The 230,686-nt window shown below is 50.5% G+C and carries 213 protein-coding genes, 2 tRNA genes, 4 other RNA genes, 3 pseudogenes and 1 other annotated feature (2 of these 223 running past the window's edge); of the genes and pseudogenes, 122 read left to right on the top strand and 100 right to left on the bottom strand.

Annotated features, from left to right (window positions below; translation table 11 throughout):
* The 6 genes from sgcC to aac(6') form a co-directional block, all read left to right on the top strand.
* Nucleotides 1-1,230, top strand: partial view of a PTS sugar transporter subunit IIC SgcC gene (sgcC, locus tag ACLJPQ_RS08205; protein WP_000460835.1) — the 3' portion only. 84 nt of this gene lie to the left of the window's left edge; the window shows 1,230 of its 1,314 coding nt (coding positions 85-1,314); the start codon falls outside the window, past its left edge; its stop codon occupies nucleotides 1,228-1,230.
* Nucleotides 1,231-1,243: 13 nt separating this feature from the next.
* Complete coding sequence (sgcQ, locus tag ACLJPQ_RS08200; RefSeq protein WP_080184720.1) at nucleotides 1,244-2,050, top strand: BtpA family protein SgcQ; 807 nt, start codon at nucleotides 1,244-1,246, stop codon at nucleotides 2,048-2,050.
* 131 nt (nucleotides 2,051-2,181) lie between these two features.
* The gene (sgcA, locus tag ACLJPQ_RS08195; protein ID WP_000606458.1) at nucleotides 2,182-2,619 is read left to right on the top strand and encodes an SgcA family PTS sugar transporter subunit IIA; all 438 of its coding nucleotides are present in this window, start codon (nucleotides 2,182-2,184) and stop codon (nucleotides 2,617-2,619) included.
* A gap of 11 nt (nucleotides 2,620-2,630) precedes the next feature.
* The gene (locus ACLJPQ_RS08190) at nucleotides 2,631-3,263 is read left to right on the top strand and encodes a ribulose-phosphate 3 epimerase family protein (RefSeq protein ID WP_023195772.1); all 633 of its coding nucleotides are present in this window, start codon (nucleotides 2,631-2,633) and stop codon (nucleotides 3,261-3,263) included.
* A gap of 15 nt (nucleotides 3,264-3,278) precedes the next feature.
* On the top strand, nucleotides 3,279-4,070 hold the full coding sequence (locus tag ACLJPQ_RS08185) for a DeoR/GlpR family DNA-binding transcription regulator (RefSeq protein WP_001670738.1): 792 nt from the start codon (nucleotides 3,279-3,281) through the stop codon (nucleotides 4,068-4,070).
* On the top strand, nucleotides 4,070-4,507 hold the full coding sequence (gene aac(6'), locus ACLJPQ_RS08180) for a cryptic aminoglycoside N-acetyltransferase AAC(6')-Iy/Iaa (protein ID WP_000354851.1): 438 nt from the start codon (nucleotides 4,070-4,072) through the stop codon (nucleotides 4,505-4,507). The genes ACLJPQ_RS08185 and aac(6') overlap by 1 nt, the downstream gene beginning before the upstream one ends.
* A gap of 140 nt (nucleotides 4,508-4,647) precedes the next feature.
* Here aac(6') and ACLJPQ_RS08175 read toward each other — a convergent pair whose 3' ends face one another.
* On the bottom strand, nucleotides 4,648-5,901 hold the full coding sequence (locus tag ACLJPQ_RS08175; RefSeq protein WP_000067285.1) for a D-galactonate dehydratase: 1,254 nt from the start codon (nucleotides 5,899-5,901) through the stop codon (nucleotides 4,648-4,650).
* Nucleotides 5,902-6,239: 338 nt separating this feature from the next.
* Here ACLJPQ_RS08175 and ACLJPQ_RS08170 point away from each other — a divergent pair, with 338 nt between their 5' ends.
* The 4 genes from ACLJPQ_RS08170 (at nucleotide 6,240) to ACLJPQ_RS08155 (ending at nucleotide 10,322) form a co-directional block, all read left to right on the top strand.
* Nucleotides 6,240-7,007, top strand: coding sequence for an SDR family oxidoreductase (locus tag ACLJPQ_RS08170; protein WP_052932078.1), 768 nt, complete (start codon nucleotides 6,240-6,242; stop codon nucleotides 7,005-7,007).
* 83 nt (nucleotides 7,008-7,090) lie between these two features.
* Complete coding sequence (locus ACLJPQ_RS08165) at nucleotides 7,091-8,452, top strand: MFS transporter (RefSeq protein ID WP_000648129.1); 1,362 nt, start codon at nucleotides 7,091-7,093, stop codon at nucleotides 8,450-8,452.
* A complete protein-coding gene (idnD, locus tag ACLJPQ_RS08160; RefSeq protein WP_049868002.1) occupies nucleotides 8,421-9,512 on the top strand; it encodes an L-idonate 5-dehydrogenase in 1,092 nt (363 codons plus the stop codon). The genes ACLJPQ_RS08165 and idnD overlap by 32 nt, the downstream gene beginning before the upstream one ends.
* Before the next feature lie 90 nt (nucleotides 9,513-9,602).
* Entirely contained in the window at nucleotides 9,603-10,322 is a 720-nt protein-coding gene (locus tag ACLJPQ_RS08155; protein WP_000023780.1) for a FadR/GntR family transcriptional regulator, read from the top strand.
* A gap of 177 nt (nucleotides 10,323-10,499) precedes the next feature.
* Here ACLJPQ_RS08155 and ACLJPQ_RS08150 read toward each other — a convergent pair whose 3' ends face one another.
* The 4 genes from ACLJPQ_RS08150 to ACLJPQ_RS08135 form a co-directional block, all read right to left on the bottom strand.
* The gene (locus ACLJPQ_RS08150; protein ID WP_001024319.1) at nucleotides 10,500-11,075 is read right to left on the bottom strand and encodes a YceI family protein; all 576 of its coding nucleotides are present in this window, start codon (nucleotides 11,073-11,075) and stop codon (nucleotides 10,500-10,502) included.
* 195 nt (nucleotides 11,076-11,270) lie between these two features.
* On the bottom strand, nucleotides 11,271-12,926 hold the full coding sequence (locus tag ACLJPQ_RS08145; protein ID WP_001081947.1) for a glucan biosynthesis protein D: 1,656 nt from the start codon (nucleotides 12,924-12,926) through the stop codon (nucleotides 11,271-11,273).
* Nucleotides 12,927-13,145: 219 nt separating this feature from the next.
* Complete coding sequence (locus tag ACLJPQ_RS08140) at nucleotides 13,146-14,654, bottom strand: carboxylesterase/lipase family protein (RefSeq protein ID WP_080184721.1); 1,509 nt, start codon at nucleotides 14,652-14,654, stop codon at nucleotides 13,146-13,148.
* A 48-nt stretch (nucleotides 14,655-14,702) separates the two neighbouring features.
* Complete coding sequence (locus ACLJPQ_RS08135) at nucleotides 14,703-16,046, bottom strand: VOC family protein (RefSeq protein ID WP_063809261.1); 1,344 nt, start codon at nucleotides 16,044-16,046, stop codon at nucleotides 14,703-14,705.
* Nucleotides 16,047-16,337: 291 nt separating this feature from the next.
* Between ACLJPQ_RS08135 and ACLJPQ_RS08130 the strand changes: the two genes are divergently transcribed.
* Nucleotides 16,338-17,261, top strand: a complete 924-nt coding sequence (locus tag ACLJPQ_RS08130) for a LysR substrate-binding domain-containing protein (RefSeq protein WP_000414259.1) — start codon at nucleotides 16,338-16,340, stop codon at nucleotides 17,259-17,261.
* Between the two features lie 60 nt (nucleotides 17,262-17,321).
* Here the strand turns inward: ACLJPQ_RS08130 and ACLJPQ_RS08125 are convergent, their stop codons facing one another.
* From ACLJPQ_RS08125 to ACLJPQ_RS08115, 3 genes are all read right to left on the bottom strand, one after another.
* On the bottom strand, nucleotides 17,322-18,947 hold the full coding sequence (locus ACLJPQ_RS08125) for a methyl-accepting chemotaxis protein (protein WP_080184722.1): 1,626 nt from the start codon (nucleotides 18,945-18,947) through the stop codon (nucleotides 17,322-17,324).
* 168 nt (nucleotides 18,948-19,115) lie between these two features.
* Entirely contained in the window at nucleotides 19,116-20,234 is a 1,119-nt protein-coding gene (locus ACLJPQ_RS08120) for an S-(hydroxymethyl)glutathione dehydrogenase/class III alcohol dehydrogenase (protein WP_000842141.1), read from the bottom strand.
* Between the two features lie 31 nt (nucleotides 20,235-20,265).
* Entirely contained in the window at nucleotides 20,266-20,541 is a 276-nt protein-coding gene (locus tag ACLJPQ_RS08115; protein WP_001120770.1) for a metal/formaldehyde-sensitive transcriptional repressor, read from the bottom strand.
* Between the two features lie 523 nt (nucleotides 20,542-21,064).
* On the opposite strand from ACLJPQ_RS08115, the gene ACLJPQ_RS08110 reads away from it, so the two are divergent.
* Nucleotides 21,065-21,466, top strand: coding sequence for an effector protein (locus ACLJPQ_RS08110; protein WP_077916081.1), 402 nt, complete (start codon nucleotides 21,065-21,067; stop codon nucleotides 21,464-21,466).
* 128 nt (nucleotides 21,467-21,594) lie between these two features.
* On the opposite strand, the gene ACLJPQ_RS08105 is transcribed toward ACLJPQ_RS08110, so the two are convergent.
* Complete coding sequence (locus tag ACLJPQ_RS08105; RefSeq protein ID WP_001588428.1) at nucleotides 21,595-22,311, bottom strand: hypothetical protein; 717 nt, start codon at nucleotides 22,309-22,311, stop codon at nucleotides 21,595-21,597.
* A gap of 425 nt (nucleotides 22,312-22,736) precedes the next feature.
* Here ACLJPQ_RS08105 and sseJ point away from each other — a divergent pair, with 425 nt between their 5' ends.
* Nucleotides 22,737-23,963, top strand: coding sequence for an SPI-2 type III secretion system effector SseJ (sseJ, locus tag ACLJPQ_RS08100; RefSeq protein ID WP_001131425.1), 1,227 nt, complete (start codon nucleotides 22,737-22,739; stop codon nucleotides 23,961-23,963).
* A gap of 120 nt (nucleotides 23,964-24,083) precedes the next feature.
* Here sseJ and ACLJPQ_RS08095 read toward each other — a convergent pair whose 3' ends face one another.
* Nucleotides 24,084-24,428, bottom strand: coding sequence for a DUF1294 domain-containing protein (locus tag ACLJPQ_RS08095; RefSeq protein ID WP_000281191.1), 345 nt, complete (start codon nucleotides 24,426-24,428; stop codon nucleotides 24,084-24,086).
* Between the two features lie 908 nt (nucleotides 24,429-25,336).
* On the opposite strand from ACLJPQ_RS08095, the gene ACLJPQ_RS08090 reads away from it, so the two are divergent.
* From ACLJPQ_RS08090 to ACLJPQ_RS08065, 6 genes are all read left to right on the top strand, one after another.
* Nucleotides 25,337-26,098 (top strand): transporter substrate-binding domain-containing protein, encoded by a 762-nt coding sequence (locus ACLJPQ_RS08090; protein ID WP_000949379.1) that lies wholly within the window; start codon nucleotides 25,337-25,339, stop codon nucleotides 26,096-26,098.
* A 6-nt stretch (nucleotides 26,099-26,104) separates the two neighbouring features.
* Complete coding sequence (locus ACLJPQ_RS08085; RefSeq protein ID WP_017441315.1) at nucleotides 26,105-26,752, top strand: amino acid ABC transporter permease; 648 nt, start codon at nucleotides 26,105-26,107, stop codon at nucleotides 26,750-26,752.
* A gap of 24 nt (nucleotides 26,753-26,776) precedes the next feature.
* The gene (locus ACLJPQ_RS08080) at nucleotides 26,777-27,508 is read left to right on the top strand and encodes an amino acid ABC transporter ATP-binding protein (protein WP_001196336.1); all 732 of its coding nucleotides are present in this window, start codon (nucleotides 26,777-26,779) and stop codon (nucleotides 27,506-27,508) included.
* A complete protein-coding gene (locus ACLJPQ_RS08075; RefSeq protein ID WP_000560165.1) occupies nucleotides 27,505-28,185 on the top strand; it encodes an amino acid ABC transporter permease in 681 nt (226 codons plus the stop codon). Before ACLJPQ_RS08080 ends, ACLJPQ_RS08075 begins: the two co-directional genes overlap by 4 nt.
* Nucleotides 28,186-28,321: 136 nt before the next feature.
* Entirely contained in the window at nucleotides 28,322-29,872 is a 1,551-nt protein-coding gene (locus tag ACLJPQ_RS08070; protein WP_080184723.1) for a glycosyltransferase family 39 protein, read from the top strand.
* Between the two features lie 463 nt (nucleotides 29,873-30,335).
* The gene (locus ACLJPQ_RS08065) at nucleotides 30,336-30,998 is read left to right on the top strand and encodes a class I SAM-dependent methyltransferase (protein ID WP_001520112.1); all 663 of its coding nucleotides are present in this window, start codon (nucleotides 30,336-30,338) and stop codon (nucleotides 30,996-30,998) included.
* A 270-nt stretch (nucleotides 30,999-31,268) separates the two neighbouring features.
* Here ACLJPQ_RS08065 and cybB read toward each other — a convergent pair whose 3' ends face one another.
* From cybB to hrpA, 3 genes are all read right to left on the bottom strand, one after another.
* On the bottom strand, nucleotides 31,269-31,799 hold the full coding sequence (gene cybB / locus ACLJPQ_RS08060) for a cytochrome b561 (RefSeq protein ID WP_000527277.1): 531 nt from the start codon (nucleotides 31,797-31,799) through the stop codon (nucleotides 31,269-31,271).
* Nucleotides 31,800-31,915: 116 nt separating this feature from the next.
* Entirely contained in the window at nucleotides 31,916-32,716 is an 801-nt protein-coding gene (locus ACLJPQ_RS08055) for a YdcF family protein (RefSeq protein WP_001098505.1), read from the bottom strand.
* Between the two features lie 63 nt (nucleotides 32,717-32,779).
* Nucleotides 32,780-36,682, bottom strand: a complete 3,903-nt coding sequence (gene hrpA / locus ACLJPQ_RS08050) for an ATP-dependent RNA helicase HrpA (RefSeq protein WP_058821084.1) — start codon at nucleotides 36,680-36,682, stop codon at nucleotides 32,780-32,782.
* Nucleotides 36,683-36,882: 200 nt separating this feature from the next.
* Here hrpA and azoR point away from each other — a divergent pair, with 200 nt between their 5' ends.
* The gene (gene azoR, locus ACLJPQ_RS08045; protein ID WP_000048924.1) at nucleotides 36,883-37,488 is read left to right on the top strand and encodes an FMN-dependent NADH-azoreductase; all 606 of its coding nucleotides are present in this window, start codon (nucleotides 36,883-36,885) and stop codon (nucleotides 37,486-37,488) included.
* On the opposite strand, the gene ACLJPQ_RS08040 is transcribed toward azoR, so the two are convergent.
* The 4 genes from ACLJPQ_RS08040 to ACLJPQ_RS08025 form a co-directional block, all read right to left on the bottom strand.
* The gene (locus tag ACLJPQ_RS08040) at nucleotides 37,485-37,934 is read right to left on the bottom strand and encodes a GFA family protein (protein ID WP_001518898.1); all 450 of its coding nucleotides are present in this window, start codon (nucleotides 37,932-37,934) and stop codon (nucleotides 37,485-37,487) included. The two genes, azoR and ACLJPQ_RS08040, sit on opposite strands and share 4 nt — an antisense overlap.
* 142 nt (nucleotides 37,935-38,076) lie before the next feature.
* The gene (locus ACLJPQ_RS08035) at nucleotides 38,077-38,400 is read right to left on the bottom strand and encodes a YdbL family protein (RefSeq protein ID WP_000760345.1); all 324 of its coding nucleotides are present in this window, start codon (nucleotides 38,398-38,400) and stop codon (nucleotides 38,077-38,079) included.
* A gap of 7 nt (nucleotides 38,401-38,407) precedes the next feature.
* Entirely contained in the window at nucleotides 38,408-38,599 is a 192-nt protein-coding gene (locus ACLJPQ_RS08030; RefSeq protein WP_000784063.1) for a YnbE family lipoprotein, read from the bottom strand.
* Complete coding sequence (locus ACLJPQ_RS08025; protein WP_080184724.1) at nucleotides 38,599-41,235, bottom strand: YdbH family protein; 2,637 nt, start codon at nucleotides 41,233-41,235, stop codon at nucleotides 38,599-38,601. Before ACLJPQ_RS08025 ends, ACLJPQ_RS08030 begins: the two co-directional genes overlap by 1 nt.
* 239 nt (nucleotides 41,236-41,474) lie before the next feature.
* On the opposite strand from ACLJPQ_RS08025, the gene ldhA reads away from it, so the two are divergent.
* Both ldhA and hslJ read left to right on the top strand, forming a co-directional pair.
* On the top strand, nucleotides 41,475-42,464 hold the full coding sequence (ldhA, locus tag ACLJPQ_RS08020; RefSeq protein ID WP_000762206.1) for a D-lactate dehydrogenase: 990 nt from the start codon (nucleotides 41,475-41,477) through the stop codon (nucleotides 42,462-42,464).
* A gap of 110 nt (nucleotides 42,465-42,574) precedes the next feature.
* The gene (hslJ, locus tag ACLJPQ_RS08015) at nucleotides 42,575-42,985 is read left to right on the top strand and encodes a heat shock protein HslJ (protein WP_000725242.1); all 411 of its coding nucleotides are present in this window, start codon (nucleotides 42,575-42,577) and stop codon (nucleotides 42,983-42,985) included.
* 43 nt (nucleotides 42,986-43,028) lie between these two features.
* On the opposite strand, the gene ACLJPQ_RS08010 is transcribed toward hslJ, so the two are convergent.
* Nucleotides 43,029-43,295, bottom strand: a complete 267-nt coding sequence (locus tag ACLJPQ_RS08010) for a DUF333 domain-containing protein (protein WP_080184725.1) — start codon at nucleotides 43,293-43,295, stop codon at nucleotides 43,029-43,031.
* Between ACLJPQ_RS08010 and ACLJPQ_RS08005 the strand changes: the two genes are divergently transcribed.
* The 3 genes from ACLJPQ_RS08005 to uspF all read left to right on the top strand — a co-directional run bounded on the left by ACLJPQ_RS08005 (nucleotide 43,199) and on the right by uspF (nucleotide 48,011).
* Entirely contained in the window at nucleotides 43,199-43,510 is a 312-nt protein-coding gene (locus ACLJPQ_RS08005; protein WP_080184746.1) for a reverse transcriptase, read from the top strand. The genes ACLJPQ_RS08010 and ACLJPQ_RS08005 overlap by 97 nt on opposite strands.
* A gap of 60 nt (nucleotides 43,511-43,570) precedes the next feature.
* A complete protein-coding gene (gene nifJ, locus ACLJPQ_RS08000; RefSeq protein ID WP_080184726.1) occupies nucleotides 43,571-47,095 on the top strand; it encodes a pyruvate:ferredoxin (flavodoxin) oxidoreductase in 3,525 nt (1,174 codons plus the stop codon).
* Between the two features lie 481 nt (nucleotides 47,096-47,576).
* Nucleotides 47,577-48,011, top strand: coding sequence for a universal stress protein UspF (uspF, locus tag ACLJPQ_RS07995; protein ID WP_080184727.1), 435 nt, complete (start codon nucleotides 47,577-47,579; stop codon nucleotides 48,009-48,011).
* A 52-nt stretch (nucleotides 48,012-48,063) separates the two neighbouring features.
* On the opposite strand, the gene ACLJPQ_RS07990 is transcribed toward uspF, so the two are convergent.
* Together ACLJPQ_RS07990 and ACLJPQ_RS07985 are read right to left on the bottom strand one after the other, a co-directional pair.
* Nucleotides 48,064-48,402 carry an SMR family transporter gene (locus tag ACLJPQ_RS07990; RefSeq protein ID WP_000159245.1) on the bottom strand — a complete coding sequence of 113 codons (339 nt, stop codon included), beginning with the start codon at nucleotides 48,400-48,402 and terminating at the stop codon, nucleotides 48,064-48,066.
* A gap of 274 nt (nucleotides 48,403-48,676) precedes the next feature.
* Nucleotides 48,677-52,099 carry a DUF4765 family protein gene (locus tag ACLJPQ_RS07985; protein WP_080184728.1) on the bottom strand — a complete coding sequence of 1,141 codons (3,423 nt, stop codon included), beginning with the start codon at nucleotides 52,097-52,099 and terminating at the stop codon, nucleotides 48,677-48,679.
* Between the two features lie 429 nt (nucleotides 52,100-52,528).
* On the opposite strand from ACLJPQ_RS07985, the pseudogene ACLJPQ_RS07980 reads away from it, so the two are divergent.
* Both ACLJPQ_RS07980 and ttcA read left to right on the top strand, forming a co-directional pair.
* Nucleotides 52,529-52,735 (top strand): annotated as a pseudogene (locus tag ACLJPQ_RS07980) (tyrosine-type recombinase/integrase); the annotation flags it as partial.
* A 40-nt stretch (nucleotides 52,736-52,775) separates the two neighbouring features.
* Nucleotides 52,776-53,711 (top strand): tRNA 2-thiocytidine(32) synthetase TtcA, encoded by a 936-nt coding sequence (ttcA, locus tag ACLJPQ_RS07975; RefSeq protein WP_001156208.1) that lies wholly within the window; start codon nucleotides 52,776-52,778, stop codon nucleotides 53,709-53,711.
* Nucleotides 53,712-53,754: 43 nt separating this feature from the next.
* Here ttcA and dbpA read toward each other — a convergent pair whose 3' ends face one another.
* The 4 genes from dbpA to smrA form a co-directional block, all read right to left on the bottom strand.
* The gene (gene dbpA / locus ACLJPQ_RS07970) at nucleotides 53,755-55,128 is read right to left on the bottom strand and encodes an ATP-dependent RNA helicase DbpA (RefSeq protein WP_080184729.1); all 1,374 of its coding nucleotides are present in this window, start codon (nucleotides 55,126-55,128) and stop codon (nucleotides 53,755-53,757) included.
* Between the two features lie 486 nt (nucleotides 55,129-55,614).
* Complete coding sequence (gene zntB, locus ACLJPQ_RS07965) at nucleotides 55,615-56,598, bottom strand: zinc transporter ZntB (protein ID WP_000387373.1); 984 nt, start codon at nucleotides 56,596-56,598, stop codon at nucleotides 55,615-55,617.
* 145 nt (nucleotides 56,599-56,743) lie between these two features.
* On the bottom strand, nucleotides 56,744-57,898 hold the full coding sequence (locus ACLJPQ_RS07960) for a methyl-accepting chemotaxis protein (protein WP_058107847.1): 1,155 nt from the start codon (nucleotides 57,896-57,898) through the stop codon (nucleotides 56,744-56,746).
* 392 nt (nucleotides 57,899-58,290) lie between these two features.
* Nucleotides 58,291-58,854 (bottom strand): DNA endonuclease SmrA, encoded by a 564-nt coding sequence (gene smrA, locus ACLJPQ_RS07955; RefSeq protein WP_001046799.1) that lies wholly within the window; start codon nucleotides 58,852-58,854, stop codon nucleotides 58,291-58,293.
* Between the two features lie 257 nt (nucleotides 58,855-59,111).
* Here smrA and ogt point away from each other — a divergent pair, with 257 nt between their 5' ends.
* The 3 genes from ogt (at nucleotide 59,112) to uspE (ending at nucleotide 61,673) form a co-directional block, all read left to right on the top strand.
* The gene (gene ogt / locus ACLJPQ_RS07950) at nucleotides 59,112-59,627 is read left to right on the top strand and encodes a methylated-DNA--[protein]-cysteine S-methyltransferase (protein WP_000945036.1); all 516 of its coding nucleotides are present in this window, start codon (nucleotides 59,112-59,114) and stop codon (nucleotides 59,625-59,627) included.
* A gap of 195 nt (nucleotides 59,628-59,822) precedes the next feature.
* Entirely contained in the window at nucleotides 59,823-60,575 is a 753-nt protein-coding gene (gene fnr, locus ACLJPQ_RS07945; protein WP_000611914.1) for a fumarate/nitrate reduction transcriptional regulator Fnr, read from the top strand.
* Nucleotides 60,576-60,725: 150 nt separating this feature from the next.
* Nucleotides 60,726-61,673 carry a universal stress protein UspE gene (gene uspE, locus ACLJPQ_RS07940; RefSeq protein WP_001262138.1) on the top strand — a complete coding sequence of 316 codons (948 nt, stop codon included), beginning with the start codon at nucleotides 60,726-60,728 and terminating at the stop codon, nucleotides 61,671-61,673.
* 54 nt (nucleotides 61,674-61,727) lie between these two features.
* Here the strand turns inward: uspE and ACLJPQ_RS07935 are convergent, their stop codons facing one another.
* Nucleotides 61,728-61,982, bottom strand: a complete 255-nt coding sequence (locus ACLJPQ_RS07935) for a DUF2534 family protein (protein ID WP_000605645.1) — start codon at nucleotides 61,980-61,982, stop codon at nucleotides 61,728-61,730.
* Nucleotides 61,983-62,220: 238 nt separating this feature from the next.
* Here ACLJPQ_RS07935 and ACLJPQ_RS07930 point away from each other — a divergent pair, with 238 nt between their 5' ends.
* Complete coding sequence (locus ACLJPQ_RS07930) at nucleotides 62,221-63,252, top strand: mechanosensitive ion channel family protein (protein WP_000493665.1); 1,032 nt, start codon at nucleotides 62,221-62,223, stop codon at nucleotides 63,250-63,252.
* A gap of 80 nt (nucleotides 63,253-63,332) precedes the next feature.
* Here ACLJPQ_RS07930 and ACLJPQ_RS07925 read toward each other — a convergent pair whose 3' ends face one another.
* Nucleotides 63,333-63,935, bottom strand: coding sequence for a helix-turn-helix domain-containing protein (locus ACLJPQ_RS07925; protein ID WP_023202497.1), 603 nt, complete (start codon nucleotides 63,933-63,935; stop codon nucleotides 63,333-63,335).
* Between the two features lie 43 nt (nucleotides 63,936-63,978).
* On the opposite strand from ACLJPQ_RS07925, the gene ACLJPQ_RS07920 reads away from it, so the two are divergent.
* A complete protein-coding gene (locus tag ACLJPQ_RS07920) occupies nucleotides 63,979-64,665 on the top strand; it encodes a B3/4 domain-containing protein (RefSeq protein ID WP_000097251.1) in 687 nt (228 codons plus the stop codon).
* Nucleotides 64,666-64,692: 27 nt separating this feature from the next.
* The gene (locus ACLJPQ_RS07915; RefSeq protein WP_000051812.1) at nucleotides 64,693-65,031 is read left to right on the top strand and encodes an antibiotic biosynthesis monooxygenase family protein; all 339 of its coding nucleotides are present in this window, start codon (nucleotides 64,693-64,695) and stop codon (nucleotides 65,029-65,031) included.
* Nucleotides 65,032-65,137: 106 nt separating this feature from the next.
* On the opposite strand, the gene ACLJPQ_RS07910 is transcribed toward ACLJPQ_RS07915, so the two are convergent.
* The 4 genes from ACLJPQ_RS07910 to zirU form a co-directional block, all read right to left on the bottom strand.
* Nucleotides 65,138-65,695 carry a redoxin family protein gene (locus ACLJPQ_RS07910; RefSeq protein WP_001062621.1) on the bottom strand — a complete coding sequence of 186 codons (558 nt, stop codon included), beginning with the start codon at nucleotides 65,693-65,695 and terminating at the stop codon, nucleotides 65,138-65,140.
* A gap of 95 nt (nucleotides 65,696-65,790) precedes the next feature.
* Nucleotides 65,791-66,615, bottom strand: a complete 825-nt coding sequence (locus tag ACLJPQ_RS07905; RefSeq protein ID WP_061372233.1) for a ZirS family two-partner secretion-like system exoprotein — start codon at nucleotides 66,613-66,615, stop codon at nucleotides 65,791-65,793.
* 26 nt (nucleotides 66,616-66,641) lie between these two features.
* Complete coding sequence (zirT, locus tag ACLJPQ_RS07900) at nucleotides 66,642-68,624, bottom strand: two-partner secretion translocator ZirT (RefSeq protein ID WP_080184731.1); 1,983 nt, start codon at nucleotides 68,622-68,624, stop codon at nucleotides 66,642-66,644.
* A gap of 74 nt (nucleotides 68,625-68,698) precedes the next feature.
* Nucleotides 68,699-69,544: a two-partner-like secretion system exoprotein ZirU gene (gene zirU, locus ACLJPQ_RS07895; RefSeq protein WP_000273688.1), complete on the bottom strand. Its 846-nt coding sequence runs from the start codon at nucleotides 69,542-69,544 to the stop codon at nucleotides 68,699-68,701.
* Between the two features lie 293 nt (nucleotides 69,545-69,837).
* Here zirU and ACLJPQ_RS07890 point away from each other — a divergent pair, with 293 nt between their 5' ends.
* Together ACLJPQ_RS07890 and ACLJPQ_RS07885 are read left to right on the top strand one after the other, a co-directional pair.
* Entirely contained in the window at nucleotides 69,838-70,695 is an 858-nt protein-coding gene (locus ACLJPQ_RS07890) for a GyrI-like domain-containing protein (protein ID WP_077905754.1), read from the top strand.
* 389 nt (nucleotides 70,696-71,084) lie between these two features.
* Nucleotides 71,085-72,194, top strand: coding sequence for a hypothetical protein (locus tag ACLJPQ_RS07885; RefSeq protein ID WP_023223624.1), 1,110 nt, complete (start codon nucleotides 71,085-71,087; stop codon nucleotides 72,192-72,194).
* Nucleotides 72,195-72,407: 213 nt separating this feature from the next.
* Here ACLJPQ_RS07885 and ACLJPQ_RS07880 read toward each other — a convergent pair whose 3' ends face one another.
* Together ACLJPQ_RS07880 and ACLJPQ_RS07875 are read right to left on the bottom strand one after the other, a co-directional pair.
* Entirely contained in the window at nucleotides 72,408-72,644 is a 237-nt protein-coding gene (locus ACLJPQ_RS07880) for a YgdI/YgdR family lipoprotein (RefSeq protein ID WP_001168017.1), read from the bottom strand.
* Between the two features lie 128 nt (nucleotides 72,645-72,772).
* Nucleotides 72,773-73,363, bottom strand: a complete 591-nt coding sequence (locus ACLJPQ_RS07875; RefSeq protein ID WP_000208470.1) for a TetR/AcrR family transcriptional regulator — start codon at nucleotides 73,361-73,363, stop codon at nucleotides 72,773-72,775.
* A 77-nt stretch (nucleotides 73,364-73,440) separates the two neighbouring features.
* Between ACLJPQ_RS07875 and bdcA the strand changes: the two genes are divergently transcribed.
* Nucleotides 73,441-74,154: an SDR family oxidoreductase gene (bdcA, locus tag ACLJPQ_RS07870; RefSeq protein WP_000171957.1), complete on the top strand. Its 714-nt coding sequence runs from the start codon at nucleotides 73,441-73,443 to the stop codon at nucleotides 74,152-74,154.
* Nucleotides 74,155-74,244: 90 nt separating this feature from the next.
* Here the strand turns inward: bdcA and ACLJPQ_RS07865 are convergent, their stop codons facing one another.
* Both ACLJPQ_RS07865 and ACLJPQ_RS07860 read right to left on the bottom strand, forming a co-directional pair.
* Complete coding sequence (locus ACLJPQ_RS07865) at nucleotides 74,245-75,114, bottom strand: aldo/keto reductase (RefSeq protein WP_000456775.1); 870 nt, start codon at nucleotides 75,112-75,114, stop codon at nucleotides 74,245-74,247.
* 276 nt (nucleotides 75,115-75,390) lie between these two features.
* Entirely contained in the window at nucleotides 75,391-76,296 is a 906-nt protein-coding gene (locus ACLJPQ_RS07860; RefSeq protein ID WP_080184732.1) for a LysR family transcriptional regulator, read from the bottom strand.
* A gap of 116 nt (nucleotides 76,297-76,412) precedes the next feature.
* Here ACLJPQ_RS07860 and ACLJPQ_RS07855 point away from each other — a divergent pair, with 116 nt between their 5' ends.
* Nucleotides 76,413-77,342, top strand: coding sequence for an aromatic alcohol reductase (locus tag ACLJPQ_RS07855; protein ID WP_080184733.1), 930 nt, complete (start codon nucleotides 76,413-76,415; stop codon nucleotides 77,340-77,342).
* 457 nt (nucleotides 77,343-77,799) lie between these two features.
* Here the strand turns inward: ACLJPQ_RS07855 and ACLJPQ_RS07850 are convergent, their stop codons facing one another.
* The 5 genes from ACLJPQ_RS07850 to ACLJPQ_RS07830 form a co-directional block, all read right to left on the bottom strand.
* Nucleotides 77,800-79,002, bottom strand: coding sequence for an MFS transporter (locus ACLJPQ_RS07850; RefSeq protein WP_023137140.1), 1,203 nt, complete (start codon nucleotides 79,000-79,002; stop codon nucleotides 77,800-77,802).
* A gap of 379 nt (nucleotides 79,003-79,381) precedes the next feature.
* Complete coding sequence (locus ACLJPQ_RS07845) at nucleotides 79,382-80,158, bottom strand: SDR family NAD(P)-dependent oxidoreductase (RefSeq protein WP_001727416.1); 777 nt, start codon at nucleotides 80,156-80,158, stop codon at nucleotides 79,382-79,384.
* 179 nt (nucleotides 80,159-80,337) lie between these two features.
* A complete protein-coding gene (locus ACLJPQ_RS07840; protein WP_000807034.1) occupies nucleotides 80,338-81,642 on the bottom strand; it encodes an aromatic amino acid transport family protein in 1,305 nt (434 codons plus the stop codon).
* 137 nt (nucleotides 81,643-81,779) lie between these two features.
* The gene (locus ACLJPQ_RS07835; protein ID WP_080184734.1) at nucleotides 81,780-82,967 is read right to left on the bottom strand and encodes a mandelate racemase/muconate lactonizing enzyme family protein; all 1,188 of its coding nucleotides are present in this window, start codon (nucleotides 82,965-82,967) and stop codon (nucleotides 81,780-81,782) included.
* A 245-nt stretch (nucleotides 82,968-83,212) separates the two neighbouring features.
* Nucleotides 83,213-83,992 carry an AraC family transcriptional regulator gene (locus ACLJPQ_RS07830; protein WP_001649234.1) on the bottom strand — a complete coding sequence of 260 codons (780 nt, stop codon included), beginning with the start codon at nucleotides 83,990-83,992 and terminating at the stop codon, nucleotides 83,213-83,215.
* A gap of 324 nt (nucleotides 83,993-84,316) precedes the next feature.
* Between ACLJPQ_RS07830 and ACLJPQ_RS07825 the strand changes: the two are divergent.
* The 7 genes and pseudogenes from ACLJPQ_RS07825 (at nucleotide 84,317) to ACLJPQ_RS07795 (ending at nucleotide 91,071) form a co-directional block, all read left to right on the top strand.
* Nucleotides 84,317-85,240, top strand: a pseudogene (locus ACLJPQ_RS07825) (LysR substrate-binding domain-containing protein).
* 359 nt (nucleotides 85,241-85,599) lie between these two features.
* Nucleotides 85,600-88,029: a DMSO/selenate family reductase complex A subunit gene (locus ACLJPQ_RS07820; protein WP_080184735.1), complete on the top strand. Its 2,430-nt coding sequence runs from the start codon at nucleotides 85,600-85,602 to the stop codon at nucleotides 88,027-88,029.
* A gap of 10 nt (nucleotides 88,030-88,039) precedes the next feature.
* Complete coding sequence (locus ACLJPQ_RS07815) at nucleotides 88,040-88,657, top strand: DMSO/selenate family reductase complex B subunit (protein WP_000213088.1); 618 nt, start codon at nucleotides 88,040-88,042, stop codon at nucleotides 88,655-88,657.
* A gap of 1 nt (nucleotide 88,658) precedes the next feature.
* Entirely contained in the window at nucleotides 88,659-89,516 is an 858-nt protein-coding gene (locus ACLJPQ_RS07810) for a dimethyl sulfoxide reductase anchor subunit family protein (protein WP_080184736.1), read from the top strand.
* 41 nt (nucleotides 89,517-89,557) lie between these two features.
* Entirely contained in the window at nucleotides 89,558-90,172 is a 615-nt protein-coding gene (gene dmsD, locus ACLJPQ_RS07805; protein ID WP_000129295.1) for a Tat proofreading chaperone DmsD, read from the top strand.
* 238 nt (nucleotides 90,173-90,410) lie between these two features.
* Nucleotides 90,411-90,692, top strand: a complete 282-nt coding sequence (locus ACLJPQ_RS07800) for a hypothetical protein (RefSeq protein ID WP_000323820.1) — start codon at nucleotides 90,411-90,413, stop codon at nucleotides 90,690-90,692.
* A gap of 34 nt (nucleotides 90,693-90,726) precedes the next feature.
* Nucleotides 90,727-91,071, top strand: coding sequence for a carboxymuconolactone decarboxylase family protein (locus tag ACLJPQ_RS07795; protein ID WP_000950636.1), 345 nt, complete (start codon nucleotides 90,727-90,729; stop codon nucleotides 91,069-91,071).
* Between the two features lie 219 nt (nucleotides 91,072-91,290).
* On the opposite strand, the gene ACLJPQ_RS07790 is transcribed toward ACLJPQ_RS07795, so the two are convergent.
* Nucleotides 91,291-92,904: an ABC transporter substrate-binding protein gene (locus ACLJPQ_RS07790; RefSeq protein WP_001216554.1), complete on the bottom strand. Its 1,614-nt coding sequence runs from the start codon at nucleotides 92,902-92,904 to the stop codon at nucleotides 91,291-91,293.
* A gap of 189 nt (nucleotides 92,905-93,093) precedes the next feature.
* On the opposite strand from ACLJPQ_RS07790, the gene mpaA reads away from it, so the two are divergent.
* The gene (gene mpaA / locus ACLJPQ_RS07785) at nucleotides 93,094-93,822 is read left to right on the top strand and encodes a murein tripeptide amidase MpaA (RefSeq protein ID WP_000219106.1); all 729 of its coding nucleotides are present in this window, start codon (nucleotides 93,094-93,096) and stop codon (nucleotides 93,820-93,822) included.
* On the opposite strand, the gene ycjG is transcribed toward mpaA, so the two are convergent.
* The gene (gene ycjG, locus ACLJPQ_RS07780; RefSeq protein ID WP_080184737.1) at nucleotides 93,797-94,762 is read right to left on the bottom strand and encodes an L-Ala-D/L-Glu epimerase; all 966 of its coding nucleotides are present in this window, start codon (nucleotides 94,760-94,762) and stop codon (nucleotides 93,797-93,799) included. The genes mpaA and ycjG overlap by 26 nt on opposite strands.
* A gap of 115 nt (nucleotides 94,763-94,877) precedes the next feature.
* Here ycjG and tpx point away from each other — a divergent pair, with 115 nt between their 5' ends.
* Nucleotides 94,878-95,384, top strand: a complete 507-nt coding sequence (tpx, locus tag ACLJPQ_RS07775) for a thiol peroxidase (protein WP_000084401.1) — start codon at nucleotides 94,878-94,880, stop codon at nucleotides 95,382-95,384.
* An 89-nt stretch (nucleotides 95,385-95,473) separates the two neighbouring features.
* Here tpx and tyrR read toward each other — a convergent pair whose 3' ends face one another.
* From tyrR to pspA, 8 genes are all read right to left on the bottom strand, one after another.
* Entirely contained in the window at nucleotides 95,474-97,015 is a 1,542-nt protein-coding gene (gene tyrR / locus ACLJPQ_RS07770; RefSeq protein WP_001235493.1) for a transcriptional regulator TyrR, read from the bottom strand.
* A 147-nt stretch (nucleotides 97,016-97,162) separates the two neighbouring features.
* On the bottom strand, nucleotides 97,163-98,224 hold the full coding sequence (locus tag ACLJPQ_RS07765) for a YcjF family protein (RefSeq protein ID WP_001294463.1): 1,062 nt from the start codon (nucleotides 98,222-98,224) through the stop codon (nucleotides 97,163-97,165).
* Entirely contained in the window at nucleotides 98,221-99,618 is a 1,398-nt protein-coding gene (locus ACLJPQ_RS07760; RefSeq protein ID WP_153227261.1) for a YcjX family protein, read from the bottom strand. The genes ACLJPQ_RS07765 and ACLJPQ_RS07760 overlap by 4 nt, the downstream gene beginning before the upstream one ends.
* Before the next feature lie 148 nt (nucleotides 99,619-99,766).
* Nucleotides 99,767-100,081 carry a thiosulfate sulfurtransferase PspE gene (gene pspE / locus ACLJPQ_RS07755; protein WP_000913432.1) on the bottom strand — a complete coding sequence of 105 codons (315 nt, stop codon included), beginning with the start codon at nucleotides 100,079-100,081 and terminating at the stop codon, nucleotides 99,767-99,769.
* A 75-nt stretch (nucleotides 100,082-100,156) separates the two neighbouring features.
* Nucleotides 100,157-100,375, bottom strand: coding sequence for a phage shock protein PspD (gene pspD / locus ACLJPQ_RS07750; RefSeq protein ID WP_001097607.1), 219 nt, complete (start codon nucleotides 100,373-100,375; stop codon nucleotides 100,157-100,159).
* A 22-nt stretch (nucleotides 100,376-100,397) separates the two neighbouring features.
* Nucleotides 100,398-100,757: an envelope stress response membrane protein PspC gene (gene pspC / locus ACLJPQ_RS07745; RefSeq protein ID WP_000508938.1), complete on the bottom strand. Its 360-nt coding sequence runs from the start codon at nucleotides 100,755-100,757 to the stop codon at nucleotides 100,398-100,400.
* Nucleotides 100,757-100,981: an envelope stress response membrane protein PspB gene (gene pspB / locus ACLJPQ_RS07740; RefSeq protein WP_001274953.1), complete on the bottom strand. Its 225-nt coding sequence runs from the start codon at nucleotides 100,979-100,981 to the stop codon at nucleotides 100,757-100,759. The genes pspC and pspB overlap by 1 nt, the downstream gene beginning before the upstream one ends.
* 59 nt (nucleotides 100,982-101,040) lie before the next feature.
* The gene (gene pspA, locus ACLJPQ_RS07735; RefSeq protein WP_000511006.1) at nucleotides 101,041-101,709 is read right to left on the bottom strand and encodes a phage shock protein PspA; all 669 of its coding nucleotides are present in this window, start codon (nucleotides 101,707-101,709) and stop codon (nucleotides 101,041-101,043) included.
* Nucleotides 101,710-101,879: 170 nt separating this feature from the next.
* On the opposite strand from pspA, the gene pspF reads away from it, so the two are divergent.
* The 6 genes from pspF to sapF all read left to right on the top strand — a co-directional run bounded on the left by pspF (nucleotide 101,880) and on the right by sapF (nucleotide 108,260).
* The gene (gene pspF / locus ACLJPQ_RS07730; RefSeq protein ID WP_080184747.1) at nucleotides 101,880-102,860 is read left to right on the top strand and encodes a phage shock protein operon transcriptional activator; all 981 of its coding nucleotides are present in this window, start codon (nucleotides 101,880-101,882) and stop codon (nucleotides 102,858-102,860) included.
* Between the two features lie 111 nt (nucleotides 102,861-102,971).
* Entirely contained in the window at nucleotides 102,972-104,621 is a 1,650-nt protein-coding gene (gene sapA, locus ACLJPQ_RS07725) for a peptide ABC transporter substrate-binding protein SapA (RefSeq protein ID WP_001241629.1), read from the top strand.
* Complete coding sequence (sapB, locus tag ACLJPQ_RS07720; RefSeq protein ID WP_000583298.1) at nucleotides 104,618-105,583, top strand: peptide ABC transporter permease SapB; 966 nt, start codon at nucleotides 104,618-104,620, stop codon at nucleotides 105,581-105,583. The genes sapA and sapB overlap by 4 nt, the downstream gene beginning before the upstream one ends.
* Entirely contained in the window at nucleotides 105,570-106,460 is an 891-nt protein-coding gene (sapC, locus tag ACLJPQ_RS07715; RefSeq protein ID WP_001146150.1) for a peptide ABC transporter permease SapC, read from the top strand. Before sapB ends, sapC begins: the two co-directional genes overlap by 14 nt.
* Entirely contained in the window at nucleotides 106,460-107,452 is a 993-nt protein-coding gene (sapD, locus tag ACLJPQ_RS07710; protein ID WP_001128869.1) for a peptide ABC transporter ATP-binding protein SapD, read from the top strand. Before sapC ends, sapD begins: the two co-directional genes overlap by 1 nt.
* Nucleotide 107,453: 1 nt before the next feature.
* On the top strand, nucleotides 107,454-108,260 hold the full coding sequence (sapF, locus tag ACLJPQ_RS07705; RefSeq protein WP_000230462.1) for a peptide ABC transporter ATP-binding protein SapF: 807 nt from the start codon (nucleotides 107,454-107,456) through the stop codon (nucleotides 108,258-108,260).
* Nucleotides 108,261-108,275: 15 nt separating this feature from the next.
* On the opposite strand, the gene ACLJPQ_RS07700 is transcribed toward sapF, so the two are convergent.
* Both ACLJPQ_RS07700 and steC read right to left on the bottom strand, forming a co-directional pair.
* Entirely contained in the window at nucleotides 108,276-108,983 is a 708-nt protein-coding gene (locus ACLJPQ_RS07700) for an EAL domain-containing protein (RefSeq protein ID WP_080184739.1), read from the bottom strand.
* 466 nt (nucleotides 108,984-109,449) lie between these two features.
* Entirely contained in the window at nucleotides 109,450-110,823 is a 1,374-nt protein-coding gene (steC, locus tag ACLJPQ_RS07695) for an SPI-2 type III secretion system effector kinase SteC (RefSeq protein WP_193627509.1), read from the bottom strand.
* Nucleotides 110,824-110,857: 34 nt separating this feature from the next.
* On the opposite strand from steC, the gene ACLJPQ_RS07690 reads away from it, so the two are divergent.
* The 9 genes and pseudogenes from ACLJPQ_RS07690 (at nucleotide 110,858) to osmB (ending at nucleotide 119,559) form a co-directional block, all read left to right on the top strand.
* On the top strand, nucleotides 110,858-111,061 hold the full coding sequence (locus tag ACLJPQ_RS07690; RefSeq protein ID WP_052938175.1) for a hypothetical protein: 204 nt from the start codon (nucleotides 110,858-110,860) through the stop codon (nucleotides 111,059-111,061).
* A gap of 81 nt (nucleotides 111,062-111,142) precedes the next feature.
* A complete protein-coding gene (locus ACLJPQ_RS07685) occupies nucleotides 111,143-111,436 on the top strand; it encodes a hypothetical protein (protein ID WP_033903593.1) in 294 nt (97 codons plus the stop codon).
* A gap of 117 nt (nucleotides 111,437-111,553) precedes the next feature.
* Nucleotides 111,554-112,342 carry an enoyl-ACP reductase FabI gene (gene fabI / locus ACLJPQ_RS07680; RefSeq protein ID WP_000506497.1) on the top strand — a complete coding sequence of 263 codons (789 nt, stop codon included), beginning with the start codon at nucleotides 111,554-111,556 and terminating at the stop codon, nucleotides 112,340-112,342.
* A gap of 199 nt (nucleotides 112,343-112,541) precedes the next feature.
* Nucleotides 112,542-113,519, top strand: a pseudogene (locus ACLJPQ_RS07675) (CMD domain-containing protein); the annotation flags it as partial.
* Between the two features lie 244 nt (nucleotides 113,520-113,763).
* Nucleotides 113,764-115,698, top strand: coding sequence for an exoribonuclease II (locus tag ACLJPQ_RS07670; RefSeq protein WP_000485040.1), 1,935 nt, complete (start codon nucleotides 113,764-113,766; stop codon nucleotides 115,696-115,698).
* A gap of 261 nt (nucleotides 115,699-115,959) precedes the next feature.
* A complete protein-coding gene (gene pdeR, locus ACLJPQ_RS07665) occupies nucleotides 115,960-117,942 on the top strand; it encodes a cyclic di-GMP phosphodiesterase (RefSeq protein WP_080184748.1) in 1,983 nt (660 codons plus the stop codon).
* A 121-nt stretch (nucleotides 117,943-118,063) separates the two neighbouring features.
* Nucleotides 118,064-118,243, top strand: a complete 180-nt coding sequence (locus ACLJPQ_RS07660) for a hypothetical protein (RefSeq protein ID WP_001279854.1) — start codon at nucleotides 118,064-118,066, stop codon at nucleotides 118,241-118,243.
* An 86-nt stretch (nucleotides 118,244-118,329) separates the two neighbouring features.
* The gene (locus ACLJPQ_RS07655) at nucleotides 118,330-119,082 is read left to right on the top strand and encodes a DNA-binding transcriptional regulator YciT (RefSeq protein WP_001088593.1); all 753 of its coding nucleotides are present in this window, start codon (nucleotides 118,330-118,332) and stop codon (nucleotides 119,080-119,082) included.
* A 258-nt stretch (nucleotides 119,083-119,340) separates the two neighbouring features.
* A complete protein-coding gene (gene osmB / locus ACLJPQ_RS07650) occupies nucleotides 119,341-119,559 on the top strand; it encodes an osmotically-inducible lipoprotein OsmB (RefSeq protein WP_000481166.1) in 219 nt (72 codons plus the stop codon).
* A gap of 119 nt (nucleotides 119,560-119,678) precedes the next feature.
* Here the strand turns inward: osmB and yciH are convergent, their stop codons facing one another.
* The 5 genes from yciH to pgpB all read right to left on the bottom strand — a co-directional run bounded on the left by yciH (nucleotide 119,679) and on the right by pgpB (nucleotide 123,331).
* Nucleotides 119,679-120,005, bottom strand: coding sequence for a stress response translation initiation inhibitor YciH (gene yciH, locus ACLJPQ_RS07645; protein ID WP_001285199.1), 327 nt, complete (start codon nucleotides 120,003-120,005; stop codon nucleotides 119,679-119,681).
* Nucleotides 120,005-120,742, bottom strand: a complete 738-nt coding sequence (gene pyrF / locus ACLJPQ_RS07640; RefSeq protein WP_001529407.1) for an orotidine-5'-phosphate decarboxylase — start codon at nucleotides 120,740-120,742, stop codon at nucleotides 120,005-120,007. The genes yciH and pyrF overlap by 1 nt, the downstream gene beginning before the upstream one ends.
* A gap of 190 nt (nucleotides 120,743-120,932) precedes the next feature.
* Nucleotides 120,933-122,102: a lipopolysaccharide assembly protein LapB gene (lapB, locus tag ACLJPQ_RS07635; protein WP_000891378.1), complete on the bottom strand. Its 1,170-nt coding sequence runs from the start codon at nucleotides 122,100-122,102 to the stop codon at nucleotides 120,933-120,935.
* Nucleotides 122,103-122,108: 6 nt separating this feature from the next.
* Entirely contained in the window at nucleotides 122,109-122,417 is a 309-nt protein-coding gene (locus ACLJPQ_RS07630; RefSeq protein WP_000876301.1) for a LapA family protein, read from the bottom strand.
* Between the two features lie 149 nt (nucleotides 122,418-122,566).
* Nucleotides 122,567-123,331, bottom strand: coding sequence for a phosphatidylglycerophosphatase B (pgpB, locus tag ACLJPQ_RS07625; protein WP_000948636.1), 765 nt, complete (start codon nucleotides 123,329-123,331; stop codon nucleotides 122,567-122,569).
* 195 nt (nucleotides 123,332-123,526) lie between these two features.
* Between pgpB and ribA the strand changes: the two genes are divergently transcribed.
* Complete coding sequence (gene ribA / locus ACLJPQ_RS07620) at nucleotides 123,527-124,117, top strand: GTP cyclohydrolase II (protein ID WP_001176284.1); 591 nt, start codon at nucleotides 123,527-123,529, stop codon at nucleotides 124,115-124,117.
* A gap of 55 nt (nucleotides 124,118-124,172) precedes the next feature.
* On the opposite strand, the gene acnA is transcribed toward ribA, so the two are convergent.
* The 5 genes from acnA to topA form a co-directional block, all read right to left on the bottom strand.
* Nucleotides 124,173-126,848 (bottom strand): aconitate hydratase AcnA, encoded by a 2,676-nt coding sequence (gene acnA, locus ACLJPQ_RS07615; RefSeq protein ID WP_080184741.1) that lies wholly within the window; start codon nucleotides 126,846-126,848, stop codon nucleotides 124,173-124,175.
* Between the two features lie 182 nt (nucleotides 126,849-127,030).
* Nucleotides 127,031-127,123, bottom strand: coding sequence for a small membrane protein YmiC (ymiC, locus tag ACLJPQ_RS07610; RefSeq protein ID WP_223148964.1), 93 nt, complete (start codon nucleotides 127,121-127,123; stop codon nucleotides 127,031-127,033).
* A 280-nt stretch (nucleotides 127,124-127,403) separates the two neighbouring features.
* A complete protein-coding gene (locus tag ACLJPQ_RS07605) occupies nucleotides 127,404-127,544 on the bottom strand; it encodes a YmiA family putative membrane protein (protein WP_213083417.1) in 141 nt (46 codons plus the stop codon).
* Between the two features lie 280 nt (nucleotides 127,545-127,824).
* Nucleotides 127,825-128,799 carry an HTH-type transcriptional regulator CysB gene (gene cysB / locus ACLJPQ_RS07600; RefSeq protein WP_000776233.1) on the bottom strand — a complete coding sequence of 325 codons (975 nt, stop codon included), beginning with the start codon at nucleotides 128,797-128,799 and terminating at the stop codon, nucleotides 127,825-127,827.
* A 410-nt stretch (nucleotides 128,800-129,209) separates the two neighbouring features.
* Nucleotides 129,210-131,807, bottom strand: a complete 2,598-nt coding sequence (gene topA / locus ACLJPQ_RS07595) for a type I DNA topoisomerase (RefSeq protein WP_000513593.1) — start codon at nucleotides 131,805-131,807, stop codon at nucleotides 129,210-129,212.
* A gap of 402 nt (nucleotides 131,808-132,209) precedes the next feature.
* Here topA and ACLJPQ_RS07590 point away from each other — a divergent pair, with 402 nt between their 5' ends.
* A complete protein-coding gene (locus tag ACLJPQ_RS07590; RefSeq protein WP_000548616.1) occupies nucleotides 132,210-132,461 on the top strand; it encodes a YciN family protein in 252 nt (83 codons plus the stop codon).
* A 41-nt stretch (nucleotides 132,462-132,502) separates the two neighbouring features.
* On the opposite strand, the gene sohB is transcribed toward ACLJPQ_RS07590, so the two are convergent.
* Nucleotides 132,503-133,549 (bottom strand): protease SohB, encoded by a 1,047-nt coding sequence (gene sohB / locus ACLJPQ_RS07585; RefSeq protein ID WP_000422082.1) that lies wholly within the window; start codon nucleotides 133,547-133,549, stop codon nucleotides 132,503-132,505.
* Between the two features lie 237 nt (nucleotides 133,550-133,786).
* Here sohB and ACLJPQ_RS07580 point away from each other — a divergent pair, with 237 nt between their 5' ends.
* Both ACLJPQ_RS07580 and cobO read left to right on the top strand, forming a co-directional pair.
* Nucleotides 133,787-134,548, top strand: a complete 762-nt coding sequence (locus ACLJPQ_RS07580; RefSeq protein WP_000559308.1) for a YciK family oxidoreductase — start codon at nucleotides 133,787-133,789, stop codon at nucleotides 134,546-134,548.
* Nucleotides 134,545-135,135 carry a cob(I)yrinic acid a,c-diamide adenosyltransferase gene (gene cobO / locus ACLJPQ_RS07575; RefSeq protein ID WP_001278856.1) on the top strand — a complete coding sequence of 197 codons (591 nt, stop codon included), beginning with the start codon at nucleotides 134,545-134,547 and terminating at the stop codon, nucleotides 135,133-135,135. Before ACLJPQ_RS07580 ends, cobO begins: the two co-directional genes overlap by 4 nt.
* A gap of 86 nt (nucleotides 135,136-135,221) precedes the next feature.
* On the opposite strand, the gene rluB is transcribed toward cobO, so the two are convergent.
* From rluB to rnm, 3 genes are all read right to left on the bottom strand, one after another.
* Entirely contained in the window at nucleotides 135,222-136,097 is an 876-nt protein-coding gene (gene rluB, locus ACLJPQ_RS07570; RefSeq protein WP_001291233.1) for a 23S rRNA pseudouridine(2605) synthase RluB, read from the bottom strand.
* A gap of 100 nt (nucleotides 136,098-136,197) precedes the next feature.
* On the bottom strand, nucleotides 136,198-136,818 hold the full coding sequence (locus ACLJPQ_RS07565; RefSeq protein WP_000077250.1) for an L-threonylcarbamoyladenylate synthase: 621 nt from the start codon (nucleotides 136,816-136,818) through the stop codon (nucleotides 136,198-136,200).
* Nucleotides 136,819-136,825: 7 nt separating this feature from the next.
* Complete coding sequence (rnm, locus tag ACLJPQ_RS07560) at nucleotides 136,826-137,707, bottom strand: RNase RNM (RefSeq protein ID WP_080184742.1); 882 nt, start codon at nucleotides 137,705-137,707, stop codon at nucleotides 136,826-136,828.
* Between the two features lie 121 nt (nucleotides 137,708-137,828).
* Here rnm and trpL point away from each other — a divergent pair, with 121 nt between their 5' ends.
* From trpL to ACLJPQ_RS07510, 10 genes are all read left to right on the top strand, one after another.
* Nucleotides 137,829-137,873, top strand: coding sequence for a trp operon leader peptide (gene trpL, locus ACLJPQ_RS07555; protein WP_006496683.1), 45 nt, complete (start codon nucleotides 137,829-137,831; stop codon nucleotides 137,871-137,873).
* Nucleotides 137,850-137,945 (top strand) — a sequence feature (Trp leader region). (Overlaps the previous gene by 24 nt.)
* A 22-nt stretch (nucleotides 137,946-137,967) precedes the next feature.
* On the top strand, nucleotides 137,968-139,530 hold the full coding sequence (locus tag ACLJPQ_RS07550; RefSeq protein ID WP_001194386.1) for an anthranilate synthase component 1: 1,563 nt from the start codon (nucleotides 137,968-137,970) through the stop codon (nucleotides 139,528-139,530).
* Nucleotides 139,530-141,125 (top strand): bifunctional anthranilate synthase glutamate amidotransferase component TrpG/anthranilate phosphoribosyltransferase TrpD, encoded by a 1,596-nt coding sequence (gene trpD / locus ACLJPQ_RS07545; protein WP_000763480.1) that lies wholly within the window; start codon nucleotides 139,530-139,532, stop codon nucleotides 141,123-141,125. The genes ACLJPQ_RS07550 and trpD overlap by 1 nt, the downstream gene beginning before the upstream one ends.
* Nucleotides 141,126-141,128: 3 nt before the next feature.
* On the top strand, nucleotides 141,129-142,487 hold the full coding sequence (trpCF, locus tag ACLJPQ_RS07540; protein WP_080184743.1) for a bifunctional indole-3-glycerol-phosphate synthase TrpC/phosphoribosylanthranilate isomerase TrpF: 1,359 nt from the start codon (nucleotides 141,129-141,131) through the stop codon (nucleotides 142,485-142,487).
* A 9-nt stretch (nucleotides 142,488-142,496) separates the two neighbouring features.
* Entirely contained in the window at nucleotides 142,497-143,690 is a 1,194-nt protein-coding gene (gene trpB, locus ACLJPQ_RS07535) for a tryptophan synthase subunit beta (protein ID WP_080184744.1), read from the top strand.
* Nucleotides 143,690-144,496, top strand: coding sequence for a tryptophan synthase subunit alpha (trpA, locus tag ACLJPQ_RS07530; protein ID WP_000443031.1), 807 nt, complete (start codon nucleotides 143,690-143,692; stop codon nucleotides 144,494-144,496). The genes trpB and trpA overlap by 1 nt, the downstream gene beginning before the upstream one ends.
* A 479-nt stretch (nucleotides 144,497-144,975) precedes the next feature.
* A complete protein-coding gene (locus ACLJPQ_RS07525) occupies nucleotides 144,976-145,158 on the top strand; it encodes a general stress protein (protein WP_000807657.1) in 183 nt (60 codons plus the stop codon).
* 89 nt (nucleotides 145,159-145,247) lie between these two features.
* The gene (locus ACLJPQ_RS07520) at nucleotides 145,248-145,751 is read left to right on the top strand and encodes a ferritin-like domain-containing protein (RefSeq protein ID WP_001022822.1); all 504 of its coding nucleotides are present in this window, start codon (nucleotides 145,248-145,250) and stop codon (nucleotides 145,749-145,751) included.
* A 73-nt stretch (nucleotides 145,752-145,824) separates the two neighbouring features.
* Entirely contained in the window at nucleotides 145,825-146,331 is a 507-nt protein-coding gene (locus ACLJPQ_RS07515; protein ID WP_001109977.1) for a ferritin-like domain-containing protein, read from the top strand.
* A gap of 19 nt (nucleotides 146,332-146,350) precedes the next feature.
* A complete protein-coding gene (locus ACLJPQ_RS07510) occupies nucleotides 146,351-147,229 on the top strand; it encodes a manganese catalase family protein (RefSeq protein ID WP_023228356.1) in 879 nt (292 codons plus the stop codon).
* An 81-nt stretch (nucleotides 147,230-147,310) separates the two neighbouring features.
* On the opposite strand, the gene ompW is transcribed toward ACLJPQ_RS07510, so the two are convergent.
* Nucleotides 147,311-147,949 carry an outer membrane protein OmpW gene (gene ompW / locus ACLJPQ_RS07505; RefSeq protein WP_000714798.1) on the bottom strand — a complete coding sequence of 213 codons (639 nt, stop codon included), beginning with the start codon at nucleotides 147,947-147,949 and terminating at the stop codon, nucleotides 147,311-147,313.
* A gap of 337 nt (nucleotides 147,950-148,286) precedes the next feature.
* Here ompW and ACLJPQ_RS07500 point away from each other — a divergent pair, with 337 nt between their 5' ends.
* The 4 genes from ACLJPQ_RS07500 (at nucleotide 148,287) to yciA (ending at nucleotide 150,618) form a co-directional block, all read left to right on the top strand.
* Nucleotides 148,287-148,691 carry a YkgJ family cysteine cluster protein gene (locus ACLJPQ_RS07500; RefSeq protein WP_000114955.1) on the top strand — a complete coding sequence of 135 codons (405 nt, stop codon included), beginning with the start codon at nucleotides 148,287-148,289 and terminating at the stop codon, nucleotides 148,689-148,691.
* Nucleotides 148,692-148,716: 25 nt separating this feature from the next.
* The gene (locus ACLJPQ_RS07495; protein ID WP_000028507.1) at nucleotides 148,717-149,460 is read left to right on the top strand and encodes a YciC family protein; all 744 of its coding nucleotides are present in this window, start codon (nucleotides 148,717-148,719) and stop codon (nucleotides 149,458-149,460) included.
* A 56-nt stretch (nucleotides 149,461-149,516) separates the two neighbouring features.
* A complete protein-coding gene (locus ACLJPQ_RS07490; RefSeq protein WP_000808682.1) occupies nucleotides 149,517-150,056 on the top strand; it encodes a septation protein A in 540 nt (179 codons plus the stop codon).
* Nucleotides 150,057-150,216: 160 nt separating this feature from the next.
* Entirely contained in the window at nucleotides 150,217-150,618 is a 402-nt protein-coding gene (gene yciA, locus ACLJPQ_RS07485; protein ID WP_000210317.1) for an acyl-CoA thioester hydrolase YciA, read from the top strand.
* A gap of 59 nt (nucleotides 150,619-150,677) precedes the next feature.
* Here the strand turns inward: yciA and tonB are convergent, their stop codons facing one another.
* Nucleotides 150,678-151,406 (bottom strand): TonB system transport protein TonB, encoded by a 729-nt coding sequence (tonB, locus tag ACLJPQ_RS07480; RefSeq protein ID WP_001525247.1) that lies wholly within the window; start codon nucleotides 151,404-151,406, stop codon nucleotides 150,678-150,680.
* A gap of 223 nt (nucleotides 151,407-151,629) precedes the next feature.
* On the opposite strand from tonB, the gene ACLJPQ_RS07475 reads away from it, so the two are divergent.
* Nucleotides 151,630-151,926: a YciI family protein gene (locus tag ACLJPQ_RS07475; RefSeq protein WP_000967605.1), complete on the top strand. Its 297-nt coding sequence runs from the start codon at nucleotides 151,630-151,632 to the stop codon at nucleotides 151,924-151,926.
* A gap of 43 nt (nucleotides 151,927-151,969) precedes the next feature.
* Here ACLJPQ_RS07475 and ACLJPQ_RS07470 read toward each other — a convergent pair whose 3' ends face one another.
* Complete coding sequence (locus ACLJPQ_RS07470) at nucleotides 151,970-152,143, bottom strand: YciY family protein (RefSeq protein ID WP_001531561.1); 174 nt, start codon at nucleotides 152,141-152,143, stop codon at nucleotides 151,970-151,972.
* Between the two features lie 142 nt (nucleotides 152,144-152,285).
* Here ACLJPQ_RS07470 and cls point away from each other — a divergent pair, with 142 nt between their 5' ends.
* Nucleotides 152,286-153,746 (top strand): cardiolipin synthase, encoded by a 1,461-nt coding sequence (gene cls, locus ACLJPQ_RS07465; RefSeq protein WP_000206886.1) that lies wholly within the window; start codon nucleotides 152,286-152,288, stop codon nucleotides 153,744-153,746.
* A 33-nt stretch (nucleotides 153,747-153,779) separates the two neighbouring features.
* Nucleotides 153,780-154,109 (top strand): HI1450 family dsDNA-mimic protein, encoded by a 330-nt coding sequence (locus ACLJPQ_RS07460; RefSeq protein ID WP_000425070.1) that lies wholly within the window; start codon nucleotides 153,780-153,782, stop codon nucleotides 154,107-154,109.
* Between the two features lie 47 nt (nucleotides 154,110-154,156).
* Here ACLJPQ_RS07460 and ACLJPQ_RS07455 read toward each other — a convergent pair whose 3' ends face one another.
* The 7 genes from ACLJPQ_RS07455 to ACLJPQ_RS07425 all read right to left on the bottom strand — a co-directional run bounded on the left by ACLJPQ_RS07455 (nucleotide 154,157) and on the right by ACLJPQ_RS07425 (nucleotide 162,068).
* The gene (locus ACLJPQ_RS07455) at nucleotides 154,157-154,993 is read right to left on the bottom strand and encodes an ion transporter (RefSeq protein WP_000059074.1); all 837 of its coding nucleotides are present in this window, start codon (nucleotides 154,991-154,993) and stop codon (nucleotides 154,157-154,159) included.
* A gap of 47 nt (nucleotides 154,994-155,040) precedes the next feature.
* Complete coding sequence (oppF, locus tag ACLJPQ_RS07450) at nucleotides 155,041-156,045, bottom strand: murein tripeptide/oligopeptide ABC transporter ATP-binding protein OppF (RefSeq protein ID WP_080184745.1); 1,005 nt, start codon at nucleotides 156,043-156,045, stop codon at nucleotides 155,041-155,043.
* Complete coding sequence (locus ACLJPQ_RS07445; RefSeq protein WP_000058857.1) at nucleotides 156,042-157,049, bottom strand: ABC transporter ATP-binding protein; 1,008 nt, start codon at nucleotides 157,047-157,049, stop codon at nucleotides 156,042-156,044. Before ACLJPQ_RS07445 ends, oppF begins: the two co-directional genes overlap by 4 nt.
* 11 nt (nucleotides 157,050-157,060) lie before the next feature.
* Nucleotides 157,061-157,969, bottom strand: a complete 909-nt coding sequence (oppC, locus tag ACLJPQ_RS07440) for an oligopeptide ABC transporter permease OppC (protein WP_000979653.1) — start codon at nucleotides 157,967-157,969, stop codon at nucleotides 157,061-157,063.
* 14 nt (nucleotides 157,970-157,983) lie between these two features.
* Nucleotides 157,984-158,904, bottom strand: coding sequence for an oligopeptide ABC transporter permease OppB (gene oppB, locus ACLJPQ_RS07435; protein ID WP_000911097.1), 921 nt, complete (start codon nucleotides 158,902-158,904; stop codon nucleotides 157,984-157,986).
* 121 nt (nucleotides 158,905-159,025) lie between these two features.
* Nucleotides 159,026-160,657 (bottom strand): oligopeptide ABC transporter substrate-binding protein OppA, encoded by a 1,632-nt coding sequence (gene oppA, locus ACLJPQ_RS07430; RefSeq protein WP_001521098.1) that lies wholly within the window; start codon nucleotides 160,655-160,657, stop codon nucleotides 159,026-159,028.
* Between the two features lie 763 nt (nucleotides 160,658-161,420).
* Nucleotides 161,421-162,068, bottom strand: a complete 648-nt coding sequence (locus ACLJPQ_RS07425; RefSeq protein ID WP_000615840.1) for a YchE family NAAT transporter — start codon at nucleotides 162,066-162,068, stop codon at nucleotides 161,421-161,423.
* A 476-nt stretch (nucleotides 162,069-162,544) separates the two neighbouring features.
* Between ACLJPQ_RS07425 and adhE the strand changes: the two genes are divergently transcribed.
* Nucleotides 162,545-165,223 (top strand): bifunctional acetaldehyde-CoA/alcohol dehydrogenase, encoded by a 2,679-nt coding sequence (adhE, locus tag ACLJPQ_RS07420; RefSeq protein ID WP_000301678.1) that lies wholly within the window; start codon nucleotides 162,545-162,547, stop codon nucleotides 165,221-165,223.
* Nucleotides 165,224-165,419: 196 nt separating this feature from the next.
* On the opposite strand, the gene tdk is transcribed toward adhE, so the two are convergent.
* Entirely contained in the window at nucleotides 165,420-166,037 is a 618-nt protein-coding gene (gene tdk, locus ACLJPQ_RS07415) for a thymidine kinase (RefSeq protein ID WP_000068100.1), read from the bottom strand.
* Nucleotides 166,038-166,699: 662 nt separating this feature from the next.
* Here tdk and hns point away from each other — a divergent pair.
* Entirely contained in the window at nucleotides 166,700-167,113 is a 414-nt protein-coding gene (gene hns / locus ACLJPQ_RS07410; protein WP_001287383.1) for a histone-like nucleoid-structuring protein H-NS, read from the top strand.
* 131 nt (nucleotides 167,114-167,244) lie between these two features.
* Here the strand turns inward: hns and galU are convergent, their stop codons facing one another.
* From galU to rssA, 3 genes are all read right to left on the bottom strand, one after another.
* Nucleotides 167,245-168,153 (bottom strand): UTP--glucose-1-phosphate uridylyltransferase GalU, encoded by a 909-nt coding sequence (galU, locus tag ACLJPQ_RS07405; RefSeq protein ID WP_000729450.1) that lies wholly within the window; start codon nucleotides 168,151-168,153, stop codon nucleotides 167,245-167,247.
* A gap of 202 nt (nucleotides 168,154-168,355) precedes the next feature.
* Nucleotides 168,356-169,369, bottom strand: coding sequence for a two-component system response regulator RssB (gene rssB, locus ACLJPQ_RS07400; protein ID WP_000193432.1), 1,014 nt, complete (start codon nucleotides 169,367-169,369; stop codon nucleotides 168,356-168,358).
* A gap of 90 nt (nucleotides 169,370-169,459) precedes the next feature.
* Complete coding sequence (gene rssA, locus ACLJPQ_RS07395; protein ID WP_001230572.1) at nucleotides 169,460-170,365, bottom strand: patatin-like phospholipase RssA; 906 nt, start codon at nucleotides 170,363-170,365, stop codon at nucleotides 169,460-169,462.
* A 110-nt stretch (nucleotides 170,366-170,475) separates the two neighbouring features.
* On the opposite strand from rssA, the gene ACLJPQ_RS07390 reads away from it, so the two are divergent.
* The 8 genes from ACLJPQ_RS07390 (at nucleotide 170,476) to ACLJPQ_RS07355 (ending at nucleotide 172,896) form a co-directional block, all read left to right on the top strand.
* Nucleotides 170,476-170,934: a YchJ family protein gene (locus tag ACLJPQ_RS07390; RefSeq protein WP_001540172.1), complete on the top strand. Its 459-nt coding sequence runs from the start codon at nucleotides 170,476-170,478 to the stop codon at nucleotides 170,932-170,934.
* Nucleotides 170,935-170,984: 50 nt separating this feature from the next.
* Complete coding sequence (gene purU / locus ACLJPQ_RS07385) at nucleotides 170,985-171,827, top strand: formyltetrahydrofolate deformylase (protein WP_001191156.1); 843 nt, start codon at nucleotides 170,985-170,987, stop codon at nucleotides 171,825-171,827.
* A gap of 170 nt (nucleotides 171,828-171,997) precedes the next feature.
* Nucleotides 171,998-172,139, top strand: a non-coding RNA gene (locus tag ACLJPQ_RS07380) — RtT sRNA.
* 28 nt (nucleotides 172,140-172,167) lie between these two features.
* Nucleotides 172,168-172,252, top strand: a tRNA-Tyr gene (locus tag ACLJPQ_RS07375).
* Nucleotides 172,253-172,296: 44 nt separating this feature from the next.
* Nucleotides 172,297-172,428, top strand: a non-coding RNA gene (locus ACLJPQ_RS07370) — RtT sRNA.
* A gap of 34 nt (nucleotides 172,429-172,462) precedes the next feature.
* A tRNA-Tyr gene (locus tag ACLJPQ_RS07365) sits at nucleotides 172,463-172,547 on the top strand.
* 43 nt (nucleotides 172,548-172,590) lie between these two features.
* Nucleotides 172,591-172,721, top strand: a non-coding RNA gene (locus ACLJPQ_RS07360) — RtT sRNA.
* A gap of 43 nt (nucleotides 172,722-172,764) precedes the next feature.
* A non-coding RNA gene (locus tag ACLJPQ_RS07355) (RtT sRNA) lies at nucleotides 172,765-172,896 on the top strand.
* 102 nt (nucleotides 172,897-172,998) lie between these two features.
* On the opposite strand, the gene ACLJPQ_RS07350 is transcribed toward ACLJPQ_RS07355, so the two are convergent.
* From ACLJPQ_RS07350 to narK, 6 genes are all read right to left on the bottom strand, one after another.
* Nucleotides 172,999-174,528 (bottom strand): tetratricopeptide repeat protein, encoded by a 1,530-nt coding sequence (locus ACLJPQ_RS07350; protein WP_080185175.1) that lies wholly within the window; start codon nucleotides 174,526-174,528, stop codon nucleotides 172,999-173,001.
* 241 nt (nucleotides 174,529-174,769) lie between these two features.
* Nucleotides 174,770-175,447, bottom strand: a complete 678-nt coding sequence (gene narI / locus ACLJPQ_RS07345; protein ID WP_000545594.1) for a respiratory nitrate reductase subunit gamma — start codon at nucleotides 175,445-175,447, stop codon at nucleotides 174,770-174,772.
* Nucleotides 175,447-176,157, bottom strand: a complete 711-nt coding sequence (gene narJ / locus ACLJPQ_RS07340; RefSeq protein ID WP_000571668.1) for a nitrate reductase molybdenum cofactor assembly chaperone — start codon at nucleotides 176,155-176,157, stop codon at nucleotides 175,447-175,449. Before narJ ends, narI begins: the two co-directional genes overlap by 1 nt.
* On the bottom strand, nucleotides 176,154-177,689 hold the full coding sequence (gene narH, locus ACLJPQ_RS07335; protein ID WP_000702629.1) for a nitrate reductase subunit beta: 1,536 nt from the start codon (nucleotides 177,687-177,689) through the stop codon (nucleotides 176,154-176,156). The genes narJ and narH overlap by 4 nt, the downstream gene beginning before the upstream one ends.
* Nucleotides 177,686-181,429, bottom strand: coding sequence for a nitrate reductase subunit alpha (locus tag ACLJPQ_RS07330; RefSeq protein ID WP_023138852.1), 3,744 nt, complete (start codon nucleotides 181,427-181,429; stop codon nucleotides 177,686-177,688). Before ACLJPQ_RS07330 ends, narH begins: the two co-directional genes overlap by 4 nt.
* A gap of 388 nt (nucleotides 181,430-181,817) precedes the next feature.
* Entirely contained in the window at nucleotides 181,818-183,215 is a 1,398-nt protein-coding gene (gene narK / locus ACLJPQ_RS07325) for a nitrate transporter NarK (protein ID WP_080185176.1), read from the bottom strand.
* A gap of 340 nt (nucleotides 183,216-183,555) precedes the next feature.
* On the opposite strand from narK, the gene narX reads away from it, so the two are divergent.
* Both narX and narL read left to right on the top strand, forming a co-directional pair.
* A complete protein-coding gene (gene narX, locus ACLJPQ_RS07320; RefSeq protein ID WP_079966689.1) occupies nucleotides 183,556-185,352 on the top strand; it encodes a nitrate/nitrite two-component system sensor histidine kinase NarX in 1,797 nt (598 codons plus the stop codon).
* The gene (gene narL / locus ACLJPQ_RS07315) at nucleotides 185,345-185,995 is read left to right on the top strand and encodes a two-component system response regulator NarL (protein ID WP_001064598.1); all 651 of its coding nucleotides are present in this window, start codon (nucleotides 185,345-185,347) and stop codon (nucleotides 185,993-185,995) included. The genes narX and narL overlap by 8 nt, the downstream gene beginning before the upstream one ends.
* Here narL and ACLJPQ_RS07310 read toward each other — a convergent pair whose 3' ends face one another.
* Nucleotides 185,996-187,420 (bottom strand): YchO/YchP family invasin, encoded by a 1,425-nt coding sequence (locus ACLJPQ_RS07310; protein WP_064013032.1) that lies wholly within the window; start codon nucleotides 187,418-187,420, stop codon nucleotides 185,996-185,998.
* Nucleotides 187,421-187,596: 176 nt separating this feature from the next.
* Here ACLJPQ_RS07310 and ACLJPQ_RS07305 point away from each other — a divergent pair, with 176 nt between their 5' ends.
* Nucleotides 187,597-187,950 carry a DsrE/DsrF/TusD sulfur relay family protein gene (locus ACLJPQ_RS07305; protein WP_001179794.1) on the top strand — a complete coding sequence of 118 codons (354 nt, stop codon included), beginning with the start codon at nucleotides 187,597-187,599 and terminating at the stop codon, nucleotides 187,948-187,950.
* A 79-nt stretch (nucleotides 187,951-188,029) separates the two neighbouring features.
* On the opposite strand, the gene chaB is transcribed toward ACLJPQ_RS07305, so the two are convergent.
* Nucleotides 188,030-188,260: a putative cation transport regulator ChaB gene (gene chaB / locus ACLJPQ_RS07300; RefSeq protein WP_001146392.1), complete on the bottom strand. Its 231-nt coding sequence runs from the start codon at nucleotides 188,258-188,260 to the stop codon at nucleotides 188,030-188,032.
* A gap of 266 nt (nucleotides 188,261-188,526) precedes the next feature.
* Between chaB and chaA the strand changes: the two genes are divergently transcribed.
* Entirely contained in the window at nucleotides 188,527-189,627 is a 1,101-nt protein-coding gene (gene chaA, locus ACLJPQ_RS07295) for a sodium-potassium/proton antiporter ChaA (protein WP_000148418.1), read from the top strand.
* 53 nt (nucleotides 189,628-189,680) lie between these two features.
* Here chaA and kdsA read toward each other — a convergent pair whose 3' ends face one another.
* Genes kdsA through hemA form a run of 6 tightly spaced genes read right to left on the bottom strand, consistent with a single transcriptional unit; the run spans nucleotide 189,681 to nucleotide 194,984 of the window.
* The gene (gene kdsA / locus ACLJPQ_RS07290) at nucleotides 189,681-190,535 is read right to left on the bottom strand and encodes a 3-deoxy-8-phosphooctulonate synthase (protein WP_000811046.1); all 855 of its coding nucleotides are present in this window, start codon (nucleotides 190,533-190,535) and stop codon (nucleotides 189,681-189,683) included.
* Nucleotides 190,536-190,572: 37 nt separating this feature from the next.
* The gene (sirB1, locus tag ACLJPQ_RS07285; RefSeq protein WP_001257065.1) at nucleotides 190,573-191,382 is read right to left on the bottom strand and encodes an invasion regulator SirB1; all 810 of its coding nucleotides are present in this window, start codon (nucleotides 191,380-191,382) and stop codon (nucleotides 190,573-190,575) included.
* A 3-nt stretch (nucleotides 191,383-191,385) separates the two neighbouring features.
* The gene (sirB2, locus tag ACLJPQ_RS07280) at nucleotides 191,386-191,775 is read right to left on the bottom strand and encodes an invasion regulator SirB2 (protein ID WP_000150667.1); all 390 of its coding nucleotides are present in this window, start codon (nucleotides 191,773-191,775) and stop codon (nucleotides 191,386-191,388) included.
* The gene (prmC, locus tag ACLJPQ_RS07275) at nucleotides 191,772-192,605 is read right to left on the bottom strand and encodes a peptide chain release factor N(5)-glutamine methyltransferase (RefSeq protein ID WP_080185177.1); all 834 of its coding nucleotides are present in this window, start codon (nucleotides 192,603-192,605) and stop codon (nucleotides 191,772-191,774) included. The genes sirB2 and prmC overlap by 4 nt, the downstream gene beginning before the upstream one ends.
* Nucleotides 192,605-193,687 (bottom strand): peptide chain release factor 1, encoded by a 1,083-nt coding sequence (prfA, locus tag ACLJPQ_RS07270; RefSeq protein WP_000804703.1) that lies wholly within the window; start codon nucleotides 193,685-193,687, stop codon nucleotides 192,605-192,607. The genes prmC and prfA overlap by 1 nt, the downstream gene beginning before the upstream one ends.
* Before the next feature lie 40 nt (nucleotides 193,688-193,727).
* A complete protein-coding gene (gene hemA / locus ACLJPQ_RS07265) occupies nucleotides 193,728-194,984 on the bottom strand; it encodes a glutamyl-tRNA reductase (RefSeq protein ID WP_000173208.1) in 1,257 nt (418 codons plus the stop codon).
* A 313-nt stretch (nucleotides 194,985-195,297) separates the two neighbouring features.
* On the opposite strand from hemA, the gene lolB reads away from it, so the two are divergent.
* The 4 genes from lolB (at nucleotide 195,298) to dauA (ending at nucleotide 199,792) form a co-directional block, all read left to right on the top strand.
* A complete protein-coding gene (gene lolB / locus ACLJPQ_RS07260; RefSeq protein WP_000174484.1) occupies nucleotides 195,298-195,921 on the top strand; it encodes a lipoprotein insertase outer membrane protein LolB in 624 nt (207 codons plus the stop codon).
* On the top strand, nucleotides 195,918-196,769 hold the full coding sequence (gene ispE, locus ACLJPQ_RS07255) for a 4-(cytidine 5'-diphospho)-2-C-methyl-D-erythritol kinase (RefSeq protein ID WP_023212657.1): 852 nt from the start codon (nucleotides 195,918-195,920) through the stop codon (nucleotides 196,767-196,769). Before lolB ends, ispE begins: the two co-directional genes overlap by 4 nt.
* A 265-nt stretch (nucleotides 196,770-197,034) precedes the next feature.
* Nucleotides 197,035-197,982, top strand: a complete 948-nt coding sequence (gene prs / locus ACLJPQ_RS07250) for a ribose-phosphate diphosphokinase (protein WP_001518537.1) — start codon at nucleotides 197,035-197,037, stop codon at nucleotides 197,980-197,982.
* Nucleotides 197,983-198,106: 124 nt separating this feature from the next.
* Nucleotides 198,107-199,792 carry a C4-dicarboxylic acid transporter DauA gene (gene dauA, locus ACLJPQ_RS07245; RefSeq protein ID WP_001037181.1) on the top strand — a complete coding sequence of 562 codons (1,686 nt, stop codon included), beginning with the start codon at nucleotides 198,107-198,109 and terminating at the stop codon, nucleotides 199,790-199,792.
* Nucleotides 199,793-199,836: 44 nt separating this feature from the next.
* Here dauA and ychH read toward each other — a convergent pair whose 3' ends face one another.
* Nucleotides 199,837-200,115 carry a stress-induced protein YchH gene (gene ychH / locus ACLJPQ_RS07240; RefSeq protein ID WP_000823878.1) on the bottom strand — a complete coding sequence of 93 codons (279 nt, stop codon included), beginning with the start codon at nucleotides 200,113-200,115 and terminating at the stop codon, nucleotides 199,837-199,839.
* Between the two features lie 275 nt (nucleotides 200,116-200,390).
* Here ychH and pth point away from each other — a divergent pair, with 275 nt between their 5' ends.
* From pth to ACLJPQ_RS07220, 4 genes are all read left to right on the top strand, one after another.
* Nucleotides 200,391-200,975 (top strand): aminoacyl-tRNA hydrolase, encoded by a 585-nt coding sequence (pth, locus tag ACLJPQ_RS07235; RefSeq protein ID WP_000985595.1) that lies wholly within the window; start codon nucleotides 200,391-200,393, stop codon nucleotides 200,973-200,975.
* A 116-nt stretch (nucleotides 200,976-201,091) separates the two neighbouring features.
* Nucleotides 201,092-202,183 carry a redox-regulated ATPase YchF gene (gene ychF / locus ACLJPQ_RS07230; protein ID WP_080185178.1) on the top strand — a complete coding sequence of 364 codons (1,092 nt, stop codon included), beginning with the start codon at nucleotides 201,092-201,094 and terminating at the stop codon, nucleotides 202,181-202,183.
* Nucleotides 202,184-202,941: 758 nt separating this feature from the next.
* Nucleotides 202,942-203,562: a hypothetical protein gene (locus ACLJPQ_RS07225; RefSeq protein ID WP_170917825.1), complete on the top strand. Its 621-nt coding sequence runs from the start codon at nucleotides 202,942-202,944 to the stop codon at nucleotides 203,560-203,562.
* A 38-nt stretch (nucleotides 203,563-203,600) separates the two neighbouring features.
* A complete protein-coding gene (locus tag ACLJPQ_RS07220) occupies nucleotides 203,601-204,056 on the top strand; it encodes a hypothetical protein (RefSeq protein WP_023138857.1) in 456 nt (151 codons plus the stop codon).
* Between the two features lie 482 nt (nucleotides 204,057-204,538).
* Here ACLJPQ_RS07220 and ACLJPQ_RS07215 read toward each other — a convergent pair whose 3' ends face one another.
* Complete coding sequence (locus ACLJPQ_RS07215) at nucleotides 204,539-205,804, bottom strand: DUF4427 domain-containing protein (protein ID WP_000794383.1); 1,266 nt, start codon at nucleotides 205,802-205,804, stop codon at nucleotides 204,539-204,541.
* A gap of 494 nt (nucleotides 205,805-206,298) precedes the next feature.
* Here ACLJPQ_RS07215 and hyaA point away from each other — a divergent pair, with 494 nt between their 5' ends.
* The 11 genes from hyaA to ACLJPQ_RS07160 all read left to right on the top strand — a co-directional run bounded on the left by hyaA (nucleotide 206,299) and on the right by ACLJPQ_RS07160 (nucleotide 218,253).
* Nucleotides 206,299-207,417, top strand: coding sequence for a hydrogenase 1 small subunit (gene hyaA, locus ACLJPQ_RS07210; RefSeq protein WP_001058311.1), 1,119 nt, complete (start codon nucleotides 206,299-206,301; stop codon nucleotides 207,415-207,417).
* Nucleotides 207,414-209,207 (top strand): Ni/Fe-hydrogenase large subunit, encoded by a 1,794-nt coding sequence (gene hyaB / locus ACLJPQ_RS07205; RefSeq protein ID WP_000070982.1) that lies wholly within the window; start codon nucleotides 207,414-207,416, stop codon nucleotides 209,205-209,207. The genes hyaA and hyaB overlap by 4 nt, the downstream gene beginning before the upstream one ends.
* Nucleotides 209,208-209,225: 18 nt before the next feature.
* A complete protein-coding gene (hyaC, locus tag ACLJPQ_RS07200; RefSeq protein ID WP_000147031.1) occupies nucleotides 209,226-209,957 on the top strand; it encodes a Ni/Fe-hydrogenase b-type cytochrome subunit in 732 nt (243 codons plus the stop codon).
* Nucleotides 209,954-210,550 carry a hydrogenase 1 maturation protease gene (hyaD, locus tag ACLJPQ_RS07195; RefSeq protein WP_000993793.1) on the top strand — a complete coding sequence of 199 codons (597 nt, stop codon included), beginning with the start codon at nucleotides 209,954-209,956 and terminating at the stop codon, nucleotides 210,548-210,550. The genes hyaC and hyaD overlap by 4 nt, the downstream gene beginning before the upstream one ends.
* Nucleotides 210,540-210,944 (top strand): hydrogenase-1 operon protein HyaE, encoded by a 405-nt coding sequence (gene hyaE, locus ACLJPQ_RS07190; RefSeq protein ID WP_080185022.1) that lies wholly within the window; start codon nucleotides 210,540-210,542, stop codon nucleotides 210,942-210,944. The genes hyaD and hyaE overlap by 11 nt, the downstream gene beginning before the upstream one ends.
* Nucleotides 210,941-211,789: a hydrogenase expression/formation protein gene (locus ACLJPQ_RS07185; RefSeq protein WP_080185023.1), complete on the top strand. Its 849-nt coding sequence runs from the start codon at nucleotides 210,941-210,943 to the stop codon at nucleotides 211,787-211,789. Before hyaE ends, ACLJPQ_RS07185 begins: the two co-directional genes overlap by 4 nt.
* Nucleotides 211,790-211,863: 74 nt before the next feature.
* A complete protein-coding gene (gene appC / locus ACLJPQ_RS07180; protein ID WP_080185024.1) occupies nucleotides 211,864-213,408 on the top strand; it encodes a cytochrome bd-II oxidase subunit 1 in 1,545 nt (514 codons plus the stop codon).
* 11 nt (nucleotides 213,409-213,419) lie between these two features.
* A complete protein-coding gene (appB, locus tag ACLJPQ_RS07175) occupies nucleotides 213,420-214,556 on the top strand; it encodes a cytochrome d ubiquinol oxidase subunit II (protein WP_000888110.1) in 1,137 nt (378 codons plus the stop codon).
* A 12-nt stretch (nucleotides 214,557-214,568) separates the two neighbouring features.
* Nucleotides 214,569-214,658: a cytochrome bd-II oxidase subunit CbdX gene (gene cbdX / locus ACLJPQ_RS07170; protein WP_000270301.1), complete on the top strand. Its 90-nt coding sequence runs from the start codon at nucleotides 214,569-214,571 to the stop codon at nucleotides 214,656-214,658.
* Between the two features lie 394 nt (nucleotides 214,659-215,052).
* A complete protein-coding gene (locus ACLJPQ_RS07165; RefSeq protein WP_001526439.1) occupies nucleotides 215,053-216,327 on the top strand; it encodes a Glu/Leu/Phe/Val family dehydrogenase in 1,275 nt (424 codons plus the stop codon).
* Nucleotides 216,328-216,540: 213 nt separating this feature from the next.
* Nucleotides 216,541-218,253 carry an alpha,alpha-trehalase gene (locus ACLJPQ_RS07160; protein WP_000612829.1) on the top strand — a complete coding sequence of 571 codons (1,713 nt, stop codon included), beginning with the start codon at nucleotides 216,541-216,543 and terminating at the stop codon, nucleotides 218,251-218,253.
* Nucleotides 218,254-218,315: 62 nt separating this feature from the next.
* On the opposite strand, the gene ACLJPQ_RS07155 is transcribed toward ACLJPQ_RS07160, so the two are convergent.
* Nucleotides 218,316-218,570, bottom strand: a complete 255-nt coding sequence (locus ACLJPQ_RS07155; RefSeq protein ID WP_000511320.1) for a GlsB/YeaQ/YmgE family stress response membrane protein — start codon at nucleotides 218,568-218,570, stop codon at nucleotides 218,316-218,318.
* A gap of 168 nt (nucleotides 218,571-218,738) precedes the next feature.
* Between ACLJPQ_RS07155 and ycgR the strand changes: the two genes are divergently transcribed.
* Nucleotides 218,739-219,473, top strand: coding sequence for a flagellar brake protein YcgR (gene ycgR / locus ACLJPQ_RS07150; RefSeq protein ID WP_000017415.1), 735 nt, complete (start codon nucleotides 218,739-218,741; stop codon nucleotides 219,471-219,473).
* Nucleotides 219,474-219,486: 13 nt separating this feature from the next.
* Here the strand turns inward: ycgR and emtA are convergent, their stop codons facing one another.
* Nucleotides 219,487-220,098 (bottom strand): membrane-bound lytic murein transglycosylase EmtA, encoded by a 612-nt coding sequence (gene emtA, locus ACLJPQ_RS07145; protein WP_000776974.1) that lies wholly within the window; start codon nucleotides 220,096-220,098, stop codon nucleotides 219,487-219,489.
* Nucleotides 220,099-220,269: 171 nt separating this feature from the next.
* Here emtA and ldcA point away from each other — a divergent pair, with 171 nt between their 5' ends.
* Nucleotides 220,270-221,184 (top strand): muramoyltetrapeptide carboxypeptidase, encoded by a 915-nt coding sequence (gene ldcA, locus ACLJPQ_RS07140; protein ID WP_000051613.1) that lies wholly within the window; start codon nucleotides 220,270-220,272, stop codon nucleotides 221,182-221,184.
* A gap of 96 nt (nucleotides 221,185-221,280) precedes the next feature.
* On the top strand, nucleotides 221,281-223,014 hold the full coding sequence (locus tag ACLJPQ_RS07135; RefSeq protein ID WP_000338376.1) for a potassium/proton antiporter: 1,734 nt from the start codon (nucleotides 221,281-221,283) through the stop codon (nucleotides 223,012-223,014).
* A 61-nt stretch (nucleotides 223,015-223,075) separates the two neighbouring features.
* On the opposite strand, the gene dadX is transcribed toward ACLJPQ_RS07135, so the two are convergent.
* Both dadX and ACLJPQ_RS07125 read right to left on the bottom strand, forming a co-directional pair.
* The gene (gene dadX / locus ACLJPQ_RS07130) at nucleotides 223,076-224,146 is read right to left on the bottom strand and encodes a catabolic alanine racemase DadX (RefSeq protein ID WP_023993320.1); all 1,071 of its coding nucleotides are present in this window, start codon (nucleotides 224,144-224,146) and stop codon (nucleotides 223,076-223,078) included.
* 13 nt (nucleotides 224,147-224,159) lie between these two features.
* Nucleotides 224,160-225,458, bottom strand: coding sequence for a D-amino acid dehydrogenase (locus tag ACLJPQ_RS07125; RefSeq protein ID WP_080185025.1), 1,299 nt, complete (start codon nucleotides 225,456-225,458; stop codon nucleotides 224,160-224,162).
* 322 nt (nucleotides 225,459-225,780) lie between these two features.
* Here ACLJPQ_RS07125 and ACLJPQ_RS07120 point away from each other — a divergent pair, with 322 nt between their 5' ends.
* On the top strand, nucleotides 225,781-227,313 hold the full coding sequence (locus tag ACLJPQ_RS07120) for a SpoVR family protein (protein ID WP_000190832.1): 1,533 nt from the start codon (nucleotides 225,781-225,783) through the stop codon (nucleotides 227,311-227,313).
* 46 nt (nucleotides 227,314-227,359) lie between these two features.
* On the opposite strand, the gene fadR is transcribed toward ACLJPQ_RS07120, so the two are convergent.
* A complete protein-coding gene (gene fadR, locus ACLJPQ_RS07115) occupies nucleotides 227,360-228,079 on the bottom strand; it encodes a fatty acid metabolism transcriptional regulator FadR (protein ID WP_080185026.1) in 720 nt (239 codons plus the stop codon).
* 219 nt (nucleotides 228,080-228,298) lie between these two features.
* On the opposite strand from fadR, the gene nhaB reads away from it, so the two are divergent.
* From nhaB to ACLJPQ_RS07100, 3 genes are all read left to right on the top strand, one after another.
* The gene (gene nhaB / locus ACLJPQ_RS07110) at nucleotides 228,299-229,843 is read left to right on the top strand and encodes a Na(+)/H(+) antiporter NhaB (RefSeq protein WP_000406439.1); all 1,545 of its coding nucleotides are present in this window, start codon (nucleotides 228,299-228,301) and stop codon (nucleotides 229,841-229,843) included.
* 141 nt (nucleotides 229,844-229,984) lie between these two features.
* A complete protein-coding gene (dsbB, locus tag ACLJPQ_RS07105) occupies nucleotides 229,985-230,515 on the top strand; it encodes a disulfide bond formation protein DsbB (RefSeq protein ID WP_000943475.1) in 531 nt (176 codons plus the stop codon).
* A gap of 108 nt (nucleotides 230,516-230,623) precedes the next feature.
* Nucleotides 230,624-230,686: the beginning of a DUF1971 domain-containing protein gene (locus ACLJPQ_RS07100; RefSeq protein ID WP_000018967.1), read on the top strand. 279 nt of this gene lie beyond the right edge of the window; the window shows 63 of its 342 coding nt (coding positions 1-63); the start codon lies at nucleotides 230,624-230,626; its stop codon lies beyond the right edge, outside the window.

Genomic DNA, 230,686 nt, shown 5'->3' with positions numbered 1-230,686 from the left:
TGGCTGCAGGCAGTGAAAGCCGGGGTGACGGTCGGCATCGGTTTTGTCGGCATGGGGTTGGTGATCGTCATGGCGATCGACAGTCTCAGTCCGCCGATTAAAGTGATGATTGAGCGTTTTGGCCTGACGCTGCATGTGTTTGACGTCGGTGCCGGGCCCGCATCCGGCGTCGGCTATGCGACGGCCATCGGCGCGATGATCATTCCCGTTATCTTTCTGCTCAACGTCGGTATGCTGGTGACTCGTCTGACCAAAACCATGAACGTTGATATTTATAACTACTGGCACTACGCCATTACCGGAACGGTCGTCCAGTTGATGACCGGCAGTCTGATTTATGGCGTACTGGGCGCGATTTGCCACGCCGCCTTGTCGTTGAAAATGGCCGACTGGACGGCGAAACGGGTACAGAACATTGTGGGTCTGGAAGGGATTTCTATTCCGCAAGGGTATGGCTCCAGTTCCGTGCCGTTGTTCGTATTGCTGGATGCAATATACGAAAAAATACCGTTTATGAAAGGACGCAATATTGATGCTCAGGAGATCCAAAAACGGTATGGGATGGTTGGCGACCCGGTGATCATTGGCGTTGTTCTCGGGCTGATCTTCGGACTTGCCGCAGGCGAAGGCTTTAAAGGGTGCGCAACCTTAATGATTACCGTGGCGGCGATTATGGTGCTGTTTCCGCGCATGATTCGCCTTATCGTTGAGGGATTAATGCCCATTTCCGACGGCGCGCGTAAGTTCTTCCAGAAACACTTTAAAGGGCGCGAAGTCTTTATCGGTCTGGATACCGCAGTGACGTTAGGCCACCCGACCACCATCGCGGTTGGACTGCTGTTAATTCCCATCATGTTAATTCTGGCGAGCATACTGCCGGGCAATAAAGTCCTGCCGCTGGCTGATTTACCGGTCGCGCCATTTTTTATCTGCATGGCCACGGTTATTCATCGCGGCGATCTGATTCGTACTCTGCTCAGCGGCATCATTGTCATGATTACCGTTTTGCTGATCGCCACCCAGTTCGCGCCGTACTTTACCGATATGGCGCTCAAAGGCGGCTTTAGCTTCGCCGCTGAAAACGCGCAAATTACCGCGCTGTCGGTGGGAAATATGTTTGGCTGGTCAATATCTGAATTGATGTCGCTGGGCATGATTGGTGTGGTTATTGTGGTCGGCATTGTCGCCAGCATCATACTTGTCTTACGTAAACGTGAACTACCGGAATAAGGAGCAACCCAGAATGAGTTGGCTAAAAGAGGTAATAGGAACAGAAAAAGCCGTTATCGCCATGTGCCATTTACGGGCGTTGCCGGGCGATCCCGGGTTCGATACCAGGAAAGGCATGAACTGGGTAATTGACCGCGCCCATGACGATTTAATGGCGCTACAAAATGGCGGCGTGGATGCGGTGATGTTCTCCAACGAATTTAGTCTGCCTTATTTAACGAAAGTCAGACCGGAAACGACCACCGCGATGGCAAGAATCATCGGTCAGTTAATGAGTGAAATTCGCGTACCGTTTGGGGTAAACGTGTTGTGGGACCCTGTGGCCTCGTTTGATTTGGCAATGGCGACCGACGCAAAATTTATTCGCGAAATTTTCACCGGCGTTTACGCCAGCGATTTTGGCGTCTGGGATACGAATGTCGGCGAAACCATTCGCCATCAGCATCGCATCGGCGCAGGCCACGTGAAAACGCTGTTTAACATCGTGCCGGAAGCGGCGGTGTATCTGGGAAACCGGGATGTCTGTTCAATTGCGAAATCGACCGTATTTAACAATAACCCCGATGCCCTGTGCGTCTCGGGGCTGACGGCGGGCGCCCGCACGGATAGCGCCATACTGAAGCGGGTAAAAGAGACCGTTCCCGACACGGTCGTGCTGGCGAATACCGGGGTGTGTCTGGAAAACGTCGAGGAGCAGCTCTGTATTGCCGACGGATGCGTAACGGCAACCACGTTTAAAAAAGACGGCGTCTTCGCCAACTTTGTTGACCAGGCGCGCGTGGCGAAGTTTATGGAGAAAGTACGCCATATCCGACAATAAAATGGGGATAAGCAAAACGCTTATCCCCTGCAGAGAGCGATAACTCTTCTGCCGATCTCCGTCGCCTTCGCCAAAAGACACGCCGGGGATCGGTTTCAGAGTAACCCGAACCGGCAAGGAGTCAACGATCGATGATTAATGATGTTAAGTGGGTTCAGGCGCAACGCCATGCCAGCGACTGGCGACACGCGCTGGATATCGCCGTTCGTCCGCTGATTACCTTCGGCGCGGCGGCCCCCTGCTACCTGGACGGTATTATTGAGAACACCCTTAAATGGGGGCCATATTATCTTATCGCGCCGGGGATTGCGCTGCCTCATGCCAGACCGGAGCAAGGCGCTAACCATAATCAAATCAGCGTCACTACGCTATCAACGCCAGTCGCTTTCGGTAATGCGGATTGCGATCCCATCTGGCTGTTGCTTTGCGCCAGCGCCACGGATGCCGAAGCACATATTCGCACCATTCAACGCATCAGCCAGTGGCTCGACTCGCCGGAAAGCGTCGCGATGCTGCAAGATGCGCCAAATGACGCCGCGCTTTTCGCGCAATTAACCGCATTGCGCTGATGGAGGTTTCGATGATCCTGCACCCTTCACTGGCCTCCGCCGATCCGCTGCGCTATGCCGAGGCGTTGACCGCTTTACACGATGCGCCCCTCGGCTCGCTGCATCTGGATATCGAAGATACCAGTTTCATCAACAATATTACCTTCGGTATGAAAACCATTCAGGCAGTCGCACAATACACTCGCCATCCGCTCTCATTTCACCTGATGGTCTCATCACCGCAACGCTGGCTACCCTGGCTTGCAGCTATCCGCCCCGGCTGGATTTTCATTCATGCCGAAAGCGTGCAAAACCCCTCGGAGATTCTGGCGGATATTCGCGCTATCGGGGCGAAAGCAGGACTGGCGCTTAACCCGGCAACACCGCTATTGCCCTATCGTTATCTGGCATTGCAACTGGATGCGCTGATGATCATGACCAGCGAACCCGACGGACGCGGACAGCAATTTATCGCCGCGATGTGTGAAAAAGTGAGCCAGAGCAGAGAGCATTTCCCTGCTGCGGAATGCTGGGCGGACGGCGGTATTACACTTCGCGCCGCACGGCTGCTTGCCGCCGCAGGCGCACAGCATCTGGTGATTGGCCGGGCGTTGTTCACGACGGCGAACTATGATGTGACGTTGTCACAATTTACCGCGCTATAAAGGAGTCATATGCTGATGAGCCAACAGCGCCCCGACCGTATCAAACAGATGTTGCATTACCTTTGGCAACACAGGCACCTCTCAACACAACAAGCTATTGAGCTTTTTGGCTATGCAGAGGCAACCGTGCGCCGGGATTTTCACTATATTGCCAGCCGTTATCCCGGTATGGTTCGCGGCCATGGTTGTATTGACTTCGACGACAGTACGGAAGATAAAGAATATGTTTTCGACGTCAAGCGAACGTTACAAAGTGAGGCGAAACGCGAAATCGCCGCCCTCGCCCGCACGTTCATCAAGGATGGAGACTGCTTTTTTCTCGACTCCGGCTCCACCTGTCTGGAACTGGCAAAATGTCTGGTCGACGCCAAAGTAAAAGTCATTTGCAATGACATCAAAATCGCTAATGAACTGGGTGGCTTCCCACACGTAGAGAGTTACATTATCGGCGGACTGATTCGCCCCGGTTACTTTTCGGTGGGCGAGAGTCTGGCGCTGGAGATGATTAACGCCTTTGCCGTTGAACGCGCCTTTATCTCCTGCGATGCGCTGTCGATTGAAACGGGCATCACCAACGCTACCATGTTTGAAGTGGGCGTTAAAACGCGCATTATTCAGCGCTCACGCGAGGTCATATTGATGGCCGATCACTCAAAGTTTGATACTGTAGAACCCCATGCGGTGGCGACGCTGTCCTGTATTACTACCATTCTTAGCGACAGTGCGCTCCCGTCTGCTATCGCCCGACGTTATCAGCAGGCGGGATGCCGTCTCATCATGTCAGACCCCTCATCAGGAGCGCGTTAATGGACATCAGGCAAATGAACAAAACCCATCTGGAGCACTGGCGCGGATTGCGAAAACAGCTCTGGCCTGGTCACCCGGACGACGCCCATCTGGCGGACGGCGAAGAAATTCTGCAAGCCGATCATCTGGCATCATTTATTGCGATGGCAGACGGGGTGGCGATTGGCTTTGCGGATGCCTCAATCCGCCACGATTATGTCAATGGCTGTGACAGTTCGCCCGTGGCTTTCCTTGAAGGTATTTTTGTTCTCCCCTCATTCCGTCAACGCGGCGTAGCGAAACAATTGATTGCAGCGGTGCAACGATGGGGAACGAATAAAGGGTGTCGGGAAATGGCCTCTGATACCACGCCGGAAAATACAATTTCCCAGAAAGTTCACCAGGCGTTAGGATTTGAGGAAACAGAGCGCGTCATTTTCTACCGGAAGCGTTGTTGAGGGAAATATTCAGGCTCCTTATAGAGAAGTGGTCACTGATTAAAAAGCAGCCTCAATATACAATAATTCCTGTTTCTAAAACGGAGTCCATCAGGACGTCGGGAATAAGACCCGGCAGATGCAAGCCGGGCCTTCATTGCTTACGGTCTTGAGGCCGTACCGTCTGGTGTGCGCGCCATTGTCCAGGATGGGATTCCCCCCTCGCACGGATATTTCGCCGCTTTGGCTTCATCAATGTCAATACCCAGACCCGGCTTATCGTTCAGATAGGCATAACCGTGGTCAATCTCAGGGCAGCCCGGGAAGACATCACGCAGCGCGTCGTTCATTGGCGTGTATTCCTGAATGCCAAAGTTCGGTGAACTCAAATCCAAATGCATATTGGCGCAAACCCCGACTGGAGAAATGTCGCCCGGCCCGTGCCATGCGGTGCGCACACCGTTCAGTTCGCTGTAGACAGCAAGTTTCTTTGCCGGCGTAATGCCGCCGATGGTACTCACGTGGCAGCGAATGTAGTCGATGAGCCTGTTGTCGATGAGCGGCTTCCACTCATTCACATTCACAAACAGCTCACCCATGGATATCGGAGTGGAAGACTGCTGGCGCAGCATTTTCAGCCAGTCGATGTTTTCCGGTGCCACCGGATCCTCAAGATAAAATAGTTGATACTGTTCAAGCGTTTTGGCCAGATTAATGGCAGTCACCGGGGTCACGCGCTCATGTACATCATGAATAAATTCGATACCAAAACCGAGCTTGTTACGCAGGTGGTCGAACAGACGCGGAACGCTTTTGGCGTAGGCGTCCGGGTCAAAGTAGATGCCGGGCGTTTTGCTGCGCGGTGAACGTTTCGGCTGAATGTTCTTCGCACGTGCCAGCTGTGTGGCGATCAGTTTAAGGTCATCGGTCCCCGCACCGCCATACATTCCCATCTGGCAGCGAACGTACTGATAACCCTCTTCCATTCTGGCTCGGATGTTATCTTCCACTTCAACTTCATCACCACCATCGGTGTGGCAGTACAGTGGGATCCCATCACGACATTTGCCGCCCAGCAGATCATAAACCGGCATCCCCGCTAGCTTACCTTTGATATCCCACAGTGCCATGTCCACGCCGGACAATGCATTGTTCATGATCGGGCCATTGCGCCAGTAGCCGCTCACCACGCCTGACTGCCAGATGTCCTCAATACGGGTCGGATCTTTGCCAACCAGAAAAGGCGCCATGTACTCATCGATCGCGCTTTTTACCGCGAAGATACGCTGGGTAAATGTCGCGCATCCTAGCCCATACAGCCCTGGCTCGTTGGTTTCTATCTTAACGACTGCCAAATCAATGCCGCCCGGCGCCGTCAGAATCGTTTTCACGTTGGTAATTTTCAGGTTACTCACTTTCACTCCTTAACTCAGCGAATTTACCGCATGTCATACCGTTGTGGATGATACAACGGATATATGTAAGTTGTCCTACAACTTTATGCTGTTATATCACGCTTCTTTTACAGCGGATCGCTGCGAGTGCCATTCTGTGACAGCGATCAAAACTGCGTTAAATTCAAATCAAATATATACATATAATTCAATTAATTAATATTAATTACGCGATCGCTATGTGGAGCTGTTTGTGATCCTTGTTGCAAATTCATGGGTGAACTGTTGATTTTATCAGGGCGAAAATTCAACCTAAAAAAGGATAGTCGTCATACAAATTAAACAAGTGAGGAAACAACATGACCGCTTTATTTGATTTAACCGGGAAAACGGCGCTGGTAACGGGTTCTGCACGAGGACTGGGCTTTGCCTACGCAGAGGGTCTTGCCGCTGCGGGTGCACGGGTTATGCTGAATGATATTCGCGCCACGCTGTTGGCCGAATCAGTGGATACGCTGACCAGAAAAGGCTACGACGCGCATGGCGTGGCTTTTGACGTCACCGATGAACTGGCGATTGAGGCAGCTTTTAGCAAACTTGATGCAGAAGGGATCCATGTTGATATCCTGATCAATAACGCCGGTATTCAGTACCGCAAACCAATGGTCGAGCTGGAGCTGGAAAACTGGCAGAAGGTGATCGACACTAACCTGACCAGCGCATTTTTAGTCTCCCGCTCGGCGGCAAAACGGATGATCGCCCGCAACAGCGGCGGTAAAATTATTAATATCGGCTCGCTTACCAGCCAGGCGGCCCGCCCGACTGTTGCCCCGTACACGGCAGCAAAAGGCGGCATCAAAATGCTCACCTGCTCGATGGCTGCTGAATGGGCGCAGTTTAATATCCAGACCAACGCCATTGGACCTGGCTACATTCTGACCGACATGAACACCGCGCTTATTGAAGACAAGCAGTTCGATAGCTGGGTGAAAAGCAGCACCCCTTCTCAACGTTGGGGTCGTCCGGAAGAGCTCATCGGCACCGCCATCTTCTTATCATCCAGAGCATCAGATTATATCAACGGGCAGATTATTTACGTCGATGGTGGCTGGCTCGCAGTTTTATAAGTCGCCCGCACTCTACCTACTCGCCTTTAAAATTGATGGCATGTGTTTACCCCGATGCATGCCGATATAACACAGGTATTATTATGAAGGCTTCAAGACAACGACTCTTTATTCTCACATTGCTGTTTATTGTGACTGCAATTAATTATATGGATCGCGCCAATCTTGCCGTTGCTGGTTCGAATATCCAGAATGATTTCAGTCTGACGCCAACACAACTGGGTTTGCTTTTCTCCATGTTTACCTGGGCCTACGCTGCCAGTCAAATTCCTGTCGGCTATGTTCTTGATCGCATTGGCTCACGTATTCTTTATGGTGGTGCGATTATTCTGTGGAGTATTTTTACCTTTATGATGGGGTTCGCCTCACACCATTTATTCGCGACGGCAACCGCTTCATTTGCAATGCTTCTGGCCTGCCGCGCATTAATTGGTGTTGCCGAAGCGCCATCCTTCCCGTCTAACACAAAAATAATTGCCACCTGGTTCCCGGACCATGAACGTGCCCGTGCGACCGCGATTTATTCCAGTGCACAATATATCGGTCTCGCGCTGCTGACGCCTGCCCTCGCCTTTATTGTGGCTAACTACGGTTGGGAAATGTCGTTTTATCTGTCCGGTGGCGCCGGGATTCTGTTTGGCATCTACTGGCTTATGTATTACCGCGATCCACAGCACAGCACTGCTGTGAACCAGGCCGAACTGGATTATATCAAAGCAGGCGGCGGCTATGGCTCGGAGAACCAATCCTCCGTGAGTGCAAAAATCAGCTGGCAAAATATTAAATTCTTCCTCAGCAAAAAAACGATTTGGGGTTTGTTCATCACCCAGTTTGCCTGCTCGTCTACGCTCTATTTTTTCCTGACCTGGTTTATTGTTTACCTGGAAAAAGGACTGCATCTCTCTATTTCCAAAGCCGGGATAGGCGCCATGCTGCCCTATATTATGGCGATGCTTGGGGTGCTCTGTGGCGGTACGCTAAGCGACATGCTGCTGAAAAAAGGAAAATCCCGAACGCTGGCACGAAAATTACCCGTTATGGCTGGCCTGTGCGTCACCATGATTATTGGCCTGGTCAATTTCTTTGAAAACCAGCCGGTTATTGCGATTGTCATTCTGTCTGTTGCGTTCTTTGCCAACGCCTTTTCAAACCTGGGCTGGGTGGTCTGGAGCGATGTAATTCCCCGTAATTTTCTCGGGACTATGGGTGGCTTTTTAAATATTTGCGGCAACCTTTCGGGGATCGTTAGCCCAATTGTTATTGGGGTTATTCTCCAGCGCACGCAAAACTTCCAGTATGCCATGTGGTATATCGCAGGCGTCGCCGGACTGGGCTTATTAGCCTACATATTCCTGGTGGGTAAAATTGAAGTGATCCTGCCTGAAAAAAAGAATGCCGACACTGTGGATAAGAATGCCATTAACCCGGCAACTGCCAACAAATAATGAGGTCATTATCAAAATGGAAAAAATAACCTGTAACGCTTGTCTGGCCCATGCGGAAAAAGACGTACGCTTTGAATCACGTGAAATCGAGCACAGTGAACATGACGTCGTCGTGAAGGTCGCCTGCGGCGGCATCTGTGGCTCTGATATTCACTACTATCAGCATGGCCGCGCGGGGATGTCTGTCCTCAAGCATCCGATGGTGATTGGCCATGAGTTTGTTGGCGTGATCAGCAAAGTGCCAGCAGGCAGCGACCTGGAAGTGGGCCAGACGGTTGCGGTGAACCCGTCCAGCCCCTGCAATCAGTGCGAGATGTGCCTTTCCGGCCATCAAAATCTGTGCGGCTCCATGCGCTTTATGGGCAGCGCGCAGTTCAATCCGCATGTGAATGGCGGTTTTTCTGAATACGTGGTGGTAAAACCGGAGCAATGCATTCCTTATGACAGGCGCGTGCCCGCAAACGTAATGGCCTTTTCGGAACCGCTAGCGGTCGCCATTCATGCAGTAAAAAAGGCGGGCCAGTTGACCGGCAAACGCGTACTGGTGATTGGCGCAGGCCCCATTGGTTGTCTGATCCTCGCGGCGGCACGCAGTGCCGGAGCATCTGAACTGGTGGCATCCGATCTCAGCCCACGCTGTCTGGAACTGGCACGCCAGATGGGGGCCACAGCGGTGATGGATCCGCGCGATGAAGAACAGGTTGCCCATTATCTGCAGCATAAAGGCTACTTTGATGTCGTGTTTGAGGCCTCTGGCGCGCCGATTGCCGTGGCATCCAGCGTCGACTTCACCCGCCCTGCCGGCACTATCGTTCAGGTGGGGATGGGCGCCAGCCCGGTAAGCTGGCCGGTGTCAACGATGCTGGTTAAAGAACTCAACTGGGTCGGCTCATTCCGTTTTATCGGTGAGTTCATCACCGCGGTACGCTGGCTGGAAGATGGGCGTGTCGATCCTCGCCCGCTTATCAGCGCCGAGTTCCCGCCCCAGCAAATTGAAGACGCGCTGATTACCGCCACAGACAAAAATGTCTCTGCTAAGGTACTCATTCGTTTCGATTAACGGTGAAAAGCGCCCGGCCGGGCGCTTTGTTCTTAAAAGAGAATTGTTATATAATAAAGCACTTCGGCGACATCTTAACGGATACCCATCTTGAGCATAAAATCCATTCAAAAACAGAATGTTGTAAATGAAATTTATGATCAGATAAGCAGCAAACTGCTGGACGGCAGTTGGGCGCCGGGTAGCCGTTTGCCCTCAGAAGCGGAACTGACCACCTCATTTAACGTCAGCCGGGTCAGCGTTCGCAGCGCAGTACAGCGTTTTCGTGACCTGGGGATTGTAGTGACGCGTCAGGGCAGCGGCAGCTACGTGAGCGAAAATTTCACCCCGCAGATGTTGAGTAACGATCCCCGCCCAATCATGCACCTTAGCCGCGAAGAGTTTCACGATATGATGATTTTTCGTCAGACCGTGGAGTTCAAATGCGTGGAGCTCGCCGTCACACACGCCACCGATGATGACATTCGCCAGCTCGAGGAAGCATTGAACAACATGCTGATCCACAAAGGTGATTATAAAAAATACTCGGAAGCGGACTACGAGTTCCATCTGGCGATTGTCAGGGCATCGCACAACAGCGTGTTCTACAACGTGATGAGCTCGATTAAAGACATCTATTACTACTATCTTGAAGAGCTTAACCGTGCGCTGGGTATTACCCTTGAAAGTGTGGAAGCCCATATCAAGGTCTACATGTCGATAAAGAATCGCGATGCCAGCACGGCCGTCGAAGTGCTCAATGAAGCGATGTCAGGCAATATTATTGCGATCGAAAAAATCAAATCTACAGAGACATCAGGGACAAAATAACCGTTGGTTACAAGCTCAAGTAGTAGGACAATTTAACATATCTGAATCCGAAATAGTTGCCATCAACTATTTAGTGACATAGTCCCACTTTAAAATCGTGGCAGTGCGGCCTGAAATCAGCGAAGCTTCAAATAGCCAAGCACCCTTAACATACAATAATTTTCATCATTATTCCCTTTATTGCTTAACCGCTTCTGCCTGGATTTTTATATCGACAACTTTCGTCATCCCCATATCGACCAGATAATCTACACCCCACTGGGTGCGATCTATTTGCGTGACAAAATCACCACCGCAAACCTGCGCCTTGAATATCGGGCTCATATAACAGCCAAACTTGGTGGTGGTTAAGGTGACGGGCTTAGTTACTCCCTTCATTGTTAACAAACCGTCAATAGAAACTGGTTTATTATCTTCAAAATGCCATTTTGTCGATTTAAATACTATTTCTGGATATTTTTCCGCATCCAGAATATCGCTACTGCGAATATGGTTATCAAACGCATCCACCCCGGTATTTAAGGCGCTCACGGGAATCGTCACACGCATCTCTGCGACTTGCTTTTCCGGCTGATATTTCAGTTCGCCGCTAATAGCATAAAACCCGCCATGATTGGTTGAGGTCTGGAAATGATCGATATTAAATACCGCATTGGTATGCGTATTATCAAATTTATATACATCTGCATGAGCAGCACTTAATAAACCCAGAGACAGGACAGCACCAAGAAAACTCTTTTTCATTATATTCACTTTATATCTTAAATAAGGTGAAGCTATCTTAATGTCCCCTGTCCGCAGGATCGAGAGGGATAAACAGGAAGGACTGTTGCAAAAATAGAACGATGAAAAGGCCGTGTCACAAAAACAGCGGATCACGAATGGGTTTATGTCAGGGCAATTTCCGCAACCTGTACCGCCTTTGTGGCGGTACAGAAGGCAAACTGACTAACGCATGATACGATCGTCGACATAACGGCGCTTATCCGGCGCGGGCGGGAAATACTGATACAGCCAGGTTTCGCTGATAGCCTCCCCCTGGCAGCGCAGGAACATACGCATATCCACCGGTGCCGTAGAATCCGAGGTCGGATACCAGTCAAACTGGATACGATAACCGTCGAAAGGCTCTACGTAGAGGATCTCAATCTGCTTCGCCTCGCCACTGGAGAGTGTAATTACCGGCTCAATGCCTTTTGGCGCGGCCGCTTTCAGATCGCCGCCGACAAAATCAATAGCAAAACGGCGCGCCCATTTATCCGGGTAATGCTCGCCCGGCGCCCAACCTTCGGGAAAGCCGCCCATCCCTGTACGGGTCGCCATGACCCGCGCAAGCGGCGATTGTACCGGCGGCTGCGCGCTCCAGTACAAACGATAATTGAACGCCAGCGTATCCCCGGCTTTGATCGCTTTTTCCGGCTGCCAGAAACAGACCACATTATCCAGAGTTTCACCAGTGGTTGGGATCTCCATCAGGCTAACTGCACCTTTCCCCCACTTACTGCGCGGCTCCACCCACAGGCTCGGACGTTTGTTGTACCAGCCCATCACATCCTGATAATGCGAGAAATCGCGATCGAGTTGCAGCAGGCCGAACCCTTTCGGGTTATCGTCCATATATGCATTGAACTGCAATTTCTGCGGATTATTCAGCGGGCGGCAAATCCACTCGCCGTTACCCCGCCACATCGCCAGCCGATCGGAATCGTGAATTTGCGGATGAATGGTGTCGCATACCCGGCGTTCATTATTCCCACAGCTAAACATACTGGTCATCGGCGCAATGCCAAGTTGCTTAATATCTTTACGGGCATAGAGATGGTTTTCTACATCCATGATCACCTGCGATTTTTCGCAATGGATCACAAATTTATACGCGCCCGTCACGCTGGCGCTGTCCAGCAGAGCGTAAACGGTAAACGTAGTATCGCCCGGCTTGGCGGTGTCAAACCAGAATGCAGTGAAGTCAGGGAACTCTTCCTGACCGTCAGTATAGGTATCTATCGCCAGCCCGCGAGCCGACAGGCCATACTGATAAGTATCATCTACCGCCCGGAAGTAACTGGCGCCCAGGAAGGAGACGACATCGCGCCGCGCCAGTTCCGGTGCTTTAAAGACACGGAAACCGGCGAAACCGAGATCGCTCTGCCCTTCCAGTTGCGTCGTGTCGACGCCGGCATCGTTGTATTTAAACAGTTCCGGACGAAAATGGATCTCGCGAGCAAGATGCGTCGTCGTATCAACGGAAAACATGCGTACGCGACGACGAAAGCCCATCCCTACGTGGAAAAACTGAATATCGAGCTGCCGATTGGCAACACCGTTCCAGAGTGAATGCGCCGCGTCATACTGAATGCTGTTATAGGCCTGCGGCGTCAGATTGGCGAGCGTATCCGGCAAGGGTCCCGGCGCGCCGCCCCAGGGCTTTTTCGCTAACGCCTGGGCCATTGATTGCAGACCAGCAAAATCAAAACGGACAATTTTACCATCCGCAATATCGGATTCCGCGGCAAACGCCGCCTGAGAAAAGAGGGAAGCAATACCGCTGGAACCGCACACGGCGGCCATTGCCATTGAACCTTTAATAAATCGTCTACGATTCATACCTGAAAATGAGTCCTTCTGGTCTTGTGAATGGTCCCGCGCTGGTTTTTTCAGCAGCAAGAATGTGCCCGTTTCTGACCGCTCACTCTAGACAAAATTCATTAATAATCCAATTGTTGGTCGCCTGGAAACTGTGCAAAAGCGTAAATATTTTATGTCGATAAGAACCGACCTAATCGGATGTAAACCTCACGCAGCATTCTTCAGGTTATGAAAAGTTTATTCCAGACTAACGTGATGTTTCATGACTCGTTTAAACAGCGCCAGACGCGCACGCATAAAGCGGTTTTCCACTTTAAAACCGGCAAGTTTGTTCAGCCCAATCCGCAACAGACGATCTCGCCCCCGAATGCTGGCGGGCCAGCGAACCGGGCCGTGCAGCACGTCGCGCGTGCGGCTGGCATGACGAGCGAAATTCACCCAGTAATCCGCCACCTGCGAGGCAAAGGCCAGGTCATTCTCATTCACATAATGGCATGTGGGCTCAGCCCGCGTTAACGTATCGAATACATACGGTATTTCATTGCCATGACAGGCACCATTCGCGTAAGTGTTATGCTCCGCTTCGGCGACATAATCAAACCAGTAACGCCAGCACGGTTCGCCGATCCGCTGCTGCGCTTGCATGACGACATAACCCAACGTGGTAAATACCATATCCCGACAGACCTGCCGCCCTAGTGCTTCGTCGCCTTTCACTCCAGGATAAAGCAGCCGGATTAACCCCAGGCCAACACGCCGCTCATGGCGCATTTTTTGAATTTGACCGGCAATATCGACGCCAAAAACTGCCAATACGCTGGCTTCATCGCTATTCGAGCCGATCATCACCGGTATCGGATGCTGTTTCGCCGCAAAGAAGGTTTCCAGCATCGGATGCGGCAGCACGACGTCGCCGGAAATCGGCGTCGGCGCAATTTTAAAAGGCGCGTCCAGCGGCCAAAACGTCTCTGCCGGTAAAGCGCGTAGCTGTTCGGCAGTGGCATGGGCTAAACCAAGATGTTCCGCCAGCGCAACGCCTTTTTTTAGCGCCACCTCGCGGGGCGTATCCGGCAGCGTATAACCACTCTGAATAATCGCTTTATGAAAAAGCCCCTTCGCCAACGGCGAAGCCATCAACGACAGCACGCTGCGGGCGCCGGCGGATTCGCCAAATAACGTCACATTCTGCGTATCGCCGCCAAACGCGGCAATATTGTCCTGCACCCAACGCAGCGCAGCGATTTGATCGAGTAAAGCGAAATTATGAATACACTCCGCCTCTTCGCCTTCCAGCGCCGGATGCGCGAAAAAGCCCAGATGGCCAAGCCGATAATTGACCGTCACCACGATCGCGCCGCGCTTCGCCAGCGCTTGACCGTCATAGGGCGGCAAACTTCCCGCGCCAATGGTGTAACCGCCGCCGTGTAGCCAGACCATGACCGGCAACGGTTCATGACGCACGGCGGGAGCCCAGACGTTCAGATAGAGACAGTCTTCGGAAAAATTTCCCGGATCGCCGCCGCCGAGTTCGCGACACCAGGTAATATCCTGCCAACTGGCGCAGGAGAAACAATCCGCCTGGCGCACATCCTGCCAGGGCGTAACAGGCTGCGGCGCACGCCAGCGTAGCTCCCCTGTTGGCGGCGCGGCATAAGGTATACCGCGCCAGATATGGATTTCTTCCTGTACGACGCCCACGATTTTACCGTGACGCGTCGACACCAGCGGGATGGAGGGATTCAACATAACGCCTTCCTTTTACAGTATCCTCACAGCCTGTGAAGCTTACCGCTTTTAAAGCAGACCGCAACGGCGTTTACTGCGTTCTTCCGCTTCCTGATATAACGAAAATTCATCCCGTACTGCACATCCCAGCGCCTGTTCAAAGGCGTCGCGGCTGGCATTGCCGTGGCTTCTGGCCAGCGTTTCATTTCCCAAATTCGACTGAAAAATGCCGGCTGCGCTGACCGGAAGAAAATCTTCATAGATAATCGGCTGCGCGATTACCCAACCGCGCTCAATAAGCGGCTGCGGATCGTCGCCAGGATGGATCGCCTGACGATGCGCCTCGCCGGAAGGCGTTAAGCGATAGCGGAACCAGGCAAGCCCCTGCTGGCGAAGCAGAAATTCGCTATCCGGAAAGGCGTTAAAGACCTCCCGCAAATGGAGTTGATGCGTGAAGTTATCCTTACCCGTTCCCGCCTTGTGCAACAGTTCGTCATATAATCGACGACCTTTTGGCGTCAGCGCGACGCCACGTTGCTCAATTTCGCCGAAGCGCGCCGTGTGCGTACCCTGCTTTTCATCAACGAAGAGCACCTGCTCTTCCAGAGCTTTGAAACTGGTTTGCCGCAACAGAATAGGCACTTCGCGGCGAGGCGGACCTTCGATAAGAATTTTAGGCGTAATGCCGCACTCCGGCATCATGGCCTGTACCCGGTCGATATCCAGAGTACGTGGCGTCAGATGGTTAATGTGGCATCCCGGAAAACAGACCACGTCGGCAATTAAACGATGCTCACGATGCAGGCTGCGGTACGTTTCTTCATCAACGGTAGCCTGACGATGCCAGCGAAAAGTCTCCAGCGTTTCACGGACGAACTCTTCGGCCTGAGCAGCACTAAAACCGCCCTGCTCGTCGTACTCATCCAGCAATTGTCGGCAGCGCGATGTAAAAATATCCCGCTGCGATAAGATTTCCGCCGCCCGCTGGCGTAATGCCGCGTTTTCAATGAGCTCCAGGCGTAATAGCGAAGTGAACATGCGAAAGGGATTACGCGAGAGCGAAGCCTCGTCAATGGGACGAAATGCCGTGGAGTGCACAGGCACGCCCGCCTGAGAGAGATCGTAATAACTTACTGGGTACATCCCCATGATGGCGAATATCCGACGCAAGGTAGAAAGTTCTTCTGCGGTGCCAACACGAATGGCGCCATGTCGTTCCACGTTCAATCGCGCCAGTTCATCGGCATTAGCCAACTGCTCATGCAGTTTGGGATTATTTTCCAGCACCGCCAGATTCACGTCAGCCACAAGTTCCAGTAACGTACCGTACTGCGGAACTTCCTGCTGGTACATTGCCGACATTGCCTGCGAAAAGTGTTCCCGAATCTCATCTGCCGTGATGGTGTTCGCCATAATGTCATGCCTCCAGTGAATGTTACCTGGAGTGTAGAAAACCTCATCCATTCCGGGGAGAAGAATTTATAAAGTGTGATCCGACCTGAATTCATTATGCAGAACGGATTGACATGAGCTGCATATCCCCGACCAGATCGCGGCTTAACACGCTTAACGGCAGTTGAATCATCAGTAAAATAAAACAGTTGTAACTTGAAATGGTAAAATGTTAATAATATTTTGCTATCAGGTTATCAAAAACAAACAACTTTACTTGTCACCCGCACGGCTCTGTTTTTAACATCGCTTATGGAAAAAAATGGTCTGTTTAGTCAGCGCATTCGGTTGCGCCACCTTCATACATTTGTCGCCGTTGCGCAACAGGGAACGCTGGGGCGCGCGGCTGAAACCCTTAACCTGAGCCAGCCAGCGCTTTCTAAAACGCTGAACGAACTGGAACAACTCACCGGAACCCGTCTGTTCGAACGCGGGCGACTGGGCGCGCAATTAACGGTTCCTGGCGAACAATTTTTGACTCATGCGGTAAAAGTATTAGATGCATTGAATACCGCCGGGCAGGCGCTGAATCGCAAAGAGGACGCCAGCGCCGATGTGGTGCGTGTTGGCGCGCTCCCCACCGCTGCGCTGGGTATACTCCCGGCGGCTATTGGGCGGTTCCATCAACAGCAAAAATCGACCTCGTTACAGGTCGCGACCATGAACAATACGATGTTGCTTGCAGGTCTGAAATCAGGCGAGATCGATCTGGGTATTGGCCGCATGTCAGACCCGGAATTAATGGGCGGTTTAAATTACGAACTGCTGTTTTTAGAATCGCTTAAATTAGTGGTACGCCCCGGTCATCCCCTGTTACAGGAGACGATCACGCTCAGTCGGGTTATGGAGTGGCCGGTAGTCGTCTCGCCAAAAGGCACGGTACCGCGCCAGAATGCGGAAGCCCTGTTGCAAAGCCAGGGGTGTAAAATGCCTGCCGGATGTATCGAAACGCTATCCGCATCGTTATCACGACAACTGACCGTAGATTACGATTACGTCTGGTTCGTCCCCTCTGGCGCGGTTAAAGAAGATCTTCGCCAGGCGACGCTGGTCTCATTACCCGTGCCGACCCAGAGCGCAGGCGAACCGATAGGTATTCTTACGCGAGTTGATATCCCGCTCTCAACCGGGGCGCAAATGCTGATTGCGGCGATCCGTAAATCGATGCCGCTGTGATAGCGGCTGTCGGACATTAAACGCGCCCGCGGCTAAAATAGCCCGCTGGCGCGACGCTTATTAAAGGAAGGATGATCGCATCGTCGCGCCAGTATCCTGTAAACGAAACGCATCAACGGCTTGCGTCAAGCGGGCGGCCTGTACTTCAAGCGAAGCCGCCGCCGCGGACGCCTCTTCGACCAGCGACGCGTTTTGTTGCGTAACCTTGTCCATCTCAGAAATCGCCTGACTGACCTGAACAATACCGCGACTTTGCTCATCAGAGGCTGCCGCGATGTCGAGCATAATATCGGTGACGCGTTTGACGGCATCCACAATCTCATTCATGGTGCTCCCCGCAGCGATAACCTCTTCAGATCCTTGTTCAATCAGGCTGACCGATGCGCCGATCAAGCCTTCAATCTCTTTTGCCGCCTGCGCGCTGCGACTGGCGAGGGTACGAACCTCACTGGCGACCACCGCAAAACCGCGTCCTTGTTCCCCGGCGCGTGCCGCCTCGACCGCCGCGTTCAGCGCCAGGATGTTGGTCTGGAAAGCGATACTGTTAATGACGGCGGTAATTTCCGAGATTTTTTTCGAGCTGGTGGAAATATTCCCCATCGTTTGTACGACCCCGGAAACCATCTGGCCTCCGCGGCTGGCTTTACCGGAAGCATCTTCCGCCAGTTTGCTGGCGTGATGCGCATTATCCGCATTCTGCTTAACGGTTGCCGTCAACTGTTCCATACTGGCCGCGGTCTGTTCAATGGCGGCAGCCTGCTGTTCAGTACGAGAAGATAAATCCGTATTACCGGCGGTAATTTCGCTGGTGCCTCGATAAATTTCCTCCGCCCCCTGACGCACCGCCCCTACCGTTTGTTGCAACGCATGCTGCATCTGCTGAAGATGATGACTCAGGCGACCAATTTCACTGCGCCCTGTGGGCTCGTCAGCCATGGTCAGATCGCCCGCCGCAATGCGTTCGATACGTGACGCAGACTGCTGCAAGGGTCGTATCACCGTGCGACGCAGCACCATGAAGGTCATTAACGTCAATACCAGCGCCAACGTAAATGCGCCAATCATAAACATCATACCGAGCCGGGTACGTTGGTAAGCCTGCTCGCTAAGTAGTCTCGCCCGCTCGGTGCGCAGTTCAATCGCTTTCAACAGGACATGGTTATATGCGGCATCCAGTTGTTTTGCCTGCTCGTTTTCATGATTAATGATCGCTTCGAACATGCCATTTTTGGCAAATTTCAGCATCGGTTGCAGGCCGTTGATATAGGCGGTGTAGCGGGCGTTTAACTCGTTATCCAGCGCGTCATCGGCGGGTGTTTTCACCGCTCTGGACATATAAGCGTTAAAGCCGTCCTGAGACTGCTTGATCCGCGTTTCCGCAGCGGCAATATTGGCTTTCATTTCATCCATTTCAGCAATCCGGCTCGCCGCGCCAGCGTGGATCATATTGATACGTGCGGTACGTAAGTGGTTAGCGCTGTTGGATAATCCCATCCGTACCTGAATCTCGTCCGTGACATCACGCTGATCGCGATCGGCCTGTAACAGAAAATAGCCTGCCAGCCCGGCGCTCAAAGCAAAAAGAAGAAGGATGCCACCGAGAATGGAGGAAAACAGCGGAACCAGCCGAATATGATGCAGGAAGCTCAGTTTATGCGAGGCTTGCATCGAGAATGTGTTGCCCATGACCGTCGACTCTCTTGTAGGTTTTATGCGTAAAACACGCCCGTTAGATAGTCATCGGCACTTCGTGACGTTTGCTTACCGCGAAAAGCATCGCCTTCGTCACATTTTCACAACATTCATTCCAGAAAATTCAGAAAAGCGCCAGCGGAAAATCCGCTGGCGGATGAATCAGTTATCGCCAAAGTGGATAACAGTACGGATGGATTTACCCTGATGCATCAGTTCAAAGGCATCGTTAATCTGCTCCAGCGGCAGGCGGTGAGTAATAAAAGGATCTAAACGGATTTTACCGTTCATCGCATCTTCTACCATCCCTGGCAGCTGCGTGCGCCCTTTCACGCCGCCAAAAGCGGAGCCACGCCAGACGCGACCGGTCACTAGCTGGAAGGGACGGGTTTTGATTTCCTGCCCTGCCCCCGCTACGCCAATAATAATGCTTTCGCCCCAGCCTTTATGACAACATTCCAGCGCTGCTCGCATCACGTTAACGTTGCCGATACATTCAAAACTGAAATCTACGCCGCCATCAGTAAGCTCAACAATAACGTCCTGGATCGGTTTGTCGTAATCATTCGGATTAATAAAGTCCGTGGCCCCCATTTCGCCCGCCAGCGTAAATTTTTCCGGATTCGTGTCGACAGCTAAAATACGCCCGGCTTTAGCCTGAACCGCGCCCTGAATAACCGCCAGCCCAATACCGCCTAAACCAAAAACGGCAACGGTGTCGCCCGCTTTCACTTTAGCGGTGTTATGGACGGCGCCAATACCCGTCGTCACGCCGCAGCCCAACAGACACACTTTATCCAGCGGCGCCTGCGGGTTCACTTTCGCCAGAGAAATTTCCGCGCAAACGGTATATTCGCTGAACGTGCTGGTTCCCATATAGTGATAAACGGGTTCGCCGTTATAAGAAAAGCGAGTAGTGCCATCCGGCATCAGCCCTTTTCCCTGAGTGGCGCGTACGGCCTGACAAAGGTTAGTTTTACCGGACTTACAGAACTTACACTCGCCGCATTCCGCCGTATACAGTGGAATAACATGGTCGCCGGGTTTCAGGCTGGTGACCCCCTCGCCGACCTCAACTACCACGCCGCCGCCTTCGTGACCCAGTACTGCCGGGAATACGCCTTCCGGATCATCGCCGGAAAGGGTAAAAGCATCGGTATGACAAACGCCGGTATGGGTGATTTTGACCAGAACTTCGCCTTTTTTCGGCGGCGCAACGTCAATCTCGACAATTTTTAACGGCTGACCGGGACCAAAAGCAACTGCTGCACGTGATTTCATATATCTCTTCCTGTTACGGTGAAGGAAATTGTTATTTTAGATAAGCGCGAAGGAGATGGCCGATTTCCGCCATCCGAACCGCGCGCTGATCTGGCGTAGTTTCCCCGCTGACCAGCTCATCTTTCAGATGGATTTCAACCATTTCACTCATCAGGCCATTAGACGCGCCGCGCACGGCGGCAATCTGTTGCAGAATCGCCAGACAAGGTTCGCCAGACTCAAGCGCCCGCTCCAGCGCTTCAACCTGCCCGCGTATGCGACGAACACGGGTAAGGATACGTTTTTTATCTTCAGGTGAATGCGGCATTCGACCTCCATATACTATAGGGGGGTATACTATCAGAATTTAATGTTTATGTAATTGTAAAATTACACACAATATAAAAATCAATCGCTTATAACTTACCGGCATAGGTCATCAAGAAACAGTTCACATTCAGCATATTCAGCTCACGGGAACTTTTTTTGGCCACAGACAATAAACGCCAAAGCTTCCTTTCTAAGCTGCAATGTCCTGCCCGACTGGGGTACAGAGGTAATGCCAGGTGAGTCCGGCCCTATTACCCAGAAGTAAATATTTACTCAATAGTTTTTATTTACTCACCAGGTGGTAGTGAATAAAAGTTATGATATACAGATGTCAGTCTTGTAAGAACGTAACATCACAACTTCGATACACCGCCGTCGAGTAGCGAAAATATCTCAACCCTGTGTCTTTCCAGGCTTAATCAATGTGGACAAAAAATCAAATGAGCGTTATTTGAAAGTTTTTTAATACCCAAAAGCGTCATCATTATTGTTAATTTGAAATCAATCTCAGGTAATAATCCATGCCTATTTCGATTTGTAAACATGGTGCCCCTTTTGTTGTTCAACATGAAAATCGGTACGGTTCCGGGGCAAGTCAGTCATCATCACTTTTCAAATCAATCCGCCATATTAGCAACTCTCATGAGGCAATAAACTTTATAAGTTGCTATAGTGCAAATGGAAGCTGTTTTTCCAATGCACAGATGCTAGCCAATGCCTCAGGGAGCCCTGTTATAGGTTACTATGGGAAGGTAAATAAGTTAACAGCCAGTCTGGCTAATAGCGGTCGTATATTTCGCCCACAGCATAAGCTTGCGGCCAATATTTGTTATGTAGGTAATCGGCTTCTGAGCGCTCCAGTTCAAGTTGGGTTTGGCCTGAAACATCTGCTAACCTGTCACTCAAATGGTAATGTCAGATAAAGTGTCATGCCATGCCCTTCCCGGCATTGCTATTCCACAGCCTACAGATATGGGCGCTCAGTTCTTTCTCTAATCTCTGCTATGGGAAGCTCTGGCGTCATTTCACGCTCTTGCCAACCAGTATTTTATTAAAGTCTGACTTTTACCAGGGTAATTTCATAAGAGTGTCCATCTTCTGGTCTAAAAATAATAAATCTATTGTTATTTTTAGTAAAGGATTTCGACAAAATAAAACTATCATGATATCTGGCCAGGACGTAGTACCAGCCTCCATCATACAATATCATTTCGTATTCTTTCTTTAATTGTGGCTTATAGATCCCAACAAAAAAAGAAAATATAAAAAAATATATAATAAAACCAAGCATAACTATAGTGAAACAATGCCTTCGCACCCAACTGAGTTGCGTAAAACAAATCACTGGCATCAATTTACTATAAAAACGCATCCCCACCGATAAGCATAAAGCCACCAGTAAAATGATAAAAAAAAGCTCCCACAAAAACGATTCTGTTAAGAGAGAAAACTCGATAACAATTGGAATAAAGAACAAAACCGCTGCCAAAAAAAGGCGTAAGAAGCTAAGGTCGTGGATACGTGCTTTTTGCTTTACTAGAAAAAACAATAAGATACCCACTCCCCATGCTATTATGAATATAGCCATCAGGCTAATCGCATGGAATAGACTTCGGGCAATGTTGTCAGGGCCGACGCCTACATACCACCACGGGAAACCATAGTACGCGGAGACGCCCCAGCCATAAAAATAGGCGCTCCCCCATCCCAGACCACCTAAATAGGCCAAAAGCATTGAAGAGTTTTTAATAATTGAATCATCACTCATTATAGTTAACTCACTTAAGAAATATTTAATATAAAAATAGAAATCAACACATTATATAAAACACCAACCCCTTGAAAATAATAGTTGAATGATAAGTTTACCTAATTTTCCTGAGTATCAAGCCAGCTCATACTCACGCCAGCACACTAAAATCAGGAGTGGCTTCTTTTTTAGATCTTTGCCTTAGCCAGGCGCACACTCAATAATGATAGCAGTCAGATAATATGTACCAGGTATTAACCTCACGTTGTTGATGATATATTTACTTCGTTGAAAAACAATAAACATTGTATGTATTTTATTGGCGACGAAAAACTGTTAAAGAAGCGTAATTCCATATACACCATTTACCTGATTACTTTTCTTGCTAATATTTGCTAATTAATGTTTTGCTAAAGCGTGTTTAATAAAGTAAGGAGGACACTATGCCATTGAGTGTTGGACAGGGTTATTTCACATCATCTATCAGTTCTGAAAAATTTAATGCGATAAAAGAAAGCGCACGCCTTCCGGAATTAAGTTTATGGGAGAAAATCAAAGCATATTTCTTTACCACCCACCATGCAGAGGCGCTCGAATGTATCTTTAATCTTTACCACCATCAGGAACTGAATCTAACACCGGTACAGGTTCGCGGAGCCTACATCAAACTTCGAGCCTTAGCGTCTCAGGGATGTAAAGAACAGTTTATTATAGAATCACAGGAACACGCCGATAAGTTGATTATTAAAGATGATAATGGTGACAATATTTTATCTATTGAGGTTGAATGTCATCCGGAAGCTTTTGGTCTTGCCAAAGAAATCAATAAATCACATCCCAAGCCCAAAAATATTTCTTTGGGTGATATTACCAGACTGGTATTTTTTGGCGACAGCTTGTCTGACTCCTTAGGGCGTATGTTTGAAAAAACACATCATATCTTACCCTCCTATGGTCAATACTTTGGCGGAAGGTTTACTAATGGATTTACCTGGACTGAGTTTTTATCATCTCCACACTTCTTAGGTAAAGAGATGCTTAATTTTGCTGAAGGGGGAAGTACATCGGCAAGCTATTCCTGCTTTAATTGCATCGGTGACTTTGTATCAAATACGGATAGACAAGTCGCATCTTACACCCCTTCTCACCAGGACCTGGCGATATTTTTATTGGGGGCTAATGACTATATGACACTACACAAAGATAATGTAATAATGGTCGTTGAGCAACAAATTGATGATATTGAAAAAATAATTTCCGGTGGAGTTAATAATGTTCTGGTCATGGGGATTCCCGATTTGTCTTTAACACCTTATGGCAAACATTCTGATGAAAAAAGAAAGCTTAAGGATGAAAGCATCGCTCACAATGCCCTGTTAAAAACTAATGTTGAAGAATTAAAAGAAAAATACCCCCAGCATAAAATATGCTATTACGAGACTGCCGATGCATTTAAGGTGATAATGGAGGCGGCCAGTAATATTGGTTATGATACGGAAAACCCTTATACTCACCACGGCTATGTACATGTTCCCGGGGCTAAAGACCCTCAGCTAGATATATGTCCGCAATACGTCTTCAACGACCTTGTCCATCCAACCCAGGAAGTCCATCATTGTTTTGCCATAATGTTAGAAAGTTTTATAGCTCATCATTATTCCACTGAATAAAGTTCCATCGGCTGCGGTACGCCTTGAGCAAAACACCGCTCAATATCATAGTGCCGGTGGCATGAAAATATGAGGTTGTCTTTGCTGCCGGTTGGTCAATAAGTGATCCATACTCTATGTTCAGTAGGACAAAAATGGATAGAGTCGATAGATCGCCACCGTAACTACAATACTCACTATCACACTGACGATAAAGTATGTTTTGAATGGCTGCTTTTGCGTTTTATGACGGAAGAGTTGTTGCCCAACAATCGCACCAGGCCACCCACCGACAACCCCAAACACCAACAAAGTGGATTCCGGCACTCTGCGCCAGGTTTTACGTGCCGCCGTTTTATCTACACCGTAGATCGCCAGCGTTAGCACATTGGCGAGCAGGAACCACATCGCGACGGGATGCGATGTAAAAATGCTTCCGACCGCAGCGGAGATCAGGAGTAAATAACAAAAGCGGTTAAGATACATATTATTATGTCATAGCAATGATTAGGGACATCGGAGCCCATTATACGCGATACATGCGCCTATGTGATGCAGAATTTTCTTTTCATTCAGCCAACGAGTCATCGAGGATTCATTTTTAATTACCATGGTAATCATAAGGTAATTAACGTGTTGTGAACACGATTAAAATGGGTAAAGCCACCGAAAATGTTACCACCTTAACCATTGCCAGGATAACTTAATGGAGAACCCTCTTTATTGCTGTTTGTTATCCGGTTGGCAGTCTCAGTTTTGGATTTATTTATCGTATTTATATTTATTACATAAGATGTACGATGTTAATTTGAGAATTTTATCTCGGCAACCGCATATATTAAGATATTTCTGAATTAAGATTATTATCGATTAAAACAAGTTAACGTTTTGATAAACATAACAACATCGTCAGAACTCCTGATTTGTTGTCGTTTGTTCATAGGGCAAATAATTTATATGCTTGCAAATATAGATAGCACGCAAATCAACTTAGCTCAGAAAATGTATTTGACAAGCAAAGATAAGTCTTTATATTGGCCCTGGATAGAGTGGTAAGATGATACTTAGAGACATTAAATACACCGTCACTGAAGCATTTATCTGCTTATCATGTAAATATGTATGCGTAAATGGAGCATAAACTATGTCCAGTATACTAATGTCTATGGTATCTTTACATTTTCACCTTTCATGGGGTCGCTGCACTCATATCCAATTGATATCTCATGGTATATTCAATCCATTCCCTTTGATGATTTCTGTTAAACCTCCTGATTAACTTAGTTAACAGCGATGGAATACATACGTTAAGTACTTTACGCCTGAAAATGTCAGGTTCACGCCCTAATGCTTAATTTATAATACGCATTACCTTACCACAGGAAATAGATAGCATGTTATCCAAAAAAATTGGCTTATCGATGATAGTGTTGGGAATAATGTCGTCTTCAGCTTTTGCTGATAGCATCGTTGAAGGGAGAACACTCAATGTCGCAGTATCACCGGCCTCTCCCCCTATGTTATTTAAAAGTGCTGATGGCAAATTGCAGGGGATAGATCTGGAGCTTTTTTCGTCTTACTGTCAGTCACGGCATTGTAAGCTAAACATCACCGAATATGCCTGGGATGGAATGCTTGGCGCAGTGGCGAGTGGTCAAGCAGATGTCGCATTTTCGGGAATTTCAATCACAGATAAACGTAAGAAAGTTATTGATTTTTCTGAACCTTATTACATCAACTCTTTTTATCTGGTCAGTATGGCCAATCATAAAATAACGCTCAATAACCTCAATGAATTAAATCAATATTCTATTGGATACCCTCGAGGAATGGCTTACTCCGACCTTATAAAAAATGATCTGGAGCCCAAAGGATACTACTCGTTAAGTAAAGTAAAATTGTATCCAACCTATAATGAGACGATGGCTGATCTAAAAAATGGCAATCTTGATCTGGCTTTTATAGAAGAGCCTGTTTATTTTACCTTCAAAAATAAGAAAAAGATGCCGATAGAAAGCCGTTATGTTTTCAAGAATGTTGATCAGCTTGGCATTGCCTTTAAGAAAGGCTCTCCCGTGCGCGATGATTTCAACTTATGGCTTAAAGAGCAAGGGCCACAAAAAATATCTGACATCGTCGATAACTGGATGAAATAGTAAGCTATGTCATCAGGTAATATGCTGGCTATCTTTTATTTCCTATTGGAAGGGATTGGTAATACGCTGCTTGTAACCTTTACCTGTTTTCTCTCAGCGTTTTTTACCGGGCTTACAGTCGCCGTATTACGGCGACTATCCCCCCTTCCACTACAGAAGATGCTCGACGTACTGGTCTTTATTCTTCGGGGAATTCCAATACTTATTGCTGTTTTTCTTGTTTATTTTGGATTGCCATCGATTGGCATATATGTTTCACCTCTGGTGGCCATGAACCTCAGCGTCGGCTTAATCAGTGGGAGCTATCTTGCCGAGGTGTTCAGAGGGGCGCTTAAATTAGTTGAGCCATACGAAATTACGGTAGCGAAAGTAGCAGGAATGCGTCAATTACAGGTTATAATAAATATTGAACTGCCACAGATGTTGCGATTTTCTGTGCCCGGTATTATCAATGAGTTTTCTTCTGTATTAAAAGCGACGCCCTTTGCTTATACTGTAGGTATCGCTGAAATAACGAAGCAGGCAATGTCACTGACAGCCATCACGCTGAACGGGTTACAGATCTATACTCTTGCCGGGGTATTATATTTCATTATTTATAAAGTTTTTACTCTTCTGGCCGGAGTGTTTGAGAAAAAATATCGCATCAGTTGAAGCATAAAAATAGAGGTGATACTTATGGCTTTACTGAAACTAAAAGAGATAAGTAAGGAATATTCAGGAAAAAAGGTTCTTGATACGGTTAGTCTGAAAATTCAATCGGGAGACATGAAAGTAGTCATGGGGCCATCGGGTTGTGGAAAAACGACGCTTTTACGCTGTCTGCTTCGATTAGAAGAGCCTGATTATGGTGATATTTATTTTCACGGGAGAAATATTTATGACAAGGAATTTACTATTCTTGAGTTCAGAAAAAAAGTTGGTTGTGTCTTCCAGAATTACGCTTTGTATCGCCATCTTAACGTCATGGATAATATTACCCTTGCCCTATGTAAAGTGTTTGGCATGCCGGGACAACTAGCCCGGGAGAAAGCCTTACATGAGCTACAAAAACTTGATATGGTCTCGCATAGCGCGAAATACCCTTCGCAATTATCGGGCGGCCAGCAACAGCGCGTCGCCCTGGCCCGTACAATGGTCACCGACCCAGAACTCATTATTTTTGATGAGCCGACGTCTGCGCTTGATCCGCTCATGACTCGTGAAGTCGGAATGTTGATCAAGCAACTTCACGACAATGGCGTCACTATATTATGCGTCACTCATGATATTCGCCTCGCCAGATTACTAAGCGATAACGTAACGTTTCTTAATCATGGCAAGATTCGTGCAGAAGGCGCTTTTACCGATCTTGCCTTACGAGAAACGGATCCAGATATCCACTGTTTTTTTAGCGAGGCACAACGATGATCGCTGGCTGGTCTCTCTTCTTTAATGACCTGACTGAACAACTGCCACTTGTTGTGGACGGTATTAAAGAAACCTGTAAACTTGCGCTGATTGTTTCCATCACCGGTTTTTTGTGGGGAATTATTATTTTCTTTCTGAGCCTGAGCCATCGCCCCGTGGTAAAAGCCATAACTCGACTGTACATGGATTTCTTTATCGGTACGCCACTCATTCTTATTCTATTTGTTATCTATTATGGTTTACCTCAATCTGGCATTCACCTGTCCTCTTTTACCGTGGCGGTTACAGGTTTTACCTTGAATGTCGGCGCATATAATGCCGCGTACATGACAACGGCCTATAACGCATTGAATAAGTATGAAACGGAGGCAGCAGTCGTTCAGGGGTTGAACAAACGGCAGGTCTTTTTGTGGATTATACTGCCTCAGGTATTGCTGTCTTCCATTCCAGCCTTAACGAATCAGGTGATTAATAACCTTAAAGACAGCACCATCGTTTTTCTTATCCAATATACTGAGTTTTTCGCGCGAATTCAGGAGGTTGCTGCAACTAGCTTTAAATTCTTCCATGCTTACCTTTTTGCCGCCATAGTGTATCTTATTGGCGTTACCTTTATCGTCGGTTTGACCCGGTTTTTAGAGCATAGACTGCTTCGCCATTACGGTCAGGATTACTGAGTTGCACTGCACTATTCTGATTAATTCATCGCTGACATTATCAAAGTTATTTTTATTTAGTGTTGGTTAAGATTTTAACCTTCATTATTGCGTTAGGTGTCCATTCTGGTCTAAGTCTTACTCCATTGAGGATATTATGGCGCTACCACAACTATCCATATGGCAGCCCGGCGATGGGTTAAGAAAAATAAAGTATAAATATCATATTTGTCTCATTGTCATATTCTCCGTCCTTATACGGTTGCTGTTTTTAACTGACCGCTACCTTTGGTGTGACGAAGCGTCCAGCGTGCTGATTAGTCGACATAGCGTAGATAATCTGCTATTCCATGCCGCTTTTGACGTGCATCCCCCGCTTTATTATCTGTTACTGCATGACTGGATGATATTATGGGGTGATAGCATTGCAGCGGTACGCTCTCTCAGTCTACTCTTTGGGATACTGACAGTTGTGCTGGTTATCGCGCTTACGCGATGGCTGGCAAATGAACGTACAGCCTTATTGGCGGGATGGTTCGCCGCCCTGATGCCGATGGCAGTTCATTACAGTCAAGAAACGCGCATGTACGCGTTAATGGGAATGCTAACGCTCTCTGCCGCGTTAGCATTGATGATGTGGATAAAAACACCCACCCATAATCGCTACCTTGTCGCGTATGCTTTACTTATGACGTTCAGCTTTTACACCCATTATTTCACCCTATTTACACTTATTGCCCACTGGATCGCAGTAACAATATTATCCTGCCAAAGCCATAAAACGGCCTGCTACCTTAAACTTCCTGGCTGGTGGTTTGCTAACCTGGCGATTGCTGTCGCTTATCTCCCCTGGTTGCCCGTATTGTTTAATTTACTGACTCAACTGGCGCAGTTGAGAGCCGGTAATGATATCGGTTGGATTCCCCCCGTAACATGGCGTGACCTGCCTGCGATGTACTGGCATTTTTTTACCGGAAACAACGGACAGGGTTTTCCGTCGTTCATTCTGTGGCTGGCTGTGGGAGGTTTTATCGGTACTGTGGGGCGAATATCTTTATGCAACGGAGAATATGAAAGATATCAGCTGATATTATTTTGTAATCTGGTCATCCCTGTAATGCTGGTCTTTATCATTTCCTGGTGGATGCCGTTATTTATCGATCGTTATTTCTTCTTCTCATCGCTGAGCATTCCTCCCCTGCTCGCGGTATTACTTACCCGCGCAAAAAAAGCGGTTTGTGGCTTCTGGTTTATCTTATTCACCTTATTATTCGGCTATGGTTCATATCATAATAACCCTGAGCACATAGACGAGTTTAAACCACTGGTAAACTATATTAATACCCGTCACCAGCCTAATGATGCCGTGGTAGTCAGTAAAATGTTCGATTATTTAAGTTATATGTATTATAATAAGCGAGATTATCGTACGTTTCTTTATACACCGCCTAACGCACACGGAACATCAGGAAGACCGAATGCCTATGGCTTTGGTTCACTGTTTTATGCGCAAGCCGATCAGACATATATTGATACTCTGACAACGCTTTCAAAAAGTTACCATCGTGTCTGGTTGGTAAGCGGCGGTAACTTTAGTCAGGATTACCCCTTGCCGTCAGAATGGCAAAATATCGCAAAATTCAGAAGTGGTAGATTTCAGGTACAATTATTTGTAATACCAACTCAACAGGCGCGTCAAATGCAATGATTACCGTTTTCTATCCAGTGCAGTGATAAACAGTACTGCCACTGCCAGACCGCCTAAAAGTAAGGTCCAGCCAAACGCTTCAAAAACCTCAATCATATCGCCTCCAGGTAGGTGATATTAAATAAAGATGGCTATCTTAGCGTAACATTTAAAATATCAATTAATGTGCAATAATCGCTTTATGTGTATGAATAAATATTGTTTCTCATGCTTTTAATTGCATTGCTATTATCATAAGGCTTAATATATTTATATTAACGATTATTAATTATCAGCTTATAATAATATGACTGATCAATTCATTTATCAGCTATTATTATCCTCTATATTCTTTAAGATAGCCGCTTAATTCATAATATCGCCTTTATTCATCGCATTAAATTACTCACTCACCTGATTAATGCTTGCCTAACGATTGCTTCGTTGTTTTAATTCCAGCGCGAAATTATTTAGTGAGAGAACAATGAAGCATACACAACAATCAGGCGCAAAAGTCTATAACCCATTCACGCTTAGCTTATATGACTGGTGGGTACTCAATATCTCAAACAAATATGCATGGAAGTGTCCTACTGATACGCGACTACTTCCTTTCTTCCTGCATCACATGGGCGAGACTCACCTGGATATTGGCGTAGGTACAGGTTATTACCTGAAACATGCACCTGCGACTCATGCCATTTCGCTGATGGATTTAAATCCGGATAGCCTGAAAATAGCCGCCAGCCGAGTGGGTAATACGAAAATCCGCGCCACACTACAACACGATGTTTTCGACACGTTCCCGGCGGACTGGCACGGGCGCTTCGATTCCGTTTCGATGTACTATCTTCTGCACTGCTTACCTGGTGAGATGACAACAAAAGCGAAGGCAATTAAAAATGCCGGTATGGCGCTTAAACCCGGCGGCACACTTTTTGGCGCCACGATTCTGGGCAAAGAGGTTCCTCACAATGCTTTTGGTAAGAAATTAATGGCTGTTTATAACAAGAAAGGAATATTCAGTAATACCAATGATTCAGCCGATACGTTACGCAGCGTGTTGGACGAACATTTCGCTAAGGTGACTTTGGAGCAACATGGCGCCGTTGCGCTATTTTCCGCCACTACGCCACGCTCATCGTAAGTACAGGCACTTCCGAGCGGTCGGCAGCGCGATCATGTGGGTTTAACCCGTTGATTAAACATTGGATTACGGAATAGCAATTGCTTATTTTATTTGTCATACAAATAAGTATAATACCCGCTTCCGATGTAGACCCGTCCTCCTTCGCCTGCGTCACGGGTCCTGGTTAGACGCAGGCGTTTTCTGTATGGAATACGCCATCCCCTCTGATAGATGCCTTGTTTGCCTAAAGCAGTTAACCCCACCTGCGACAAACGTCATGCAGGACGGTCAGTCACGCTTACGCGGCATCATCCGTAACAACGTATTGTCTTTCCAGAAATAGTGATGCATCAAAGCAGCGATGGCATGAAGTCCAATAACAAAATAGCCCAGATTCGCCAGCGTGACGTGCCAGGATTTCAGCATATCTACGCGTTCAAAGTTAGCTTCGGCGGCATGCGGCATAGTAATGCCAAATGCGACCCAGGGATTGCCGCGGTTATACATCATGACCAGACCAATAACAGGCAGCGCGATAAATAACAGGTAAATCACCAGATGTCCCAAATGCGCCATTCCGGTCATCATCGGTTTTGGACGAGGAACAATGGGCGGCGTGGGATATTTCAGCCGAATAATCAAGCGCGCCACCATTAAAAGCAAAATAGTGATACCACATGAAACATGCGTCATATTAAACCAGGGCCGATAACTACGCGGCGCAAAACCGCGTAGCTCCATCGCGGCGTAAGCCACAATAACCAGAAAAAAGACTAACCAGTGAATACCAATTTGCAGGCCGGAATACTTATTGCCCATAGCGCGTCCTGAATGAAAACCGTAAAGCGACAACATAACCAGCTTTTATAAATAATTCATCAAATTTATGAAATGGTGGTCGCACTTGCCCGTTCACCCTCGCAAACGGGCGATTTTTAGCGTAAAGCTCTCTGTTCTAACGCACTGCGCAGCGTAGTATCTGCCTGCAATACCTGCCATGCCTTTTCAATATCGCGTGGGATATCAACGTGAATGATAAAATCTTTACCACGCGGTCCATACCCTGTTTCATCGTCACGCAAACGTGGCAGCTCGCCGGCAATCAGAGACAGATAACGCTCCACCGTCCAGATGCCCTCTTCAACGTTGGCAAAACGTGTACCGCCGTTAAGGTGGCGCAGTACCGGAACAAAACCAGGAAAACTCAGCCAGCGCGGCGCATCGGTGTCGTCGTTTGTCACGCGCCGAAACGCCGCGATAGTGCGCCGCTGCATGGTGGGGTCTTGCACAACGATAGCCGTGTTAATGTTTTCTTTCGCCTGACGGATCAGTGCGCAGGAGAAACGGGCATTTTCGCCGCAATTAGTTGACCGATCTTCCAGCCAAATTTTCTCAGCCGGAATATGCCAGAACTGATTCGCGATATCCGCGAGGATAGCGGCTTCAGCGCGTCCGGTTGTGCGAATAGTATGGTAGCGCGGATGCCGGGCAATCACGGCGTACAAAAACGGCGTCGAATGACCTATACCGCCGCTAATCAGTAAAGGAACGCCTTGCGCTTTGGCGATGCGACAGGCCGCGTCGATAGTGGGGATCACCGCATTGCCCGCCAGGACGACGCAATCCGACGAATAAGGTTGTTCGCCGGAAAAATCATTTTGCGCCAGCCACTGTCCGACGGTATTCACCGCCAGCAATGTTTCCGCAGAGAGCGCCGGAAATGGCGTTGTATTCATAATTCCTCCTTTTTGTTCCGAACTTGTACCGGATCTCTTTGAAAGACATCGTCGCCTGGCTTTTTAGGCCGTAATCTGATCCATGGCCTGTAAAATACGCTTATCGGAAATAGGATAAGGCGTACCGAGCTGTTGCGCGAAATAACTGACACGCAGTTCTTCAATCATCCAACGGATCTCTTTAACATCATCATCTTCGCGACGCGCTGGAGGCAATTTATTTATCCATTGTTGCCACGCCTGCTGGACGCTTTCGACTTTCAGCATTTGCGCCCGATCGCGGTGCGGATCGACAGCCAGTTTCTCCAGCCGCTTTTCAATTGCCTGCAGATAACGCAGCGTATCGCCGAGACGTTTAAAGCCGTTGCCAGTCACAAAACCACGGTATACCAGACCGCTCATCTGCGCCTTGATATCGGAAAGCCCCAACGCCATGCTCATATCCACCCGCCCTTTCAGACGCTTATTGATATTGAATACGGTCGTCAGGATGCGCTCAACCTGCTTCGCGATATCCACCACAGTATCATTCAGCTCGGCGCGTACCTTTTCGTGCAGCGCGGTGAAACCTGCTTCGCTCCACACCGGTCCGCCGTTGGCATCTATCAGCTTATCTACCCCGCAGGCGATACAGTCATCAATCAACTCCAGTACTTTGCCGTACGGGTTAAAGTACAGCCCCAGCTTGGCTTTATTCGGCAATTTCTCATGCAGATACTTAATCGGTGAAGGAATATTGAGCAACAGCAGACGGCGTAAACCGCACCACATCGCCTGTTGTTGTTCCAGCGGATTATCAAACAATTTGATAGCGACGCTGTCACGTTCATCCACTAACGCCGGCCACGCCTTCACTTTATAATTACCGCGTTTCTGTTCGTAGCTTTCCGGCAGCTCGCCGAAACTCCAGATATGCAGCCCGCTCTGCTCGATGCCGTCATCCGCCACCGCCGAGAGCGTCTCCTGCACTTTGCCTTTCAGCGCATTTTTAAGCTCGGCGAGCGAACGCCCTTCCTGCAGTTTCTTGTTTTTGTCATTCACCACGCGAAACGTGATTTTCAGATGCTCGGGCACCTGATCCCAATGCCAGTCTTCCCGGTCGACCGTGACGCCGGTCATCCGGCGCAGTTCACGCTCCAGAGCGTCCAGCAGCGGCAGCTCCAGCGGCGTTACGCGACCTAAAAACGCTTCAGCATAGTTTGGAGCCGGAACAAAGTTGCGACGTACCGGTTTTGGCAACGATTTAATCAGCGCAATAACTAATTCACGGCGCAGCCCTGGGATCTGCCATTCAAAACCGCTCTCGTCAACCTGGTTAAGTAGCGGCAACGGAATATGGACGGTCACGCCGTCAGCATCCGCGCCCGGTTCAAACTGATAGCTCAAACGCAGCTTGAGATTGCCCTGGTGCCAGAAGTTCGGGTAATCCAGTTTGCTGATTTTTTCCGCGCCTTCTTTAATCAGCATACTTTTTTCAAAGTTGAGCAGATCCGGCGTCTCGCGGCTGATTTTTTTCCACCAACTATCAAAGTGGCGGGCGGAAATAACGTCATGGCTAATACGCTGGTCATAAAACTCAAACAGGGTATCGTCATCCACCAGGATATCGCGGCGGCGAGATTTGTGCTCAAGTTCCTCGACTTCCGCACGCAATTTTAGATTCTCACGGAAGAAGGCATGACGGGTTTGCCAGTCCCCCTCCACCAGCGCATGGCGGATGAACAACTCGCGACACAACGCCGGGTCAATCTGGCTGTAATTCACCTTGCGCGCGGCGACAATCGGCAGACCGTAGACAGTAACCTTTTCCGTCGCCATCACCGCGCCTTGCGCCCGCTCCCAGTGCGGTTCGCTATATGAACGTTTAATCAGGTGCTGGGCTACCGGTTCCACCCATTCTGGCTCAATGCGGGCAGCGATACGCCCCCACAAACGGCTGGTCTCCACCAGTTCTGCGACCATTGTCCATTTCGGCGGTTTTTTGAATAAACCGGAACCGGGGAAAATAGAGAATCGGGCGTTACGCGCGCCGGTGTACTCTTGTTTATCGGCATCTTTCATCCCGATATGCGACAACAGCCCCGTTAACAACGCAACGTGAATTTCCCGGTACTCTGCGGGTTCGCTGTTTACCGGAATCCCCAGTTCTTTTACCACCTGACGCAGTTGGGTATAGATATCCTGCCACTCACGCACGCGTAAATAGTTCAGATAGTCGGTGCGACACAGACGGCGGAATTGATTCGACGACAGGGCCTTTTGTTGCTCGCCGAGGTAATTCCACAGGTTAACAAACGCCAGAAAATCGGACTCCTTATCATGGAAGCGCCGGTGTTTCTCATCGGAAGCCTGCTGCTTATCCACTGGGCGCTCGCGCGGATCCTGAATAGAGAGTGCGGAAGTAATGATCATCGCTTCGCGCACACAGCCATGTTTTTGCGCTTCCAGAACCATACGCGCCAGGCGCGGGTCGACCGGCAGCTGAGATAATTGTCGGCCCAGCGGCGTCAGCTTATATGCCGTTTGCTGTTCGTCGGCGGTAATCGCCCCCAGCTCTTCCAACAAACGCACGCCATCCTGAATATTGCGCTTATCCGGCGCTTCGACAAACGGGAAGGCGGCGATGTCACCCAGCCCCAGGGCGGTCATCTGCAAAATAACCGACGCCAGGTTGGTACGTAGAATTTCCGGGTCGGTAAATTCCGGACGTGACAAAAAGTCATCTTCCGAATACAGACGAATGCAGATCCCTTCCGATACGCGTCCGCAACGCCCTTTACGCTGGTTGGCGGAAGCCTGTGAGATCGGTTCAATCGGCAGGCGCTGCACTTTAGTGCGGTAGCTGTAGCGGCTGATGCGCGCAGTGCCAGGATCGATCACATACTTGATACCCGGCACCGTCAGCGAGGTTTCCGCCACGTTAGTTGCCAGCACGATACGGCGTCCGCTGTGCGACTGGAAAACGCGGTTCTGTTCGCTGTTCGACAAGCGTGCATACAGCGGCAACACTTCGGTATGCCGTAAGTTCAGCTTGTTCAGGGCGTCGGCGGTATCGCGGATTTCCCGCTCTCCGCTCATAAAAATCAGAATATCGCCGGGACTTTCACGCCCCAGTTCATCGACAGCGTCGAAAATTGCCTGTAGCTGATCGCGTTCAGTGTCGTCAGCCTCTTCCACAATGGGGCGATAACGAACTTCTACGGGATACGTTCGGCCAGAGACTTCGATAATCGGCGCGTTATTAAAGTGGCGCGAGAAGCGTTCCGGGTCGATGGTCGCAGAGGTAATAATCACTTTCAGATCGGGGCGACGCGGCAGAAGCTCTTTCAGATAGCCGAGCAAGAAGTCAATATTCAGGCTGCGTTCATGCGCTTCATCAATAATGATGGTGTCATACTGCATCAATAGCCTGTCCTGCTGGATTTCCGCCAGCAGGATACCGTCAGTCATCAGTTTGACCATGGTGTTGCTACTGACATGATCGCTGAAACGAACTTTATAGCCGATGCAGCCGCCTGGCTCCGTTTGCAACTCTTCGGCAATGCGGTTAGCGACGGTGCGCGCCGCCAGGCGACGCGGCTGAGTATGACCAATAAGTCCTTTAATTCCGCGTCCCAGTTCCATACAAATTTTCGGCAACTGGGTGGTTTTACCGGAACCGGTTTCCCCTGCCACGATCACCACCTGATGATCGCGGACCGCTTCCAGAATGTCCTGTTTCTTCTGGCTAACAGGCAGATTTTGCGGATAAGTGATTGAGGGGCGCGCCGCTTCGCGGAGGGCGACCTGCGCCGCAGCCTGTTCAATTTCTTTCGCCATCGTCTGGAAAATGGCCTGTTGCGCATCAGGATTTTTTACTTTCTTTACGCCATGCAGGCGGCGCGCAAAGCGCTGTTTGTCGCGCAGCATCAGTGCATCCAGCCGCTGCTGTAACACCTGAAGCGTCAACATAGATTGTTCAGTCATAAAGCTCTTGGGCAGCATTCTGCCTGTTTAAAATCGTTTTAAATGATAGGTATAGAGTACCACATTGGGGCTTTTTTTGTGTTGTTCAATAATTTCGAACAAAGGGTTCGATATATTGCGCTATCCCTGCGACATATTTGTGAATAAAGTGTCAACAAGCAACGGGGCACGCCCCTTCAAACACATAAAAGGAAACACCCATGAGCAAGGTATTAGTTCTTAAATCCAGTATTCTGGCAGGGTACTCTCAGTCTGGTCAGTTGACTGACTATTTTATTGAACAATGGCGCGAAAAACACGTCGCAGATGAAATTACTGTCCGCGATCTGGCGGCCAACCCTGTTCCGGTGCTGGATGGCGAGCTGGTGGGCGCGATGCGTCCGGGCGATGCGCCTTTAACGCCACGCCAGCAGGACGCTCTGGCGCTGTCTGATGAACTCATTGCTGAACTGAAAGCCCACGACGTCATCGTTATTGCGGCGCCGATGTACAATTTCAATATTCCGACGCAGCTGAAAAACTACTTTGATCTGATTGCCCGCGCCGGTATCACTTTCCGCTATACCGAAAAAGGCCCGGAAGGTCTGGTAACCGGTAAACGCGCGGTGGTTCTCTCCAGTCGCGGCGGTATCCATAAAGACACCCCGACGGATTTGATTGCGCCTTACCTGAAAGTGTTCCTTGGTTTTATCGGTATTACCGACGTGAATTTTGTCTTTGCCGAAGGCATCGCCTACGGGCCGGAAGTGGCAGCTAAAGCCCAGGCCGATGCAAAAGCCGCGATTGACAGCGTAGTGGCCGCTTAAATATTTTTGCCTCCCGTTTCGACGGGAGGTGATTTCTTCGGTTCGTAGCGCAAATATCCTACCACGCCGCTACTGCCGCCATCGCTGGGATGCGTTACCCCATCATTGACTTCAACGCAGGCGAAATCAAAAGGCGACACATTTTCGATGCACGCCACATTGACCCCATATTGATCGGGATTGGATCGACGCTGATGAAAAGTATATATCCCGCATACCGAACAGAAAAAATGCACCGCCTTGCCCGTATTGAAGCGATATTCGGTAAGCTTATCCTGCCCTTTTAGCACTTTAATACCCGATAGTGGCGCAGACACTGCCACCGCTCCGCGCATCCGACAAAACGAACAGTTGCAGCGCCTGGCGGTATGAAAGCCATCGCTAAGTTGAACGGTAAACACGACGCTGCCACAATGGCAGGCAGCAGATAACTTTTCAGACGTCATACCTGGTTACTCTCGCGAATAGTGATACCAGCCAACAGTATAGAAATAGCCTTCCGGTTCGCCTAATGTAAATACGACCTTCGTATTCAGAAATTACCCATATAAAAATGCATGTTGCGGTAAAAAAATTGTCGGGAAGCGGTTATTTACGCATCCATTTGCCATTAATTCCCTGGACATATTCTCCCGGCCTGGCGCGCTCAACCAGTTTTTGCCCTGCCATCTTCGCCACCTCGTCCACGGGAAGATGATTGCTATCCGCTAACTGCTGATAACTGGCGCGGCGGGCATGATTAATATCAAGCACCAGTTTCTGGGTTTCGGCATCATTCTTTAAGGCCACCAGATAGCCATTCAGCGTTTCCCCGACCCGGCCCTGCGTGCGCGCTTCGTCCAGGGTTAAGGCCCACACAGAAGGTGTGAGCAAGCTCAGCGTCAGCACCCATAGTATTAAATACTTTTTCATTATGGCCTCAGAATAGATCGCTGCGTGATTTCAGGAGTTCTTCAACGTCTTTATCGACTTTGATATGTATTTCATGCTCGATCTTTACATTCATGTTGATGGTAATCGGCTGTTCCGGCGCGGCGACTTCAATACGTGGCGTGCAGCCCACCACGATAAATGACGCAAGCGCTGACAGCATGGCAATACTCATTTTCATTATTTATCCTCACAGTCCTTGTCTTTCCGGCAAGGAGGTTGCGGCAACGCTGTATTTTGTTCAAGCCATGCCTGTAAATTGTCGCCAAAACGCAAACTGCGCCACAGCGTAAACACATTTTCTTCATGGGTATAGTTCAAGTTAACGATCGCGGTTTTACCATCTACCCGGCTTTTGCCGGTAATAGCCGCCTGCATCGTTAGTACGCCCAGGTTATCAACGTTAATTTTCGTCCACGAATGCGTAATCTCCATATAACGTAGCCAGTTGATCGCCGAGCCTGCCGTGACATTATCCTTCACCACCGCATCCGCAGTATCTTTATCGATGCGCAACGTCATTGGCCCAGGATTCGTAAGCCAGCCATCTTTGATTATCCATTTTTCATTGTTCAGCCACAGCGGCAGCGCGCCGCTGACCGGACCAGACATGGCGAATTGCTTTGGATTTATGGCGCTAATCAATTCGCTGGATGAAATATTTTGCACCCGCAAAAGCGCCGGGTCGTGCTGCGGCATTCGCAACTGTTTCATAATGATTTGACCGCCCAGCACGTCTACGCTGACATCGCTTAGCAGTAATGGATTCGACTCGCTCCAGGGATAACCGCCCTGTAAATCAGCGGTGATATTTTTCGCCGTGACCTGGTTAACTATCCCGGCAATACGCAGCGAGACAGGCCCGCGCGTCCCCAATTGCCACGCGCCGTTGTGGAAGCGAAATGGCAGAATGAAATCGACGCCGTTGATTTTGTTATCCGGCATCCAGGCGCTACCGCCTTTTAACACGCCGTGTCCACCTGCTTCAAACCCCTGCCCCTGTGCGGCGGAAAAAGCCACCTGCGCATACAGTGAGCCTTCGCGCAGCGTCATTTTCCAGTCCGGTGGAAGCAACGGCTGAAAAACGATAAGCGACTGCTTCGGCCACCAGGCCTGTCCGCGAAGGCGTTCGCCATCCCAGCGCCCATTCAGCCGTACCGGCCCTATCGCCCCCGCCCGAAGGTCGCCTTTAAACTGGAACAGGGTTGGCTCGCGCCCTTCAACGCTAAAATTAATGGTAGAAGGCGGCAGCACGCTCCCGCTGGTAAATACGGTTTTTCCCGCCTCCAGAGACAGCGCGCCCTGTAGCGACGGCGTTGTGGCGTCGCGAACCCAGACAATAGGTTTATTCAGCGCCAGTCTTGGCGATGTGACGGTCATTGCGCCATAGTGCAACTGATCAAAACCGGTGGACAAACTGGTCAACCTGATGGTGTTATCATGCCATTCGCCCTGTCCGGCAATATCCCAGTGGGCGCGCATTGGCGTAAAGCTTCCTTGCCCCCAATAGCGCCACCGCCAGCGACCAGCATCAGGGAGAAAATCATTCGCCAGGCCATCAAGATGAAGAACGAAATCGCCCATCTCATTTTCGTGCGCCCGTAAAATAGCCTGTAATCGGCCATCAACGCCGCGCGGCGTCACCTTAACGCCCGCCAGCGGCCAACGAATTTCATCAATATCTAACGCATCAATCACCCGTCCGCGCGAGCGTAGCAATGCGCCAGGTGCAAAGGTGAGCTGCGGATCGGCCAGACTGCCGCGGAACATAGCGGGCAATACGGCATAAAAGATTAAATCCTTCTGTTTAGCCTCGCCGGTAAGCTGTAGAGGCATCTCACTGCTATCCATGCTGAGTTTTCCCGGGCCGATAGTCAGTACAGCGTTCGCTTTACCGGCATCGCCCTGGGTCAGAATATTCAGGCGTCCGCTGACTCGCGCATTATCCGGCCCGGCTTGCCAGTTATCGATATTAAAAGCCAGACGTCCGCTCAAGGGGAATCCCTGATATGGCCAGTTCCAGCGGCCATCGCTGATGGTAAGCCGCTGACGCGTTACCGCCCAGGGGAGATCGAGAATCGGGTCAGGATTACCTCGCGCCATCACGATGAGCTGTCCGGCGTTATCACGCCACTCCAGTTCCGCATCCATCAGCGACGGTTCCTGCGGCAGACGCAAGGTCGCTGCCGCATGACCGCTGACCGGCAGGCCATCCGGTACCAGCGGCAACACAAATTCCCCCGCCAGGCTAACGGGAGGCTGGTTGGCCAGCGCGGCGATCTCCAGTTGGCTCACCGTCAATGCCTGACCGCGTAGCTGCCCTTGAAATTTTACTTTTTCGCCCTGATAACGTATCTGCTGAATGACCGGCGTCATGGAGATCGCCAGCTTGCCCTGCCATTCCGGCCAGGGCGCGAGAATGACATTATCGATGTTAATCCAGGTATTGGGCAGCATTGACTGCCACTGCGCCAGCGTACGCGGCGCGGCGGGAGAAGCTTCTGTTGCGGGCAGTTTCGCCAGGCATGCGGCATCCAGTTTGAGGCTTTTAATATTCAGCAACCAACGGCTGGGATGCGTCAGTTCCGCCTGGGTAATATGCGCTAACGAACAATCATTGACCAGATAGCGAAGATCGGGAATCACTAACCCATGACGTGTCAGGCGTGGACTTTGTTCCAGAGCGATACGGGTACCGACGGGTAGCCAAATTCCCGCCAGAGTGGGAACCCACAGCCCGAGGGTCATCAGTAGCGTCAGAGGGACAAGAATCAGCAGTAACAGTAGCGCAAGGGCGGCTTTATATTTACCCTTCATGGGCCATTAATTTCCTGATTTAACGAAAAATTCAGTCGGCTATCTCTTTATTTTGGCATGATTGCCCGTACATAGCCTAATAGTTCATGTTGCAGGGGCGCCCTCCGGCTATTTGAGGCGTTGTGGAGAATGATAACCTAAAATTATTCATTATATGTATGACTATCAATTATTTTTGATTTTTTGTAAGATAATTTTAAGCATATTTGTGTGATTCTAACATCACTGGAGAAGGTCATATGAAACTCGCCGTCTATAGTACCAAACAGTATGACAAGAAATATCTACAGCAAGTGAACGAAGCGTTCGGTTTCGAACTGGAGTTTTTTGATTTTCTGCTGACCGAGAAAACGGCGAAAACCGCCAATGGATGTGAAGCAGTTTGTATCTTCGTGAATGACGACGGGAGCCGACCGGTACTGGAAGAGCTGAAAAAACACGGCGTGAAATACATCGCGCTGCGTTGCGCCGGATTTAATAATGTCGACCTGGATGCCGCTAAAGAGCTCGGTTTGCAGGTGGTGCGCGTACCGGCTTATTCTCCGGAAGCCGTCGCTGAACATGCGATTGGCATGATGATGACATTGAACCGCCGTATTCACCGCGCTTATCAACGCACCCGCGACGCTAACTTTTCCCTTGAGGGACTGACCGGCTTTACCATGCACGGAAAAACCGCTGGCGTCATTGGTACCGGTAAAATCGGCGTCGCCGCGCTGCGTATCCTGAAAGGCTTCGGAATGCGTTTACTGGCGTTTGATCCCTATCCCAGCACCGCCGCGCTTGACCTCGGCGTCGAGTATGTGGATCTGCAAACGTTGTTTGCCGAATCGGATGTCATTTCCCTGCACTGCCCGCTCACGCCGGAAAACTACCATTTACTGAACCATGCGGCATTCGACCAAATGAAAAATGGCGTTATGGTCATTAATACCAGTCGTGGCGCGCTGATTGATTCCCAGGCGGCTATCGAAGCTCTGAAGAATCAGAAAATCGGCTCGCTGGGGATGGATGTGTATGAAAACGAACGCGACCTGTTCTTTGAAGATAAGTCAAACGATGTTATTCAGGATGATGTTTTCCGCCGTCTGTCGGCCTGCCATAACGTACTGTTTACGGGGCACCAGGCATTCCTGACCGCAGAAGCGCTGATCAGCATCTCTGAAACCACGTTACAAAACTTAAGCCAGCTTGAGAAGGGCGAAGCCTGCCCGAACGCGCTGTTCTAATCCTGTCGCTCCCCTGCGTTCAGGGGAGCATTTTCGGATAACCCCTGAAGATCTATCCGGTCATATCATTACTATAGTCAGTGTTAACTATCAGATTACAGAGAATATCAATGAAGAAAATCGTCACGCTGGTCGCCCTGAGCATCATAATGACGGGGTGTGTGAGCAGTGGAAAAGTGTCCGTCAAACGCGAGCAACTGGAGCACCACCGCTTTGTTCTGGAAAGCGTAAACGGTAAAACGGTCACCGGCCCGGAGCTCAGCTTTGGCGAGGACATGACGGTATCCGGCAAAATGTGCAATCAATTCACCGGCGAAGGAAAACTGTCGGACGGCGAATTAAAAGTGAAAAATTTAGCGATGACCCGAATGATGTGCGCCGATCCGCAGCTTAATGCGCTGGACGGCACCCTCAGCGAACTCTTCAGCAAAGGCGCGCAGGTCGATTTAACCGCGAACCAATTAACGCTGGCGACGGCAGAAACAACGCTAATGTATAAACTGGCGGATTTAGCGCACTAAGCCATTAAGTGAAAAGTTATACGCGTCAGGCGAAACGCCGCGCTTAATAACTCCCGCAGCTTCCGGCGGCAAGCGACTGTTCGCTACAACGTTTGCCGTTGGGTAGCGCGCACATACCAATTACTGAACCATCAAGCTGCCGGGCCGCTGAAAGCGAACCGCCAATCATAGCGCAATTCGCTTCGCCGGCGCTGGACATCGCCGCTTTCATCCCTGGCGAAAAATGCGCCGCGGTTGCCTGCTGAACAGGTTCGCTACTGCAAGCCGACAATAATAACGCGGCACATCCCACCCAAAACGCTGCGCGCATTTCTCTCCCCTCTGTTTATTCATCCAAACGACACCGCCCTAAATAATAGGCAGCAGAAACTGACGCGTCGAGAGGCAAAGCGCGCATTTATGCGCTTCATTAACATTTATTGGCAATTTTTTACGTCTTTTCGGCAAGAAATCGCCATTCTCCTCCCGCCAGGGACACAAAAGCGAAAATGGGGCTTGAAGGGCTTTGCTAAAATAAAGGGATAACTACAGGATGCGCTCACGATTATGCGTGTCCCTCTTTTTTGCGCAATGTAAGGGTGTCATATGCAAACGATTGACGGTAATGGCGCAGTAGCGTCGGTGGCGTTCCGTACCAGCGAGGTTATCGCCATTTACCCGATTACGCCCAGTTCAACAATGGCTGAACAAGCGGATGCCTGGGCCGGTAATGGGCTTAAAAATGTCTGGGGCGATACGCCGCGTGTGGTAGAGATGCAGTCGGAAGGCGGCGCGATCGCCGCCGTTCACGGTGCGTTACAAACCGGTTCGCTTTCTACGTCATTTACATCATCGCAGGGGCTGCTGCTGATGATTCCAACGCTGTATAAACTGGCGGGGCAGCTCACGCCGTTTGTACTGCACGTTGCCGCGCGCACTGTCGCCACACACGCGCTTTCTATTTTTGGCGACCATTCCGATGTGATGGCGGTCCGCCAGACAGGCTGCGCGATGTTATGCGCCGCCAGCGTTCAGGAAGCGCAGGATTTTGCGCTGATCGCACACAGGGCTACGCTGAAAAGCCGCGTTCCGTTTATTCATTTTTTTGATGGCTTCCGTACATCGCATGAAATCAACAAAATTATACCGCTAACGGATGAAACCATTCTGAACCTGATGCCGCAGGCGGAGATCGACGCTCACCGCGCCCGCGCGCTGAATCCGGAACATCCGGTGATTCGTGGAACTTCAGCGAATCCGGACACCTACTTCCAGTCTCGCGAAGCGACCAACCCGTGGTACAACGCCGTTTATGATCATGTTGAAGAGGCGATGAAGGCATTTGGCGACGCTACGGGCCGTCAGTACCAGCCATTTGAATATTATGGCCATCCCCAGGCTGAACGCGTCATCATTATGATGGGCTCCGCCCTCGGCACCTGCGAAGAGGTCGTGGACGAGCTACTGATACGCGGAGAAAAGGTCGGCGTTCTGAAAGTCCGTCTGTTCCGCCCCTTCTCCGCCAAACATTTGTTACAGGCATTACCGGAAACCGTTCGCGCTATCGCCGTGCTGGATCGCACCAAAGAGCCTGGCGCGCAGGCCGAGCCGCTTTATCTGGACGTGATGACCGCACTGGCGGAAGCCTTTAATAATGGCGAGCGCGAAACGTTGCCGCGCACCATTGGCGGCCGTTATGGACTATCATCCAAAGAGTTCGGCCCGGCGTGTGTACTGGCGGTCTTTAATGAACTCAGCCGTGCGAAACCCAAGCCACGGTTTACGGTGGGCATTTATGATGACGTTACTCACCTCTCGCTGCCATTACCGGAAAATACCCTGCCCGGCAGCGCTAAACTTGAAGCGTTATTTTACGGTCTGGGAAGCGACGGCAGCGTATCCGCCACGAAAAATAATATTAAAATTATCGGTAATTCTACGCCGTGGTATGCGCAAGGTTATTTCGTTTATGACTCTAAAAAAGCTGGCGGGCTCACGGTATCGCACCTGCGCGTCAGCGAAAAACCCATTCGTTCCGCTTACTTAATTGCTCAGGCGGATTTTGTCGGCTGCCATCAATTACAGTTTATCGATAAATATCAGATGGCGGAGCGTCTAAAGCCCGGCGGTATCTTTCTGCTTAATACGCCGTACAGCGCCGACGAGGTCTGGTCGCGTCTGCCGCAAGAAGTTCAGGCGGTGTTGAATCAGAAAAAGGCGCGTTTTTACGTGGTTAACGCGGCGAAAATCGCCCGCGAATGTGGACTTGGCGCCCGCATCAATACCGTCATGCAAATGGCTTTCTTCCACCTGACGCATATTCTTCCGGGCGATAGCGCCCTGGTTGAGCTGCAGGGCGCGATTGCCAAAAGCTATAGCAGCAAAGGTCAGGATCTGGTTGAGCGTAACTGGCAGGCATTGGCTCTGGCGCAGGAATCGCTGGCGGAAGTGCCGTTGCAGGCGGTTAATCCGCACAGCGCGCATCGCCCGCCGGTCGTCTCCGACGCCGCGCCGGATTTCGTGAAAACCGTTACCGCCGCCATGTTGGCGGGCCTCGGCGACGCACTGCCTGTTTCCGCCCTGCCGCCGGACGGAACATGGCCGATGGGCACCACCCGCTGGGAAAAGCGCAATATCGCCGAAGAGATTCCTGTCTGGAAAGAGGAACTGTGTACACAATGTAATCACTGCGTCGCCGCCTGCCCTCACTCGGCAATTCGTGCGAAAGTCGTTTCCCCGCAGGCAATGGAGAACGCGCCAGCCAGTCTGCATTCGCTGGACGTGAAGTCCCGCGATATGCGCGGCCAGAAATATGTGCTGCAGGTCGCTCCGGAAGACTGTACTGGCTGTAATTTATGCGTAGAGGTCTGCCCGGCTAAAGATCGGCAAAATCCGCAGATCAAGGCGATTAACATGATGTCGCGCCTTGAGCATGTGGAAGAAGAGAAAGTGAATTATGACTTCTTCCTCGACTTACCGGAAATCGATCGCAGCAAACTGGAACGAATTGATATCCGCACATCGCAGCTCATTACGCCGCTGTTTGAATATTCCGGCGCCTGTTCCGGCTGCGGTGAAACGCCGTATATTAAACTGCTGACTCAGTTATATGGCGACAGAATGTTAATCGCTAACGCCACGGGGTGTTCCTCTATTTACGGCGGTAATTTACCCTCAACGCCTTATACCACCGATGCCAACGGACGCGGCCCGGCATGGGCGAATTCGTTATTTGAAGATAACGCGGAATTTGGCCTCGGTTTCCGTCTGAGCGTGGATCAGCACCGGGCGCGCGTCATGCGTTTACTGGCGCAATTCGCCGATCGCATTCCGGCGGAGTTAAACGATGCGCTGCATGCCGAAGCAACGCCTGACGTTCGGCGTGAGCAGGTCGCCGCATTACGCCAACATCTGAAATCGGTTGCGGGCGCAGAGGAACTGTTAAAGGATGCTGATGCGCTGGTAGAAAAATCAATCTGGCTGATTGGCGGCGATGGTTGGGCATACGACATCGGCTTTGGCGGTTTAGACCATGTGTTAAGCCTGACGGAGAATGTCAATATTCTGGTTCTGGATACGCAGTGTTACTCCAATACTGGCGGCCAGGCGTCGAAGGCGACGCCGCTTGGCGCCGTCACTAAGTTTGGCGAACATGGCAAGCGTAAAGCCCGTAAAGATCTTGGCGTCAGCATGATGATGTATGGTCATGTTTATGTCGCGCAAATTTCGCTGGGCGCGCAGTTAAACCAGACGGTGAAAGCCATCCAGGAGGCCGAAGCCTGGCCAGGGCCGTCGCTGATCATTGCCTATAGCCCCTGTGAGGAACATGGTTACGATCTGGCGCTAAGCCATGACCAGATGCGCCAGTTAACGGCGACCGGTTTCTGGCCGTTATACCGCTTTGATCCCCGCCGTGCGGATGAAGGCAAGCCGCCGCTGGCGCTGGACTCTCGGCCACCGTCTGATGCCCTGGCGGAAACGTTGCTTAATGAACAGCGTTTCCGTCGCCTGAATGCGCAACAGCCTGAAGTAGCTGAACAATTATGGCGAGATGCCGCATTGGATTTGCAAAAACGCTATGACTTTCTTGCCTTGCTGGCAGGAAAAGCGGAAAAACCCGGCGCAGATTAAAAAATATTCTAAGGATTAACCTGGAAACAAAAAAAGCCCGAACATCCGTTCGGGCTTGTCAATTTATACGCTGGAAAGCAAAGGTTAACGCAATGGCCCAGCGACAAAATGAATATGTGACAATAAAGGCATATAACAGGCGTAGAATATCGTAACCGAATGATATTGTATAATTTTTATTTCGTATAATACCCCCAAAAGCATTCGTATAAATTATATCTATTTCACTGCGAATTATTTCATTAATTATTGAATTAAACGGTAACATCTCTTTTTAGGTCTTTCCTGACAAGGCAGAAATAACGTTTTAACGTCAACTCGCTGATTATTTACGGGGAATGCGCTTAATATTACGCCGTCCTCCCCTGTTGGTAGTCCCCGCAGAGTATCGTGGAGCAGCACCTAAAATGTGACGTATGTCATTGTACATAAAGTGCCTTTAGGGAGTAGAATTTCAGTGGATACTTAAACAGGAGGTTTTATGAACAGAACGATTCTTGTACCCATCGATATTTCAGATTCAGAATTAACTCAACGCGTGATTTCACATGTTGAAGCCGAAGCAAAGATTGACGACGCTAAAGTGCACTTTTTGACTGTAATCCCGTCTTTGCCCTATTACGCTTCACTGGGACTGGCTTATTCAGCAGAGCTCCCCGCAATGGACGATTTGAAAGCCGAAGCCAAATCTCAACTGGAAGCGATTATCAAGAAATTCAACCTTCCCGTGGACCGCGTGCAGGCGCACGTTGCAGAAGGCTCTCCTAAAGATAAGATTCTGGAAATGGCAAAAAAATTACCGGCCGATATGGTGATTATCGCCTCGCATCGTCCGGATATTACTACCTATCTGTTGGGTTCCAACGCCGCAGCCGTTGTGCGTCATGCGGAATGCTCCGTACTGGTGGTACGCTAAATACCCGAGCCCGCATAAGAGAGTGCGGGCTCAAATCAACCATCATCATCGCCTAGTGACTGACGCTTTTTGAAAACAGATTGATTACGATTACGCCGCAGATGATAAGCAACATGCCAATAATAGCTGGCACATCCAGTTTTTGGCCAAGAAACAACCATCCTATCAATCCAATAAGAACAATCCCTACCCCAGACCAAATGGCATAAATGACACCCGCAGGGATGGTTCGCATTGGGATGGTAAGGCACCAGAACGCGATACAATATCCGATGATGGTAACGAGGCTCGGTACCAGACGCGTAAAACTATCCGATAATTTTAATGAGATCGTGGCGATAACTTCTACCACGATGGCGATAAATAGAAAGATTACAGCTTCTTTAGTCATACATCTCTTCGTTCCGATATTTTTCGGGTCGTGGTGACATCTTAATTAATACGGATGACAGAATAAAGACGCTTTTGACCCGTTGCGTATCTCGCCATAACATACTTCAGGTTGCATGTGCTGCGGCTGCGTTCCCTTACCCCAGTCACTTACTTGAGTAAGCTCCTGGGGATCCGCTCGCTTGCCGCCTTCCTGCAAGTCGAATTAATTAAAGTATAAAAGCAATCTTTCATACACGAGAGATCAAAACAATAAACTTGTTCAGGATTTATGATTACTTAGAAGCGTTTGCCTGCCCCGTATTTTCTGCTTTACCATATGTCCTGTCAATTATACCAACAGGGTCCACTGGTGTGCTTTTTGGCATAACCCAGCCACTTTCACTGACACTACCTCGTGTAAGATATCTGACTTTTACCTTAACGATAATAAGAAAATGCTCCCTGCTGAACCTGTCTGCAACACTAAGTTCCGTGGTATATTCAGGTACGATTCTTCCACTTCTAACCTGCTCTTTGGCTATTTCAGCAGAGACAGGCAATACCTCTACATCGCCTCCCTCAATACCGCCTGCTGTTTTAAAACTAACAATATTTTCAGCCTGCGGACCTATTGTACCTCGGCATAATACAACTTCGGTCTCCCCTGCTGCTACATCCCCACTCCGGTATTTCTTATAAATACTTTGTACATTTTCTTCTGATGTAGGGTATAAATCTTCTGACAGGGAGGCCAGTATATCTTCCAGTAAGGGGGAATCATCCGTTATATCCAGCAGTTCTTCATCATAACCCGCGTCTCCTTCTCTTAACTCTGAATAAGGCTTATCAATATGGCGAATAAGCCCCCCACCTTTCAGCCCTGACGCTTGATAAAATCTTCCATCAGAAGATCGGTAAAATGTCATGGCTGAATTTTTTCCGCTATCCGAATAGGTTGCCTGATACGTTTCTGAATTTGGTTCTTTAGTTAAAACGAGCTCTCTGTCGCCATATTTTATCGTATTAGGCGCTTCCGATGACAGCGGTGGATATGAGGCCTGTTTTCTGTAAAAGCCTTCTCCTGACGGTTTGTAATAACCATACGTTTCTTTATCAAAACCGGTAGCGCGATAGAGCCCATCGTTTCCCGCTGGACCTAACTCAAGAACTTTCTGATTAGTTTTTTGATAAATAAAATCTGTATTTTCTATTGACTCTATAGTTTTATAATTACTCCCCTTTTGAATCGGCGCTCGTACTACACCTCTTTGTATTTTATTTTCAACAAATCGGAGGCCCGTATACTTTGCATTTGCCGCTCTTTCTGTGAACTTCGCTCCAGCAACAGGAACAGCCTCCATACCGATACGAATAATATCCTGTACGTAACCGCATACATCCGCAGAGTTTTCCACAACAGCCCGGTTAAGAATACTGCTGGTACCAGCCAGAGCGTTAAAACCAGGGACAAGACCCATTACAATATTCCAGACCGTTCCTAAGAGGTGAAGTCCTGCCCTTGCAGCCGGACTTAATGAGGAAGTTGTGCGATGATGTATAGTATCATCAAGATCAAAGCTCAGCTCAATTAATCCTCCCAACCCCTCCTGAATAATCTTATTAAATGCATAAACGAATTCTTGCCCGCCATTCATGGAGGAAAGCTTCTCCTTGAACGATTCGAGAGCCTGAGCCTGTCTCTCATGTTGTTCTTCTAATGTCAGCCAACTGCTTTGCGCAATATCACTGATCTCGTGAATAAGCCCAACAACGACCTCTTGCACCATTTTGTTGATATCCATTAGTCCTAAGATATCACACTCCTGCATATGTTCCTTCATATGAGTCTCTGCTCGATAATATTTCTCCGCCCAGACTAGCTGTTTATTGATCGCAGCTTTCATTAACAATATTAAAGGATCGTTACTTTTGGGAAGTGTTGATTTAACACCTTTGGTAAATTTATTATTAACCACAATTTTTCTTGCTATTGTGTCTATTTTTTCATCATTAATTGGCCCCGTTATATTTGCACACCAAAAAATAATATTACGCATAATAATAAAATTATTTTTTATGCCTTCAGGGCTAAGCAATACTCTATCACCACCATTGCTGGATAAATGGTGTATCACTAATTGGACCAGCTTAAAAAGATGATTCATCCTTTTTTTATTAAAAGCGCTCTTTCCTCTTTCTTGTCTATTGAAAGATACTATTTCTAATGCTGTAATAATAGCATCCTTACCATAGAAAACGTCAAAGCTTGAACCAGAAATAGCAGGAAACTTTTCATACAGGACTTTCGCATAATGGCTTTCCCTTGTCCATAAAGGCCTGTCTATCATGGGTGGTTCAGGCTCAGTACTGAAATGCATAGGATGAACCAGCATATCACGCGCCATTAGTTCATATATTTTATATTGATGTTGAATATTTTCTCTTACAAAAGATAGAACAGAAATGAAACTTCCCTCACCGAGAACAATGAGACGATCACTTAAATGAACTAAAAGACCTTTGAACATATATTCAGCGGCAATAGCTCTTCCATCATGCGTCCACTGCCCAGTTTGAGAAAACGCAAGTAATTCATGATAGCCTCTTTTATAACTATTTGCCTCTTGTTCTTTTACCAGTAGTTTGAGTATTGAGATAAGGCGTCCTCCCGCCATAGATGTAAAGTGTTCAAATAGGCCATCTAACACCTTACCTGCCAGGTTAGGCTCCGTAGTTGGGGCAGGATGATCCTCCGGGAGAGCCCTTTCATATCTCTGTAATTCTTTAACGGGTAAAAAATTATTCTCACCTTCTGAATTACCATTTTTTATCCTATAATCACCAGATGTTACTGCTAATCTTGATGATAATAACAAACCAGTTACTGCAATGTTTTTAATACTCCTGTCCATTTTATGAATGGTTACTGGCTGAAGATGATTGCTGCTATGGGAAGATAAGAAAATTTGCCTTTGAATTTCCTTTCCCTCAGATATAATTTGCTCAGTACTTTTAGGTGGAACAGTTACGCTATCTACATTAAATAGCTCATGTTCACCACTCATCGTTACCTGAGAAAAACACGACGATGTATGTGCAATTGCAGTAGGATCAATCTCTTTATAAATAACATTGGCGTAAACGTTTGTAACTTCACCGTTTGCATTTAAATGATCGTGCAAAATATGTTTTAGAAATAGATCTAAAAACAATTTTTCTGATGTGATTCCATTCACACAGTTGTGAAAGTCAGGGGGAATTGGATAGCCGTTCTTATCAAATGGAAGCGATAAATATCCTCGCCCCCCATCAATATTTTCGTAACTGTAATTTAGAGATATCTTTACCTCGCATTTATTGGTATCTATATCGTCATTGATACTGCGCTCTACTTTATAATTAACCAGCCTACGGAAGGTTGCGCTATTTGAATAATAAAAATCCAATGTTGACTTAATATCTTCATATATAATTTCATGTGTTGGCTCAAAGAAGAAGTCGTAAATATTTAATCTGTTCTTTTCTTCATCTTTGGCCATCTCATCCAGCTTAATATATTCTTCTGGTAAATTAGACACTTGCTCATGAAAGATATCGTCCTGATAAAGTCCATCCAACATTGAAAGGTACGGTATGGTATCCCAACTTCTGATAGCTTGTATCTGTACCGTCTGCTGTGATTCTCTGGTTGATATATCACTTACTGTTATACGCATTACGTTCTCCAGCCAGAATTATGGTATGCTTCATAAGGTGTAGATATCAGGTAGCAATTCTCATCGCAAATAATTTGTCTGAACTGTACATATGATACAGGCTATTTTTAATTCAATACGACCACCAGAATAAACAAGAAAATTTTAAATAGTATACGGTAAAATGATCTTACCCAACGATAATTAAACACTCTGCACTATCTTATTAGATAATAAAATACTGATACGTTATTTTATATCACCAATAAAAGAGCAAAAAGGGTGTGCCGAATATCATTTTACACCAGTCCCGGTTCACTCCACGAAACCACTTGAAACGTACCATCATCAGGACGCAGCAGCGCCTGAATTTCAGTTGAGCCCGTCACTTCTTAACGGACCTGGCTGCATGATGTATACAGTTGACAATATCCGAAGGTACTATCTCTATTAAAACGTGCTGGCATTCGTCGCCGTAATCCGTACCATACGCGACATACTTTTGCCTGCTGGCTGTTGACGGCAGGAGCGAACCCGGCATTTATCGCCAGCCAAATGGGGCATGAAACTGCGCAGATGGTGTATGAAATTTACGGTATGTGGATTGATGACATGAACGACGAACAAGTAGCGATGTTGAATGCGCGGTTATCGTAGTTGCAAAGTTCGCCCCATTTAGTACCAGAGAACTGAAATAATGCAAGAAATTCAAAAGAATACAAAAAAAGAGCAATACAACCTCAACAAGTTGCAAAAGCGCCTGCGCCGTAACGTTGGCGAAGCGATTGCCGATTTTAATATGATTGAAGAAGGCGATCGCATTATGGTTTGCCTTTCTGGCGGCAAAGATAGCTATACGATGCTGGAAATTTTACGTAATTTGCAGCAAAGCGCCCCGATCAATTTTTCACTGGTCGCCGTCAACCTCGATCAAAAGCAGCCAGGTTTTCCGGAGCATATCCTGCCAGCCTACCTTGAGCAGCTGGGCGTAGAATATAAAATCGTCGAAGAAAACACCTACGGCATTGTGAAAGAGAAGATTCCGGAAGGAAAAACCACCTGCTCGCTGTGCTCGCGTTTGCGCCGGGGTATCCTGTATCGTACGGCGACTGAACTGGGCGCGACCAAAATAGCCCTGGGCCACCATCGCGACGATATTCTGCAAACCCTGTTTCTGAATATGTTCTATGGCGGAAAAATGAAAGGGATGCCGCCGAAGCTGATGAGCGATGACGGCAAACATATCGTGATCCGCCCGCTGGCTTACTGCCGCGAGAAAGATATTATCCGTTTTGCTGAGGCCAAAGCCTTTCCTATCATTCCTTGTAATCTGTGCGGTTCGCAACCCAACCTGCAACGCCAGGTGATTGCCGACATGCTACGCGACTGGGATAAACGCTATCCTGGACGGATCGAGACGATGTTTAGCGCCATGCAGAATGTCGTGCCGTCTCACCTTTGTGACACTAACCTGTTCGATTTCAAAGGGATCACTCACGGTTCCGAGGTCGTCGACGGCGGCGATTTAGCGTTCGATCGTGAAGAGATTCCCTTGCAGCCCGCTGGCTGGCAGCCGGAAGAAGATGACACCGCCTTAGAGGCGTTGCGGCTTGATGTTATCGAAGTGAAATAATCTGCAGGCGTCTCAGCACTCCGCTGAGACGCCATGCTATCGATCATTTTAATAACCGTACCCGGCATGACTTGCCTTTGATCTTCCCGTTTTGCAACTGCTTCCAGGCTTTTTGCGCTACTGCTTGACGTACGGCGACGTAAACGTGCATGGGATGCACGTTAATTTTGCCAATATCCGCCCCGTCTAATCCAATATCGCCGGTCAGCGCGCCTAAAATATCTCCCGGACGCATTTTCGCTTTTTTGCCGCCGTCAATGCATAGGGTAGCCATCTCTGCGGCCAGAGGGAGTAACGGCTGCCGGGCGGGCGCATTCAGCCAGTTCAGCTTGAGTTGCAGCATTTCTGAAAGAATATTCGCCCGCTGCGCCTCTTCCGGCGCGCAGAAACTGATCGCCAGGCCGCTGCTTCCCGCGCGCGCCGTACGGCCAATACGATGGACATGCACCTCCGGGTCCCAGGCCAGTTCATAGTTAACCACCAGTTCGAGCGATTTAATGTCTAACCCTCGCGCGGCAACGTCGGTGGCAACCAGAATGCGCGCGCTGCCATTTGCAAAACGCACCAACGTCTGGTCGCGGTCGCGTTGTTCCAGATCGCCGTGGAGCGCCAACGCGCTTTGTCCTACCGCATTAAGCGCATCACAAACGGCCTGACAATCTTTTTTGGTATTGCAAAACACCACGCAGGACGCTGGCTGATGCTGGCTAAGCAACGTTTGTAGCAGCGAAATTTTTTCATGCGCAGACGTTTCGAAGAACTGTTGTTCGATAGCCGGTAGCGCATCTACCGTATCGATTTCAATACGTATTGGCTGCTGCTGTACACGACCGCTAATCGCCGCGATGGCCTCAGGCCAGGTTGCTGAAAACAACAACGTCTGGCGCGTCGCAGGCGCAAAGCGGATCACCTCATCAATGGCGTCACTGAATCCCATGTCCAGCATTCGGTCTGCTTCATCCATTACCAGAATATGCAGCGCATCCAGCGATACGGTTTCTTTTTGTAAATGATCCAGCAGGCGCCCCGGTGTCGCGACAATGATATGCGGAGCGTGCTGAAGCGAGTCGCGCTGTGCGCCAAAGGGTTGCCCGCCACACAAGGTCAGAATTTTGGTATTTGGCAGAAAACGGGCCAGGCGACGTAACTCCCCGGCTACCTGATCCGCCAGCTCCCGCGTCGGACACAGCACTAACGCCTGTGTCTGGAACAGAGTGACGTCAATTCGATGCAAGAGCCCAAGACCAAACGCCGCCGTTTTGCCGCTACCGGTCCTGGCCTGCACACGCACATCATTTCCCGCCAGAATGACGGGTAATGCTGCGGCCTGAACAGGCGTCATCTCAAGATAGCCCAGCTCAGTAAGGTTATTGAGATGGGCGGCGGGCAAAGCATTCAGGGTTGAAAAAGCGGTCACAATTTACTCTCGCGGTAACGACTCATAGTCAGCAGGCGCGTATCCTCGCAGATCCGGGCGCTTGATGCGACATTTTAATCGGTTCTTCGTCCGGCGGCGGGTCGGGCATCGGCTGAGGACGGGGAAGCGGCTCAGGAATGGGAACAGGGTCAGTGGGAATCGGGTCCGACAAGGACGAGTGTAGATATAATAAGGTCAAAAGACAGCTCATATTACCCTCCAGAATGTCATTCAGACTCTTAAAGGGTAGACGCAGATAGTCTACAGGCAAAAAAAAGCCGACTAATCTAAGTCGGCGTCGTACGAATCAATTGTGCTATGCAGTAATTCAAAAAAGGAAGTAAGACAATATGGAGCGCAACGCCCATCGCTTGACGTTGCATTCACCTGCGAGAGAGATATTGCCCCGAATAGGTAGATGGTTTATTGACTTCGCTCAAATTTCTCGGCGTTTTTTCACCCGAAATGGTCTGAAAAGCGCTTTTGTTACAACCATTTACTGCGATGCAACCATAAAGTAACACCACCGATCAGGACAACTAACAGAATACAAAACAGAGAAAAGCCGAACCGCCATCCGCCGCCAGGAATGCCGCCCAGGTTAACGCCAAATAACCCTGTTAAAAAGGTGCTGGGCAGAAAAACCATCGCCATAAGCGACATGGTATAAGTTCTGCGCGCCAGAGACTCCTGCATCACCTGGGCAATTTCATCCGCCATGATGCCAGTACGCGCGATACAAGCGTCAATTTCATCCAACCCCCTTCCCAGCCTGTCGGCGATATCCTGCATTCTGCGCCGGTGATCGTCGCTCATCCACGGCAGCCGTTCACTCGCAAGCCGGGCATAGACGTCGCGCTGCGGCGCCATATAGCGACGCATAACAATTAGCTGCTTACGTAGCAATGCGAGGAAACCGCGCGGTGGGATTTGCTGGTCGAGAAGATTATCTTCCAGATCGATAATTTTATCGTGTAGCTCTTCAATAAATTCACTGGCGTGATCGGTTAACGCATCGCACACATCCACTAACCAGCCGCCGCAATCTACGGGCCCGGTGCCCTCCTGCAAATCACTGACCACATCGTCGAGCGCCAGAACCTTTCGCTGACGGGTAGACACAATGAATCGTTCGTCCATATATAAACGCATTGCCACTAATTGATCCGGGCGTTCGTCAGTACTGCCATTAATACAGCGCAGCGTAATGAGCGTCCCTTCCCCCATACGACTTACGCGCGGGCGCGAGCTTTCACCAGCCAGCGCATCACGCACGTTATTGGGGAGTAAAGGCGTTGAAGCTAACCAGCGGGCGCTGTCCGGGTGGGTATAATTAAGATGTAGCCAACAGGGATGCTGACTATCGATCACATCATTATCTTCGAGCGGTTTTACTCCACCACGACCATCCAGTAGCCATGCGAAAACGGCATCCGGCACGTTCACATCCGATCCCTTAATGGCTTCCACAGCGCCTCCTCGTTACAACTCTTATGCCGTTAGTCTAGCTTTCGGAAAAGGTTAAGCAATCTCTCATTTTCTCATTGCGCAAAAAGAATGACGGGAACGTGCGAAAAAAGTGCCTTAGCAACAGGCGCTTACCAAACATGTATTATCAGGCCTGGCCGCGCCTGGTGATGGTCGAAAGAGGTGATACATGAGAGCGCGACAGAGCATGTTCACTGTAACCCGGCAGGCTTAAACGAAATTTGTCGGTTTTAGTCTGTAGCTCGATCACCTGCGCCTTTAAAACATCCGAAGAAGCAGATAACGCTTCAACCATTAAAACATTGCTATGGGTTGCGCTTTCCAGATCGCTCAACGCCAGGGTTATCTGGTTAATGCCTTTTTCCTGCTCCCGCGTGGTGGTGGAAATTTCACTCATCAGCACGTTTAATTGCCCGGAGCCGCCAACAATCTCCTGCATATTTTTTTCAGCCTCCTGCACTATGGCGGCCCCCTGCCGCACATTGTCATGCGTAACGTCGATCAGCGCCTTGATACTTTTTGCCGCCTCGGCGCTACGATGCGCCAGGTTACGCACTTCCCCGGCCACCACGGAGAAACCTTTTCCATGATCGCCCGCCCGCGCAGCCTCTACTGCCGCGTTAAGCGCCAGAATATTAGTCTGGAATGCGATACCGTCAATCAATGAAATAATCTCCGTCATCTGCGAGGCACAGTCGGTAATAGAACGCATATTTTCTGTAACCCGTACCATTAATTCACCGCCTTTACGGGCGCATTGGGTTGCACAATCCGCCTGTATGCTCGCCATTCGGGTATTATCCGCATTGTTTTTGGTACTCGCCGCCATTTCATCCATACTGGCGGCAGTTTGAATTAACGAGGCCGACTGCTGTTCCGTCTTTACGGATAGCGACATACTGCGCGCCGCCAGTTGTTCGGAAAGGGTCATTGCCGTTTGCGAAGAGGATCTGATTTCACGTACCAGCGCGGAAATATTCTCCGACAGGCTATTAATCCCGGGGATGAGTCGCCCGGCGCAATTATTGCCAAATTCGGAGATATGAATAGACAAGTTTCCTGCTGCGACCTCTTCAATACTTTTCTTCACGGTATTAATCGGCACTACCAGATAGCAGGTCATATACCACCAAAGCAGTAATGTCGAGATCAGATAAATGATATTACACGTAATTAAAATAGGGAGATCGTGCAGAAAGGTTATTTGTAAAGTATCCACCAAAAGAAACGTACATACCATGAATAGAATAATGCATGTCCTGACGCTGATATTTCTTAACATTTTTGATGGCCTACAGCCAGGATAGGAGACAGGTTTTATTTTTATAGCATTTCAGATAGCTATTGCCATTCGTTTCTTTGACATTCTCCATATTCAATACCAGACCATCGTCATTTCCCTTAGTGCAACAGATAAAATCACCTATATTCGCTATGCCAGGATATTCATCCATCCATATTGACAAGTGATGTACTTATCACCATTTTCTGCTTAATAGTTAAGTCGAAAGCCAGTATATTTTAATAGACGCTTAAATAAGCGAATGACTGTTTCTCCGTGTTATTACCGCGGACAGCGTTATCGCCCGTTCTCTTGCAGAATCCTGAGCATCAGGCATAAAATCGGGTTCGCGCGAGCTTGCGCTGGCGGTCCTGTCCGCCAGCGGCAACGATTTACCGACTACGCTTCGCATGGCGCTCCCAGTTATCCTGTTTAGCCTGCACCGTTTTACGTAACGCGACATAACATGCCCCGCCGCCGCCATGATGCGGCAGCGCCGAACAATAAGCCTGTACATCCTCAAACTCTGTCAACCAGCGGGCCACATAGCTTCGGACGATATTGGCATGCGACTTCGCCTCTCGCCCTTTACCATGAATGATCAGGACATTACGCAACCCCTCTTTCTGCGCCTCCAGGATAAAACGAAACAGCATTTTTCGGCACGTTTCGACCGGCTGGCGTAACAAATTGAGGCTGGCCTGCTGAGGGTATTTCCCACTGCGTAACTTGTCGATGACCCCCTGCTGCAATCCTTCCCGACGAAATTCCAGCGGTTCATTCAGCGGCAGAATATCCAGAAAGCCCGTCGTCAGGAAATTATCAAGCTGAAGCGTGTCGATACGCTGGGGCGTTTTAAGATTACGCGTTGGCTGCCAGTGTACATCAGTATGGCGTTTCAGCGGCTGGACATCCTCCATGGCGTCAAGAAACAGCGCTTTATCGTCAAGGTTCATGGTTCATCCTCCAGCGTTTTTGCGACTGCCGTTATCATAACCGTGCCCTGTTATACCGACAACGGTTTACAGTTATTTCCAATAACAGCGACAATGTCAGGCAATTAACCGCCTCGCCCGGCTCCCTTTTTCTCCGCCAACGATATTACTGGCGCTAAATGTGTTATCCCTGACTATCTTTTAAGGAGTATGGTTGCGGGTATTCCTGGCATGATATCTTGTCTCTTACGTTAGATTAAGACGATGTGAGAGAACGGATGCTGAGATTACTTGAAGAGAAGATAGCCACGCCATTAGGTCCGTTATGGGTGGTTTGCGATGAGCAGTTTCGACTGCGGGCCATTGAGTGGGAACAGTACCGCGATCGTATGGAGCAACTGCTCAATATCCACTACCGTCACGAAGGCTATGAACGCGTTTCTGCGACTAACCCCGGTGGACTCAGCGATAAGCTTGCAGATTATTTTGCAGGCAATCTCGCCGTAATTGATACCCTGGAAACCGCCACGGGGGGCACACCTTTTCAACGAGAAGTATGGCAGGCGTTGCGCGCTATCCCCTGCGGGCAGGTGATGCACTATGGTCAGCTGGCGGCGCAACTGGGACGACCGGGCGCCGCACGCGCAGTCGGTGCTGCGAATGGCGCTAACCCCATCAGTATTGTTGTTCCATGCCATCGCGTCATTGGGCGTAACGGCACTCTGACCGGATACGCAGGCGGCGTGCAGCGAAAAGAGTGGCTATTACGCCATGAAGGCTATCTTTTATTATGAATATACAGGCAAAAAGTGCCTTATCGGTCACACTTTTATGTAAAGCAACAACAAATAAATTACGTGTTTTCAAATAGATAAAAGTATTCATCAAACTTATACTTGAATTATTCCTTCTCCGGGATAGCTCAGACTTACGCGCTCACCAAAAAGATGTTAAAATTGACAAATATCAATTACGGCTTGAGCAGACCTATGATCCCGGAAAAGCGAATTATACGGCGCATTCAGTCTGGCGGTTGTGCTATCCATTGCCAGGATTGCAGTATCAGCCAGCTTTGCATCCCGTTCACACTTAACGAGCATGAGCTTGATCAGCTTGATAATATCATCGAGCGCAAAAAGCCCATTCAGAAAGGGCAAACTCTGTTTAAAGCAGGTGATGAATTGAAATCGCTCTATGCTATCCGCTCCGGAACGATTAAGAGCTACACCATTACCGAGCAAGGCGATGAGCAGATTACTGGATTCCATTTAGCAGGCGACCTGGTGGGTTTTGACGCCATTGGCAGCGGTCATCATCCGAGCTTTGCACAGGCGCTGGAAACCTCAATGGTATGTGAAATACCCTTTGAGACACTGGATGACCTGTCCGGCAAAATGCCTAACCTGCGTCAGCAAATGATGCGTCTGATGAGCGGTGAAATTAAAGGCGATCAGGATATGATCCTGTTATTGTCGAAGAAAAACGCCGAAGAACGTCTGGCTGCGTTTATTTACAACCTGTCCCGCCGCTTTGCGCAGCGTGGTTTTTCACCGCGTGAATTCCGCCTGACGATGACCCGTGGCGATATCGGCAACTATCTTGGCTTAACGGTCGAAACCATTAGCCGTCTGCTGGGGCGTTTCCAGAAAAGCGGTATGCTGGCGGTGAAAGGTAAGTATATTACTATTGAAAACAGCGATGCGCTGGCGGCCCTCGCCGGTCATACCCGCAACGTCGCTTAAACGTCAGCTAAACCATTGATGTTATCTTCTGCCATATCGTTAAATTTTTCTCATTTATTGATCTGGCAGAAGCGCTTCCTCTGTTTCATTCACCATATTTGAGTTACTCTTTAGTTACAAACTGCGATGACAGTTGTAAGGAGACCCTGTATGGCTATGTATCAAAATATGCTGGTGGTCATCGATCCCAATCAGGACGACCAACCCGCATTACGGCGAGCAGTTTATTTGCATCAACGGATTGGCGGCAAAATTAAAGCTTTCCTGCCTATTTACGATTTCTCGTATGAGATGACCACCCTGCTTTCTCCTGACGAACGCACCGCAATGCGTCAGGGCGTAATAAGTCAACGCACAGCCTGGATACGTGAGCAGGCGAAATATTATCTTGAAGCCGGTGTCCCCATTGAAATTAAAGTGGTCTGGCACAATCGTCCCTTTGAGGCCATCATCCAGGAGGTTATCGCCGGCAGTCACGATCTGGTGTTGAAAATGGCGCATCAGCACGATCGACTGGAAGCGGTCATTTTTACCCCTACCGACTGGCATTTGCTGCGTAAATGCCCAAGCCCCGTGTGGATGGTCAAAGATCAGCCGTGGCCAGAGGGCGGCAAAGCCCTGGTCGCCGTGAACCTGGCAAGCGAAGAGCCTTATCACAATGCTCTCAACGAAAAGCTGGTAAAAGAGACCTTACAATTGGCGGAGCAGGTTAATCATACCGAAGTACACCTGGTCGGCGCCTACCCCGTTACGCCAATCAATATCGCCATTGAGCTGCCGGAATTTGATCCCAGCGTGTATAACGACGCCATCAGAGGCCAGCATTTACTGGCGATGAAAGCGCTGCGCCAGAAATTCAGCATCGATGAAAAAGTTACGCATGTAGAAAAAGGCTTGCCTGAAGAAGTTATCCCGGATCTTGCCGAACATCTCCAGGCGGGGATCGTTGTGCTTGGCACCGTTGGACGTACCGGACTCTCAGCCGCGTTTCTGGGGAACACGGCCGAACAGGTCATTGACCATCTGCGCTGCGACCTGTTAGTCATTAAGCCTGATGAGTATCAAACACCGGTGGAACTGGACGACGAGGACGATTAATCCCTCTTCCGTCCTGCCGGATGGCGCTGCCATCCGGCCAACACCTCATTCCTGTTACTCATCTCCGCCGAGGAAATAGATCCCCAAAGGAATCGCCAGCAGAATAGTGAACACCAGACTGTAAACGAAAATCATTGCCGACTGAATGGCATACATAGAGCTTGTCCACTCGGACAGTGGAATATGATATTGCTCAATCACACCGCCGATAGTCGCGCGCGTTACCACCGATGCCGCAACGATAAACACTGCCAGCAGGCATAACAGAAATTTTTTCCCCTTCGCCGATTTCAGCTTCATCATGATCATAGTATTGTCCTTTACAGATGACTTTGTTACCTGATAGCAACAATACCATGACAATCACGCGATGTCTGCTCCATAAAACGTGACATTGTATTTACATAAAAAGTAAACCGCTGAGATTAAAGCTGATAGCACTATTTCTTCTTTTTACTTATCGATGATCTACGCGTTTATCCTGGGTAAAATACCTGTTAATCAGGTCATTCTGAGCTGTTATCGTAGGAAGGAGCGGAAAACAATAATGTTCACTGAATTTTTTCTCAAAAACGCATTTAATCTGGCGATACTTTTCAGTTGCGGTATGGCGTTGCTGGTCGTGAGATTTTGGCTCAGCCGTAACGTACAGTGGAAGAAAGGATTCACGTTCCATGCGGCACAGTTTTTTATTTACGCGATTATTATTGGAACCATCGGGAGCATCCTGAATAATGCTATTGAAGATTATAATTTGCGTTTTATCTCTTCCGGGGTCATTGATTTTATCTGCACCTCGCTCATTGCGCTTATTCTGACGATAAAACTTTTCCTGATTATTAACCAATTTGAAAAAGCACAGGTCAATAAAGGTAGAGATGTCACCAGTACCCGTATTCTGGCACGGGTCATAAAAATAACCATTATTGTCGCGATTGTCTTACTGTATGGCGAACATTTTGGCATGAGTCTGTCCGGTCTGCTGACCTTTGGCGGTATCGGCGGTATCGCTGTTGGTATGGCGGGCAAAGATGTCCTGAGCAATTTTTTCTCCGGTATTATGCTCTATTTCGATCGCCCCTTCAGTATCGGAGACTGGATTCGTTCTCCTGACAGAAATATCGAAGGTACGGTCGCCGAAATCGGCTGGCGAATTACGCGAATTAACACATTCGACCACCGCCCGTTGTACGTGCCTAATTCCGTCTTTTCATCCATTAGCGTTGAGAATCCGGGACGGATGACCAACCGTCGAATAAAAACGGTTATTGGATTACGTTACGAAGATGCCGACAAAATTGGCCTCATTGTTGACGCTATCAGAAACATGCTGCAGGCGCACAGAGATATCGATCAGAAACAGACGCTGTTGGTCTATTTTAATGAATTCGCCGACTCTTCGCTGAATATTATGGTGTATTGCTTTACCAAAACAACAGTATGGCAGGAATGGCTTGCCGTACAGCAGGATGTTTACCTGAAAATTATTGCGATTGTCCAGGAAAACGGCGCTGACTTCGCCTTCCCAAGCCAGACGCTCTATATCGATGACCCGGAGGCCGCGCCTGCGACAAAATAAAAGATAGCCGGTGCCCGATAACGCTTATCGGGCACCGAGGCTTCCCTGTCCGGATGACGGTTGTTAGCGCCTTACGGTGATCAACGGCTCTTTTCATTCACCGTCATGGTAAATTCAAGCACCTCATTAGTGTCGTTAACGTAGGCATGAGGCATGTCGGTTCTGGCTACAGCGGAGCAGCCCTCCCGAATAATAAAGCGTCTACCATTGACTGTTAATGTCAGTGTTCCCTGATTAACAAACAGTAATTCACAGGTGTCTGCCGGATGCCCTGCCGATTCAAACTGTTCACCAGGATGCATTATCCATTGCCAGAGTTCCAGCATATCCGGCCCGCTGGTTCCCGCCATCAGTTTTGCGCTGCCGCCTTTCTCGCCGCGCCACAACACCGGAATAGCATCCCGGTCGATAAGATGGACCATCGGCTCGCTGGCGACGTTGACAAAATCCGCCACGGACACTCCCATTGCCGCCGCGATCTTACATAACAGCGCAATGCTTGGATTGGCTTTACAGCCTTCAATTTCCACCAGCATTCCTTTACTGACGCCGGAACGCCGCGCAAGCTCATCCAGCGATATCTTTTTTTGGCTACGAAATTGTTTGATACGTTGGGAAACAGCTGCATTTATTGTGCTGACGTCGGCGCCCGCCGTGGTCGATAAGTTGACTTTTTTGGTCATTGGTCGATATCATAGAAGAAAATAGTCATTACAGGATTATGCGATGTCTTCTATGTTACCGTCAATCAGCCCGGAACTGGCCCGTATCGCTCCCGGCTTTCGTGCATTAAGTATTAATGTTATTGCCGCTCCGATTCGCGATGCGCAGGTCGGAGAAATCGCGCTAAAAGAGGCCTGTCAGGCCGTAATTAACGGCCAACCGGCGTGGGCACAGGCGCATATAGACGCCTGGAATGCAGTGTTTAAAGCATTCGGCGCAAAACCAAAGCGCACCCCCTGCTCGGCTGAAGCGCTACGAAAACGCGTGTTGAAGGATGGAACAATGGCGTCGCTGGACCCGGTCGTTGATCTTTATAACGCGGTGAGCCTGCGCTATGCCGTACCGGTAGGCGGCGAAAATAGTGCGGCTTATTGTGGATCGCCGCGGCTGGTTTTCGCAGACGGTAGTGAAACATTTGATACCCTGAAAGAAGGACAACCCGCCACCGAGTCGCCAGAACCGGGCGAAGTTATCTGGCGCGATGACAGAGGCGTCACCTGTCGGCGCTGGAACTGGCGTCAGGGAGTACGTACCCGACTAAGCGCTTCAGATAAAACGATGTGGTTTATCCTTGAAAGCTTGCCGGAAATGCCGGTTGATGAATTGTACGCGGCAGGAAACATGCTGACTGACGGCCTTGAAAAAATGATGCCAGGTTTACGTTTTGAATCCACGTTGATAGGTGTTTGATTGATATTGCGTAACAGGAGAAATACCATGTCGCTGTTTCTGACAAGTTTTATTTTCGAAAAAAAAGAGTACGACGAAGAGTTTTATCAACTGGATGGCTGGATTGAGCGCTATACGCAGTCTATTGATGGCTATATTGGGATGGAAAGCTATACCGATGCCGCCAGCGGAAGAATGGTTAATAATTATTACTGGCAGACCCGCGAATCAATGGAACTATTGATAAATAATTTACAGCACCAGCAGGCCAAATCACAAAGTCATAAGTGGCTTTCCGGTTACCAGACGATTATTGCAGAAATTCAGGGGTGCCATAACGTTAACCTGCCCCATCCGCTGGCATCATTTTCAGTTCCTTATGCGTGATGCAATAGTATATGTGTTAAATGTGGGGGCACTACAGGAGGATGCCTGCGCCCCTGCATTGCCGGTTATTCGGTTCTCTGTGCAGGGACGGTGCTGATATAAGTGATTAGTAAACAGGAAGATGAGTGATATCTCGTGGTACAATAACACGCGTAACCACATTATTTTCATCGCACTCTATCAACGCTCTGGCAAAAATACTGAGCTCATTAATTTTCAGCCCGGAATTATCCAAAAACTGGCGGCAAGCGTAGTCAGAAACAAAGGTTATGCCGGGATGAATATCATGTTCCCGAATAAAACGGGCCTGAGCAAATGGCGTATCCATACTCAGCACATATACCGCCCGGTTTGAGTGGCTACCCGCTGATTTAAGGCGGTCACTATAGTCTTTTACCTGCCATTCACAAACCGGCGTATCCAGTGACGGGACGACAATAATCCGCTTTTTTATCCCCGGGATACAGTAACCCGGTAATAAATTATGGCTCACCAGCCCCTTTGTGCAGGGTAATGGTTCGCCTTCAGCCAGTATACCGGGTTTGAGGGTCAGCTGCGTTTTGCCAAAGGTGACAGCGTGTTCCTGACCCAATGAGATATAATCCTGTGTTGTTGCTGGTGTCATAAAAACTTCTCCTTTTAACGTTTGTATTATTTTAGCCATAATAATTATTTAGCAATCTACTAAAGAACCAAGTTAACATCCATAATAAGAGCAGTGAAATAAAAGCCAACCCATTATTCATTGCTGTTTTTACTCTACTTTTTTATTGTCCCGGAGATAGTAAATTTATCTTTAATCAATTCCCCAAAATATTTATATGTCAATTTCAACTCTCCATTTGAACCACCATTATAAGTTACCGTCTGAAGATACTCTCCGGGATTACCCCCGGCTTTGATATCGCATCGACTATTCCAACTTCCTATTGGAAAATGCCCACACTGGAGATTGAGATTAGATATGGGGTTATTATTTATATCTTTAACAATAATTTTCACAACAGCACTCTCTCCTGGCATCAGTAAAGATTTATCTGCACTAATGACAGATAAATCTTTACTCAATTTAACTATACGTTTTGTTTCAATAGAATGGAGTTCAGAAACCATCGGCACAGGCGTATATCCTGGTGCTGAGACCATATCTGTTTCGTTATAATGCTCAATTCTTATCTTCGAACCTACATTATCCTCGCTGATAACAATTTCATATTTACACGGTTTTTCACGTAAAAGCTCATGCTGTGAGTCATCTTTCTCAACGCGATAATACGTACATACTGTGGTAGCCGTTTCATTAGCTTGATATTTTTCAGTATCAAGATCACTGGCTCTCCCAACCATTCTTGCTTTTAAAAGCATGCCTGGTATAGGTATATATGATTCAAAATATCCATAATACCCATTCAATTCCAACCCATAATCACTCAACGGCGAACCAGGCCTGTGCCCAACGCTCGGCGCCGTAGGTGGAGAAAACATCCCGACGGTTGCCGCGGACGTTGTCGACGAATCCGCCAAGACGCTTATCGGCACAGCCGCCAGAAGCAGGCTATAGATAATAAGATTATGTTTCGACATACGCACTGTTGATCCTTTTTAAAACATTAATTCGCATCAGATGCTGCGGTAGAACTCTTGGCATTTTCTTTATCAGAAATAATTCTGACCCGGATATATTTATTCTGAAGCGATTCCCCATTAAGACTATAAGGAAGAAGCCAGGTGGCTTTTGTCGCCCCCGGTACGGATTGCCAGGATTTCATTTCATCCGAGATTTCCCACTGATAATTAAACGCATCAGTACAGTCCGTGTTATTTACACAAAGCGTTCTGGCTCGCATTTCTGTTCCGACGACTGGCGCAGTAACGCTTCCGTTGGCTTCTTCAGTACCCGGCGTAAAAAGCACCTCCACAGAAGTGACCTTCTGCGCAATACTGTCTGACTGCGCTTGTAGTAGTACGGTACCCTTCACCGGATGTTTATCGTCTGGCCCGCTTGCTTCAATATGTAATTTGAGCGAGTGGGCATCATCGCCGATATGGGTCACCAGAACCCGTTCAACCCAATGGCCGTCACGCTCTGTACCACCGAGCGCTTTAAATGCCAGACCCGGCATATCTGATTGATACTTAATATGACGTGGTTTGAGCGACGCCCACTCCTCTCCAGAACGCTCGCGCACGTAGTGCCACTCAATAACCTTCCCCTCTTCTCCGGCAGGAAGCGGCGTACTGATAACAAAGTTGCCGTCCTCAACCTGAACATCGTCATTGATAACATTTATCCATGAACGGAAACTGGTCTCATCCTGTGTCACCCTTGCCGGGATACGCTCGGAGGTCACGCGAGTACCCCGGCTGTCAGTCACCGTTAAATAAAGGCTATACTCCTGACCGTCGGTCGCCGTCAGCGGAAGTTGAGGAAGGATAAGGCCGCTGCCCAAACTCCCCTGAAGCTGAAGTCCGGCGAGAAGCTCCGCATCACCCGACCACTCAACTTTCTCAATCGGGTAACGGCTATCTACCGTCGCCATTAATGTCACTAGCGTCCCGGACAGGCCTGACACCGGCATTGCCGTAATGCGGATTTTACTGGCCTGCTCCCGATACGCCATGACGATATCGTAATTACGATCGACAAAGGCACGCCGATTAGTCGTATTCGACGGCGCCCCAACGTTGCGGTAATCAAGCTGTTCATGTAACGGCGTACCGAAGGAATAGTTGACTCTCAGACCGCCCTCTGCCTGCGATCCGCCGTTACCGGCGTCCCGATATCCTGTTCTGACCTCAAGCAAGGGGACAGGATTCCAGACCAGAGCCGCACCTGCGGCGCGGGGATTCCGGCTTAATGTACCGTTACCCAATAGATCAACTTTATCCCCGTAATACTGTTCATATGTCAGCTCTCCACTGAACCAGGGAAAATCGGGGAGCGTGCCTTTTGTTCGCAGATCAAAGCCATATGCCGGACGCTCATCATGTAATTCATGCGCTGCTGACATTTTCCAGCCGGTGAGAGGGAAATAATAGTTGCCGGAAAAGGCCAGACTGTCTTTATAGACTTCCCCGCCAATGCCGCCACGCAAGTGGGAATAACGGATGTCGGCATCCAGAAACGTATTGACGCCGAGCAGCCATCCATTGACCTCCTGGCGGTAACCCATACCAACGTTAACATAGGTGCGGCCATCGAAACTGCTGTTGTCGTGGTCGCGAAAGCCAAGCTGACCAAAGAGTAAAGACGATGTTGTTTCCTGGACGGGAATAAACATATCGAACTCTGATGAGCGATATTTCGCGCCATCTTCAAGATTGACGCCACCACGGAAAATAATCTCCGGAAAAGCGCTCTTTATCCCCTCGTTCACCAGATGATTAGCGGCTTGCCCTGGTAACGCCTTTATTTTTCCTTTGGCATAATCCTCCAGCGTCCCCTCCTGCAGATGCGGAGAAATAGACGATGCCGTCCCCGCAATCCACGATTGAATTTCATTATCGCTATCAGCGATGACCGGCAGTGGAATCTGACTGGTAACAATGGCCCAGGTTATATATTTAGTAATGGGTTTTTTAGAAAAAACCACTGTATTGTCTCCTGCTATATCCCCCTGCCTGGCAGAGGGAGTATTTAAATAAGATGTTTATTTGGCGATAACCATCAGCGACGGATAGCGCGTTTATTCTCCGGCGTGGCTTTCGTCGTTTTAGGCGTAACGTGGACACGGAACAGTTTATTCTGCTCAGTTCCCTTAATAATATATTTATGCTTTTCAGCGTTGGTATTATTCAGATCGGTGAACTTATCTGGTGTCCCGGCATCCGCCATCTGCCAGGTAAAGTTATAATTACTGACCTCACACTCAGCCGCCGCTGTGGCGGCACATTCCAGTACCGCTTCAAGGGTGCCGCCTACCACTGGAGTGTTGGCGTCATTGGTACCGTTGAGTTCTGGAGTTGGCTTGTTGTTTTCGTTCACGACTTTGATAGTGACAGAACGTAGCTTATTAGAAATCGTACCGTCTGCGGCGGAGTCGCCGCCCACCCCAGAAGATGCAGAAGTTAATAAGACAGTGGCAGGCAAGAATGCACTATCCGGCGTCCCCGTTGCCGTCTTAATCCGGTAAACGATTTTAATTTTTTTACCGCCTGCATCAGCAGGAATGGTAAAAGCCGTCCCGGTTGCCTCCGGAGTTCCAGAAGGATCGGCAGCCTCATTATCCACCAGGTACCATTTAATATCGTCGGCATTATTCATTTTATCCAGCGATAAGGGATCTCCATCCTCATCCTCAATAAAAACATCCGCTATCTGGAGGGTTGAACCGGTCGTCAGTTCCCCAGACACTTCTATTTTTTTTGTATCCTTGGTTACCACAGGACGGTGACCAACAGAAGCAGGTGTAGCAGAAGAAGCCATATCATTGGCTCTGGTATTCGCCACCGCCTCTACTGAGACCACGGATGCACAAATCGCTAACGCTAATAAAGATCTTTTGAAGTACAAAACAATTCCCTTTTATTAAATCATTAGAAATAATTACGAGATTTATAATCTCACGGGCTAAAAATTCAGGGTTATTCAATCATTTTAACCGCCTGTGAAATTATGCCCTTCGCCATGCCAATTACTTAGCTTTACTGGCAAAAGCCGATCTTCAAGTGTAAAGTTTATTCAGAAACGTCAAGCAATTTAAATCTTTCTTGTTTTGCCAGAAAAGCTAACAACCACCCACCAGTTTAATTACACAGTATGTCAAACACCTTAAATGTTTATATTTTCGGCTTCAATAAAGAGGAATGATGATGAAAAAAGCCATAATAATCTCAGTATTAGAGCAAATAGAAAAAAATCTTGAAGAGAGGATTGATATTGAAAAACTGGTTGTTATAACAGGTTATTCGCGAAGGAGTTTGCAGGATTTTTTTAAAGAAAAGTGTGGCGTCTCTATCGGAAAATATATCAGACAACGCAAGTTGAGCAGAAGCGCCACTCTGCTAAAGCTGACCTCTCAGTCGGTCACAGATATCGCGTTCAGAATGGGGTTTGATTCAGTGCAGTCCTATAGTCGAGAGTTCAAAAAAACATTTGGCGTCAATCCCAATAACTATCGCAAGGCTGATTTCTGGGATCTCAGAAACCTACGGCCTCCCTACTGGCTTGACTGTGATGAGCATTATCAGTTCGAAATTTGTCAGCTTACGTCAAAAGAAATTTTCGGATTTCAAACATCTCATCAGATCGCAACAAATGACCTTCCTAAAAAAGCGTCGCCTATAAAATGGAAAATCATTCATGAGACGCTCAGAACGTGGGGCGAAAATGTGTATTGTCTCTCGTCTTTTAAGCCGGATAATACCAAAGACCAGGTCATCGCCGTAAGCAGTTTTTTTGGTATGGAACATAATTCCGTCAATGGAGGCAAAATCCCCATGTCGAGGGTAATAAAATGTGGTAAATATGCAAAATTCCATTTCGTTGGTCATAAGGAACAATATCAACAATTTTCCAATACAATATATATGTGTATATTGCCAAAACTGAATCTTATCAGGAGAGAAGGAGAAGATATTGAATACTTCCATTTGGCATCCGTCCAAAAGCAACAGAATAATGAATCCATTGTCGATCTTTATTATTACATCCCTGTACTGTAATGACTTCGTACCATCCACGCATTTCATCTGAAAAGTCTTCTCTTTTCAGAACGGTAATAAAACTCTCAGTATTGATTCTGGTAAAATAAGTGACTATTAATATAGTTAACGTTTTGAAAGAATTGAAAAAATAAATTGCGTGCACGCGACACCGGAGACAGATTACTGACAGTACTGTACGGTGTAGTGATCAGGTAATATTGGCTACAGTTTACGGTAAAAGCAAAGTCCATACTTTAACTATTAATGGGAGTATGCTGGCCGGGCGGCTTGCGGGGCCTTCATGCTCCCACATTTACAATGTTGGTATGATTACATTCTCTCTATACTTTACTGTGCTAACCTTTTATCTCGTTGAGATAACGTTTAATTAAAATGCTCTCTTTTTGATGTACATTATAAGAGGAGACATTATTCATATTTTCGAAATCAGGGCAGACGATATGTATACAACCATCAGAAACACAACGCTAGCAATGGTAGCTTGTTTTTCGTATATCGCACATGCCAGTACCCACCCTCCTCTTATTATCACCAGGGGAGCCGGAGGAGACGCCTCCGGAGCCGCAGTCATTCATGATAATTGGCGGCATGGCACTCCTGACCTGGTCAATCTTACCGATATCCCCATAGATAAAATCAGACCAGAAAAATACCGTTGCGTACTGATTATTGGGCAAGGAGCTATAAAAGAGATGCTTCTTGCGAACAATGCCTCAGCAATACTTTCCGGAAAAACTGTTGGTCTTTATACTCATCTGATCGATCAGAACACGCTCAGATTACTTCGGCAATTGCAGAACAAAGTGAGATTCAATCTCTTTTTTACCCGCTCGCAGATAACTCTACTAAAACTAAGGAACATTTCAGAATATAATTTTTTGAGTTCTAAAGTAAATAATGTCTGGGGACAAGACTCACTAGCAATTGAAACAGTGGCACCTGACAGGGGTAATATACCGGAAAAAGCGCTTCCCCTCAAAACAACAGATTATGTGATCTGGCTGGGTGGAAACTATACTACTTCCTCTGGTACGCAGCGTATCTTCACAAACGATCAGATTGTTGTAGCCCTGAAACCACTACATAATGTTATTTCATCAAATGCATCGATTGCTATTATGCTTTCACCACGTTTTTTTGATAATAGCATGAGTAAAGAAGCAAAAGTTAAACGACTGAAGGCAGTGCTTAACACCTTTTCGCGAAACAGGGTCACATTTTATATGAATAAGGAGATGCTAGCTAATCTGAAAGAATTTGATTTACCTGTTCAACTATCCCCTTCTTACGCAGAGCTGATGCGAATGCCCTGGGCCAGCGCTACCCGGCATTTTGCCTCTGTGGATCAATATAACCTGTTTGCTGATCTCATACCTAAAGTCACGCCGTTTCTTCTTGAACCGAATGATGCCGATCAAGCTCTCTATGCGACGGATTATCTTAATACCCGGCGTGTAAGTCTGACCCAAAATATTCTTAACCACGGTTGTGACTAAATAAAACGCGCAGAATCCGGGATAGTTAGCAATCCAAAACAGACCGTTAGCCATGAGTACTGTTTATCTTCACTATACAGGGAACAACCAAATAACTGACAACACAAATCAAGCCGAGACCCGGAATTCGGCTATACAGGCGCTCTATTCAATTCAGGCCCAGAAACAGTCCGGTACCCATACTGGACACGGCCTCCCAACTGCTTTAGCGCATTACCAGTCCAGCTTCGATGCGCCTTCTGTCGTCTGCACTATTTCACTGGTTTTAATAACGCGATGATAACCATAAACATCAGCGTATTTCGTCATTCCGGTTGCGGTGTCAACCTCCGGCTTACCCTGCGTTTCAATAATCTCTCCCGTCCGGGTCGTCATGGTATAGGTCGTTGTACATCCGGCTAGCATCAACACTGATAAGCTAAGTACCGTAATAAGACTACATTTTTGCATTTCTCGTTTCCCTGGCACCTCTATTTTTGATGTACTTTACCGAATACCGCAACGGCAAGATGGATGATTAGGGCTATTGCTCCCTGTTTGCCCGTATCTGATTGGCTCAGGTTTTTTGATGCGCTGCGTTAATCCGGCAGTAATCGCTCCAGCACATCCCCAGCCAGAAGCACGCTCTCCTGAAGACGCTCCAGGCCATACCCCGCTCGCGCCTTGGCGGAAAGCCCCGCCATTAGCGTCCCCATAAAGTCCGTCGTCCGGTCAGCCTCTTGCGGATACCGCATGGCGACATAAGTGCGAATCAGGTTTTCAGCAGCGATGTAAAACTCGCAGGCGGCCTCTCGTGCCGGTTTATCGTTACAATGTGCGCCCTCCAGAACCAGACACCCAGTGGCATCAGGATCGGCAGCGTAACGTCTTGCCGCTTCCATCAGCACATCGATAAGGCACTTCGCGGTCGGGTGATCGTGACGCAGAAGCGCCCCGAGCGGAATCGCGTCGGTCATCCTGTAACGCTTTAATACGCGAGTATACAGCCCCAGCTTGCTGCCAAACGCCGCATAGAAACTGGGAGGATTGATCCCGAACGCTTTTGTCAGATCCGCTACGCTCACCGCGTCGTAGCCGCGCGAATGAAATAAGTGTTGAGCGGTTTCAATGGCTTGCTCCGGATCGAACTGGCGAGGGCGACCCGGCGTTCGGCTATGTTTTGTAGTCATCACTACATAACTCCTTGACGGCATGATTTCATTACGCATATTGTAGTGGCTACTACAATATCATAAAGGACATCCTGATGACGCTATTTCGCAACAAATCTGTACTGGTTTTAGGGGGAAGTCGTGGTATCGGCGCGGCTATTGTACGACGCTTTAGCGCTGACGGCGCATCGGTCGTTTTCAGCTACGCCGGATCGCGTGAAGCCGCCGAAAAACTGGCAGCGGAAACCGGAAGCATCGCCATCCAGACGGATAGCGCCGATCGGGATGCCGTCATCAGCCTCGTGCGTGAGTACGGACCGCTGGATATTCTGGTCGTCAATGCGGGCGTGGCTCTCTTCGGCGATGCGCTGGAACAAGATAGCGATGCGATAGATCGTTTGTTCCGTATTAATATCCATGCGCCTTACCATGCGTCAGTCGAAGCAGCCCGCAACATGCCGGAAGGTGGACGCATTATTATTATCGGTTCCGTGAATGGCGATCGGATGCCCGTACCGGGAATGGCCGCGTACGCCGCCAGTAAATCAGCCCTGCAAGGGCTGGCGCGCGGCCTGGCCCGTGATTTTGGCCCCCGCGGGATTACGATAAATGTGGTGCAGCCAGGCCCCATTGATACCGACATCAATCCGGAAGATGGCCCCATGAAAGAGCTGATGCACAGTTTCATGGCAATCAAACGACACGGAAGACCTGAAGAAGTGGCTGGAATGGTGGCATGGCTTGCCGGCCCGGAAGCCTCTTTCGTCACCGGCGCGATGCACACCATCGATGGTGCCTTCGGCGCCTGACGGCCAGGCGAATATCACACGGTTGCCGTCTACGCTCCGGCAACCGTGTTAGAAGCTGTTCATGCGAGAAAACATCCGCAAGCGCCGGGATCAATCGTGGATTTTAACGCCAAGACAACCGCGAACAAATTCAGGATTAAAATGCTTCACCGCTTCGCCAACGTAGCCTAAATCAAGGGCGTTGATTTGAGCCATTTCATTATCCGTTAGTGAGAAATCCCAGATGGCAAAGTTCTCTTCAATGCGTTCCTGTCGAGTGGATTTAGGAATAACCGTGACGCCACGCTGCACGTTCCAACGCAGGACAACCTGCGCGATGGTTTTTTGATGGGCATCGGCAATCCTTTGAAGCATGACATTTTCATACGGTTTATGTCTCCCGCCGCCTAACGGCGCCCACGCTTCAGGCTGAACGTTATAATGCTTCATGGTTTCCAGCGCGGCGGGTTGTGCAAAGTATGGATGCAATTCGACCTGGTTTACCATTGGCGTAATTCTGACGGTTTCACAGAAGTTGGCTAACACATGCGCATAGAAGTTGGACACGCCAATGGCTTTTAGTTTACCGGCTTCATAAGCGTCTTCCAGCGCGCGCCACGCGCTAAAATAATCGCCCATTGCCTGATGCAATAAATAGAGATCAAAATAATCTAACCCGGATTTTTTCAGCGACGCTTCAATACCTGCTTTGGCCAGATCGTAGTTAGCCATATCTTGCACCCACAGTTTAGAAGTAATAAATAACTCCTCACGGGTACACAGACCTGTCGCGATGGCTTCACGAACAGCGTCACCAACGGCATCTTCATTGCCGTATACCGCAGCGGTATCGATAAGACGATAACCGCTGCGAATAGCGCTTAACACTGACTGCTGACATTCTTCTTTGTCGGTTACCTTAAAAACACCAAAACCCACCATAGGCATTTTAAGGTTGTTACTTAATATTGAATATTCCACGCTAAAGCACCCTTTCGTCGTAAAGACGCCATGATAAGAGCAAAATACAGGTACAATGAGTATTGTTAAATCCGATTATATTTATACAAAAAGTTCATTAATAACAGTTGTACAGATTTTTTATTGCATCCAAACGTTCTGTGCTTGCTATATCCTCGCCGTGTAGCCCCCTGTTTGATAATGCCTTTTTCTTATGTGTCAAAACCAGTACCGTCATTTTGACCGTCTGTGAAAAAGTTTTCTGAACAGGCAATGCGATATCCGGAATAATATTTTTTAGCAAAGAGGCTCCGGCTGGCTCAGCGCCTTTTTGCACCAGTCATAAAAAGCGCGTACCGCAGGCGGCAGAAACCTGTTTTGCGGATAGACCAGCGCAAGCGGCAAATCATAAGAATGGTTGTCCATGCAGGTCACCAGCGCCCCGCTGCGCAGATACGGCGCAACCAGATAGCTGGCGACGCGAATTAACCCCAGCCCCTGTATTCCGGCCTGAATATAAGCGTCCGTATCATCGACAACCAGCGTCTCCTGCATCCGCATCGCGTAATCCTCCCCCTCACGCGTAAAAAACCAGTCGGTGGTACGCCCTTTACGGTGGTTCAGGTAGCCGACCGCATGGTGTTTTTGCAGATCATCTAAATTTTCAGGGCTACTGTAACGCTCAATGTAAGTGGGCGATGCTGCTATCACCCAGTTAAAGCTGGCAAGTGGACGGGCAACCAGCGTGGTGGAATCATCGATTCTGCCGGCCCGAATCACGCAGTCATACCCTTGAAGGATAATATCCTCCACGCTATCGCTGGAACAAAGTATCAGCTCCAGCTCCGGATACTGGCGCAAAAAGGCCGGGAGCGTAGGAATAATGCAATGCCGGGCGAGAGATTGCGGCATCCCCACTTTAAAACGCCCTTTGGGTTGTGCCGCCCGGCCGGGAAATGACGACTCCATGGCCGCGATATCTGCCAGCACTCTTTTGCACTCTTCGTAGTAACGCCGCCCCTCTGCGGTCACGCTAAGTTTGCGGGTTGTACGTTGCAAAAGCTGAATCTTAAGCCAGGATTCCAGTTCTTTAACCACCCGCGATACCGTTGAGCGCGGCACGCCCAGCACTTCGGCGGCTCTGATAAAACTATGGGTATCCACTACGCAAACATAGACCTGCATCGCTTCCAGCTTGTCCATTTCCCCCCCCAATTATCCCATTTATCAGAACAGTCTAACCCGTCTTCGGCGTCTTATCGAACGCAGATCCCTGACGTAATCTCTATCTACAGGTGAATCAACACAGAGAGGGGCAAATGAAACAATCCAATAATCAGGTGGGTGAAAAAGTATTGGTGCTGGGCGCGGGACAACTGGGGGCGTCAGTGCTGGCGTCGTTGGTTCCGGCGGTCACACAGCGTAATGGTTCCGTTTGCGTTATTGTGTCAGGGCGATCCAGGGATAAACAGAGCAAACGACGTTCCAGCATTCATCAACAACTGGCGGATGCCGGTGCGCGGTTTATCCCGGTCGACATCGCAGGCAGTTCGGTTGCAGCGTTAAAAGATCAATTCCACGGTTTTGATACGATCATCAATTGTATGGGGTTTGTCGCCGGTGCTGGTACCCAGATAAAAATCACCCGCGCGGTACTGGAGGCGGGCGTTAAGCGCTATTTCCCCTGGCAGTTTGGCGTGAATTACGATGTGGTCGGCAAAGGCAGCGGCCAGCCGGTGTGGGACGAACAGTATGACGTCAGGACGCTTTTGCGCGAGCAAAACGTCACAGAGTGGGTGATTGTTTCAACCGGTATATTTACCTCTTTTCTCTTCGAACCGGCCTTTGATGTGGTCAACTTAGCCAAAAAAACCATCAATGCTCTCGGCGGATGGGAAAGGCAGGTCACCGTCACGTCGCCTGCGGATATTGGTCGCCTGACCACTGAAATTTATCTGCATCAGCCGCGTATCACTAACGAAGTCGTCTTTGTCGCGGGGGAAACGACCTCTTATGCAAAACTGGCGGAAACGGTCGAACGCGTGACGCAGCAAACTTTTACCCGAGGCGTATTGACGCTACCTGACTTACAGGAGCAGCTCCGTTTACATCCGCATGACCCAATGCTGCGCTATCGCGTCGCCTTCGCGCGTGGTGACGGTATGTGGTGGCCGATGAGTGACACCTGGAATGTACAACATCATCTGCCGACACAGGATATTGCCGCCTGGCTGAAAACACAGCAATGAGAACGTCGGCATCAGGCGCTCGCTTAATCCCCATGCCTTCTGCCAGCATCAGGCGGCGGGCGTGGCTACCTTGAGTTAACAAGAAACCAGTACGCATCAGTGCCTGGTTATGTGCTCCTGCTGTAACACCATGTCTGATAATGCTTTTTTCTTATCTGCAAAAACTGATGCCGACATTTTTACCGTAGGGAAAATAGTTTTCCGTTTTGTGATCTAACGATGCTTTTAACAAAACGCTTTAATCCATAGAGATAGCGTCACGAATAGCTTCCGGTTCCGGCCCAAAACTGAATGCGTCCTCAAGAATAAAGGAAAGAATGATACTAAAGTGCTCTCTTGTTCTCATCACCCCAGAGATAAACACTAAAAAGCCACAGCTTGAATTGCGATTGCGGGTGTCGTTCCTCTTATTTTGCCATAACTTACACCGGTTACCTTCCTGACACTGAGGTAAATATTACTCATGCTTTACGACAACTGTCTTGTGACTCCTTTTTAAGATACACAGAAATGCAATGCCAACAGGGATAAGTGACCCCCATAATACGGCATTCCAGCCATAAAGATTCAGCAACGCACCGGATGAAAACGACCCGACAATCATTACGCCAAATACCACAAAATCATTCAGGGACTGCACCTGAGTCTTCTCTTCGGGGCGATGATAATCAATGATCTTCGCTGAAGCGCCGGTAAAGCCAAAATTCCAGCCAACTCCCAGTAATATCAAAGAGAGCCAGTAGTGGAAGATATCTGTTCCGCTGAGCCCGGCAAGAACAGAACCTGCCGTAATAAGCAATCCAGTTGCGGAAATCCGCAGCGCGCCGAAACGGTTAATTAACCTACCGGTGAAGAATCCAGGCCCATACATAGCAATAACGTGCCATTGAATACCCAGATTGGAGGCTTGTTGAGAAATTCCATGCATATGCATTGAAAGGGGAGCGGCGGTCATCAGGAAATTCATCACCATATACGCAACCGCGCCGCTAAACACGGTCTTCAGGAAACCCGGCTGCCGAACAATTTCCTTCAGAGAACGCCCTCCTGATTTGGCTGCCACGGCTGGCTCGGCAGGAATTACGCCCTTAAGAATGAAGGCTGAAATGGTTGCTACCAGAGCCTGAGCTATAAAGGTAATAACAAATGTGTGTGGTGGCAGAAGATTCATTGTTCCCGTCACCAGCATTGGCCCAATGACACCAGCTACCACACCGCCCCCCATTACCAGGGATAATGCACGCGCTCGCCTTTCGGATGTCACTCCATCCGTTGCAGCAAAGCGAAAACTAAGTGCCACTGCAGCGTAAGCCCCTCCCAGGAAAGCGGCAAGACAAAATAGCAAAAATGAACCAATAAAAACCGCAAGGGCAGCAATCAAGCCAGTAATCACTCCGGCCCCCGTCCCGACCATAAATGCGGCTTTACGTCCCTTTTTTTTCGCCAGTGCGCCAAAAGGAAGAATGCAGGCGGCCATGCCCAGGACAAATATAGTGATGGGGAGTGTGGACAGAGCACCACTGGGAGCTATGGCATTACCAACAATGGCACCGGTGGCGTAGAAGACTACAGAGTTAGCCCCGGCAAGCGCCTGAGCTAAAGATAAGCGAATGATATTATTATTCTGCGCAGCTACTGGCAGCGTGTGTTCCAATGTCATTAGTTAAATTATCCTGATTCATGGCGAGTACAATTTGATAGCGTTCCTTTCCTGCTTTTAGCCTGTAAAGTGCGTCTTTGCCCCAGCTCGGAATTAAATCGCCTTCAATGTTATGTTTTGTGTCACAAACCATCTATTTAGTGAGGCATTAATAACCCAGTAATGGCTCTCTTCAAACTAATGGATATTTCCACAGACACGAATAACGTACTTAATCTTGTTAGTGTTATTTTCTGCGTATGATTGGCAACATGTGAATAAATTTATCATGCTTCCTCCGCCCAACACTTCTGGTTCATCCGCATCAATGACATAATGTGAACAGGATTGAATCTGCTCCCTAATAACCACACACGGTTGTCCGCGTGCGGCCTTGTTATCAGGCGTTACGACCAGCCATCACACCACCGTCGATATCCCAAATCGCGCCACTAACCCAGCCTGTCTTGTCAGACAGCAGGAATGCTACCGTTTCAGCTATATCAACCGGTGTCCCCACACGACCAATCGGATGGAAGCTATCAAAGCTGTTCATTACATCCTTCACATCGTCTTTAGGGATAAAACCTTCGTAAATCGGTGTATGTACGACCGCAGGAGAAACTGCGTTCACACGAATCCCGTTACTGCCCAACTCAATCGCCAGATTTTTAGTCAATGCATGAAGACCCGCTTTTGCCATGGAGTAAGCTGAAGACGGTGTAGCGCCTATAGCTTGCCGTGCCCACATAGAGCCAATATTGACGATAGATCCCTTAATACCTGCCTTAACCATATTGCGCACAACATCACGGGTAATGAAGAAAGTGGCACGGTTAATGCTCATATACATGTCGTAATCGGAAGGTTCGTGCTCGGTAAACGGTTTTGGGAAGAACACGCCAGCCGCATTCACCAGCAAGCTAACGTCTTTATGCTCCGCATTGATGGTATCCAGCACATGTTTCATTCCTTCTTCTGTCATCAAATCGGCAACAATAATGGCAACCTGACCTTCTGTCGCCAGAGCCTGACGGGCTTGCTCTGCTTTGTCCTGGCGATTGCCAATCAGCACCACGCTACCACCGTTTTTCAATACCCGTTTCGCTGTTTCGAAACCCATACCGCTGGTACCACCTACTACTAACAATTTTTTACCTGTAAATAATGCGCTCATCGTTAACCTCTTAAATAATTGATTACTGCTTTTATGTGAACTAATGATGGCTTCAACGACGAGGACTGACGAATCAGAAGATTTTGCTGGCCGCTAAAGAAAATCTATCTCGCAATTAGCAACATCTAAGAGCCAGATTCTCTCTTAGATGTTATACCGTTTAATGACTTGTAAAACCTTTATTTTTCAAGGAGTTTAAATAATGGCGATACCACCAGCATAAAGCCCATTAGTGATACGAAAATTACCGCAGGGGATTTATATTTTTGTAAAGATGGCACTCGCCAGATCAGATAGCACGGAATAAGGCAAGAAACTAATCCAAAGGTTCCCACAGTCCATTGGAGTAATGCCATTGTAGACACATCGGCAACAACCCATCCCCAAAGAAGCACGATCGCAGTAAGTGTAACCAAATAAGGGAGAAAATTATTAAATTTCTTACCACGTACAATGAAGCGGTCTGCAATATTAATAATAATTCCTGATAATGCATCGTAAAAACCGAGATAAATACCAAAAAAAGAAGTTAAAATAGCAGAAATGCTTAGTAAAACCGAAAGTACTGGTATAAATCCGCCAGTGTTTTCAGGGATAATCTTTGCCATCAGCGCCAGCGCTGATGTATTTTGAGAAATCCCCATCTTTGCTTGTTCCGGGGTGGTTGAAAACATAAATGAAAACGCAAAAAAAAGAACAGACACAACAAGGATAATATATGCTATCCGACTTGCCCTGAGAGCGCGAAATGTTGCGACTTTAGGGTCTGATTCAATTTTCCTGAATGCAATATTCATTGGATTAAGAACCTGAATAAATACAATCGAAAATAATGCAAAAGGGAGAGAAACCAAAACATCTCTCATTAAATCAATTAAACTGTCAGGGCTTGCCATGCTGACATTATTCATGTTCCAATAAGGGACCATCAATGCACCTAACACAATTATAATCATGAGTTTAAATACAATAAATGGCCCGGAAATTTTAAAGAGCAAACGTTCCCCACGGGAGGCAACCAGAACCATTGCTACCAACAATACCAGAGGAAACCATAACGTATCGGATAGTGAATGTTGAGTAACACCAAAACGCTGCAAATAACTGGAAGTATCATTAGTTATAGTAGCCGCATAACCCAGCATCCCCTTCAATATTGTAAAAAAATATAGGAAGCTCAAAAAAGCCCCCCAGTTTCTCCCTAAATATTGCGTTATAGTCCCCGCATAATCTGTCTGTTTCGTTTCTGAAAGAGAGGTAATATACAATTTTGTTAATAGATAAACTATAGGATATGTAATAAGTAATGCAATCGCAGTTGCCCAAAAACCTTTAACACTCATTTGCAATGGCATAAATACAATTCCGGAGCCAATTGCCATGCCGATACACATTATTACCCAACCGACATCATAAGAAGTAAATGGGATTTTATTTTTTCCAACATTTTCCTTAACATTGTCTAATGCCATTTCTTGTTTCATTTATTGATAAACTCCATGACAGATGTTCAGTAGGCAAAGCTTTATATTAGATCTTAGATCATATGGGAAGAAAAGATTCTGCTGTCAGAACTATTTCCCCCATACTATTTAGTTAGTAGAATTCATTTCACCAATAATTATTTTTCACAGATAGTTACTATATTCATCCGTTTTTCAGCATCTTTTCTAAGTGTCATACCAAAACCGGGTGTTACAGGAACAGCAATTTTTCCATTTACTGGCTGTAAATCTTCTTCAAACAACTCCCGGTTACAAGATTTAAGATTAAAAGAGTGGTGCTCATGGATCTCAAAATTTGGAATAGCTGCTTCAAATTGTAATGCCATCGCGATAGCAAGTGGCGAACCACAATTATGCGCCTGAACCCCGACGTCAAAAGCATGTGCCAAATGAGCAATCTTCATACCTTCTGTGATACCACCAACCAGGCCAATATCAGGTTGAATCATGTCGATGGCACCTTGTTGTAGATACGGCAGGAATCCCCATCGGGTATATAATCGCTCCCCTGTTGCAACAGGAATGGATGACTCCCTGGAGACTTTTATTTGCGCCTCTGGACTATTGTAGTGGGTAGGTTCTTCCATGAACAAAATATTTAAATCAGAAAAGTAATCGGCTAGCTGTAACGCTCCGGAGGTTGAAGTAAGTGAATTCCATTCGATAATGATGTCACACTCCTCACCAATTCCTTCACGGACCGCCTCCATACGAGAACGCGCCAGTTTGCGTTCGGCTGGAGTAAACACTCCCCGTTTACGAATACGTTCCCCATTAGCATCAACATAAACAGGACAAAGCTTCACGCAATCATAGCCTTCAGCTCGCGCAATTTGTGCTGTTTCTCGAAATTCAGCAGGATCGTTAAGCATCAATGATTCATCGATCCAACCAAAATGAAGCTGGCTCGCATAGCAACGCAAAGGTGCTGGTGTTTTTGCTCCCAGCAGGCGATGAACCGATAAGCCTGCGGCTCTGCCTTTTATATCCCAAAGTGCTGCATCCAAAGCGCTCATAGCCCCAAATATCACGGGGCCTCCCCCTAAGGCCCAAAATGAACGCTGTCGCATGATTTCCCATAGCGTTTCAGTATCATTAGGGTCCTGTCCCAGAAGAAAACGTTCAGCAAGTATACGAATCATCGGAGCAATAGCCTCTGATGCCGTACCATAAGCAAGGCTCGCTTCCCCCATACCAGAGATTCCTTCATCGGTATGTATTCGCACGTAAATTGGTCGCCACAAATCAAGTCCATTTTGCCCGGACAGATCAATTTCAAGTGTTTCTATCTTCGTAATCTTCACTCTAAAAACTCCTTTAGATAAATTTTTTCATCTGGCCGAATTTATCGCCCTGACTTTTGTTATTACTAAGTTCTTTCATTTATATATTATTTGGTACCGAAAAATTCTATACGCCTGATAGCTAGTTTGTCATTTCTAAAAAAAGACAAATGATGTAGAGTAGCCGCCATTTATGTTACAGCGAAAAATATAAAAATTAACATACTTATTCAGTGAGTGAGGTAAGTCACATTTATAAAATAAAACTAATACCTTCTCTTCATATAATCCAGAGGAGCATGTCCCATAGTAAGATGAAATGCATAAACAAATGCAGAACTCGAGCTATATCCTAAGTCTATAGCTATTTCTGTTACTCCTTTACCACAGTCGAGTAACTCAATAGCTTTCATTAATCGCAGGCGTTTTTTCCAGGAACGTAAACTCATTCCTGTTTCGATAGTAAAACGTCTTGATAATGTACGCCCCGACATTCCCAGTTCATGGCACCATTCTTCCTGTGATCGTGTATCCGACGGGTTTTCGCATAATGATTCACATATTTTTACCAATGATCGATTTTGAGGCCAGGGTAAAATAAATTGAGCGCTACGAACATTTCCCAGATGGTATAAAATTAACTGTATTAGTTTCTCTATATAAACTTCATCATTTATTCTTCTGTCTGATATTTCTAAGATAAGCGCCTTAAGGAATGGGGAAACATCAAAAATGGTAGGTTCCGACATGTCAAATTGATTATGAGCATCGTTAGCTATCCATAAGCTATTAAAATAAGCCCCTTGTGATGAGCCGACCTGATGTTGAGTTCCCGCAGGCAACCAGACAGCCTGTAATTTCGGCGAAATCAAAAATGATTGTTCAATTGTTTTAACCATTAAATCACCTGCTGTTGCATAAACGACCTGATGCCATTTATGCTTATGCTCAGGAAAACAATGAGCTGCAGGTATAAATTCTTTCCGTATGGCTAACGGATTCGGAGCGGTGATATGGTGCGCTATATTCAGTGAAGTCCATTCCATAATATCGCCTAAAATATAAAATTATTACATTAAATATACTGTCACTGTTAATGAATGAACACCAATGAAAAAATATTTCAACATCAAATAGAATAAATTCCTTGACGGAGCAAAAAAAACACGCTAAAGAGATTTTTGTATCGGCATCACTGATGCCAGAAAAAATCATCATAAACAAAGAAATAAATCATCAGCTTATTATCTTATTCAAGATAAGCAAAACAACGTTTATCCGGTTCCGCATGAGTATTTACATTGAAAATTGAGGAAGAAAATCTATCTCGATCACGTATACTAGTTCCATTGTATGAGATGGAGAATAAAATGCGTTCGCTTAATCGCTTGAAATGGCTGCACGCTTTTGAAGCAACTGCGCGTCATGGTAGCTTCACAGGTGCAGCCAAAGAGCTAGGCGTCACCCCGGCAGCCGTAGGACAACTGGTTCGGGCACTTGAAGACTGGGTAGGCCACCCCCTTTTACACCGTACACGTTCTGGTAAAGAAAGGCTCACGCTCGTGACTGAAGCTCAGGATGCGCTAAAAGAGATCACTCAAGGGCTCGATAGCCTTGAGTCAGGACTTAATAAACTGCGCGGTCGTCAGGCTCGATCCGTCGTCATTCTCACGGCCTCACAAGTTCTGGTGATGAACTGGTTAATGGAAAAATTAAATCGTTTTTCCGAAACGCATCAAAATATCGAGCTACGCCTGAATGTGACGGAAAAACTCATGGATGTGGCTCACGGAGAGGCAGATATTGGTGTTCGTTGTGGCAAAGGAGACTGGTCGGGGGTAAATAAGACATGGTTAATGGATGAGGAAGCTGTTCTGGTATGCAGCCCACGCATTGTACCGCCTGAGAAAATTACGTGCGGCGAATGGCTGGCAGAACAAAAACTCATCCATGATGATACCCTGCACCCTGGTGCAAATTTTCCTTCATGGGAAGAAGTCTTAGCCGCAACGCAAGCTCCAGCTACGCGTTATACAGGATTGCATATTAACTCTACCTCAGCGGTTATTATGGCTACGCTTAGCGGCTAGGGTGTGGCAATTGTCCGCCGTGCGCTGGTTGAACAGTTAATTGCCACAGGACAACTGATACAACTTCATCCAAATATACGCTGGCCGCTAACATGGTCCTATTACATTGTTACACCACAAAAAGCAGTGATGCGTCCTGAAGTAAAAGTTTTTCATGACTGGTTAATTAATGATATTTTGATTAAAAATAGCCCAACCTCCTGAATTTCAGGAGGTCATCCTTTTAATTTTAGTGACTAAAGCCATCAAAGGCTATTTTTCATACAATTAAGATAGAAAATCTTTACTGCAACTAAAGTTTATCTCCCTTGCCCGTGCCATTATCCACTTCGATAATACCCACAATGAAGTAAAGGGTTCGTTTCCGAATAGAGAAAAATTTGAATTTTACCCGTCAGGTAAATAGCTCAAACTTTCTTCGCCCTTAACTCATATATATTATATAAAAGCCAGCCTAATGTTAATTAATATCATTCATTATTACACAAAAATGAATATTCATATTTTAACACTGGCTATTTTTGTATGCTTTTTAAACAATGTCATAATAACAGGTGAACGTAATGGATCGTTGCGAGGAAGAACGGTTAATCGAAGTTCCTGTCTCCCGGAGAAAGCTAATTCAGGCTGGGGCAACAACAGGACTAATGGCCGCAGTGGGAGGATTATCATTACCATTCAGTTTCACAAGTCAAGCCGCGAACAAAACCGCTATCGTCGAAGATAAGGCCGTCTGGAGTTCCTGCACAGTAAACTGTGGAAGTCGCTGCCTGCTTCGATTGCATGTAAAAGATGATTCTGTTTATTGGGTAGAATCTGATACCACAGGCAACGATGAGTACGGAAACCATCAGGTCCGGGCCTGCCTTCGTGGACGCTCCATTCGTCGTCGTATGAATCATCCTGATCGATTGAAATATCCCATGAAACGCGTTGGTAAGCGTGGTGAAGGTAAATTTGAGCGGATATCCTGGGATGAAGCACTGGATACTATCGCGGATAATCTGAAACGAATTATTGCAAACTATGGCAATGAAGCAGTACATGTTATTTACGCCACAGGTGTCGCTGGCGGAAATATTACTAAATCATCAATGCCCTTCCGCCTGATGAATTCCTGCGGTGGCTTTTTAGGTCGTTACGGTACCTATAGTACTGCACAAATCACAGCGGGCATGAATTATCTCTATGGTGGCAGAAGCGGAAACAGCCCGGATGATATCGCTAATACTAAATTGGTTGTAATGTTCGGAAACAATCCAGCCGAAACACGTATGAGCGGCGGTGGTGTTACCTATTATGTTGAACAAGCGCGCGAACGCTCCAATGCGCGGATGATCGTTATCGATCCTCGCTACAACGATACCGCAGCCGGACGAGAAGATGAATGGTTACCTATTCGTCCTGGAACGGACGCCGCCTTAGCTGCAGCACTTGCCTGGGTTCTCATCACCGAAGATATGGTAGATAAACCCTTTCTTGATAAATATTGTGTAGGCTATGACGAGGTTACGTTACCAGCAAGCGCACCAAAAAATGGTCATTATAAAGCTTATATACTCGGCGACGGTCCGGATGGTATAGCAAAAACACCTGAGTGGGCAGCTCAAATCACAGGTATTCCGACAGACAAAATTATTAAGCTGGCGCGTGAGATCGGCCAGGCGAAACCAGCCTATATTTGCCAGGGATGGGGGCCACAGCGTCAATCAAACGGAGAACAAACGTCAAGAGCCATTGCAATGCTCGCCATTTTGACCGGCAATGTCGGTATTTCTGGCGGCAACTCTGGCGATCGAGAAGGCACCTTTGATCTCGGTGTTGAAATGTTTTCCCCTCTAAAAAATCCTGTTAAAACTGAAATATCCTCCTTTACCTGGACCGAAGCTATTGAGCGCGGAACTGAAATGACCTCTACTCGTGATGGCGTACGAGGTAAAGACAAACTGGATGTGCCAATAAAATTCATGTGGTGCTACGCCAGCAACACGCTGATAAATCAGAACAGCAATATTAGTCGCACACATGATATTTTGCAGGATGAAAATAAGTGCGAAATGATTGTCTGCATTGACCATTTCATGACTGCCTCAGCAAAATATAGCGATATTTTACTCCCTGACCTGATGCCTACTGAGCAGGAAGATCTTATCCCGCATGAAGAGGCCGGGAATATGGCATATGTTATTCTGGGACAACCATCAACATCGCCAAAATTTGAACGCAAGCCTATTTACTGGACAATGAGTGAAATAGCAAAACGCCTTGGACCTGATGTTTACCAGACTTTTACCGAAGGCCGTACACAACATGAATGGGTTCAATATCTTTGCGCCAAAACGAAAGAACGTCATCCCGATATGCCGGATTATGAAGAGATGAAAACTGCAGGTATTTATAAACTTAAATGTCCGGATGAGCATGTTGTCGCATATAAGGATTTTCGCAAAGACCCTATCTCCAATCCCCTTAAAACACCATCGGGAAAAATAGAAATCTATTCTGAACGACTGGCCAATATCGCAAAAACATGGGAACTGAAGCCTGATGAAGTCATCGATCCTTTACCCATTTACACTCCAGGCTTTAATGGCTGGGAAGATCCAGCTCGTCGCGAGTATCCATTGCAAATGACCGGGTTCCACTTTAAAGGCCGCGTGCATTCCAGCTACGGCAATATTGATGTTCTGAAACAGGCCTGCCGACAGGAGATTTGGATAAACCCTATTGATGCCCGGGATCGCGGAATCAAAAACGGAGACACCGTTCGGGTATTTAATCAGTATGGCCAGACGTTGATTCCCGCAAAAGTCACACCTCGTATCATGCCTGGCGTTACTGCTATGGGCGAGGGAATGTGGCTGAATGCCGATATGTTTGGTGACAAAGTCGACCACGGTGGCTCAATTAACATTCTGACAACACATCGCACTTCACCGCTGGCAAAAGCTAATCCTTCGCACAGTAATCTCGTTCAGGTCGAAAAGGTATAAGGAGTAACCGATGACAACCCAGTATGGATTTTTTATTGATTCCAGCCGTTGCACCGGTTGTAAAACCTGCGAACTGGCCTGCAAAGACTACAAAGATTTGACCCCGGATGTCAGCTTCCGCCGCATTTATGAGTATGCGGGTGGTGACTGGCAGGAGAATAACGGCGTCTGGCATCAGAATGTCTTTGCCTATTATCTCTCCATTTCGTGCAACCATTGTGCCGACCCGGCATGTACCAAAGTCTGTCCGAGCGGAGCGATGCATAAGCGGGAAGACGGTTTTGTGGTGGTGAACGAAGAGGTCTGTATCGGCTGCCGCTACTGCCACATGGCCTGCCCGTACGGCGCGCCGCAGTACAACGCCGCCAAAGGTCATATGACCAAGTGCGACGGCTGCCACGACCGGGTGGCGGAAGGCAAGAAGCCGATTTGCGTCGAATCCTGCCCGCTGCGCGCGCTGGACTTCGGGCCGATTAACGAGCTGCGTAAGAAACACGGCGAGCTGGCGGCGGTAGCGCCATTGCCGGGTGCGCACTTCACCAAACCGAGCATAGTGATTAAACCTAATGCCAATGCACGTCCGTGCGGCGATACCACTGGCTATCTGGCCAATCCGAAGGAGGTGTAAAATGGGAAATGGATGGCATGAATGGCCGCTGGTACTGTTTACGGTACTGGGACAGTGTGTCGCGGGTGCGCTGGTTGTCAGCGGACTTGGTTGGCTGGCGGAAAAAAACGATCTGCCCGCCAGGCAGCGTATTGTACGCGGTATGTTTTTTCTTTGGGTGGTGATGGGGCTGGGCTTTCTGGCGTCAATCATGCATCTGGGTTCACCCATGCGGGCGTTCAACTCGCTCAACCGCGTCGGCGCGTCCGGATTAAGTAATGAAATTGCCGCAGGGTCGATCTTTTTCGCTGTCGGCGGTTTCTGGTGGCTGGTGGCCGTTCTGGGGAAAATGCCAGAAACGCTTGGTAAACTCTGGCTGCTGATCAGTATGGTGCTCGGTATCATCTTCATCCTGGCGATGACCCGCGTTTATCAGATTGAAACCGTCCCCACCTGGTATACTGGGTATACGACTCTCGCCTTTTTCCTGTCTGCATTCCTCGGCGGCCCACTGTTTGCCGCACTCCTGTTCCAGGCATCCAGAGTCCCCTTTAACAGCACGATATTTTCCAGCATCAGCTTACTTGCTCTATTGGTCTGTATTGCTGTCATCGCGTTACAGGGTATGGCTCTGGCCAGCATTCATAGCTCAGTACAGCAGGCCAGCAGTCTGATACCGGATTATGCTGTATTGCAGGTCTGCCGTGTGGCACTTCTTGTCATCGGCCTGGGCTGCTGGATCTGCCCATTGGTACGTCGCAAAGAGCCACATATTGTTGGGTTACTACTGGGTCTTATCCTGGTGCTTGGCGGCGAAATTTTAGGCCGCGGCCTGTTTTATGGGCTACATATGACTGTCGGTATGACAGTGGCAGGTTAACAAATTAGTGCGGGGGAACCCGCACTTTACGGAATGGTTTTATGACTGATTTCACACAATGTGACAATTTTTCCATGACGGCACGCGTACTGGGCGCCCTCTTTTACTTTGCGCCAGAGAGTGCTGAAGCCTCTCCGCTGGTTTCAGCATTCACATCTGATGAATGGCAAACACAATGGCCGCTGCCGTCGGAGGAGTTGCCTCAACTGGCAAGAATGTTTAAAGATGGCGGCGATGACTCTCTTACTGAGTCCTTTCAGCGTTTATTTATCGGGCCTTATGCCTTACCGTCACCGCCATGGGGCTCCGTCTGGCTGGATCGTGAGAACGTTTTATTTGGTGAATCCACACTGGCGCTGCGCCAGTGGATGCGGGAGAACAGTATTCAGTTCGAGATGCAACAAAATGAGCCAGAAGATCACTTTGGTTCTTTATTACTGATGGCAGCCTGGCTTGCAGAGCAGAGTCGACACAGCGAATGTGAACAGTTACTGGCATGGCATCTGTTCCCATGGTCATCCCGTTTCCTCGGGGTGTTCATTGAGAATGCCGGACATCCTTTTTATCTGGCTTTGGGAAAACTGGCGAGTTTAACACTGGCAAAGTGGCAAACCATGTTATCAATCAATACTAAAAACCTACCTCTCCACCGCTAATATTGCCTATACAGGGGGCTTTATTCAAAACAAATATTCTAATGAGGCCTCCATATTCCAGACTCACCCAGGTGAATTAAGTCCTCGTCAGGACAATACACAACATAGAAAATCTTCTCCGCCACACAAGAATATGTGATTTGTTAGATCAGACGGTCATGTTGATAATTTCCCTACTGTCATTCGTCAATGACTGTGAATACTCTGCTTATCTCGGTCCCTTTTGAAGGAGAATACTATGGCTTACTTACAAATCACCCTGAATATCAGCAACCACAACCGCCCTGCCGCAGCAAATGTTTATCAAAAATATAAAGCGCCATTTTTAAATACCATTGCCGGAGCGACCTCAAAAGAATTGCTTATTCGGGATGAAGACGTGCAAGTTTTACATGGCTTTGAAACTACTGCTCAAGCGCAGGCGTATCTTACCAGTGAATTATTTACAAAAGACGTTGTGGAAGAATTGAAGCCTTTTCTGAACCAGGCACCAGATATTCGCATTTATTATGTGATCTGAATACACAATCCTCTAATATAAAACAGGAACAGATATGCTTTCAAACTGGAATGAGTATCGTAGTGGCCTGCTGGCTGCCATTGGTAAATTTGCCACATTGCAGCCGGAGTTCATGAAAGGCTTTCAGCAAATGGACAAGGGGACTTTAGAAAATGGGCATCTGGATCCCAAAACACAGGAATTGATTGCGCTGGCCGTGGCGGTTACTACCCGTTGCGATGGTTGTCTGGCAGTGCACGTCGATGCGGCCGTGAAACATGGCGCAACCCGGGAAGAGATTTCTGAAGCATTGTCCGTGGCTATAAAAATGAACACTGGGGCAGCCCTCACCTACACAGCACGCGCACTGGATGTGTACGACAACCTGCCGAATAAATAACGGTATCTCTGCTCTAAGCTACCGCCATTTTAGGGGAAATGGATGGTACTATTCGTAATTTAGTGCAACCGTTTTTCCTTGAATACGCCAGTAATACTGTCAGGAAAGTACAGTTTCAACTTTAGCAGGAGATGGTCAGAAGAAGAAACTGGCGCTGCAAGCCGCGCCAGTTCTGAGTTTGGCAGTGGTTACCTTTCATCAAAAGGTAACCAGTACGCATCAGTGCTTCACGATATACATCGTACGGCTATAGGCCACATCTTCCGGGTTAGTAATGGGGTATCCCTTTACCCACGGTTTAATTAACCGGCCATTGGTATACTGATAAATAGGCGCTATAGGCGCTTGTTCCGTTAAAATTTTCTCCGCTGCATTGTAATCCGCGTTACGCGCTTCGGCGGTATTTTCCATCGTCGCTTGCGTCAGGATTTTGTCATAAGTCGGATTAGTAAAGCGTGAAATATTCCCCGTATGCGTGGACGTTAATAAGGATAAGAAAGTCGACGGTTCGTTGTAATCACCCACCCAAGAGGCGCGAATAACATCAAAATTACCGGTATTACGGCTGTCGATATACGTTTTCCACTCCTGGTTTTGCAATTTCACATCCACCCCCAGATTTTTCTTCCACATTGACGCCACCGCAATCGCGATTTTCTGATGGTTTTCTGAGGTATTGTAAAGCAGAGTTAATTTAAGCGGCTTCTGCGATCCGTAGCCTGCTGCACGCAGCAATGTTTTCGCCTGGGCGTTAAGTTCTTCCTGACTCATTTGTTCAAACGGTGAAGGATCGGGCGTAAATCCTGCCGTGACATCCGGTGTAAAATGCCAGGCCGGTTTTTCACCGGTACCTAAGACTTTTTCCGCCATCAAACGGCGATCAATGGTCATACTTAGCGCCAGACGAACGCGGGAATCCGCCGTCGGCCCTTTCTGCGTGTTAAACGCATAATAATAAGTCCCTAATTGCGGCGGCGTATAAACTTGCCCTGGAATATCCTTCAATAATTTCTGGTACATATTTTTAGGGAAAGATTCGGTGATATCAATATCACCGGCAAGATAACGTTTCGTCGCAGCCGACTCCTGGTTAATGGGTAAAAATGTCACTTTTTGCAGTACCGTTTTCGCGTTATCCCAGTAATGCGTATTAGGCACGACCACCAGTTTTTCATTTACCACGCGCTCTTTAAGCACATACGCGCCATTGCCAATCAGTTTTCCCGGCTTCATCCAGTCTTTGCCGCTTTCGACATTCGCTTTTTGGACCGGATAAAAGGCAAAACTGGCGGTCAGACTGGCAAACCAGGGCAACGGCTTGTCAAGCTGAACACGCAAAGTGTGCGCGTCCACGGCACTGACGCCAAGCTGATCCGGCGTGACTTTACCGTCGATAATGGCTTGCGCATTAGTGATGCCAGCCAGAGCGGCAAACCAGGCGAAGGGGGAAAGCGTTTTGGGATCAACGAGGCGTTGCCAGCTATAGACAAAATCCTGGGCGGTCACCGGCGTTCCATCGGCCCATTGCGCATCATCCCGCAACGTAAACGTCCAGATACGATTATCATTGCTCTTCCACTGGCTGGCGACGCCAGGGATAATTTCACCCTTTTCGTTCTGGTTAACCAGCCCTTCAAACAGATCGCGGATCACCTGAATTTCAGGCAGCCCAACGGCTTTCGCTGGATCTAACGAAGCGGGCTCATCTTTGATATGACGCACCAGTTCTTGTTTCTCTGCCAGTACCGTTCCGCCGGGAACATCCGCAGCATATGCCAGGGAAAAGCTGCTAACCAACAGCGCACAACAGGTTACTGAAACAGAATGCCTCATAGAAGTTCCTCAAAGATGAGTTAAATGACAACGTAATTATTTGTTTCAGCAGAAAGAAATGCAATTATCTTCCGCCAGAAAGTTGATATCGCGCCATACAAGAGGGTAAATAGAAACCATTTGATAATCGGCGGGTTTTACACAACACTACGATGATTACCCTACTGGTCTCAGCTTCGGGAAACGCGTATGACTGTCACCCGCCCCCGTGCCGAGCGCGGCGCATTTCCGCCAGGCACTGAACATTATGGACGTTCGCTACTAGGCGCGCCGCTAATCTGGTTTCCGGCGCCTGCCGCCGATCGCGAAAGCGGTCTGATACTGGCTGGCACCCACGGGGATGAAACCTCATCCGTGGTGACGCTCTCCTGTGCGTTACGCACCTTAAATCCAACCCTTCGCCGTCATCATGTCGTACTTGCCGTTAATCCTGATGGCTGTCAACTGGGGTTAAGGGCAAATGCGAATGGCATTGATCTAAACCGTAACTTTCCCGCCGCCAACTGGAAAGCGGGTGAGACAGTTTATCGCTGGAATAGCCGCGCGCAAGAGCGTGATGTCGTGCTGCTAACCGGCGACCATCCCGGATCAGAACCGGAAACCCAGGCGCTTTGCCAGTTAATTCATCGACTCCAACCCGCCTGGGTCGTCTCTTTTCACGATCCGCTAGCCTGCATTGAAGATCCACGTCGCAGCGAGCTAGGCGAGTGGCTGGCCGATGCGTTTGCGTTGCCGCTGGTAACCAGCGTAGGTTACGAAACGCCCGGTTCGTTTGGCAGCTGGTGCGCCGACCTCAACCTGCACTGCATTACCGCCGAGTTTCCCCCTGTTTCTGCCGATGAAGCCAGCGAAAAATACTTGCTGGCGATGTCGAATCTGCTCCGCTGGCATCCTAAAGATGGAGTTGACCCGTCGTAAAGCGTAGCGCGGGCTCAACATCAACCGCCAGCCATGTTGGGCCATCAAGATCGGCGAAGCTCACCTGCGGCATAAGCGGCAGCGCGGCGCTAATCGCTCTTGATGTACAGAGCATACAGCCCAGCATCAGGCCGAATCCTTGCTCCCGCGCCTCCGTTGCCAGCGCCAGCGCCTCGGTCAGACCGCCGGTTTTATCCAGCTTAATGTTGATCATATCGTAGCGCCCCGTCAGGGCTTTCAGACTACTGCGAGTATGGCAGCTCTCATCTGCACAGATGGGCAACGGATGAATAAAATTTTCCAGGGCGGCGTCATCCTGCGCGGGCAGCGGTTGCTCCAGCATCGCGACATTCAGATCCGCCAGTAACTGGCAACGCGCCGCCAGCCCTTCTGGGCGCCACGATTCATTGGCGTCCACAATGAGCGTCGCCTCCGACACCGCCGAGCGGATCGCCACCATACGTTCGCTAATCAGACGAGCATCGAGTTTGATTTTCAGCAACGTCGCCCCTTTTTCCCATAGTGCCGCCGCACTGGCTGCCATCTGTTCCGGCGTACCTATCACTACCGTTTGCGCGGTAGTAAAAACCGGGGCCAGCGTCACGCCGAGCAGCCCGGCAAGGCTTTGCTGCCGCTGGCGGGCCTGCAAATCCCATAAGGCGCTATCCACCGCGTTGCGCGCCGCGCCTGCCGGCAACAGTTTCTGCAATGCTTCGCGAGTCAGCCCGTTTTCCAACTGAGGCACAATACTCATGATTTGCGCCATGACCGAGGCATCACTTTCACCATAACGTGGATATGGCGTACATTCCCCGATGCCTTTTACGTCCTCTTCTTCCAGTTCGACAACGACAACATGCGCTTCGCTTCGGCTACCACGCGCAATAACGAAAGGCGTATGCAACGGCCAGGTTTCCTCATATACCTTAACAGATCTCATCTCTTCCCCTCTGATAGCGCCGGACGCGGCTTGCTACAAATAGTATTTGCCGTGTTAATGAATAATGACTTAAACTGGATTTCGACGTTAACTATAAGTAAATAGGAACATAATTATGTCACAGACTGTACATTTCCAGGGTAACCCGGTCACCGTTGCCAACGTTATTCCGCAGGCTGGTAGCAAAGCACAGGCTTTTACTCTTGTCGCAAAAGATTTGTCTGACGTTTCCCTCAGCCAATATGCAGGCAAACGCAAAGTGCTGAATATTTTCCCAAGCATTGATACTGGCGTATGCGCCGCATCAGTTCGTAAGTTTAATCAACTGGCCACAGAAGTGGAGAATACCGTCGTATTGTGCGTTTCTGCTGACCTGCCTTTTGCACAGTCGCGTTTTTGCGGCGCGGAAGGCCTGAGCAACGTTATTACGCTTTCCACTCTGCGTAATAACGAGTTTCTGAAAAACTACGGCGTCGAAATCGTTGACGGCCCGCTGAAAGGTTTGGCGGCGCGCGCAGTCATCGTGCTTGACGAAAACGACAACGTTATTTTCAGCCAGTTGGTGGATGAAATCACCCACGAGCCGGATTACGACGCCGCGCTTAATGTCCTGAAGGCATAAGCCAGCGCCTGCTGGCGCTACGTTTGTCAGTGCTACAGGCGGTGCTCTTTTGTCACAAGAAGGCCTCTATCCGGAGGCCTTCTTTTTTTCTACTCTTCACCCTTCTTCTGGCTCAGACCATATTCACGCAGCTTATTGGCAATCGCGGTGTGCGATACCCCCAACCGTTTCGCCAGTTTACGCGTACTCGGATAGCTACGATAAAGCTGGGTCAGGACAGAACGTTCGAAACGACTGGTAATGTCATCCAGAGAACCTTCCATCGCATCCTCGCCGACTGCCACCGTCGCGGCATCGTAGTCAGGCAGCAGGATATCCTGCGGACGCAGCTCATACCCTTCCAGCTGCGTCAGCGCCCGGTAAATCGCATTTTTAAGCTGGCGAACGTTACCCGGCCAGCCGTAACGAGTGAGGACCGTACTCAGATCGGCAGACAGTTTCGGTCGCGGAACGCCCTGTTCGTCGGCAAAACGCGCCACGAACAGTTCGGTCAACGGCATAATATCCTGCGGACAATCGCGCAACGGCGGCAAATTAAGCGTCAGAACGTTAAGTCGATAATAGAGATCTTCGCGGAACAGTCCTTTTTGCACCAGCTCCACCAGATTTTTCTGCGTGGCGCAGATAACGCGGACATCAACATGAATTTCGTGATCTTCGCCGACGCGACGGAACGTTCCATCATTGAGAAAACGTAGCAGCTTCGCCTGCATACGCGGCGACATTTCGCCAATTTCATCCAGCAGCACCGAGCCGCCATTCGCCTGTTCAAAAAAGCCTTTTTTACCTTCCGGCGCATGGCCAAATAGTTCGCTTTCTACCGCATCTTCCGGGATTGAAGCGCAGTTGAGCGCCAGATACGGCTTCGCTGAACGAGGGCTTGCCTGGTGACAGGCATAGGCGAAAAGATCTTTGCCGGTTCCCGTATCGCCGGTAATCAGCAGCGGCGCGCTGAGCATCGCCAGTTTGCGCGCCTGCTCAACGACGTGCTTCATCTTTGCGCTCACGGCAATAATCTGACTAAACGCGCTCAGATCCTGCGTGGACAAATTCTGTAGCTGCTGCCCCATACGAATCGTGGAACGCAACATCACGACCGCCCCGGTCAACACGTATTCGTCATTTTCGTTTTGTAAATGTACCGGCGTAATCTCCATCAGGAAGTTTTGCCCGTTGATCACGACATGTTCGTTATGGGAGCTTTGCGGGTTACCGTCCAGCCAGCGCTGAAAATTGAAACCGTTGATTAATTGTGCGGCGGTATGGTGCCGCATTCGCTCCTGGCTCTGGGCAAAAAGCTGACAACTCGCCGGGTTCGCCATCTCCACTTTACTCTTCATATCCAATGAGAGCACCGGCTCCGGCAACGCCTCAAGCAGCGCGCTCAGGGCCAGATGTTCACGTTCGGACGGCATCCAGGGAACGGTACGGACATCCGTTACGCCGGAAATACGGCGGATTTCGGCCATCAGGCTGCTAAAGTCGGTGAATTCCAGCTCAGCAAAATTAAGATAAATTCGCCCAATGGGATCAATCTCGATTCCGCGTAAATCAATGCTACGTAACACCAGTAAATCAAGTAATTCGCGGGTCAGACCAAGTCGGTCTTCACAAAAGACTTCCAGACGCATGGGAACCTTCACCTGAATAATGAACCATTAAATAGATGATAAGACACTATTCGGCTGGCAGGAAGGATTCTGTCAACAAATATTGACAGCATGACGGAAAAACGGGCGCTGCGGCGTAAAGCCAGGCAATCAGCGCCCTGTGGAAGGTCATTTCTCAGGCGACGACTTACTCTTTTGCAGCGTCTCTTTTAGCTGACCGATAAGCTGACGACGAAAATCACCGAGACGTGGTTTATCGTTATCGATCCACGGCAATGGTCGACATAGCTCCATCGCTTTTATTCCCAGTCGAGCGGTAAGGAGACCTGCGCCAATCCCCTGCGCCGCACGCGTGGACAAGCGTGCGGCCAGATCCTGAGACATCCAGTCCATACCGACTTCACGCACCAGCTCACTGGCCCCCGCAAACGCGATATTCAGCAACACCAGACGGAACAGACGAAGGCGGCTGTAATAACCAAGTTCAATGCCATACAGCGTTGCGATGCGGTTAATCAGGCGTAAATTACGCCAGGCAATAAACGCCATATCCACCAACGCTAACGGGCTGACGGCGATCATCAGAGTCGATTCCGCGGCGAAACGGCTAATCTCACGTCGCGCCTGCGCGTCAAGTACCGGCTGTACCAGATGCGCATACAAACCGACGATTTCCCTGTCGTTTTGCGTTTCGTGAATAGCGGCATACCAACGTTGTAATGCCGGATGTGATTGATCAATCCCCGCCTGCTGCGCCAGTTTTTCGCAAAATGCGCGACCTTTCCCGACGCTATGGCTATGTAACAGTTCACGCGCTTCATCCCGTTCATGCGCCCGCTGGCGCAAGCGCCATAATCGCCGCCACTCCGTGACCACCGATCCCACGCCAGCGCCAATGATCAGCGCGCCTGCGGCACAGCCGCCTAAAGCGACCCAGTCCTGAGTTTGCCAGGCATTCATTGTCCACTGTACGCCTTGCCCGACCACGCTCGCGCCAAACAGCGCCAGTCCTCCCATCACCATTTTACGCCACAGGCTGCGTTTGGGGCGCAGCGCGGCATCGACCGCCGCTTCTGCCACGCCTTCGTCTTCCGGGCGCTCATCGATAGCCGCAGGCGCAAATGTACGCGACTCCGCTTCGCTGAAAGTTTGCTGCGCTTTGAAGGCCGACGTAGGCTCCTCCTTTAGCGGTTCTGCAAAATCAATACGCGGTTTTAACGGTTCGCTCATCGCAGCTTATCTCCTATTAAAAACTCCAGCGCAGCGTCCAGACGAATATGCGGTAACGGTTTATCAACATCCATCACCTGCGGACGAAAAGCTTCGAACTGAAAACCCTGACTATCCCAAAACGCTTGCCCCGGCAAACGCGAAGGCACTTCGCCGGGGTACACGGTTAACGGCGCGCCGTCACTCAAACGGTATCCACGTAAAGCCGGGATTTTTTCGCCGTTGACCTCAATCACGCCGCTGGTGGTCGCCTGTACCGACGCCAGCCCCAGGCAATCCATACTAATGCCTTCAAACGCGGCATTTTGCCAGGCATCCTGAATAAGCTGCTGGAGCAAGGCCACCATATTGGCATGTTGGTCGAGGGTGACATGGTCGGCTTTCGTCGCGGCGAACAGCAATTTATCAATCACCGGCGAAAACAAGCGGCGAAACAGAGTTCGCTGGCCATAGTGAAAACTTTGCATCAACTGCGTTAAGGCGAGACGCATATCATTAAACGCCTGCGGCCCGCTATTAAGCGGTTGCAGACAGTCGACCAGCACAATCTGGCGATCAAAGCGTAGAAAATAATTTTTGTAGAACCCTTTGACCACTTTTTCGCAATAGTAGTTAAAGCGTTCGCGCAGCATTCCAGCGTTGGTCTGCTTATCCGCCTGCGCCAGTTTTGACTCGCCGAAGGCGTCCACATCCGGCCACGGGAAAAACTGCAACGCTGGCGCACCCGCCATATCGCCCGGCAAAACAAACCGTCCAGGCTGAATAAAATGCAATCCCTGCGATTTACACTGATGCAAATAATCCGTCCAGGCGGCGGCAATCTCCGCCAGCCGGTTTTCATCGGCGGGCGCCAGCGGATCGAGCCCGTCGCAAAGTTGCCGCCATTTTGCGGCCCACTCAGCGCGTTGCCCTTGTAACAAGCCGTTCATCTGACGGGACCAGCTTAAATAATCCTGAGCCAGCATGGGCAGATCGAGTAACCATTCCCCTGGATAGTCCACAATCTCCAGATACAATGTCGAGGTATCTTTAAAATGGCGCAGCAGCGAGTCGTTTGAGCGATAGCGCAACGCCAGCCGAATCTCACTGACGCCGCGCGTCGGTGTGGGCCAGGCGGGAGGATTGCCATAAAGCTGAAGTATCCCCTCGTCGTAGGTAAAACGGGGAATACCAAAATCACGTTGAGGCACACGCTTTACGCCAAGCAGGCGTTCTTCACGTACCGCGCTGAGCAACGGTAAGCGCGCGCCCGCGTGGACATTAAGCAACTGGTTAACCATCGCCGTGATAAACGCCGTTTTGCCGCTGCGGCTCAACCCGGTTACGGCAAGACGCAAATGCCTGTCTACCCCACGATTGACCAGCGCGTTGAGTTCAGTTTTAAGTCGCTTCATTGACATCCTGTTGAGCCTGAAGAGAAGAAAAAATAATAACGAGCCTGCGTTATAGATATGTGCAAAAACGTTATTATCAACTACCCGGAGAGATCAACAACGGCGCATTAAGCGCCGCGGTTAGTATGAGTATTGAGCAATAGATTATCTATTTTTTTACTTTCGGCATATCAAGACGACTGATGCCGCCCATATTCATCGCGTGCGTATACCCCATATCAAGCAACATTTGTTTTGCCATGCCCGACTGTCGTCCGGAGTTGCAATATAACTTTACCGTATCGTTCCTGTCTGGAACTACCGTTTCGATATGAGATTTAATCTCCTTCAATGGGATATTAATCGCGCCCTGAATATGCTCACGCTGATATTGTTCCGGAATGCGGACATCTATCCAGTATTCTGCGGCATAAAGCGGCATGGCTACGAATAACGCTAACGCAAATATTCCTTTTTTCAACATACTTCCGTCCTGACACGTAATGTATTTCGCACACACTATACGCCAGAGCTTAACGAAATATTATGACCAGACTCGCTATTTGTAACGCTGCGAAATTTTATTCGCCGCCTTACGAAGTACTGGCTCCAGCGCAAACGCCAGCAACATTTTTAGCGGACGACGGGCGACGGATTTTACCGCCCATCCCGCCACGCCGGCAGGCCCGTAGCGTAACGCGGTCAACAGAACCAGCTTACCTGCTATTTTGAAGCCGGGCTTCACCTTCTGCCCGGCGCGTTGCCAGCGAGTATTCATCTTCACCTTCCCGATATATCACTTACAGTTGACGGAAACGACTACGCAGTGTGAACGTATCTGACGTGACGTAGCGTTCCATTTCTCGCAAACGCTTTTCGCCTGCGGCAAGCTCTCTGTCTACGGTATCCAGCAGTTCGCCGCTGGTCGGCTGCGGTTTGCCTGCGGCCAGATTATCCGGCATAGGGTCCAGTACAAAAGACAGGACGATATAGGCCACTACGGTAAAAAACGCCAGCCCAAAGAAAATCGACAGCACGACCAGAATACGCACCAGTTTTACCGGTACATCAAGGTAGTCGGCGATCCCGGCGCAAACGCCACGCACCATGCCCTTTTGCGGCATACGCCATAGTTTTTTATTCAGATTGATTCCACCCATTAGCGCTCTCTCCAGTTCGGATGCTCTGCATCAAGAATGTCTTCCAGCGCCTGAATGCGCTCGCGCATACGTTGCGCATCGTCTGTGAGTTGCAGTAAGCGTTGCTGCTCGCTTTGCGACAGTTCTCCCCGACCGGCACGGTTGCTGTAATGCAGCCACAGCCAAATCGGTAACACAAACAACACAAAAATGGTTAACGGGATGGCCAGAAATAGCGCGCTCATGCGTTCTCCTTACACCTAAAGCTGATGAGCGACGGCGCGTACCGGCGCCGCCATTGTCATTATTGATTATCTTGCTTCATTTTGGCTTTCAACTGCGCCAGCTGCTCGCTGATTTCATCATCGGCTTTCAGGTTGGCAAACTGTTGGTCCAGCGATTGCTGCTTACCAAAACGATGGCTTTCCGCTTCCGCTTCCATTTGATCGATACGACGTTCAAAGGATTCAAACCGTGCCATGGCTTCATCCAGTTTGCCGCTGTCAAGCTGACGACGGACATCGCGGGAAGAACTCGCCGCCTGATGACGCAGCATCAGCGCCTGCTGGCGAGCGCGTGTTTCGCTGAGTTTGTTTTCCAGCTCGCCAATCTCTTTCTTCATGCGCGCCAGCGTGTCATCCACCAGCGTGACTTCCTGTTCAAGCGTAGCAATTAAATCGGTCAGCTTTTGTTTTTCAATCAATGCAGCGCGCGCCAGATCGTCTTTATCTTTGCGCAGAGCCAGTTCCGCTTTTTCCTGCCACTCGGTCTGCTGAGTCGTGGCCTGTTCAATACGACGGGATAACTGTTTCTTTTCCGCTAAAGCACGCGCGGAGTTCGAGCGAACCTCCACCAGCGTATCTTCCATCTCCTGAATCATCAGGCGCACCAGCTTCTGCGGATCTTCCGCTTTTTCCAACAACGCATTGATATTGGCGTTCACGATGTCGGCAAAACGAGAAAAAATACCCATAATTCAATCCTCACATAATGTTCTGATAACGGGCGATGCCCTGCTACATGATTAATACAATTTGCGTGCCAACTTTTCATATCACTGATAATAAAGAAATTGTTTCGTTTTACCTCGCCAGCAAAAAAGGATAAAGTGGTGAAAAACACTAACAAGTGGCGATTTTCATCATGGCTGAATTTAAAGATAACCTGCTCGGCGAGGCAAACCGTTTTCTTGAAGTACTGGAACAAGTCTCCCGGCTCGCGCCGCTGGATAAGCCAGTGCTGATTATTGGCGAACGCGGTACGGGTAAAGAACTTATCGCCAATCGCCTGCACTATCTCTCTTCACGCTGGCAGGGGCCGCTTATCTCGCTTAACTGCGCGGCGCTTAACGAAAACCTGCTGGACTCCGAACTGTTTGGTCATGAAGCGGGTGCTTTTACCGGGGCGCAAAAACGCCATCCCGGTCGCTTTGAACGCGCCGATGGCGGCACGCTGTTTTTGGATGAACTGGCGACAGCGCCGATGCTGGTACAGGAAAAGCTGCTGCGGGTGATTGAATATGGCGAGCTAGAGCGCGTCGGCGGCAGCCAGCCGTTACAGGTTAATGTGCGATTAGTATGCGCCACTAATGCCGATTTACCCGCCATGGTGAAGGAAGGGACATTTCGTGCCGATCTGCTCGACAGGCTGGCTTTTGATGTTGTACAACTGCCGCCGCTGCGCGAACGCCAGAGCGATATCATGCTGATGGCCGAGCATTTTGCTATTCAGATGTGTCGTGAGCTACGTCTGCCCTTATTTCCCGGTTTTACCGATCGGGCAAAAGAAACGTTGTTGCATTACGCCTGGCCGGGTAATGTCCGCGAGCTGAAAAACGTAGTCGAACGTTCAGTGTATCGCCACGGCAGCAGTGAACATCCTTTGGATGAAATTGTTATCGATCCTTTTCAACGCCATCCCGCCGAACCGCCCGTGCCCGCCCTGCTAGCGGCATCCGTCACGCCTGACCTGCCGCTCAAATTACGTGAGTTTCAACTGCAACAGGAAAAAGCGCTGCTGCAACGTAGCTTACAGCAGGCGAAATTTAACCAGAAACGAGCCGCCGATTTGCTGGCGCTCACCTACCATCAGTTTCGCGCCTTGCTTAAAAAGCATCAGCTTTAGCTATTTCTCCGGCTAATTGACGACATTTACGCCAGTTATCCACCGACATTTTTACGTGGCGGGCCGAAGTGCGATACACTTTGCAAATTGAACTTCAAAAACTTAACTATTATGCGCCTGGTTTTATCGTCTCTGATCGTGATAGCGGGTCTACTGAGTAGTCAGGCTACGGCTGCGACTGCGCCCGAACAAACTGCGAGTGCAGATATTCGCGATAGCGGCTTTGTGTATTGTGTCAGCGGGCAGGTCAACACCTTTAATCCGCAAAAAGCGAGCAGCGGCCTCATCGTCGATACCCTGGCAGCCCAGTTATATGACCGCCTGTTGGATGTCGATCCCTATACTTATCGTTTAGTCCCAGAGCTGGCAGAAAGCTGGGAAGTGCTGGATAACGGGGCAACGTACCGTTTTCACCTGCGCCGCGACGTTTCCTTTCAAAAAACAGCCTGGTTTACGCCGACCCGAAAACTCAATGCTGATGATGTCGTCTTTACCTTTCAGCGGATTTTCGATCGTCGGCATCCGTGGCATAACATCAACGGCAGTAGCTTCCCCTACTTTGATAGCCTACAGTTCGCCGACAATGTAAAAAGTGTGCGTAAGCTGGACAATAACACCGTTGAGTTTCGCCTGACGCAGCCAGACGCCTCCTTTTTATGGCATCTGGCTACACACTACGCTTCCGTCATGTCCGCTGAGTACGCCGCGCAGCTTAGCCGAAAAGATCGTCAGGAACTGCTAGACCGCCAACCGGTCGGCACCGGGCCTTTCCAGCTTTCGGAGTACCGTGCCGGGCAGTTTATTCGTCTCCAGCGCCACGATGGGTTTTGGCGCGGCAAACCGCTGATGCCGCAAGTGGTGGTGGATTTAGGCTCCGGCGGTACCGGGCGTTTATCGAAATTACTGACCGGTGAATGCGATGTTCTGGCCTGGCCCGCCGCCAGCCAGCTAACTATTTTACGCGACGATCCGCGTTTGCGTCTGACGTTGCGCCCGGGGATGAATATCGCCTATCTGGCCTTTAACACCGATAAACCGCCGTTGAATAATCCCGCAGTGCGCCATGCGCTGGCCTTATCGATCAACAACCAGCGCCTGATGCAGTCGATTTATTACGGCACGGCGGAAACCGCAGCCTCTATTTTACCGAGAGCCTCATGGGCTTACGATAACGATGCCAAAATTACGGAGTACAATCCGCAAAAATCGCGCGAACAGCTAAAAGCGCTGGGCATTGAGAATCTTACGCTGCATCTCTGGGTGCCGACCAGTTCTCAGGCCTGGAACCCAAGTCCGCTAAAAACGGCGGAGCTTATTCAGGCGGATATGGCGCAGGTTGGCGTAAAAGTGGTCATTGTGCCGGTTGAAGGTCGTTTTCAGGAGGCGCGCCTGATGGATATGAATCACGATCTGACCTTATCCGGCTGGGCCACGGACAGCAACGATCCGGATAGCTTTTTCAGACCACTGTTAAGCTGTGCGGCCATCAATTCGCAAACCAATTTCGCCCACTGGTGTAACCCTGAATTTGACAGCGTGCTGCGTAAAGCACTGTCGTCGCAGCAGTTGGCTTCGCGCATAGAAGCATATGAGGAAGCGCAGAATATCCTGGAGAAAGAGCTGCCGATACTGCCGCTGGCATCATCACTACGCCTGCAGGCTTACCGCTACGATATTAAAGGGCTGGTGTTAAGCCCGTTCGGCAATGCGTCTTTTGCCGGCGTCTCCCGCGAAAAACACGAAGAGGTGAAAAAACCATGATTATCTTCACCCTGCGTCGGTTATTGCTGTTGCTGGTGACGCTATTCTTCCTGACCTTTATCGGCTTTAGCCTGAGCTATTTTACGCCGCACGCGCCGCTACAAGGCGCATCATTATGGAATGCCTGGGTTTTCTGGTTCAACGGTCTGCTGCACTGGGACTTTGGCGTGTCCAGCATTAACGGCCAGCTGATCTCCGAACAGCTTAAAGAGGTGTTTCCCGCCACGATGGAGCTGTGCATTCTCGCCTTTGGTTTTGCGCTGATGGTCGGCATCCCGGTCGGGATGCTGGCTGGCGTGACGCGTAGCAAATGGCCGGATCGTTTTATCAGCGCGCTGGCGCTATTAGGTTTCTCAATTCCGGTTTTCTGGCTGGCGCTTCTGCTCACACTGTTCTTTTCGCTCACGCTAGGGTGGCTGCCGGTATCCGGGCGATTTGACCTGCTTTATGAAGTTAAACCGGTTACCGGTTTCGCCATCATTGACGCCTGGATTTCAGATTCGCCGTGGCGTGATGAAATGGTGATGAGCGCCATACGGCATATGGTTTTACCGGTGCTCACGCTTTCCGTCGCGCCGACCACAGAAGTGATCCGCCTGATGCGAATCAGCACTATTGAGGTCTACGATCAGAACTACGTTAAAGCGGCGGCCACGCGCGGCTTGTCGCGCTTTACGATTTTACGCCGTCACGTGTTGCATAATGCGCTGCCGCCGGTCATTCCCCGTCTTGGTCTGCAATTTTCAACCATGTTAACGCTGGCGATGATTACCGAAATGGTTTTCAGCTGGCCAGGGCTGGGACGATGGTTAATTCACGCCATTCGTCAGCAGGACTATGCCGCTATTTCCGCTGGCGTGATGGTCATTGGCTCGCTGGTTATTGTGGTCAATGTGATTTCCGATATTTTGGGTGCTATGGCTAACCCTCTGAAACATAAGGAATGGTATGCCTTACGATAGCGTCTACAGCGAAAAGCGCCCGCCAGGCACCCTGCGTACTGCCTGGCGCAAATTTTATAGCGACGCGCCTGCGATGGTGGGTCTGTATGGATGCGCCGGTCTGGCGTTGTTGTGTATTTTTGGCGGCTGGATCGCGCCCTATGGTATCGATCAGCAATTTTTGGGCTATCAGCTACTGCCGCCCTCCTGGTCACGCTATGGCGAAGTCTCCTTTTTTCTGGGGACTGACGATCTGGGGCGCGATGTGCTGAGCCGCCTGTTAAGCGGCGCGGCGCCCACGGTCGGCGGCGCGTTTATCGTAACGCTGGCGGCTACGCTATGTGGATTAGTCCTCGGCGTAGTGGCAGGCGCGACGCACGGTTTACGCTCTGCCGTGCTGAACCATATTCTGGACACGCTGCTTTCCATCCCTTCGCTCTTGCTGGCGATTATCGTCGTGGCATTTGCCGGCCCACATCTGTCACACGCGATGTTTGCCGTCTGGCTGGCCCTGTTGCCGCGAATGGTACGTTCCGTCTACAGCATGGTGCATGATGAACTGGAAAAAGAGTACGTCATTGCCGCCCGTCTGGATGGCGCGACAACGCTGAATATTCTGTGGTTCGCCATTTTACCGAATATTACCGCCGGTCTGGTCACCGAAATTACCCGGGCGCTGTCGATGGCGATTCTGGACATCGCCGCGCTGGGATTTTTAGATCTCGGCGCGCAGCTTCCCTCTCCTGAATGGGGCGCCATGTTGGGGGATGCGCTGGAGCTAATCTATGTCGCGCCGTGGACCGTTATGCTACCCGGCGCGGCGATAACGCTCAGTGTTTTACTGGTAAACCTGCTCGGAGATGGGATTCGTCGTGCGATTATTGCGGGGGTGGAATAATGCCGTTACTGGATATCCGCAATCTCACCATTGAATTTAAAACCAGCGAAGGTTGGGTAAAAGCGGTCGATCGCGTCAGTATGACATTAAGCGAAGGCGAAATTCGCGGCCTGGTAGGTGAATCGGGTTCCGGAAAGAGCTTGATTGCTAAAGCTATTTGCGGCGTCGCGAAAGACAACTGGCGAGTCACTGCCGACCGTATGCGTTTTGATGATATCGATCTGTTGCGCCTCTCCTCTCGTGAACGGCGTAAGCTGGTCGGGCATAATGTGTCGATGATCTTCCAGGAGCCGCAGTCGTGCCTTGATCCTTCCGAACGCGTCGGCCGCCAGTTAATGCAAAATATTCCCGCCTGGACCTATAAAGGCCGCTGGTGGCAGCGTTTAGGCTGGCGTAAACGGCGTGCAATTGAATTACTGCACCGGGTGGGAATTAAAGATCATAAAGACGCGATGCGCAGTTTTCCCTATGAACTGACCGATGGCGAGTGTCAGAAAGTTATGATCGCTATCGCGCTGGCGAATCAACCGCGACTCCTGATCGCTGATGAACCCACCAACTCAATGGAACCGACGACGCAGGCGCAAATTTTTCGCCTGTTGACCCGACTGAATCAAAACAGTAATACCACCATTCTGTTGATTAGCCACGACCTGCAAATGCTGAGTCAGTGGGCTGACAAAATCAACGTCTTATACTGCGGCCAGACGGTAGAAACCGCGCCAAGTAAAGATCTGGTGACGACGCCACATCATCCTTATACGCAGGCGCTTATCCGCGCGATTCCGGATTTTGGCAGCGCGATGCCGCATAAAAGCCGTCTCAATACGCTGCCGGGCGCGATCCCGCTACTGGAGCAGTTACCGATAGGTTGTCGTCTGGGGCCGCGCTGCCCTTACGCGCAACGAGAATGCATTATCACGCCACGCTTAACCGGCGCGAAAAATCATCTCTATGCCTGTCATTTTCCGCTGAATATGGAGAGAGAGTGATATGGTGGAAACTCTGCTTGAAGTGCGCAACCTGAGTAAAACCTTTCGCTACCGGACAGGATGGTTTCGCCGCCAGACCGTCGACGCCGTGAAACCATTAAGCTTTACGCTTCGTGAGCGTCAGACTCTGGCCATTATCGGCGAAAACGGTTCCGGCAAATCCACGCTGGCAAAGATGCTGGCCGGCATGATTGAACCCACCAGCGGCGAGCTTCTCATTGACGATCATCCCCTGCATTACGGCGACTATTCGTTTCGAAGCCAACGTATTCGAATGATTTTTCAGGACCCCTCAACGTCACTGAATCCACGTCAACGTATTTCGCAGATCCTTGACTTTCCCCTGCGCCTTAATACCGATCTGGAGCCGGAACAGCGGCGCAAACAGATTGTCGAGACGATGCGTATGGTGGGGCTATTGCCCGATCACGTGAGCTACTACCCGCATATGCTGGCGCCGGGGCAGAAACAGCGTCTGGGCCTGGCCCGCGCGCTGATTTTACGCCCTAAAGTCATTATCGCGGACGAAGCGCTGGCTTCGCTTGATATGTCCATGCGCTCGCAGCTCATCAATCTGATGCTTGAATTGCAGGAAAAACAAGGCATCTCCTATATCTATGTCACGCAGCATATCGGCATGATGAAACATATTAGCGATCAGGTATTAGTGATGCATCAGGGGGAAGTGGTTGAACGCGGCAGCACCGCCGATGTGCTCGCCTCTCCGCTACATGAGCTTACCCGCCGTTTAATCGCAGGCCATTTTGGCGAGGCGCTGACCGCTGACGCATGGCGAAAGGATCGCTAAGCGAAACAAATACCCTCAGTTCGATTCTCTGAGGGTGTTCATGCGACTGCCCAACAGCAATGTTTCAACCTCTTCTAACGCAACGGAAGGAAATAACGTGCCCTGGGTTGCCCAAATGCCTGCCGTTTTTAACGCCGACAAATGGCGTGCGTTTTCCTGGCCACCCACCACAATCTTGTCACAATAATGCCGGATATGTTTGACGAGCAGCGGAAACGTCATTTTTTCAATTTGTGAGACAAAAAAGCTGCGGTCAAGTTTTACGCCGCTAAAACACCCGCAAACTAATGGCGCAGCGGTTGCGTTCCCTACGCCCAGGTCGCCCAGCCATAATAGATTAGGTTGCTTATGAAGCGCGTGTATTAAAGGATCGATTAAGGCGTTATCTTGACATGAAAAATGTTCAGCGACCTGCAGCTCCACAAATAGCATGGCGTGTAGTAATGCGCGAATATCTTTGTCCTGAAGGACAAGCTGCGCCATACCCCGATCGATATTTACGATACAGAACAGGCCGTGGCGTAGAAACCAGCCATGTTTAGCCGCGATTGTCCGCAACAGATCAAGCAGAAAACGGCGCTTCTGCGAATTGTCCCATGACGAGATAACAAACTCAGGGTGTAGCGGACGAGCGGGCGACGATGCAAAATGGGTAGTGATTTCGACACCCAGTAAATCCCCCTCCATTGCCCTTATCGGCTCTGCCATAAAAAAATAGCGCATGTGACCACTCCACTTGATCTTAACTCCCTGATAATGCGCTTTTAACGCAAATCAATCAATAAAAACGATCAATATATAAAAAATGATCGAAAAAAACAATATATGTTAACTTCATGATAACTTGCTAATTTTATGTTTTGAGAATGTTCTTCTATTGCTATAAGGAAATTTACATACTACGCCGAACAACGCTAATATGACGGCATTAGACCATCCGTAAAGCCATGTTTTTCTTGTCAGGCAGAGGGGAAAAATCAAGGCGAGTTAATGGTGTTGCACCATCGCGTGGCATTTCACCCACTATGGCAGCGCGGCATCGCCAACCCTAATGGCGAGTTGCATCTCCGCTACAGGCTGTCCAGATCCCCCGAACGACCTTTAAGCGAATAGCAACTCTCAATAATTGATCGGCAAATCTGTAGCGAATGAGCCCCCGGCGATTCGCAGAAAAGAACTGAACTAAATGCTATTTTTTTAATTCATTCTTTAATACCTTAGCCACAAGAGTCCCTTCCTCAGGCGCGGCTAGTTTAAAACGTCTTCCTGGCGCAGGTGTCTGTTCTTCCTCTCCGATTAACGCATCAAGATCCGCAATAAGTGACTTATAATATTCAATATCTTCAGTATTTTCTTCGGTCTCGGCCCGCTTTAATTTTATCAGGTGATGGGTCTTAATTTGCTCTTCCAGTTGCCTTGTTGCAAGAGAAACGCTTCGCTGTTGCCGGGATTCTTGTGACAGCACGATTTGATCGCCATCCACAAAGAAAAGCCCCCCTCCTTTAACCAGAATATTACCTAAGTTATCTATATCATGCATATAAACCCCCCGGGATTCAAGAAGCGCCTCCGCCATTCGATAGTTATCTTCATCTCCAATATCGAACTCCTGACCTTGAATATATTTTGAAACTAAAACCGTAACGTCTTTACCATTAATATTCATGGAGGCCGAACGAGAAAAATTCTTGTCGCCATTGGCCATATTCAAATACTTACTGACACGCTCAGGATGACAATTACGATGCTCCGGAGAGTTAACATCCACTTTTATTCCCCGCTCATTAATTGGAATCTTAACAACAAAGTCTTCATGTAACCGATAGACTGTCCCATAACTTCCGCTACCTATTTTATTTTTTTCAATATCACGCATGCGAATATTTTTCTGAAACTCCGGCGAGTTAATAAACGCCTCTATTGCCGCTGGTTGTGATGTATCCGCCTGATCAATAGCGCCGCTCTCATCACCAGACGCAGTGGCGGGCGTGGTCAGGAAGTATATCAAACGTTGCTCAAAAGCCTCATAGATTCCATTACTACCTGCTTCGCTCGGCGTCAGATGATCATTATCCAAAGCGGCCAGCGTAATTTCCCCGTTATTATAATTAAACATCGTTTCTTTTAAAAAATCGACGCAATGTTCAGAACACTCCGTCTCGGTCACTAATACTCCATCGTAAAACATCTGTAGTAGTAACATATTTTCTTGATACGCTAATACTTCTACAGTGTATTTATCTCTTGTTTCAGGTCTGGAGGCATCAATAAGTTTAATATATCCAAGAAGGGGGCGCCATCGTGTACAGTCTTCATCTCGCTTCGAAAATGGTCCTGGAGAGAAAGGCCCTTTAATATCGGGATGCTCTTTTTTTTGGCACAGTAGATTATATATTTCTCTATAGTCAGAGATTAAACTTCGCCTGGTGAATATATTCCTGAAAAAATCTATAAATTTCTCACACGTTGAAAAAACATGCTCTCTTTTATTATCGATGATATCTCTTAAATACCTTTCTGATATCTGGCAACTATGATTTCCGATCTGAAATGTAAACGGCATATGTCTCATCCTCTGAAAATTTATTATAATATACATGCAAACATATAAAAACCTGATTTGTAACTACTGTAATCACCTGATTTCCAAAATTTTTCATATTCAGTATTACTCTGCATCAATAAATAGAGAAAACCTTCAGCACCTAAAAAAGAAATTATTTTTGTTAAGCATTTGCTGGTTAAAATTACATGTCTATACCCAAAATAATTCGAGTTGCTTAAAGGCGGCAAGGGAGTGAGTCCCCAGGAGCATAGATAACTATGTGACTGGGGTGAGCGAGCGTAGCCAACACATAAGCAACTTGAAGTATGAAGGGTATATAACATCGCTAATAGGTGAGGTAAACCATTCGGATGAATATTCTGGCTTCCTACAGAACCTTTATTTGTCTGGTGGAAGGCGCATCGCTATCGTACTTGCTATCCGTCCCGGTGTCTCTGGTTGGATGAGGCGAACCTTACACCAGCTGGTATACTGCACCGTAGGGCCTGTCCCATTAGACTCTTTGATTTGCCAGTTTGGCCCTGGGGAGTGCTCAAAATCCTCAGGGACTTCGTTACCGTGTGGTTTTAGAACGTCACCTGCCGGAGATAGCGGCGGAAAAATAGCGTGACACACGGGGCCAGGAGTGGGATATAATTTCAGACTAATTTCGAATAATGTTGAAAAGTTGCTGTTAACCATTGTTCGTAAAAGCAAAAAATAAGCAATGACTATAAGGATTAAAGCTATGGGTTTTCTTTCCGGTAAGCGCATTCTGGTCACTGGCGTGGCCAGTAAACTGTCCATCGCCTACGGTATCGCACAGGCGATGCACCGCGAAGGAGCTGAACTGGCGTTCACCTACCAGAACGACAAACTGAAAGGCCGCGTAGAAGAATTTGCTGCCCAGCTGGGTTCCAGCATCGTTTTACCGTGTGATGTCGCTGAAGATGCCAGCATTGACGCTATGTTTGCAGAGCTGGGTAACATTTGGCCGAAATTTGACGGTTTCGTACACTCGATTGGTTTCGCGCCTGGCGATCAGCTGGACGGCGATTATGTTAATGCGGTTACCCGCGAAGGCTTTAAAATCGCTCACGATATTAGCTCTTACAGCTTTGTTGCCATGGCGAAAGCCTGCCGCACCATGCTGAATCCGGGTTCTGCGCTGTTGACCTTGTCTTATCTGGGAGCGGAGCGCGCCATCCCGAACTACAATGTCATGGGTCTGGCGAAAGCCTCTCTGGAAGCCAACGTGCGTTATATGGCAAACGCTATGGGACCGGAAGGGGTTCGCGTCAACGCCATCTCTGCGGGCCCGATCCGCACGCTGGCGGCGTCCGGTATTAAAGACTTCCGTAAAATGCTGGCGCATTGTGAAGCCGTTACGCCAATTCGTCGCACCGTGACCATTGAAGATGTGGGTAACTCAGCGGCGTTTCTGTGTTCCGATCTCTCGGCAGGCATTTCTGGCGAAGTCGTCCATGTTGACGGCGGGTTCAGCATTGCGGCAATGAATGAACTGGAACTGAAGTAAGCGCATTAAGTTTATTAGCGGGCGGCACGGCTGTGCTGCCCCATTCCCCTCACTCACCACTCATCTCGTTATATAGCGTTCTGATATTTGTTATCACCTAACAATCTTTCATCCCTTTCCCGCATACGCCAGGATAATCCAGCATAAACGATCCGACGCCGAATCATTATCGATCGCCATTTCATCCTCGGGAAACCCTATGGAACAATGCCGAAAAGCGGGTAAAAGCCACTGGTATCATGAAACACAATCCACTATGTCGTCACAACCCCCGCTTTCGCTGATGCCGGAAGCCGCGTATGTTAACGATCGTTTTTTACTGGATTTAACGGTATCAGAAACCGCGTTGACGCCTTTTGAGTCATGGTTAAAGCCCGCTCGCCAGTTGGCGGATGTCTTATTTCCCCGCACGGTTCTCAACGACCGGCTTCATACGTTTAGCACCTATGAACGTATGAGCACCGCGCTGACCGCCGCTCAGGTATTTGGGGTTCAGCGTTTGTGCCGCTATTATGCCGCGCGTCTGGCGCCGCTACCTGGCCCTGACGCCTCAAGAGAGAGCAATCAACGGCTGGCGCAAATTACGCAATACGCTCGTCAGCTTGCCGGCTCCCCCTCCGTTATCAATACACGGGCCCGCGAACAGCTTGCAGAGGTGGGATTAACCGCCCGGGATACCGTACTCATCAATCAGATCATTGGGTTTATCGGTTTTCAGGCGCGGGTAGCGGCGATATTTCAGGCGTTTTGCCGTCTGCCCGTGCGCGAACTGCCCGGCCAGGAGATGCAGCGCTTTGCCAGGGCCGCGCGGTTTCAAAACCCCCAGACGATATGGCGGCCCGCCGCCAGTCTGGTAGAATATCCTCCCGCCCATACCAAAGTTCGGCGGCAATATTCGTCTTCACAATGCCAAATGATGGCGCCGGTACTCATCCGCGATCCGTCTTCATTCGCGTTACTCGAACGCATACTGACCAGCACATTACACACCGCGTCGCCCCCTTCTTTACTTCCACTTATCACGCTCCTCACATCACGTATCAACGGCAGCGCCGCCTGCTTTAACGAACAGGCAACCCAACCTGGCGCGTGGCGCCGCGCTGTTATCACGTTACGCCAGGAAGACGACGATATCGCTCGTTGGGAGCTTGAGCCTGCGCTGACACAGGCGATACAATGGCTCACCAGAGCGCCCGATCGCTTTAGCGCCGCGCATTTTTTCCCGCTACTCACCAGGGGAGTTTCATCGGAGCAGGCCATTAATATGTTAGGCTGGTGCGGCGTGTGCGGATGGTTAAATCGTTTAAAAATCGCGTTGGGCGAAACCTATTAACTCATCCATTACTGAAAGAGCGCTTGCTGCGCCAGGCAGAATCGCGTAAAACTGTCAGCCGCTCTTTTGGCTACGAAAATAGACGAATATGTTTCAGGACAACCCGCTGCTAGCGCAGCTTAAACAGCAACTGCATTCCCAGACGCCGCGCGCTGAAGGGGTCGTAAAAGCCACGGAAAAAGGCTTTGGCTTCCTTGAGGTTGACGCGCAAAAAAGCTATTTCATTCCTCCGCCGCAGATGAAAAAAGTGATGCATGGCGATCGTATCGTCGCGGTCATCCACACGGAAAAAGAACGTGAGTCTGCCGAGCCGGAAGAACTGATCGAACCGTTCCTGACGCGTTTTGTGGGAAAAGTTCAGGGTAAAAATGACCGCCTGTCCATCGTGCCGGATCATCCGTTGCTGAAAGACGCGATTCCCTGCCGCGCCGCGCGCGGCGTTCAGCATGAGTTCAAAGAAGGTGACTGGGCGGTTGCCGAAATGCGCCGCCATCCGCTTAAAGGCGACCGTTCGTTTTACGCCGATTTAACGCAGTACATCACCTTTGCCGACGATCACTTTGTTCCCTGGTGGGTTACGCTTGCTCGCCACAACCTGGAAAAAGAAGCGCCGAACGGCGTAGCGACGGAGATGCTGGACGAAGGGCTGGAGCGCCAGGATCTTACCGCGCTGAATTTCGTCACTATCGATAGCGCCAGCACTGAAGATATGGATGACGCGCTTTATGCTGAGGAATTAGCGGACGGCAGACTCCAGCTTACGGTGGCTATCGCCGATCCTACCGCCTGGATTGCCGAAGGCAGTAAGCTGGATAACGCCGCGAAAATTCGCGCCTTCACCAACTACCTGCCGGGCTTCAATATTCCTATGCTGCCGCGTGAGCTGTCTGACGATCTGTGCTCACTGCGCGCCAACGAAGTGCGTCCGGCGCTCGCCTGTCGCATGATAATCGCCGCGGACGGCACCATTGACGATGATATCGCCTTTTTTGCGGCCACCATCGAATCGAAGGCCAAGCTGGCGTACGACAATGTCTCCGACTGGCTGGAAAATAACGGCACCTGGCAGCCGGATAACGAAGGCATTGCCCAGCAGATTCGTCTGTTGCACCGTATTTGTCTAAACCGCAGTGAGTGGCGTCATCATCATGCGTTAGTCTTTAAAGACCGCCCGGATTACCGCTTTGTGCTTGGCGAAAAAGGCGAAGTACTGGATATTGTGGCGGAACCGCGCCGTATCGCTAACCGTATCGTAGAAGAATCGATGATCGCCGCTAACCTTTGCGCCGCGCGCGTACTGCGCGATAAGCTCGGTTTCGGTATTTACAACGTACATACGGGCTTCGATCCCGCAAATGCCGACGCGCTGGCCGCGCTGCTGAAAACGCATGGTCTGCATGTCGATGCCGAAGAGGTGCTGACGCTGGAAGGCTTCTGTAAACTGCGTCGCGAACTGGATGCGCAGCCCTCCGGTTTCCTTGACAGCCGCATTCGTCGCTTCCAGTCTTTTGCGGAAATCAGCACCGAGCCGGGACCGCATTTCGGTCTTGGTCTTGAGGCTTACGCCACCTGGACCTCTCCCATCCGTAAGTATGGCGATATGATTAACCATCGCCTGCTGAAAGCGGTCATCAAGGGGGAAGCTATTGCGCGTCCGCAGGAAGATATCACCCAGCAAATGGCGGAACGCCGTCGCCTGAACCGTATGGCGGAGCGCGATGTCGGCGACTGGTTATATGCACGCTTCCTTAACGATAAGGCGGGGACAAATACCCGTTTCGCGGCAGAAATTATTGACGTCAGCCGCGGTGGTATGCGTGTGCGACTGGTCGATAACGGCGCTATCGCCTTTATCCCTGCCCCGTTCCTGCACGCCGTTCGCGATGAACTGGTATGCAGCCAGGAAAACGGTACGGTACAGATTAAAGGTGAGACGGTTTATAAAGTGACGGATGTCATTGATGTCACTATTGCGGAAGTTCGCATGGAAACCCGCAGCATTATTGCCCGACCGGCAGCGTAACCACGCTTAGCTCGCTCAACGGCCTTTGCTGAGAAGGCAAAGGCCGTTTCTTTTCTTCTTCTCCCTTCCGTCATGCTCTAAGTTTAATCTTATTCAAGCGCCCCATTTCTTGTTATTTTTAGCTGGCGACTATGCTTTTTCCAGAATCTGGATTACATATGAATACATAGATAAAACAATACGTTCAGCCATAATTACCCTTATTTATAACATGGCTAACCTTTCTTTTCGGGCACCTGGCGCTTAAATGGGATGGTACGCATGATGAAACAAATTCAGGAACAAACGGCGCTAAATCCCCTTCACTCTCACTGGCGTCTGGCTGATGACCGCAACGTGCTGTATCTCTCCCCGACAGGTGAAACGGATACAGAAAAAACGGTCGAGCTATCGCCGGAACAAGCCGGGCGTATCCGGGAAATAACGGCGATTACGTCCAGTCTGCTGATAACGTTGTTGATAGAAAAACAGGTTACCGCTGTGCACCTGGTAGGCAGTAAGATTAATAACCGTGAATGGGCTGGCAGCCTGGCAACCTGGCCTGATACGCCTGCCGTCGCGCCAACGCAGGCGCAGGAGCTCTCTTTTGCCGAGCAAATCGTATCAGAAGCCAACTCAGTCATTGCGATACTGGATAGTCGGGGAAAAATCTGTCGATTTAATCGGTTATGCGAAGAGTACACGGGCTTAAAAGAGCGAGATGTAATTGGTCAAAGCGTCTTTAAATTATTTATGAGTCGCCGGGAGGCGGTTGCCTCCCGGCACTACATTGAGAATTTTTTTCGCAATGGCAATGCCTATGAAATCGAACGCTGGATAAAGACCCGTAAAGGCCAACGCCTGTTCTTATTTCGTAATAAATTCGTCCATAACGGTAGCGGAAAAAACGAAATTTTCCTGATCTGCGCAGGCACGGATATCACCGAAGAAAGGCGGGCTCAGGAGCGTTTACGCATACTGGCGAATACAGACACCGTCACCGGCCTGCCCAATCGCAATGCTATTCATGAATTTATTAATCATGCTATTGCCTCGGCTGGCGAGTCGCAAGTGGGTATCGTTTATCTCGATCTGGATAACTTCAAGAAAATTAATGACGCCTATGGGCATATGTTTGGCGATCAGCTCTTACAGGCCGTTTCGCTGGCGCTGTTGAGTTGTCTGGAGGAAGATCAATTGCTGGCCAGACTGGGGGGAGATGAATTCATTGTCCTCGCTGCCCATACGTCTCAGGCCGCGCTGGAAGCAGTAGCCTCACGAATCCTTACCCGTCTGCGGCAACCGTTTCGTATTGGACTCATTGAAGTTTACACGGGATGCGCCATTGGCATTTCGTTGGCCCCCCGGCACGGACAGGACAGCGAAAGTCTCATTCGCACTGCCGACACCGCAATGTATAACGCCAAAGAAGGCGGCCGCGGTCAGTTCTGCGTTTTTTCGCCGGAAATGAATCAGCGCGTATTTGACTATCACTGGCTGGATACAAACCTGCGAAAAGCGCTGGAAAACGACCAGTTACTTATTCACTATCAGCCCAAAATTACCTGGCGCGGTGAAGTACGTAGCCTGGAAGCGCTGGTACGCTGGCAATCGCCGGAACGCGGATTAATTCCGCCGCTGGAGTTCATCTCATACGCCGAAGAGTCAGGACTCATCGTCCCGCTGGGCCGCTGGGTGATTCTGGATGTGGTTCGCCAGATTGCGAGATGGCGCGATAAGGGGATTAACTTGCGCGTAGCCGTTAACTTTTCGGCGCGACAACTGGCCGACCAGACGCTTTTTACTGCGCTTAAACAGGCTTTGTACGATCTGAATTTTGAGTATTGCCCGATCGATGTCGAGCTAACGGAAAGCTGCCTGATCGAAAACGACACGCTGGCGCTATCGGTTATCCAGCAATTTAGTCAGCTCGGCGCTCAGATTCATCTGGATGATTTTGGCACCGGGTATTCTTCGCTTTCCCAACTCGCACGGTTCCCTATTGATGCCGTTAAACTGGATCAGGCTTTCGTCAGAGATATCCATAAGCAACCGCTGTCGCAATCTCTGGTTCGGGCGATTGTCGCGGTGGCTCAGGCGCTAAATTTACAAGTGATTGCCGAAGGCGTAGAAAATGCTAAAGAAGATGCCTTCCTGACAAAAAACGGTGTCAATGAACGACAGGGCTTTTTATTCGCCAAACCTATGCCCGCCGTTTCTTTTGAACGCTGGTACAAACGTTATCAGACGAAAAAAATGCGTTAATGGCGGCGATAATAGGGAGAACAGCCTGTGCAGACAGGCGTAACCCTATTTTTCCCTTCTCTTTTCAGATTAATTTCTGCATCATGAATTGAAACCTTTTCTGACATTAAGGATGACAAACATGTCTGATATCGAAGCACAACGAATTGCCGCACGCATTGATACCGTGCTGGATATCCTTGTTGCTGGCGATTACCACTCGGCCATCAATAACCTTGAAATATTGAGAGCAGAGCTGTTAGATCAGGTTAAAGACGGTATCTCGCCATCCCAGGCTCCCGGGTCGCCCTGGGAAATCTGATAGCGATTATTTGTCCGGGATGGCCGTTAGCCCTTCCCGGCTCTCTGACTGTCTGTTGACTCCTCTTAACGTATAAAATTAATACTATGAACTCCCGACAACAATCAATTTTGCAAATGGTGGTTGATAAAGGCCAGATGAGCGTTGCTGAACTGGCGAAAATTACCGGCGTATCTGAAGTCACGATTCGTCAGGATCTGAATACCCTGGAAAAACAGAGCTATTTACGCCGTGCGCACGGTTTCGCCGTTTCGCTTGAGAGCGATGACGTAGAGACTCGCATGATGACGAACTACACGCTAAAACGCCGACTGGCGGAGTTCGCCGCCTCGCTGGTCAGTCCAGGGGAATCCGTTTTTATTGAAAATGGCAGTAGCAATGCGCTATTGGCCCGGACGCTGGCGGAACAAAAAGATGTCACGATCATCACCGTGAGCAGTTATATCGCGCATCTGCTCAAAGAAACCCCTTGCGAAGTCATTCTCCTCGGTGGAATCTATCAGAAAAAAAGTGAAAGCATGGTAGGGCCGTTGACGCGACAGTTTATCCATCAAGTGCATTTCAGCAAAGCATTTATCGGTATTGATGGCTGGCAGGCTGATACCGGCTTTACCGGACGCGATATGATGCGATCGGATGTGGTTAACGCTGTTCTGGAAAAAGGCTCAGAAGCGATTGTCCTCACCGACAGCTCCAAATTTGGCTGTGTGCATCCCTATCCCCTGGGCCCGCTCTCTCGCTTCCATCGTGTCATTACGGATTCCAAAATTTCCGCGAGCGATCAAATGCAGTTAGAGCATGCAGGGCTGCTAGTCAATGTTATTGGCTCATCCGTTTAAAATATTTCCCGATGGTTTGCCCTATGGCAAATCATCCTCTCTCTAAGACTTTTCTGACATCCCAATTAAGACTATTTACCTGTTGTAACGAGCGTAACGTCGTAAAATTAATATTAGCGAAATAACAGGAAGTGACTATCACCTGCGTGATATACCCCTGCGCAATCAGGTTTTACGGAAAATCTCTTAACAGGTTTTATTTTAACTATAGTTATAGTGAGCTTAATTCCGTGAATCGTTAATTCAGGAGAGAGTATTATGTTTATGACGAGCAAAAAAATGGCCGCTGCTGTGCTGGCAATCACCGTAGCAATGTCTCTGAGCGCCTGCTCAAACTGGTCCAAGCGCGATCGCAACACGGCTATTGGCGCAGGTGCGGGGGCGTTAGGCGGCGCAGTGTTAACGGACGGCAGTACATTAGGCACCCTGGGCGGCGCGGCAGTCGGCGGCGTGATTGGTCACCAGGTTGGAAAATAATCCAGACGTTTAAATATTGAACGGCTCAAAATAATACGTTTATTCTTTTCAGGTCTGGATTACAAAAATAGACAAAGTTGACTTTTACGCCACGGTAATTTACAACCGTGGCGTTTTCATTAGCCGCCAGCTAATTTTACTTTCATTCCTTTAGCTTCCAGCAATGATTTTATCAAGTCGCGTTTATCACCCTGAATTTCAATAATCCCTTCTTTTACTGCCCCGCCACAGCCGCATTTTTTCTTCAGTTCAGCCGCCAGTTTGGTTAATTCCGCATCATTCATCTCGATACCGGTAATCAAACATACGCCTTTACCCTTACGGCCACTGGTTTGACGCTGAATGCGAACGATACCATCCCCTTTGGGACGAACCGGCGCCGTTTTAGGTTCTTCAATGCGCCCCGTCTGTGTTGAATAAACCAGACGACTATTGGAATCGCTCATTATGCCTCCCGTTTCAGTGACGCGTTAATATCCTTCAGCGTTTGCGCCGGATCTACCGATTGCGTAACCGGGCGGCCAATCACCATATAGTCGACGCCGGCGGATAATGCCTGTTCGGGCGTCATAATGCGTCGCTGGTCGCCTGCCTCGCTGCCTGCGGGCCGAATGCCCGGCGTCACCAGCTTAAATGCAGCGCCAAAGACCTGTTTAAATCTGACCGCTTCCTGAGCGGAACAGACCACGCCATCCAGCCCGCATTGCTGCGTCAGGCGCGCCAGCCGCTCCGCATGTTCCGCCGGTGACAACGTCACGCCCAGATCGCGCAGATCGCTGGTTTCCATACTGGTCAACACGGTCACGGCAATGAGCAACGGCGCATCTTTACCGAATGGCGCCAGCGCGTCGCGCGCTGCTGCCATCATTCTCGCCCCGCCAGACGCGTGAACGTTTACCATCCAGACGCCCAGGTCTGCCGCTGCAGCGACTGCCCGAGCCGTGGTGTTGGGAATATCATGAAATTTTAGATCAAGAAAGACATCAAACCCACGTTGCTGGAGATCCCGAACGAGCTGTGGACCAAACAGCGTGAACATCTCTTTGCCCACTTTTAAGCGACAATCGCGAGGATCGATTTTATCGACAAACGCCAGGGCTTTATCGCGTTCATGGTAATCCAACGCCACAACGACAGGCGATTCAGTAATAGCGCAGGAAGAAGATGAAGCAGTAAACGTCATGACCAGACCTTCTTGATGATGGGCACCGGAAGTGGCGCAAATTGGATAAACGGCGTGCATTCTACCTGCGGCGCAGGGAAATTAACAGGTTCGATTGACAACCTGATAAGCCCTGGCCGCTGATGCCAGCGTCGTTTCTTGTCTTATGTCATTAAGTATGTTGTAACTAAAGTGAGGCTTTTTTTATATACTACTGCCCATCAAGTCCGCGAATAGGTTTAATGGTCGACCATGCCCGGCAGGACGGACAGTGCCAGTACAAGGTATAGGCGGTAAAACCGCATTTCTGACAACGATACCGCGGTTTACTGCGCACCTGCTCGCCAACCATATCACGCAGTACCATCAGGCTTTCTTTCGCTCGCCCTTCTTCCGCCTCATTGAGATGGTAATCCATCAGCTTATGGAACACCCGCATGGTAGGATGTCGCTGTAGCTGACGCGTGATATAGACTTGAGCTGCGTCACTACCTTCACGCGCTTCCAGAATATCGGCAAGCATTAACTCAGCGCCAGCACCGGTATTCTCCTCTACGGCGCGGCGTAAAAACTCCGCCCACTCGGCATTTTTACCGAGCTGTTGATAACAGGTTTGCAGCATCTCCAGCGTTTCGCTGACCAGCTCTTTATCCTGAACGATCACACGTTGCAAGCTTTCGACCGCTTTGGCGTAATCCCCTCTCGCCATATAAACGCGCCCCATCATGATAGACACCCGGGCGCTATTTTTATCTGCGGCGGCACCTTTTTTCAGCAACGCCATCGCGCGATCCATGTCGTCGTTGCCCATCTGCTGTAACGCTAACTCACAGTAAAAATGGGCGATTTCGATACGCTGTTTATCTTTGCCCAGTTTCACCAGCCGTTCTGCTACTTCGATCGCCTTTTGCCAGTCGCTGGTTAGCTGATAGATTTGCAAGAGCTGCTGTAACGCGCCTACGCGAAATTCCGTTTCGTCGGTAAGTTGGTTAAACATATCTTCCGCGCGGTCATATAAACCGGCGGCCATATAGTCGCGCCCCAGTTGCTGAACAGCCAGTAAACGCTGTTCATAGGTCAATGAAGCGCTTTCCATGAGCGTTTGATGAATACGGATGGCGCGATCGACTTCGCCGCGTGAGCGAAACAGATTACCGAGAGTGAGATGAGCCTCAACGGTGCCGGTATCCTCTTTAAGCATATCGAGGAACAGATCCACCGCTTTATCTTGTTGGTTACTCAGCAAGAAGTTAACCCCTGCGACATAATCGCGCGACAGGCGGTTAGCTTCATCCTGTTTTGTTTGTTGCGCACTTCTGCGACCCATATACCACCCATAGGCAGCGGCTACAGGCAACAGCAGAAATAACAACTCCAACATAAATGATTATTCCTTTACAACCGACGAGTCGGCAGGGACCGCAACGTCGGTTGCTGGCGAGAGCTTGTTTTCCAGTCGTTTAATTTTACGTTCAGCACGGGCAAGGGAAACGCGGACCCGCAGCCAGAACAGGCCGCAAATCAGCCAGCCAATCGCAAAACCGACGGCGAACAGCACAGCAAGCAACGTGGAGATACGATACTCCCCTTGCGCCAGCAGGTAGTTAAACGTCACCTGTTGATCATTCTGCGCGCCCAGCGTCACCGAAATAACAAAAATCGCCAATACCAGTAAGAAAATGAGTAAATATTTCACATTACTTCCCGTTATGTGGTTTGCGCGAATAAATCGTGTCCAACTTACCGCATCCAGCCTTCTAAATTACCATTTTCCCGCCTCGCGCGAAATGGAAATGCGCCCGCCATCAGATGATTTAAGGGCAATAGTCAGAAAATCAACCGTTGTCAGCTTTCCTGCTCGCGTTCAGCAATTTCTTGCGCTTCTTCACGAGGCGGCATAAGCGGCCCGCAAATTCGCTGCGCCAGCCAGGTCGCCAGGGTAACTAATAGCCAGGAGATGAGCGTGGCGACCACTAAATCTCGCGGCCAGTGCATTCCCAGAAGCAAACGGCTGCCCATTACGCCGGTCGCCCAGACTAACAAAAACGCGATGGTGAAAGTCCGTCTGCGCGGCCATAACAGACCCACGGCCAAAAGCGCCCAGCTCGCTGCAAACATGGTGTGTCCGGAGGGAAACGCAAAGCCCGTCTCTTTTTGCCAGTGCTGACGCAGGAAAACGGGGATGTTCTGTTGCCCGGCCAACTGCTCTTTCACTAAATGTCCGCGTTCTGTACGCTTTAAAGTGTAGAACTCATCGACGGGAATATGGTGCGTTTTTTCAAGCCAGACCACAAATGGCCGCGGCTCCTGTACGCGCTCCTTTACCCATGACTTCACGCCCTGCCCGACGATAATCGCCCCGCCGAGAATCGCAAACAGCATAATGGCGGCGCGCAGGCGAAATCGCAGGCACCATAAGAACCATCCACAAAGAATCACATGCGTGATAACGCCCCAGGGTTTGGTCACGGTTTCCGTTATCCAGAATAGCGTTTTTAGCCACCAGACCTGATGTCCTGGCTGCCACTGCCAGCCTGATACCCATACGGCAAGCGGCATGATAAGCAACAGGGCGGCTCCTGCCGCGGTGCGCTTCGCAATTGAAAGCATGGATGCTCCTTTTATAAGTAAGTATCACAATCATAACTGAAAATTCTCGCCGGACTGGAAAATTGACAAATTTGTGCCATTCCTGAGCAATTACGTGGTAGTGATTAGGTGATGACCGCCGCCTTATGGCAAAATAGCGGGATACAAGCCAACAGGCGACGACACCGCAGGCGTCAGCATAATCTGGAGAAATACATGCAGCTTAAACGTGTGGCAGAAGCCAAACTGCCAACCCCATTGGGTGACTTTCTGATGGTGGGATTTGAAGAACTGGCAACCGGACACGACCATGCCGCGCTGGTTTTTGGCGATATTTCAGGTAAAACGCCAGTACTGGCTCGCGTTCATTCCGAATGTCTTACCGGGGACGCGCTTTTTAGTCTGCGCTGTGATTGTGGTTTTCAACTGGAAGCCGCGCTGACGCATATTGCGGAAGAAGGACGCGGTATTCTGATTTACCACCGTCAGGAAGGCCGCAATATCGGCCTGCTTAATAAAATTCGCGCTTATGCGTTACAGGATCAAGGCTATGACACGGTGGAGGCCAATCATCAGCTCGGCTTTGCCGCCGATGAGCGTGATTTCACCCTGTGCGCGGATATGTTCAAATTACTCGGCGTGGATGAAGTTCGCCTGCTGACCAATAATCCGAAGAAAGTCGAAATACTGACCGAGGCGGGAATTAATATCGTCGAACGCGTTCCGCTCATTGTGGGTCGTAATCCAAATAATGAGCATTATCTCGATACTAAAGCGGCCAAAATGGGCCACCTGCTAAGTAAGTAAGCCACCGGTATTAAAGCGCGGGCCTGCCTGTTTACGGCAGGCCCGATAAACGGCTTTAGTTCAGCATATTTCTAATGACATAGTGCAATATGCCGTCATTCTGGTAGTAAGTCAGCTCGGTGGCGGTATCAATGCGACAGCGACAAGGCACCGTTTCTTTGCTGCCGTCCGATCTCGTTAACGTCACCGGAATGGTCGCGCCAGGGCGCAGGTTTTGCAGATCCGCGACATCAATCACCTCTTCCCCGGTCAGTCCCAGCGTTTTACGCGTTACGCCCTGTGGAAACTCCAGCGGCAGGATCCCCATCCCAATCAGGTTTGAGCGGTGGATACGTTCGAACGACTCGGCGATCACCACGCGGATACCTAACAGCCGCGGACCTTTTGCCGCCCAGTCACGGCTCGATCCCGACCCATACTCTTTCCCGGCAATTACCGCCAGCGGCGTTTTTTCCTGCTGGTAGAGCATCGCGGCATCATAAATCGACATCGCTTCCGTACCCGGCAAATGCCGCGTCATCCCACCTTCGACGCCGGGCAGCATTTCGTTGCGAATACGAATATTGGCGAACGTACCGCGCATCATCACTTCATGGTTGCCGCGCCGTGATCCATAGGAGTTAAAATCCTTCCGCTCAACGCCGTGGTTTTGCAGATAGCGTCCGGCGGGACTGTCCGGCTTGATACTGCCGGCCGGAGAAATATGGTCGGTCGTTACCGAATCCCCCAGCATCGCCAGGATACGCGCGCCGTGGATATCTTTGACTGGCGCAGGCTGGGCCTGCATTTCATCAAAGAAAGGCGACAGGCGAATATAGGTTGAATCCGACTGCCAGCCGTAGGTATCGGACGATTCAACCTGAATCGATTTCCATTCTTCCGTGCCCTCAAACACTTCCGCATACTCTTTACGGAACATATCCGATGATACCAGTTCAACGGCGCGGGCAATTTCCTGCGCTGAAGGCCAGATATCCTTCAGGTATACCGGATCGCCTTTACGATCGTACCCCAGCGGGTCTGTCGCGAGGTTAATATTCATGTTTCCGGCCAGCGCATACGCGACCACCAGCGGCGGCGACGCCAGCCAGTTCGTTTTCACCAGCGGATGGATACGCCCTTCAAAATTTCGGTTACCGGAAAGCACGGCCCCTACCGTCAGATCGCCTTTTTTAATCGCGGTCTCAATAGGCTCAGGCAACGGACCGGAGTTCCCGATACAGGTCGTACAGCCATAACCGACCAGGTTAAAACCGAGCTCATCCAGATAAGGCGTAAGTTTGGCCTGCGCCAGATAGTCAGATACCACTTTTGACCCCGGCGCCAGAGAAGCCTTGACCCACGGTTTACGCTTCAACCCCAGCGTTACTGCTTTTTTCGCCAGTAATCCCGCCGCCATCAGCACGCTGGGATTCGAGGTATTCGTACAGGAGGTGATGGCGGCAATGACGACAGCGCCATCCGGAAGCTGATATGGCTGTCCGTTCATCGTATAGTCAACCGGCTGGCGATCTTTTTGCGCGGTATTCAGCTCCAGCTCGGCGCTGGCGGCAAAGGCTTTCGGCACATCGCCTAACGCCACGCGATCCTGCGGGCGTTTCGGCCCGGCCAGACTGGCCTCGACATCGCCCATATCCAGTTCCAGCGTACTGGTAAATACCGGTTCGTCTCCGGGATTACGCCACATTCCCTGCGCCTTCGCGTAGGCTTCAACCAGCTCGACCAGATCGTCGCTACGTCCGCTTAATCGCATATATTCCAGGGTGATGGCGTCAATGGGGAAAAAACCACAGGTGGCGCCATATTCCGGCGACATATTAGCGATGGTCGCGCGATCCGCCAACGGCAGCGAATCCAGACCATCACCATAAAATTCAACAAATTTACCCACGACGCCATGCTTACGCAGCATTTGCGTGACGGTGAGCACCAGGTCAGTGGCAGTGATCCCCTCCCGAAGCTTACCGGTTAACTTAAAGCCGACGACATCCGGGATAAGCATCGACACGGGCTGACCAAGCATCGCCGCTTCCGCTTCAATACCACCCACACCCCACCCCAATACGCCCAGACCATTAATCATGGTCGTATGGGAGTCAGTCCCCACCAGCGAGTCCGGGTAAGCAATCCACTCCCCGTCCTGTAATTCGCTCCAGACGGCTTTACCCAGGTATTCCAGGTTAACCTGATGGCAAATGCCGGTTCCGGGCGGCACCACGCTGAAACGACTGAATGCCTGCTTTCCCCATTTCAGGAACATATAACGCTCATGGTTACGTTCCATTTCCAGCCGCACGTTTTCTTCAAACGCATCGTCATCGCCGAAATGATCGACCGTCACAGAGTGGTCAATAACCAGATCAACCGGCGATAACGGGTTTACTTTCGACGTATCGCCGCCGAGGCGTTTAACGGCTTCACGCATCGCCGCCAGGTCGACAACGGCAGGCACGCCGGTAAAGTCCTGCATCAGGACACGGGCGGGCCGCCAGGCAATTTCACGATCGGCATGGGCATTTTTAAGCCAACCGGCCAGCGCCTGAATATCTTCATCAGTCACAGATTCGCCGTCCTGCCAGCGCAACAGGTTTTCCAGTAACACTTTAAGTGATTTGGGCAAACGGGCGATATCGCCCAGGGATTTGGCAGCCAGCGGCAGACTGTAGTAATGATACGTTTTATCTTTGGCCTGCAATGTATCCTTACTGGCTTCTCGTAGGGTTGACGACATAGCTCCTCCTTAAATGACAGGGTTGCGTTACCCTGATTCTCCACAGGGTTGTATTAAAGATAACACAAACAAAACGTAACGTTTTGATAACAACCCAAATTGCTAAAAGAGGAGAAACCTAACAGGCGAGGAGCGAAGATGAAAAAGCCCGATAAATAACGCATTATCGGGCTTTGACGAGATTAGACGGCAATCCAGATTAACTCGGCCCAGAACAGTAGCGATAATATAAACGCGCCAGTCCATGACCAATACTTTATATTTGACGTTAACATAGGCGACACCAACTGTGTTTAATCAATACTGAGAGGCGCTCAGCACACGGTTGCTGCGGTGTAATAAGACAGCGTTAATAAAACAGTAACGCCAATAAAAAGACGGATATTATTTTTGTGACACCTCATCAGCAAAAGCATCAATAAATGCCCGCTGCTGCGGTGTGAGCGTCCAGTGTTGCGGAACAGACCGAAAAACGGTCGTATCCGGGGTGTTATCATCGTCACAAGATTGAATCGGGGGCGCGACCACGCGCTCGCGTTCCGACGTAATGCTCACTTAGCCCCACCAATGCCAGATAACAAGCGCTACCACTACCCAGAACAGCGCAGAACCCACAAAAACCGCCAGCCATGCTTTACGTTTGAGCTCAGGGTCGCGGCGCGGTTCCTGGTTTTCAGAAGGCATTACTAACCTCATGCTATCGGTATCACTTATCATTTCAGCACCAAACAATCGGTACAATTAATCATCAGATGAGACAAATCCTAAATAAACTTTAGTCAAAAATCCAGTCAATTTACGAATCGTTGCCAGTGAATAAATCAATCTTTTGACTCAAGATAACTATTTGGAAAAAGAAACTGGCGGGACGGGTAATTCAACACTATTTTGCTGATCATTACCCGTAATACTTCGAGGGATATTGCAAAAGGCGGCTTTGTCTGCCATGCCACTACGACACAAACCGACGGTGATATTACTTTTCAGGCAGCTTTATATCCTGAAACATCGCTTCAATTTCTTCATTAGAACGCAACGCCACCGCCGTATCCACCACATCACGCGTCAAATGTGGCGCAAAACGCTGGATAAAATCATACATATAGCTGCGTAAAAAAGTACTACGGCGAAAACCAATTTTTGTGGTGCTGTGGCTAAAAATATCGTGCGCGTCAATCCGCACTAAATCAGGATCGGCAAGCGGATCGACCGCCATGCTGGCAATGACGCCAACGCCCAGTCCCAACCTGACATACGTTTTAATCACATCCGCATCGGTTGCAGTAAAGACGATCCGCGGCGTTAATCCTGCGCGATTAAAAGCGGTATCCAGTTCGGAACGCCCGGTAAAGCCGAAGGTATACGTCACCAGCGGATACTGCGCCAGCGCTTCAATCGTTACGGAAGACGTTGCCGCCAATGGATGATCCGGCGTCACCACTATCGAACGGTTCCAGTGATAGCATGGCAACATCACCAGATCGTCATATAAATGCAGCGCTTCCGTGGCAATCGCGAAATCGGCGTTCCCTTTCGATACCGCTTCCGCAATCTGCGTTGGCGACCCCTGGTGCATATGCAGCGAAACGCGCGGGTAACGCTCGATGAAGCCTTTAATCACGCCTGGCAATGCGTAACGCGCCTGAGTATGGGTAGTGGCAATATAGAGCGAGCCTTTATCCGGCCAGGTATGCTCGCCGGCGACCGACTTAATGGCATCGACTTTGGAAAGCACCTCACGCGCAATACGAATAATCTCCTGGCCTGCGGGCGTCACCTGAGTCAGATGCTTACCGCTGCGGGCGAAAATCTGGATGCCAAGCTCATCTTCCAGCATCCTAACCTGCTTGCTGATCCCCGGCTGGGAAGTATACAACCCCTCAGCGGTAGAGGAGACGTTAAGGTTATGATTAACCACTTCAACAATGTAACGAAGCTGCTGCAATTTCATAATACATCATCCAGATTAGCGCCATCAGGCCATCGTTTATCTACAGACATCATTGGGCTGCTAATACGATTTAATAATAAAAAAGGTGTTAACTATAACCACTATATCATTTATATCTGAACTGTATAGCCAGCGCGATAAAATAATAAGCCCGCTATACCCAAAATAATTCGAGTGATTAAAGGCAACAAGCGAGTGAGTGCCCAGGAGCATAGATAACCAGGTGACTGGGGTGAGCGACAAATCTGCCGGGAGCAGATTTGAACGTCGCGTGCGACGGCCCGTCAGGGCGAGGCCCATAGATGGGCCGAGTAATCCGTAGCCAACACATAAGCCACTTGAAATATGAAGGGGATATAAAAAAGGGCCGCTTACGCGGCCCGCTTGACTACAGTGGCGACAGGCAGGGGTTATTTCTTGCCTTCAACCCACTTGCCGTCGACGAAGAACGCTGACCATCCCGTCGCCTTCCCGTCTTTTTCCGCCGCAACGTACTGCTGTTTTGTTTTGCGGCTAAAGCGAACAACGGTTTTATTACCTTCCGGGTCCTGCTGCGGCGCATCCGCCAGATAACGCAGTTTTTCCGGCAGGCGATCGCGGAACCGGTAAAGCTCCTCGACTAATGGCGCGCGCGTTTCACGTGATTTCGGGAACGTATTGGCCGCCAGGAATATCCCTGCGGCGCCATCGCGCAGCACAAAGTACGCGTCCGATTTTTCACACGGCAGTTCCGGTAATGGAACAGGATCTTCCTTCGGCGGCGCAACTTCGCCGTTACGCAAGATCTTACGGGTATTTTTACATTCGTCGTTAGTACAGGCCATGTACTTACCAAAACGCCCCATTTTAAGGTGCATTTCGGAACCACATTTCTCACACTCAACGATCGGGCCGTCATACCCTTTGATGCGGAACTCGCCTTCTTCAATCTCGTAGCCATCACAGGTCGGGTTATTACCACACACATGCAATTTACGCTTCGGATCGATCAGATAGCTGTCCATCGCCGTACCGCACTTCTGACAGCGACGCTTGGCGCGCAGGGCGTTGGTTTCGGCGTCGTCGCCTTCCAGCACGTTCAGAACTTCATTTTCCGGCACCAGGTTAATGGTCGTTTTACAACGCTCTTTCGGCGAAAGCGCATAACCTGAACATCCAAGGAAAACCCCCGTACTGGCAGTACGAATTCCCATTTTACGGCCACAGGTTGGACAGTCGATGCTGGTCAGCACCATCTGGTTAGGACGCATCCCCCCTTCTTCCGGATCTTTCTCGGCTTTATCGAGCTGCTGAGTAAAATCGCTGAAGAAGTTATCCAGTACCGCTTTCCACTCGGCCTGGTGATTCGCAACCTGATCCAGACTATCTTCCATCTGTGCGGTAAAATCGTAGTTCATCAATTCGCGGAAGTTTTCTTCCAGCCGGTCGGTGACGATTTCACCCATTTTTTCCGCATAGAAGCGACGGTTTTCAACGCGAACATAGCCGCGATCCTGAATGGTCGAGATAATCGACGCATAGGTAGACGGACGACCAATACCGCGCTTCTCAAGCTCTTTAACCAGAGAAGCCTCGCTAAACCGGGCTGGCGGTTTAGTAAAGTGCTGAGCAGGCGTCAATTCAAGTAGCGTCAGCGCATCGCCCTTATTCACGGCAGGCAATGTGCGATCTTCATCGCCTTTACGCAGCGCCGGCATCACTTTTGTCCAGCCGTCAAAGCGCAAAATACGCCCACGCGCTTTCAGGCGGAACTCGCCTGCGCCAACGGTAAGCGTAGTAGAGTCATATTGTGCTGGCGTCATCTGACAGGCGACAAACTGACGCCAAATTAGTTGATACAACTTCTGCGCGTCAGCCTCCATGTCTTTCAGCGACTCCGCCATAACAGCAACGTCGGAAGGACGGATCGCTTCGTGCGCTTCCTGAGAGTTTTCTTTGCTGGCGTACTGGTTCGGGTTATCCGGCAGGTATTTCTTGCCGAAATTATCGCCAATATAACCGCGCACCATGTTGACCGCATCCTGACTCAGGTTGGTGGAGTCTGTACGCATATAGGTGATGTAGCCCGCCTCATACAGACGCTGCGCCATCATCATGGTTTTCTTCACGCCAAAGCCCAGCCGGGTGCTGGCCGCCTGTTGTAGCGTGGAGGTGATAAACGGCGCGCCAGGTTTGCTGCTGGTCGGTTTGTCTTCACGCTCCAGTACGCTATAGCGCGCTTTTTCCAGCAAGCTGACGGCGGCAAGCGTCTGCTCGCGATTTACCGGCCGGAATGGCTTGTCGTTCTGATGCGTCACCTGTAGCGGTAGCGCCTCGCCAGACGGCGTCGTCGTATTAGCGTCAATTTCCCAGAACTCTTCCGGAACAAACGCTTTAATCTCGCGCTCGCGTTCAACGACCAGACGGACCGCGACAGACTGAACGCGACCTGCCGACAAACCACGGGCGATCTTTTTCCACAGCAGCGGCGAGACCATATAGCCTACCACGCGATCCATAAAGCGGCGCGCTTGCTGGGCGTTGACCCTGTTAATATTCAGCTCGCCCGGCTGTTCAAACGCCTGGCGAATGGCATTTTTGGTTATTTCGTTAAAGACTACGCGACTGTAGCGCGCGTCATCGCCGCCGATCACTTCCCGCAGGTGCCATGCAATGGCTTCCCCTTCGCGGTCAAGGTCGGTTGCGAGATAGATGTGGTCGGCTTTTTCCGCCAACTGTTTCAGTTCAGAGACGACCTTCTCTTTACCGGGCAGCACTTCATAGTGCGCATCCCAGTTGTGCCACGGGTCAACCCCCATACGGTTGACGAGAGCGCCACGTTCATCCTTTTTGGGCTTTTTAGCCGTTTTGGTGGAGGTAGAGTCGGCGCTCTTTTTAGCTGCTGAGCCACTGGTCGGCAAATCACGGATATGACCCACGCTGGATTTCACCACGTAGTCATTACCCAGATACTTGTTGATCGTTTTGGCTTTTGCCGGGGACTCAACGATGACAAGAGCTTTACCCATATTCACCTTTACCTAAGTTGATTCTTCCAGGAATGCGTCGCACGTTGATTCACCTTCCACTGGCGACGAGACAACGATATATGGTCTCTGCGTCTGCGGATATCAACCCCTTGTACTGGCTTTGTGTACGAAATGTAACCCTCAGGTGACTGAGTTAACAGGCTTTTTTGCACACACGCGCTATAGCACGACGGAATTTTGGTCGAATGTCAAGCAATTCTGTTGCCAGATTGACGAAAGCGTCACACTGTACCTGATAAAATTCGATACGCAACTTTATTAGCATGCAAAAACAAATCTTGCCAGTGAACGCAACATGACAAATCCATCAATTTCCTGTGAGAATATTTGCCCATCAGAAGTGCTCAGCGTAGACTAATCTCCTTGTTTAAGGAGTAAAAAATGCATAAAGAGACGCAACCTATCGATCGCGAAACACTGTTGCTTGAAGCCAACAAAATTATTCGGGAACATGAAGACACGATGGCAGGTATTGTCGCCACCGGCGTAACGCAGAGAAATGGCGTGCTGGTTTTTAGCGGCGATTACTTTTTAGACGAGCAAGGGTTACCGACCCCTAAAAGCACCGCGGTGTTTAACATGTTTAAACACCTGGCGCATGTGCTGTCTGAGAAGTATCACCTGGTGGATTAATCCATGCCGGATGGCGCTGAATGCCATCCGGCAATAGCGGTTTACATCAACGGCTTTTGTCCACGCTGCCACCAGCGCAGCAGCAGCCGATCCGCGCTTTCCGCCGCGCTGCCGGTAACACGATCGATCAGTTTTTTACGCTGCATATAGCGCACATTCAGCACCTCGCGCCCTTCCATCAGGCCGAGGATAACCTCATCGCTGGTGTTAATCTCATCAACCAGTCCTTTCTCCAGCGCCTGCTGACCGTACCAGTGTTCGCCCGTGGCGACCTGTTCAATGTCCAGAGCCGGACGCATCCGCTGCACAAACTCTTTGAACAGATGGTGCGTTTCGTTGAGATCTTCACGAAACTTCTGCCGCCCTTCTTCCGTATTCTCGCCTAACAATGTCAGGGTACGTTTGTACTGCCCTGCGGTATGCAGTTCAATATCAATGTCTTTACTTTTGAGAAAGCGGTTAAAGTTCGGGATTTGCGCGACAACACCAATTGACCCCACAATAGCGAACGGCGCCGCGATAATTTTTTCCGCCACGCAGGCCATCATGTAGCCTCCGCTTGCCGCGACTTTATCCACCGTCACGGTCAGCGGAATATTTTTATCGCGCAGGCGCTGCAATTGCGATGCCGCCAGGCCATAGCCGTGCACAACGCCACCGGGGCTTTCCAGACGCACAACCGCCCGATCGCCGGGTTTCGCCACTGCCAGCACCGCCGTGACCTCTTCGCGTAACGCATTAACTTCGTGAGCGTCCATACTGCCTTTGAAATCTATCACCCATACGCGCGGTTTGTCCGATGTCGCAATGTCCCCCAGCTTCGCTTTCGCTTTGGCGGCTTTCGCCTCCTGCTTATGCTTTTTTTTCTGCGCTTTATGCCACAGTTTTTGCTGATGGCCATCCATCAACGCCGCAGCAAGGTCATCCTTCATCTCCTGATACTGCTCGCTCAAATTGGTCACGCGCAGCTCGCCGCGCTGACGTTTGCGTTGCGTAGCATTCACGATCAGCAGCACAATGACGGCAATGGCCACCACAACGGTGACGATTTTTGCCAAAAATAAGCCATATTCAGACAACAATTCCACGACTCCCACCTTGATTAAATAACGCGACTTGCGCTCAGTGTACAACAGGCATCGAAGTCAGTCTCTCTTCATCCGTATGCCTGTTGAGGAAGAAAAAGTATGACAAGACGTTCATTTTACGGCGTTATCGCCCCTGTCTGATTGAAAAAAAAGGCGCTTTCAGGCATAAACCCGAAAAGTTAACGCGAAGATAAGACAACCTGGCAGGACGGTGCACCACACCGTTGAGGAGTAGCCATGCATTACCAACCGAAACAAGATCTATTGCAAAACCGCATTATTCTGGTCACTGGTGCCAGCGATGGCATTGGGCGGGAAGCCGCGCTCACGTATGCGCGTTACGGCGCAACGGTGATTCTGCTGGGACGCAACGAAGAGAAACTGCGTCGGGTCGCGCAGCACATTGCTGACGAGCAACATGTTCAACCACAGTGGTTTACGCTCGATCTGCTGACCTGCACCGCTGAAGAGTGCCGGCAAGTGGCCGACCGCATCGCCGCGCACTATCCCCGCCTGGATGGCGTCCTGCACAATGCCGGGTTACTGGGGGAAATCGGCCCAATGAGCGAACAAGATCCGCAGATCTGGCAGGATGTCATGCAGGTAAACGTTAACGCCACCTTTATGCTCACCCAGGCGCTGTTACCGTTATTATTGAAGTCCGATGCCGGCTCGCTGGTCTTTACGTCATCAAGCGTTGGCCGTCAGGGACGCGCCAACTGGGGCGCCTATGCCACCTCGAAGTTTGCTACTGAAGGAATGATGCAGGTGCTGGCGGACGAATACCAGAACCGTCCTCTGCGTGTTAACTGCATTAACCCGGGCGGCACGCGCACCAGTATGCGCGCCAGCGCCTTTCCGACGGAAGATCCACAGAAATTAAAAACGCCTGCCGATATTATGCCGCTTTACCTGTGGCTTATGGGCGACGACAGTCGCCGTAAAACCGGTATGACCTTTGACGCCCAACCGGGCCGTAAACCAGGAATCGCCCAATGAGTGATGAACGTTATCAGCAGCGCCAGCAGAAGGTAAAAGATCGGGTTGACGCCCGTGTCGCCCAGGCACAGGAAGAGCGCGGTATTATTATCGTGTTTACTGGCAATGGTAAGGGCAAAACTACGGCGGCTTTCGGGACTGCCGCCCGCGCCGTAGGACACGGTAAAAACGTAGGCGTGGTGCAATTTATTAAGGGCACCTGGCCCAACGGCGAGCGTAATCTGCTGGAACCGCATGGCGTCGAATTTCAGGTGATGGCAACGGGATTTACCTGGGAGACGCAAAATCGCGAGGCAGACACTGCAGCATGTATGGCCGTTTGGCAGCATGGGAAACGGATGCTGGCCGATCCGCTGCTTGATATGGTGGTCCTGGATGAGCTGACCTATATGGTGGCGTATGACTATTTACCGCTGGAAGAGGTCATAAGCGCGCTAAACGCGCGCCCTGGTCACCAGACGGTGATTATTACAGGTCGCGGCTGTCACCGGGATATTCTTGATCTTGCGGATACCGTCAGCGAACTGCGTCCGGTTAAACATGCTTTTGACGCGGGCGTAAAAGCCCAGATGGGAATTGATTATTAACCGTAGGCCGGATTAAGGCGTTTGCGCCGCCATCCGGCACAAACCCTCTTGTCTGATGATTCTCGGCCTATAGACCGCGGTAGAGATTACCCGTTGTTATTACGCCCACCGGAGCGGCGTCCGCCAGCTATCTGGCTGTGGCGTTTTACCGCCCGACGGATCTGGTTCGCTTTCATACGACGACGGTCTTTTTCGACGGCAACCTTCGACGAGGTTTCCGGCGGGAGCTCTACCAGACCACGCAGATAGTTCGTTTGCGCGAGGTCGAGCTCAGTCCAGCCGCCGCGCGGCAGGCCTTTCGGCAGCGGGATATCGCCGTAACGAACGCGGATCAGACGGCTGACCTGAACGCCTACCGCTTCCCACAGTCGGCGAACTTCGCGGTTGCGCCCTTCCGTCAGCGTCACGTTATACCACTGGTTAATGCCTTCGCCGCCGCTGAATTTAATGGTCTTAAATGCCGCCGGACCATCTTCCAACTGTACGCCACGGCTTAAATCACGCAGTTTCGATTCATCCACCTGACCGAACACGCGCACGGCATATTCACGTTCAACTTCACGACTAGGGTGCATCAGGCGGTTCGCCAGTTCACCGTCGGTGGTAAATAACAATAGCCCGCAGGTGTTGACATCCAGACGTCCTACCGCAATCCACCGCGCGCCGCGCAGTTTCGGTAAGCGATCAAAAACGGTTGGCCGCCCTTCAGGGTCATTGCGGGTACACAGTTCACCTTCTGGTTTGTAATAGGCCAGAACGCGGCAAATTTGTTCCGCCGACTCTTTCACCGAAATCAGGTGACCGTCGATACGGATTTTCAAACCGGGAGTGACTTCAACACGATCGCCAAGCGTGGCGATTTTACCGTCAACGCTGACACGTCCCGCTTCAATAATGGATTCGATTTCACGGCGAGAACCGTGGCCAGCGCGCGCCAGCACTTTTTGTAACTTTTCGCTCATAGAGCTTCCTTCAGGTGTCGCCTTCACAGGCGTCGAACAGGAGAATGAACGGCGCGTTGCCGCGCCATTTTAAGGCCGCGTAGTATACAGGCTTACGCCCTTATAAGAAAGGTGTAACGTCGCCGACGCCTTCGCGCAGCACCACCGGGGAGTCATTGGTCAAATCAATTACCGTGGTAGGCTGTTGACCGAGATAACCGCCGTGGATGATCAGATCCACCTGCTTCTCCAGCCGATCTTTAATCTCCTCCGGGTCCGACTCGGTAAAATCGCTGCCAGGCAGCATCAACGACGTCGAGAGCATCGGTTCGCCCAGCGTATCCAATAACGCCAGCGCAATCGGGTTTGACGGTACGCGCAGGCCGATAGTTTTACGCTTTTCCTGCAACAGACGGCGCGGCACCTCTTTTGTCCCCTTCAGGATAAAGGTGTAATTACCCGGCGTATTGTTTTTCATCAGACGAAATGCCACGTTGTCGACGTAGGAGTAGGTCGACAACTCGGACAAATCGCGGCACATCAGCGTGAAGTTGTGGCCGTCCGGCAGGTGACGGATGCGGCAAATGCGCTCCATTGCGCCTTTGTCTTCAATTTTACAACCAAGGGCATAGCCGGAATCGGTTGGATAAACAATAACACCGCCTTTACGCACAATGTCGACGGCCTGATTAATCAGCCGTTGCTGTGGGTTATCCGGATGGATATAAAAAAACTGGCTCATACTTCCCTCACTGTGATATTTGCGGCTGTTCCCATGTCTGCCATACGCCTTCAACGCCAGCGGGCAGCCAGAGTTTACGCCCCAACTCAATCCACGGGCAGGGCTGATGGAAATCAGATCCAAGCGATGCCCATAAATGATGCTGACGCGCAAGCGTCGCCAGTTGGGTGCGTTCATTGGGCGATTGTTGGCACTGCGCCACTTCCATCGCGTCGCCGTGATGGTCGGCAAAATGCGCCACTAATCTTTTCAGCCACTTAGCGCTAAGGTCGTAGCGTCCCGGATGGGCCAACACCGCCTTACCGCCAGAATGATGAATGACATCAATAGCTTGTTCTATTGTACACCACTGCGGCGGAACGTAACCGGTTTTCCCACGCGCGAGATATTTTTTAAAAACATCCGCCATGGTCGCGGCTTTGCCGCACTCCACCAGAAAGCGGGCGAAGTGGCCGCGCGTCACCGCGCCGCCATTGGCCAGTCTCAATGCCCCTTCCCACGCGCCGGGAATATGGGCTTTTTCCAGACGTTCCGCAATGAGCCGACCACGCGCCTGACGCCGCTGTGTCTGCAGCGCCAGAAAATCGCGCATTGCCGGGTGCGCAATATCAATATTCAGACCCACAATGTGAATCTCATGATTCTCCCAGACCGTTGAAATCTCCACGCCGGGAATAAGATTCAGAGCCAGCCCGCAACGTGAAATTTCTTCTCTTGCCGCAGGAATCGCGGCTGTGGTGTCATGATCGGTAATCGCCAGCGTGCCGACTCGCATCTCTACCGCACGGTGTACTAATGTTTCTGGCGTCAACAGTCCATCGGACGCCGTGGTATGACTGTGCAGATCGTAAATCACTGCGTAATTCGTGTCGCTCAAGGCGGCTCCCATAGAGATAAAGGTATGTCATGTACATCATAACGGTTCCGGCAAATATACTGAAATAGGTGTTGACATTATTCCATCGAACTAGTTAACTAGTACGAAAGTTCACATGAAGAGGGTATCTAAAATGGCAGCGATATTTGCATTACACGGTTGGTGGCGCACTTCCTGATAGCGGGCGGTGTATGAACAGCTGTAATCAGCCAAACGATACCCGGCCCGCCTGTTAAGCGGGCTTTTTTTTGAACAAAATAATGAGAATAACCATGCAAACACCAAAACCCACGCTCGAACTGTTGACCTGCGATGCCGCCTACCGGGAAAACCCAACAGCGCTTTTTCATCAGGTCTGCGGCGATCGCCCGGCAACGCTGCTGCTGGAATCCGCGGATATCGACAGTAAAGACGATTTAAAAAGCCTGCTGCTGGTAGATAGCGCGCTGCGCATTACCGCTTTAGGTGACACTGTCACTATTCAGGCGTTATCTGATAATGGCGCCTCATTATTGCCGCTACTGGATACCGCCCTGCCCGCTGGCGTGGAGAACGAAGTCCTGCCTGCCGGTCGCGTTCTACGCTTCCCGCCCGTCAGCCCATTATTAGATGAAGACGCCCGTTTATGCTCTCTGTCGGTATTTGATGCGTTCCGCCTGTTACAGGGGGTGGTGAACATACCGACGCAAGAGCGGGAGGCTATGTTTTTCGGCGGTCTGTTTGCCTACGACCTGGTCGCTGGCTTTGAAGCGCTGCCACACCTTGAGGCTGGCAATAACTGCCCGGACTACTGCTTTTATTTAGCGGAAACGCTGATGGTGATAGATCATCAGAAAAAAAGCACCCGTATTCAGGCCAGTCTGTTCACCGCCAGCGACCGGGAAAAACAGCGTCTGAACGCCCGCCTGGCTTACCTTAGCCAACAGTTAACCCAGCCTGCGCCGCCGTTGCCGGTCACGCCGGTGCCGGACATGCGCTGCGAATGCAATCAGAGCGATGACGCGTTCGGCGCGGTGGTACGCCAGTTGCAAAAAGCCATCCGCGCGGGGGAGATATTTCAGGTGGTGCCGTCGCGCCGCTTTTCACTGCCCTGCCCGTCGCCGTTGGCTGCCTACTACGTGCTGAAAAAGAGCAACCCCAGCCCGTATATGTTCTTTATGCAGGATAATGATTTCACGCTTTTCGGCGCGTCGCCGGAAAGCTCGCTGAAATATGACGCCGCCAGTCGTCAGATTGAGATTTACCCCATCGCGGGTACCCGTCCACGCGGTCGCCGCGCTGATGGTACGCTGGACAGAGATCTCGACAGCCGTATTGAGCTGGATATGCGTACCGACCATAAAGAGCTTTCCGAACATCTGATGCTGGTCGATCTGGCGCGCAATGACCTGGCACGCATCTGTACGCCGGGCAGTCGCTACGTTGCCGATCTGACAAAAGTTGACCGCTATTCGTACGTGATGCATCTGGTTTCCCGGGTGGTGGGCGAACTGCGTCACGATCTCGACGCGCTGCACGCCTATCGCGCCTGCATGAACATGGGCACCCTGAGCGGCGCGCCGAAAGTACGCGCCATGCAGTTGATTGCCGATGCGGAAGGACAGCGCCGTGGCAGCTATGGCGGCGCGGTCGGTTACTTCACCGCCCACGGCGATCTGGACACCTGTATTGTTATCCGCTCCGCGCTGGTGGAGAACGGTATCGCCACCGTACAGGCGGGCGCCGGAATCGTGCTGGACTCTGTTCCGCAGTCTGAAGCCGATGAAACCCGTAATAAAGCGCGCGCCGTATTGCGTGCTATCGCCACCGCGCATCATGCACAGGAGACCTTCTGATGGCTGATATTCTGCTGCTCGATAACATCGACTCGTTTACCTGGAACCTGGCAGATCAGCTACGGACCAACGGTCATAACGTGGTGATTTACCGTAACCATATTCCGGCGCAGACGCTTATCGATCGCCTGGCGACAATGGAAAATCCGGTGCTAATGCTCTCCCCCGGTCCGGGCGTTCCCAGCGAGGCAGGCTGTATGCCGGAGCTGCTGACCCGACTACGCGGCAAGTTGCCGATCATCGGCATTTGTCTGGGGCATCAGGCGATTGTCGAAGCTTACGGCGGTTATGTCGGTCAGGCGGGAGAAATCCTGCATGGCAAAGCCTCCAGCATTGAGCATGACGGTCAGGCGATGTTCGCCGGGCTGGCGAATCCGCTACCGGTCGCGCGTTATCATTCGCTGGTCGGCAGTAATGTTCCTGCAGGGCTAACCATTAACGCCCATTTCAACGGCATGGTGATGGCGGTACGTCATGATGCGGATCGCGTTTGCGGTTTTCAATTTCATCCTGAGTCCATCCTAACGACGCAGGGCGCGCGTCTGCTGGAGCAAACATTAGCCTGGGCGCAGCAAAAGCTGGAACCGACCAACACCCTACAGCCAATTCTGGAGAAACTCTATCAGGCGCAAACTCTGACGCAACAAGAGAGCCACCAGTTGTTTTCGGCGGTCGTCCGCGGCGAACTTAAGCCTGAACAGCTCGCCGCCGCGCTGGTGAGCATGAAAATTCGCGGCGAGCATCCCAATGAAATTGCCGGCGCCGCCACTGCGTTGCTGGAAAATGCCGCCCCGTTCCCGCGCCCGGACTACCTGTTTGCGGATATCGTTGGTACCGGCGGCGATGGCAGTAACAGTATCAATATCTCTACCGCCAGCGCCTTTGTCGCGGCGGCCTGTGGACTGAAAGTGGCGAAACACGGCAACCGCAGCGTATCCAGCAAATCGGGGTCATCCGATCTGTTGGCGGCGTTCGGTATTAATCTGGATATGAACGCCGATAAATCACGTCAGGCGTTAGATGAACTGGGCGTCTGTTTCCTGTTCGCGCCGAAATATCACACCGGATTCCGTCACGCGATGCCGGTTCGCCAACAGTTAAAAACGCGAACCCTGTTCAACGTACTCGGCCCGCTGATCAACCCGGCGCATCCGCCGCTGGCATTGATTGGCGTCTATAGCCCGGAACTGGTGCTGCCGATTGCGGAAACCTTACGGGTACTGGGCTATCAGCGCGCGGCGGTGGTACATAGCGGCGGCATGGATGAGGTTTCGCTCCATGCGCCGACGATTGTCGCGGAGCTGCATGACGGCGAAATTAAAAGCTATCAACTTACGGCGGAGGATTTTGGCCTGACGCCTTACCATCAGGATCAGTTGGCTGGCGGCACGCCGGAAGAAAACCGTGACATTCTGACGCGGTTATTACAAGGTAAAGGCGATGCCGCGCATGAGGCCGCCGTCGCCGCCAACGTGGCGATGCTGATGCGTCTGCATGGTCAGGAAGATCTCAAGGCCAACGCGCAAACCGTGCTTGATGTTCTGCGCAACGGCACCGCATATGACAGAGTCACCGCACTGGCGGCAAGAGGGTAAATAATGCAAACCGTTTTAGCGAAAATCGTCGCAGACAAGGCGATTTGGGTAGAAGCCCGCAAACAGCAACAGCCGCTGGCCAGCTTTCAAAATGAGATCCAGCCAAGTACACGCCATTTTTATGATGCGCTCCAGGGCGCGCGTACCGCCTTTATTCTGGAGTGTAAGAAAGCATCGCCATCAAAAGGCGTGATTCGCGACGATTTCGATCCGGCGCGTATTGCCAGTATTTATCAACATTACGCCTCGGCGATCTCGGTGCTCACCGACGAAAAATATTTTCAGGGGAGCTTCGATTTTCTGCCGGTCGTTAGCCAAAGCGCGCCGCAGCCGATTCTGTGTAAGGATTTTATTATCGATCCCTATCAGATCTACCTTGCCCGTTACTATCAGGCCGATGCCTGTTTACTGATGCTCTCGGTTCTGGATGACGAACAGTATCGCCAACTCTCCGCCGTCGCGCACAGTCTGAAAATGGGCGTGCTCACGGAGGTCAGTAATGACGAAGAACGGGAGCGCGCGATAGCGTTAGGCGCAAAAGTGGTAGGTATCAACAATCGCGATCTGCGCGATCTGTCGATTGATTTGAATCGCACCCGCCAGCTGGCGCCAAAACTGGGCCACGGCGTGACTGTCATCAGCGAGTCCGGGATTAACACCTATGGTCAGGTACGCGAACTGAGCCACTTCGCCAACGGTTTTTTAATTGGTTCCGCGTTAATGGCGCATGACGATCTTAACGCCGCCGTCCGTCGCGTGCTGCTTGGCGAGAATAAAGTCTGCGGCCTGACCCGCGCCCAGGACGCTAAAGCTGCCTGTGACGCTGGCGCAATATATGGCGGGTTGATTTTTGTGCCCTCATCTCCACGCGCGGTGAGCGTTGAGCAGGCGCGAGAAGTGATAAGCGGCGCGCCATTGCAGTATGTCGGCGTTTTCCAGAACGCTGATATCGCCGATGTTTGCCAGAAAGCCGCCGTCCTGTCGCTTTCTGCCGTACAGCTACATGGCAGCGAAGACCAGGCGTATGTCAACGCGCTGCGCGAGGCGTTGCCGCGCAATGTGCAAATCTGGAAGGCGCTGAGCGTTAGCGATGCCCTTCCCGCACGCGATTATCACCATGTCGATAAATACATTTTCGACAATGGGCAAGGCGGCAGCGGGCAGCGCTTCGACTGGTCACTGCTACGGGGGCAACCGCTGGATGATGTGTTACTGGCGGGCGGGCTGGCGGCCGATAACTGCGTCCAGGCGGCGCAAGTCGGCTGTGCCGGTCTCGATTTTAATTCAGGTGTGGAGTCACAGCCGGGCATCAAAGATGCTCGTCTTCTGGCCTCGGTTTTTCAGACACTGCGCGCATATTAAGGAAAAAACATGACAACACTTCTCAACCCCTACTTTGGTGAATTCGGCGGCATGTATGTGCCGCAGATCCTGATGCCTGCGCTGAACCAGCTTGAAGAGGCCTTCGTCAGCGCGCAAAAAGATCCTGAATTTCAGGCGCAATTCGCCGATCTGCTAAAAAACTACGCGGGACGCCCCACCGCACTGACGAAATGCCAGAACATTACCGCCGGTACGCGTACCACGTTGTATTTAAAGCGCGAAGATTTACTGCACGGCGGCGCACACAAAACCAATCAGGTACTGGGTCAGGCGCTGCTGGCCAAACGGATGGGGAAAAGCGAGATTATCGCTGAAACCGGCGCCGGTCAGCACGGCGTCGCCTCTGCGCTCGCCAGCGCCCTGCTGGGTCTGAAATGCCGTATCTATATGGGCGCCAAAGACGTTGAGCGCCAGTCGCCGAACGTCTTCCGTATGCGTCTGATGGGCGCTGAGGTTATCCCGGTTCATAGCGGCTCCGCTACGCTAAAAGATGCCTGTAACGAGGCGCTGCGCGACTGGTCCGGTAGTTACGAAACCGCGCACTATATGCTCGGCACGGCGGCAGGACCGCATCCCTATCCCACCATCGTTCGCGAGTTCCAACGCATGATTGGCGAAGAGACGAAAGCGCAAATCCTCGACAAAGAGGGCCGTCTGCCAGATGCCGTTATCGCTTGCGTCGGCGGCGGCTCAAACGCTATCGGGATGTTTGCGGATTTTATTAATGATACCAGCGTCGGGCTAATAGGCGTTGAACCTGGCGGTCACGGTATTGAAACCGGCGAGCATGGCGCGCCGCTTAAACATGGTCGCGTTGGCATCTATTTCGGGATGAAAGCGCCGATGATGCAAACAGCGGACGGGCAAATTGAAGAGTCCTATTCCATTTCCGCCGGGCTCGATTTCCCATCCGTTGGGCCGCAACATGCGTACCTGAACAGCATCGGACGCGCGGATTATGTCTCCATTACCGATGATGAGGCGCTGGAAGCCTTCAAAACGTTGTGCCGCCATGAGGGAATTATCCCGGCGCTGGAATCCTCCCACGCGTTGGCGCACGCTCTGAAAATGATGCGCAAGCAGCCGGAAAAAGAGCAACTGCTGGTGGTCAATCTCTCTGGCCGCGGAGATAAAGACATCTTTACCGTACACGATATCCTGAAAGCGCGAGGGGAAATCTGATGGAACGCTACGAAAATTTATTTGCACAGCTCAACGATCGCCGGGAAGGCGCTTTTGTCCCCTTCGTAACTCTGGGCGACCCTGGCATTGAACAGTCACTGAAAATTATCGACACACTGATTGACGCTGGCGCCGACGCTCTGGAACTGGGGGTTCCCTTCTCCGATCCGCTGGCCGATGGCCCTACCATCCAGAATGCGAACTTACGCGCCTTCGCCGCTGGCGTCACGCCGGCTCAGTGTTTTGAAATGCTGGCGCTGATTCGTGAAAAACACCCGACCATTCCGATTGGCCTGCTAATGTACGCGAATCTGGTGTTCAATAACGGCATAGATGCGTTCTATGCCCGTTGTGAACAGGTTGGCGTAGATTCCGTGCTGGTCGCAGATGTCCCGGTTGAAGAGTCGGCCCCCTTCCGCCAGGCGGCGTTACGGCATAATATCGCGCCGATCTTCATCTGCCCGCCAAATGCGGATGACGATCTTCTGCGCCAGGTCGCATCTTACGGCCGCGGTTATACCTACCTGCTTTCGCGTTCGGGCGTCACCGGCGCGGAAAACCGTGGCGCATTGCCGTTGCATCATCTCATTGAGAAGCTTAAAGAGTACCATGCCGCGCCTGCGTTACAGGGCTTCGGTATCTCCTCTCCGGAACAGGTGTCTGCGGCCGTGCGTGCCGGGGCGGCTGGCGCTATCTCCGGCTCAGCCATTGTCAACATTATCGAGAAAAACCACGCGTCTCCCGAACAGATGTTGGCGGAGCTCAGGTCCTTTGTCTCAGCGATGAAAGCCGCCAGCCGCGCATAACGGGTTAAGCCGTCAGCATAACGCTGGCGGCTTAATGAGAGCTTGGCGCCGAACCAGAATCACGATTCAGACGTAGATCATCAATCTTTTTGGTGTTGTTCCCTGTCCAGCTTTCAAAAAGTCTGAAGTCAATTTTTGCTAAGAAAACTCCTAATCACGCCGAAAAATTTAGCGTTTTCACGTCAATTTCCCCCGCCTTTATGTAAAGAAATGTCAATAAACAATGCATTAACGTTTCTATGGCCGCAGATAGTGACGCTTGTTATTAATAGCAATGCAAAGCATTTTCTGTTAAATCGCTTATTCTAAAAGAAAATATAGAATATATTATCTCTAAACCATTTTTTGTGCGTTATTTACGCGGTAAATCACAACTATTTCCGTCAATTTGACTAATCGGTTTAACCAACTAATTTTAATAGGGTGTCGACACGGTTAAAACCGATTTTTTCAGCAAGCAACGAGACAGGAGAAATAATATGGCCGAACATCGTGGTGGTTCAGGAAATTTCGCCGAGAATCGTGAAAAAGCATCTGAAGCGGGCCGCAAAGGCGGTCAGCATAGCGGCGGGAATTTCAAAAACGATCCGCAACGAGCTTCTGAAGCCGGTAAAAAAGGTGGTCAGAATAGTCACGGCGGGCGTAAATCCGATAATTCCTGATTTACTGTAATGTAAATATAACACATGCTTTTATCAAGCAATCTGCGAGTCTTCTGGCTCGCAGTATTTTGCCCAGGAGAATTAGATTTATGAATATCAAAACCGTTGAAGACCTTTTTATCCATCTACTTTCAGATACCTATAGTGCAGAAAAACAATTAACCAAGGCTCTTCCTAAACTTGCCAGAGCCACGTCCAATGAAAAATTAAGCCAGGCCTTTCAATCTCATCTTGAAGAAACCCAGGGTCAGATTGAACGTATTGATCAGATCGTCGAATCTGAATCTGGCATTAAACTGAAAAGAATGAAATGCGTCGCTATGGAAGGGCTGATTGAAGAAGCCAATGAAGTCATCGAAAGTACGGAGAAAAACGAAGTACGCGATGCAGCGCTTATCGCCGCGGCGCAAAAAGTCGAGCATTACGAAATCGCCAGCTACGGCACGCTAGCCACCCTGGCCGAGCAACTCGGCTATAGCAAGGCATTAAAACTGCTCAAAGAAACCCTCGACGAGGAAAAACAAACTGATTTAAAACTTACCGATTTAGCAGTCAGCAATGTTAATAAAAGTGCTGAACGCAAATCGAAATAATATTTTTAATTATCAGCTTGCATGATTCCGATTTTATTATCGGAGCAGATTATCACGCATTGAGGAATTTAAAATGAATTATACTGAACATTATCATGACTGGCTTCGTGACGCCCATGCCATGGAAAAACAGGCAGAATCGATGCTTGAATCTATGGCCAGCCGTATTGAAAATTATCCTGATATAAAAGCCAGAATTGAACAACATATTAGTGAAACCAAACATCAAATTACCATGCTCGAAGAAGTGTTGGACCGTAATGGCATTTCCCGTTCGGTGTTGAAAGACTCCATGAGTAAAATGGCAGCAATGGGGCAATCTATCGGTGGCATGTTCCCTTCCGATGAAATTGTCAAAGGCTCAATTAGCGGTTATGTTTTCGAGCAGTTCGAAATTGCTTGTTATACCTCCCTGCTGGCGGCGGCAAAAAAAGCTGGCGACACTGCCTCAATCCCGACGATTGAAGCCATTCTGAAAGAAGAAATGCAAATGGCTGACTGGCTGATCAAACATATTCCGCAGACAACGGAACAATTTTTACTGCGATCTGAAGCAGATGGCGTTGAAGCCAAAAAATAAATAATAAGCAGGAGGCAATATGTTTCGACACGTAAAACAACTTCAATATACTGTGCGAGTGAGCGAACCTAATCCTGGATTAGCGAACCTGCTGCTGGAACAGTTTGGCGGCCCGCAGGGCGAACTGGCGGCCGCCTGCCGCTATTTCACGCAAGGTTTAAGCGATGATGATGCCGGTCGTAGAGAGATGTTAATGGACATCGCCACCGAGGAGCTGAGTCATCTGGAAATTATCGGCTCACTGGTAGGAATGCTTAATAAAGGCGCTAAAGGCGAGCTGGCGGAAGGCACCGAAAGCGAAGCGGAACTTTATCGCTCGCTGACGCAGAATGGTAATGACAGCCATATCACCTCTCTGCTGTATGGCGGCGGCCCTGCGTTGACAAACTCCGGCGGCGTACCGTGGACCGCGGCTTATATTGATACTATCGGCGAAGTCACAGCCGATCTACGCTCAAACATCGCGGCAGAGGCGCGAGCGAAGATTATTTATGAACGCCTGATTAACCTGACCGACGATCCTGGCGTAAAAGACACGCTCAGTTTCTTAATGACCCGTGAAGTCGCGCACCAGCTCTCTTTTGAAAAGGCGCTGTATTCGATTCGTAACAACTTCCCGCCGGGTAAATTACCGCCGGTAGAACAGTATACCGACGTGTACTACAACATGTCGCAAGGCGACGATCCGCGAGGTAGCTGGAATAGCGATGAGAACTTCAACTATGTCGCAGAACCGATGCCTGCTGTTGATGGCGGCGATGGCCTGGCGACAGTGAAATTGCCGCGCGAGCAGATGGCGCTGCTCAAAGCGATGGCAGAAAGAACGAAATCGGCCCCCACCGTTGATCCTCTCACTGGCGCAGAACTAGGCTGCGGCGAACCGAAAGAAGACAAGTGAGTTCCGACAAGTAAAATCCGTGTGTCATGTCCTTTTTTGACCCCGCCTGGCGGGGTCTTTTTTCGTCACAACATCACGCGATTAGAAACGATAGCCTGCCGAGAACATAAATACCCATGGGTCCAGACGCACGCTGTCATGCTGCTGCACGCCGCCCATTTTATAATTGGCGGTAGTATCAATATCCATGTACCAGACAGAGGCGCCAATTAACCAGTCGCGGTTAATCAGGTAATCTACCCCAACTTGCCCTGCCGCGCCCCAGGAATCCTTAAAGCTCAGATCGGACAGCCCGGTCTTTTTACCATTATCGTTAAAGTCGTTATCGAAGAAGGTGGTGTAGTTCACCCCCACGCCGACATAAGGACGCACTTTGCTGCTGGAATCGCCGAAGTACCACTGCGCCATTAACGTTGGCGGTAACAGGTGGACCGTGGCGATATCGCCCGTCGCGCCCGTACCCACCTTATGGCGGAACGGCGTAGCCGCCAGCAATTCAACCCCGATATTGTCCGTCGCCATGTAAGTGAATGTCAGGCCGAGTTGCGTGTTATTACTCACATCAAACCCGTTTAAATGCCCCAGCGTACCACCCGCCCCTTCTGTAGGTCTGACGGTTGCCGGACCTGCACGCATAAAGAATTCTCCGGCTTCGTGCGCGAACGCGCTGCCTGAGAGAAGAGTTGTTAACGCCAGTGCCGCCACTGTAAATTTTTTCATACCCGCTCCATCGTTATGGTTATAAAAGCGTGATGAATATACCCACAATGAAGTAATAAGTGATCTAACACAGATCACATTTGTTCTTATAATTTAACATTTATTGATCCAGATTAATTTAGAACTTGTATTGAAAATCCTGGTTATAGGAATTCAGATCAATTTTGACATATTCACGCTATGCAAATATTTGTCTGCTCCTGTTGCCCTGGCGATAAAGGCTGGCTAAGGTAATCAATGTCCCGCAATGGCGCGTGGCGTTAAGATTCGCGAACACTGCGGGACAGATTAATTTCCGTTGTAATCTATTGATACGTGAGTTTTTTGCAGGTGAATCATGAGCGTTCTTAACCCATGCATGACATGCGGTGCCTGTTGTGCCTATTTTCGTGTCTCCTTTTATTGGGCTGAAGGCGACGATGCCAGCGGACGCGTTCCGGCATCATTAACCGAGCCTGTTACCCCTTTTTTACGTTGTATGGCCGGTACCAACCAAAAACAGCCGCACTGTAAAGCGCTAATTGGCACGCCGGGTGAAAACGTCAGTTGCGCTATTTATGAAAACCGCCCTTCAACCTGTCGCGAATTTTCGATATCGGGCGAAGGAGGCGAAGTGAATGAGGCGTGCAATCGCGCCCGCGCACGATACGGATTACCGCCGCTTTACAAAGATATGCTTTTCCATACAACTGCTGATGCTGCCACTGTAGAGTTATCCAGGGTACAATTGCCCGCAAATTAACACCTGCAAAACTCAAGGAGAGTGCATGTCTATCACGGCGAAGTCCGTTTACCGTGACGCCGGAAATTTTTTCCGAAATCAATTTATTACTATCTTGCTGGTTTCGTTGCTGTGCGCATTTATCACGGTGGTCTTAGGTCATGCCTTTTCACCCAGCGATGCGCAAATCGCGCAACTCAGTGAAGGAGAACATCTGGCAGGCAGCGCTGGCCTGTTTGAGCTGGTACAAAATATGACGCCGGAGCAGCAGCAGATCCTGTTGCGCGCCTCTGCCGCCTCGACGTTTTCCGGGCTTATCGGCAACGCTATTCTGGCCGGCGGTATCATCCTGATGATTCAGTTAGTTTCAGCGGGACATCGGGTTAGCGCGCTGCGCGCTATCGGCGCCAGCGCCCCTGCATTGCCTAAACTGTTTATTCTCATTTTTCTGACTACCCTGTTAGTGCAAATCGGTATAATGCTGATTGTCGTTCCGGGGATTATTATGGCCATTGTGCTGGCGCTTGCGCCAGTGATGTTGGTTGAAGAGAAAATGGGCGTGTTTGCCGCAATGCGCAGCAGTATGCGTTTAGCCTGGGCTAACATGAGACTGGTCGCGCCCGCGGTGATAGGCTGGTTACTGGCTAAAACATTGCTATTGCTGTTCGCGCCCAGCTTCGCTGTACTGACCCCAAATGTAGGCGCTGTACTGGCGAATACGTTGAGCAATCTGATTTCCGCAGTATTGCTTATCTACTTATTCCGCCTGTATATGTTGATTCGCCAATAATCCGCAATGCGCCGTTACGCGGCGCATTCGACGCTCGTTGATGATGGAATCGAAGAATGAAGCAGTTTCTGGATTTTTTACCGCTGGTTGTCTTTTTTGCGTTTTATAAACTTTATGACATCTATGCGGCGACCTCCGCACTGATTGTCGCGACGGCAATCGTGCTGATTTATAGCTGGGTGCGCTATCGGAAAATAGAGAAGATGGCGCTGATTACCTTTGTTCTGGTTGCCGTCTTCGGCGGTCTGACGCTCTTCTTCCATAACGATGAATTTATTAAATGGAAGGTGACGGTTATTTATGCGCTGTTCGCCGGCGCGCTGTTAATAAGCCAGTGGGTGATGAAAAAACCGTTAATCCAACGTATGTTAGGTAAAGAACTGGCGTTGCCGCAGCAGGTCTGGTCAAAGCTGAACCTGGCGTGGGCGCTGTTTTTTATTGCGTGCGGTCTGGCTAACATTTATATCGCCTTCTGGTTGCCGCAAAATATCTGGGTTAACTTTAAGGTCTTTGGACTCACGGCGCTGACGCTCATTTTTACCCTGCTGAGCGGCGTCTATATCTACCGGCATCTGCCACAGGAAGATAAATCATAACCCTCCCGTGACTTATCATCGCCAGACTGCGAACGCCTGGCGATATTTTCTCCGCCTTTACGCCCTGCGCTTTCCCGTCAGTACCTTTATTCCCACTATTCTCCACACAAAATTCATAGTAGCATCGCGGCTGTAATTTTTTCTGATAGTCGGTTTTACAATGACAACAATGGATAATACTCCTCAGGGCGAGCTGGTTTTACGTACATTGGCCATGCCTGCCGATACCAATGCGAACGGCGATATTTTTGGCGGCTGGCTGATGTCGCAAATGGATATTGGCGGTGCGATACTGGCCAAAGAGATCGCGCACGGTCGGGTTGTAACCGTACGCGTGGAAGGAATGACATTTCTGCGCCCCGTCGCGGTTGGCGATGTCGTATGCTGCTACGCGCGCTGCGTTAAACGCGGTACGACGTCTATTAGCATAAATATTGAAGTCTGGGTGAAAAAAGTCGCGTCAGAACCGATTGGACAGCGCTACAAGGCCACCGAGGCGCTGTTTATTTATGTTGCCGTCGATCCGGACGGTAAACCTCGCCCGCTCCCGGTTCAGGGTTAAGTATACCCGCTTACGCCGCCAGCAGGTGATGGTATATTCCTGGCTGGCGGCGCCAGAGATTACTCAATCTGCGCCGTACCGTTCAGACGGAAGATAATATTGACCACCAGCCCGGAACCCGGCTTGCCTGCTTCATAGCGCCATTTTCGCATCGCATTCTTAACTTCACGCTCAAACATATTGGCTGGCTGCGCGGATAGAATCTGTACATTTTCCACTCGCCCAGCAGAGGTCACGTCAAACTTCACCTTTACGCGGCCTTCAATACGTAACGCCTGTGCTCGCGCCGGATACTGCGGCTGGTTACGGCTCAGAGCGCGAGGTCCAGTGGGCACGCTCACCGCCGGCTTGCTGGTCGCCGATGCGGTGCTGCTTGTTGGCCGCGCCGGGGCGCTATTTTCAAACGGTGAGGCAGGACGCGGCGCAGCCGGTTTGACTTCGCGCTTCGGCTGCTCTTCAACCTTTTTCACCGGTTCCGGTTTCGGTTTTGGCTTGGGTTTTGGCTTAGGTTTGGGTTTCTCAATCACCACGGGCGCTTCTTTAGGCGGTTCAGGGATCGGCTCTGGCTCCGGTTCGGGTTCAACCACCGGCTCCGGCGGCGGCTGAACCGCCTGGGGCGGCTCCAGGTCAGCGGGTGAAACCATTGTCACCGTGATAGGCTGCGCTGGCGCAGGCAATTCAATAACCTGATGTACCGAGGTATAGAGCAAACCTGCCACTACAGCACCATGAATGCCTACGGAAAGGAGTGTCGGCCAGGGAAAGCGACGAGGTAAATCAAGGGTCATTGAAGTCATAATCGTTTCAGTTGAAAAACCAGAGCTGAATTTTAAATGCAAATAGCAATCATATTCAATAAGGCATTGCCGATAGCGGCATTTAAAAGATGATATCGCGCAAAAATAACACACAAAATGTGCATGTTTAACAAAGTCGGTATCTTTACATTGCAGTTAAATGCCCTTTCCAATAACGTAATCAGCAACTTTTACCGATTAAGGAGCTCTACCCGTGCTGTATGTTATTTACGCTCAGGATAATGCCAACTCGCTTGAAAAACGCCTCTCGGTACGGCCCGCGCATCTGGCGCGCCTGCAACTTCTGCATGATGAAGGGCGATTATTAACTGCCGGGCCGATGCCCGCAGTGGACAGTAACGATCCTGGGGTAGCCGGATTTACCGGGTCAACGGTGATTGCTGAATTTGAATCTTTAGAAGCGGCGCAATCCTGGGCTGATGCGGACCCCTACGTCGCAGCGGGCGTCTATGCGCAGGTTTCGGTCAAACCGTATAAGAAGATCTTTTGAAAAGGATGGCCTGTTGGGCACCGCATACGGTGCCCTTTCTGGCTCACACACCGTGAATCGCAAAGAGTAATGAATTACGCTGACGATTAAAGATGCATTTCCTGATGGTATGGATACGCATATTACGGCGTGATTGCCCTTCAAGCCAACGCGCTTTACGGCGGCTCGCCTGACGTAGCATTCGCCAGCGCCCCACTTCCGTTCTACTACGCTTCATGTTTACGACTCTCACTGTAACAGAAGCGCCATTATACCCCCTCGCCGGATGCAGACCAGCGCTTTTCCCGTGTTTTTATTTGCCATGTGAATCCTGACGCGTAAACTCTTAACAACACGCTTTCTAAAGGATTTTTAAAGTTATGACAACCTTCTACACCGTGGTGAGTTGGCTGGTCATTTTGGGATACTGGGTTCTCATTGCCGGCGTCACATTACGTATTCTAATGAAACGGCGCGCAGTTCCCTCCGCAATGGCCTGGTTGTTAATCATCTATATCCTTCCGCTGGTCGGGATCATCGCCTATTTGTCCGTGGGCGAATTGCATTTAGGCAAACGTCGCGCCGAGCGTGCCCGCGCCATGTGGCCGTCTACCGCCAAATGGTTGAATGACCTCAAAGCCTGCAAACACATTTTCGCGCAAGAAAACAGTAGCGTCGCATCGTCCTTGTTTAAGCTGTGCGAACGACGTCAGGGGATTGCGGGCGTCAAAGGCAACCAGTTGCAATTGCTTACCGACTCCGATGATGTCATGCAGGCGCTTATTCGCGATATCCAACTGGCGCGGCATAATATCGAAATGGTGTTTTACATCTGGCAGCCAGGCGGCATGGCGGATCAGGTCGCTGAATCGCTAATGGCCGCCGCCCGCCGCGGCATCCACTGCCGGCTTATGCTGGATTCCGCGGGTAGCGTCGCTTTCTTCCGCAGCCCCTGGGCGGCCATGATGCGTAACGCTGGCATTGAAGTCGTAGAGGCGCTGAAGGTGAATCTGATGCGCGTCTTTTTACGCCGTATGGATCTTCGCCAGCACCGTAAAATGGTGATGATTGACAATTACATCGCCTATACCGGCAGTATGAATATGGTGGACCCGCGTTTTTTCAAACAGGATGCCGGCGTTGGACAATGGGTCGATTTGATGGCGCGGATGGAGGGGCCCGTGGCGACAGCAATGGGGATTGTTTACTCCTGCGATTGGGAAATCGAGACGGGTAAACGCATTCTGCCTCCCCCGCCGGATGTGAATATTATGCCGTTTGAGCAGGCCAGCGGGCATACCATTCATACCATTGCTTCCGGTCCTGGATTTCCGGAAGATCTCATTCACCAGGCACTATTAACCGCCACCTATGCTGCGCGCGAATATTTAATTATGACCACGCCATATTTCGTCCCCAGCGACGATCTGCTGCACGCCATTTGTACCGCTGCGCAGCGCGGCGTGGATGTCAGTATTATCCTGCCCCGTAAAAATGATTCACTGCTCGTCGGCTGGGCCAGTCGCGCCTTTTTCAGCGAGTTACTGGCGGCGGGCGTGAAAATCTATCAGTTCGAAGGCGGGCTGTTGCATACCAAAAGCGTGCTGGTCGATGGCGAACTGAGCCTGGTCGGTACCGTGAATCTCGATATGCGTAGCCTGTGGCTTAATTTCGAGATTACGCTGGTCATTGATGATACGGGTTTCGGCGCCGATCTGGCTGCGGTACAGGACGATTATATTTCGCGCTCCCGCCTGTTAGATGCGCGTTTGTGGGTAAAACGTCCGTTATGGCAGCGTATTACCGAGCGATTGTTTTACTTCTTTAGTCCATTGCTGTAAAACGTGACCAACATGAGTAAACAGGTAGTCACTATGGAAATGGATCTGAACAATCGCCTGACTGAAGACGAAACGCTTGAGCAGGCTTACGATATTTTTCTTGAGCTGGCGGCGGATAATCTTGATCCGGCTGATATCATTCTGTTCAATTTGCAATTCGAGGAGCGCGGCGGCGCGGAGTTGTTTGATCCCGCTGAAGACTGGCAAGAGCACGTCGATTTTGACCTGAATCCAGACTTTTTTGCCGAGGTGGTAATTGGCCTGGCGGATACCGAAGACGGCGAAATTAACGACATTTTCGCCCGCGTTCTGCTGTGCCGGGAAAAGGACCACAAGCTGTGCCATATTCTCTGGCGCGAATAAGCGGTTCAGGCCGGACGGCGTCTGATTGCGCCCTCCGGCAAGCCTGTTTAATCCGGTAGCTTACTGCCGCATCGGTTACAATATTGCGCGCTATGTTCATGCTGGCTTTGCTGGCACTGCGGACATTTTCGCTGCCAGTGACGTTTTTGAAACGCGCTGCTCATGTGCGTGGTAATCAGTCCTGTAGGAATCGCAATCACCGAATAACCAATCAAAATAAGCACCGACGCGACAATACGTCCCAGCGGCGTATGCGGCGTAATATCACCGTACCCCACGGTTGTGACTGTCACTATCGCCCAATACACCGAGGCATTAAGCGTCGTGAAGCCATATTTCGGTCCTTCAATAAGATACATCAGGGCACCGAAAATAATCATCACGATCGCAATAAATGAATAGAACAGAATAAGCTGATGACGCGCGCTAATAATGGCGCTCCAGAATACGCGCAGGGATGGCATAAAGCGTAGCAGTTTAAGAATACGCAGCACGCGAATCGCTCGCATAGCACGCCAGGCAAACATATAGTTCAGGCTAATTTCCGGCCACAGCCACATGACGTACAGCGGCAAAATCGTCACCAGATCAATAAATCCCCAGAAACTAAAAACGTATTTTGCCGGTTCGGGCCAGCTAAACAGTCTGAGCAAGTATTCACCGGTAAATATCAGGGTAACGCAGAGCTCCAGCCAGACAAAAATATGCCATTCATCAAATGTCAGGTGATATTCCGTTCCTACGCCTGATTCAACAAAAATGACCAGTACGCTAAGCAGCGCAAACAGCGCGCATAACCCTTCAAAACGGCGACCTGAGCGCGTAGTCAAATCGAACAGATTATGATAAAGACGACGGCGAACCGACGACAAAGAAAGTGACACGGTAACCTCACCTAAAAGAAGGGCTGACGAATTGTCAGCCCTTGCGATTATAACGGGTCTACTTTAAGGCAGGAAACGGCATGGCGAAAACTCCCTTCCAGCACCGGTCGCGTTTGCGCGCATTCTGGCCCGGCTATCGGACAGCGTGTACCGAACACGCAGCCGGAAGGCGGGTTAATGGGCGAAGGTAATTCGCCCTCCAGCAATTGTATCTTCTTATTTCGCTCCAGATCGGGATCGGGAATCGGTACCGCCGACATCAGCGCTTTGGTATAAGGATGCAGTGGATTATGGTACACCTCATCATAGGTGCCCAATTCTACTGCATGACCGAGATACATCACCAGGACACGATCGGATATGTGCTTTACGACCGCCAGATCGTGCGCAATAAAAATCAACGACAGCCCCATCTCTCGCTGTAACTGCTGGAGCAAATTCACCACCTGCGCCTGAATAGAAACGTCCAGCGCCGACACCGGCTCATCGCAAATAATAAGCTTAGGTTCCAGGATCAACGCCCGGGCGATACCGATGCGCTGGCACTGCCCCCCGGAAAATTCATGGGGATAACGGTTAATGAGATTCGGCAGCAGCCCCACTTTCAGCATCATGGCTTTCACGCGGTCACGCACGTCCTGGCGCGAAAGTTTAGGATGATAAGTGCGCAGCGGTTCAGCGATAATTTCGCCAATCGTCATTCGCGGGTTGAGTGACGCCAGCGGGTCCTGGAAAATCATCTGGATATCGCTGCGCACCTCGCGCCACTCATCCGCTTTCATGCCCAGCAGATCTTTTCCCAGCCAGGCGACTTTACCGTCTGTCGCCTTCACCAGACCAATAATGGCGCGCGCAAACGTCGACTTGCCGCAGCCGGATTCACCCACCACGCCAAGCGTTTCGCCTTCATACAGGCGTAGCGTAACGCCGTCCACCGCTTTCAGAGTTTTCGGCGGTTGCCAGAACCACTGCTTCCCTTCTTTGATATCAAAATGTACTTTCAGATCGGCGATTTCGAGGAGAACTTTACGTTGTTCAATCACAGCATTCATAGCAGTTCCTCCACCGGTTTAAAACAGGCGCGCAAGCGACCAGGACTAAACGCTTCAAGTGGCGGCGCATTATTGCAGATCTCCATCGCATGAGGACAACGCGGCTGGAACGGACAACCTTTAGGCAAACGCAATAAATTGGGAGGATTGCCCGGAATCGTCAACATTTCCGCCCCCTCGCTATCCAGACGCGGCACCGCATTAAGCAGGCCTATCGAATACGGATGAACGGGCTGATAAAAGACATCGCGCGCCTTACCGTATTCCATGGTACGCCCGGCATACATTACCAGGACCTTATCGCAAATACCCGCGACCACGCCCAGATCGTGGGTAATCATGATAATGGCGGTATTAAATTCGCGCTTTAGCTCATTAAGCAAGGTCATAATCTGCGCCTGCACGGTAACATCAAGCGCGGTGGTAGGCTCATCGGCAATAAGCAGTTTCGGCCTGCACAACAGCGCCATCGCAATCATCACACGTTGACGCATTCCGCCGGAAAATTCGTGCGGGTACATTTTCATCCGTTTGCGCGCTTCCGGCATTTTTACGGCATCCAGCATTCTGACGGACTCTTCAAAAGCTTCCGCTTTGCTCATTCCTTTATGCAGCATCAGGACTTCCATTAACTGCTCCCCAACGCGCATATAAGGATTTAGCGAGGTCATCGGGTCCTGAAAAATCATCGAAATCTGTTCTGCGCGCAGCGTATTCAGTTCGCGCTCAGGTAGATTAAGAATTTCACGTCCGTTAAAGGTCGCGGAACCGCCGATTCGACCATTCGTCGCCAGCAGTCCCATTAATGCGAACGCCGTTTGCGATTTCCCCGATCCAGACTCGCCAACAATGCCTAACGTTTCTCCAGCGCGAAGCGTAAAGTTCAGATCGTTGACCGCCGTCACATCGCCATCAGGCGTAGCGAACGTAACACGAAGATCATTTACCTCCAGCAGTACATTCGCCGGTTGCGGCGCCTGAGTTGCGGTTTCTGATAAGCTCATGGCTGTACTCCTTAACGATCTTTCGGGTCGAGGGCATCACGCAGGCCATCGCCAATAAAGTTAAAACAGAATAACGTCACCACGAGAAAGCCAGCCGGAAACAGCAGCAGCCACGGTGAGACTTCCATTGAATTTGCGCCATCGCTCAACAACGCTCCCCAACTGCTTAACGGTTCCTGCGTCCCAAGCCCCAGGAAACTGAGGAAAGACTCAAACAGAATCATGCTGGGCACCAGCAACGATGCATACACTACCACTACGCCCAGGACGTTAGGCACAATATGGCGGATCACAATGCTGGCGGTCGACACACCTCCCACCTGCGCGGCTTCGATGAACTCTTTACGTTTAAGACTTAGGGTTTGGCCACGCACGATACGCGCCATATCAAGCCAGGAGACCATGCCGATAGCGACGAAAATCAACAGAATGTTCTGCCCAAAAAACGTCACCAGCAAAATCACAAAGAACATAAACGGGAACGAGTTGAGGATCTCCAACAACCGCATCATTACAGAATCAATTTTGCCGCCCAGATAGCCGGACAGCGAGCCATACAGCGTTCCGACAATGACCGCCACCAGCGCGGCGGCAATCCCGACCATCAATGAGATACGCCCGCCGATGGCAACGCGCACCAACAGATCGCGCCCGGAAGAGTCAGTGCCGAAATAGTGGCCGGACGCCATATCCGGCGCGCTGGACATCATGCCCCAGTCGGTATCGAAATAGGTAAATTGCGACAGCATAGGCGCTACTGTCACGAACAGGGCTATCAGAAACAGGACAATAAGACTGGCCACCGCCGCACGGTTATGCATAAAGCGCCGACGGGCATCTTGCCAAAGGCTGCGACCTTCCACCTCCAGCTTTTCACTGAAATTTTCCAGCGTCTCGCTGTTTTTCTTACTTAACATCATCGCGAGCTCCAGTATCAATAGCGAATTTTCGGGTCGATAACGGCATAGAGCACATCGACAATGGCGTTAAACAATATGGTCAGCGCCCCGACTAAAATGGTCAAACTTAACACCAGCGAGTAATCGCGGTTGAGCGCGCCATTAACGAAAAGCTGCCCAATGCCCGGTAAGCCATAAATCGTTTCAATCACCATTGAGCCGGTAATAATGCCGACAAAGGCTGGCCCCATATAGGATAAAACCGGCAGCAGCGCAGGTTTTAGCGCATGGCGGAAGATGATTCTGCGCATCGGTAATCCTTTTGCCCGCGCGGTACGAATAAAGTTCGAATGCAGAACTTCAATCATTGAGCCGCGCGTAATACGAGCGATGCTGGCAATATAGGCCAGTGAAAGCGCGACCATCGGCAGGATCATAAATTTTAACGCCCCGCCGTTCCAGCCGCCGCCAGGCAGCCATTGCAAGGTTATCGCAAAGACCATCACCAGCAGCGGCGCCACCACAAAACTGGGGATAACGACGCCGGTCATGGCAAATCCCATCACCGTATAATCCCATCGCGTATTTTGCTTTAGCGCGGCAATCACGCCAGCGCTGACACCAATAATGACCGCCAGCAAAAAAGCGGCGGCGCCAAGTTTCGCCGAAACGGGGAAGCTGGCGGCAACCAGATCGTTGACCGTGTAATCTTTGTATTTAAACGATGGTCCAAAATCGCCATGCGCCAGCTGCTTCAGGTAGCTGAAGTACTGCGTCATGATGGGATCGTTCAGATGATATTTTGCTTCAATATTGGCCAGCACTTCCGGCGGCAATGCGCGCTCGCCGGTAAAAGGACTCCCCGGCGCGAGGCGCATCATAAAGAAAGAGATGGTAATAAGAATAAACAGCGTCGGAATCGCTTCCAGACAGCGGCGTAAAATAAATTTCAACATTGCCCGTACCTTCTGGCCTGTGCCTTTACTTCCCGGACGTGACAAAAGATCCGCCAGGGAAAGTTATAGTGCGATGAAAAAAGACACCATGGGACAACCGCAGTTGTCCCATGTCTTGCCATTAATGTTTGATAATATATAAGTTTTTCACATAAATATTATCCAGCGGGTCTTTACCGGTATACCCGCCCACCCAAGGTTTCACCAGGCGCGCGTTAACGTAGTAATACACCGGCACAATAGCCGAGTCTTTATCTAACTGCTGCTCCGCTTTAGCGTAGAGTTCGCTGCGCTGCGTATCGTCCGCCACTTTCAGCGTGTCGGCAATCAGCTTATCAAACGCCGGGCTCTTATAATGCGCGGTGTTATTTGAACTGTCGGACAACATGGTATTCAGGAACGAGGTCGGTTCATTATAATCTGCGCACCACCCGGCTCTGGCGACATCAAAGGTGCCCTGATGACGGGTATCCAGGAAGGTTTTCCATTCCTGATTCTCCAGATTCACATTGACGCCCAGATTTTTCTTCCAGATAGACGCCACGGCAATAGCCAGTTTTTTATGCAGATCGGAGGTGTTATACAGCAGGTCGAATGTTAAGGGCTTATCCGCCGTAAAGCCGGCTTCAGCCAACAATTTCTTCGCTTCTTCATTACGCTTTTGCTGGGACCATTTGAACCACTCAGGCTCTACTAGTTTTGCGCCATCGGTATACGGCGGCGTATAGCTATAAGCGGGTAAATCGCCCTGATTTTTAACCTTATTAACAATAATGTCGCGATCTAACGCCAGTTTCAGCGCGGTACGCACGCGGACATCGTTAAACGGCGCTTTTTGATTATTAATTTCGTAATAATAGGTACACAAATAAGGGTCTACGCGGACTTCATTCGGGATCTCTTTTTTCAGTTTCTGGAATAATTCGATCGGCATATTGTTATAAGTCATATCGATCTCGCCGCTGCGGTAGCGGTTAACATCCGTCACCTCCGAAGAGATAGGCAAATAAGTCACCTGATTGATGACGGTTTTGGCGTTATCCCAGTATTGCGGGTTACGCTCCAGCACGATACGTTCGTTCACCACCCAGTTTTTTAACTTATAAGCGCCGTTAGTGACAATATTGGCCGGTTGCGTCCATTTATCGCCAAATTTTTCGACCGCCGATTTCGGTACAGGAGACACTGAAGGATGGACCAACAATTTGTAGAAATAAGGTACTGGCTCACTTAAGGTCACTTCAAAGGTGTGATCATCAAGCGCTTTTACCCCCAGATCGGTGGCGGGTTTTTTACCGGCGATAATGTCATCGATATTAGCGATATGACCGTATTGCAGATAGCTGGCGTACGGCGATGCCGTATTAGGATCGGCCAGGCGTTGCCAGCTATAAACGAAATCATGGGCGGTGACGGGCGTACCATCTGACCATTTCGCATTTTCACGTAGATGGAATGTCCAGACTTTAAAATCTTTATTTTCCCATTTTTCCGCGACGCCCGGTGAAGGATGCCCCTCGACATCACTAATTAATAAGCCTTCGAAGAGGTCACGGCTGACGTTCGATTCCGGCACGCCTTCAATTTTATGCGGGTCGAGAGACTGCACTTCTGATCCGTTATTACGTACCAACGTTTGCTTGTCGGCTAACTGAACGCCGGCGGGCACGTCTGCCGCAGTCGCGGCGCTGGCGGCGATGAGCGCAGTGAGTATTCCCGCTGCAATCAAACTTTTTTTCGTGATGTTAGACATTGTGTTTGTACTCCACTCATTATAATTACTGGTTTTTACCAGCCTGTTTAATCCCGTCAGGGTTCCTGTACAGCACTGGTGGTGTACTGCCAGGTCTGTCACTGCTTTTGCTATCACCGACTTTATTTATTCTGACGATTCGTTCGATCGCCTTTCGTCGATTCGGTATACGACGTACCTGCCCACGTCGCACGTTATTTCTGACAACCATCTAAATGAAAATAGTTATCAACAATGTGAAATCTTCTGCAAAATGTTTGGCCGAAAAGTATCAAATGCGTTTCTGAACCGCCAATTCATTTTACAATTTTGTTAACCAATTCTCTTTTATGGAAAATTTCCTGCCCAGAAAAACAGTTAAAGAATGTTAAAAAATTTTAATTTATTATTTATAATCAATAACTTGAAGGAAAATCATCTCTCTGTCACATCGTAGATCATGCCTTCGGCAGAAAACACACACAAATTTAACAAATGCTCATTATTTAGCACATTCATCTACGATGGAGCTGAAACAACTAATAACATTTCAATAATCCTTCATCAAGCCCCAGAGTATGGTGTGAATAAAATAACAGACCTACCGCTTCTCACGGACTCAGTAATGTTCATAATAGTTTGATTAATAAAAATAAATAGCGTTAGATTATATTAGTATTTTTTATCATTTAAACGCTGAATGCTTATCAAAGTAAGAAGTGTTACGTGGGAATGTCACAAGGCGGCCCCTTAGGGCGCCGCCTGTAAATCAACAGGTGGGTGTTTAGTTGAGCAAGCCGGGGAAAATGCCTTTTATTCCTGTGACAATAAATTCGATGCCGAGCGCCATTAACAACAACCCCATGATTCGGGTAATAACGTTGATACCGGTTTGCCCCAGCAAACGAACCAGCCACGGCGCCATACGGAACACGCCCCAGCAGCAAAGCGCAAAAAGCGCAATGGCAACTGAAAAGCCAAGCAAATGCGCGATGCTGTGATAACGCGTCCCCCAGACGATAGTGGAGCTAATCGCCCCTGGCCCTGCCATTAACGGCAGCGCTAACGGCACAACGCCAATGCTCTCGCGTATGGCCGTCTCTGACTTTTCTTGCTTGTTTTGTTTATCTTCCCCCAGCTTCCCGCTGATCATCGACATTGCAATGGTGACAACCAGGATACCGCCCGCAATTCTGAACGAATCAATAGAAATACCAAAGAGTTGCAGGATGCCATCGCCGAGGAATAAGGAACTCCACAAGATAATCGCAACCGACAGATTCGCGGTGAGGTTAGTTTTATTACGCGCCGTGGCCGTCTGGTAGCTGGTCATGCTGATGAAAACGGGGATAATCCCCACCGGGTTAACCAGCGCAAAGAGCCCGATAAAGAACTTAAAGTAAACAGGAAAATCAAAAAGCGGTTGAATCACGGTTAGCTCCGAAGCGTTAGCCGGATGAAGTCAATGTTCGTTAATGATCAAAACGCGCAGAAGATACGCCTTTTATTCGCATAGTTCACCTCTTATCTATACCTAATTTCATCCATTCATCGCTGTTATTTATATGTACTCGTTATGCTAATCCACTTACTCTTCATGACAACGATTTCTTAACAATTTACATAAAAGGCTAAAATGGCCTGCTGAAAGGTGTCAGCTTTGCGTAATCTTGATTTAGATCACACAATCGCTACTCAGAAGTGAGTAATCTTGCTTACGCCACCTGGACGTAACGCGTTAGAGTTAAATGATACTAACGCAGAAGCTCTTTTAGTAAATCAGAGCGAAACGGACGTTAAGTAACCACCTGAATTTCAGGCATTTATACAAAGTATCGTCGATCTGTCTATACTCACGTATCGCGCAGATGATTTACTAAAAAAGTTTAACATTATCAGGAGAGCATTATGGCTGTTACTAATGTCGCTGAACTTAACGCACTCGTAGAGCGTGTAAAAAAAGCCCAGCGTGAATATGCCAGTTTCACTCAAGAACAGGTCGACAAAATCTTCCGCGCCGCCGCTCTGGCAGCCGCTGATGCCCGCATTCCGCTGGCCAAAATGGCCGTCGCCGAATCCGGTATGGGTATCGTGGAAGACAAAGTGATTAAAAACCACTTCGCTTCTGAATATATTTACAATGCTTATAAAGATGAAAAAACCTGCGGCGTGCTGTCTGAAGACGACACCTTCGGGACCATCACCATTGCTGAACCTATCGGCATTATTTGCGGTATCGTTCCAACCACTAACCCAACCTCTACCGCGATCTTCAAATCGCTGATTAGCCTGAAGACCCGTAACGCCATCATCTTTTCTCCGCATCCGCGCGCTAAAGAAGCAACCAACAAAGCGGCAGACATCGTTCTGCAAGCGGCTATCGCTGCCGGCGCGCCGAAAGATCTGATTGGCTGGATCGATCAACCTTCCGTAGAACTGTCTAACGCGTTGATGCACCACCCGGATATTAACCTGATCCTCGCCACTGGCGGTCCAGGCATGGTTAAAGCAGCATACAGCTCCGGTAAACCTGCTATCGGCGTAGGCGCAGGCAACACCCCGGTTGTCATTGATGAAACCGCGGATATCAAACGCGCTGTGGCGTCTGTTCTGATGTCTAAAACCTTCGATAACGGCGTAATCTGTGCTTCTGAACAGTCTGTTGTCGTTGTTGATTCCGTCTATGATGCCGTTCGCGAACGTTTCGCCAGCCACGGCGGCTACATGCTGCAGGGCCAGGAGCTGAAAGCGGTTCAAAACGTTATCCTGAAAAATGGCGCTCTGAACGCCGCTATCGTCGGTCAGCCAGCCTACAAAATTGCTGAACTGGCAGGCTTCTCCGTACCAGAAACCACCAAGATTCTGATCGGTGAAGTTACGGTCGTTGATGAAAGCGAACCGTTCGCACACGAAAAACTGTCTCCGACTCTGGCGATGTACCGTGCGAAAGATTTCGAAGAAGCGGTAGAAAAAGCAGAAAAACTGGTCGCTATGGGCGGTATCGGTCACACCTCCTGCCTGTACACTGACCAGGATAACCAGCCAGAACGCGTTGCTTACTTCGGTCAGATGATGAAAACCGCGCGTATCCTGATCAACACCCCGGCCTCTCAGGGTGGTATCGGTGACCTGTACAACTTCAAACTCGCACCTTCCCTGACGTTGGGTTGTGGTTCCTGGGGTGGTAACTCCATCTCTGAAAACGTTGGTCCGAAACACCTGATCAACAAGAAAACCGTTGCTAAGCGAGCTGAAAACATGTTGTGGCACAAACTTCCGAAATCTATCTACTTCCGCCGTGGCTCTCTGCCCATCGCGCTGGATGAAGTGATTACTGATGGCCACAAACGTGCGCTCATCGTGACTGACCGCTTCCTGTTCAACAACGGCTATGCAGACCAGATCACCTCTGTGCTGAAAGCGGCTGGCGTTGAAACCGAAGTCTTCTTCGAAGTTGAAGCAGACCCGACGCTTTCCGTTGTTCGCAAAGGCGCTGAGCTGGCTAACTCCTTCAAACCGGACGTGATCATCGCGCTGGGCGGCGGTTCCCCGATGGACGCCGCGAAAATCATGTGGGTCATGTACGAACATCCGGAAACTCACTTCGAAGAACTGGCGCTGCGCTTTATGGACATCCGTAAACGTATCTACAAGTTCCCGAAAATGGGCGTGAAAGCGAAAATGATCGCCGTCACCACCACTTCCGGTACCGGTTCTGAAGTCACACCGTTTGCGGTTGTGACCGACGATGCAACCGGTCAGAAATATCCGCTGGCTGACTATGCCCTGACCCCGGATATGGCGATTGTCGACGCCAACCTGGTGATGGATATGCCGAAGTCCCTGTGTGCGTTCGGTGGTCTGGATGCGGTAACTCACGCCCTGGAAGCTTATGTTTCCGTACTGGCTTCTGAGTTCTCTGACGGTCAGGCTCTGCAGGCCCTGAAACTGCTGAAAGAAAACCTGCCGGCGTCTTACCACGAAGGGTCTAAAAACCCGGTTGCGCGTGAACGTGTTCACAGTGCAGCGACTATCGCCGGTATCGCGTTTGCCAACGCCTTCCTCGGTGTATGTCACTCCATGGCGCACAAACTGGGCTCTCAGTTCCACATTCCGCACGGTCTGGCGAACGCCCTGCTGATTTGTAACGTTATCCGCTACAACGCGAATGACAACCCGACCAAGCAGACCGCTTTCAGCCAGTACGATCGTCCGCAGGCACGCCGTCGTTACGCTGAAATTGCTGACCACCTGGGCCTGAGCGCGCCGGGCGACCGTACCGCCGCTAAGATTGAAAAACTGCTGGCATGGCTGGAAAGCATTAAAGCTGAGCTGGGCATTCCTAAGTCTATCCGTGAAGCAGGCGTGCAGGAAGCTGACTTCCTGGCACACGTTGACAAACTGTCTGAAGATGCCTTCGATGACCAGTGCACCGGCGCTAACCCGCGTTATCCGCTGATCTCCGAACTGAAACAGATTCTGCTGGATACCTACTACGGTCGTGATTTCACCGAAGGTGAAGTTGCAGCGAAGAAAGACGTCGTTGCCGCACCGAAAGCAGAGAAAAAAGCGAAAAAATCCGCTTAATTCGTTATCTGCTTTAGCATGACAATAACGGCCTCAATTGAGGCCGTTTTTTTGTTTTACCTGTTTATCTGATGCCTGAAGGCGCTATGCTGATCATCTGGCCTACGTGCTCACGGCACGCCCTTCGTCAGGAGGCCTGAATAATGACCTCCAAAGCGCTACAGGGCGTTTTATAAGCCGATCTTTACCTCAGGTATCATATGTGCCGATGACGCTCCTGAATCGCCGTCAGTGAGCCCTCCTCCAGCGCGTCCTTATAATGCTTACGGCAAACTGAAACGTAGCGTTCATTCCCGCCAATAACCACCTGTTCGCCTTCGTTATAAGGCCTGCCGTCCTGATCAAGGCGCAGCACCATACTGGCTTTACGACCGCAGAAACAGATAGTTTTTAATTCCACCAGCTTATCTGACCATGCCAGCAAGTATTGGCTGCCGACAAAGAGCTCCCCACGAAAGTCTGTTCGTAGCCCATAGCAGAGTACTGGAATATCTAATTTGTCGACAACCTCGGATAATTGATAAACCTGCTGGCGAGTCAAAAACTGGCTTTCGTCGACTAACACGCAATGTATTGTCTGCCGCTCGCTCTCGGCACGAATCTCTTCAAACAAGGATGTATTTTGGTTAAACAATTTTGCCGGCGACGACAAACCGATACGAGAGCTGACTTTGCCTGCGCCAAAACGATCGTCGATTTCCGCCGTATATACGACGGTACGCATCCCGCGTTCCTGATAATTGTATGAAGATTGCAGCAGTGCAGTCGACTTACCCGCATTCATTGCCGAATAGTAGAAATATAGCTGTGCCATTGGTCGCAGGACCTCACCTGAGTGAAATAAAGATTGGCGGGATTGTACCATAATTTACCGACGCGACGGCGCGGCTCGCGCTCCGGTGAGTATTAAAAATTGTACAAACATCGCTCACTATACCCAAAATAATTCGAGTTGCTTAAAGGCGGCAAGGGAGTGAGTCCCCAGGAGCATAGATAACTATGTGGCTGGGGTGAGCGAGCGTAGCCAACACATAAGCAACTTGAAGTATGAAGGGTATATACACATTCCTTCACAAATTATGCCGTTAAAATTCATCAACAATGCTTATCATCACCCGCCAATATGAAAACCTTGTACTTATTGTTACCGTTACTCATACCCGGTGCAAAGTAATAGGGTTTTCTTGTAAGGAAAGCTAATACAAGAGATTGATATCTCTGCAATGAGATCGTATTTCATCATGATAAAATGTGACCTGACTCCTAAATTTTTAGCGACAGACGGTGAGTATCCCCCCTGCCAATAAGCTCTTTTTTGTGCGGCGCCTCAAGGAAAATTTAAGTTGAGATAATTAAAACGTGTGCTTAATAAAGCGTAATTTTGAATTCCTTACATTCCTGGCTATTGCACAACTGAATTTATCGCTCTATTATTAGCTCAACAAACCACCCCAATATAAGTTTGAGATTACTACAATGAGCGAAGCACTTAAAATTCTGAACAACATCCGTACTCTTCGTGCGCAGGCAAGAGAATGTACTCTGGAAACGCTTGAAGAAATGCTGGAAAAATTAGAAGTTGTCGTTAATGAGCGTCGTGAAGAAGAAAGCGCTGCTGCTGCTGAAGTGGAAGAACGCACTCGTAAACTGCAACAGTATCGTGAAATGTTAATTGCCGACGGCATTGACCCGAATGAACTGCTGAATAGCATGGCTGCCGCTAAATCCGGTACCAAAGCTAAACGCGCAGCTCGTCCGGCTAAATATAGCTATGTTGACGAAAACGGTGAAACTAAAACCTGGACTGGCCAGGGTCGTACACCGGCTGTAATCAAAAAAGCAATGGAAGAACAAGGTAAGCAACTGGAAGATTTCCTGATCAAGGAATAATTTACTTCCTGGATGCTTAAAATCCCGCCGCTGGCGGGATTTTTTTTGCCTGAGTTCTCCGCTGACGACCCCAGGCATAAAAAAAGCGCCGGATTTACCAGCGCTTCTGTTAAAAAATTTATAACGTATCGTTACTTCTTAATACCCATTTCTTCTTCAAGCCAGGCTTTAAATTCAGCACCCAGCGAATTATGACGGATGCCATATTCAACGAATGCCTGCATATATCCTAACTTATTACCACAGTCATGGCTTTTACCCTTCATGTGGTAGGCTTCAACCGTTTCTTTTTCGATCAGCATATCGATAGCATCGGTCAACTGAATTTCATCCCCGGCGCCCGGAGGGGTTTTCGCCAGCAATGCCCAGATATCCGCGCTCAACACATAACGCCCGACAATCGCAAGGTTAGACGGCGCGACATCCGCTTTTGGTTTTTCAACCACGCCAACCATCGGCACACTTTCGCCCGGCGCCAGCTCAACGCCTTTACAATCGACCACGCCGTATGCGGTCACATCTTCTACTGGCTCAACCATAATCTGGCTATTGCCGGTTTCGTCGAAACGGCGGATCATTTCAGCCAGGTTATCCTGAGACAGGTCGGACTCATATTCGTCAAGAATAACGTCTGGCAGAATAACAGCGACAGGTTCGTTTCCGACAACGGGATGCGCGCACAATACGGCATGGCCCAGGCCTTTTGCCAGCCCTTGACGTACCTGCATAATAGTGACATGCGGAGGGCAAATAGACTGAACCTCCTCCAGAAGCTGACGCTTAACGCGTTTTTCCAGCATCGCTTCCAGCTCAAAACTGGTATCAAAGTGGTTTTCAATAGAGTTTTTAGACGAGTGCGTAACAAGCACGATTTCAGTAATGCCAGCAGCGATACATTCGTTCACGACGTACTGAATTAATGGCTTATCAACCAGCGGCAGCATCTCTTTCGGGATAGCTTTGGTCGCTGGCAGCATCCTGGTTCCCAATCCCGCGACCGGGATAACGGCTTTTTTGACTTTCGAATTAAGGGCAGCCATTTAAAATTCTCCTGGACTGTTCATGTATTGAACGTGTTCATTAATCTGTATCGTGTTCCAGTATATCAGTACCAGAACAAGCCTCAGGTCCAAAAAGGACTTATATTGGTATAATTAAGACAAATACTTATAAATCTGCCGCAGATAGTAACACTCGTCGGGAAAGGCCGGTAAAGCAATTTCCGCTCACTCTTCCGTTTGGTCATTCCGCAGACAACATCAATCGCAGACGCCCTCCTGCGCCCCATATTTGACACTGCCACGAGTCGCAACGCTGGCTTAATTGGTTAAGGTAGGCGTTACCCAATGTTCCTAGCGGCACGCCGCTGCTAATTTGAACCTGATGAGCGCCCGTATTTAAGGTGGCGTTCAATCCGGCGGAGACGAGAATCAAATTTTTGAGCTCACTGTGATAGTAGCCGACAAATAGCGGGAATTGCCCAGGTAAATTGGCTTGTCTGAGCAGATGATTTACCTGTTTTAATAGCGCGCCTAACTCCGGTAAACGGTGCTTTTGTTGGCCGAGCTGATCCTGCAATAAGCCGTTAAATAGCGCTCGCAGCAACAATGCGGCTAACACGCCGTTATCGCCCGCCCGGGTGACATCCAGGCAATAAAATGCCAGTTCGTTATCAGATAGCGGCGCAATATCCAGCACCAGTCCAGGCTGATCGGCGGAGACGAGCTGCCGGTAATTAATGCGGCAATGGGAAATCACCTGCTGTACCGGGGGCTGCAATTCCTGCAACAATTGCGCTGCGGCGGTTGGATTACTCACCATTGCATCCCAGTCACGAAACAGGCGTTCTTCTTCTTCAACCCGCGAGTTAAACATATTAGGGTATAAGCAAGCGAATACGGTTTCCCGCAAGCGGTTGAGATCTTTTACCGGCTTCAGCAAGACATCTTCAACCCCAAGGCGTAACGCTTTGGCGATATCCGCCATATTTTCTGTTGCGGAAATAACCAGAATAGGCGTCTGGTCTCCGCGATTACGTAAGTTTTCTACCAGTTTGAGACCGTTCATTCTCGGCATCGCGATATCACATATCATGAGATCAGGGGTAAAACGCCCCATCAACTCCAGGGCATCCACCCCGTCGCCTGCCAATGCCGTTGTCGCTCCCAAAGAGGAAAACCACGAATCCAGAAGCGAGCGAAATACAGGCTCGTCTTCAACAATAAGAATCTGTTTTCCGACCAATGGCTGCGTCATGTTCTCTCCCCTGACTGGCTTTAATCAATAGTGGCATGGTATTGCCGCTTGCGCCTGTCAGAATTTGCTTAAGTGATCGTAAAAGGTACATTAAACGTCGGTACGCACCAAGGGTATAAGTTCGTCCATCTTTTTCTCTACGGCTAACTGACCCGCCGCAATAGCGGCATGGGCGCGATGAAAATCCAGCGTAGAGATTTGCGGACAGAATGGTTGAATGAGAATATCAGGCGGATCGCCAGCCATACGGTTACGTTTAAGACGATTTTCCAACACCTGGATGGAGGTTGTCATGATTTCCATTGCCCCAGGCGAACTCACGCCACGGCGTGAAGTCAGGCTGCTGAAACGTTCTTTTAAACGCTTATGCCAGGGCAGCGCATCATCGCTCTCTTCATTGATATTCCCGACATTTACAGAGAGCAAATCTTGCTGCATGAGGTGGGCATCATGTTGCAGGTCTACCGCAATAACGATATCAGCCCCCAGCGCCCTGGTTAACGAAACAGGTACCGGATTAACGACTGCGCCATCTACCAGCCAGTAACCGTTATGCTCAACCGGAGACATCAGCCCTGGCATACTGCACGACGCGCGTACGGCAAGGTGTAGATCGCCTTCAGTAAACCATAGCTCTCGTCCAGTGCTAAGATTCGTCGCGACCGCGCCAAAACGTCTTGAACAGTGGTCAAAATCCGTGACGGGCATAATATCCCGATAGTGATTAAATACGCGTTCGCCGCGAAGCAACCCTCCTCTGCCCCAGGATACATCCATCAGGCGTAAAACATCCCAGTAGCGGAATGAACATACCCACTGTTCAAGCGCCGATAATTTATTACAGGCATACGCGGCGCCGACCAGTGAACCTATTGAGCATCCTGCAACGATATCAATATCAATGCCTGCTTGCTTGAGGGCTTTGATGACCCCAATATGAGACCATCCTCTCGCTGCGCCAGATCCCAGCGCCAGCCCTATTTTCATTTTTCTCATCGTACTTAACGACTTCCCCTGGCTTCAAGACGTAGCAACATCGCCACTGCTCAGTTAACATAATGCCACCCTGGCGTTCAACGCCGTTTTTTATATTCAGGGAGATTATTGTGTCTCAGCCTTGTCCCTGTGGTAGCGCTGACGAGTATAGCCTATGTTGTGGTCGTATTGTGTCCGGAGAACGAGTAGCACCCGATCCGTCACATCTCATGCGCTCTCGTTACTGCGCTTTTGTGATGAAAGACGCAGATTACTTAATTAAGAGCTGGCATCCAACCTGCAATGCGGCCGCGTTTCGTGATGATATCATCGCCGGATTTGCCAATACCAGGTGGCTCGGCCTGACTATTTTTGAACATACCTGGTCAGAAGCAGAAAATACAGGGTATGTTAGTTTTATCGCGCGTTTTTCCGAACAAGGGAAAACCGGGGCGATTATCGAACGTTCTCGTTTTATCAAAGAAAACGGTCAGTGGTATTATATTGACGGTACCCGCCCGCAGTTGGGTCGAAATGATCCCTGCCCGTGCGGTTCAGGCAAAAAATTTAAAAAGTGCTGCGGCCAGTGACGCCTGACAGTATCGATACAGCAAACACTCTCAACAGGATTTTTCCGGCAATGCAATCACTACAACGTAAAGTTCTGCGTACTATTTGTCCCGATCAAAAAGGCCTTATCGCGCGGATTACCAACATTTGCTATAAGCACGAGCTTAATATTGTGCAAAACAATGAATTTGTGGACCATCGCACCGGACGCTTTTTTATGCGGACCGAGCTGGAAGGCATCTTCAATGATTCCACTCTTCTGGCCGATCTGGACAGCGCCTTACCGGAAGGCTCTGTTCGTGAACTCAATCCCGCCGGACGCCGTCGGGTAGTGATTCTGGTTACCAAAGAGGCGCATTGTCTGGGCGACCTGCTGATGAAAGCCAACTATGGCGGGCTGGATGTTGAAATCGCCGCGGTCATTGGCAACCATGAAACGTTACGCTCGCTGGTTGAACGTTTTGAGATCCCTTTCGAACTGGTCAGCCATGAGGGATTAACGCGTGAAGAGCATGACACGAAGATGGCGGACGCCATTGATGCCCATCAACCGGACTATGTGGTGCTGGCCAAGTATATGCGTGTTTTGACGCCAGGTTTTGTGGCGCGCTTCCCGAACAAAATTATCAATATCCACCACTCATTCCTGCCGGCGTTTATCGGCGCGCGCCCTTATCATCAGGCCTATGAGCGCGGCGTGAAAATCATCGGCGCTACCGCGCACTATGTGAATGATAATCTGGATGAAGGCCCAATCATTATGCAGGACGTGATTCACGTCGATCACACTTACACCGCAGAAGATATGATGCGTGCCGGGCGCGACGTTGAGAAAAACGTATTAAGCCGCGCGCTGTATCAGGTTCTGGCGCAGCGGGTCTTTGTTTACGGCAATCGGACGATTATTCTTTAATCGTCAGTAATATGAATTGATTAGCTTTAATCCGTTACGGATGAAAAGTACGCAAACAGTTCATTTCAGGCAAAGGAATACTTTACAGCGGCGTGTCATTTGATATGATGCGCCCCGCTTCCCAAAAGGAAGCGGGCCAGTATTAAGCATTACCCCGTGGTGGGGTTCCCGAGCGATCATAAGGGAGCTGACTGCAAATCTGCCGTCATCGACTTCAAGGTTCGACTCGAGCAATAGTGAGAAAACGTTGCCGCAGGCAACGGCCCGAAGGGTGAGGAGCTTTAGCTCCGAATAATCCTTCCCGCTATAGAATGCAAGCAGCATAATGAATTTATCCCGTGGTGGGGTTCCCGAGCGGCCAAAGGGAGCAGACTGTAAATCTGCCGTCATCGACTTCGAAGGTTCGAATCCTTCCCCCACCACCATTATTCACTACAGCGATGTAGTTAACTCGATGAGCAATGCAGAAGTCTGCACTTGTCGGGGAAGGGTGAGAACCTTCGATTAAGGTTCGACTCGAGCGAAAGCGAGAGAACGTTGCCAACGGCAACGGCCCGTAGGGTGAGGAGCGAAGCGACGAATAATCCTTCCCCCACCACCATCTTCAAGCTTTACCTACAATTTGAATTACCCCTGGTGGGGTTCCCGAGCGGCCAAAGGGAGCAGACTGTAAATCTGCCGTCATCGACTTCGAAGGTTCGAATCCTTCCCCCACCACCATCACTCCCGTCGCGTATCTTATCCCCGCTAAGCACAGTGCCTTATATCTCTCTGTACGGGAAGGATGAGAAGCTTCGACTAAGGTTCGATTCGAGCGCAGCGAGAAAGCGTTGCCGCAGGCAACGACCCGAAGGGCGAAGCGCGCAGCGCTGAGTCATCCTTCCCCCACCACCATCACTTCCGTCGCGTATCTTATCCCCGTTAAGCACAGTGTCTCATATCTCTCTGTACGGGAAGGATGAGAAGCTTCGACTAAGGTTCGATTCGAGCGAAAGCGAGAAAGCGTTGCCAACGGCAACGACCCGAAGGGCGAAGCGCGCAGCGCTGAGTCATCCTTCCCCCACCACCATTACTTCATAAAGCACCAATTTCAAATCAATCAGCACTGCCCCATATCCTTACCCCACAGGCAGACTTCACACCATGGCGCCATAGCTTATTGGTTATCTTATCAATACTTCTTCCTGGCAATCTTTTTCGCCTCCTTTGACTGGTTGATTTTTCGCCTGATGAGATCAAAGGCGGCATATGTCTCGCTAAGTTGATCTGGGGTGAGCGTTCCCTTGAGTCGGTCTCTTTCGGCAATGAGCGCTAAGCTATCATCCTTAGATTTCCTCGTATATATACTTGCCATGTAATACCAAATATAGGCCTGCTTATTATCTTTAGGCACACCCTGGCGCCCATGAGCATAAATTTCCCCAAGTGCTGATTGTGCCGGAGCAAACCCCTGCTCTGCCGCTTTAAGGTACCACTTCAGCGCATTCCGGCTATTTTCAGGCACGCCTCTTCCCGTGCTATATGCCACGCCAAGCTGATATTGCGCTTTCGCAAAATCCTGTTTTGCTGCTTTTCGATACCATGCGATAGCCTGTCTGTCGCTTTGCGCGACGCCGCGACCAAAAGCAGACATGATGCCCAGATGCGTTTGCGCAGCAGGCAGCCCCTGGCGAGCGGCTTTGCGATACCACGCCAGCGCCTGTTGGTAGTCCTGAGATACGCCCTCACCCTGCATAAACATCACGCCGATCGCATCCTGCGCCTCGGCCAATCCTTGCGCTGCGGCTCTGCGATACCACTCCAGCGCCAGGTTGTGATCTTTCAATAAGTGATAACCGTTGTAATACCATACGCCAAAATTGTACTGTACCTTTGCCATCACGCGTTGCGCTGTTTTTCGATACCACGTCTGAGAGTAAACCCGGTCAGCGGGATGCGCTTTATCATAGAGCGCATTCAGCGGAATGTGGCCTGGCGTATAGCTGCTTGGTATACCTTCATTAAGCCAGTAAACTGCCTGACGATAATCCTGAGGCACGCCTTCACCATAAAAATAGGCAACGCCGAGATAAAGTTGCGCAGGGTGGTACATATTTTCCGCCGCTTTACGCATCAAGATCGCCGTTTGCTGATAATCCTGAGGGACGCCCTGACCGTGGGCGTACATTACTCCAAGCTTAAATTGTGCTGACGAAGCTGAACCCTGGCCGCGGACAACGCCCGCATCATTGGTTGGAGAGGCGGCTTTTCGATACCACTCCAGCGCTAGCTGGGTATTTTGGGGAAACCCATCGCCATACATATAGGCGTCACCGAGGATTTCTTGCGTACTACTATCCCCTAGCTCTGCCGCCTTGCGATACCACTCCAGCGCTTTTTGTCGACTAAGTGGAAAATTTTCACCATAGTTGTAATGATAGCCAAGGATAAAATAGGAAAAATCAGAACCTTGTTTACCCGCTTTCTCCAGCCATTTTATGGCTAGTTTATAATCAGGCTTAACATATCGCCCCTCCGCATACCAGCTTCCAAGCGCGAACTGCGCGCTTTCATCTCCTTGTTCCGCTTTTTGCTCTAATTCCTGAACGTACTGGCATTCTTCTGAGTCGGCGGGATAGCGCTCCTCGCAGACAGCTGCGTGAGCCATTTTTGAAATAAATATATTTAATATTATTATTTTGAAAATTGATGAAAAACGCATACAACTATCCTTATTGTCGTTTATGGCGTGATTATATGCTGCATCATCCTTTTTCTGCTTACAAAAAACTCGCACAGATGCTGAATAAACCCAAAAACAAAGAGTACGGATTCAGATGCCAGACATGGCAGATCCGCTGTAAACGAAACAAGGCGGCGGTCGATAAGGCATTTATGCCGCACTCCGGCAAACAGCCATAAAAAAACTCCGCCGAAGCGGAGTTTAGGGCATCGAGAGAAAATCAGTGACGTGCACGAACAATCTGGTATTTGCGGGTCAGATACTCGACCGGCACGCTCCAGATATGCACCAGGCGCGAGAATGGGAACAACAGGAACAGCGTCATCCCCAGTACCAGATGCATACGGAAGATAAAGGCTACACCATCCAGATGTGCGGATGCGCCACCGTGGAAGGTCACAACTGACTGCGCCCACCCGACCAGCTTCATCATTTCACTCCCGTCCATATGCTGGGCGGAGAACGGAATGGTCAGCAGGCCCAGCGCGCACTGAATCACCAGCAGCGAGAGAATCAAAATATCTGCGCCGGTAGTGGTGGCGCGGACACGTGGGCTAAACAGACGACGCTTGAGCAGTAAAATACCGCCAACCAGCGTCAGCACGCCGCAGGCGCCGCCGGCAATCATCGCCATCTTCTGCTTCACGTCGACCGGCAGAAAAGCTTCATACATCCAGTGCGGCGTTAACATGCCCAGGAAGTGACCGGCGAAAATACCCAGAATCCCAATGTGGAACAGGTTTGACGCCAGGTTCATTCCTTTGCGATCCAGCATCTGACTGGAAGCCGCCCGCCAGGTGTACTGGCCGTAGTCGTAACGTAACCAGCTACCGATCAGAAATACCGATCCGGCAATGTACGGGTAGATATCAAAGAAGAACATATTCAGGAAGTGCATTAGTGCTGTCCTCCGGTGGTGATATTCAGATATTGCGGCGCCACGGCCCCGGCAAAACGACGCTGGTGAGCGGAGATTTCCGACTCGCCACACCCCTGATCGGCGAAGAATTTCACCTGCTCTTCTTCCCAGACCGCATCCAACGCCTGCGGGGTATCATCACGTGCTTCATTCGCAATTTTTTCAGCCACTTTATCGCTGTCGATAACGGTATTCGCCAGTTTTAACAGCAGATCGAACAGCACCGCATAACGGCTGTCACGCTGTTGCAAACGTGCGCTGAGCAGCGCCAGAATCGGCGCGATATCCTGTAAACCCCCTAACGCTTCGCTTTTCGGCAATTGCGCAAGGTATTCCAGATACAGCGGCAGATGATCGGGAAGTTCGCGACTGTCGAGCTGCAAACCGTGCTGCTCATACTGTGCCATCAGGTCAACCATCGCCTGACCGCGATCGCGGGATTCCCCGTGTACATGTTCAAACAGCAGCAGCGATGTGGCGCGACCACGGTCAAACAGTTCACTGTAGGCGGCCTGTACATCCAGCATGTCCTGCGCGGTTAAATCGCGCAGGAAAACGCCCAGAGTCTGGGCATCCTCTTTATCCAGGTTCTCAGATGACGCGAGCGCATCGAACAACTCCTGCTGATGCTGCCACAGGGCAGCATCCGGGTACTCGAGCAGACGCGAAACAATGACGAGTTCAATCATGCGTGCGGCTCCGTTTTGCTGGTCACATCAACAGCGTCGATGCGGCGGCTGTTGAACAGATTGAATTTGGTATCAGACCCGTGGCAACCATCGCCGAAGGTAAAGCCACAACCGCTTTTCTCCGGGAATGCGTCACGCGCCAGTTCACGATGGCTGCTCGGTACCACAAAGCGATCTTCATAATTAGCAATTGCCAGGTAACGATACATTTCCTGCGCCTGGGCTTCGCTTAAACCCACCTCTTCCAGCGCGCGGGTATCCACTTTACCGTCTACGGTTTCCGCACGTTTGTAGTGACGCATCGCCAGCATCCGTTTCAGCGCCAACAGTACCGGTTGGGTGTCGCCAGCGGTCAACAGGTTCGCCAGGTACTGCACCGGGATACGCAGACTGTCTACATCCGGCAGAATACCGTTGCTGCCCAGTTCACCCGCGTCGGCGGCAGACTGAATCGGTGACAAAGGCGGTACGTACCAGACCATCGGCAGCGTGCGGTATTCCGGATGCAGCGGCAGCGCCAGCTTCCAGTCCATCGCCATTTTGTACACTGGCGATTGCTGCGCCGCATCGATCACGCTCTGCGGCACGCCGTCCTTCAGCGCCTGCTCAATGACAGCCGGATCGTTTGGATCGAGGAACACGTCCAGTTGACGCTGGTACAGATCTTTTTCGTTTTCCGTACTGGCGGCGCTTTCAATGGCATCTGCGTCATACAGCAGTACGCCAAGGTAGCGGATACGGCCCACGCAGGTTTCGGAGCAAACGGTCGGCTGACCGGCTTCGATACGCGGGTAGCAGAAGATGCACTTCTCGGACTTGCCGCTCTTCCAGTTGAAGTAAATTTTCTTGTACGGGCAACCGGTGATACACATCCGCCAGCCGCGGCACTTGTCCTGGTCGATCAGCACGATGCCATCTTCTTCACGCTTGTAGATAGCACCGCTCGGGCAGGTCGCCACGCACGCCGGATTGAGGCAGTGCTCGCACAGGCGCGGCAGGTACATCATGAAGGTGTTTTCGAACTGGCCGTACATCGCCTTCTGCATGTTTTCGAAGTTCTGGTCTTTGGCGCGTTTTTCGAACTCGCCGCCCAGAATCTCTTCCCAGTTTGGCCCGCTGGTAATTTTGTCCATCCGCTGGCCGGTAATCAGCGAGCGCGGACGCGCGATCGGCTGATGTTTGCTTTCCGGCGCGGTATGCAGGTTCTGGTAGTCGTAATCAAACGGCTCGTAGTAGTCGTCGATGCCCGGCAGATGCGGGTTAGCGAAGATTTTACCCAGCAGCAGCGCCCGGTTGCCCATGCGCGGCTGTAGTTTGCCGTTGATTTTGCGGATCCAGCCGCCTTTCCATTTTTCCTGATTTTCCCAGTCATTCGGAAAACCAACGCCAGGCTTACTTTCTACGTTGTTAAACCACGCGTATTCCATACCTTCGCGACTGGTCCAGACGTTTTTACAGGTGACTGAACAGGTATGACAGCCGATGCACTTATCGAGATTCAGCACCATGCCGACTTGTGAACGAATTTTCATTTTACGCTCTCCTGTACCTGGTCATTGCCTTCGCCATCCAACCAGTTAATGTTCTTCATCTTACGTACCACCACAAACTCATCGCGGTTGGAGCCGACGGTACCGTAGTAGTTAAAGCCGTAGGCTAACTGCGCATAGCCGCCGATCATATGGGTCGGTTTCGGCGTAATGCGCGTCACCGAGTTATGAATACCGCCGCGCTGCTGGGTAATTTCCGACCCCGGCAGGTTTACGATACGTTCCTGCGCGTGGTACATCATGGTCATGCCCGCCGGTACACGCTGGCTGACCACTGCGCGTGCGGTCAATGCGCCGTTGCTGTTGAAGACTTCGATCCAGTCGTTATCTTCAATGCCCAGATCTTTGGCGTCGGTTTCGCTCATCCATACAATCGGGCCGCCACGCGACAAGGTCAGCATCAACAGGTTATCGCTGTAGGTCGAGTGGATACCCCATTTCTGGTGCGGCGTCAGGAAGTTGAGCGCCTTCTCCGGATTACCGTTGGATTTACGCCCCATCACCGCTTTCACCGAGCGGGTGTCGATCGGTGGGCGATACACCAGCAGACTTTCGCCGAAGTCGCGCATCCACTGGTGATCCTGATACAACTGTTGGCGACCAGACAGCGTACGCCACGGGATCAGCTCGTGAACGTTGGTATAACCGGCGTTATAAGAAACGTGCTCATCTTCCAGACCAGACCAGGTCGGGCTGGAGATAATTTTGCGCGGCTGGGCCTGAATATCGCGGAAGCGGATTTTCTCTTCTTCTTTATTGGTTGCCAGATGCGTATGGTCGCGACCGGTAAACTCGCTCAGCGCCGCCCAGGCTTTCACCGCCACCTGACCGTTGGTTTCCGGCGCTAACGTCAGGATCATCTCTGCCGCGTCAATCGCCGTGTTGAGCATCGGCTGACCTTTCGCCGGACCGTCCGCTTTGGTGTAATTAAGCTTACGCAGCAAGTCCATTTCGCTCTGCGTGTTCCAGGCAATCCCTTTCCCGCCGTTGCCGATTTTCTCCATCAGCGGGCCGATAGAGGTAAAGCGTTCGTAAGTCGCCGGGTAATCGCGCTCAACGGTCATGATGTGCGGCGCGGTTTTCCCTGGAATCAGATCGCATTCGCCTTTTTTCCAGTCTTTCACGTCCAGCGGCTGCGCCAGTTCAGCGGCAGAATCGTGCTGGATCGGCAGCGTCACGACGTCAGTCTCTTTACCCAGGTGGCCTACACAGACTTCGGAGAATTTCTTCGCAATGCCTTTGTAGATTTCCCAGTCGCTTTTCGATTCCCAGGCCGGATCTACGGCGGCAGACAGCGGATGAATAAACGGATGCATATCCGAGGTATTCATATCGTCTTTTTCATACCAGGTGGCGGTCGGCAGTACGATATCGGAGTACAGGCAGGTGCTCGACAGGCGGAAGTCCAGCGTCACCACCAGATCCAGTTTGCCGTCCAGGCCATTGTCACGCCATTCCACTTCTTCCGGCTTCACACCGCCCTGTTTACCCAGATCCAGCCCCTGAATACCATGCTCAGTACCCAGCAGATATTTCAGCATGTACTCATGGCCCTTACCGGAAGACCCAAGCAGGTTAGAACGCCAGATGAACAGGTTACGCGGGTGGTTTTTACCGTTTTCCGGCTGCTCGGCGGCAAAGCGAATCGAACCCTCTTTCAGGGATTTGACGGTATAGTCTACCGGCGTCATACCGGCTTTTTCCGCTTCACGCGCAATATACAGCGGGTTAGTGCCTAACTGCGGCGCCGACGGCAACCAGCCCATACGCTCGGCGCGCACATTGAAGTCAATCAGATGACCGCTATAGCGGGATTTGTCCGCCATCGGCGACAGTAATTCCTCGGCGGTCACCGTCTCGTAGCGCCACTGGCTGGAGTGGTTATAGAAGTAAGAGGTGCTGTTCATGTGACGCGCCGGACGCTGCCAGTCAAGGGCAAACGCCAGCGGCTGCCAGCCGGTCTGCGGACGCAGTTTTTCCTGGCCGACGTAGTGCGCCCAGCCGCCACCGCTCTGACCAACGCAACCACAGAACACCAACATATTGATCAGCCCGCGATAGTTCATATCGAGGTGATACCAGTGGTTCAGACCGGCGCCAACGATAATCATTGAACGCCCGTGCGTTTTGTCCGCGTTATCGGCGAATTCCCGTGCGACACGGATGATCTGCGCCCGCGGCACGCCGGTGATCTGCTCGGCCCATGCTGGCGTATATGCTTTGGTATCATCATAACTGGCGGCACAATTTTCATCGTTGAGGCCGCGTTCCAGACCATAGTTCGCCATGGTCAGGTCATACACGGTGGTGACTAACGCGGTAGAACCATCGGCCAGTTGCAGACGTTTAACCGGCAATTTATGCAGCAGGACGTTATCCAGCGCCACATGATTAAAGTACTCTGAACCTTCGCCGCCGAAATACGGGAAGCCCACGTCAGCAATCTCATCCTGGCTGCCCAGCAAGCTGAGCTGCAATTCAGTTTCTGCACCGGTAGTCCCGTCGCGCTGCTCGAGATTCCATTTGCCTTTTTCGCCCCAGCGGAAACCAATTGAACCGTTTGGCGCCACCATTTCACCGTTGCTGTTAATGGCGACGGTTTTCCATTCCGGGTTATTTTCCTGCCCCAGCGAATCAACGAGATCGGCAGCGCGCAGCATACGACCTGCGGCATAATAACCATCACGCTCTTCAAGCATCACCAGCATTGGCATGTCGGTATAGCGACGGACATAATCGGTGAAGTACTGGCGCGGGTTGTCGAGGTGGAACTCGCGCAGCATGACGTGGCCCATCGCCAGCGCCATCGCCGCATCGGTCCCCTGCTTCGGCGCCAGCCACAGATCGCACAGTTTGGCGATTTCGGCATAGTCCGGCGTCACCGCGACGGTTTTAGTGCCTTTGTAACGTACTTCGGTAAAGAAGTGGGCATCCGGCGTACGGGTTTGCGGCACGTTAGAGCCCCAGGCGATAATATAGCTGGAGTTGTACCAGTCAGCGGATTCCGGCACGTCGGTCTGCTCGCCCCAGGTTTGCGGGGAGGCTGGCGGCAGGTCGCAGTACCAGTCGTAAAAGCTCAGGCAGGTACCGCCAATCAGCGAAAGATAACGTGCGCCGGAAGCGTAGGAGACCATCGACATCGCCGGGATGGGTGAGAAGCCCGCGACGCGGTCAGGGCCATAGGTTTTCACTGTGTACACGTTGGAGGCAGCGATCAGCTCGTTCACTTCCTGCCATGAGGAGCGAACAAAGCCGCCACGACCACGCGCCTGTTTGAAGCTTTTGGCTTTATCGGCATCTTCAATGATGGAGGCCCATGCCTCTACCGGATCGCGATGCAGTTTTTTCGCCTCGCGCCACATCTTCATCAGACGTTTGCGCATCAGCGGATATTTCAGTCGGTTAGCGCTGTAGAGATACCAGGAGTAACTTGCCCCGCGCGGGCAGCCGCGAGGTTCATGGTTTGGCATATCAGGACGGGTGCGCGGGTAATCGGTTTGCTGTGTTTCCCAGGTCACCAGACCATTTTTGACATAAATTTTCCAGCTACAAGAACCGGTGCAGTTCACCCCATGGGTTGAGCGCACAATTTTGTCATGCTGCCAACGTTGGCGGTATCCGTCCTCCCAGTCCCGGTTTGTTTCGAGAAGCTGGCCGTGCCCATCGGCAAAGGTTTCGCCCTTCTGCTTGAAGTAGCGAAACCGGTCCAGGAATTTACTCATCGGGTTTCTCCTGTGTGGAACCTTACGGCTCTCTGATAAATCGACATTGCTTAACTAAGGGCGAAGGTAACGCGCTGAATGGGCGTGAGAATTGATAACGATCAAGGCGGACAGGGATGCAAATGGCGCGCAAACCTCCTGCATACTCCTTTTGGAGGAGGAGTTTTATTTATATATATTACTGATTTAATTACATAAAATTAAATTTACGCACAACATGAATGTTAAATTTTCAACAAGTGGGTATTAAGGGGTATCCCCCCTGGATGACCGATAAAAATGTGCGTGGTCAGCCCTGTCGCGCCTCTCTTTTTGACTATAAGTATGTTGTAACTAAATGCAGGTAAAAAAAAGCGCGGTCTAACGCCGCGCAAAGGATAATCAAAAGTTACTTTTTATTTTTAGAATGACGTCCATATACCGCCCAGGTAATAACGACGCAGGCGATATAGAAAATAAGAAAGACTTTCATCGCGCCGACTGGCGAACCGGTTAATGCTAAAGATGAACCAAACGCTTTCGGAATAAAAAAGCCGCCAATCGCGCCAATCGCGGAAATAAAGCCCAGCGCCGCCGCCGTATCGGTCGCCGCTTCACGCATGGCTCTTTCGTCCGACCCGCCTTCCGCTTTTACCCGGTCCATCGTCAGTTTACGGAAGATAACGGAGATCATCTGGAAGGTAGAACCACTCCCCAACCCAGCCGTCAGGAACAGCGCCAGAAATACCCCGTAGAACGCGATAAAGCTACCGCCAACGCCGCCAGTAGGTAATGTCAGGAACAGCAGACCGCTGAAAATCGCCATCAGGACAAAGTTGATAAGCGTGACGCGGGTCCCCCCCAGACGGTCAGAAATTGCGCCGCCTGCCGAACGCGCCAGCGCGCCGATAAACGGACCGAAAAACGCATAATGCAGGATCTGCACATCCGGGAATTGCGTTTTAGACAGCATAGCGAACCCCGCGGAGAAACCGATAAACGATCCGAAGGTCGCCAGATACAGCAGACTCATGATCCACAGATGACCACGTTTGAGCACCGGCAGTTGCTCTTTTAGCGAGGCCTTAGACGTCGCCAGTTCGTTCATGCCGAACCACGCCGCCAGCGTAAAAATGGCCAGGAAAGGCACCCAAATCCAGGCCGCGTTCGCCAGATAGAGCTGAGAACCGTCCGGCTGCTCTACACCGTGGCTGCCAAAGGCGGCAAAGATAGAGAGCGAAACCACCAGCGGCGCAACCAGCTGCATCACGCTCACGCCCATATTGCCCAGACCGCCGTTCAGACCCAGCGCGCCGCCCTGCTTTTGTTTAGGAAAGAAAAAGCTGATGTTCGCCATACTGGAGGCAAAGTTCGCGCCGGCAAAACCACACAGCAAGGAAATAATAATGAAAGTGCTAAAGGGCGTACTGGTATCCTGAACGGCAAAGCCTAACCATACGCAAGGCACGATGAGGATACCGGTACTGAACGCTGTCCAGCGACGTCCGCCAAATAGCGGCACCATAAAGGAGTAAGGCACCCGTAGCAGCGCGCCGGAAACAGATGGCAGCGCAGTCAACATAAAGAGCTGATCGGTCGTAAAATTAAATCCCACTTTCGGCAGGTTCACCGCCACTGCGCTGAATAGCATCCAGACGCAAAACGCCAGCAGTAAACACGGCACAGAAATCCACAAATTACGGCTGGCGACACGATGGCCGCGCAGCTGCCAGAATGCCGGATCTTCCGGACGCCATTCCGTGATAACAGCGCCAGTTGCCCTTTCCGGGGCGGATGAGTGACTCATAGACACCTCTGATTCTTGATTTGATGTCTGCCACATTAGGGTTTACTGCCGAAGGTAAGTTGATATAAATCAAAGGAAAAGTCGTCATCACCGGCGACTAAAAAGCGTTATTACCCTTAATGAGTAGGCTATTTTGGTAAAAAAGCTGTGGTTTTTCACCATGCTGTGTCTGTCTACTCCTTCCCGTCGCAGATACCTCTTTACGGCGGCAATTAAGGAGTAACTCGTTATAGGTATGGGTATACTCCGCTGTATCGTTGAGAATAACGGCACAGCCGATTGACGCCCCTCTTTTTTGCTACGTTTTTTCGGCGACATTACCCCGAAGAAAGAAGGTAACATGTTTAAACGGTGTTTCTCTCCTCTTACGCTGGTTAACCAACTGGCGCTGATTGTCATGCTCTCTACCGCTATCGGCGTGGCGGGGATGGCGGTTTCCGGCTGGCTGGTTCAGGGCGTACAGGGTAGCGCTCATGCGATTAATAAAGCGGGCTCATTGCGTATGCAAAGCTATCGACTACTGGCAGCTGTCCCGCTGGATGCTAAAGATCAAAAGCTGCTGGATGAGATGGAGCAAACGGCATTCAGCCCGGAACTGACCCGCGCCGCTGAGCGAGACGGGCAGCAAAAGCAGCTTAAAGCGTTGCAGGATTACTGGCATAACGAACTCTCGCCAGGACTACAGCACGCGCAAAACGCGCACGCGGTCGCAGAAGATGTCACGCGCTTTGTGGCGGGCCTGGATCGCCTGGTGACGTCGTTCGACCATACTACTGAATTGCGTATCGAACGCGTGGTATTAGTTCACCGGGTAATGGCGATCTTTATGGCGCTATTGCTGGTATTTACGATTATCTGGCTACGTGTTCGCCTTTTGCAGCCCTGGAAACAGTTGTTATCAATGGCGCGCGCCGTCAGTCAGCGCGACTTTACCCAACGTGCCAATATCAGTGGACGCAATGAGATGGCCGTGTTGGGTTCTGCGCTCAATAATATGTCTGAAGAGCTGGCCGAAAGTTATGCGGTACTGGAACAGCGCGTACAGGAAAAAACAGCCGGTCTGGAACATAAAAACCAGATTCTCTCATTTTTGTGGCAAGCCAACCGCCGACTGCATTCACAGGCTCCGCTATGTGAACGTCTTTCACCGGTACTGAATGGCCTGCAAAATTTAACCCAGTTGCATGATATTGAGCTGCGAGTCTATGACCTGGAAGATGAAGATAATCACCAGGAATTTACTTGTCAGTCGGACATCAGTTGCGATGATAAAGGCTGCCACCTTTGCCCACGTAGCGCCCTGCCGATGATTAACGGCGGCACCACTTTAAAATGGCGGCTCACCGATTCTCACACCCAATACGGTATTTTGCTGGCGACGCTGCCCTATGGACGCCATCTCAGCCACGATCAGCAACAGTTGGTGGACACGCTGGTTGAACAGCTTACCGCGACTCTGGCGCTCGACAGGCATCAGGAGCGCCAGCAGCAGTTGATTGTCATGGAAGAGCGTGCCACCATTGCCCGCGAACTGCATGATTCTATTGCCCAGTCGCTCTCTTGTATGAAGATGCAGGTGAGCTGCCTGCAAATGCAGGGCGACGTGTTACCGGAAAGCAGCCGTGAGTTACTCAGCCAAATTCGCAATGAGCTAAACTGCTCCTGGGCGCAACTGCGCGAACTGTTAACTACTTTCCGGTTACAGTTGACGGAACCCGGGCTACGTCCGGCGCTGGAGGCAAGCTGCCAGGAGTTCAGCGCCCGGTTTGGCTTTACGGTAAAACTGGATTATCAGCTTCCCCCCCGCCTGGTGCCTTCACACCAGGCGATACACCTGTTGCAAATTGCCAGGGAAGCCCTCAGCAACGCCCTTAAACACTCTCATGCCGACGATGTGGTGGTGACAGTGACGCAATGTGGCAAACAGGTCAAACTAAAAGTGCAGGATAATGGCTGCGGCGTCCCGGAAAACGCCGAACGCAGTAATCACTACGGCATGATCATCATGCGCGATCGGGCGCAAAGTTTGCGCGGCGATTGCCAGGTACGCCGACGCGAGACTGGCGGAACAGAGGTCACTGTTACTTTTATTCCAGAAACAAACTTCACAGAAACCCAGGGAGATACCCATGAATAATCAGGAACCGGCAACCATCCTGTTAATTGACGACCATCCGATGCTACGCACGGGTGTAAAGCAGCTTGTGAGTATGGCGCCCGATATCAGCGTGGTCGGAGAAGCCAGCAACGGTGAGCAGGGTATTGACCTGGCGGAATCGCTCGATCCCGATCTGATCCTCCTTGATTTGAATATGCCGGGAATGAATGGTCTCGAAACGCTGGATAAATTACGCGAAAAAGCGCTGTCAGGACGTATTGTCGTTTTCAGCGTATCCAACCATGAAGAAGATGTCGTCACGGCGCTAAAGCGCGGCGCGGATGGTTATCTGTTGAAAGACATGGAGCCGGAGGACTTGCTCAAAGCGTTACAACAGGCCGCCGCCGGCGAAATGGTATTAAGTGAAGCGTTAACGCCGGTACTGGCGGCCAGCCTGCGGGCCAACCGCGCCACCACCGATCGCGATGTAACGCAACTCACCCCGCGTGAGCGCGATATTCTGAAGCTCATCGCGCAGGGATTGCCGAATAAGATGATTGCCCGGCGTCTGGATATCACCGAAAGTACGGTCAAAGTGCACGTGAAACATATGCTCAAGAAAATGAAGCTGAAATCGCGCGTGGAGGCCGCCGTCTGGGTGCATCAGGAACGCATCTTTTAATTATTGCTCCTGGAACGGTTGCCAATGCGGATTATCGTCCGGCATCGTGATAAACGGTTCAGTCAGCGCGAGCGTGATCTCATTGGAAGAGACACGCTGACCTTTTTCATCCTCAACCACCACCGATAAACGCCAGCGATTTGCCGCGCCTTCGCGGTGATCCCAGGCCGGCATAATGATTGTCCAGCCCTCGGTACTGCGGGTGTCCGTTCCTGCCGTCAAACTTAAGGCCTGTGTATCGCCCTGCCAGCTCAAATGACGAATACCGTGCACGCTGCGCACCTGCAATTTTAACGCAACCGTCTCACCAGGCGTAAGATCCCAGGGCGGCGTCGCCAGAAAAACCGTTAACGTTTTACGCTGCCGATACTCCATTGTCGGCAGCGAGTTACGTTGCGGCGTATCATAGCGGCTACCGCGTAATGACTGGCTTTGCGCCACTTCACTGGCGGCAAGCTGCTTTTTGAGCGGCACGCCGAAGCGGTAGTTAAGCGTCAGCCCCAGGTTGTTCTGACTGACCCCGCTCTCGCCCTGTTTGTGCTGGGCGGTCATGGTAAGCAAAGGTACTGGCGTATAGTTGAGACCCAGTTTTAACGCGACAGGATTGTGATACCCCGTTCCGGAGTCAAACAGATCCACGCTATCGCCAAAGTACTGCTCCAGACTAACGCTGGTATTGATATGCTGGTAAAACGGCAGCCGCACTTGCGCGTTGATATCATATCCGCGCGCCATTCGCTGTTCTAAGGTCGCCGTATGCGTCTGCCAGTCGGCAAAAGGCTGATAATAGTTGGCGGATAAACGCAAATATTCTCCCCACGCCTCCGCGCCAAAGCCGGCGCGCTGTAGATTTTCATCCAGCAGATTATCGTAAAAGGTATTATAGCCAAGAAGCCAGCCATCCTGCGCCCAGCGCTGTCCTACGCCAATGTTGCTTACCAGTCCGTCAGTCTGTTGCGTAAGACCAAGCTGGCTCCAGGTCAGATAGCGCTGTTTATCCTGTAAAGGGATAAACCAGCTTCCGCGACTGCCGTTAAAATGACCTTCGTTATCGACGTTAATATCCACGCTGGCGCTGCCCCAGGCTGATAGCCAGCTTTCAAGCTGCTGGTTAACCTGCTCGCTGACCACATCGCGTACCTGTCCGAAAGCGAATTGCCGCGCCTGTTCACCGGTATCCAGATCGTTATTTTTCATGCTGGCTTCGCCAAACGCTTTGGCCATCTCGGCAAAATGCTTTTCCCCTTCGTGGGATTCCGGCATCATGCCTAAATCCGGCAGACGGTTTTGCGTGAAAGGGTCTTGCGCCTGCGCACGGATCGTACCGCTGGCAGCCAGCAAGAGAAGCGAGAGTGAGAATGAACGAAAAACAATACGGCTCAACGTGTCGGCAACTTCTACAACAAAAGATAAGAGGAATGGCATCAGAGTAAACCATAACGTGTCCGGACAGGTTTTGCAGCCTTTTCTCGTGCTTCCAGGAATATCCTTATTTTTTCCGCAGAGCGTCCCGGGATTTTCTCCACGCATTTGGCGGTACCCGGTTCCCGAGGTAACATAACGCCATTGCCGACAAAATTTCTCAAGGAGAAGGGTTATCCATGCAAAATATCGTCATTATCGCTAACGGCGCCGCCTACGGCAGCGAATCATTATTTAATAGCCTGCGTCTGGCCATTGCGCTTCGCGAGCAGGAAAGCCATCTCGATTTACGCCTGTTTTTGATGTCAGATGCCGTAACCGCAGGGTTACGCGGTCAAAAACCAGCCGAAGGCTACAATATTCAGCAAATGCTGGAAATTCTAACCGCGCAAAACGTACCGGTAAAATTATGCAAAACCTGTGCGGACGGACGTGGTATCACTCCCCTGCCGCTGATTGACGGTGTGGAAATCGGAACGCTGGTCGAGCTGGCGCAATGGACGCTGGCGGCGGACAAAGTGCTGACATTTTGAATCTGTACGCGGGAAAAGCTCCCGCGTCAGGATAGACTTCCGGCAAGAAAATCAGGCTAACGCGTGAGTAATACCGCGTTTATTTTTTCTTATGCCATTTATCATCCTCGCCTTTTTCATAATCGTTTTTAACCGCCGCCCAGGCGACTTTGTGTGCGGTTTCCTCGCGACTGGCGTCATCACGACGATCGGCTTTATCTTTATATTGCTCCCAGGCGCTATTAAACGCTTCTTTGTAAATGTCCTGGGCATGGGCTGGAAGAACATTCCGCACATTATCGGGTAAATCACTTTTGGCTTTATACGGCATCAGCGCCTCCGTCTTCAGGGAAAACATTAAGTGTGGTAAACAATGCGTTATTACGCCAGTCGAGGAGGATTTTTGGTTTTTACGGAAATTAACTTTTTGTTATTTAAACACTGTTAAAACAAGATGCTTGTTTTACTAACCTTGAAAGAAAAAAATCGTCTACGCCGTAAAACTACGTAAAAAACCACTAAAAAAATACAAATTTCTGCTATTTTTACCTTCTTTACTCTTTCCAAAATATTAACACCTGCACAAGGGAGACCCTCATGACACATGCCTGTGAGGCGGTGAAAACCCGCCATAAGGAGACTTCGCTTATTTTCCCGGTTCTTGCGCTGGTAGTGCTGTTCCTTTGGGGAAGCAGCCAGTCACTACCAGTGGTTATTGGCATCAATATCCTTGCACTTATTGGTATTTTAAGCAGCGCATTTAGCGTGGTCCGTCATGCCGATGTATTAGCGCACCGACTCGGCGAACCCTATGGATCGCTTATTTTAAGCCTGTCCGTCGTTATTCTTGAGGTGAGTTTAATTTCAGCGCTGATGGCTACCGGCGATGCTGCGCCAACGCTTATGCGCGATACGCTCTACTCTATTATTATGATTGTCACCGGGGGACTGGTCGGTTTCTCGTTGTTGTTGGGCGGGCGTAAATTCGCAACGCAATATATGAATTTATTTGGGATTAAGCAGTATCTTATCGCGCTGTTTCCGCTGGCGATTATTGTGCTGGTTTTTCCAATGGCATTGCCGCAAGCCAATTTCTCTACCGGTCAGGCATTATTGGTCGCGTTAATTTCCGCCGCGATGTACGGCGTATTTTTGTTGATTCAAACCAAAACGCACCAGAGCTTATTTATCTATGAACATGAAGATGAAGGCGATGATGACAATCCACACCACGGTAAACCCTCCGCGCACAGTAGCGGCTGGCATACGGTCTGGTTACTCATTCATTTAATTGCGGTCATTGCCGTTACCAAAATGAATGCCAGCCCGCTGGAGGCGTTGCTGACCAGCATGAACGCCCCGGTCGCCTTTACCGGTTTCCTGGTCGCGTTGTTAATTCTCTCGCCGGAAGGACTGGGCGCGCTGAAGGCGGTACTGAATAATCAGGTTCAGCGGGCAATGAATCTGTTCTTCGGATCGGTGTTGGCGACGATTTCATTAACCGTGCCGGTCGTCACGCTCATCGCCTGGGCGACAGGTAATGATCTGGTGTTTGGTTTAGGCGCGCCGGAAATGGTAGTGATGGTGGCCTCGTTAGTGCTGTGCCATATTTCGTTCTCTACCGGACGCACCAACGTGCTAAACGGCGCGGCGCATCTGGCTCTATTTGCCGCCTATCTGATGACGATTTTTGCCTGATATAAAAAAGCCGGATAGTGTCTTATCCGGCCTACACAAGCTAAAAACCGCAATCAGTTCTCGGTATCCAGCTCGTCGAAGCTTTTCACCAAATCATCAATCGCTTTTATCTGGGTCAGGAACTGCTCCAGTTTCGCCAGCGGCAGCGCGGAAGGACCGTCGCACTTCGCGTTAGCCGGGTCCGGATGCGACTCCAGGAACAGGCCCGCCAGACCGACAGCCATACCGGCGCGCGCCAGCTCGGTCACCTGACCACGACGACCGCCCGAGGCAGCGCCAAATGGGTCGCGGCATTGCAACGCATGAGTAACGTCGAAAATCACCGGCGAGTTGCCGGAGACCTTTTTCATCACGCTAAAGCCCAGCATATCCACCACCAGGTTGTCATAGCCGAAGTTCGCGCCGCGGTCGCACAGAATCACCTTATCGTTACCGCCCTCATGGAACTTATCCACGATATTGCCCATCTGACCCGGGCTTACGAACTGCGGCTTTTTCACGTTAATCACAGCGCCGGTTTTCGCCATCGCTTCCACCAGGTCGGTCTGGCGCGCCAGAAACGCCGGGAGCTGAATCACGTCAACCACATCAGCAACAGGCTGCGCCTGGCTGGCTTCATGGACGTCAGTGATCACTTTTACGCCAAATGTCTGCTTGAGTTCCTGGAAGATTTTCATCCCTTCTTCCAGACCCGGCCCACGGTAAGAGTGAATAGAGGAACGGTTGGCTTTATCAAAAGAGGCCTTGAACACGTAAGGAATACCCAGCTTCTGGGTAACGGTTACGTAGTGCTCACAAATGCGCATTGCCAGATCGCGTGACTCCAGCACGTTCATACCGCCAAACAGCACAAACGGCAGGTCATTTGCCACCTTAATGTCGCCAATGTTAACCACTTTTTGTTTCATAGGATCGCCTTACACTTATAGGTAAAATGTCGGTTAATTAATGTAGAACAATTTGCTTGTGCGCAATGGTGTTGATCTGCGCACGAATCATTTCGCTGATCGGGTCTTCCGGACACTGTTCAACGAAGTAGCTTAAATCAGTCAGCGCAACGTGTTCACACTCAAGCTGCGCGTAGATCAACCCGCGGTCACGGATTTCGTAAGGATCTTCCGGGTTAAATTGCAACAATGCTTCGCTAACGCGCAGCGCCAGCTCCATTTGCCGTTCCTCCATCAGCGAGGATTTCAGCGTATCCAGTAGCTTACGAATCACTTCGGCGTTATCCGCCTCGTCCAAATCTTCGTTAAACAACTCGGCGACCGGACTAATATTGCCTTTTAACCAGACTTCGAGGGTATGTTCATCAAGCGTTTCACCGTTGAACGGGTTAATCAGCCACATTTCCCCTTCCAGCGATTCAATACGCAAAATCAACTGCGTTGGGAAGATAACGGGCACCAACGGCAAATCAAGACGGTTTGCTATCCATAATAAAATAGCGCCCAACGATACCGCGCTACCCTGGCGTTTTTTCAGGACTTTATCGAGCCATAAAGCATCAGAAAGACGGTAGACGCCGCGGGAATCCGTGAACCCCCACTCGCCGTAAAAAAGTGCCAGCAATTTTTCCAGTTGCTCATCCTGAGACAGGAGCTGGCTAATTTCTTCCTGCGCCAGACTGACCAGACGTTCCAGTTCGTCGTAGACAAACTGCGTGGGAAAATCCAGGCGAATCATCTCTGATGCCAGGATCATGCCATCACACAGCGGCGCATTGTTAAATTCGAAATCAGCTAACGACCTCATGACTTACCCCAGTAACGGTATTTTTGTGGTGGCGAGTTTAATGATGATGTACAGCACCACCAGCGCCAGCGGGAAAGCGATAAAACGCGCCTGCTGGCTGCGCGCCTGACGATAATCAAGCGCAATAAAACCCAAAACGATGTAGATGATAACGCCAAACAGTTTTTCAGTCAGCCATGAGCCCGACTCCGTGAATGGCAGGATGTGCGTTTTAACGATTAACCCAATACCGCTAAGCAGTAACAGGGTATCTATGACGGGAGGCACGATTCGTGTCCAGCGCGCGGCGGCCAACGCATGGCCGCAATAGCGCCACCAGTAACGAGCGACAAACAAACTGACGGAGAGCGCAACACAGATAAGATGAAGCGTGAGCAACATTGCAATTGTCATGGCGTAAAACGTCCGCAGGTCACGCGTTCATTACCACCATAATCACGACACGTTTCTACATCCGAGTAACCAGACCGCCTGAAAACCGCTCTTACCGCTTCGCCCTGCTGCCAGCCGTGTTCCAGCAGCAGGAAGCCGCCGGGCGTTAACATCTGGCGGGCGTTATCGATAATATGCGTAAGATCCGCCATACCGTTTTCGTCCGCCACCAACGCCGAGCGCGGTTCAAAGCGTACATCGCCTTCGCTAAGGTGCGGGTCCTGCGCATCAATGTAGGGCGGATTGCTGACAATCATGTCGAACTGCTGCCCCGATAGCGCGCTGAACCAACAACTTTGCAGTATACGCACATTCCGGATAGCCAAATGTTCCGCGTTGCGTATCGCCAGCGCAACCGCATCAGGCATACGATCGACCGCAGTCACCTCGCAATCCGGTCGCTCGCAGGCCAGCGCCAGCGCAATCGCGCCGGTTCCGGTGCCTAAATCCAGAATACGACAGGTTTTTACCGGCAATCGCGCCAACGCCTGTTCCACCAGACATTCGGTATCCGGGCGCGGGATTAGCGTGGCGGGAGAAACGAAGAACGGCAGCGACCAAAATTCGCGTAAGCCCGTCAGGTACGCAATAGGTTCGCCCTGTTTACGCCGCTGCAGCAGATCCGCGAGCTGTTGTTGCTGGACGTCGGTAAGCGGCGTTTCGCCAAAGGCCATGATATACGTCCGCCCCTTGCCCGTAACGTACTCAAGCAGGATCTCGGCGTCGCGCCGGGGGCTGTCGCTGTCCCGGAGCTGGTTTACCGCCTCATGCAGCCAGTGCTGAAAATCCATTATTCCTGCTCGGATAAGGCGGCCAGCAGGTCAGCCTGGTGTTCCTGAACAATCGGCTCAATCAGCATATCCAGCTTACCTTCCATCGTTTCATCAAGGCGATATAACGTCAGATTAATACGATGATCGGTCACGCGCCCCTGCGGGAAATTATAGGTCCGGTTACGATCGCTGCGATCGCCGCTGCCAAGCAGATTGCGGCGCGTTGACGCCTCGGCCTGCTGGCGTTTTGCCGTTTCGGCGGCGTGAATGCGCGCCCCGAGCACCGAGAGCGCTTTCGCTTTGTTTTTATGCTGCGAACGTTCGTCCTGGCATTCCACCACGATGCCGGTCGGCAAGTGGGTAATACGGATAGCGGAGTCGGTGGTGTTAACGTGCTGACCGCCCGCGCCGGAAGAACGAAACGTATCAATGCGCAGATCCGCCGGGTTAATATCCGGCAGCTCGGCTTCCGGCAGCTCCGGCATCACGGCGACGGTACAGGCGGAGGTATGGATACGCCCCTGCGACTCGGTCGCCGGAACACGCTGTACGCGGTGTCCGCCGGACTCAAATTTCAGTCGGCCATACACGCCGTCGCCGCTGATTTTGGCGATGATCTCTTTATAACCGCCATGCTCGCCTTCGCTCATGCTCATAATCTCCACACGCCAGCGGCGCGCTTCGGCATAACGGCTGTACATGCGGAACAGATCGCCGGCAAACAGCGCGGCTTCGTCGCCGCCGGTACCGGCGCGAACCTCAAGGAACGCGTTTCGTTCATCGTCCGGATCTTTCGGCAGCAGCAGTACCTGTAACTGTTGCTCCAGTTGTTCGCTTTTTTCTTTCGCTTCGCGCAGTTCTTCCTGCGCCATTTCTCGCATTTCAGGATCGTCGAGCATCATCTGAGCCGTCTCGATATCGTCCTGAACCTGTTGCCAGTCCGTAAAACAGCGAGAAACGTCGCTTAATTGCGCATATTCGCGCGACAATGCGCGAAAGCGGTCCTGGTCGGCGATAATTCCCGCATCGCCCAGCAACGCCTGAACTTCCTCATGGCGTTCGTGCAGGGCTTCCAGTTTGGCAACGATAGAAGGCTTCATAGGCGTAAATTCACCCTGTAAAAAAGTGTGGTGTGTGCTGCTACTCCAGCCCGAGGCTGTCGCGCAGAATATTCAGGCGTTCGTCATCCCCGTCACGGGCAGCCTGTTGAAGTGATTTCGTTGGCGCATGAATCAGGCGGTTGGTCAGTTTCCATGCCAGATCCTGCAAGATGGCTTGCGCATCACCGCCCTGTTGAAGGGCCGACAGCGCTTTGGTAGTCAGTTCGTCACGAATCTGCTCCGACTGACTACGGTATTCCCGAATGGTCTCGCTGGCCCCCTGGGCGCGTAGCCAGGCCATAAACTCGCTGGCTTCCTGCTCAACAATCGTTTCCGCTTCTACTGCCGCAGCCTGACGCTGCGCCAGATTATGCGAAATGATGCTCTGTAAATCATCGACGCTATAAAGATAAGCGTTCGCCAGTTTGCCGACTTCCGGTTCAACGTCGCGCGGTACGGCAATATCCACCAGCAGCATCGGCTGGTTGCGACGGCTTTTTAATGCGCGCTCCACCATGCCTTTACCGATAATCGGCAGCGGGCTGGCGGTCGAACTGATAATAATATCGGCATCCTGCAAACGGGCGTCGATATCGCTGAGCGAGATAACCTCAGCGCCTACCTCATCCGCCAGGGCTTGCGCGCGCTCGCGGGTTCGGTTGGCGATAATCATCTTTTGTACTTTATGCTCGCGCAGGTGACGCGCCACCAGTTCAATGGTTTCGCCCGCGCCAACTAACAGTACGGTGACCGTCGACAGCGATTCAAAGATTTGGCGGGCGAGCGTACAGGCGGCAAACGCGACGGAGACGGCGCTGGCGCCGATATCGGTTTCAGTCCGCACTCGCTTAGCGACGGAAAAAGACTTCTGAAACATTCGCTCCAGCGCGCTGGCGTTAAGGTGGCCTTTTTGCGAATCCGCAAACGCTTTTTTCACCTGACCGAGGATTTGCGGTTCGCCCAGCACCAGTGAATCCAGACCGCTGGCGACGCGCATCAGGTGGCTGACGGCGTCATTATCCTGATGCCAGTACAGACTGTTGCGCAGATCGTCCTCGTTCAGGTTATGGTAATCGCATAACCAGCGGATCAGCGCTTCTTGCAGGTTATCCTGCTCTTCCACGCTCAGATACAGCTCTGTACGGTTACAGGTTGACAGCACGACCCCGCCCTGCACCATTGGCTGCGCAAGCAGGCTGTCCAGCGCCTGATCAAGCGTGTCCGGCGAAAACGTTACGCGTTCTCGCAGCGATACAGGTGCCGTTTTATGGTTAATACCGAGCGCTAAAAGGGTCATGTCTGCGGGAGTAGTACCAGCGTTGATATGGTTAGTCTGCTTGCATCATACAGGATGCGCGTGGTCAATAAAAGAGAGAGCCCCCTTTTGGAGTAATTGGCAGCGCTCGCTAATTTGATGATTTAAGACAACTTGAAAGTAGACGATGTCACCAGGCGGCGCTAGCATTAAAGGCTATAACTGTAACCGATAGCAAAAATTTGCCGAATCGCGGCGCGAACGTTTTTACAGCCTGCAGGTTCAGTTTTCAGGCCTGATAAGCGTAACGCCATCAGGCAATTATTGCACCGTATCACAAGGATTCGTCATCACTATGACCCTGCCCGATTTTCGCCTGATTCGTCTACTGCCGTTAGCAAGCCTGGTTCTCACCGCCTGTACGCTTCCTGGGCATAAAGGCCCGGGCAAGAGCCCGGATTCCCCTCAGTGGCGCCAGCATCAGCAAGAGGTGCGTCATCTGAATCAATACCAGACGCGCGGCGCCTTTGCTTACATCTCAGATGATCAGAAAGTCTATGCGCGCTTCTTCTGGCAACAGACCGGACAGGATCGCTACCGACTGCTGCTTACCAACCCGCTGGGCAGCACCGAGCTGGAGCTTAACGCCCAGCCGGGCAACGTCCAGTTGGTGGATAACAAAGGCCAGCGTTATACCGCCGATGACGCCGAAGAGATGATCGGCAAACTCACCGGGATGCCGATTCCGTTAAACAGCTTGCGGCAGTGGATCCTCGGTCTGCCTGGCGATGCCACCGACTACAAACTGGACGACCAGTACCGCCTGAGCGAAGTGAACTACCGCCAGGATGGTAAAAACTGGAAAGTGGTTTACGGTGGCTATGACAGCAAAACGCAGCCTGCCATGCCTGCCAATATGGAGCTTTCAGACGGCAGTCAGCGCATTAAGCTGAAAATGGATAACTGGATTGTGAAATGATGACCCATTGGCCTTCTCCGGCAAAATTAAATCTGTTTTTATATATCACCGGACAGCGTGCAGACGGCTACCACACGCTGCAGACGCTGTTTCAGTTTCTGGATTATGGCGACACACTCCACATCGAACCGCGTCACGATGGCGAAATCCATTTATTAACGCCGGTTACCGGCGTTGAAAATGAAGACAATCTGATCGTCCGCGCCGCGCGGCTGTTGATGAAAGCCGCCTCGGAGAGTGGACGCCTGCCCGCCGGAAGCGGCGCGGATATCAGCATTGAGAAGCGCCTTCCCATGGGCGGCGGTCTGGGCGGCGGCTCGTCTAACGCCGCGACCGTTCTGGTGGCGCTCAATCATCTTTGGCAATGCGGGCTTTCCATTGATGAACTGGCGACGCTCGGCCTGACGCTCGGCGCCGACGTCCCGGTCTTTGTTCGTGGCCACGCCGCGTTTGCCGAAGGCGTAGGCGAAATATTAACGCCGGTGAATCCGCCGGAAAAATGGTATCTGGTCGCGCACCCTGGCGTAAGCATTCCGACGCCGGTTATCTTTAAAGATCCTCAATTGCCGCGTAATACGCCAAAAAGGTCAATAGATACGTTACTAAAATGTGAATTCAGCAATGATTGCGAGGTTATCGCAAGAAAACGTTTTCGCGAGGTTGATGCGGCGCTTTCCTGGCTGTTAGAATACGCGCCGTCGCGCCTGACTGGGACAGGGGCCTGTGTCTTTGCTGAATTCGATACAGAGTCTTGTGCTCGCCAGGTGCTTGAGCAAGCCCCGGAATGGCTCAATGCTTTTGTGGCGAAGGGTGTCAACCTCTCCCCATTGCATCGAGAGTTACTCTAACGCATTCGGGTTTCAGGAAGATGGCGAAATGACGAATCGCCGGTCATATATGCCGTATTTGACCGGTGTGAGGCATCGATACCAGCGCACATGAAACGTGAATGAAGACGAGTAAGCCGGGCAAGCTGAGCTTCGGTGACAACGTCACCTTGTTCCAGACGTTGCATCGCGCTCTTTAATACACCGCCTGGATAGGATTTTGCCTGGCCCGCACAGTTTTCGGCAGATTCTTTCCACCAATGGACGCATGCCTGAGGTTCTTCTCGTGCCTGATATGAAGCTTTTTGCTGGTAACGCCACCCCGGAACTAGCACAACGTATTGCCAACCGCCTGTACACTTCTCTCGGCGACGCCGCCGTAGGTCGCTTTAGCGACGGCGAAGTCAGCGTACAAATCAACGAAAATGTACGCGGTGGTGATATTTTCATCATCCAGTCCACTTGTGCCCCAACCAACGACAACCTGATGGAATTGGTCGTTATGGTTGATGCCCTGCGTCGTGCTTCCGCAGGTCGTATCACCGCCGTTATCCCCTACTTTGGCTATGCACGTCAGGACCGTCGCGTACGTTCCGCCCGTGTGCCGATTACCGCAAAAGTTGTCGCTGACTTCCTGTCCAGCGTCGGCGTTGACCGCGTTCTCACCGTAGATCTGCATGCTGAACAGATCCAGGGCTTCTTTGACGTTCCGGTTGATAACGTGTTCGGTAGCCCAATCCTGCTCGAAGATATGCTGCAACTGAATCTGGATAACCCGATCGTGGTTTCCCCGGATATTGGCGGCGTGGTTCGTGCCCGCGCTATCGCTAAGCTGCTGAACGATACCGATATGGCTATCATTGATAAACGTCGTCCGCGCGCGAACGTTTCTCAGGTGATGCACATCATCGGCGACGTCGCTGGCCGTGACTGCGTGCTGGTTGATGATATGATCGATACCGGCGGTACTCTGTGCAAAGCAGCAGAAGCATTGAAAGAACGTGGCGCTAAACGCGTGTTTGCCTACGCGACGCACCCGATCTTCTCAGGCAATGCGGCAAACAACCTGCGCAACTCCGTCATTGATGAAGTCGTTGTCTGCGACACCATTCCGCTGACCGACGAAATCAAAGCGCTGCCGAACGTGCGTACTTTGACCCTGTCAGGTATGCTGGCCGAAGCGATTCGCCGTATCAGCAACGAAGAATCGATTTCCGCCATGTTCGAGCATTGATCGAACCCGGATCTGAAACCCGCTGCGGCGGGTTTTTTTGTCTGTAACACCCTTTTGTATGACTTATGCCTCCTTCACCTGCCATTTAGTTGACAGATGATGCGCTCATGGATGAAACATTATTGTGAACAAATTATTTTCCTCACATGTGATGCCTTTCCGCGCTCTCATCGATGCTTGCTGGAAAGAAAAATATACCGCCTCCCGGTTCACCCGTGATGTGATAGCCGGGATCACCGTCGGGATTATTGCTATCCCGCTGGCGATGGCGCTGGCAATTGGCAGTGGCGTTGCGCCGCAGTATGGCCTCTATACCTCCGCTGTCGCCGGGATCGTGATCGCGCTAACCGGCGGCTCGCGCTTTAGCGTTTCCGGCCCTACCGCCGCGTTTGTGGTGATTTTGTATCCGGTATCGCAACAGTTTGGTCTGGCGGGCCTACTGGTCGCCACGCTGATGTCGGGCTTCTTCCTGATCCTTTTCGGCCTGGCGAGACTGGGGCGATTGATTGAATATATCCCGGTGTCGGTCACGTTGGGTTTTACCTCAGGGATTGGTATTACCATCGGTACCATGCAGATTAAAGATTTTCTTGGTCTGCAGATGGCCCATGTGCCAGAGCACTATTTGCAGAAAGTCGGCGCGCTGTTTATGGCGTTGCCCACCGTCAATATTGGCGATGCCGCCATTGGCGTAGTAACGCTGGGAACGTTGATTTTCTGGCCGCGTCTCGGTATTCGTCTGCCAGGACATCTTCCCGCGCTGCTGGCTGGTTGCGCCGTGATGGGGATCGTTAATCTGCTGGGCGGTAATGTGGCGACTATCGGCTCACAGTTCCATTATGTTCTGGCTGACGGCACTCAGGGCAACGGCATCCCGCAGCTCCTGCCGCAACTGATGCTGCCGTGGAGTCTTCCTGGCTCCGATTTCACGCTAAGCTGGGATTCACTGCGCGCGCTGCTGCCAGCGGCCTTCTCGATGGCAATGCTGGGGGCAATCGAATCATTGCTCTGCGCCGTCGTGCTGGACGGCATGACCGGCACCAAACATAAAGCTAACAGCGAACTTATCGGCCAGGGACTGGGGAATATGGTCGCGCCGTTCTTTGGCGGCATCACCGCCACCGCCGCGATTGCCCGCTCTGCCGCCAACGTCCGCGCTGGCGCGACCTCTCCCATCTCGGCGGTAATTCACGCTATCCTGGTCATTCTGGCGCTACTGGTCTTGGCCCCGCTACTCTCCTGGCTGCCGCTTTCCGCGATGGCGGCGCTACTGCTGATGGTGGCATGGAATATGAGTGAAGCCCATAAAGTGGTAGATCTGTTACGCCATGCGCCGAAAGACGACATCATCGTTATGCTGCTGTGCATGTCATTAACGGTTCTGTTTGATATGGTCATCGCCATCAGCGTGGGGATTGTCCTTGCTTCCCTGCTGTTTATGCGCCGTATTGCGCGAATGACTCGACTTGCGCCGGTCAATGTCGATGTGCCTGATGATGTGCTGGTGCTGCGTGTTATCGGTCCACTCTTTTTCGCCGCGGCGGAAGGGCTGTTTACTGACCTTGAGTCACGTATTAAGGGCAAACGTATCGTCGTTCTGAAATGGGACGCAGTACCAGTGCTGGATGCAGGCGGGCTTGATGCTTTTCAGCGTTTTGTGAAGCGTCTGCCGGAGGGTTGCGAATTGCGTATCAGTAATCTGGAGTTCCAACCGCTGCGCACAATGGCGCGTGCCGGTATCAAACCTATTCCTGGGCGTCTGACCTTCTTCCCGAACAGGACGGAGGCGTTAGCGGATTTACTCAGTTAATGGACAATGCCCGGTGGCGATAACGCTTACCGGGCCTGAACCGGTTAGCTATGACGACGATTATCGTTACGGCGGCAACGTTTGTCATAGTGACGTACCCACCAATATTTGTCGCTCACCTGCTCATGCCCCCCTACACGAGCCCCCGCCAGCCAAAGAACTGCACCGACAAAAATGCTCAGTATTGCGCCATGCGCAAAAAATTGCGGCAAATTAAACTGCGGCAGTTGGTTTAAAATAGAGTAACCCACGCCGACAACCATCACGACCAGCCCCAACCCCATCAGCACGTTACCGAATAACGAAGCGTTTTTGCGTTTCATATGTCACCTCCGGAACTTTTGGGTTGTTTTTAGGAAATCCCCCTAAACTTTATGTGTAAAGTATAGACAACACTTTCGTTTGTAAGTGCGGGTGCGATCACAAATGTAAAGTTTCATTTAACAAAACTTTACAAATAACACTCTGAACAGTTTACATTTTTAATAATCAATGCTGGCAATTATTTAATTTACTTCAGAGTGCCGCTGTGTTTTGTCAAGCGGGCAGACAGACAGTAAACTACGCGCCAGTTATGGATCTACTCAGGACAAAAAACGTGGCAATTAAATTGATTGTTGGTCTGGCGAATCCCGGCGCGGAATATGCCGCGACGCGACACAATGCAGGCGCATGGTACGTCGATTTACTGGCGGAGCGCCTGCGCGCGCCGTTGCGTGAAGAGCCTAAATTCTTTGGCTATACCTCACGCATCACGCTGGAAGGGGAAGATGTTCGCCTGCTGGTACCCACCACGTTCATGAACCTCAGTGGTAAAGCAGTTGGCGCAATGGCCAGTTTTTACCGTATTCAGCCGGACGAAATTCTGGTCGCTCACGACGAGCTGGATCTCCCTCCGGGCGTCGCGAAATTTAAACTTGGCGGCGGCCACGGCGGCCACAATGGTCTGAAAGACATCATCAGCAAGCTGGGCAATAATCCCAACTTTCACCGCTTACGCGTTGGAATTGGTCATCCAGGCGATAAAAATAAAGTTGTTGGTTTCGTGCTGGGTAAACCCCCTGTTTCTGAACAAAAATTAATTGATGAGGCCATTGACGAAGCGGCACGCTGTACGGAATTGTGGTTCAAAGAGGGTCTGGCCAAAGCAACAAGCCGTTTGCATACCTTTAAGGCGCAATAACCAGTGATGTGCGGCATTTTTGCCGCACGCCGTGTATAATAGGCGAAGTTATTTCCATTTCTGCAATCTGTTTTCTATAACAGATTGATTATTAAGATATTAAGGTGAGTTAAATCATGGGATTCAAATGCGGTATCGTCGGTCTGCCCAACGTCGGGAAATCCACCCTGTTCAACGCGCTGACAAAAGCCGGTATTGAAGCGGCAAACTTTCCGTTCTGCACTATCGAACCGAATACCGGTGTCGTGCCGATGCCCGATCCGCGTCTGGACCAGTTGGCTGAGATTGTTAAACCGCAACGCATTCTACCAACCACGATGGAGTTCGTGGATATCGCCGGTCTGGTAAAAGGCGCGTCCAAAGGCGAAGGGTTGGGTAACCAGTTCCTGACCAATATCCGTGAAACCGAAGCTATCGGTCACGTGGTTCGCTGCTTTGAGAACGACAATATCATCCATGTGGCGGGTAAAGTAAACCCGGCAGAAGATATTGATGTTATCAATACCGAACTGGCGCTGGCTGACCTCGATACCTGCGAGCGCGCTATCCATCGCGTACAGAAGAAAGCCAAAGGCGGCGATAAAGACGCCAAAGCGGAACTGGCCGCGCTGGAAAAATGCCTGCCGCACCTGGCCGAAGCGGGGATGCTGCGTTCGCTGGACCTGACGGACGAAGATAAAGCGGCTATCCGTTATTTAAGCTTCCTGACGCTGAAGCCGACAATGTATATCGCTAACGTCAATGAAGACGGTTTTGAAAATAACCCGTATCTGGACCAGGTTCGCAAAATCGCCGCCAAAGAAGGTTCGGTCGTGGTTCCGGTGTGTGCCGCCGTCGAAGCTGATATTGCTGAGCTGGAGGATGACGAGCGCGACGAATTTATGGCTGAACTGGGTCTGGAAGAGCCGGGGCTGAACCGCGTTATTCGCGCGGGTTATCGCTTGCTGAACCTCCAGACCTACTTCACCGCCGGGGTGAAAGAAGTTCGCGCATGGACCATTCCGGTTGGCGCAACCGCGCCGCAGGCAGCAGGTAAAATCCATACCGACTTTGAAAAAGGCTTTATCCGCGCCCAAACTATCGCTTTTGACGACTTTATTACCTATAAAGGTGAACAAGGCGCGAAAGAAGCCGGTAAGATGCGAGCGGAAGGCAAAGATTACATCGTTAAAGATGGCGATATAATGAACTTCCTGTTCAACGTCTAAATAACATTCGTTGTCTTATGAGGTTTCATTGAATCTCAGAACAACGGTAAAACTCTATAAAATCCACGCCATTGCGTGGATTTTTCATTTCATAATGTCTCAACTCATCTCGTAACAATGCTGTCAAAAATGAGTACAACATTTTTCCATCTTCATTTTAAGTAAGTACAAGAACGGTATAATAAATAAACAAGGCCCCGTTATGCTCACCGATACGCAATGCCGCACTGCCCGGGCCATAGTGTGAATGTTGTTTCGTCTAAGGTTTTGACTCTATACCAGCGAAAAGCTTTTTAGAAAGGTATAGATACCGTATGGCCTGTTTGGGTTAACTCATATCACAGTATCGCACATAGCCTCAGATCTTGTTCAGGCGTTCCCCCTACACTCGCCACCGAGGATCTTAGGCCAACTGCATGAACTACAAAATTATAATCATTTTGCAATTCTGAAACTAAATATAATTTGCGATTGCACTGCCATTAATTTAATACGCATAATGAATGAATAAAAAATCATTAAAATCGTAGACTGTAATACTCTAAGAATCGCGTGAAGGAATTCATATTAAAATATTGAGATGATTTCTTAACAAAGAATCAACTCTGTTTGCTCTGTGACTATAGAGAAATACCGAAAGTTTTATTTTAGATCAAATCCAACCGGCTGGACGCACCATCATCAAATTTATATTGACATTCATTAATAATAGTAGAATAGTGACCATAGAAATTTCGGTAGATATACAGGATGATGCCGTGGATAGTTTTATTTCTAATTTAATCATTTTCTTATTTATTGCCTTTTTGATAGCATTTTTTATATTCACACAAAGAATAAAAGCTAAAGCAATAAATAAAATTGACAATAGTTTGACGCTTTACAGCATTATCTTTAACAAGGGCGTTCAGGACCATGTCACATCTCCTCAGAATATCATATCACATTTAAAAATCGATCGTTTTTACCCGTTGGTCACTTACCTCCCTGCAATCCCACTCTTTTGTCTTGTTTTATATTGTCTGGAGGGCTTGTCATTAGCAATATTAACAATTTCCATCATTGTATTACTTTCATTTGCTGCATTGAATCTTACAATGTCACTTGATATATATGAAAATGCTATTGTTCATAATACTTTGCTAAGGAAAAGAGTCTTTTTATTTAGCCAACTTGACTCTATTGATGAAAAAATAGACTATGACGGTGTTCCAAACACAAAAGAAGAAGCGCTAATGTATCCAAGATATTATGCCATAGTAAAAAATGGGCGAGTCATCTTTTGCATACCGAAAACACTTAGCAATTACTCCAGTTTCAAAAAAAATTTCAAAGAATCGTCTATGTTTATAAAAGAAATAATAGGCAACGAATATTAACCAGATAATTAACCCATTATTTATCAGGAAGGTATAAAATGTTTCAGAATTCAGGCGAAGTGATTATGTACTTCGGTTGTTTTTTATTTTCCTTACCATTTATTCTTGTTTTAATCAGAAAAGTGCTTTTTTTTGTTGGGCTACCATATAATTTTCTTCATAGCCACAAAGCAGGTGTCGCTTTTGGATTGCTACTTATATATGGACTTATCATCGCATACATAGGGCAGTCGTATAAAGACAGGATCTGCAATGATGTGATGCTTTCTTATTATGAACAAGGTATAAATTATTCTGAGCTAACGCCATCGCAGAGAATAAATATATTATATGCGAGTATTCATATGCCTATAGATTTCAAAAAAGGTAACGACGTCTCTAAGTACTTACCTGCGTTAGAAAAATACACATACCAATCAAAAATATATAAACATAAATCAATAGAAGAGGCCAAAGAAGAGACAAATCAATTTATGAAAACATTCACACAATAATTATACACACTGCATACCAAGCCACAAGTGCGGTAAACACATCGACCTTTGGTGTATTGGTGTACATTAACACTAAGAGCCGATCCCACCAGGCGTTATTGGCGCAGCCAGTTTGGACACGGACAGCGCGCAAAAACAGGAGCGTACACGTAGTACGTGAGGTTTGACTCGCTACGCTCGCCCTTCGGGCCGCCGCTAGCGGCGTTCAAAACGCTAACGCGTTTTGGCGAGCACTGCCAGGTTCAAAATGGCAAGTAAAATAGCCCTAATGGGATAGGCTCTAAGCGTCAATCCCTCTTACATAGTTATAGCAGCGCACCAGGTACAATGCATTGATACTTAAAGACTGGTGTAGAAATTCATAATTGGAAACATCGAAGATTCAGGGTTTTCGTCAGAGATCGGGCCAGGATCAATCTGGCCGGGATCTCAAAAATGCATGGAACTAAAACGAGTCTATTTACAGTAAGTTCTTTTCTTAATTACCAGTCGACATTCACTGTATGATTATAAAAAGGATGCTGGTCCTTTAGCGGCGTCTCATAACTTGGGATCGCATCATAATCATCTTTTCCCCAAACGGAATACCTTCCCGCTTCGATATCAAAACGATGTTTTAGCCATCCCGCAACATGACTTGCGAAAGCTTCTTTTCTTCTTAATGGCCAATCAACAGAAGCCAAATTAACATCTAATAAGTACCGCCCTTCTTTATTAACGTTGATCATTCCAGCCTGCAGTAACGCCCGTACCACCTGGGATTGGTTATCATGAATCCAGACCCAAGCATTTCCAAATTCCATTGCATAACTATCATTTAGAAAATCTTTTTTTGAGTATAATTCATTTACATAATCATTGATAGAATCAGCATAATTTTTTACTTTAGATGCAGATAAATCAAAAAAAGATTCAAATCCGAAAGTATTATCATTAATACAAGACAGTAACGCGCCCGGTTCCGAGAGCTGGGTCCATGATTGTAAACTCTCTACAGCTATAATGAATTTGAAAGTATTTCTTCCAATGACACCCCGGTCAATTAAAGTTAAAATATCGTGAGCTACGGTAGAGATATCTTCTGCAAATGGGACTATTATTCCCGCACCACTTATTTCGCTTGATCTAAAATCAAACCCTGGGGTACTTTCAATGTTTTCCGGAATACCATACTCTTTAATATGATTAAGGAAATTTTTAATATCGCCACGATATGGCCATCGCCATTCGCGTTCATGTGTCCAGTCAATCTTACCTGGAACATAAGTAACATATCTATATTGTTCAATCAAAGGAAGAGCAGTTTCATCAAGAATACGTTCCCCGTTTCTGCCTTGCGAGCATCGAGCATTGTTATGCTCATCCAACCCATATATGACTGGCCTTGCCCCATAATTAAACATTTGCTCTTTAGGTAAAACGATTGCATATAAACCGATTTTTTCATTTCGTTCTAATCGGCGAACACCAGTTTCTAAATAAGCTGCAATCGGCATATCTGTAAAGCATACCACCGGGGAGTCACCATATACGGTTCGTTGCCCATTTCGGTATGACCAGGACGAGAAAATTTTATGACTGCGTAAAGATAATCGAAGTAAATATTTAGCATCAATGAAACAGGCGTGGTGCTGATTATTAAAACCACAGTGTTCAGGCAAATAAATATGGCTACCGGTCTCTAAATTAACGTCCCGAAAAAAATGAATCAAATAATCGGATAAGTCAAATCTGATGTTATTTTTCATGGGGCGCCCTCTTTCAAATGGTCTCTTTTTTGCATTCCTTTAAAACCAGCACCATCATTTTATATAAAAATCATCACGAAGTATGCTTCTTTTAACGATGACATCAAACCCTCCCTCCTTTTGCGTCAACTTACGTATCCCTGAAATGGCGAGACCAGGCTAAATCTACCCGAGGTTGCTCACTGAAAACCTCATCCTGGAACAAGCTCAACCGTCCTTCCCCGCCACGGCCCTTTCGCCGAAAAACCGATAATGGGTATAAATATACCGCTATAAGCTATACCCACACACTTCACATTGTTTCTTATCGTTAATCCGATACGCTTTTTTTACATTATTTCTGGCGATATACGCCGGTGCAAAGTGAATCGGGCTCGTTTCCGCGCTCGCGCGTAACCCAATGATTTGCCTTGCTGGCGGAACGTCAACGGACCCGCAAAAGCGCCTTATGCCCCTGGCGGAGCGTGGTGCAAAAAGGAGAAAAAATACGCGTTATGAATAACGAGGAGACCTTTTATCAAGCCATGCGTCGTAAGGGAGTGACCCGACGCAGCTTTCTCAAATTCTGTAGCCTTGCCGCCACATCGCTGGGACTGGGCGCCGGAATGACGCCAAAGATCGCCTGGGCGCTGGAGAATAAACCGCGGATTCCGGTGGTCTGGATTCATGGACTGGAATGCACCTGCTGTACCGAATCCTTTATCCGTTCCTCGCACCCGCTAGCCAAAGATGTGATCCTCTCGCTGATTTCCCTCGATTATGACGACACCCTGATGGCCGCCGCCGGCGCACAGGCCGAAGAAGTCTTTGACGATATTACCACTCGCTACGCCGGGAAATACATTCTGGCGGTGGAAGGCAATCCGCCGTTAGGAGAGCAAGGAATGTTCTGTATCAGCGGCGGCCGCCCGTTTATTGAAAAACTGAAGAAAGCCGCCGCGGGCGCCAGCGCTATTATCGCCTGGGGAAACTGCGCCTCCTGGGGTTGCGTCCAGGCCGCCCGCCCCAATCCAACCCAGGCAACGCCTATCGATAAAGTGATCACCGACAAGCCGATCGTGAAAGTCCCTGGATGTCCGCCAATCCCGGATGTCATGAGCGCCATTATCACCTATATGGTGACGTTTGATCGTCTGCCGGAACTCGATCGCATGGGCCGTCCACTGATGTTCTATGGTCAGCGTATCCACGATAAATGCTACCGCCGCGCCCATTTTGACGCCGGTGAATTTGTCGAGAGCTGGGATGATGACGCCGCCCGCAAGGGATACTGCCTGTACAAGATGGGCTGTAAAGGGCCAACCACCTATAACGCCTGCTCCTCCACACGCTGGAATGACGGCGTCTCCTTTCCTATCCAGTCCGGTCACGGATGTCTGGGATGTTCAGAAAATGGTTTCTGGGATCGCGGCTCGTTTTATAGCCGCGTGGTGGATATTCCCCAGATGGGTACCCATTCAACCGCCGATACGGTGGGGCTGACCGCGCTGGGCGTGGTCGCGGCGGGCGTTGGCGGTCACGCTATCGCCAGCGCACTCAACCAACGTAAACGCCACAAACAACAGTTAGCGCAAGCCGAACAACAGCCGGACAATGAGGATAAACAGGCATGAGTAACCAGTATCAAACCCAGGGTTATACCGTTAACGACGCCGGCCGTCGTCTGATCGTGGACCCGATTACCCGCATCGAAGGGCATATGCGCTGCGAAGTGAACATTGATGAGCAAAACGTCATTACCAATGCCGTTTCCTGCGGCACAATGTTCCGCGGGCTGGAGATCATTCTGCAAGGCCGTGACCCGCGTGACGCCTGGGCGTTTGTTGAACGTATTTGTGGTGTATGTACCGGGGTACATGCTCTGGCATCGGTGTACGCTATCGAAGATGCGATTGGTATCCAGGTGCCGGATAACGCCAATATTATACGTAACATCATGCTGGCTACGTTGTGGTGTCACGATCATCTGGTCCATTTTTATCAGTTAGCCGGTATGGACTGGATTGATGTTCTGAATGCGCTGAAAGCCGATCCGCGCGCCACCTCGCAGTTGGCGCAAAGCCTTTCCGCCTGGCCGATGTCATCGCCGGGCTACTTCTTTGACGTACAAAATCGATTGAAGAAATTTGTCGATGGCGGCCAGCTTGGGATATTCCGTAACGGCTATTGGGGACATCCACAGTACAAACTGTCGCCAGAGGCTAATCTGATGGGTTTTGCCCACTATCTTGAAGCCCTCGACTTCCAGCGCGAGATCGTCAAAATCCATACCATATTTGGCGGTAAGAACCCCCATCCTAACTGGATCGTCGGCGGGATGCCGTGCGCGATCAATCTCGATCAAAGCGGCGCGGTCGGGGCTATCAATATGGAGCGCCTCAACCTGGTGCAGTCGATCATCACCCGCACCGCCGACTTCATTAACAACGTGATGGTTCCGGACGCGCTGGCTATCGGCCAGTTCAATAAAGCATGGAGTCAAATTGGCACCGGTCTGTCGGATAAATGCGTGCTGAGTTACGGCGCATTTCCGGACATTGCCAACGACTTCAGCCAGCAAAGCCTGTTAATGCCGGGCGGCGCGGTGGTCAATGGCGATTTTAAAAATGTCATGCCGGTAGATTTGGCCGATCCGCAGCAGATACAGGAGTTTGTGGATCACGCCTGGTACCGCTATCCGGACGATCGGCTGGGTCGTCATCCTTTTGACGGCATTACCGATCCCTGGTACAACCCGGGTGATGTCAAAGGCAGCGATACGCATATCCAGCAGCTCAACGAGCAGGAACGTTACTCCTGGATTAAAGCGCCGCGCTGGCGGGGTCATGCCATGGAAGTCGGCCCGCTTGCCCGAACGCTTATCGCGTACCACAAAGGGGATGCCGCCACCATAGAGTCGGTAGATCGCATGATGTCCGCCCTTAAACTGCCGCTCTCCGGTATCCAGTCTACGCTTGGCCGTATTTTATGCCGCGCGCACGAAGCGCAATGGGCCGTCGGTAAGCTGCAGTATTTTTTCGACAGGCTTATGACCAACCTGAAAAACGGCGACCTGGCCACCGCCAATACCGAGAAATGGGAACCGGCCAGTTGGCCGCAGCACTGCCGCGGCATCGGTTTTACCGAAGCGCCTCGTGGAGCGTTGGGACACTGGGCGTCAATACGCGATCAGAAGATTGAACTCTATCAGTGCGTGGTCCCCACCACCTGGAACGCCAGCCCGCGCGATCCTAAAAAACAGATCGGCGCCTATGAAGCGGCATTGATGGGAACACAAATGGCGATTCCCGACCAACCGTTAGAAATCCTGAGGACGCTGCACAGCTTCGACCCCTGCCTCGCCTGTTCAACCCACGTGCTCGGCGACGACGGCAGCGAACTGATTGCCGTCCAGGTACGCTAAGCGTTAAGGAAAAGAACGATGACTGGAAAGCTATCTCCACGCGTCGGGGAGGCGCGTGATACTGCCGTCAGCCACTATGTGTTTGAAGCGCCGGTACGCCTATGGCACTGGCTAACGGTGGCCTGCATGTTGGTACTGATGGTAACAGGCTACTTCATTGGCCGGCCCTTGCCGTCGGTGAGTGGCGAGGCGACCTATCTGTTTTACATGGGCTATATCCGGCTGATCCACTTTGCCGCCGCGATGATCTTTACCGTGTTACTGCTGGGGCGAATTTATTGGGCCTGTGTCGGCAACCGCTATTCGCGAGAGCTGTTTATCGTCCCGGTCTGGCGTCGTAGTTGGTGGCAAGGCGCTTTCTCCGTGGTCCGCTGGTATCTGTTTCTGGAGAAAAAACCGGGGAGCGACATCGGACATAACCCTGTCGCGCAGGCCGCGATGTTCGGCTATTTCCTGTTGTCGGTATTTATGATCCTCACCGGTTTCGCTCTGTTTGGCGAGCATAGCCAGTACGCCATCTTTGCGCCGTTCCGCTATGTGGTTGAATTTTTCTACTGGACCGGCGGCAACTCCATCGATATTCACAGCTGGCACCGACTGGGCATGTGGCTGATCGCCGCCTTCATCGTCGGGCACGTTTACCTCGCTATCCGGGAAGACATTATGTCCGACGATACGGTGATCTCCACCATGATCAATGGCTATCGCAGCCATAAATTCCCCAAACCGCACGACAAGGAGCCCTCATGAATGCGCAACGCATAGTGGTGATGGGGTTAGGAAACCTGCTGTGGGCCGATGAAGGATTCGGTATCCGGGTCGCGGAGCGTTTGTATGCCCGATATCACTGGCCTGAAGAGGTGGAAATTGTGGACGGCGGTACGCAAGGGCTAAACCTGTTAGGTTATGTAGAGCAAGCCAGCCATCTCCTGCTCCTTGACGCGATCGATTACGGCCTGGCGCCGGGCAGCCTGCGAACCTATGCCGGCGAGAAAATCCCCGCGTATCTCAGCGCCAAAAAAATGAGTCTGCATCAAAACAGTTTTTCCGAAGTTCTGGCGCTGGCCGACATCCGCGGGCATCTGCCCTGTCACATAGCGCTGGTCGGTCTGCAACCGGCGCAACTGGACGACTATGGCGGTAGCCTGAGCGAAATAGCTCGCAGCCAGCTACCGGCGGCGGAACAGGCCGCCCTGGCGCAACTGGCCGCCTGGGGGATCGTACCGCAGGCAAACGAGGTCGCACGCTGCCTGAACTATAAATGCCTGTCGATGGAAAATTATGAGGGAGTGCGCATACGTCAGTATCAGACACGTCTGGAGGGCAAAAGAAGTGGCGAATGACACCCCGTTCTCTGCGCTATGGCAACGCCTGTTAACCCGTGGATGGCAACCGGTAGAGGCTTCCACGGTAGACGACTGGATCAAACGGGTTGGAGATGGCGTCATCCTGTTAAGTAGCGATCCGCGGCGTACGCCGGAAGTCAGCGATAACCCGGTGATGATTGCCGAACTCCTGCGTGAGTTCCCGCCGTTTGACTGGCAGGTGGCGGTGGCCGACCTTGAACAAAGCGAAGCTATCGGCGATCGCTTTAATGTTCGTCGGTTTCCGGCGACGTTGGTTTTTACAGACGGCGAGCTACGCGGCGCGCTCAGCGGCATTCATCCCTGGGCTGAACTGCTCACGCTGATGCGTTCGATGGTTGACACTCCCGCAGCGCAGGAGACAGTACAATGAGCAACTCCTTTTTTCATCTGCTGGGGCCAGGTACGCAGCCTGATGACGCCAGTTTCTCGATGAATCCCTTACCGCTCACCTGTCAGGTCAATGGCGACCCAAGTATGGCGGCGCTGGAGCGCTGCGCTCACAGCCCGGCGGTGATGGCATTGTTGACCGATCTGCGAGGTCAGCTTGCCCGGCGCATTCCGGAAGTCGGCGACGTGCTGGGATGGGAGTTATCTCCCCTGAATGCCGATGATCTCTCATTCCTCAATACGCTATTGGGCGAAGGCGAAGTCTCGGTACGCATTCAGCATCCGGACGGGAGTGAAAGCGAGATCCAGGAGACCATCTTCTGCGGCCTGTGGCGGGTACGCCATCTGCATAACCGACGTCTGCTGACGGATCGTCTGGAAGCGGGTAGCGCGCCCCTGACATTATGGCAAGCGGCGACTGCCGATACGCTGCCTGACGACTCTCTGCTGCCTCCGCCTGTCGCTGGCCTGATGAATGGACTGCCGCTGGCCCATGAGTTATTGGCGCACGTACGCGATCCGGCGTTGCAACCTCACAGCATCAATTTGACCCAACTGCCGCTCAGCGAGGCCGATCGTCTTTTTCTGGCGCGTTTATGCGGACACGGGAATATTCAGATTCGCATCTCCGGGTATGGCGAAAGCCAAATCAACGCCACAGCATTGCGCCATCTCTGGCATGTGCGCTGTCTGGACGCCCTTAAAGGGCCGTTGCTCGATAGCTATGAGATTTGTCCTTTGCCGGAGCTGGTACTGGCGGCCCCGGAAGATCTGGCCGATTCGCGCCAGCGCCTGGATGAAGTCTGCCGATGGCTGGAGACGCGCTAGCGCTCTCAACAGGAACGTCACCGGAGTCCGGTACTGATTAGCTTTTTACTCTCTTTCTGCCTACAGGAGTTAGCATGTGGGATGTCATTGACTTGTCGCGCTGGCAGTTTGCGCTGACCGCGCTGTATCACTTTTTATTTGTTCCTCTTACGCTTGGGCTGATTTTTTTGCTGGCCGTCATGGAGACGATCTATGTGGTGACGGGGAAAACCGTCTACCGCGATATGACGCGTTTCTGGGGCAAGCTCTTCGGGATCAATTTTGCTCTCGGTGTGGCTACCGGCCTGACCATGGAGTTTCAGTTCGGGACTAACTGGTCGCTCTATTCCAACTATGTGGGCGATATTTTCGGCGCGCCGCTGGCGATGGAAGCGTTACTGGCCTTTTTTCTCGAATCCACTTTTGTCGGTCTGTTCTTTTTCGGCTGGCAGCGGCTGAATAAATACCAACACCTGCTGGTCACCTGGCTGGTGGCCTTCGGCTCCAATATTTCAGCATTATGGATTCTGAATGCCAATGGCTGGATGCAGTATCCTACCGGCGCTCATTTCAACATCGATACGTTACGGATGGAAATGAGCAGCTTCAGCGATCTGGTCTTTAACCCGGTGAGCCAGGTGAAATTCGTCCATACCGTCATGTCCGGTTATGTCACCGGCGCCATGTTTATTATGTCCATCAGCGCCTGGTATCTGTTACGTGGCCGCGAGCGTGAGGTGGCCTTGCGCTCGTTTGCTATCGGCTCAGTATTCGGCACCCTGGCCATTCTGGGAACCCTGCAACTGGGGGACAGTTCGGCCTACGAGGTCGCCCGAATTCAGCCGGTGAAACTGGCGGCGATGGAAGGCGAATGGCAAACCGAACCCGCGCCCGCGCCGTTTCATCTGATTGCCTGGCCGCAGCAGGAACAGGAGCGTAATGCATTTGCCGTGAAGATCCCTGCTCTGCTGGGTATTCTGGCCACCCATTCGCTGGATACGCCAGTTCCGGGGTTAAAAAACCTGATGGACGACGCTCTGCCGCGCCTGAAGCGTGGCCGGGAGGCCTGGCTGTTCATGCAGGAGATAGCGCAAGGCAATCGCTCGCCGCAGGTACTGAATGCGTTTCACGCCGTTGAGGGCGATCTGGGGTACGGCATTCTGCTGGCGAAATATGCCCCGGATATGAACCATGTGACGCCGGAGCAGTATCGTGCGGCCCAGCGTGGCGCTATTCCTCAGGTGGCGCCGGTGTTCTGGAGTTTCCGTATTATGGTCGGCTGCGGTTCGCTGCTGTTAGTGGTGATGTTGATTGCGTTGATACAGACGCTGCGAATGCGTATCGACCAGCATCGCTGGGTATTGCGTATGACGCTGTGGAGCCTGCCGTTACCGTGGATTGCCATTGAAGCCGGTTGGTTTATGACGGAGTTTGGCCGTCAGCCCTGGGCGATTCAGGACATTCTGCCGACCTGGTACGCTCACTCCGCGCTGACGCCGGGCCAGTTGGCCTTCTCAATGGGGCTTATCCTCGGACTTTACACCCTGTTTTTAATCGCGGAAGTCTATCTGATGCAGAAGTACGCGCGTCTTGGGCCGAGCGCCATGCAACATCAACAACAAGCGCAACAACAGGGATAAAGGAGACAATCATGTTGGATTATGAAACGCTGCGGTTCATTTGGTGGCTGCTGATCGGCGTCATCCTGGTGGCATTTATGGTAACTGACGGGTTTGATATGGGTGTCGGTTGCCTGCTCCCGCTGATAGCGCGCAACGATGACGAACGCCGGGTATTGATCAATAGCGTCGGCGCCCACTGGGAAGGAAACCAGGTATGGTTGATTCTCGCGGGCGGGGCATTATTCGCCGCCTGGCCACGGGTCTATGCCGCCGCGTTTTCCGGTTTTTATGTGGCGATGATCCTGGTGCTGTGTGCCCTCTTCTTTCGCCCGCTGGCCTTTGATTATCGGGGAAAAATCGCCAATGCCCGCTGGCGCGCGCTGTGGGATACCGGTCTGGTTATCGGCAGCCTGGTTCCCCCCGTTGTATTCGGCATCGCGTTCGGCAACCTGTTTTTAGGCGTGCCGTTTGCCTTCACGCCGCAGCTTCATGTTGACTATTTTGGTACCTTCTGGCAGTTACTCTCGCCCTTTGCACTACTGTGTGGATTATTGAGCCTGTCGTTGGTGATTATGCAAGGAGGCGTCTGGTTACAGTTGAAAACGGAGGGCGTTATTCGTCAACGGGCTCTGTCGGCCACCCGCCACAGCGCGCTGCTGATCGTGATCTGCTTCCTGCTGGCCGGTTACTGGCTGTGGGCCGGCGTTGATGGCTTTGTCTTACTCACGCAGGATGCCAACGGCCCTTCCAATCCGCTCTTAAAAGGCGTGGCGATACTCCCTGGCGCATGGATGAACCACTTTATACGCTCGCCGCTACTGCTCATCATCCCGTTGCTCGGTATGATCCTGCCGATTCTGGCTTTCTATGCCTGCCTTCGCGGTCAGACTATTCGTGGATTTCTGTTCGCTTCCCTGACCCAGGCCTGCGTCATCTTTACCGCCGGCATAACGCTATTTCCTTTTGTGATGCCGTCGAGTGTTAGTCCTCTCTCCAGCCTGACGGTGTGGGACAGCACCTCCAGCCAGATGACGCTCGAAATCATGCTGGTGATTGTGCTGATTTTTCTGCCGATCGTACTGCTCTATACGCTGTGGAGCTATTACAAAATGTTGGGGCGTATCAACCTGGAGACCCTCCGCCGCAACGATCATGAACTTTATTAGGGAGCGGGAGCGATGTGGTATTTACTGTGGTTTGTCGGCATTCTGCTGATGTGCTCACTGTCGACGCTGGCGCTGGTATGGCTTGAGTCGCGTCAACAATAAAGAGGTAAACCGGGGTCAGCGCCGTCTGACTCCGGTTATTTTTATCTTTTTACGCGCCTGGTGAAGACGTTTCCCCGCCGACAGGACGACATAACATTGATACATGTCGTTATCATAATGTTTACTTTTAGAGGTGCGTCATAATTATGACAAATAGCCGTCTTGCACATATTACGCATATTTAAGCAATTAATTGCATAATTAGCGATATATCACCTCTTATAGCGGATAGTTAACCACTTCCCATCCAAAATCACAACGAAAATCCAACTGCCTGCCATTTTTGATCTGAGTTAATTGTTTAAAAAAGTGTTAAATTTATCGCTACATGGTGTGATCTACTATGTACCACGGTCAATTAAAGAACATATTACTTTTATCACTAAGGTTTATCATGGATAAGTTATCTTACGCTTCAGATAGCAGCACATCTGCCTGGAATACCTACCTGCAACAAATCGAGCGTGTGGCCCCTTATCTGGGCGAGTTATCCCCTTGGGTGGATACTCTGCGCCACCCAAAACGCGCTCTGATCGTCGATATTCCGGTACAAATGGATGATGGCACTATTCGTCATTTCGAAGGATATCGCGTGCAGCACAACCTCTCCCGAGGTCCGGGTAAAGGCGGTGTTCGCTACCATCCTGACGTTGATCTCAATGAAGTGATGGCCCTGTCAGCATGGATGACCATCAAATGTGCCGCGCTGAATCTGCCGTACGGCGGCGCCAAAGGCGGCATCCGCGTCGATCCGTTCTCGCTGTCGGAAGGTGAACTGGAGCGTTTGACCCGCCGCTATACCAGCGAGATCGGCATTATCATCGGGCCGCAGAAAGATATTCCTGCGCCGGATGTCGGCACCAACGGTAAAGTGATGGCCTGGATGATGGATACGTATTCCATGAATCATGGCACGACGGTCACTGGCGTCGTCACCGGTAAGCCTATCCATCTTGGCGGTTCGCTGGGCCGTGAAAAAGCGACGGGGCGCGGCGTTTTCGTCAGCGGGCTGGAAGCCGCGCGTCGGGCGAATATCGCCGTTGAAGGCGCTCGCGTTGCGGTTCAGGGTTTTGGTAACGTCGGCAGCGAAGCCGCGCGTCTGTTTGCAGGCGCTGGCGCCCGTGTCGTGGCGATTCAGGATCATACCGCGACCCTGTTTAACGCCACCGGTATTGACATGAAAGCGCTCACGGCATGGCAGACAGAACACAAACAGATAGCCGGTTTCCCGGGCGCGGAAACTATCGCCAGCGATGCGTTCTGGCGTCTGGAGATGGATATTCTGATCCCGGCGGCGCTTGAAGGCCAGATAACTCGTCAGCGCGCGGAAGCCCTGACGTGTAAGCTGGTGCTGGAAGGGGCTAACGGCCCGACCTATCCGGATGCTGATGATGTTCTGGCCAGCCGTGGTATCCTTGTGGTGCCTGACGTGGTCTGTAACGCAGGCGGCGTAACCGTCAGCTACTTCGAATGGGTACAAGATATGGCCAGCTTCTTCTGGAGCGAAGAAGAGATCAACGCGCGCATGGACAAAATCATGACCGACGCGATCGTCCATGTCTGGGAGAAAGCGGCTGAGAAATCCTGTTCTCTGCGCACCGCAGCCTATATTGTCGCCTGTGAGCGCATTCTGTTGGCCCGTAAAGATCGCGGTATCTATCCGGGTTAAGGCTACAAGTTATTGCGCTAAAATCCACGTCCCGGCGTGGATTTTTTGTCTGTATACCCCGTTTTCCACGCGCGCGCCGATAAATTCTGTCTCAATAAAATGTCTGTTTGTTCGCAAAATAGCGGTTCAATCACGCGTATCTGGTCATCGTAGACTAAGGTTTTGTCATGGTAAATGCCGTTGGCTTTGGCTCACCGCTAAGGAGATAACTTGATGATACCCCCAGAGATTCGCCGTTCTGTTCTACTGCAGAAAGCCATAAAACTGGCGCTGGCAGGGACGCTGCTGACGTTTGCATCGTTTTCGGCGACTGCCGCAGACCCGTCTTCCGACACTGAAACTCCGCAGCCGCCGGATATTTTGCTTGGCCCGCTCTTTAATGATGTCCAGAATGCAAAACTCTTCCCCGATCAGAAAACCTTTGCTGACGCCATACCTAATAGCGATCCGCTCATGATTCTTGCGGATTATCGTATGCAGCGGAACCAGTCCGGCTTCGATTTGCGTCATTTTGTTGATGTTAACTTCACCCTGCCGAAAGCGGGTGAAAAATATGTCCCGCCGGCCGGACAGTCATTGCGTGAACATATTGATGGCCTGTGGCCGGTGCTGACCCGTTCAACTAAAAACGTCGAAAAGTGGGACTCGCTCTTGCCGTTGCCTGAATCCTATGTCGTACCGGGTGGGCGATTCAGAGAGATTTACTACTGGGACAGCTACTTTACGATGCTGGGGCTGGCGGAAAGCGGGCACTGGGATAAGGTGGCGGATATGGTAGCGAACTTTGGTTACGAAATTGACGCCTGGGGGCATATTCCTAACGGCAACCGTACCTACTACCTGAGTCGTTCGCAGCCGCCTTTCTTTGCGTTTATGGTTGAGTTACTGGCGCAACATGAAGGTGACGATGCGCTGAAAGAATACCTGCCGCAACTGCAAAAAGAGTACGCCTACTGGATGGAGGGCGTTGAGACATTGCAGCCAGGGCAACAAAACCAACGCGTCGTCAAACTGGAAGACGGCAGCGTTCTCAACCGCTACTGGGATGATCGGGATACGCCCCGCCCTGAATCCTGGGTTGAAGATATCGCTACCGCCAAAAGCAACCCCAACCGCCCGGCAACGGAGATCTATCGGGACCTCCGATCTGCCGCCGCCTCCGGCTGGGATTTCAGCTCCCGCTGGATGGATAATCCGCAGCAGCTCAGTACCATTCGTACCACCACGATTGTCCCTGTCGATCTTAACGCTCTGCTGTATCAGCTGGAGAAAACCCTCGCCCGCGCCAGCGCTGCGGCGGGCGATCGGGCCAAAGCCTCGCAATATGACGCGCTGGCCAACGCGCGGCAAAAAGCCATTGAAATGCATCTGTGGAATAACAAAGAGGGTTGGTATGCCGACTACGATCTGCAGAACAATAAAATCCGTGACCAACTCACCGCTGCCGCGCTGTTCCCGCTCTATGTAAACGCCGCCGCGAAAGATCGCGCCGCGAAAGTGGCGGCGGCGGCCCAGGCGCATCTGCTACAGCCTGGCGGGCTGGCTACCACCTCGGTTAAAAGCGGACAGCAGTGGGATGCGCCAAACGGCTGGGCGCCGTTACAATGGGTCGCTGCCGAAGGATTGCAAAATTATGGGCAGGATGACGTGGCAATGGAAGTCACCTGGCGCTTTTTAACCAATGTGCAGCACACCTACGATCGCGAGAAAAAACTGGTCGAAAAATATGATGTCAGCAGTACCGGAACCGGCGGTGGCGGCGGCGAATATCCCCTTCAGGACGGCTTTGGCTGGACCAACGGCGTGACGCTGAAAATGCTCGATCTGATTTGTCCGCAGGAAAAACCGTGCGATAGCGTACCGTCTACTCGTCCGGCATCGTTAAGCGCAACGCCGACAAAAACGCCGTCTGCAGCGACGCAGTAACGCGTGTTTATAGTAGGTTGACCCGGTGCTGACCGGGTCAACGCTTACACGTTCTGCAGCGGTTAGCCGCGTCGCAGAAGGCGGAAAATCACCAGCACCACGATCGCGCCCACCACAGCGACCAGGAAACTGTGCAGATTAAAGCCGCTGATACTGCCGCCAATACCAAACATCGTCGCCAGCCATCCGCCAACGACCGCCCCGACGATACCGAGAATACAGGTCAGGATAAATCCCCCGCCATCGCGCCCCGGCATAAGCAATTTGGCGATAACGCCGGCAATCAAACCAAAAATAATCCAGGCGATAATTCCCATTTGCAAACCCTCTTTCCAGTAAAAACGTTTTAAGTATAGGCAAAGTCGAGCGTCGCATTTCTGAACACTGATTTATCTCGCGGACATAAAAATTTATTTATCGCTATTAAGTTCTTTCTACTGATGCCGATAACCCAACGATAGTCTGCGTATCAGGGGTTATTTCGTGTGAGTGGTTACAATGAGCAGTTCCTGAAAAAAAATCCATTAGCGATATTAGGCGTGCTACGGGATTTAAATAAAAATCAGGTTCCACTGCGTATTTCATGGGCGCATGGTCAATTCATCAGTAAAATTTTGGCGGTAGACCCGGAAAAACTCATCGTGGATTACGGCAGCCAGGAATACGAAAATAGCGCCGTATTACGTGCCGGGCAGGTAGCCATTATCGCAGAAACGCAGGGCGCAAAAGTCGAGTTCACGTTGCCGCAACTCGTTACAGGCGAATATCAGCGGCTGCCGGCCTTTATCACGCCCCTGCCGTCGTCACTGTGGTTTGTCCAGCGCCGGGAGTATTTTCGCATTGGCGCGCCGCTGTATCCGCCTTATTACGGCGTCACCACGCTACCGGACACCCGTACGTTACGTTTTCGCCTGTTTGATCTTTCCCTGGGCGGCATGGGCGCGCTACTGGAATCCGCCATCCCCGACGGACTAATCGAAGGCGCACGCTTTTCGCAGGTTGAACTGAACATGGGGCCATGGGGGATTTTTCACGTTGACGCCCAGCTTATCTCCATCAGCGAGCGTAAGGTGATTGATGGGAAAAATGAAACGATCACCACTCCCCGCCTGAGCTTTCGTTTCCTTAACGTTAGCCCGGCGGTGGAGCGGGAGTTGCAGCGGATTATTTTTTCGCTTGAGCGCGAGGCCCGAGAAAGAGCGAATAAAGTGCGAGAATAATCTTCACGCTAAACTACATGGCGTCCAGCGCCTGCTGAAGCTTCCAGATATAGCGCGGCGCCTGCGGCGCGGGATGATTATCAACAACATGCTCAAAAAACTCGTCCGCATCCAGATCGTTAATTTTTTCTATCGCCTTCTTCCTGTCGGATGAAAAAGTACGCAATAACGCGCCTGCGCCGTTAGCATAAGAGACGACCAGCGCATATTGCATCACCTGCGGATCTTTGATGCCGGCCAGCGGCCCATTTTCCAGAATGCTCAGATACGCCGCGCCCATTGAGATGTTACGCTCAGGGTTTTTCAGCTCGCTGGTGGTCGGTTCGCCACGCCAGCCCATGCGACGGTAAACGTCGCGCCCGGAGGTCGACGCCTTTAACTGCATCAGGCCAATCGCATTGGATTTACTGACCGCGTTAGGGTTGCCGCCGGATTCAATGGCGATAATCGCGGTGATTAAATGCGGATCAACCCCCCATGCCGCCCCGGCTTTTTCACTGATGGGCATCCACTGCATCGCACGCTTTACAGGCACTTCGGCATTCCACGGCGGATTCCTGTAATCCTGTTTTGAGCTACAGCCAGCCAGTATTACTACCAAAAAAGCAAACCATCTTAATTTCACGTCATCTATCCTTATAGCCGTAACTTATCTGCCGAAGAGGTTATAACCGCCCCGTCCAGGCACTTAGGTTGCCTCCCTGGTGCGCATCCAGAAACGTCGCACAACGAGGGACATCGCCTAATATATGCGGCATGATATACATTTGCATTCTATTGTCAGCAAGGAATTACCATGTCTCTGTTTCATTTAATCGCCCCCTCGGGCTACTGTATTAACCAACAGGCCGCGTTACGCGGCGTTCAGCGCCTGACTGACGCGGGTCATCAGGTGGAGAATGACGAGGTGATTCGTCGCCGCTATCAGCGTTTTGCCGGTACGGACGCGGAACGGCTGGCCGATGTTAATTCGCTGGCCTCGCTAACTTCGCCGGATACGATCGTCATGCCGGTTCGCGGCGGCTATGGCGCCAGCCGCTTGCTGGATCGTATCGACTGGCAGGCGCTCGCCTCCCGGCAACAGCGCGATCCCTTACTGATTTGCGGTCATAGCGATTTTACGGCGATTCAGGCTGGACTCCTGGCGCAGGCCAATGTCATCACCTTTAGCGGTCCTATGCTGGCGGCAAATTTTGGCGCCGAAACGCTGAATACGTTCACCGAGCAACATTTCTGGCTGGCGCTACGCAAGGCGCAATTTACCGTAGAGTGGCAAGGCGACGGCCCTCAGTGCGACGTACAGGGCACCTTATGGGGCGGAAATCTGGCGATGTTGATTTCCCTTATCGGTACGCCCTGGATGCCGACTATCGATAAAGGAATTTTAGTGCTGGAAGATGTCAATGAGCATCCTTTCCGGGTGGAGCGTATGCTTTTGCAACTGGAGTACGCCGGAATTTTAAACCGCCAGAGCGCCATCGTTCTCGGCAGCTTTAGCGGCGCGGCGCCCAACGAGTATGACGCCGGCTATTCTCTGGAGAGCGTCTACGCGTTTTTACGTTCCCGTCTGTCCGTTCCGCTGATTACCGGTCTCGACTTCGGGCATGAACAGCGTACGGTAACGCTCCCTATCGGGGCAAACGCGACGCTTAAAAATACGCGCCAGGGGACTCAACTCACTTTATCTGGTCATCCTACGCTGCAATTGTAAAAAAAGTCCCCGACAGGCTAAGTAAAACGCTGCCCTGGCCGTTATTATGTTAATGTTAAATAATACGAAGTCGTGTGAGTCAGGAGATATAAAACGTTGGATGCTGCAACAATTATTAGTCTATTTATTTTAGGTTCCATCCTTGTAACCAGCAGTATCCTGTTAAGTTCATTCTCATCGCGACTGGGTATCCCGATTCTGGTCATTTTCCTCGCCATTGGGATGTTAGCGGGTGTGGATGGCATTGGCGGTATTCCTTTCGATAATTATCCTTTCGCTTATATGGTCAGTAACCTGGCGCTGGCGATTATTTTACTCGATGGCGGCATGCGCACCCAGGCCAGCTCTTTCCGGGTAGCGCTGGGCCCCGCGCTGTCGCTGGCGACGCTCGGCGTGCTGATCACGTCGGGGTTAACAGGTATGATGGCCGCCTGGCTGTTTCATCTGGATCTTATCGAAGGTCTGCTTATCGGCGCGATAGTCGGTTCCACTGACGCCGCAGCGGTCTTTTCTCTGCTTGGCGGCAAAGGGCTAAACGAACGTGTAGGCTCCACGCTGGAGATCGAATCGGGAAGTAACGACCCGATGGCCGTTTTTCTGACCATTACATTAATTGAGATGATCCAGAAACATGAAACCGGTCTGGACTGGATGTTTGCCGTCCATATTATCCAGCAGTTCGGTCTCGGTATTGTTTTTGGCCTGGGCGGCGGTTACCTGCTACAGCAGATGATCAACCGTATTTCTCTGCCCAGCGGCCTGTATCCGATGTTGGCGCTCAGCGGCGGTATTCTGATTTTTGCTTTGACGACCGCGCTTGAAGGCAGCGGCATTCTCGCGGTCTATCTGTGCGGATTCCTGTTAGGAAACCGTCCGATTCGCAACCGTTACGGCATCCTGCAAAACTTTGACGGACTGGCCTGGCTGGCGCAGATCGCGATGTTCCTGGTTCTGGGGCTGCTGGTGACGCCTTCCGATCTGTGGCCGATTGCCGTCCCTGCGCTTATTCTCTCTATCTGGATGATTTTCTTCGCCCGCCCGCTGTCGGTGTTTACCGGCCTGCTGCCATTTCGCGGCTTCAATCTTCGGGAGCGCATTTTCATCAGTTGGGTCGGACTGCGCGGCGCGGTGCCGATTATTCTCGCCGTTTTCCCGATGATGGCCGGGCTTGAAAACGCTCGCCTGTTCTTTAATGTCGCTTTCTTTGTGGTACTGGTGTCGCTGCTCCTGCAGGGAACATCGCTGTCATGGGCGGCGAAGAGAGCCAAAGTGGTCGTGCCTCCGGTTGGCTGGCCAGTATCGCGCGTGGGGCTTGACATCCATCCTGATAATCCGTGGGAGCAATTCATCTATCAGTTGAGCGCCGACAAATGGTGCGTCGGCGCGGCGTTGCGCGACCTGCATATGCCGAACGAAACCCGCATTGCCGCGCTATTTCGCAATAATGAACTGTTTCACCCCACGGGTAGCACTCGCCTGCAGGAAGGCGACGTACTCTGCGTGATTGGCCGGGAGCGCGATCTGCCAGCGCTGGGCAAATTGTTTAGCCAGTCGCCGCCGGTTTCGTTAGATCAGCGTTTCTTTGGCGATTTTATCCTCGAAGCGAATGCGAAATTCGCCGACGTGGCGCTTATCTACGGGCTGGAAGAAGGAACGGAATACCGGGATAAACAACAAACCCTGGGTGAAATCATACAGCAACTGCTGGGCGCTGCGCCGGTCGTCGGCGATCAGGTGGAGTTTGGCGGCATGATTTGGACGGTAGCTGAAAAAGAAGATAACGTGGTACGCAAGATTGGGGTACGCGTCGCCGAAGACGAAGCAGAATAAGGTCGCCGGACAACGTCGACCCGCCCCCGGTGGACCGGTCGACGCCTTAGCCTGAGTTAGGTTACGTTGTCACAAACGGCACGCGCGGCGCTACGGCGCACAGTAGCTCATAGCCCAGCGTGCCTGCCGCAGAGGCGACATCATCGACCTTAATTTCTTTGCCCCATAATTCAACCGGCGTGCCGATTCCCGCCTGCGGACACGGCGTCAAATCCACCGCCAGCATATCCATTGAAACGGTGCCTACTGTTCTGGTACGGATACCGTCCACCAGCACGGGCGTCCCGGTCGGCGCATGGCGTGGATAGCCATCGGCATAACCCGCCGCGACGATGCCAATGCGTTGTTCCTGAGTCACAGAATACCCTCCGCCATAGCCTACCCTTTCACCCACGCTCAACGTCTGCACGCCAATAATTTCGCTACTCAGCGTCATCACGGGTTTTAGTCCGGTATCGGCAATATCCCGCCACTGTCCTGACGGCGACGCGCCGTACAAAATAATGCCCGGCCTGACCCAGTCATAATGCGCCTGGGGATGCCACAGCGTCGCTGCCGAATTTGATAACGAGTATGAACATTGAAGGCCTTCCGTCGCCAGCGCAATACGCCTCATCGCCTCCCCGATACCTTCCGGATGATCGGCCTGAGCGAAATGTGACATCAGGGTCATTTCACCGACATTGCGCATTGCCCGCAATTGCTGCCAGACGGTCTGCGCCCGCTCAGGCTGAAAACCGAGTCGGTTCATGCCGCTGTTGACTTTGACATAGATATCCAGCGGCGCGTTAAGCCGCGCATTTTGCAGCGCTTTCAACTGCCAGTTACTGTGGATGCAGGTGGTCAGCCGATAAGTGTCATACGCCTCCAGGTCTTGCGCATGGAAAAACCCCTCCAGCATCAATATCGGCCCTTTCCACCCGCGCTCACGCAGGGTAATCGCCTCTTCAAGGTTGAGCATAGCGAAACCATCTGTGGCGCCCAGCGCGCTCCAGACGCGTTCAATACCGTGGCCGTAGGCGTTGGCTTTCACTACCGACCAGACGCGCGCCTCCGGGGCCGCCCGGCGCACAATAGCCAAATTTTGTTTCATTACCTGTAAATCAAGGCTGGCCTGTATAGGGCGGGTCATTTCACTTCCTTTATCAGTTATGCGCGCTATGCAAACGTTGCGGGCGGGTGGGCGTAAAATCGGAACGGTATCGCGCCACGCTCAGATCGTCGTAGGGTATCGCTGGCGTACGACCCGACAAGATATCGCTTAACAACTGGCCTGAACCGCAGGCCATCGTCCAGCCTAAGGTGCCGTGTCCAGTATTAAGCCACAGATTTTTATAATGGGTACGTCCTACTACCGGCGTGCCGTCCGGCGTCATGGGGCGCAGGCCGGTCCAGAATGTGGCCTGCTCAATATGACCGCCGCGCGGAAAAAGATCGCGCACAACCATCTCCAGCGTCTCGCGGCGTGGTTGCAGTAAGTCGGTATTAAAGCCCACGATTTCCGCCATTCCCCCCACGCGAATACGCTTATCAAAACGCGTAATAGCGATTTTGTAGGTTTCATCAAGAATCGTCGATACCGGCGCGCCGTCTGGCTCGACGATTGGGATGGTTAATGAATAGCCTTTCAGCGGATACACCGGGATATCAACAATGCCTTTAAGCATCGCCGTCGAATACGATCCAAACGCCATGACATACGCATCTGCTTTAATGATCTCATCGGCGCATTTCACGCCGTAAATCTGATCATTTTCGTACAGTAATTTTTCCACGGGAGTATTAAAGCGAAAGGTTACGCCCGCCTGCTCCGCCATGCGCGCCAGACGCTGGGTAAAGAGCTGACAGTCCCCGGTTTCATCATTCGGTAAGCGCAGTCCGCCGGTTAATTTATGCGCAACCTCAGCCAGAGCGGGTTCAACTTCCGCCAGTCGGCTGGATTCCAGGAGCTGATACGGCACCCCGGCATCTTCCAGCACGGCGATATCACGGGTGGCGTTCTCATACTGTTGCGCGGTACGGAAGAGTTGTAGCGTTCCCCCCTGGCGGCCTTCATATTCGATACCGGTCGCGGCGCGTAGCGTTTTCAGGCAGTCGCGACTATATTCCGCCAGACGCACCATGCGGCCTTTATTTTCCATATAATGCCGGGTATCGCAGTTACGCAGCATTTGCCACATCCACTTCAGTTGAAACGGGGTGCCATCCAGACGCACCGCCAGCGGCGCATGGCGCTGGAACATCCATTTTATCGCCTTCAGCGGTACGCCAGGGGCCGCCCAGGGCGCCGCATATCCCGGTGAAATTTGTCCGGCATTCGCCGCGCTGGTTTCTTGCGCCGGGCCGGATTCGCGATCGATGACGGTGACATCATGCCCCGCCTGACTCAAATACCAGGCGCTGGTCACGCCAACTACGCCACTCCCCAGGATGACAACTCGCATAGCCACTCCGTTAATAGTAAAAGAACAATCTTCTGATTACATCTTGATAACCCAGATGAAAATATTATTCAACATATGACTTTTTTATGGTGACGTGCTTCACATATACCCTAAAGACAAGCGATCCCACTGGTTTGGGATCTCCTGCTACGCGGCATGGCTATACAGCATAAAATGATGCCAATACCCGTTTTTTTGCCGTTCAGATTGGAGGAAATCGCAAAGAAAAGTTTTCACGATCAAGTCGTTTTTTAACATGGTGTTCTATGCTTGAAAGGAGGCGCTCCATACAGAGAGCGTCGCCAACAATGAGGGTGCGCGAATGGCAACGATTGATTCCATGAACAAGGACACCACACGTTTGAGCGATGGACCCGACTGGACATTTGATCTGCTGGATGTCTATCTGGCAGAGATAGACCGCGTGGCGAAACTCTACCAACTGGATACTTACCCGCACCAAATTGAAGTCATCACTTCCGAACAGATGATGGACGCCTACTCCAGCGTCGGGATGCCGATCAACTATCCGCACTGGTCGTTTGGCAAAAAGTTCATTGAGACGGAACGTCTGTATAAGCATGGTCAACAAGGACTGGCTTATGAAATTGTGATCAACTCTAATCCCTGCATTGCCTACCTGATGGAAGAAAACACCATCACCATGCAGGCGCTGGTCATGGCGCACGCCTGTTACGGACACAACTCCTTTTTTAAAAATAATTATCTCTTCCGGAGCTGGACGGATGCCAGCTCTATCGTCGATTACCTGATTTTCGCCCGAAATTACATTACCCGCTGTGAAGAACGCTACGGAGTGGATGAAGTAGAAAAACTGCTCGACTCCTGCCACGCGCTGATGAATTACGGCGTCGATCGCTATAAGCGCCCGCAGAAAATCTCGTTGCAGGAAGAGAAAGCGCGACAAAAAAGCCGGGAAGAGTATCTACAAAGCCAGGTGAATATGCTGTGGCGCACGCTGCCAAAACGCGAGGAAGAAAAAACTGTCGCCGAAGCACGCCGCTTTCCCGCTGAACCGCAGGAAAACCTGCTCTATTTTATGGAGAAAAACGCTCCGTTGCTCGAGCCGTGGCAGCGCGAAATTCTGCGCATCGTGCGTAAAGTCAGCCAGTATTTTTATCCGCAGAAACAGACGCAGGTCATGAACGAGGGCTGGGCGACCTTCTGGCACTACACCATCCTGAACCATCTGTATGATGAAGGCAAAGTGACGGAACGCTTTATGCTGGAGTTTTTACACAGCCATACCAATGTCGTATTTCAGCCGCCCTATAATAGCCCCTGGTATAGCGGAATTAACCCCTATGCGCTCGGCTTTGCCATGTTCCAGGATATCAAACGTATTTGTCAGTCGCCCACGGATGAAGATAAATACTGGTTTCCGGATATTGCCGGTTCCGACTGGCTGGAAACGCTGCACTTCGCCATGCGCGATTTTAAAGATGAAAGCTTTATCAGTCAGTTCCTGTCGCCAAAAGTGATGCGTGATTTCCGTTTCTTCACGGTACTTGATGATGACAGGCATAATTATCTGGAGATCTCCGCCATTCATAATGAAGAAGGTTATCGGGAGATTCGATCAAAACTGTCGTCACAGTATAACCTGAGCAACCTGGAGCCGAATATTCAGGTCTGGAATGTGGATTTACGCGGCGACAGATCGCTGACGTTGCGTTATATCCCGCATAACCGCGCGCCGCTGGATAAAGGCCGCAAAGAGGTACTGAAACATGTGCATCGGTTATGGGGCTTTGATGTGATGCTGGAGCAACAAAATGAGGATGGCAGCGTAGAACTGCTGGAGCGTTGTCCGCCGCGCATGAACACGCTGTAATCGAGATGCTGCCCGGTAGTGTTTGCGCTTACCGGGCATCGCGGGATTATCGTCCCTGAATCGCTAAATCGCCGGGAAGATTTTTCTGCATCCGATGCCAAATCTCGCCGCTGTCATGCCCGTAACGCCGCACCGTTTCATACACCTGGTCGTGCGCGCCCTGCTCGCATAACGACGATAATTTATGATAGAAACCCAGTGCCAGACTGCGCGCTTCCGGACTGGCGAAATAGTGGCGACCAATGCGGGTGTATAACCCTTTCATGCCGTTCAGGATCAAGCCGTAAATAGGATTGCCGGAGGCAAATGCCAGACCACGAAAGATGTTATAGTCCAGATCGGCGAATGCATCGGCATGGTCGGCCACTTCGTGGGCAGTGGCCAGCACTTCCTGCGCCTTATCCGGGTGTTGACGCAACGCGGTACGAATAAAGATAGTAGAAATATTGGTACGCACCGACAACAAATTGTCGATCAGTTGCGGAACGCTTTCATGATCAAGGCGGGCCAGCGTTTCAAGGATATTCAGCCCTGACGTTTCCCAAAAATTATTAACCTTTGTCGGTTTGCCATGCTGAATGGTCAGCCAGCCATCTCGCGCCAGCCGCTGTAACACCTCGCGTAATGTCGTGCGCGTCACGCCGATCAGTTCGGAGAGTTCTCGTTCTGCCGGTAAGATCGTGCCAGGAGGAAAGCGGTTATTCCAGATACTTTCAATAATATACTCTTCCGCGAAACCCGCCGGGCTCTGCGCCTTAATGACCATAGTGAGATTTCCATTACACAGCAAAACATAGTTGTACTCATCATACCAGACGGGCGTAACACCTGATAGCGGACGCAATGAAGAAAAAGGGGATCAAGGCACCATTTCTGATATCGCCTGCCAATATCGTTAAGGACTTGCTTGCATTCGTCGCGCTCGCTACTCTCTGTGTTTAAACATAAAAACGCTATTTCATTTTTCTAGGTAAGGAAAAATTTCATGGAGATCTCATGGGGTCGCGCCATGTGGCGCAACTTTTTAGGCCAGTCGCCCGACTGGTACAAACTGGCACTACTTGTCTTTTTAATTGTTAACCCATTCATTTTCTTAGCTAATCCCTTTATTGCCGGTTGGCTGCTGGTGGCAGAGTTTATCTTCACTCTGGCGATGGCGTTAAAGTGTTACCCCCTGCTGCCCGGCGGGTTACTGGCCATTGAAGCCGTCATCATCGGTATGACCAGCGCCGCCCATGTACGTGAAGAGGTTGCCGCCAACCTGGAAGTCTTGCTGCTGCTGATGTTTATGGTGGCAGGCATCTACTTTATGAAGCAGTTATTGCTGTTTATTTTTACCCGTCTGTTACTCAGTATCCGCTCGAAGATGGTTCTGTCGCTGGCCTTTTGCGTCGCCGCCGCATTCTTGTCGGCTTTCCTTGACGCGCTTACCGTCGTTGCGGTGGTGATCAGCGTCGCCGTCGGTTTTTACGGGATTTACCATCGTGTGGCCTCATCGCGCGGCGAAGAGAACGATATGCTGGACGACAGCCATATCGATCCGCATTACAAAACGGTGCTGGAGCAATTCCGCGGATTCTTGCGTAGTCTGATGATGCATGCAGGCGTGGGGACGGCGCTGGGCGGCGTCATGACCATGGTCGGGGAGCCGCAAAACCTGATCATCGCTAAAGCGGCTGGCTGGCATTTCGGCGACTTCTTTTTGCGGATGTCGCCTGTCACCGTCCCGGTACTGGTATGTGGACTGTTAACCTGTATGCTGGTCGAGAAAATGCGCTGGTTTGGCTATGGCGAAACGTTGCCCGAAAAAGTCCGCGACGTTTTACAGCAATTCGACGATCAAAGCCGTAAGAAGCGCACCCGCCAGGATAAAATTAAACTAATAGTCCAGGCGGTTATTGGCGTCTGGCTGGTTACCGCCCTCGCCCTCCATCTCGCGGAGGTGGGACTGATTGGTCTGTCGGTCATTATTCTGGCCACCGCGTTAACGGGTGTCACCGATGAACACGCCATCGGCAAAGCGTTTACCGAGTCGCTGCCATTTACTGCGCTGTTAACCGTTTTCTTCTCCATTGTGGCGGTTATTATCGATCAACATCTTTTCGCGCCGATTATTCAGTTCGTCTTGCAAGCCTCTGAACACGCGCAGCTAACGCTGTTCTATCTCTTTAACGGCCTGTTGTCTTCCATCTCAGATAACGTCTTTGTCGGCACCATTTATATCAACGAAGCGAAGGCGGCAATGGAAAACGGCGCTATCAGCTTAAAACAGTTTGAGCTGTTAGCTGTGGCCATCAATACCGGTACTAACCTGCCATCGGTAGCGACGCCAAATGGTCAGGCGGCATTCTTATTCCTGCTGACCTCCGCGCTGGCGCCGTTAATCCGTCTCTCCTATGGCCGTATGGTCTGGATGGCGTTACCGTACACTATCGTACTGACCCTGATAGGGCTACTGTGCGTCGAATTCACTCTTGCGCCGGTCACCGAATGGATGACTCAGGCAGGATGGTTAGCAACGCTTTCGTAACGTTTGGCCGGGCAATACACCGCCCGGCTCCGATTTTTGCCTGATAATTATCCAATTACACATTATTTCATTTCCCGCTAGTGGCGCACGAATTGAATTGGTTTACACTGCGGTCTCTACGCATGTTGCAGGGAAATTATTATGTTGCGATTTTTAAACCAGTGCTCACGGGGTCGGGGCGCATGGTTACTGATGGCGTTTACCGCCCTGGCGCTGGAAATGGTGGCGCTGTGGTTCCAGCACGTCATGTTACTTAAACCTTGCGTGCTATGTATTTACGAACGTTGCGCCCTGTTTGGCGTGATGGGCGCGGGTCTGGTCGGCGCAATAGCGCCGAAAACGCCGCTGCGATACGTGGCAATGGTTATCTGGATTTACAGCGCCTGGCGGGGTCTACAACTGGCGTATGAACATACGATGATTCAGTTGCATCCCTCGCCGTTCATGACCTGTGACTTTATGGCGCGCTTTCCAGACTGGTTGCCGTTGGGTAAATGGCTGCCGCAGGTGTTTGTGGCATCCGGTGATTGCGCCGAGCGCCAGTGGTCGTTTTTAACGCTGGAGATGCCGCAATGGCTGTTGGGGATCTTTGCCGCTTACCTTGTGGTGGCGATAGCCGTCGTCATAGCCCAGGCATTTAAGCCTAAAAAACGCGACCTGTTCGGTCGTTGATACACACGCTCCTTCGGGAGCGTTTTTTTTGCCCGAAGCGTTGTTTGCCAGTGATTAAAAGGTGTATATTAAATACATCTTTTAATCACCACATCAGGGAGATGTCTTATGTCCCACTTACGCATCCCGGCAAACTGGAAAGTTAAACGCTCTACCCCCTTTTTCACCAAA

Origin of the sequence: Salmonella sp. SAL04213 (genome assembly GCF_046550535.1) — a bacterium.
GTDB lineage: Bacteria > Pseudomonadota > Gammaproteobacteria > Enterobacterales > Enterobacteriaceae > Salmonella > Salmonella enterica.
Note: the sequence above shows the minus strand (reverse complement) of the source record. Positions and strands in the feature narration are given on the sequence as shown.

Bases quoted from the DNA above. Each gene is read 5' to 3' on its own strand.
- sgcQ (WP_080184720.1), top strand. From the start codon at position 1,244: ATGAGTTGGCTAAAAGAGGTAATAGGAACAGAAAAAGCCGTTATCGCC.
- sgcA (WP_000606458.1), top strand. From the start codon at position 2,182: ATGATTAATGATGTTAAGTGGGTTCAGGCGCAACGCCATGCCAGCGAC.
- ACLJPQ_RS08190 (WP_023195772.1), top strand. From the start codon at position 2,631: ATGATCCTGCACCCTTCACTGGCCTCCGCCGATCCGCTGCGCTATGCC.
- ACLJPQ_RS08185 (WP_001670738.1), top strand. From the start codon at position 3,279: ATGAGCCAACAGCGCCCCGACCGTATCAAACAGATGTTGCATTACCTT.
- ACLJPQ_RS08170 (WP_052932078.1), top strand. From the start codon at position 6,240: ATGACCGCTTTATTTGATTTAACCGGGAAAACGGCGCTGGTAACGGGT.
- ACLJPQ_RS08165 (WP_000648129.1), top strand. From the start codon at position 7,091: ATGAAGGCTTCAAGACAACGACTCTTTATTCTCACATTGCTGTTTATT.
- idnD (WP_049868002.1), top strand. From the start codon at position 8,421: ATGCCATTAACCCGGCAACTGCCAACAAATAATGAGGTCATTATCAAA.
- ACLJPQ_RS08145 (WP_001081947.1), bottom strand. From the start codon at position 12,926: ATGAATCGTAGACGATTTATTAAAGGTTCAATGGCAATGGCCGCCGTG.
- ACLJPQ_RS08140 (WP_080184721.1), bottom strand. From the start codon at position 14,654: ATGTTGAATCCCTCCATCCCGCTGGTGTCGACGCGTCACGGTAAAATC.
- ACLJPQ_RS08135 (WP_063809261.1), bottom strand. From the start codon at position 16,046: ATGGCGAACACCATCACGGCAGATGAGATTCGGGAACACTTTTCGCAG.
- ACLJPQ_RS08130 (WP_000414259.1), top strand. From the start codon at position 16,338: ATGGAAAAAAATGGTCTGTTTAGTCAGCGCATTCGGTTGCGCCACCTT.
- ACLJPQ_RS08125 (WP_080184722.1), bottom strand. From the start codon at position 18,947: ATGGGCAACACATTCTCGATGCAAGCCTCGCATAAACTGAGCTTCCTG.
- ACLJPQ_RS08120 (WP_000842141.1), bottom strand. From the start codon at position 20,234: ATGAAATCACGTGCAGCAGTTGCTTTTGGTCCCGGTCAGCCGTTAAAA.
- ACLJPQ_RS08115 (WP_001120770.1), bottom strand. From the start codon at position 20,541: ATGCCGCATTCACCTGAAGATAAAAAACGTATCCTTACCCGTGTTCGT.
- ACLJPQ_RS08110 (WP_077916081.1), top strand. From the start codon at position 21,065: ATGCCTATTTCGATTTGTAAACATGGTGCCCCTTTTGTTGTTCAACAT.
- ACLJPQ_RS08105 (WP_001588428.1), bottom strand. From the start codon at position 22,311: ATGAGTGATGATTCAATTATTAAAAACTCTTCAATGCTTTTGGCCTAT.
- sseJ (WP_001131425.1), top strand. From the start codon at position 22,737: ATGCCATTGAGTGTTGGACAGGGTTATTTCACATCATCTATCAGTTCT.
- ACLJPQ_RS08095 (WP_000281191.1), bottom strand. From the start codon at position 24,428: ATGTATCTTAACCGCTTTTGTTATTTACTCCTGATCTCCGCTGCGGTC.
- ACLJPQ_RS08090 (WP_000949379.1), top strand. From the start codon at position 25,337: ATGTTATCCAAAAAAATTGGCTTATCGATGATAGTGTTGGGAATAATG.
- ACLJPQ_RS08085 (WP_017441315.1), top strand. From the start codon at position 26,105: ATGTCATCAGGTAATATGCTGGCTATCTTTTATTTCCTATTGGAAGGG.
- ACLJPQ_RS08080 (WP_001196336.1), top strand. From the start codon at position 26,777: ATGGCTTTACTGAAACTAAAAGAGATAAGTAAGGAATATTCAGGAAAA.
- ACLJPQ_RS08075 (WP_000560165.1), top strand. From the start codon at position 27,505: ATGATCGCTGGCTGGTCTCTCTTCTTTAATGACCTGACTGAACAACTG.
- ACLJPQ_RS08070 (WP_080184723.1), top strand. From the start codon at position 28,322: ATGGCGCTACCACAACTATCCATATGGCAGCCCGGCGATGGGTTAAGA.
- ACLJPQ_RS08065 (WP_001520112.1), top strand. From the start codon at position 30,336: ATGAAGCATACACAACAATCAGGCGCAAAAGTCTATAACCCATTCACG.
- cybB (WP_000527277.1), bottom strand. From the start codon at position 31,799: ATGGGCAATAAGTATTCCGGCCTGCAAATTGGTATTCACTGGTTAGTC.
- ACLJPQ_RS08055 (WP_001098505.1), bottom strand. From the start codon at position 32,716: ATGAATACAACGCCATTTCCGGCGCTCTCTGCGGAAACATTGCTGGCG.
- hrpA (WP_058821084.1), bottom strand. From the start codon at position 36,682: ATGACTGAACAATCTATGTTGACGCTTCAGGTGTTACAGCAGCGGCTG.
- azoR (WP_000048924.1), top strand. From the start codon at position 36,883: ATGAGCAAGGTATTAGTTCTTAAATCCAGTATTCTGGCAGGGTACTCT.
- ACLJPQ_RS08040 (WP_001518898.1), bottom strand. From the start codon at position 37,934: ATGACGTCTGAAAAGTTATCTGCTGCCTGCCATTGTGGCAGCGTCGTG.
- ACLJPQ_RS08035 (WP_000760345.1), bottom strand. From the start codon at position 38,400: ATGAAAAAGTATTTAATACTATGGGTGCTGACGCTGAGCTTGCTCACA.
- ACLJPQ_RS08030 (WP_000784063.1), bottom strand. From the start codon at position 38,599: ATGAAAATGAGTATTGCCATGCTGTCAGCGCTTGCGTCATTTATCGTG.
- ACLJPQ_RS08025 (WP_080184724.1), bottom strand. From the start codon at position 41,235: ATGAAGGGTAAATATAAAGCCGCCCTTGCGCTACTGTTACTGCTGATT.
- ldhA (WP_000762206.1), top strand. From the start codon at position 41,475: ATGAAACTCGCCGTCTATAGTACCAAACAGTATGACAAGAAATATCTA.
- hslJ (WP_000725242.1), top strand. From the start codon at position 42,575: ATGAAGAAAATCGTCACGCTGGTCGCCCTGAGCATCATAATGACGGGG.
- ACLJPQ_RS08010 (WP_080184725.1), bottom strand. From the start codon at position 43,295: ATGCGCGCAGCGTTTTGGGTGGGATGTGCCGCGTTATTATTGTCGGCT.
- nifJ (WP_080184726.1), top strand. From the start codon at position 43,571: ATGCAAACGATTGACGGTAATGGCGCAGTAGCGTCGGTGGCGTTCCGT.
- uspF (WP_080184727.1), top strand. From the start codon at position 47,577: ATGAACAGAACGATTCTTGTACCCATCGATATTTCAGATTCAGAATTA.
- ACLJPQ_RS07990 (WP_000159245.1), bottom strand. From the start codon at position 48,402: ATGACTAAAGAAGCTGTAATCTTTCTATTTATCGCCATCGTGGTAGAA.
- ACLJPQ_RS07985 (WP_080184728.1), bottom strand. From the start codon at position 52,099: ATGCGTATAACAGTAAGTGATATATCAACCAGAGAATCACAGCAGACG.
- ttcA (WP_001156208.1), top strand. From the start codon at position 52,776: ATGCAAGAAATTCAAAAGAATACAAAAAAAGAGCAATACAACCTCAAC.
- ACLJPQ_RS07960 (WP_058107847.1), bottom strand. From the start codon at position 57,898: ATGTTAAGAAATATCAGCGTCAGGACATGCATTATTCTATTCATGGTA.
- smrA (WP_001046799.1), bottom strand. From the start codon at position 58,854: ATGAACCTTGACGATAAAGCGCTGTTTCTTGACGCCATGGAGGATGTC.
- ogt (WP_000945036.1), top strand. From the start codon at position 59,112: ATGCTGAGATTACTTGAAGAGAAGATAGCCACGCCATTAGGTCCGTTA.
- fnr (WP_000611914.1), top strand. From the start codon at position 59,823: ATGATCCCGGAAAAGCGAATTATACGGCGCATTCAGTCTGGCGGTTGT.
- uspE (WP_001262138.1), top strand. From the start codon at position 60,726: ATGGCTATGTATCAAAATATGCTGGTGGTCATCGATCCCAATCAGGAC.
- ACLJPQ_RS07935 (WP_000605645.1), bottom strand. From the start codon at position 61,982: ATGATCATGATGAAGCTGAAATCGGCGAAGGGGAAAAAATTTCTGTTA.
- ACLJPQ_RS07930 (WP_000493665.1), top strand. From the start codon at position 62,221: ATGTTCACTGAATTTTTTCTCAAAAACGCATTTAATCTGGCGATACTT.
- ACLJPQ_RS07925 (WP_023202497.1), bottom strand. From the start codon at position 63,935: ATGACCAAAAAAGTCAACTTATCGACCACGGCGGGCGCCGACGTCAGC.
- ACLJPQ_RS07920 (WP_000097251.1), top strand. From the start codon at position 63,979: ATGTCTTCTATGTTACCGTCAATCAGCCCGGAACTGGCCCGTATCGCT.
- ACLJPQ_RS07915 (WP_000051812.1), top strand. From the start codon at position 64,693: ATGTCGCTGTTTCTGACAAGTTTTATTTTCGAAAAAAAAGAGTACGAC.
- ACLJPQ_RS07910 (WP_001062621.1), bottom strand. From the start codon at position 65,695: ATGGCTAAAATAATACAAACGTTAAAAGGAGAAGTTTTTATGACACCA.
- ACLJPQ_RS07905 (WP_061372233.1), bottom strand. From the start codon at position 66,615: ATGTCGAAACATAATCTTATTATCTATAGCCTGCTTCTGGCGGCTGTG.
- ACLJPQ_RS07890 (WP_077905754.1), top strand. From the start codon at position 69,838: ATGATGATGAAAAAAGCCATAATAATCTCAGTATTAGAGCAAATAGAA.
- ACLJPQ_RS07885 (WP_023223624.1), top strand. From the start codon at position 71,085: ATGTACATTATAAGAGGAGACATTATTCATATTTTCGAAATCAGGGCA.
- ACLJPQ_RS07880 (WP_001168017.1), bottom strand. From the start codon at position 72,644: ATGCAAAAATGTAGTCTTATTACGGTACTTAGCTTATCAGTGTTGATG.
- ACLJPQ_RS07875 (WP_000208470.1), bottom strand. From the start codon at position 73,363: ATGACTACAAAACATAGCCGAACGCCGGGTCGCCCTCGCCAGTTCGAT.
- bdcA (WP_000171957.1), top strand. From the start codon at position 73,441: ATGACGCTATTTCGCAACAAATCTGTACTGGTTTTAGGGGGAAGTCGT.
- ACLJPQ_RS07860 (WP_080184732.1), bottom strand. From the start codon at position 76,296: ATGGACAAGCTGGAAGCGATGCAGGTCTATGTTTGCGTAGTGGATACC.
- ACLJPQ_RS07855 (WP_080184733.1), top strand. From the start codon at position 76,413: ATGAAACAATCCAATAATCAGGTGGGTGAAAAAGTATTGGTGCTGGGC.
- ACLJPQ_RS07850 (WP_023137140.1), bottom strand. From the start codon at position 79,002: ATGACATTGGAACACACGCTGCCAGTAGCTGCGCAGAATAATAATATC.
- ACLJPQ_RS07845 (WP_001727416.1), bottom strand. From the start codon at position 80,158: ATGAGCGCATTATTTACAGGTAAAAAATTGTTAGTAGTAGGTGGTACC.
- ACLJPQ_RS07840 (WP_000807034.1), bottom strand. From the start codon at position 81,642: ATGAAACAAGAAATGGCATTAGACAATGTTAAGGAAAATGTTGGAAAA.
- ACLJPQ_RS07830 (WP_001649234.1), bottom strand. From the start codon at position 83,992: ATGGAATGGACTTCACTGAATATAGCGCACCATATCACCGCTCCGAAT.
- ACLJPQ_RS07820 (WP_080184735.1), top strand. From the start codon at position 85,600: ATGGATCGTTGCGAGGAAGAACGGTTAATCGAAGTTCCTGTCTCCCGG.
- ACLJPQ_RS07815 (WP_000213088.1), top strand. From the start codon at position 88,040: ATGACAACCCAGTATGGATTTTTTATTGATTCCAGCCGTTGCACCGGT.
- ACLJPQ_RS07810 (WP_080184736.1), top strand. From the start codon at position 88,659: ATGGGAAATGGATGGCATGAATGGCCGCTGGTACTGTTTACGGTACTG.
- dmsD (WP_000129295.1), top strand. From the start codon at position 89,558: ATGACTGATTTCACACAATGTGACAATTTTTCCATGACGGCACGCGTA.
- ACLJPQ_RS07800 (WP_000323820.1), top strand. From the start codon at position 90,411: ATGGCTTACTTACAAATCACCCTGAATATCAGCAACCACAACCGCCCT.
- ACLJPQ_RS07795 (WP_000950636.1), top strand. From the start codon at position 90,727: ATGCTTTCAAACTGGAATGAGTATCGTAGTGGCCTGCTGGCTGCCATT.
- ACLJPQ_RS07790 (WP_001216554.1), bottom strand. From the start codon at position 92,904: ATGAGGCATTCTGTTTCAGTAACCTGTTGTGCGCTGTTGGTTAGCAGC.
- mpaA (WP_000219106.1), top strand. From the start codon at position 93,094: ATGACTGTCACCCGCCCCCGTGCCGAGCGCGGCGCATTTCCGCCAGGC.
- ycjG (WP_080184737.1), bottom strand. From the start codon at position 94,762: ATGAGATCTGTTAAGGTATATGAGGAAACCTGGCCGTTGCATACGCCT.
- tpx (WP_000084401.1), top strand. From the start codon at position 94,878: ATGTCACAGACTGTACATTTCCAGGGTAACCCGGTCACCGTTGCCAAC.
- tyrR (WP_001235493.1), bottom strand. From the start codon at position 97,015: ATGCGTCTGGAAGTCTTTTGTGAAGACCGACTTGGTCTGACCCGCGAA.
- ACLJPQ_RS07765 (WP_001294463.1), bottom strand. From the start codon at position 98,224: ATGAGCGAACCGTTAAAACCGCGTATTGATTTTGCAGAACCGCTAAAG.
- ACLJPQ_RS07760 (WP_153227261.1), bottom strand. From the start codon at position 99,618: ATGAAGCGACTTAAAACTGAACTCAACGCGCTGGTCAATCGTGGGGTA.
- pspE (WP_000913432.1), bottom strand. From the start codon at position 100,081: ATGTTGAAAAAAGGAATATTTGCGTTAGCGTTATTCGTAGCCATGCCG.
- pspD (WP_001097607.1), bottom strand. From the start codon at position 100,375: ATGAATACTCGCTGGCAACGCGCCGGGCAGAAGGTGAAGCCCGGCTTC.
- pspC (WP_000508938.1), bottom strand. From the start codon at position 100,757: ATGGGTGGAATCAATCTGAATAAAAAACTATGGCGTATGCCGCAAAAG.
- pspB (WP_001274953.1), bottom strand. From the start codon at position 100,981: ATGAGCGCGCTATTTCTGGCCATCCCGTTAACCATTTTTGTGTTGTTT.
- pspA (WP_000511006.1), bottom strand. From the start codon at position 101,709: ATGGGTATTTTTTCTCGTTTTGCCGACATCGTGAACGCCAATATCAAT.
- pspF (WP_080184747.1), top strand. From the start codon at position 101,880: ATGGCTGAATTTAAAGATAACCTGCTCGGCGAGGCAAACCGTTTTCTT.
- sapA (WP_001241629.1), top strand. From the start codon at position 102,972: ATGCGCCTGGTTTTATCGTCTCTGATCGTGATAGCGGGTCTACTGAGT.
- sapB (WP_000583298.1), top strand. From the start codon at position 104,618: ATGATTATCTTCACCCTGCGTCGGTTATTGCTGTTGCTGGTGACGCTA.
- sapC (WP_001146150.1), top strand. From the start codon at position 105,570: ATGCCTTACGATAGCGTCTACAGCGAAAAGCGCCCGCCAGGCACCCTG.
- sapD (WP_001128869.1), top strand. From the start codon at position 106,460: ATGCCGTTACTGGATATCCGCAATCTCACCATTGAATTTAAAACCAGC.
- sapF (WP_000230462.1), top strand. From the start codon at position 107,454: ATGGTGGAAACTCTGCTTGAAGTGCGCAACCTGAGTAAAACCTTTCGC.
- ACLJPQ_RS07700 (WP_080184739.1), bottom strand. From the start codon at position 108,983: ATGCGCTATTTTTTTATGGCAGAGCCGATAAGGGCAATGGAGGGGGAT.
- steC (WP_193627509.1), bottom strand. From the start codon at position 110,823: ATGCCGTTTACATTTCAGATCGGAAATCATAGTTGCCAGATATCAGAA.
- ACLJPQ_RS07690 (WP_052938175.1), top strand. From the start codon at position 110,858: ATGCAAACATATAAAAACCTGATTTGTAACTACTGTAATCACCTGATT.
- fabI (WP_000506497.1), top strand. From the start codon at position 111,554: ATGGGTTTTCTTTCCGGTAAGCGCATTCTGGTCACTGGCGTGGCCAGT.
- ACLJPQ_RS07670 (WP_000485040.1), top strand. From the start codon at position 113,764: ATGTTTCAGGACAACCCGCTGCTAGCGCAGCTTAAACAGCAACTGCAT.
- pdeR (WP_080184748.1), top strand. From the start codon at position 115,960: ATGATGAAACAAATTCAGGAACAAACGGCGCTAAATCCCCTTCACTCT.
- ACLJPQ_RS07660 (WP_001279854.1), top strand. From the start codon at position 118,064: ATGTCTGATATCGAAGCACAACGAATTGCCGCACGCATTGATACCGTG.
- ACLJPQ_RS07655 (WP_001088593.1), top strand. From the start codon at position 118,330: ATGAACTCCCGACAACAATCAATTTTGCAAATGGTGGTTGATAAAGGC.
- osmB (WP_000481166.1), top strand. From the start codon at position 119,341: ATGTTTATGACGAGCAAAAAAATGGCCGCTGCTGTGCTGGCAATCACC.
- yciH (WP_001285199.1), bottom strand. From the start codon at position 120,005: ATGAGCGATTCCAATAGTCGTCTGGTTTATTCAACACAGACGGGGCGC.
- pyrF (WP_001529407.1), bottom strand. From the start codon at position 120,742: ATGACGTTTACTGCTTCATCTTCTTCCTGCGCTATTACTGAATCGCCT.
- lapB (WP_000891378.1), bottom strand. From the start codon at position 122,102: ATGTTGGAGTTGTTATTTCTGCTGTTGCCTGTAGCCGCTGCCTATGGG.
- pgpB (WP_000948636.1), bottom strand. From the start codon at position 123,331: ATGCTTTCAATTGCGAAGCGCACCGCGGCAGGAGCCGCCCTGTTGCTT.
- ribA (WP_001176284.1), top strand. From the start codon at position 123,527: ATGCAGCTTAAACGTGTGGCAGAAGCCAAACTGCCAACCCCATTGGGT.
- acnA (WP_080184741.1), bottom strand. From the start codon at position 126,848: ATGTCGTCAACCCTACGAGAAGCCAGTAAGGATACATTGCAGGCCAAA.
- ymiC (WP_223148964.1), bottom strand. From the start codon at position 127,123: ATGTTAACGTCAAATATAAAGTATTGGTCATGGACTGGCGCGTTTATA.
- ACLJPQ_RS07605 (WP_213083417.1), bottom strand. From the start codon at position 127,544: ATGAGGTTAGTAATGCCTTCTGAAAACCAGGAACCGCGCCGCGACCCT.
- cysB (WP_000776233.1), bottom strand. From the start codon at position 128,799: ATGAAATTGCAGCAGCTTCGTTACATTGTTGAAGTGGTTAATCATAAC.
- topA (WP_000513593.1), bottom strand. From the start codon at position 131,807: ATGGGTAAAGCTCTTGTCATCGTTGAGTCCCCGGCAAAAGCCAAAACG.
- ACLJPQ_RS07590 (WP_000548616.1), top strand. From the start codon at position 132,210: ATGCATAAAGAGACGCAACCTATCGATCGCGAAACACTGTTGCTTGAA.
- ACLJPQ_RS07580 (WP_000559308.1), top strand. From the start codon at position 133,787: ATGCATTACCAACCGAAACAAGATCTATTGCAAAACCGCATTATTCTG.
- cobO (WP_001278856.1), top strand. From the start codon at position 134,545: ATGAGTGATGAACGTTATCAGCAGCGCCAGCAGAAGGTAAAAGATCGG.
- rluB (WP_001291233.1), bottom strand. From the start codon at position 136,097: ATGAGCGAAAAGTTACAAAAAGTGCTGGCGCGCGCTGGCCACGGTTCT.
- ACLJPQ_RS07565 (WP_000077250.1), bottom strand. From the start codon at position 136,818: ATGAGCCAGTTTTTTTATATCCATCCGGATAACCCACAGCAACGGCTG.
- rnm (WP_080184742.1), bottom strand. From the start codon at position 137,707: ATGGGAGCCGCCTTGAGCGACACGAATTACGCAGTGATTTACGATCTG.
- ACLJPQ_RS07550 (WP_001194386.1), top strand. From the start codon at position 137,968: ATGCAAACACCAAAACCCACGCTCGAACTGTTGACCTGCGATGCCGCC.
- trpD (WP_000763480.1), top strand. From the start codon at position 139,530: ATGGCTGATATTCTGCTGCTCGATAACATCGACTCGTTTACCTGGAAC.
- trpCF (WP_080184743.1), top strand. From the start codon at position 141,129: ATGCAAACCGTTTTAGCGAAAATCGTCGCAGACAAGGCGATTTGGGTA.
- trpB (WP_080184744.1), top strand. From the start codon at position 142,497: ATGACAACACTTCTCAACCCCTACTTTGGTGAATTCGGCGGCATGTAT.
- trpA (WP_000443031.1), top strand. From the start codon at position 143,690: ATGGAACGCTACGAAAATTTATTTGCACAGCTCAACGATCGCCGGGAA.
- ACLJPQ_RS07525 (WP_000807657.1), top strand. From the start codon at position 144,976: ATGGCCGAACATCGTGGTGGTTCAGGAAATTTCGCCGAGAATCGTGAA.
- ACLJPQ_RS07520 (WP_001022822.1), top strand. From the start codon at position 145,248: ATGAATATCAAAACCGTTGAAGACCTTTTTATCCATCTACTTTCAGAT.
- ACLJPQ_RS07515 (WP_001109977.1), top strand. From the start codon at position 145,825: ATGAATTATACTGAACATTATCATGACTGGCTTCGTGACGCCCATGCC.
- ACLJPQ_RS07510 (WP_023228356.1), top strand. From the start codon at position 146,351: ATGTTTCGACACGTAAAACAACTTCAATATACTGTGCGAGTGAGCGAA.
- ompW (WP_000714798.1), bottom strand. From the start codon at position 147,949: ATGAAAAAATTTACAGTGGCGGCACTGGCGTTAACAACTCTTCTCTCA.
- ACLJPQ_RS07500 (WP_000114955.1), top strand. From the start codon at position 148,287: ATGAGCGTTCTTAACCCATGCATGACATGCGGTGCCTGTTGTGCCTAT.
- ACLJPQ_RS07495 (WP_000028507.1), top strand. From the start codon at position 148,717: ATGTCTATCACGGCGAAGTCCGTTTACCGTGACGCCGGAAATTTTTTC.
- ACLJPQ_RS07490 (WP_000808682.1), top strand. From the start codon at position 149,517: ATGAAGCAGTTTCTGGATTTTTTACCGCTGGTTGTCTTTTTTGCGTTT.
- yciA (WP_000210317.1), top strand. From the start codon at position 150,217: ATGACAACAATGGATAATACTCCTCAGGGCGAGCTGGTTTTACGTACA.
- tonB (WP_001525247.1), bottom strand. From the start codon at position 151,406: ATGACCCTTGATTTACCTCGTCGCTTTCCCTGGCCGACACTCCTTTCC.
- ACLJPQ_RS07470 (WP_001531561.1), bottom strand. From the start codon at position 152,143: ATGAAGCGTAGTAGAACGGAAGTGGGGCGCTGGCGAATGCTACGTCAG.
- cls (WP_000206886.1), top strand. From the start codon at position 152,286: ATGACAACCTTCTACACCGTGGTGAGTTGGCTGGTCATTTTGGGATAC.
- ACLJPQ_RS07460 (WP_000425070.1), top strand. From the start codon at position 153,780: ATGGAAATGGATCTGAACAATCGCCTGACTGAAGACGAAACGCTTGAG.
- oppF (WP_080184745.1), bottom strand. From the start codon at position 156,045: ATGAATGCTGTGATTGAACAACGTAAAGTTCTCCTCGAAATCGCCGAT.
- ACLJPQ_RS07445 (WP_000058857.1), bottom strand. From the start codon at position 157,049: ATGAGCTTATCAGAAACCGCAACTCAGGCGCCGCAACCGGCGAATGTA.
- oppC (WP_000979653.1), bottom strand. From the start codon at position 157,969: ATGATGTTAAGTAAGAAAAACAGCGAGACGCTGGAAAATTTCAGTGAA.
- oppB (WP_000911097.1), bottom strand. From the start codon at position 158,904: ATGTTGAAATTTATTTTACGCCGCTGTCTGGAAGCGATTCCGACGCTG.
- oppA (WP_001521098.1), bottom strand. From the start codon at position 160,657: ATGTCTAACATCACGAAAAAAAGTTTGATTGCAGCGGGAATACTCACT.
- adhE (WP_000301678.1), top strand. From the start codon at position 162,545: ATGGCTGTTACTAATGTCGCTGAACTTAACGCACTCGTAGAGCGTGTA.
- tdk (WP_000068100.1), bottom strand. From the start codon at position 166,037: ATGGCACAGCTATATTTCTACTATTCGGCAATGAATGCGGGTAAGTCG.
- hns (WP_001287383.1), top strand. From the start codon at position 166,700: ATGAGCGAAGCACTTAAAATTCTGAACAACATCCGTACTCTTCGTGCG.
- galU (WP_000729450.1), bottom strand. From the start codon at position 168,153: ATGGCTGCCCTTAATTCGAAAGTCAAAAAAGCCGTTATCCCGGTCGCG.
- rssB (WP_000193432.1), bottom strand. From the start codon at position 169,369: ATGACGCAGCCATTGGTCGGAAAACAGATTCTTATTGTTGAAGACGAG.
- rssA (WP_001230572.1), bottom strand. From the start codon at position 170,365: ATGAGAAAAATGAAAATAGGGCTGGCGCTGGGATCTGGCGCAGCGAGA.
- purU (WP_001191156.1), top strand. From the start codon at position 170,985: ATGCAATCACTACAACGTAAAGTTCTGCGTACTATTTGTCCCGATCAA.
- ACLJPQ_RS07350 (WP_080185175.1), bottom strand. From the start codon at position 174,528: ATGCGTTTTTCATCAATTTTCAAAATAATAATATTAAATATATTTATT.
- narI (WP_000545594.1), bottom strand. From the start codon at position 175,447: ATGCACTTCCTGAATATGTTCTTCTTTGATATCTACCCGTACATTGCC.
- narJ (WP_000571668.1), bottom strand. From the start codon at position 176,157: ATGATTGAACTCGTCATTGTTTCGCGTCTGCTCGAGTACCCGGATGCT.
- narH (WP_000702629.1), bottom strand. From the start codon at position 177,689: ATGAAAATTCGTTCACAAGTCGGCATGGTGCTGAATCTCGATAAGTGC.
- ACLJPQ_RS07330 (WP_023138852.1), bottom strand. From the start codon at position 181,429: ATGAGTAAATTCCTGGACCGGTTTCGCTACTTCAAGCAGAAGGGCGAA.
- narK (WP_080185176.1), bottom strand. From the start codon at position 183,215: ATGAGTCACTCATCCGCCCCGGAAAGGGCAACTGGCGCTGTTATCACG.
- narX (WP_079966689.1), top strand. From the start codon at position 183,556: ATGTTTAAACGGTGTTTCTCTCCTCTTACGCTGGTTAACCAACTGGCG.
- narL (WP_001064598.1), top strand. From the start codon at position 185,345: ATGAATAATCAGGAACCGGCAACCATCCTGTTAATTGACGACCATCCG.
- ACLJPQ_RS07310 (WP_064013032.1), bottom strand. From the start codon at position 187,420: ATGCCATTCCTCTTATCTTTTGTTGTAGAAGTTGCCGACACGTTGAGC.
- ACLJPQ_RS07305 (WP_001179794.1), top strand. From the start codon at position 187,597: ATGCAAAATATCGTCATTATCGCTAACGGCGCCGCCTACGGCAGCGAA.
- chaB (WP_001146392.1), bottom strand. From the start codon at position 188,260: ATGCCGTATAAAGCCAAAAGTGATTTACCCGATAATGTGCGGAATGTT.
- chaA (WP_000148418.1), top strand. From the start codon at position 188,527: ATGACACATGCCTGTGAGGCGGTGAAAACCCGCCATAAGGAGACTTCG.
- kdsA (WP_000811046.1), bottom strand. From the start codon at position 190,535: ATGAAACAAAAAGTGGTTAACATTGGCGACATTAAGGTGGCAAATGAC.
- sirB1 (WP_001257065.1), bottom strand. From the start codon at position 191,382: ATGAGGTCGTTAGCTGATTTCGAATTTAACAATGCGCCGCTGTGTGAT.
- sirB2 (WP_000150667.1), bottom strand. From the start codon at position 191,775: ATGACAATTGCAATGTTGCTCACGCTTCATCTTATCTGTGTTGCGCTC.
- prmC (WP_080185177.1), bottom strand. From the start codon at position 192,605: ATGGATTTTCAGCACTGGCTGCATGAGGCGGTAAACCAGCTCCGGGAC.
- prfA (WP_000804703.1), bottom strand. From the start codon at position 193,687: ATGAAGCCTTCTATCGTTGCCAAACTGGAAGCCCTGCACGAACGCCAT.
- hemA (WP_000173208.1), bottom strand. From the start codon at position 194,984: ATGACCCTTTTAGCGCTCGGTATTAACCATAAAACGGCACCTGTATCG.
- lolB (WP_000174484.1), top strand. From the start codon at position 195,298: ATGACCCTGCCCGATTTTCGCCTGATTCGTCTACTGCCGTTAGCAAGC.
- ispE (WP_023212657.1), top strand. From the start codon at position 195,918: ATGATGACCCATTGGCCTTCTCCGGCAAAATTAAATCTGTTTTTATAT.
- ychH (WP_000823878.1), bottom strand. From the start codon at position 200,115: ATGAAACGCAAAAACGCTTCGTTATTCGGTAACGTGCTGATGGGGTTG.
- ychF (WP_080185178.1), top strand. From the start codon at position 201,092: ATGGGATTCAAATGCGGTATCGTCGGTCTGCCCAACGTCGGGAAATCC.
- ACLJPQ_RS07220 (WP_023138857.1), top strand. From the start codon at position 203,601: ATGTTTCAGAATTCAGGCGAAGTGATTATGTACTTCGGTTGTTTTTTA.
- ACLJPQ_RS07215 (WP_000794383.1), bottom strand. From the start codon at position 205,804: ATGAAAAATAACATCAGATTTGACTTATCCGATTATTTGATTCATTTT.
- hyaA (WP_001058311.1), top strand. From the start codon at position 206,299: ATGAATAACGAGGAGACCTTTTATCAAGCCATGCGTCGTAAGGGAGTG.
- hyaB (WP_000070982.1), top strand. From the start codon at position 207,414: ATGAGTAACCAGTATCAAACCCAGGGTTATACCGTTAACGACGCCGGC.
- hyaC (WP_000147031.1), top strand. From the start codon at position 209,226: ATGACTGGAAAGCTATCTCCACGCGTCGGGGAGGCGCGTGATACTGCC.
- hyaD (WP_000993793.1), top strand. From the start codon at position 209,954: ATGAATGCGCAACGCATAGTGGTGATGGGGTTAGGAAACCTGCTGTGG.
- ACLJPQ_RS07185 (WP_080185023.1), top strand. From the start codon at position 210,941: ATGAGCAACTCCTTTTTTCATCTGCTGGGGCCAGGTACGCAGCCTGAT.
- appC (WP_080185024.1), top strand. From the start codon at position 211,864: ATGTGGGATGTCATTGACTTGTCGCGCTGGCAGTTTGCGCTGACCGCG.
- appB (WP_000888110.1), top strand. From the start codon at position 213,420: ATGTTGGATTATGAAACGCTGCGGTTCATTTGGTGGCTGCTGATCGGC.
- cbdX (WP_000270301.1), top strand. From the start codon at position 214,569: ATGTGGTATTTACTGTGGTTTGTCGGCATTCTGCTGATGTGCTCACTG.
- ACLJPQ_RS07165 (WP_001526439.1), top strand. From the start codon at position 215,053: ATGGATAAGTTATCTTACGCTTCAGATAGCAGCACATCTGCCTGGAAT.
- ACLJPQ_RS07160 (WP_000612829.1), top strand. From the start codon at position 216,541: ATGATACCCCCAGAGATTCGCCGTTCTGTTCTACTGCAGAAAGCCATA.
- ACLJPQ_RS07155 (WP_000511320.1), bottom strand. From the start codon at position 218,570: ATGGGAATTATCGCCTGGATTATTTTTGGTTTGATTGCCGGCGTTATC.
- ldcA (WP_000051613.1), top strand. From the start codon at position 220,270: ATGTCTCTGTTTCATTTAATCGCCCCCTCGGGCTACTGTATTAACCAA.
- dadX (WP_023993320.1), bottom strand. From the start codon at position 224,146: ATGACCCGCCCTATACAGGCCAGCCTTGATTTACAGGTAATGAAACAA.
- ACLJPQ_RS07125 (WP_080185025.1), bottom strand. From the start codon at position 225,458: ATGCGAGTTGTCATCCTGGGGAGTGGCGTAGTTGGCGTGACCAGCGCC.
- ACLJPQ_RS07120 (WP_000190832.1), top strand. From the start codon at position 225,781: ATGGCAACGATTGATTCCATGAACAAGGACACCACACGTTTGAGCGAT.
- fadR (WP_080185026.1), bottom strand. From the start codon at position 228,079: ATGGTCATTAAGGCGCAGAGCCCGGCGGGTTTCGCGGAAGAGTATATT.
- nhaB (WP_000406439.1), top strand. From the start codon at position 228,299: ATGGAGATCTCATGGGGTCGCGCCATGTGGCGCAACTTTTTAGGCCAG.
- dsbB (WP_000943475.1), top strand. From the start codon at position 229,985: ATGTTGCGATTTTTAAACCAGTGCTCACGGGGTCGGGGCGCATGGTTA.